This window comes from Parvibaculum sp., from assembly GCF_019635935.1.
Classification (GTDB): Bacteria; Pseudomonadota; Alphaproteobacteria; order Parvibaculales; family Parvibaculaceae; genus Parvibaculum.
Genome location: NZ_JAHBYN010000001.1, coordinates 2,335,219 through 2,560,319, shown reverse-complemented (window position 1 = coordinate 2,560,319; position 225,101 = coordinate 2,335,219). Strand labels below are relative to the sequence as shown.

At 64.8% G+C, this 225,101-nt stretch carries 214 protein-coding genes, 4 tRNA genes, 1 other RNA gene, 1 pseudogene and 1 riboswitch (2 of these 221 only partly in view); of the genes and pseudogenes, 89 read left to right on the top strand and 131 right to left on the bottom strand.

Features of this window, described 5'->3' with window-relative positions:
• The 9 genes from KF719_RS12625 to KF719_RS12585 all read right to left on the bottom strand — a co-directional run.
• Positions 1-618: the 5' portion of an alpha/beta hydrolase gene (locus KF719_RS12625; RefSeq protein WP_293509060.1), read on the bottom strand. The gene continues 345 nt to the left of window position 1, outside the view; 618 of the gene's 963 nt are visible here — the first part of the coding sequence; it begins with the start codon at positions 616-618; its stop codon lies beyond the left edge, outside the window.
• 69 nt (positions 619-687) lie between these two features.
• Positions 688-1,710 carry a hypothetical protein gene (locus tag KF719_RS12620; protein WP_293509059.1) on the bottom strand — a complete coding sequence of 341 codons (1,023 nt, stop codon included), beginning with the start codon at positions 1,708-1,710 and terminating at the stop codon, positions 688-690.
• A gap of 37 nt (positions 1,711-1,747) precedes the next feature.
• On the bottom strand, positions 1,748-2,377 hold the full coding sequence (locus KF719_RS12615; protein ID WP_293509058.1) for a DJ-1/PfpI family protein: 630 nt from the start codon (positions 2,375-2,377) through the stop codon (positions 1,748-1,750).
• Positions 2,374-3,405, bottom strand: coding sequence for a GlxA family transcriptional regulator (locus tag KF719_RS12610; protein ID WP_293509057.1), 1,032 nt, complete (start codon positions 3,403-3,405; stop codon positions 2,374-2,376). The genes KF719_RS12615 and KF719_RS12610 overlap by 4 nt, the downstream gene beginning before the upstream one ends.
• A gap of 186 nt (positions 3,406-3,591) precedes the next feature.
• On the bottom strand, positions 3,592-5,847 hold the full coding sequence (locus KF719_RS12605) for a 3-hydroxyacyl-CoA dehydrogenase NAD-binding domain-containing protein (RefSeq protein ID WP_293509056.1): 2,256 nt from the start codon (positions 5,845-5,847) through the stop codon (positions 3,592-3,594).
• A 7-nt stretch (positions 5,848-5,854) separates the two neighbouring features.
• On the bottom strand, positions 5,855-7,060 hold the full coding sequence (locus KF719_RS12600) for an acetyl-CoA C-acetyltransferase (RefSeq protein ID WP_293509055.1): 1,206 nt from the start codon (positions 7,058-7,060) through the stop codon (positions 5,855-5,857).
• A 46-nt stretch (positions 7,061-7,106) separates the two neighbouring features.
• The gene (locus tag KF719_RS12595) at positions 7,107-8,264 is read right to left on the bottom strand and encodes an acyl-CoA dehydrogenase family protein (protein ID WP_293509054.1); all 1,158 of its coding nucleotides are present in this window, start codon (positions 8,262-8,264) and stop codon (positions 7,107-7,109) included.
• Between the two features lie 25 nt (positions 8,265-8,289).
• Positions 8,290-10,083: an acyl-CoA dehydrogenase C-terminal domain-containing protein gene (locus KF719_RS12590; RefSeq protein WP_293509053.1), complete on the bottom strand. Its 1,794-nt coding sequence runs from the start codon at positions 10,081-10,083 to the stop codon at positions 8,290-8,292.
• A gap of 52 nt (positions 10,084-10,135) precedes the next feature.
• Positions 10,136-10,645, bottom strand: a complete 510-nt coding sequence (locus KF719_RS12585; protein ID WP_293509052.1) for a MerR family DNA-binding transcriptional regulator — start codon at positions 10,643-10,645, stop codon at positions 10,136-10,138.
• Between the two features lie 152 nt (positions 10,646-10,797).
• On the opposite strand from KF719_RS12585, the gene KF719_RS12580 reads away from it, so the two are divergent.
• The 6 genes from KF719_RS12580 (at position 10,798) to KF719_RS12555 (ending at position 18,284) form a co-directional block, all read left to right on the top strand.
• Positions 10,798-11,358: a CAP domain-containing protein gene (locus KF719_RS12580; protein WP_293509051.1), complete on the top strand. Its 561-nt coding sequence runs from the start codon at positions 10,798-10,800 to the stop codon at positions 11,356-11,358.
• 67 nt (positions 11,359-11,425) lie between these two features.
• Complete coding sequence (locus tag KF719_RS12575; protein WP_293509050.1) at positions 11,426-12,502, top strand: TRAP transporter substrate-binding protein; 1,077 nt, start codon at positions 11,426-11,428, stop codon at positions 12,500-12,502.
• Between the two features lie 197 nt (positions 12,503-12,699).
• On the top strand, positions 12,700-15,675 hold the full coding sequence (locus tag KF719_RS12570; RefSeq protein WP_293509049.1) for a peptidoglycan-binding protein: 2,976 nt from the start codon (positions 12,700-12,702) through the stop codon (positions 15,673-15,675).
• A 118-nt stretch (positions 15,676-15,793) separates the two neighbouring features.
• Positions 15,794-16,717 (top strand): sulfite exporter TauE/SafE family protein, encoded by a 924-nt coding sequence (locus KF719_RS12565; RefSeq protein WP_293509048.1) that lies wholly within the window; start codon positions 15,794-15,796, stop codon positions 16,715-16,717.
• Positions 16,714-17,514, top strand: a complete 801-nt coding sequence (locus KF719_RS12560; protein WP_293509047.1) for a TIGR02186 family protein — start codon at positions 16,714-16,716, stop codon at positions 17,512-17,514. Before KF719_RS12565 ends, KF719_RS12560 begins: the two co-directional genes overlap by 4 nt.
• Positions 17,514-18,284: a cytochrome c biogenesis protein CcdA gene (locus KF719_RS12555; protein WP_293509046.1), complete on the top strand. Its 771-nt coding sequence runs from the start codon at positions 17,514-17,516 to the stop codon at positions 18,282-18,284. Before KF719_RS12560 ends, KF719_RS12555 begins: the two co-directional genes overlap by 1 nt.
• A gap of 138 nt (positions 18,285-18,422) precedes the next feature.
• On the opposite strand, the gene pdeM is transcribed toward KF719_RS12555, so the two are convergent.
• Both pdeM and KF719_RS12545 read right to left on the bottom strand, forming a co-directional pair.
• Positions 18,423-19,136 (bottom strand): ligase-associated DNA damage response endonuclease PdeM, encoded by a 714-nt coding sequence (gene pdeM, locus KF719_RS12550; RefSeq protein ID WP_293509045.1) that lies wholly within the window; start codon positions 19,134-19,136, stop codon positions 18,423-18,425.
• A 79-nt stretch (positions 19,137-19,215) separates the two neighbouring features.
• Positions 19,216-21,783: a ligase-associated DNA damage response DEXH box helicase gene (locus KF719_RS12545; RefSeq protein WP_293509044.1), complete on the bottom strand. Its 2,568-nt coding sequence runs from the start codon at positions 21,781-21,783 to the stop codon at positions 19,216-19,218.
• A gap of 197 nt (positions 21,784-21,980) precedes the next feature.
• Here KF719_RS12545 and KF719_RS12540 point away from each other — a divergent pair, with 197 nt between their 5' ends.
• The 3 genes from KF719_RS12540 to KF719_RS12530 all read left to right on the top strand — a co-directional run bounded on the left by KF719_RS12540 (position 21,981) and on the right by KF719_RS12530 (position 24,100).
• Entirely contained in the window at positions 21,981-22,814 is an 834-nt protein-coding gene (locus KF719_RS12540; RefSeq protein WP_293509043.1) for a mechanosensitive ion channel domain-containing protein, read from the top strand.
• Positions 22,815-22,842: 28 nt separating this feature from the next.
• Positions 22,843-23,109, top strand: coding sequence for a DUF6460 domain-containing protein (locus KF719_RS12535; protein WP_293509042.1), 267 nt, complete (start codon positions 22,843-22,845; stop codon positions 23,107-23,109).
• A 109-nt stretch (positions 23,110-23,218) separates the two neighbouring features.
• Positions 23,219-24,100 (top strand): SDR family oxidoreductase, encoded by an 882-nt coding sequence (locus KF719_RS12530; RefSeq protein WP_293510655.1) that lies wholly within the window; start codon positions 23,219-23,221, stop codon positions 24,098-24,100.
• A gap of 108 nt (positions 24,101-24,208) precedes the next feature.
• On the opposite strand, the gene KF719_RS12525 is transcribed toward KF719_RS12530, so the two are convergent.
• The gene (locus KF719_RS12525) at positions 24,209-25,183 is read right to left on the bottom strand and encodes an NADPH:quinone oxidoreductase family protein (RefSeq protein ID WP_293509041.1); all 975 of its coding nucleotides are present in this window, start codon (positions 25,181-25,183) and stop codon (positions 24,209-24,211) included.
• Positions 25,184-25,312: 129 nt separating this feature from the next.
• Here KF719_RS12525 and KF719_RS12520 point away from each other — a divergent pair, with 129 nt between their 5' ends.
• Entirely contained in the window at positions 25,313-26,191 is an 879-nt protein-coding gene (locus KF719_RS12520; protein WP_293509040.1) for an alpha/beta hydrolase, read from the top strand.
• Here KF719_RS12520 and KF719_RS12515 read toward each other — a convergent pair.
• From KF719_RS12515 to KF719_RS12500, 4 genes are all read right to left on the bottom strand, one after another.
• On the bottom strand, positions 26,179-26,751 hold the full coding sequence (locus tag KF719_RS12515) for a TMEM165/GDT1 family protein (RefSeq protein WP_293509039.1): 573 nt from the start codon (positions 26,749-26,751) through the stop codon (positions 26,179-26,181). The two genes, KF719_RS12520 and KF719_RS12515, sit on opposite strands and share 13 nt — an antisense overlap.
• Position 26,752: 1 nt before the next feature.
• Complete coding sequence (locus KF719_RS12510; RefSeq protein WP_293509038.1) at positions 26,753-27,778, bottom strand: alpha/beta hydrolase; 1,026 nt, start codon at positions 27,776-27,778, stop codon at positions 26,753-26,755.
• A gap of 37 nt (positions 27,779-27,815) precedes the next feature.
• Entirely contained in the window at positions 27,816-28,472 is a 657-nt protein-coding gene (locus KF719_RS12505) for a TetR/AcrR family transcriptional regulator (RefSeq protein ID WP_293509037.1), read from the bottom strand.
• A 148-nt stretch (positions 28,473-28,620) separates the two neighbouring features.
• Positions 28,621-29,088, bottom strand: coding sequence for a PAS domain-containing protein (locus KF719_RS12500; protein ID WP_293509036.1), 468 nt, complete (start codon positions 29,086-29,088; stop codon positions 28,621-28,623).
• A 174-nt stretch (positions 29,089-29,262) separates the two neighbouring features.
• Here KF719_RS12500 and KF719_RS12495 point away from each other — a divergent pair, with 174 nt between their 5' ends.
• From KF719_RS12495 to KF719_RS12485, 3 genes are read left to right on the top strand one after another with little or no spacing between them, the layout of a single operon-like run.
• The gene (locus KF719_RS12495; protein ID WP_293509035.1) at positions 29,263-29,787 is read left to right on the top strand and encodes a PaaI family thioesterase; all 525 of its coding nucleotides are present in this window, start codon (positions 29,263-29,265) and stop codon (positions 29,785-29,787) included.
• Positions 29,784-30,221 carry a PaaI family thioesterase gene (locus KF719_RS12490; RefSeq protein WP_293509034.1) on the top strand — a complete coding sequence of 146 codons (438 nt, stop codon included), beginning with the start codon at positions 29,784-29,786 and terminating at the stop codon, positions 30,219-30,221. Before KF719_RS12495 ends, KF719_RS12490 begins: the two co-directional genes overlap by 4 nt.
• Positions 30,218-31,537 (top strand): MATE family efflux transporter, encoded by a 1,320-nt coding sequence (locus KF719_RS12485; protein WP_293509033.1) that lies wholly within the window; start codon positions 30,218-30,220, stop codon positions 31,535-31,537. The genes KF719_RS12490 and KF719_RS12485 overlap by 4 nt, the downstream gene beginning before the upstream one ends.
• A 98-nt stretch (positions 31,538-31,635) precedes the next feature.
• Here KF719_RS12485 and arsC read toward each other — a convergent pair whose 3' ends face one another.
• Genes arsC through KF719_RS12470 form a run of 3 tightly spaced genes read right to left on the bottom strand, consistent with a single transcriptional unit; the run spans position 31,636 to position 33,398 of the window.
• Positions 31,636-31,986 carry an arsenate reductase (glutaredoxin) gene (gene arsC / locus KF719_RS12480; RefSeq protein ID WP_293509032.1) on the bottom strand — a complete coding sequence of 117 codons (351 nt, stop codon included), beginning with the start codon at positions 31,984-31,986 and terminating at the stop codon, positions 31,636-31,638.
• Between the two features lie 12 nt (positions 31,987-31,998).
• Positions 31,999-33,054: a quinone-dependent dihydroorotate dehydrogenase gene (locus tag KF719_RS12475; RefSeq protein ID WP_293509031.1), complete on the bottom strand. Its 1,056-nt coding sequence runs from the start codon at positions 33,052-33,054 to the stop codon at positions 31,999-32,001.
• Positions 33,051-33,398 carry a DUF952 domain-containing protein gene (locus tag KF719_RS12470; RefSeq protein ID WP_293509030.1) on the bottom strand — a complete coding sequence of 116 codons (348 nt, stop codon included), beginning with the start codon at positions 33,396-33,398 and terminating at the stop codon, positions 33,051-33,053. The genes KF719_RS12475 and KF719_RS12470 overlap by 4 nt, the downstream gene beginning before the upstream one ends.
• Positions 33,399-33,553: 155 nt before the next feature.
• Here KF719_RS12470 and KF719_RS12465 point away from each other — a divergent pair, with 155 nt between their 5' ends.
• A complete protein-coding gene (locus tag KF719_RS12465) occupies positions 33,554-34,198 on the top strand; it encodes a helix-turn-helix transcriptional regulator (protein ID WP_293509029.1) in 645 nt (214 codons plus the stop codon).
• 3 nt (positions 34,199-34,201) lie between these two features.
• Here KF719_RS12465 and KF719_RS12460 read toward each other — a convergent pair whose 3' ends face one another.
• On the bottom strand, positions 34,202-35,824 hold the full coding sequence (locus KF719_RS12460; RefSeq protein WP_293509028.1) for a lysine--tRNA ligase: 1,623 nt from the start codon (positions 35,822-35,824) through the stop codon (positions 34,202-34,204).
• A gap of 124 nt (positions 35,825-35,948) precedes the next feature.
• Between KF719_RS12460 and KF719_RS12455 the strand changes: the two genes are divergently transcribed.
• From KF719_RS12455 to KF719_RS12445, 3 genes are read left to right on the top strand one after another with little or no spacing between them, the layout of a single operon-like run.
• Positions 35,949-37,835 carry an ATP-binding protein gene (locus tag KF719_RS12455; RefSeq protein ID WP_293509027.1) on the top strand — a complete coding sequence of 629 codons (1,887 nt, stop codon included), beginning with the start codon at positions 35,949-35,951 and terminating at the stop codon, positions 37,833-37,835.
• Between the two features lie 36 nt (positions 37,836-37,871).
• Positions 37,872-40,763 carry an ATP-dependent DNA helicase gene (locus KF719_RS12450; RefSeq protein WP_293509026.1) on the top strand — a complete coding sequence of 964 codons (2,892 nt, stop codon included), beginning with the start codon at positions 37,872-37,874 and terminating at the stop codon, positions 40,761-40,763.
• A gap of 32 nt (positions 40,764-40,795) precedes the next feature.
• Positions 40,796-41,206 carry a tellurite resistance TerB family protein gene (locus tag KF719_RS12445; protein WP_293509025.1) on the top strand — a complete coding sequence of 137 codons (411 nt, stop codon included), beginning with the start codon at positions 40,796-40,798 and terminating at the stop codon, positions 41,204-41,206.
• A gap of 19 nt (positions 41,207-41,225) precedes the next feature.
• Here KF719_RS12445 and KF719_RS12440 read toward each other — a convergent pair whose 3' ends face one another.
• A complete protein-coding gene (locus tag KF719_RS12440) occupies positions 41,226-41,927 on the bottom strand; it encodes a hypothetical protein (RefSeq protein ID WP_293509024.1) in 702 nt (233 codons plus the stop codon).
• Positions 41,928-42,196: 269 nt separating this feature from the next.
• Between KF719_RS12440 and KF719_RS12435 the strand changes: the two genes are divergently transcribed.
• Both KF719_RS12435 and KF719_RS12430 read left to right on the top strand, forming a co-directional pair.
• Positions 42,197-43,027, top strand: coding sequence for a sterol desaturase family protein (locus KF719_RS12435; protein ID WP_293509023.1), 831 nt, complete (start codon positions 42,197-42,199; stop codon positions 43,025-43,027).
• Positions 43,024-43,554 carry a histidine phosphatase family protein gene (locus KF719_RS12430; protein WP_293509022.1) on the top strand — a complete coding sequence of 177 codons (531 nt, stop codon included), beginning with the start codon at positions 43,024-43,026 and terminating at the stop codon, positions 43,552-43,554. The genes KF719_RS12435 and KF719_RS12430 overlap by 4 nt, the downstream gene beginning before the upstream one ends.
• Before the next feature lie 7 nt (positions 43,555-43,561).
• Here KF719_RS12430 and KF719_RS12425 read toward each other — a convergent pair whose 3' ends face one another.
• Positions 43,562-44,512: a transporter substrate-binding domain-containing protein gene (locus KF719_RS12425; RefSeq protein WP_293509021.1), complete on the bottom strand. Its 951-nt coding sequence runs from the start codon at positions 44,510-44,512 to the stop codon at positions 43,562-43,564.
• Between the two features lie 254 nt (positions 44,513-44,766).
• Here KF719_RS12425 and KF719_RS12420 point away from each other — a divergent pair, with 254 nt between their 5' ends.
• Together KF719_RS12420 and KF719_RS12415 are read left to right on the top strand one after the other, a co-directional pair.
• Positions 44,767-46,764, top strand: a complete 1,998-nt coding sequence (locus KF719_RS12420) for a glycosyltransferase family 2 protein (protein WP_293509020.1) — start codon at positions 44,767-44,769, stop codon at positions 46,762-46,764.
• Between the two features lie 74 nt (positions 46,765-46,838).
• Positions 46,839-47,369 carry a response regulator gene (locus KF719_RS12415; RefSeq protein WP_293509019.1) on the top strand — a complete coding sequence of 177 codons (531 nt, stop codon included), beginning with the start codon at positions 46,839-46,841 and terminating at the stop codon, positions 47,367-47,369.
• Positions 47,370-47,372: 3 nt separating this feature from the next.
• Here KF719_RS12415 and KF719_RS12410 read toward each other — a convergent pair whose 3' ends face one another.
• Both KF719_RS12410 and KF719_RS12405 read right to left on the bottom strand, forming a co-directional pair.
• The gene (locus KF719_RS12410; protein WP_293509018.1) at positions 47,373-48,899 is read right to left on the bottom strand and encodes a malonyl-CoA synthase; all 1,527 of its coding nucleotides are present in this window, start codon (positions 48,897-48,899) and stop codon (positions 47,373-47,375) included.
• Between the two features lie 59 nt (positions 48,900-48,958).
• Positions 48,959-50,950 (bottom strand): BCCT family transporter, encoded by a 1,992-nt coding sequence (locus KF719_RS12405; protein WP_293509017.1) that lies wholly within the window; start codon positions 50,948-50,950, stop codon positions 48,959-48,961.
• Between the two features lie 229 nt (positions 50,951-51,179).
• Between KF719_RS12405 and KF719_RS12400 the strand changes: the two genes are divergently transcribed.
• Positions 51,180-51,776, top strand: coding sequence for a DUF4412 domain-containing protein (locus KF719_RS12400; protein ID WP_293509016.1), 597 nt, complete (start codon positions 51,180-51,182; stop codon positions 51,774-51,776).
• 275 nt (positions 51,777-52,051) lie between these two features.
• Here KF719_RS12400 and KF719_RS12395 read toward each other — a convergent pair.
• Positions 52,052-52,125, bottom strand: a tRNA-Gly gene (locus KF719_RS12395).
• A 110-nt stretch (positions 52,126-52,235) separates the two neighbouring features.
• Here KF719_RS12395 and KF719_RS12390 point away from each other — a divergent pair.
• Positions 52,236-53,168: a radical SAM protein gene (locus tag KF719_RS12390; protein ID WP_293509015.1), complete on the top strand. Its 933-nt coding sequence runs from the start codon at positions 52,236-52,238 to the stop codon at positions 53,166-53,168.
• 9 nt (positions 53,169-53,177) lie between these two features.
• Here the strand turns inward: KF719_RS12390 and KF719_RS12385 are convergent, their stop codons facing one another.
• Together KF719_RS12385 and KF719_RS12380 are read right to left on the bottom strand one after the other, a co-directional pair.
• Positions 53,178-54,326, bottom strand: a complete 1,149-nt coding sequence (locus KF719_RS12385; protein WP_293509014.1) for an alpha-hydroxy acid oxidase — start codon at positions 54,324-54,326, stop codon at positions 53,178-53,180.
• Between the two features lie 18 nt (positions 54,327-54,344).
• Positions 54,345-55,505, bottom strand: coding sequence for a 2'-deoxycytidine 5'-triphosphate deaminase (locus tag KF719_RS12380; RefSeq protein ID WP_293509013.1), 1,161 nt, complete (start codon positions 55,503-55,505; stop codon positions 54,345-54,347).
• A gap of 103 nt (positions 55,506-55,608) precedes the next feature.
• Positions 55,609-55,688, top strand: a riboswitch (SAM riboswitch).
• A 42-nt stretch (positions 55,689-55,730) separates the two neighbouring features.
• Between KF719_RS12380 and metZ the strand changes: the two genes are divergently transcribed.
• The 3 genes from metZ to argE all read left to right on the top strand — a co-directional run bounded on the left by metZ (position 55,731) and on the right by argE (position 58,731).
• On the top strand, positions 55,731-56,921 hold the full coding sequence (gene metZ / locus KF719_RS12375) for an O-succinylhomoserine sulfhydrylase (protein WP_293509012.1): 1,191 nt from the start codon (positions 55,731-55,733) through the stop codon (positions 56,919-56,921).
• 169 nt (positions 56,922-57,090) lie between these two features.
• Positions 57,091-57,483, top strand: coding sequence for a Co2+/Mg2+ efflux protein ApaG (apaG, locus tag KF719_RS12370; protein WP_293509011.1), 393 nt, complete (start codon positions 57,091-57,093; stop codon positions 57,481-57,483).
• 69 nt (positions 57,484-57,552) lie between these two features.
• Positions 57,553-58,731: an acetylornithine deacetylase gene (gene argE, locus KF719_RS12365; protein WP_293509010.1), complete on the top strand. Its 1,179-nt coding sequence runs from the start codon at positions 57,553-57,555 to the stop codon at positions 58,729-58,731.
• Here the strand turns inward: argE and KF719_RS12360 are convergent.
• The 6 genes from KF719_RS12360 to KF719_RS12335 all read right to left on the bottom strand — a co-directional run bounded on the left by KF719_RS12360 (position 58,714) and on the right by KF719_RS12335 (position 64,092).
• Positions 58,714-59,184, bottom strand: coding sequence for a BLUF domain-containing protein (locus KF719_RS12360; protein WP_293509009.1), 471 nt, complete (start codon positions 59,182-59,184; stop codon positions 58,714-58,716). The genes argE and KF719_RS12360 overlap by 18 nt on opposite strands.
• Positions 59,185-59,266: 82 nt before the next feature.
• On the bottom strand, positions 59,267-59,860 hold the full coding sequence (locus KF719_RS12355; RefSeq protein ID WP_293509008.1) for a hypothetical protein: 594 nt from the start codon (positions 59,858-59,860) through the stop codon (positions 59,267-59,269).
• Positions 59,857-60,804, bottom strand: coding sequence for an Hsp33 family molecular chaperone (locus KF719_RS12350; protein ID WP_293509007.1), 948 nt, complete (start codon positions 60,802-60,804; stop codon positions 59,857-59,859). The genes KF719_RS12355 and KF719_RS12350 overlap by 4 nt, the downstream gene beginning before the upstream one ends.
• A complete protein-coding gene (gene argF, locus KF719_RS12345; protein ID WP_293509006.1) occupies positions 60,801-61,730 on the bottom strand; it encodes an ornithine carbamoyltransferase in 930 nt (309 codons plus the stop codon). The genes KF719_RS12350 and argF overlap by 4 nt, the downstream gene beginning before the upstream one ends.
• On the bottom strand, positions 61,727-62,938 hold the full coding sequence (locus tag KF719_RS12340; RefSeq protein WP_293509005.1) for an aspartate aminotransferase family protein: 1,212 nt from the start codon (positions 62,936-62,938) through the stop codon (positions 61,727-61,729). The genes argF and KF719_RS12340 overlap by 4 nt, the downstream gene beginning before the upstream one ends.
• Before the next feature lie 344 nt (positions 62,939-63,282).
• Complete coding sequence (locus KF719_RS12335; RefSeq protein ID WP_293509004.1) at positions 63,283-64,092, bottom strand: ABC transporter permease; 810 nt, start codon at positions 64,090-64,092, stop codon at positions 63,283-63,285.
• A gap of 234 nt (positions 64,093-64,326) precedes the next feature.
• Here KF719_RS12335 and KF719_RS12330 point away from each other — a divergent pair, with 234 nt between their 5' ends.
• The gene (locus KF719_RS12330; RefSeq protein WP_293510654.1) at positions 64,327-64,845 is read left to right on the top strand and encodes a GcrA family cell cycle regulator; all 519 of its coding nucleotides are present in this window, start codon (positions 64,327-64,329) and stop codon (positions 64,843-64,845) included.
• A 94-nt stretch (positions 64,846-64,939) separates the two neighbouring features.
• Here the strand turns inward: KF719_RS12330 and phoB are convergent, their stop codons facing one another.
• The 8 genes from phoB to KF719_RS12290 all read right to left on the bottom strand — a co-directional run bounded on the left by phoB (position 64,940) and on the right by KF719_RS12290 (position 73,881).
• Positions 64,940-65,635, bottom strand: a complete 696-nt coding sequence (gene phoB / locus KF719_RS12325; RefSeq protein WP_293510653.1) for a phosphate regulon transcriptional regulator PhoB — start codon at positions 65,633-65,635, stop codon at positions 64,940-64,942.
• Positions 65,636-65,730: 95 nt separating this feature from the next.
• Positions 65,731-66,447 (bottom strand): phosphate signaling complex protein PhoU, encoded by a 717-nt coding sequence (gene phoU, locus KF719_RS12320; protein ID WP_293509003.1) that lies wholly within the window; start codon positions 66,445-66,447, stop codon positions 65,731-65,733.
• A 44-nt stretch (positions 66,448-66,491) separates the two neighbouring features.
• Complete coding sequence (gene pstB, locus KF719_RS12315; protein ID WP_293509002.1) at positions 66,492-67,313, bottom strand: phosphate ABC transporter ATP-binding protein PstB; 822 nt, start codon at positions 67,311-67,313, stop codon at positions 66,492-66,494.
• A gap of 40 nt (positions 67,314-67,353) precedes the next feature.
• A complete protein-coding gene (gene pstA / locus KF719_RS12310) occupies positions 67,354-68,646 on the bottom strand; it encodes a phosphate ABC transporter permease PstA (protein WP_293509001.1) in 1,293 nt (430 codons plus the stop codon).
• Complete coding sequence (gene pstC, locus KF719_RS12305; protein ID WP_293509000.1) at positions 68,639-70,018, bottom strand: phosphate ABC transporter permease subunit PstC; 1,380 nt, start codon at positions 70,016-70,018, stop codon at positions 68,639-68,641. Before pstC ends, pstA begins: the two co-directional genes overlap by 8 nt.
• Before the next feature lie 102 nt (positions 70,019-70,120).
• On the bottom strand, positions 70,121-71,155 hold the full coding sequence (locus KF719_RS12300) for a substrate-binding domain-containing protein (protein ID WP_293508999.1): 1,035 nt from the start codon (positions 71,153-71,155) through the stop codon (positions 70,121-70,123).
• 190 nt (positions 71,156-71,345) lie between these two features.
• Positions 71,346-72,653, bottom strand: coding sequence for an ATP-binding protein (locus KF719_RS12295; protein ID WP_293508998.1), 1,308 nt, complete (start codon positions 72,651-72,653; stop codon positions 71,346-71,348).
• 10 nt (positions 72,654-72,663) lie between these two features.
• Positions 72,664-73,881, bottom strand: coding sequence for an acyl-CoA dehydrogenase family protein (locus KF719_RS12290; RefSeq protein WP_293508997.1), 1,218 nt, complete (start codon positions 73,879-73,881; stop codon positions 72,664-72,666).
• A 178-nt stretch (positions 73,882-74,059) separates the two neighbouring features.
• On the opposite strand from KF719_RS12290, the gene KF719_RS12285 reads away from it, so the two are divergent.
• The 4 genes from KF719_RS12285 to KF719_RS12270 all read left to right on the top strand — a co-directional run bounded on the left by KF719_RS12285 (position 74,060) and on the right by KF719_RS12270 (position 77,504).
• The gene (locus KF719_RS12285) at positions 74,060-74,911 is read left to right on the top strand and encodes an SDR family NAD(P)-dependent oxidoreductase (RefSeq protein WP_293508996.1); all 852 of its coding nucleotides are present in this window, start codon (positions 74,060-74,062) and stop codon (positions 74,909-74,911) included.
• A 43-nt stretch (positions 74,912-74,954) separates the two neighbouring features.
• Positions 74,955-75,857: a metal-dependent hydrolase gene (locus KF719_RS12280; protein ID WP_293508995.1), complete on the top strand. Its 903-nt coding sequence runs from the start codon at positions 74,955-74,957 to the stop codon at positions 75,855-75,857.
• Positions 75,854-76,378, top strand: a complete 525-nt coding sequence (locus tag KF719_RS12275; protein ID WP_293508994.1) for a hypothetical protein — start codon at positions 75,854-75,856, stop codon at positions 76,376-76,378. The genes KF719_RS12280 and KF719_RS12275 overlap by 4 nt, the downstream gene beginning before the upstream one ends.
• Before the next feature lie 229 nt (positions 76,379-76,607).
• Complete coding sequence (locus KF719_RS12270; protein WP_293508993.1) at positions 76,608-77,504, top strand: alpha/beta hydrolase; 897 nt, start codon at positions 76,608-76,610, stop codon at positions 77,502-77,504.
• Between the two features lie 12 nt (positions 77,505-77,516).
• Here KF719_RS12270 and KF719_RS12265 read toward each other — a convergent pair whose 3' ends face one another.
• Together KF719_RS12265 and KF719_RS12260 are read right to left on the bottom strand one after the other, a co-directional pair.
• Positions 77,517-78,203, bottom strand: a complete 687-nt coding sequence (locus KF719_RS12265) for a TetR/AcrR family transcriptional regulator (RefSeq protein ID WP_293508992.1) — start codon at positions 78,201-78,203, stop codon at positions 77,517-77,519.
• A gap of 67 nt (positions 78,204-78,270) precedes the next feature.
• A complete protein-coding gene (locus KF719_RS12260; RefSeq protein ID WP_293508991.1) occupies positions 78,271-78,480 on the bottom strand; it encodes a hypothetical protein in 210 nt (69 codons plus the stop codon).
• Positions 78,481-78,657: 177 nt separating this feature from the next.
• Here KF719_RS12260 and KF719_RS12255 point away from each other — a divergent pair, with 177 nt between their 5' ends.
• Together KF719_RS12255 and KF719_RS12250 are read left to right on the top strand one after the other, a co-directional pair.
• The gene (locus KF719_RS12255) at positions 78,658-80,622 is read left to right on the top strand and encodes an autotransporter assembly complex family protein (protein WP_293508990.1); all 1,965 of its coding nucleotides are present in this window, start codon (positions 78,658-78,660) and stop codon (positions 80,620-80,622) included.
• Positions 80,622-84,812, top strand: coding sequence for a translocation/assembly module TamB (locus KF719_RS12250; RefSeq protein WP_293508989.1), 4,191 nt, complete (start codon positions 80,622-80,624; stop codon positions 84,810-84,812). The genes KF719_RS12255 and KF719_RS12250 overlap by 1 nt, the downstream gene beginning before the upstream one ends.
• Positions 84,813-84,821: 9 nt before the next feature.
• Here the strand turns inward: KF719_RS12250 and KF719_RS12245 are convergent, their stop codons facing one another.
• The gene (locus tag KF719_RS12245) at positions 84,822-85,127 is read right to left on the bottom strand and encodes a hypothetical protein (RefSeq protein ID WP_293508988.1); all 306 of its coding nucleotides are present in this window, start codon (positions 85,125-85,127) and stop codon (positions 84,822-84,824) included.
• Positions 85,128-85,554: 427 nt separating this feature from the next.
• Between KF719_RS12245 and KF719_RS12240 the strand changes: the two genes are divergently transcribed.
• From KF719_RS12240 to KF719_RS12230, 3 genes are all read left to right on the top strand, one after another.
• Positions 85,555-85,875 (top strand): 2Fe-2S iron-sulfur cluster-binding protein, encoded by a 321-nt coding sequence (locus tag KF719_RS12240; RefSeq protein ID WP_293508987.1) that lies wholly within the window; start codon positions 85,555-85,557, stop codon positions 85,873-85,875.
• Positions 85,876-85,954: 79 nt separating this feature from the next.
• On the top strand, positions 85,955-87,049 hold the full coding sequence (locus KF719_RS12235; protein WP_293508986.1) for a ferritin-like domain-containing protein: 1,095 nt from the start codon (positions 85,955-85,957) through the stop codon (positions 87,047-87,049).
• A 90-nt stretch (positions 87,050-87,139) separates the two neighbouring features.
• Complete coding sequence (locus KF719_RS12230) at positions 87,140-87,943, top strand: PAS domain S-box protein (protein WP_293508985.1); 804 nt, start codon at positions 87,140-87,142, stop codon at positions 87,941-87,943.
• Positions 87,944-87,963: 20 nt separating this feature from the next.
• On the opposite strand, the gene KF719_RS12225 is transcribed toward KF719_RS12230, so the two are convergent.
• The 8 genes from KF719_RS12225 to KF719_RS12190 form a co-directional block, all read right to left on the bottom strand.
• A complete protein-coding gene (locus tag KF719_RS12225; protein ID WP_293508984.1) occupies positions 87,964-88,986 on the bottom strand; it encodes an NADP-dependent oxidoreductase in 1,023 nt (340 codons plus the stop codon).
• 21 nt (positions 88,987-89,007) lie between these two features.
• Positions 89,008-90,915 (bottom strand): alkyl sulfatase dimerization domain-containing protein, encoded by a 1,908-nt coding sequence (locus KF719_RS12220; protein WP_293508983.1) that lies wholly within the window; start codon positions 90,913-90,915, stop codon positions 89,008-89,010.
• 110 nt (positions 90,916-91,025) lie between these two features.
• The gene (locus KF719_RS12215; protein ID WP_293508982.1) at positions 91,026-91,550 is read right to left on the bottom strand and encodes a PAS domain-containing protein; all 525 of its coding nucleotides are present in this window, start codon (positions 91,548-91,550) and stop codon (positions 91,026-91,028) included.
• Between the two features lie 130 nt (positions 91,551-91,680).
• Positions 91,681-93,396 carry an AMP-binding protein gene (locus KF719_RS12210; RefSeq protein ID WP_293508981.1) on the bottom strand — a complete coding sequence of 572 codons (1,716 nt, stop codon included), beginning with the start codon at positions 93,394-93,396 and terminating at the stop codon, positions 91,681-91,683.
• A 26-nt stretch (positions 93,397-93,422) separates the two neighbouring features.
• Positions 93,423-95,375 carry an acetoacetate--CoA ligase gene (locus tag KF719_RS12205; protein WP_293508980.1) on the bottom strand — a complete coding sequence of 651 codons (1,953 nt, stop codon included), beginning with the start codon at positions 95,373-95,375 and terminating at the stop codon, positions 93,423-93,425.
• Positions 95,372-97,366, bottom strand: a complete 1,995-nt coding sequence (locus KF719_RS12200) for an acetyl/propionyl/methylcrotonyl-CoA carboxylase subunit alpha (RefSeq protein ID WP_293508979.1) — start codon at positions 97,364-97,366, stop codon at positions 95,372-95,374. Before KF719_RS12200 ends, KF719_RS12205 begins: the two co-directional genes overlap by 4 nt.
• 11 nt (positions 97,367-97,377) lie before the next feature.
• Positions 97,378-98,970 (bottom strand): carboxyl transferase domain-containing protein, encoded by a 1,593-nt coding sequence (locus KF719_RS12195; RefSeq protein ID WP_293508978.1) that lies wholly within the window; start codon positions 98,968-98,970, stop codon positions 97,378-97,380.
• 7 nt (positions 98,971-98,977) lie between these two features.
• Complete coding sequence (locus KF719_RS12190) at positions 98,978-100,150, bottom strand: isovaleryl-CoA dehydrogenase (RefSeq protein ID WP_293508977.1); 1,173 nt, start codon at positions 100,148-100,150, stop codon at positions 98,978-98,980.
• Between the two features lie 88 nt (positions 100,151-100,238).
• On the opposite strand from KF719_RS12190, the gene KF719_RS12185 reads away from it, so the two are divergent.
• A complete protein-coding gene (locus tag KF719_RS12185) occupies positions 100,239-100,832 on the top strand; it encodes a TetR/AcrR family transcriptional regulator (RefSeq protein WP_293508976.1) in 594 nt (197 codons plus the stop codon).
• A gap of 251 nt (positions 100,833-101,083) precedes the next feature.
• Positions 101,084-101,722 (top strand): GNAT family N-acetyltransferase, encoded by a 639-nt coding sequence (locus tag KF719_RS12180; RefSeq protein WP_293508975.1) that lies wholly within the window; start codon positions 101,084-101,086, stop codon positions 101,720-101,722.
• A 7-nt stretch (positions 101,723-101,729) separates the two neighbouring features.
• Here the strand turns inward: KF719_RS12180 and KF719_RS12175 are convergent, their stop codons facing one another.
• On the bottom strand, positions 101,730-102,353 hold the full coding sequence (locus KF719_RS12175) for a TetR family transcriptional regulator (RefSeq protein WP_293508974.1): 624 nt from the start codon (positions 102,351-102,353) through the stop codon (positions 101,730-101,732).
• 86 nt (positions 102,354-102,439) lie between these two features.
• Between KF719_RS12175 and KF719_RS12170 the strand changes: the two genes are divergently transcribed.
• A complete protein-coding gene (locus tag KF719_RS12170) occupies positions 102,440-103,516 on the top strand; it encodes a hypothetical protein (protein ID WP_293508973.1) in 1,077 nt (358 codons plus the stop codon).
• 131 nt (positions 103,517-103,647) lie between these two features.
• Here the strand turns inward: KF719_RS12170 and KF719_RS12165 are convergent, their stop codons facing one another.
• From KF719_RS12165 to KF719_RS12155, 3 genes are read right to left on the bottom strand one after another with little or no spacing between them, the layout of a single operon-like run.
• Positions 103,648-105,051: an aldehyde dehydrogenase family protein gene (locus tag KF719_RS12165; protein ID WP_293508972.1), complete on the bottom strand. Its 1,404-nt coding sequence runs from the start codon at positions 105,049-105,051 to the stop codon at positions 103,648-103,650.
• A gap of 28 nt (positions 105,052-105,079) precedes the next feature.
• Positions 105,080-105,508 carry a MerR family DNA-binding transcriptional regulator gene (locus KF719_RS12160; protein ID WP_293508971.1) on the bottom strand — a complete coding sequence of 143 codons (429 nt, stop codon included), beginning with the start codon at positions 105,506-105,508 and terminating at the stop codon, positions 105,080-105,082.
• Between the two features lie 29 nt (positions 105,509-105,537).
• A complete protein-coding gene (locus tag KF719_RS12155; RefSeq protein ID WP_293508970.1) occupies positions 105,538-106,782 on the bottom strand; it encodes an acetyl-CoA C-acetyltransferase in 1,245 nt (414 codons plus the stop codon).
• Positions 106,783-106,912: 130 nt separating this feature from the next.
• Between KF719_RS12155 and KF719_RS12150 the strand changes: the two genes are divergently transcribed.
• Complete coding sequence (locus tag KF719_RS12150; protein ID WP_293508969.1) at positions 106,913-107,557, top strand: TetR family transcriptional regulator; 645 nt, start codon at positions 106,913-106,915, stop codon at positions 107,555-107,557.
• A 687-nt stretch (positions 107,558-108,244) separates the two neighbouring features.
• On the opposite strand, the gene KF719_RS12145 is transcribed toward KF719_RS12150, so the two are convergent.
• Complete coding sequence (locus KF719_RS12145) at positions 108,245-108,727, bottom strand: hypothetical protein (protein WP_293508968.1); 483 nt, start codon at positions 108,725-108,727, stop codon at positions 108,245-108,247.
• 116 nt (positions 108,728-108,843) lie between these two features.
• On the opposite strand from KF719_RS12145, the gene KF719_RS12140 reads away from it, so the two are divergent.
• From KF719_RS12140 to KF719_RS12130, 3 genes are all read left to right on the top strand, one after another.
• A complete protein-coding gene (locus KF719_RS12140) occupies positions 108,844-109,359 on the top strand; it encodes a hypothetical protein (protein ID WP_293508967.1) in 516 nt (171 codons plus the stop codon).
• 28 nt (positions 109,360-109,387) lie between these two features.
• Complete coding sequence (locus tag KF719_RS12135; RefSeq protein WP_293508966.1) at positions 109,388-109,522, top strand: hypothetical protein; 135 nt, start codon at positions 109,388-109,390, stop codon at positions 109,520-109,522.
• Between the two features lie 171 nt (positions 109,523-109,693).
• Positions 109,694-110,389, top strand: coding sequence for a DUF1566 domain-containing protein (locus KF719_RS12130; protein WP_293508965.1), 696 nt, complete (start codon positions 109,694-109,696; stop codon positions 110,387-110,389).
• An 80-nt stretch (positions 110,390-110,469) separates the two neighbouring features.
• Here KF719_RS12130 and KF719_RS12125 read toward each other — a convergent pair.
• Both KF719_RS12125 and KF719_RS12120 read right to left on the bottom strand, forming a co-directional pair.
• A tRNA-Arg gene (locus KF719_RS12125) sits at positions 110,470-110,546 on the bottom strand.
• Between the two features lie 92 nt (positions 110,547-110,638).
• Entirely contained in the window at positions 110,639-111,670 is a 1,032-nt protein-coding gene (locus KF719_RS12120) for a P1 family peptidase (protein WP_293508964.1), read from the bottom strand.
• 83 nt (positions 111,671-111,753) lie between these two features.
• On the opposite strand from KF719_RS12120, the gene ggt reads away from it, so the two are divergent.
• Positions 111,754-113,484 (top strand): gamma-glutamyltransferase, encoded by a 1,731-nt coding sequence (gene ggt, locus KF719_RS12115; protein ID WP_293508963.1) that lies wholly within the window; start codon positions 111,754-111,756, stop codon positions 113,482-113,484.
• Here ggt and glk read toward each other — a convergent pair.
• Genes glk through KF719_RS12090 form a run of 5 tightly spaced genes read right to left on the bottom strand, consistent with a single transcriptional unit; the run spans position 113,481 to position 118,969 of the window.
• Positions 113,481-114,479 carry a glucokinase gene (gene glk, locus KF719_RS12110; protein WP_293508962.1) on the bottom strand — a complete coding sequence of 333 codons (999 nt, stop codon included), beginning with the start codon at positions 114,477-114,479 and terminating at the stop codon, positions 113,481-113,483. The two genes, ggt and glk, sit on opposite strands and share 4 nt — an antisense overlap.
• Positions 114,476-115,957 (bottom strand): HAMP domain-containing sensor histidine kinase, encoded by a 1,482-nt coding sequence (locus KF719_RS12105; RefSeq protein WP_293508961.1) that lies wholly within the window; start codon positions 115,955-115,957, stop codon positions 114,476-114,478. Before KF719_RS12105 ends, glk begins: the two co-directional genes overlap by 4 nt.
• A 34-nt stretch (positions 115,958-115,991) precedes the next feature.
• Positions 115,992-117,416, bottom strand: coding sequence for an FAD-dependent oxidoreductase (locus tag KF719_RS12100; RefSeq protein WP_293508960.1), 1,425 nt, complete (start codon positions 117,414-117,416; stop codon positions 115,992-115,994).
• 45 nt (positions 117,417-117,461) lie between these two features.
• A complete protein-coding gene (locus KF719_RS12095; RefSeq protein ID WP_293508959.1) occupies positions 117,462-118,214 on the bottom strand; it encodes a TVP38/TMEM64 family protein in 753 nt (250 codons plus the stop codon).
• Positions 118,211-118,969, bottom strand: a complete 759-nt coding sequence (locus tag KF719_RS12090; RefSeq protein ID WP_293508958.1) for a DUF547 domain-containing protein — start codon at positions 118,967-118,969, stop codon at positions 118,211-118,213. Before KF719_RS12090 ends, KF719_RS12095 begins: the two co-directional genes overlap by 4 nt.
• A gap of 336 nt (positions 118,970-119,305) precedes the next feature.
• Between KF719_RS12090 and rpmH the strand changes: the two genes are divergently transcribed.
• The 6 genes from rpmH (at position 119,306) to KF719_RS12060 (ending at position 124,451) form a co-directional block, all read left to right on the top strand.
• The gene (gene rpmH / locus KF719_RS12085; RefSeq protein ID WP_293508957.1) at positions 119,306-119,440 is read left to right on the top strand and encodes a 50S ribosomal protein L34; all 135 of its coding nucleotides are present in this window, start codon (positions 119,306-119,308) and stop codon (positions 119,438-119,440) included.
• Between the two features lie 79 nt (positions 119,441-119,519).
• Positions 119,520-119,927: a ribonuclease P protein component gene (gene rnpA, locus KF719_RS12080; RefSeq protein WP_293508956.1), complete on the top strand. Its 408-nt coding sequence runs from the start codon at positions 119,520-119,522 to the stop codon at positions 119,925-119,927.
• Positions 119,920-121,755: a membrane protein insertase YidC gene (yidC, locus tag KF719_RS12075; protein WP_293508955.1), complete on the top strand. Its 1,836-nt coding sequence runs from the start codon at positions 119,920-119,922 to the stop codon at positions 121,753-121,755. The genes rnpA and yidC overlap by 8 nt, the downstream gene beginning before the upstream one ends.
• A 3-nt stretch (positions 121,756-121,758) precedes the next feature.
• On the top strand, positions 121,759-122,454 hold the full coding sequence (gene yihA / locus KF719_RS12070) for a ribosome biogenesis GTP-binding protein YihA/YsxC (RefSeq protein ID WP_293508954.1): 696 nt from the start codon (positions 121,759-121,761) through the stop codon (positions 122,452-122,454).
• A 24-nt stretch (positions 122,455-122,478) separates the two neighbouring features.
• Positions 122,479-123,411 carry an acetylglutamate kinase gene (gene argB / locus KF719_RS12065; protein WP_293508953.1) on the top strand — a complete coding sequence of 311 codons (933 nt, stop codon included), beginning with the start codon at positions 122,479-122,481 and terminating at the stop codon, positions 123,409-123,411.
• Between the two features lie 38 nt (positions 123,412-123,449).
• Positions 123,450-124,451: a DUF1036 domain-containing protein gene (locus tag KF719_RS12060; RefSeq protein ID WP_293508952.1), complete on the top strand. Its 1,002-nt coding sequence runs from the start codon at positions 123,450-123,452 to the stop codon at positions 124,449-124,451.
• A gap of 13 nt (positions 124,452-124,464) precedes the next feature.
• On the opposite strand, the gene KF719_RS12055 is transcribed toward KF719_RS12060, so the two are convergent.
• Positions 124,465-125,736, bottom strand: coding sequence for a DUF2336 domain-containing protein (locus KF719_RS12055; RefSeq protein ID WP_293508951.1), 1,272 nt, complete (start codon positions 125,734-125,736; stop codon positions 124,465-124,467).
• Positions 125,737-125,882: 146 nt separating this feature from the next.
• Between KF719_RS12055 and KF719_RS12050 the strand changes: the two genes are divergently transcribed.
• Positions 125,883-126,635: a pyrimidine 5'-nucleotidase gene (locus tag KF719_RS12050; protein ID WP_293508950.1), complete on the top strand. Its 753-nt coding sequence runs from the start codon at positions 125,883-125,885 to the stop codon at positions 126,633-126,635.
• On the opposite strand, the gene mutL is transcribed toward KF719_RS12050, so the two are convergent.
• The 7 genes from mutL to ileS all read right to left on the bottom strand — a co-directional run bounded on the left by mutL (position 126,618) and on the right by ileS (position 136,766).
• On the bottom strand, positions 126,618-128,411 hold the full coding sequence (gene mutL, locus KF719_RS12045; RefSeq protein WP_293508949.1) for a DNA mismatch repair endonuclease MutL: 1,794 nt from the start codon (positions 128,409-128,411) through the stop codon (positions 126,618-126,620). The two genes, KF719_RS12050 and mutL, sit on opposite strands and share 18 nt — an antisense overlap.
• A gap of 7 nt (positions 128,412-128,418) precedes the next feature.
• On the bottom strand, positions 128,419-129,747 hold the full coding sequence (locus KF719_RS12040; protein ID WP_293508948.1) for a glucose-6-phosphate isomerase: 1,329 nt from the start codon (positions 129,745-129,747) through the stop codon (positions 128,419-128,421).
• Positions 129,748-129,856: 109 nt separating this feature from the next.
• On the bottom strand, positions 129,857-131,233 hold the full coding sequence (locus KF719_RS12035; RefSeq protein WP_293508947.1) for a pitrilysin family protein: 1,377 nt from the start codon (positions 131,231-131,233) through the stop codon (positions 129,857-129,859).
• Entirely contained in the window at positions 131,230-132,612 is a 1,383-nt protein-coding gene (locus KF719_RS12030) for a pitrilysin family protein (RefSeq protein ID WP_293508946.1), read from the bottom strand. The genes KF719_RS12035 and KF719_RS12030 overlap by 4 nt, the downstream gene beginning before the upstream one ends.
• Positions 132,613-132,672: 60 nt before the next feature.
• Entirely contained in the window at positions 132,673-133,257 is a 585-nt protein-coding gene (locus tag KF719_RS12025; RefSeq protein WP_293508945.1) for a DUF3035 domain-containing protein, read from the bottom strand.
• Positions 133,258-133,286: 29 nt separating this feature from the next.
• Complete coding sequence (lspA, locus tag KF719_RS12020) at positions 133,287-133,838, bottom strand: signal peptidase II (RefSeq protein ID WP_293508944.1); 552 nt, start codon at positions 133,836-133,838, stop codon at positions 133,287-133,289.
• A 6-nt stretch (positions 133,839-133,844) separates the two neighbouring features.
• Complete coding sequence (ileS, locus tag KF719_RS12015; protein WP_293508943.1) at positions 133,845-136,766, bottom strand: isoleucine--tRNA ligase; 2,922 nt, start codon at positions 136,764-136,766, stop codon at positions 133,845-133,847.
• Positions 136,767-137,016: 250 nt separating this feature from the next.
• Between ileS and KF719_RS12010 the strand changes: the two genes are divergently transcribed.
• A complete protein-coding gene (locus KF719_RS12010) occupies positions 137,017-137,799 on the top strand; it encodes a transporter substrate-binding domain-containing protein (RefSeq protein WP_293508942.1) in 783 nt (260 codons plus the stop codon).
• Positions 137,800-137,926: 127 nt separating this feature from the next.
• Here the strand turns inward: KF719_RS12010 and KF719_RS12005 are convergent, their stop codons facing one another.
• From KF719_RS12005 to KF719_RS11995, 3 genes are read right to left on the bottom strand one after another with little or no spacing between them, the layout of a single operon-like run.
• Positions 137,927-138,355 (bottom strand): PaaI family thioesterase, encoded by a 429-nt coding sequence (locus tag KF719_RS12005; protein ID WP_293508941.1) that lies wholly within the window; start codon positions 138,353-138,355, stop codon positions 137,927-137,929.
• Positions 138,355-139,233, bottom strand: a complete 879-nt coding sequence (locus KF719_RS12000; RefSeq protein WP_293508940.1) for an isocitrate lyase/phosphoenolpyruvate mutase family protein — start codon at positions 139,231-139,233, stop codon at positions 138,355-138,357. The genes KF719_RS12005 and KF719_RS12000 overlap by 1 nt, the downstream gene beginning before the upstream one ends.
• A 6-nt stretch (positions 139,234-139,239) precedes the next feature.
• Complete coding sequence (locus KF719_RS11995) at positions 139,240-139,854, bottom strand: cupin domain-containing protein (RefSeq protein WP_293508939.1); 615 nt, start codon at positions 139,852-139,854, stop codon at positions 139,240-139,242.
• 134 nt (positions 139,855-139,988) lie between these two features.
• Here KF719_RS11995 and KF719_RS11990 point away from each other — a divergent pair, with 134 nt between their 5' ends.
• The gene (locus KF719_RS11990) at positions 139,989-141,311 is read left to right on the top strand and encodes an aspartate aminotransferase family protein (RefSeq protein WP_293508938.1); all 1,323 of its coding nucleotides are present in this window, start codon (positions 139,989-139,991) and stop codon (positions 141,309-141,311) included.
• Between the two features lie 192 nt (positions 141,312-141,503).
• Here the strand turns inward: KF719_RS11990 and KF719_RS11985 are convergent, their stop codons facing one another.
• From KF719_RS11985 to KF719_RS11965, 5 genes are all read right to left on the bottom strand, one after another.
• A complete protein-coding gene (locus KF719_RS11985; protein WP_293508937.1) occupies positions 141,504-142,820 on the bottom strand; it encodes an alkyl sulfatase dimerization domain-containing protein in 1,317 nt (438 codons plus the stop codon).
• 138 nt (positions 142,821-142,958) lie between these two features.
• Positions 142,959-143,615, bottom strand: coding sequence for a hypothetical protein (locus tag KF719_RS11980; RefSeq protein WP_293508936.1), 657 nt, complete (start codon positions 143,613-143,615; stop codon positions 142,959-142,961).
• 263 nt (positions 143,616-143,878) lie between these two features.
• A complete protein-coding gene (locus KF719_RS11975) occupies positions 143,879-144,730 on the bottom strand; it encodes an SDR family NAD(P)-dependent oxidoreductase (RefSeq protein ID WP_293508935.1) in 852 nt (283 codons plus the stop codon).
• 45 nt (positions 144,731-144,775) lie between these two features.
• Entirely contained in the window at positions 144,776-145,231 is a 456-nt protein-coding gene (locus KF719_RS11970) for a GNAT family N-acetyltransferase (RefSeq protein WP_363318016.1), read from the bottom strand.
• Between the two features lie 173 nt (positions 145,232-145,404).
• Positions 145,405-146,169 (bottom strand): SDR family oxidoreductase, encoded by a 765-nt coding sequence (locus tag KF719_RS11965; protein WP_293508934.1) that lies wholly within the window; start codon positions 146,167-146,169, stop codon positions 145,405-145,407.
• 240 nt (positions 146,170-146,409) lie between these two features.
• On the opposite strand from KF719_RS11965, the gene KF719_RS11960 reads away from it, so the two are divergent.
• A complete protein-coding gene (locus KF719_RS11960) occupies positions 146,410-147,081 on the top strand; it encodes an OmpA family protein (protein WP_293510651.1) in 672 nt (223 codons plus the stop codon).
• Positions 147,082-147,146: 65 nt separating this feature from the next.
• On the opposite strand, the gene KF719_RS11955 is transcribed toward KF719_RS11960, so the two are convergent.
• Together KF719_RS11955 and KF719_RS11950 are read right to left on the bottom strand one after the other, a co-directional pair.
• Positions 147,147-147,650 carry a DinB family protein gene (locus KF719_RS11955; protein WP_293508933.1) on the bottom strand — a complete coding sequence of 168 codons (504 nt, stop codon included), beginning with the start codon at positions 147,648-147,650 and terminating at the stop codon, positions 147,147-147,149.
• Positions 147,647-148,123, bottom strand: coding sequence for a glutathione peroxidase (locus tag KF719_RS11950; protein ID WP_293508932.1), 477 nt, complete (start codon positions 148,121-148,123; stop codon positions 147,647-147,649). The genes KF719_RS11955 and KF719_RS11950 overlap by 4 nt, the downstream gene beginning before the upstream one ends.
• 89 nt (positions 148,124-148,212) lie before the next feature.
• Here KF719_RS11950 and KF719_RS11945 point away from each other — a divergent pair, with 89 nt between their 5' ends.
• On the top strand, positions 148,213-149,577 hold the full coding sequence (locus KF719_RS11945) for a hypothetical protein (protein WP_293508931.1): 1,365 nt from the start codon (positions 148,213-148,215) through the stop codon (positions 149,575-149,577).
• A gap of 96 nt (positions 149,578-149,673) precedes the next feature.
• Positions 149,674-150,954 (top strand): EAL domain-containing protein, encoded by a 1,281-nt coding sequence (locus tag KF719_RS11940; protein WP_293508930.1) that lies wholly within the window; start codon positions 149,674-149,676, stop codon positions 150,952-150,954.
• A gap of 4 nt (positions 150,955-150,958) precedes the next feature.
• On the opposite strand, the pseudogene KF719_RS11935 reads toward KF719_RS11940, so the two are convergent.
• Both KF719_RS11935 and KF719_RS11930 read right to left on the bottom strand, forming a co-directional pair.
• A pseudogene (locus tag KF719_RS11935) lies at positions 150,959-151,158 on the bottom strand (type II toxin-antitoxin system HicA family toxin).
• Positions 151,158-151,391 (bottom strand): DUF1902 domain-containing protein, encoded by a 234-nt coding sequence (locus KF719_RS11930; protein ID WP_293508929.1) that lies wholly within the window; start codon positions 151,389-151,391, stop codon positions 151,158-151,160. The pseudogene KF719_RS11935 and the gene KF719_RS11930 overlap by 1 nt, the downstream one beginning before the upstream one ends.
• Before the next feature lie 143 nt (positions 151,392-151,534).
• Here KF719_RS11930 and dapD point away from each other — a divergent pair, with 143 nt between their 5' ends.
• Genes dapD through murI form a run of 4 tightly spaced genes read left to right on the top strand, consistent with a single transcriptional unit; the run spans position 151,535 to position 155,039 of the window.
• Positions 151,535-152,380: a 2,3,4,5-tetrahydropyridine-2,6-dicarboxylate N-succinyltransferase gene (dapD, locus tag KF719_RS11925; RefSeq protein ID WP_293508928.1), complete on the top strand. Its 846-nt coding sequence runs from the start codon at positions 151,535-151,537 to the stop codon at positions 152,378-152,380.
• Positions 152,381-152,437: 57 nt separating this feature from the next.
• A complete protein-coding gene (dapE, locus tag KF719_RS11920; RefSeq protein WP_293508927.1) occupies positions 152,438-153,616 on the top strand; it encodes a succinyl-diaminopimelate desuccinylase in 1,179 nt (392 codons plus the stop codon).
• On the top strand, positions 153,613-154,218 hold the full coding sequence (locus KF719_RS11915; RefSeq protein WP_293508926.1) for a hypothetical protein: 606 nt from the start codon (positions 153,613-153,615) through the stop codon (positions 154,216-154,218). Before dapE ends, KF719_RS11915 begins: the two co-directional genes overlap by 4 nt.
• A complete protein-coding gene (murI, locus tag KF719_RS11910; RefSeq protein ID WP_363318027.1) occupies positions 154,212-155,039 on the top strand; it encodes a glutamate racemase in 828 nt (275 codons plus the stop codon). Before KF719_RS11915 ends, murI begins: the two co-directional genes overlap by 7 nt.
• 69 nt (positions 155,040-155,108) lie before the next feature.
• On the opposite strand, the gene truA is transcribed toward murI, so the two are convergent.
• The 4 genes from truA to KF719_RS11890 form a co-directional block, all read right to left on the bottom strand.
• Entirely contained in the window at positions 155,109-155,849 is a 741-nt protein-coding gene (gene truA, locus KF719_RS11905) for a tRNA pseudouridine(38-40) synthase TruA (protein ID WP_293508925.1), read from the bottom strand.
• Complete coding sequence (gene fmt, locus KF719_RS11900) at positions 155,849-156,790, bottom strand: methionyl-tRNA formyltransferase (protein WP_293508924.1); 942 nt, start codon at positions 156,788-156,790, stop codon at positions 155,849-155,851. The genes truA and fmt overlap by 1 nt, the downstream gene beginning before the upstream one ends.
• 52 nt (positions 156,791-156,842) lie before the next feature.
• Positions 156,843-157,367 (bottom strand): peptide deformylase, encoded by a 525-nt coding sequence (def, locus tag KF719_RS11895; RefSeq protein WP_293508923.1) that lies wholly within the window; start codon positions 157,365-157,367, stop codon positions 156,843-156,845.
• Positions 157,368-157,440: 73 nt separating this feature from the next.
• Entirely contained in the window at positions 157,441-157,863 is a 423-nt protein-coding gene (locus KF719_RS11890) for a hypothetical protein (protein ID WP_293508922.1), read from the bottom strand.
• 132 nt (positions 157,864-157,995) lie between these two features.
• Between KF719_RS11890 and rmuC the strand changes: the two genes are divergently transcribed.
• Entirely contained in the window at positions 157,996-159,090 is a 1,095-nt protein-coding gene (gene rmuC / locus KF719_RS11885) for a DNA recombination protein RmuC (protein WP_293508921.1), read from the top strand.
• 128 nt (positions 159,091-159,218) lie between these two features.
• Complete coding sequence (locus tag KF719_RS11880) at positions 159,219-160,562, top strand: sodium:alanine symporter family protein (RefSeq protein WP_293508920.1); 1,344 nt, start codon at positions 159,219-159,221, stop codon at positions 160,560-160,562.
• 13 nt (positions 160,563-160,575) lie between these two features.
• On the opposite strand, the gene recR is transcribed toward KF719_RS11880, so the two are convergent.
• The 4 genes from recR to ffs all read right to left on the bottom strand — a co-directional run bounded on the left by recR (position 160,576) and on the right by ffs (position 163,498).
• On the bottom strand, positions 160,576-161,181 hold the full coding sequence (gene recR / locus KF719_RS11875; RefSeq protein WP_293510649.1) for a recombination mediator RecR: 606 nt from the start codon (positions 161,179-161,181) through the stop codon (positions 160,576-160,578).
• A complete protein-coding gene (locus KF719_RS11870) occupies positions 161,181-161,498 on the bottom strand; it encodes a YbaB/EbfC family nucleoid-associated protein (protein ID WP_293508919.1) in 318 nt (105 codons plus the stop codon). Before KF719_RS11870 ends, recR begins: the two co-directional genes overlap by 1 nt.
• On the bottom strand, positions 161,495-163,360 hold the full coding sequence (locus KF719_RS11865) for a DNA polymerase III subunit gamma/tau (protein WP_293508918.1): 1,866 nt from the start codon (positions 163,358-163,360) through the stop codon (positions 161,495-161,497). Before KF719_RS11865 ends, KF719_RS11870 begins: the two co-directional genes overlap by 4 nt.
• A gap of 41 nt (positions 163,361-163,401) precedes the next feature.
• Positions 163,402-163,498: signal recognition particle sRNA small type (gene ffs / locus KF719_RS11860), an RNA gene on the bottom strand.
• Between the two features lie 62 nt (positions 163,499-163,560).
• On the opposite strand from ffs, the gene nudC reads away from it, so the two are divergent.
• Entirely contained in the window at positions 163,561-164,577 is a 1,017-nt protein-coding gene (gene nudC / locus KF719_RS11855; RefSeq protein ID WP_293508917.1) for an NAD(+) diphosphatase, read from the top strand.
• 3 nt (positions 164,578-164,580) lie between these two features.
• Here the strand turns inward: nudC and KF719_RS11850 are convergent, their stop codons facing one another.
• Complete coding sequence (locus tag KF719_RS11850) at positions 164,581-165,450, bottom strand: prephenate dehydratase (RefSeq protein ID WP_293508916.1); 870 nt, start codon at positions 165,448-165,450, stop codon at positions 164,581-164,583.
• 13 nt (positions 165,451-165,463) lie between these two features.
• On the bottom strand, positions 165,464-166,243 hold the full coding sequence (locus KF719_RS11845) for a 3-deoxy-manno-octulosonate cytidylyltransferase (protein ID WP_293508915.1): 780 nt from the start codon (positions 166,241-166,243) through the stop codon (positions 165,464-165,466).
• A gap of 342 nt (positions 166,244-166,585) precedes the next feature.
• On the opposite strand from KF719_RS11845, the gene KF719_RS11840 reads away from it, so the two are divergent.
• The 6 genes from KF719_RS11840 (at position 166,586) to KF719_RS11815 (ending at position 174,969) form a co-directional block, all read left to right on the top strand.
• Entirely contained in the window at positions 166,586-167,176 is a 591-nt protein-coding gene (locus KF719_RS11840; RefSeq protein WP_293508914.1) for a c-type cytochrome, read from the top strand.
• A gap of 180 nt (positions 167,177-167,356) precedes the next feature.
• Positions 167,357-169,306, top strand: a complete 1,950-nt coding sequence (locus tag KF719_RS11835) for an extracellular solute-binding protein (RefSeq protein WP_293508913.1) — start codon at positions 167,357-167,359, stop codon at positions 169,304-169,306.
• Complete coding sequence (locus KF719_RS11830) at positions 169,303-171,174, top strand: extracellular solute-binding protein (RefSeq protein WP_293508912.1); 1,872 nt, start codon at positions 169,303-169,305, stop codon at positions 171,172-171,174. The genes KF719_RS11835 and KF719_RS11830 overlap by 4 nt, the downstream gene beginning before the upstream one ends.
• A 10-nt stretch (positions 171,175-171,184) precedes the next feature.
• Complete coding sequence (locus tag KF719_RS11825; protein WP_293508911.1) at positions 171,185-172,291, top strand: microcin C ABC transporter permease YejB; 1,107 nt, start codon at positions 171,185-171,187, stop codon at positions 172,289-172,291.
• Positions 172,292-172,294: 3 nt separating this feature from the next.
• Positions 172,295-173,347 (top strand): ABC transporter permease, encoded by a 1,053-nt coding sequence (locus tag KF719_RS11820; protein WP_293508910.1) that lies wholly within the window; start codon positions 172,295-172,297, stop codon positions 173,345-173,347.
• The gene (locus tag KF719_RS11815; protein WP_293508909.1) at positions 173,344-174,969 is read left to right on the top strand and encodes an ABC transporter ATP-binding protein; all 1,626 of its coding nucleotides are present in this window, start codon (positions 173,344-173,346) and stop codon (positions 174,967-174,969) included. The genes KF719_RS11820 and KF719_RS11815 overlap by 4 nt, the downstream gene beginning before the upstream one ends.
• A 4-nt stretch (positions 174,970-174,973) precedes the next feature.
• Here KF719_RS11815 and KF719_RS11810 read toward each other — a convergent pair whose 3' ends face one another.
• From KF719_RS11810 to KF719_RS11800, 3 genes are all read right to left on the bottom strand, one after another.
• Positions 174,974-175,843, bottom strand: coding sequence for a C40 family peptidase (locus KF719_RS11810; protein ID WP_293508908.1), 870 nt, complete (start codon positions 175,841-175,843; stop codon positions 174,974-174,976).
• The gene (locus tag KF719_RS11805) at positions 175,840-176,211 is read right to left on the bottom strand and encodes a MarR family winged helix-turn-helix transcriptional regulator (protein WP_293508907.1); all 372 of its coding nucleotides are present in this window, start codon (positions 176,209-176,211) and stop codon (positions 175,840-175,842) included. Before KF719_RS11805 ends, KF719_RS11810 begins: the two co-directional genes overlap by 4 nt.
• Positions 176,212-176,317: 106 nt before the next feature.
• Positions 176,318-177,694: a leucyl aminopeptidase family protein gene (locus tag KF719_RS11800; RefSeq protein WP_293508906.1), complete on the bottom strand. Its 1,377-nt coding sequence runs from the start codon at positions 177,692-177,694 to the stop codon at positions 176,318-176,320.
• 121 nt (positions 177,695-177,815) lie between these two features.
• Between KF719_RS11800 and KF719_RS11795 the strand changes: the two genes are divergently transcribed.
• A complete protein-coding gene (locus KF719_RS11795; protein WP_293508905.1) occupies positions 177,816-178,490 on the top strand; it encodes a glutathione S-transferase family protein in 675 nt (224 codons plus the stop codon).
• Here the strand turns inward: KF719_RS11795 and KF719_RS11790 are convergent.
• Positions 178,487-179,632, bottom strand: coding sequence for a TAXI family TRAP transporter solute-binding subunit (locus KF719_RS11790; RefSeq protein WP_293508904.1), 1,146 nt, complete (start codon positions 179,630-179,632; stop codon positions 178,487-178,489). The genes KF719_RS11795 and KF719_RS11790 overlap by 4 nt on opposite strands.
• Positions 179,633-179,792: 160 nt before the next feature.
• Here KF719_RS11790 and KF719_RS11785 point away from each other — a divergent pair, with 160 nt between their 5' ends.
• Positions 179,793-180,749, top strand: coding sequence for a tetratricopeptide repeat protein (locus tag KF719_RS11785; protein ID WP_293508903.1), 957 nt, complete (start codon positions 179,793-179,795; stop codon positions 180,747-180,749).
• A 95-nt stretch (positions 180,750-180,844) separates the two neighbouring features.
• On the opposite strand, the gene KF719_RS11780 is transcribed toward KF719_RS11785, so the two are convergent.
• The 10 genes from KF719_RS11780 to KF719_RS11735 form a co-directional block, all read right to left on the bottom strand.
• Positions 180,845-181,819: a type II secretion system F family protein gene (locus tag KF719_RS11780; RefSeq protein WP_293508902.1), complete on the bottom strand. Its 975-nt coding sequence runs from the start codon at positions 181,817-181,819 to the stop codon at positions 180,845-180,847.
• 8 nt (positions 181,820-181,827) lie between these two features.
• Entirely contained in the window at positions 181,828-182,814 is a 987-nt protein-coding gene (locus KF719_RS11775) for a type II secretion system F family protein (RefSeq protein WP_293508901.1), read from the bottom strand.
• Between the two features lie 18 nt (positions 182,815-182,832).
• Positions 182,833-184,296, bottom strand: coding sequence for a CpaF family protein (locus KF719_RS11770; RefSeq protein WP_293508900.1), 1,464 nt, complete (start codon positions 184,294-184,296; stop codon positions 182,833-182,835).
• A gap of 28 nt (positions 184,297-184,324) precedes the next feature.
• The gene (locus KF719_RS11765; RefSeq protein ID WP_293508899.1) at positions 184,325-185,647 is read right to left on the bottom strand and encodes an AAA family ATPase; all 1,323 of its coding nucleotides are present in this window, start codon (positions 185,645-185,647) and stop codon (positions 184,325-184,327) included.
• Positions 185,644-186,330 (bottom strand): CpaD family pilus assembly protein, encoded by a 687-nt coding sequence (locus KF719_RS11760; RefSeq protein ID WP_293508898.1) that lies wholly within the window; start codon positions 186,328-186,330, stop codon positions 185,644-185,646. Before KF719_RS11760 ends, KF719_RS11765 begins: the two co-directional genes overlap by 4 nt.
• Positions 186,331-186,356: 26 nt before the next feature.
• On the bottom strand, positions 186,357-187,799 hold the full coding sequence (locus tag KF719_RS11755; protein ID WP_293508897.1) for a type II and III secretion system protein family protein: 1,443 nt from the start codon (positions 187,797-187,799) through the stop codon (positions 186,357-186,359).
• A 15-nt stretch (positions 187,800-187,814) separates the two neighbouring features.
• On the bottom strand, positions 187,815-188,567 hold the full coding sequence (gene cpaB, locus KF719_RS11750; RefSeq protein WP_293508896.1) for a Flp pilus assembly protein CpaB: 753 nt from the start codon (positions 188,565-188,567) through the stop codon (positions 187,815-187,817).
• A 45-nt stretch (positions 188,568-188,612) separates the two neighbouring features.
• Positions 188,613-189,113, bottom strand: coding sequence for a prepilin peptidase (locus KF719_RS11745; protein ID WP_293510647.1), 501 nt, complete (start codon positions 189,111-189,113; stop codon positions 188,613-188,615).
• Between the two features lie 285 nt (positions 189,114-189,398).
• Positions 189,399-189,563, bottom strand: coding sequence for a Flp family type IVb pilin (locus KF719_RS11740; RefSeq protein WP_293508895.1), 165 nt, complete (start codon positions 189,561-189,563; stop codon positions 189,399-189,401).
• Between the two features lie 318 nt (positions 189,564-189,881).
• Positions 189,882-190,634: a Crp/Fnr family transcriptional regulator gene (locus KF719_RS11735; RefSeq protein WP_293508894.1), complete on the bottom strand. Its 753-nt coding sequence runs from the start codon at positions 190,632-190,634 to the stop codon at positions 189,882-189,884.
• A gap of 179 nt (positions 190,635-190,813) precedes the next feature.
• On the opposite strand from KF719_RS11735, the gene KF719_RS11730 reads away from it, so the two are divergent.
• Complete coding sequence (locus tag KF719_RS11730) at positions 190,814-191,323, top strand: pilus assembly protein N-terminal domain-containing protein (protein ID WP_293508893.1); 510 nt, start codon at positions 190,814-190,816, stop codon at positions 191,321-191,323.
• A gap of 90 nt (positions 191,324-191,413) precedes the next feature.
• Here KF719_RS11730 and KF719_RS11725 read toward each other — a convergent pair whose 3' ends face one another.
• Positions 191,414-192,757 (bottom strand): VWA domain-containing protein, encoded by a 1,344-nt coding sequence (locus tag KF719_RS11725; protein ID WP_293508892.1) that lies wholly within the window; start codon positions 192,755-192,757, stop codon positions 191,414-191,416.
• 191 nt (positions 192,758-192,948) lie between these two features.
• On the opposite strand from KF719_RS11725, the gene KF719_RS11720 reads away from it, so the two are divergent.
• Both KF719_RS11720 and KF719_RS11715 read left to right on the top strand, forming a co-directional pair.
• Positions 192,949-193,506 (top strand): TadE family protein, encoded by a 558-nt coding sequence (locus tag KF719_RS11720; RefSeq protein ID WP_293508891.1) that lies wholly within the window; start codon positions 192,949-192,951, stop codon positions 193,504-193,506.
• A 13-nt stretch (positions 193,507-193,519) separates the two neighbouring features.
• Positions 193,520-194,098, top strand: a complete 579-nt coding sequence (locus KF719_RS11715; protein WP_293508890.1) for a TadE/TadG family type IV pilus assembly protein — start codon at positions 193,520-193,522, stop codon at positions 194,096-194,098.
• A gap of 214 nt (positions 194,099-194,312) precedes the next feature.
• Here the strand turns inward: KF719_RS11715 and KF719_RS11710 are convergent.
• Positions 194,313-194,402: transfer RNA gene (locus KF719_RS11710), tRNA-Ser, on the bottom strand.
• 193 nt (positions 194,403-194,595) lie between these two features.
• On the opposite strand from KF719_RS11710, the gene KF719_RS11705 reads away from it, so the two are divergent.
• The gene (locus KF719_RS11705) at positions 194,596-194,892 is read left to right on the top strand and encodes a hypothetical protein (protein WP_293508889.1); all 297 of its coding nucleotides are present in this window, start codon (positions 194,596-194,598) and stop codon (positions 194,890-194,892) included.
• Positions 194,893-194,992: 100 nt separating this feature from the next.
• Here the strand turns inward: KF719_RS11705 and lepA are convergent, their stop codons facing one another.
• From lepA to rpmI, 8 genes are all read right to left on the bottom strand, one after another.
• Positions 194,993-196,795, bottom strand: coding sequence for a translation elongation factor 4 (gene lepA, locus KF719_RS11700; protein ID WP_293508888.1), 1,803 nt, complete (start codon positions 196,793-196,795; stop codon positions 194,993-194,995).
• 79 nt (positions 196,796-196,874) lie between these two features.
• The gene (locus tag KF719_RS11695; RefSeq protein WP_293508887.1) at positions 196,875-197,699 is read right to left on the bottom strand and encodes an enoyl-CoA hydratase-related protein; all 825 of its coding nucleotides are present in this window, start codon (positions 197,697-197,699) and stop codon (positions 196,875-196,877) included.
• A 20-nt stretch (positions 197,700-197,719) separates the two neighbouring features.
• Positions 197,720-198,064, bottom strand: a complete 345-nt coding sequence (locus tag KF719_RS11690) for an MmcQ/YjbR family DNA-binding protein (RefSeq protein ID WP_363318015.1) — start codon at positions 198,062-198,064, stop codon at positions 197,720-197,722.
• 3 nt (positions 198,065-198,067) lie between these two features.
• Positions 198,068-198,862 carry an alpha/beta hydrolase gene (locus KF719_RS11685; RefSeq protein ID WP_293508886.1) on the bottom strand — a complete coding sequence of 265 codons (795 nt, stop codon included), beginning with the start codon at positions 198,860-198,862 and terminating at the stop codon, positions 198,068-198,070.
• A gap of 31 nt (positions 198,863-198,893) precedes the next feature.
• A complete protein-coding gene (gene pheT / locus KF719_RS11680; protein WP_293508885.1) occupies positions 198,894-201,329 on the bottom strand; it encodes a phenylalanine--tRNA ligase subunit beta in 2,436 nt (811 codons plus the stop codon).
• Positions 201,326-202,417 carry a phenylalanine--tRNA ligase subunit alpha gene (gene pheS / locus KF719_RS11675; protein WP_293508884.1) on the bottom strand — a complete coding sequence of 364 codons (1,092 nt, stop codon included), beginning with the start codon at positions 202,415-202,417 and terminating at the stop codon, positions 201,326-201,328. The genes pheT and pheS overlap by 4 nt, the downstream gene beginning before the upstream one ends.
• Positions 202,418-202,617: 200 nt before the next feature.
• Positions 202,618-202,974, bottom strand: coding sequence for a 50S ribosomal protein L20 (rplT, locus tag KF719_RS11670; RefSeq protein ID WP_293508883.1), 357 nt, complete (start codon positions 202,972-202,974; stop codon positions 202,618-202,620).
• 30 nt (positions 202,975-203,004) lie between these two features.
• Positions 203,005-203,205 (bottom strand): 50S ribosomal protein L35, encoded by a 201-nt coding sequence (rpmI, locus tag KF719_RS11665; RefSeq protein ID WP_293508882.1) that lies wholly within the window; start codon positions 203,203-203,205, stop codon positions 203,005-203,007.
• A gap of 218 nt (positions 203,206-203,423) precedes the next feature.
• Here rpmI and KF719_RS11660 point away from each other — a divergent pair, with 218 nt between their 5' ends.
• Positions 203,424-203,951 carry a VOC family protein gene (locus KF719_RS11660; RefSeq protein ID WP_293508881.1) on the top strand — a complete coding sequence of 176 codons (528 nt, stop codon included), beginning with the start codon at positions 203,424-203,426 and terminating at the stop codon, positions 203,949-203,951.
• Between the two features lie 4 nt (positions 203,952-203,955).
• On the opposite strand, the gene KF719_RS11655 is transcribed toward KF719_RS11660, so the two are convergent.
• The 3 genes from KF719_RS11655 to KF719_RS11645 form a co-directional block, all read right to left on the bottom strand.
• Positions 203,956-204,318: an I78 family peptidase inhibitor gene (locus tag KF719_RS11655; RefSeq protein ID WP_293508880.1), complete on the bottom strand. Its 363-nt coding sequence runs from the start codon at positions 204,316-204,318 to the stop codon at positions 203,956-203,958.
• Positions 204,319-204,340: 22 nt separating this feature from the next.
• Positions 204,341-205,591 (bottom strand): LLM class flavin-dependent oxidoreductase, encoded by a 1,251-nt coding sequence (locus tag KF719_RS11650; protein WP_293508879.1) that lies wholly within the window; start codon positions 205,589-205,591, stop codon positions 204,341-204,343.
• A 115-nt stretch (positions 205,592-205,706) separates the two neighbouring features.
• Positions 205,707-205,958: a hypothetical protein gene (locus KF719_RS11645; protein WP_293508878.1), complete on the bottom strand. Its 252-nt coding sequence runs from the start codon at positions 205,956-205,958 to the stop codon at positions 205,707-205,709.
• 301 nt (positions 205,959-206,259) lie between these two features.
• On the opposite strand from KF719_RS11645, the gene KF719_RS11640 reads away from it, so the two are divergent.
• Positions 206,260-207,213, top strand: a complete 954-nt coding sequence (locus KF719_RS11640; protein ID WP_293508877.1) for a glycerophosphodiester phosphodiesterase family protein — start codon at positions 206,260-206,262, stop codon at positions 207,211-207,213.
• 56 nt (positions 207,214-207,269) lie between these two features.
• On the opposite strand, the gene infC is transcribed toward KF719_RS11640, so the two are convergent.
• Both infC and KF719_RS11630 read right to left on the bottom strand, forming a co-directional pair.
• On the bottom strand, positions 207,270-207,791 hold the full coding sequence (infC, locus tag KF719_RS11635) for a translation initiation factor IF-3 (protein WP_293508876.1): 522 nt from the start codon (positions 207,789-207,791) through the stop codon (positions 207,270-207,272).
• A gap of 540 nt (positions 207,792-208,331) precedes the next feature.
• Positions 208,332-209,510: a glycosyltransferase family 4 protein gene (locus KF719_RS11630; RefSeq protein ID WP_293508875.1), complete on the bottom strand. Its 1,179-nt coding sequence runs from the start codon at positions 209,508-209,510 to the stop codon at positions 208,332-208,334.
• Positions 209,511-209,568: 58 nt separating this feature from the next.
• On the opposite strand from KF719_RS11630, the gene KF719_RS11625 reads away from it, so the two are divergent.
• Positions 209,569-210,363, top strand: coding sequence for an alpha/beta hydrolase (locus tag KF719_RS11625; protein WP_293508874.1), 795 nt, complete (start codon positions 209,569-209,571; stop codon positions 210,361-210,363).
• On the opposite strand, the gene KF719_RS11620 is transcribed toward KF719_RS11625, so the two are convergent.
• Together KF719_RS11620 and KF719_RS11615 are read right to left on the bottom strand one after the other, a co-directional pair.
• Complete coding sequence (locus tag KF719_RS11620) at positions 210,360-210,758, bottom strand: translational machinery protein (RefSeq protein WP_293508873.1); 399 nt, start codon at positions 210,756-210,758, stop codon at positions 210,360-210,362. The genes KF719_RS11625 and KF719_RS11620 overlap by 4 nt on opposite strands.
• 71 nt (positions 210,759-210,829) lie before the next feature.
• A complete protein-coding gene (locus KF719_RS11615; protein ID WP_293508872.1) occupies positions 210,830-211,705 on the bottom strand; it encodes an SDR family oxidoreductase in 876 nt (291 codons plus the stop codon).
• Positions 211,706-211,765: 60 nt separating this feature from the next.
• On the opposite strand from KF719_RS11615, the gene KF719_RS11610 reads away from it, so the two are divergent.
• A complete protein-coding gene (locus KF719_RS11610; RefSeq protein WP_293508871.1) occupies positions 211,766-212,509 on the top strand; it encodes a hypothetical protein in 744 nt (247 codons plus the stop codon).
• On the opposite strand, the gene queG is transcribed toward KF719_RS11610, so the two are convergent.
• From queG to KF719_RS11595, 3 genes are read right to left on the bottom strand one after another with little or no spacing between them, the layout of a single operon-like run.
• The gene (gene queG, locus KF719_RS11605; RefSeq protein ID WP_293508870.1) at positions 212,499-213,650 is read right to left on the bottom strand and encodes a tRNA epoxyqueuosine(34) reductase QueG; all 1,152 of its coding nucleotides are present in this window, start codon (positions 213,648-213,650) and stop codon (positions 212,499-212,501) included. The genes KF719_RS11610 and queG overlap by 11 nt on opposite strands.
• Positions 213,631-214,311, bottom strand: a complete 681-nt coding sequence (locus KF719_RS11600) for a glutathione S-transferase family protein (RefSeq protein ID WP_293508869.1) — start codon at positions 214,309-214,311, stop codon at positions 213,631-213,633. The genes queG and KF719_RS11600 overlap by 20 nt, the downstream gene beginning before the upstream one ends.
• A gap of 9 nt (positions 214,312-214,320) precedes the next feature.
• Positions 214,321-215,307: a complex I NDUFA9 subunit family protein gene (locus tag KF719_RS11595; protein ID WP_293510645.1), complete on the bottom strand. Its 987-nt coding sequence runs from the start codon at positions 215,305-215,307 to the stop codon at positions 214,321-214,323.
• A 226-nt stretch (positions 215,308-215,533) separates the two neighbouring features.
• Between KF719_RS11595 and KF719_RS11590 the strand changes: the two genes are divergently transcribed.
• From KF719_RS11590 to ptsN, 8 genes are all read left to right on the top strand, one after another.
• Positions 215,534-215,620: transfer RNA gene (locus tag KF719_RS11590), tRNA-Leu, on the top strand.
• Between the two features lie 70 nt (positions 215,621-215,690).
• The gene (locus KF719_RS11585; RefSeq protein WP_293508868.1) at positions 215,691-216,302 is read left to right on the top strand and encodes a ribonuclease H-like domain-containing protein; all 612 of its coding nucleotides are present in this window, start codon (positions 215,691-215,693) and stop codon (positions 216,300-216,302) included.
• A gap of 107 nt (positions 216,303-216,409) precedes the next feature.
• Entirely contained in the window at positions 216,410-217,117 is a 708-nt protein-coding gene (gene lptC, locus KF719_RS11580; protein ID WP_293508867.1) for an LPS export ABC transporter periplasmic protein LptC, read from the top strand.
• 1 nt (position 217,118) lies between these two features.
• The gene (lptA, locus tag KF719_RS11575) at positions 217,119-217,694 is read left to right on the top strand and encodes a lipopolysaccharide transport periplasmic protein LptA (protein WP_293508866.1); all 576 of its coding nucleotides are present in this window, start codon (positions 217,119-217,121) and stop codon (positions 217,692-217,694) included.
• 92 nt (positions 217,695-217,786) lie between these two features.
• The gene (gene lptB, locus KF719_RS11570) at positions 217,787-218,578 is read left to right on the top strand and encodes an LPS export ABC transporter ATP-binding protein (RefSeq protein ID WP_293508865.1); all 792 of its coding nucleotides are present in this window, start codon (positions 217,787-217,789) and stop codon (positions 218,576-218,578) included.
• 23 nt (positions 218,579-218,601) lie between these two features.
• Entirely contained in the window at positions 218,602-220,140 is a 1,539-nt protein-coding gene (gene rpoN, locus KF719_RS11565; protein ID WP_293508864.1) for an RNA polymerase factor sigma-54, read from the top strand.
• A 265-nt stretch (positions 220,141-220,405) separates the two neighbouring features.
• Positions 220,406-220,999: a ribosome-associated translation inhibitor RaiA gene (raiA, locus tag KF719_RS11560; RefSeq protein ID WP_293508863.1), complete on the top strand. Its 594-nt coding sequence runs from the start codon at positions 220,406-220,408 to the stop codon at positions 220,997-220,999.
• A gap of 118 nt (positions 221,000-221,117) precedes the next feature.
• A complete protein-coding gene (gene ptsN, locus KF719_RS11555) occupies positions 221,118-221,582 on the top strand; it encodes a PTS IIA-like nitrogen regulatory protein PtsN (RefSeq protein ID WP_293508862.1) in 465 nt (154 codons plus the stop codon).
• A gap of 83 nt (positions 221,583-221,665) precedes the next feature.
• On the opposite strand, the gene KF719_RS11550 is transcribed toward ptsN, so the two are convergent.
• Entirely contained in the window at positions 221,666-221,974 is a 309-nt protein-coding gene (locus KF719_RS11550; RefSeq protein ID WP_293508861.1) for a DUF1150 domain-containing protein, read from the bottom strand.
• Positions 221,975-222,020: 46 nt separating this feature from the next.
• Positions 222,021-222,485: an Hsp20 family protein gene (locus tag KF719_RS11545; RefSeq protein ID WP_293508860.1), complete on the bottom strand. Its 465-nt coding sequence runs from the start codon at positions 222,483-222,485 to the stop codon at positions 222,021-222,023.
• 247 nt (positions 222,486-222,732) lie between these two features.
• Here KF719_RS11545 and KF719_RS11540 point away from each other — a divergent pair, with 247 nt between their 5' ends.
• Entirely contained in the window at positions 222,733-223,356 is a 624-nt protein-coding gene (locus KF719_RS11540; RefSeq protein WP_293508859.1) for a superoxide dismutase, read from the top strand.
• A 98-nt stretch (positions 223,357-223,454) separates the two neighbouring features.
• Positions 223,455-224,915 carry a DASS family sodium-coupled anion symporter gene (locus KF719_RS11535; protein WP_293508858.1) on the top strand — a complete coding sequence of 487 codons (1,461 nt, stop codon included), beginning with the start codon at positions 223,455-223,457 and terminating at the stop codon, positions 224,913-224,915.
• Between the two features lie 3 nt (positions 224,916-224,918).
• Here the strand turns inward: KF719_RS11535 and KF719_RS11530 are convergent, their stop codons facing one another.
• On the bottom strand, positions 224,919-225,101 hold the 3' portion of the coding sequence (locus KF719_RS11530) for a Fe(3+) ABC transporter substrate-binding protein (protein ID WP_293508857.1). The gene runs 870 nt beyond the window's last position; 183 of the gene's 1,053 nt are visible here — the last part of the coding sequence; its start codon lies beyond the right edge, outside the window; the stop codon is at positions 224,919-224,921.

Genomic DNA, 225,101 nt, shown 5'->3' with positions numbered 1-225,101 from the left:
CGTCATCGACATGTCGAAGGCGCCGAAGACGAGATTGGCGCCCTTGAAGCCGGTGTAGCCATGACGGTCGCGCATGCGCAGGACCGTGACGGCCGACAGGTGCCCGCCGGCGCTTTCGCCGCCGATGGTCAGCTTGTCGGTGCCGAATTCCTTCTTCGCGTTTTTCACCAGCCAGACCGCCGCCGCTTCGCAATCGTCCGGGCCCGCCGGATAGGGATGTTCCGGTGCCAGGCGGTATTCGACGCTGACACAGGCAAGACCGACATTGTCCGCGATGCGCTCGAGCAGCGGGTCCTGCTGGTCGGCGGCGCCGAGCGTCCAGCCGCCGCCGTGAATATGCAGATAGACGCCTTTCGGATTGTCGGGCGCGATAACGCGCAGCGCGATCTTGCCGCCCTTGCCATCTATCTCAATTGTGCGGGCGCGGGGCGATTTCGGCGCCAGCGGGAAGGGACCGTCGCCGCGGGCGCGCGCGTCGCGCACTTCCTGTGCGCCGATGTCCCACCAGTCGGGCGCGCCGTCCATTGCCTTGATAATGGCGTCGTTGATGGCCTTCGTTTCGGCCGAAATGGCATCGGCGGTGTAGAGCTTCGGGTCGAACGGATTGCTGCCTGACATGATTTCTCGGGGCTCCCCTCAGTGTTCGCGTTTCTTTTGCGGGAGTAGAGCGGATTTCCGGCGGATCGTCTATCGGACGCGCCAAGCCCAGCGATCCGCGCCCTCGTCCATGCGGGCGGTCACTTCGAGTTTCATGTGCCGGTTGTGAACCGCGAGCGCGCCTTCCCAAAGCGCGTTCCAGGCATCGAAGCAGGCGGGCGTGACACCTTCCCTGCCCTCCATCATGCGCCATGTCGAAATCGACACTTCGGCGCCTTTCACATCCGGCTTGTCGCCGCCGGCATCGAGCATGGCGCCGAGATAGCGCGCGAAGGCGTCGGCGTCGTTTCGTTCGACGCCGATCAGGGCCGCGGTCGCGTCGTAGCATTGCATGCCGATCAGGCGGCCGGCTTCCCAGCCGAGCTTGCGCGCCTCGTCCTCACCGAAGAGCGAGACGGCGGCGGGCAGGATCGAGCGGATATATTGCACGGCGTAGTTGCGCTTCGCCTTGATCATGCGCTCTTCGGACCATTCGACATGGGGGAGTTTCGAAGAATCGACATCCGGGCCGTTTTCGTCGAAGCGGAAGCGGAGGCGCTCATCCGCCGCCAGCGGCTGCTCCTCCTCGATGAAATAACCTTCGAGGCAGGGGTCGATGCGGGTGGTGATGTTGGTGCAGACGAAGCCGAGATTGGGATTGCCGAGCGTCACGCCGACCTGCGAATGGAAGGCGCGCATGAAGGCGATGCTCACATCGTTGGGCACCGCACAGATCGCCGCGCCGTCCCAGATCCAGCGCGGCGGCAGGTAACGCACCCAGGCCTTGCGATCGCTTTCGGGAATGAACTCGCACTTCACGCCGCCGACATGGTTGGCGAGATAAATGTATTGTGCGCAGGCGACGGCGGGCGGCAGCTTGTCGAGGCCGAGATTTTTGTAGCCCCCCAGAAACTTCTCGCGGTGCTGCGCCTGGAAGGTACGAAAATTCAGTTCGGTCCCCGCCGCCTCGCCCTTGAAGACGACGGCGCGCAGGATCAGTCCCGTCAGGTAACGCTGATGCAGCTCGGCGCTTGCCAGCCAGCCGTTGAGTTCGGTTCTCGTCGCCGCCGCCATTTTTCTCTCCCCGGTGTTTCGGGGGAGGATAGCGCAATCAGACGGCGGCGCTATAGGGCGGCGCGGGGTCGTATTCCATCAGGCGCTGCGTCAGGCGCGCATGGGCTTCACCGTGCATCTGGCCGGTGAGCCAGAGCGCCATGTCGATGCCAGCCGAAACGCCGGCGGCGGTCACGACATTGCCGTCGCGAACATAGCGGATGTTTTCAAGCACTTCCGATGCTTCGCCGCGCTTGCGGAGCTGCTCGATGAAAGCCCAATGGGTGGTGACACGCTTGCCCTTCGCCGCACCGGCCGCGCAAAGGATCAACGCGCCGGTGCAGACGCTTGTTACCCATTCGGCAGTGTCCTGGCGCGCGATCCATGCCAGCAGCTTTTCGTTCTCGACTTCGCGGCGCGTGCCCTGCCCGCCCGGCACCAGCAGCAGATCGAGCTTCGGTGCATCGGCGATCGACACATGCGCTTCGACGCGCATGCCCTTGGCGCCGGTGACGGAACCGCCCGTTTCCGAGATCAGCAATACGGTGTCGGGACGCTCGCGGCCCTCGAACCCATGCGCCTCGTTCGACATGGTGAAGACTTCATAGGGGCCGACGAAATCAAGCTCCTCGACGTCGTCGAAAATCAGGATGCCGATGGTGCGGTTTCTTGCGGGTGCGGCGGTCATGCATGCGCGTCCTGTGCGGAGGGTGAATGATGTTGGACCCCGGATGTTTCCGGCGAGGGGAGAAGATCGCGCCGGGCGGTGCGGAATCTTTCGCGGTAGCGGCCGGGCGTGACGCCGAGGTGGCGGATGAAGGCGCGGCGCATGCGCTCGGCGGCGCCGAAACCGGCATCGGCCGAGACGGCATCGAGCGGCATGTCGCTGTCGGCGAGGCGGCGGCAGGCTTCGTCGAGGCGGGCGCGCTCGACGAATTGCGCCGGGGTGATGCCGGTTTCCTCGGCGAAGCGGCGGGCGAAACTGCGTTCGCTCATGGCGGCGCGCGACGCCAGCGCCGGCACGGAAAGATCGGCACACGGATTTTCAATGACGAAAGCGCAGACGCGGGCAAGGCGCGTGTCGGCGATGCGCTGGGCGGCGAGCTGCGCCGAAAATTGCGACTGGCCGCCGGGGCGCATCAGATACATCACATGATGACGCGCAAGCGTGAGCGCCATGTCGCGGCCGAGATCCTCCTCGACCAGCGCCAGCGCGAGGTCCATGCCGGCGGTGACGCCCGCGCTTGTCCAGAACTTGCCGTCGCGCACATAGATCGCATCTTCTTCCACCGTGACGGCGGGGAAGCGCTTGCGCATGATCGGCGCATAGGCCCAATGGGTCGTGGCGCGGCGGCCATCCAGCAGGCCGGCGGCGGCGAGGATGACGGCGCCGGTGCAAATCGAGACGACGCGGCCGGCGGGCGCGGCGGCCTTGCGGACGAAAGCCAGCAGGCGCTCGTCTTCCATCGCGTCGCGCGAGCCGAGGCCGCCCGTCACCATCAAGACATCGAGCGCCGCCAGATCGCGCGGCGGCACATCGGCCATGGCGCGGCTGGCGTGCAGTACAAGGCCGCTTGTCGTCATGACCGGGCCGGGATCGGCGGATACGAGTTCGATCGCATAGGCCGGGCGGCCATCGGGCAGCAGCGCTGTGCTCAAGATTTGCAAGGGGCCGGCGATGTCGAGAATCTGGGCGTCGGCATAGGCGAGCATCATCACCCGGCGGGGGGCCGGGGCGGATCTGCGGGGCTTTGGCTTGGCGGCAGCGGTCATGGGGCCAGACTAGGCCCGGGGGCGGCTGGCGGAAATGACAAACGACACGCAATTTCTGCCAAAGCGGCCAAAAGAAAGCCCCGTCCCTTTCGGGGCGGGGCTTCCGTTTTTGTTGGGCCGTGCGGCGGATCAGGCCGCCGCCTTCTCCTTGTTGGGGGCGAAGCGGCCATAGAAGGTTTCGCCCTTCGAGGCCATGTCGCGCAGCAGCTTCGACGGCGTGAAGCGGGGCCCGTATTTCTGGGCGAGCTTGTCGCAGGCTTCGACAAAGGCTGCCGTGCCCACCATGTCGATCAGCGACAGCGGGCCGCCGGCCCAGGGCGCGAAGCCCCAGCCGAGGATCGCACCGACATCGGCGTCGCGCACGTCCGTTACCACGCCTTCCTCGAAGCAGCGCGCCGCTTCCAGCGCCTGAATGTAGAGGAAGCGGTTTTTCAGCTCCTGCACATCGAGGTCGTCGGGGTTTTGGGCTTTGCCGACGAGATCGGCGAGGCCCGGCCAGAGCTTCTTCTTGCCGTCAGCGGGATAGTCGTAGAAACCCTTGCCGGCCTTCTTGCCGACGCGGCCGAGGTCCACCACCATCTTCTTGACGAGATCGTCGGCAGGCGAGCCGACATATTTGTCGCCGAGGTCCTTCTTCGTCTGCTCGCGCACCTTGTAGGCGAGGTCGAGCGAGACTTCGTCGTTCAAGGCGAGCGGCGCCATCGGCATGCTGGTCATGCGGCCGACATTCTCGATCATCGCGGGGGGCACGCCTTCGCCCAGCATCGCGAGACCTTCGCCGACATAGGTGCCGAAGCAACGCGAGGTGTAGAAGCCTCTGGAGTCGTTGACGACGATCGGCGTCTTGCGGATCTGCTTCACGTAATCCATCGCCTTGGCGAGCGTCTCGTCGCTCGTCTTCTTGCCCATGATGATTTCGACAAGCTGCATCTTGTCGACGGGCGAGAAGAAATGGATGCCGATGAAGTTGTCCGGCTTGGCGGCGGCTTCGGCAAGGCCGGTGATCGGCAGCGTCGAGGTGTTGGAGCCGTAGATGCCGCCGGCGGCGAGCATCGGTTCGGCCTTCTTCGTCACTTCGGCCTTGATGTCGCGGCTTTCGAAGACCGCTTCGATGACGAGATCGGCGCCTTTGAGGTCGTCGTAATTCGTCGTCGGCTTGATGAGGCCGAGCAGCTTGTCGGCCTTCTCCTGCGTGGTCTTGCCGCGTTCGAGCGCCTTCGCCAGCAGCTTCTCCGAATAGGCCTTGCCCTTTTCGGCATTCGCCTGATCGGTATCGAGAAGCACCACTTCCATTCCGGCCTGCGCCGAGACGTAAGCGATGCCGGCGCCCATCATGCCGGCGCCGAGTATGCCGAGCTTCTTCACCTGGAAGGGCGCGATGCCCGCCGGGCGGCGCGCGCCTTTCGCCAGTTCCTGCATCGAGAGGAAGAGCGAACGGATCATCGCCTTCGAACGCGGGTCCATCAGCAGCTTGGTGAAGTAGCGCGTCTCGATGCGCAAGCCCGCCTCGATCGGCACCTGCAGGCCTTCATAGACGCAGGACATGATGAATTTCTGCGCCGGGAAATTGCCATGCGTCTGCTTGTGCAACGTCGCGTTGCCGATGGTGAAGACCTGACCACCGCCCTTCGAATGCGGATCGCCGCCCGGCACCTTGTAGCCTTCGCGGTCCCAGGGCTGGATGGCGATGGCATAAACTTCCGGGCCTTTCTTGCCGAGTTTCACTTTCGGCTGGGCGAGGCCTTCCTTCAGCCACGCCTTGGCGGCCGCGATCAGTTCGGCGGCGGGCACGACCTTGTGGACGATGCCGGCCTTCAATGCCTTTTGCGGATCGAGCGAGGTGCCTTGCAGGATCAGCGGCAGTGCGGCCTGCGCGCCGATGAGACGCGGCAGGCGCTGCGTGCCGCCGCCGCCGGGCAGGAGACCGACCTTCGCTTCGGGGAGGCCGATCTGCGTTTTCGGATTGTCCGACGCGACGCGGTAGTGGCAGGCGAGCGTGACTTCGAGGCCGCCGCCCAGCGCCGTGCCGTTGATTGCGGCGACCACGGGCTTGCCGCAGGTTTCGAGCGAGCGCAGCAGCATGTTGAATTTGAGGTTGCCCTCATACATCGCCTTGACGCGCTCTTCCTGCGAACCGCCGCCGGAACCGCCGCCGGCCTGACCGCCCATCATCGAAAGATCGGCGCCGGCGCAGAAGGCGTCCTTGCCGGAGGTCAGCACGGCGCCCTTGATGGCGTCGTCGGACATGATCTTTTCGATGATCGCGGCCATGTCGGCCATCGAGCTTTGCGAAAGCACGTTCATCGAACGGCCGGGCATGTCCCAGGTGACGAGGGCGATGCCGTCGGCGTCGACGTCGAATTTGAAGTTTTCATACGTGGTCATTGTCGCCTCACACGCGTTCGATGATGGTGGCGGTGCCCATGCCCGCGCCGACGCAGAGCGTGATGAGGGCGGTGTTGAGATCGCGGCGTTCGAGCTCGTCGAGCACGGTGCCGAGGATCATGCCGCCGGTGGCGCCGAGCGGATGGCCCATCGCGATGGCGCCGCCATTGACGTTCATCTTTTCGTGCGGAATGTCGAGCGCCTGCATCATGCGCAACACGACGGAGGCGAAGGCTTCGTTCAGCTCATAGAGGTCGATGTCCTCGGGCTTCATGCCGGCCTTGGCCAGCACCTTGCGCGACACATCGGCCGGGCCCGTCAACATGATGCAGGGCTCCGAACCGATCGAGGCCATGGCGCGGATGCGGGCGCGCGGCTTCAGGCCCATGCCCTTGCCGGTGGCCGCATTGCCGACGAGAACGGCGGACGCGCCATCGACGATGCCGGACGAATTGCCGGCGTGATGGACATGGACGATCTCTTCGACTTCCGGGTAGCGGTCGAGCGCGATGCCATCGAAGGCAAACTCGCCAAGCGAGGCGAAGGAAGGCTGCAGCGCGGCCAGCGACTGCATGGTCGCCTCGGGGCGCATGTGCTCGTCGTGATCGAGAATGGTGAGGCCGTTGATGTCCTTCACCGGGATGACGGACTTCGCAAAATAGCCCTTGTCCCAGGCATTCTTCGCGCGTTTCTGGCTTTCGACCGCATAAGCGTCGACATCGGTGCGGGTGAAGCCGTATTTGGTGCAGACGAGATCGGCGCCGATCCCCTGCGGCGTGAAATAGGACTTGAAGGCGATGTTGGGATCGGACGACCAGGCGCCGCCCGACGCGCCCATGCCGACGCGCGACATCGACTCGACGCCGCCACCGATCGCCATATCGGCTTCGCCGGACATGACCTTGGCGGCCGCCATGTTGGTCGCTTCGAGGCCGGAGGCGCAGAAGCGGTTGATCTGCACGCCGGCGGTCGTCTGCGCGTAGTCGGCATTCAGCACGGCGATGCGGGCAATGTCGCCGCCCTGCTCGCCGACGGGGTCGACGCAGCCGAGCACGACGTCGTCGACCTTCGAGGTGTCGAGGCCGTTGCGGTCGCGGATCGCTTTCAAGGTCTGGGTCGAGAGTTCGAGCGCGGTCACTTCGTGCAGCGCGCCGTCCTTCTTGCCCTTGCCGCGCGGCGTGCGCACGGTGTCGTAGACAAAACATTCGGTCATTGGATGTCTCCCTGGGGGAAATTGTTTTCGTATTTCCGGCGCCGCGTCAGAGCGTGCGGGCGACCAGCATTTTCATGATTTCGTTGGTGCCGCCGTAGATCTTCTGGATGCGGGCATTCGTGTAGAGCTTGGCGATCGGATATTCCATCATGTAGCCATAGCCGCCGAAGAACTGCAGACAGGTGTCGATGATTTCGTTTTCCTTCTGCGTCGTCCACCACTTGGCCATGGCGGCTGTCGTGGCGTCGAGCTTGCCGTCGAGAAGCTTCACCGCGCAGTCGTCGACAAAGACGCGGGCGATGGTCGCTTCGGTCTTGCATTCGGCGAGCTTGAACTGCGTGTTCTGGAAATCGAGGATGCGCTGGCCGAAGGCGGTGCGCTCCTTCACATAGTCGGTCGTGTATTTCAGCGCCATTTCCATCGCGACGCAGGCCTGCACCGAAATAATGAGGCGTTCCTGCGGCAACTGCTGCATCAACTGGAAGAAGCCCTTGCCTTCCTCGGTGCCGAGCAGGTTCGAGGTCGGCACTTTCACTTCGTCGAAGAAAAGCTCGGACGTGTCCTGCGCCTTCTGGCCCATCTTCTTCAGGTTGCGGCCGCGGCGGAAGCCTTCGGCCTCGTCGGTTTCGACCATGATCAGCGAGGTGCCCTTAGCGCCGCCGGCCGGATCGGTCTTGGCGACGACGCAAATGAGGTTTGCCTGCTGGCCGTTGGTGATGAAGGTCTTCTGGCCGTTGACCACATACTGGTTGCCGGACTTCTTCGCCGTCGTCTTGACGCCCTGCAGATCGGAGCCGGTGCCGGGTTCGGTCATCGCGATGGCGCCGACGATTTCGCCCGACGCCATTTTCGGCAGCCACTTCTTCTTCTGATCCTCGGTGCCGTAGGACTGGATGTAGTGGGCGACGATGCCCGAATGCACGGAGTTGCCGAAGCCGGAAATGCCGGCGCGGCCCTGCTCTTCGGCGATCACCATTTCATGGGCGAAATTGCCGCCGCCGCCGCCGTATTCCTCCTTGATCGACGCGCAGAGAATACCGGCTTCGCCCGCCTTCAGCCAGGCGTCGCGATCGACGCAGCCCTGGTCCTCCCAGCGCTCGACATGCGGCTGGAATTCCCTTTCATAGAACTTGGCGACCGCGCCCTGGAGGATTTCAAGTTCCTCGTTCAGCCAAGGCGATTTGTAACCGGCATTCAGACTCATTCGTCGTGCTCCCTGTCTTCGACATTCAGAATTCGTTGGCGGCCATCGCCATCATGGGATCGGCGCCGTGGCGGATGCGCGCGAGATGCGTCGCCGTTTCGGGCACCACATGTTCCATGTAGAAGCGGCCGGTCTTGATTTTCGTTTCGTACCAGGCCCTGTCGCCCTCACTTTGGGCGGCGAGCTTTTCGAGCGAAACCTTCGCCATCATCGCCCACATGAAGGCAAGGCCGGTGATGCCGAAGAGATGCATGTAGGGCGTCGAGCCGGCGCCGGCGTGATCGGGATTTACAAGCGCGTTTTCCATGAACCACATGGTCGCCGTTTCGAGGTCCTTGCGCGCGGCGGCGAGCGGATCGAGGAAAGGCTTCAGATCGGCGTTCGCCTTGTTGGCGGCGATGAAATCGTCGATGGTCTTGAAGAAGGCGAAGACGCCGCGGCCGCCATTCTGCGCCAGCTTGCGGCCGACGAGATCGAGCGCCTGCACGCCGTTGGCGCCTTCATAGATCATGGCGATGCGGGCATCGCGCACGAACTGGCCCATGCCCCATTCGTCGATATAGCCGTGGCCGCCATAGACCTGCTGCGCATCGACCGCATGGGCGAAACCGCGATCGGTGAAGTAGCCTTTCAACACCGGCGTCAGCAGCGACATCATGTCGTCGCCGAATTCGCGGGTCTTTTCGTCGTTGGAACGGTGCGAAAGATCGCCATGCAGCGCCGTCCAGACCAGAAGCGCGCGGGCGCCTTCGTTGAAGGATTTGGCGTTGAGCAGCATGCGGCGGATGTCGGGATGGACGATCAGCGGATCGGCGGGCTTGTCTTCGGCTTTCGGGCCCGTGAGCGAACGACCCTGCAGGCGTTCCAGCGCATAGGTGACCGCATTCTGGTATGCGACTTCGGATTGCGAGAGGCCCTGCAGGCCGACGCCGAGGCGCGCTTCGTTCATCATCGTGAACATGGCGCGCAGGCCCTTGTGCTCCTCGCCGACCAGCCAGCCGATCGCCTCGTCGTAGTTCAGCACGCAGGTCGCGTTGCCGTGGATGCCCATTTTCTCTTCGAGCGAGCCGACCGAGACGCCGTTGCGGTTTCCGAGCGAGCCGTCGTCATTGACCAGGAATTTCGGCACCAGGAAGAGCGAGATGCCCTTGACGCCGGCGGGCGCGCCTTCGATGCGCGCCAACACCAGATGCAGAATGTTGTCGGCAAGGTCGTGGTCGCCGGCCGAGATGAAAATCTTCTGGCCGCTGATCTTGTAGGAACCGTCGCCGACCGGCACGGCCTTCGAACGCAACAGGCCGAGATCGGTGCCGCAATGCGGTTCGGTCAGGTTCATCGTGCCGGTCCATTCGCCGGTCACGAGCTTGGGCAGATATTTCTTTTTCTGTTCGTCGGTGCCGTGCTGCGAAAGCGCGGAGTATGCGCCGTGGCTGAGGCCCGGATACATGCCGAAGGCCATATTGGCCGACGAGACCATTTCGTTGAAGATGACGCCGAGCGCGTTCGGGAGCCCCTGCCCGCCATATTCCGTGTCGGCCACAAGCGCCGGCCAGCCGCCATCGACCAGCAGCTTGTAAGCTTCCTTGAAGCCCGTGGGCGTCGTCACCACGCCGTTTTCGAGCTTGCAGCCTTCGCGGTCGCCGATCTGGTTCAGCGGCTGCAGAACTTCCTCGGTGAGCTTGCCGGCTTCCTCGAGAATGGCGTCGACGAGATCGGCCGGCGCATCGGCAAAGCCCGGCAGGTCGCCATATTGCGAGAAGTTCAGCAACTCGTTCAGCAGAAAGCGGTATTCGCGCAGCGGCGCTTTGTAGGTCGGCATGGGTTTCCTCCGGCGGGTTTGCGGGGCCGGTTCTTGCCGGCCGCGCCAAGCCTCAGACGATAGCCTTTTCCGGCTTTTTCGTCTTCGCCGCTTCGGAGGCGACGAGCTTCTTTTCGGCCCGGTCGCGCTTTTCGCTGGCGGCGATCTGCGCCTCAAGGCGGGCACAGCTCTCTTCCAGCGTCTTGATCTGGAGGTCGATCTCGCGGCGCTGCTCCTTGAGGCTTTCGATGCGGCGGCGGAACTTGCCGATGGCGACGCGGTTTTGCGTCACGCAACCGTCTTCCTGGTCGTAGTGGCTCAGGATTTCCTTGATCTCGGCCAGCGCCAGCCCGACGTTCTTGCCGCGCACGATCAGCGTCAGGCGCGCGCGGTCGCGCGGGTGATAGACGCGGGTCTGGCCGCGGCGCTCGGGCGACAGCAGTCCCTTGTCTTCATAGAAGCGGATGGCGCGGGTCGTCAGGCCGAATTCCTCGGCGAGCTGGGTGATCGAGAAGGTCTCGCCGGCGGCATCGCGGCTGTTGCGGCGGGGCGCCTCGATGGCGCTGTGAAGCTGCTGGTCCATGAGATGATCGCTCCCTGAATGCGGAATTTTTGGCTGTTTTCAGCCGTTTTTCTGAATTGGACCGGACTCTAGTTTACGTTGACGTAAGCGTCAAGAAGAGTCGGCGGCGGGACGATCTGATATGGTCGCGGCGAACGGCACGGAGGCATGACATGCGACCGACAAGGCTCCCGATTGCAGCCCTCGCGGCGATTTCGATGCTGGCGGCCTGTGCGCCCGGTCCGATGCGGGAACAGCCGCCGGTCAATGTCAGCACCGCAAGCTTGCCGGCCGCCGCCAGCGCCGCGGCCGAGGCCGACACACCGCTCGGCCGCGCCGTGACGATGGCCGTCAACGACTGGCGCAAGACGCGCGGTGCGGGCCCGCTTGCGACCGATGCGACGCTGCAGCGCGCCGCCGCCGTCCATGCCGCCGACATGGCGCTGCGCGGCTATTTCGGCCATCACAACCCGGAAGGTCAGGGCCCGCGCGAACGGGTGCTGGCGGTCGACAAGAACTTCAACGCCCGCATCTCGGAAAACGTCCAGGTGGTGGATGGGCCCAGCTACGCCGCGATGAGCGATGCGGCGCTGGCGAAGCTCATGGTCGAGAAATGGGCGCAGAGCCCGCAGCACCGGCAGAACATGCAGGCGGCAGAGGCGACGCGCAGCGGCGTCGGCATCGGGCGGGCGGGAACGCGGATCATCGCCGTGCAGGTGTTCGCCGGGAACTGACGGCCCATTGCGGGGCGGGCCTTCGAGGTGAGATGCTCGCGCGAGCGAATTTCGGGGAAGCAGCATCATGAAACGCAGAGAATTTATCGGCGGCGCAGCCGCCGGCGCGCTGGCCATGCCGGCACTGGCACGGGCCGACGGCGCCATCGAATGGAAGATGGCGACGGCCTGGCCGAAGGGCGCGCCGGGCGTCGGCGTCAACGCGCAACGGCTCGCCGACCGGATCGGCGCGATGTCGGGCGGGCGGCTGACGGTGAAGCTTTTCGGCGCGGGCGAGCTTGTGCCGCCCTTCGAGGTCTTCGACGCCGTGTCGCAAGGCACCTGCGAAATGGGGCACGGCACGCCCTATTACTGGCAGGGCAAGAACCCGGTCTTCCACTATTTCACCGGCGTGCCATTCGGCATGATGGCGCCGGAAATGGCCGGCTGGCTGCAATTCGGCGGCGGACAGGCCCTTTGGGAAGAAGCCTATGCGCCCTTCGGCGTGGTGCCTTTTTACGCCGGGTCGAGCGGCGTGCAGGCAGGCGGGTGGTTCCGCAAGGAAGTCAATTCGCTCGACGATCTCAAGGGGTTGAAGTTCCGCATCGCCGGGCTCGGCGGCGAGGTGATGCGCAGGCTCGGCGCCAGCGTCGTGCTGACGCCGCCCGGCGAAATTTTCACCGCGATGAAGAACAACACGATAGACGCGGCCGAATGGGTCGGCCCGTGGAACGACATCGCCTTCGGGCTCAACAAGGCCGCGCGCTACTATTATCTGCCGGCCTTCCACGAAGCGGGGCCGGCGCTGGAGCTCGCGGTCAACAGGGCGAAGTTCGAGAGCCTCGCGCCGGACCTCAAGGACATCGTGCGCGGCGCGGCGATGGCGAGCGCCGCCGAAACGCTGGCCGACTTCACCTTCCACAACGCCGAAGCCTTTGCCGGACTGGTTGCGGCCGGCGGCACGGAGCTCAGGACCTGGCCGGAGCCGGTCGCGGAAGCGATGGCCGAGGCGGCGCGCGCCGTGCTCGCCGAACTTGCCGCGAGCAGCGACCTTGCGGGCCGGGTCGCGGCCTCTTACGGCCGGGCGCTTGACCATGCCCGCGCCTGGTCGAAATGGAGCGACGTGGCGATGCTCGGGCTTCGCAACGATCATTCCGTGGGCTGAGGCCGACGCCCCGGAAATGGCCCCCGTTAACCCCGTCTTTACCTAGGTTGGCGCTTTATGAGGGAAGTTGCCGGCCTGCATTCACACGCCGTCCGGCGATGGTGCAACCGCTACAAGGTTTTGGGGCAGCGCGCGTTCGTAATACCAGATAGCGCGGTTTATACTGCCTCAGAGGGTTAACGGGCATAGTGATTCGGATGAGACCGGGGGTTCCATGGAGCGTCAAGGGCATTGAGCCCGAGGCGCGCGAGGCGGCCAAGCAGGCCGCCCGGCGGGCGGGCGTGACGCTCGGCGCGTGGCTGAACCAGGTCATCATGGATACGGGCACGGACGAAGTGGGCGCCGATGGCGCCGCGTCCGCTGCCTACCGAAATGCCTATGCGCCGCCGCCCGAGGCCATGCCGCAACCGGCGCCGGCCGAACCGAAGCCTGCCGCCGGGGTCGATCTCGCTCCCGTGGCGGAGGCGGTGCGCGAGGTGGTGCAGCGGGTCGAGAATAGCGAACGCCGCACCGCGGAAATGACGCGCAGGCTCGAAGCGACGGTGGGACAACTCGCCCAGCGCATCGACCAGTCGGAGTACGACATGGACGACAGATATTCCGAGGCCCGGGTTTCCGATGCGCGATCGCTGGATCCGCTCGACCGGAAATTGCAGCAGCTTCACGAACGCATGGAACGCGCCGAACGCGCGCGCGGCGGCGGGTTGCGTCCCGAGGATGCGCGCACGATCCAGACACTCGAAAAAGCCGTCAATGCGGTCGTCGATCATCTCGACGCGACCGAGCGGCGCACCGACGAAACGCTGAGCGAAATCCGCCAGTCGCTGGCTTCGCTTTCCGACCGCGTCGAAACGGCGGAAGAAGAAACCGAGCGCGAGGAAGCCAAGAAGCGGGCGCGCGCGCTCGAAGACGCGTTGATGCAGCTTGCGACGCGCATGGAAAAGATGGAGCACGGCGTCACCGGCATCGGCCCGCAAGCCGTGGAAGCCGCGCTGAAGGCCATCGAGGAAAAATCCCACGCCGACAGCCAGCGCGCCACCATCGACCGGCTCCAGACGAGCCTTGAGCAAATGGCGCGGCGGCTGGAGCAGACCGAACATCGCACCGAGGAAACGGTCAAGACTTTCGAGACGAGCGTCAGCAGCATCGCGCGCAAGCTCGAAGAGCTCGACAATGTGCAGCGCCACGAAATTCCGCAGGCGCTGGCGCAACGTCTCGAGCAGATGGCGCAGCGCCTCGAACACAACGAACAACTGACGATGCAGGCGGCGCAGACCGTCGAGCAGGCGATTGCCGGCATCAACGAAAATCTGAGCGCGACCGACAGCCGCGACCGCGAGGCGCTGACGACGCTGCAGTCGATGATCGAGAAGATGACGAACCGTCTCGGATATCTCGAACGCGAAACCAAGGCCGTGAAGCAGGCGACGCTTTCGCCGCAGCTCAATGCGGGCGTTGCCGCCGGTTTCGCACCGTCAGGCCCCGGCTTCCCGCTACCGCAATTCGATGCGCCGCCGATGCTCAACCCGGCAATGGGCGGCAATCTCGGTCCGGCGCTCAACGCAACCGATTGGGGCCGCACGGCCGCGCCGGCCGTTTCGGCGCCGCCGCCCGCCGATGCGCCCTACGAGAATGACGCGCCGCCGCCCTATCCCGCCGACGACGAGAGCTTTGACGACGCACAGATGCGCGCGCCTGTCGATGACGGCATCATTCCGCCCGATCCCGCGCCGCCGCCGGTGGAGAACGCCGGACAGCGCGCCGCCAATGATTTTCTCGCCGCCGCACGCCGCGCCGCGCAGGCCGCCGCGCAAGGCGGGCAGTCGCCGCGGCAGGAGCCCTACTACGCCACGCCGCCGGCGCCCGGCTATCCGGAATCGCCGGCGCGTTTTTCGGCCGAGGACCACGGCGCGGGCCGGCGCAAACTGATCACCGGTCTTGCGGCGAGCTTTGTGTTGCTGGCGCTGATGGCCGGCGCCTATGTGATGCTGAAAGAAGGCCCGGCGCCGCGCATTGCGCAACCCGAACGCCCGATCGTCGAACAGAGCGCGCCGCAACCTTCGGTGCTTGCACCGGGCGGCGCCAGCCAGAACGAAAATCCGGAGGCCAGTCCGGAGGACGCCGGCGCGGCGGCAAGCGAAGCCACGACGCCGGCGTCCACCACGCCACCGGCAGCGAAAGCGCCGGACGAAGCGCTGGTGCCCGAACCGAAACCCGCAACGCCGAAACCCGCGACCGCGCAGCCGGCCGGCCAGGCGACGCTGACACCGGCGGCGCCCGCAACGGCGGCGCCGGCCAAGCCCGTCGAGACCGCGCCCGTCGAACCGGCACGGCTGACGCTGATGGATGCGGCGACGCGCGGCGACGCGGCGGCGCAATACGAACTCGGGCAGCGCTTTGCCAATGGCGAGGGCGTGTCGCAGGACATGGCGCGCGCCGCCGAATGGTTCGAGCGCGCGGCCAATCAGGATCTCGCCATCGCGCAATACCGCCTCGCCACGCAATACGAGAAAGGGCGCGGCGTTCCGCAGGACGACGCCAGGGCGCGGACGCTTTACGAGAAGGCGGCGGAGAGCGGCAATGTGAAGGCGATGCACAATCTCGCCGTCATTCACGCGGAAGGCCGCGGCACCGCGCAGGACTTCACGACCGCCGCCAAATGGTTCGATGCCGCCGCCAATTACGGCCTCGGCGACAGCCAGTACAATCTCGCGGTGCTCAACGAGCGCGGGCTCGGCATCGAGAAGAACCCCATCGAGGCCTATAAATGGCTCGCGATCGCCGCCAAGGGTGGCGACAAAGGCGCGGCCGCCAAGCGCGATGCGCTGGCCGCGACGATGGATGCCGCCGACCTCGCCAAGGCGAAGGTGGCTGCCGAAACATGGCGCGCCCGGACGCCGGAACCGCTTGCCAATGGCGACATCAGCACGCTGAAGAGCTGGGACGTCTCGGCGGTGGGCAATATCGGCGGCGATGCGGCGCCGACACGCGACGCCATCGCGCGCACGCAGGCGCTGCTCAACCGGCTCGGCTACGATGCCGGATCGCCCGACGGGCTGATGGGCCCGCGCACACGCGACGCCATTCTCAGCTACCAGATGACCGAGGGGCTGGAGGCGACGGGCACGGTGACGTCCGAGACGCTGGCGACGCTCGAGGCGCGCTTCGGCTGATCCCGTTTCCGGCGCGGGATGCCTAGGAATTCCCGCGCGGACGTGTTACCCAAATCCGCATCCGTTTTTCCGTCCCTTTTCGCTCCGGGACGGCTTTCGGCCGCCGGAGCCGCGCGTCATGCAGATTTATCTTCCGATCGCCGAGATGCCGGTCAGCGTGTTGACCATTCTGGCCATGGGCGTTGCGATCGGTTTCCTTTCGGGCATGTTCGGCGTCGGCGGCGGCTTCCTGATGACGCCGCTGCTGATCTTTCTCGGCATCCCGCCCGCCGTCGCCGTCGGCACGCAGACGACGCAGGTCGTCGCTTCGTCGGTGACGGGGGCGCTCGCGCATTTCACGCGAAAATCCATCGACTTCAAAATGGGGGCGGTGCTGCTGGCGGGCGGCGTCGCCGGTTCGATCAGCGGCATCTTCCTCTTCAAGGCGCTGAGCCGCATGGGCCAGATCGACCTCGTCATCTCGCTCGTCTATGTGGTTTTCCTGAGCGTCATCGGCGCGATGATGATGGTGGAGAGTGTGCGCGCGATACGTGCGGCGCGGGGCGGCGCCCTGCCGGCGCGGCGCGGCGGCCACCACAACTGGATCCACGGCCTGCCCTTCAAGATGCGGTTTCGCCGCTCGAAACTTTACATCAGCGTCATTCCGCCGATCCTTGTCGGCTATTTCGTCGGCACATTGTCGGCGATCATGGGCGTCGGCGGCGGCTTCATCATGATCCCGGCGATGATCTATCTCCTGCGGATGCCGACCAATGTCGTGATCGGCACGTCGTTTTTCCAGATCGTGTTCGTAACGGCGCTGACCGGCGTCATGCATGCCTACACAAATTTCGCCGTCGATATCGTGCTCGGATTCCTGCTGGTGATCGGCGGCGTCGTCGGCGCGCAATATGGCGTGCGGGCGGCGGAAAGACTTCCGGCCGAACAATTGCGTGCGCTGCTCGCCGCGATCCTGTTGCTGATCAGCCTCCGGCTCGGCTACGAACTGGTGACGACGCCGGCCGATCTCTATTCCGTTGTCGACGTGGTGCCGCACAGATGAACGCCGTTTCGACATATCGCCTCGCGCTTGCGCTCGCCGTCGCCGTTCTGGCGGCGACGCCCCTGCGCGCGGACCAGCTGGTGACCGATCTTTCCGAACACCAGATCGCCATTCGCTCGAACTTCACGGGTACCCAGATCCTGCTCTTCGGCGCGGTCGAGGCGCGCACGCCCGGCACACGCGCGCTCAACCGCGACATCGTCGTCGTGGTGCAGGGGCCGAACGCACCGGCGATGGTGAGACGCAAGGAGCGCGTGGCCGGCATCTGGGTCAACCACGATTCCGTCACCTATCCCGACGTGCCGGGCTACTACGCGGTTGCCAGCACGCGGCCGCTCGAAGTGACGACCACACCGGATATTCTGAAAGCACTGCGCATCGGCATCGAAAGCATCGATCCCGGCGTTGCGGAGGCGCGCGCCATCGACGGGACGGTGCAGATTCTGCTGCCGGAGCAGGAGACCGCTTTCTGGAAGGCACTGATCCGCAACAGGCAGCGCGACCGGCTCTATGTCAGCGTGCCGGGCGGCGTGACATTTCTCGGGCAGACGCTTTTTCGCGCGCGTGTCGACATTCCCGCCAATGTGCCGGTTGGCCTTTATACCGCCAAGGTCTATCTGTTTCAGGATGGCGATGTGATCGACACGATTTCGTCGCCGCTCTATATCGACAAGCGCGGCATCGAACGTTTCATCTATCGGATGGCGCATAGCGACCCGTTGCTATACGGATTGCTCGCCGTTCTCGGTGCGGCATTTGCGGGCTGGCTGGCTTCGGCCGTGATGAGGCGACCCTAATGGAGATCGGATATTTCGCCGCCGCCGCCGGCGGGCTGATCAGTTTTCTGTCGCCTTGCGTGTTGCCGCTGGTGCCGGCCTATCTCTGCTTCATCGCCGGCACGTCGCTCGAAGAGTTGACGCGCGAGGATGCGGAGGGAAAGCCGCTGGCATCCGAAGGGCTGACACAGCGCGTCGCGCTGGGCGCGGCCGGTTTCGTGCTCGGCTTCACGACGATCTTCGTCGCGCTTGGCGCCAGCGCCTCGGCGATCAATCCGTTCATCATGTCGAACAAGATCGTACTGTCGCAAATTGCAGGGGCGGTGATTGTGATTTTCGGCCTGCATTACATGGGTCTCTTTCGCATTGCGCTGCTCGATCGCGACATGCGTTTTCGCATCGCGGGCAATGGCGATGTCGCGCGCAGCCCGGCGATGCAGTTTTTCAGCCCTTATGTTCTCGGGCTTGCCTTCGCCTTCGGATGGACGCCCTGCATCGGTCCGATCCTCGCGACGATCCTGACGATCGCGGCGGCGCAGGAAAGTTTGCAGGCGGGTGCGGCGCTGCTCACCGTCTATTCGCTGGGGCTCGGCATTCCATTTATCGCGGCGGCATTTGCCGTACGCGGATTTTTGTCTTTTGCGTCGAGCTTCCGCCGTCACATGCGCAAGGTCGAAATGGCGGCGGGGCTGCTGCTGGCGGCGACCGGGACGCTGATGATCCTCGGTTCGTTCGAGCGGATCGCGATCTTCCTGCTGGAGACTTTTCCGGTGCTGGCGACGTTCGGCTAGAACGGGGATAACCCAGGGGATTACTTTTTTTATCCCCGCTGCGAAGGCCATTTGTGACAGTTTTTTGACAGATGGATGACAGAGAGAGGGTTTATCCTCGAAACAGGGGCAAATTCCGCTATTCGATCCCTATACGGATCAATCCGCTTCGAGGCGGCGGGCGGCGACGGGGACGACGGTGCGGCCGCCCATCATCCAGGCATGGAAATCGAGGCCGGGGAGCAGATCGTCGAAGGCGCGGTCGAGGACGTTGAGACCGCCGGCATAGGCGCCGAAGGCGGGGAGAACCATGCGCGTGCCGTCCGACGTGTAGCAGCGGCGGCGCAGGCGGCGGCCGCGCACGCGAACCGCCGCACACGGATGAAGATGGCCGGCTATCTCGCCGGTGGCGGGTGCCGCCTGCGGCTCGTGACGGAAGGTCAGCGGGCCGAGACGAAATTGTTCCATGATTTCGCCGCCGAATTGCGGCGGCGGCGCCGGATCGTGATTGCCGGAAATCCAGATCCAGTCGCAGCTCCGCGTGAGCCTGGCAAGATGCGCGGCGTCTTTCGGCGCCATGCGGCTGTCGGCGCGGGCGTCGTGGAAACTGTCGCCGAGCGCAACGACGACGCGCGGGCGGAAACGGGCGATCAGGTTTTCGAGGCGGACGAGCGTCGCGCGGGTGTCGTAGGGCGGGAGCGCGATGCCCCGCGCGGCATAGGACGAACCTTTTTCGAGATGGAGGTCGGCGGCGACGAGCAGACGCTCGGCGGCGAGGAAGGCCGCGCCTTCGGGCGTCAGGTCGAAAGCCTGTCCGCAAACGGTGAGCGCGGGGTGCATTTCGAGATGGAGGTCCTGTTTCAATTCGTACATTTGTCAGGTGTCAGTTCGAGATGCCCATGGAGCCCGGCTTGCGCCGGGGTGACACTTTTGTTTTTCGAAAGGTCGCCGCTCACACCAGCCGCGTCGCTTCCTCGATCAGCTTGTCGGCCGCTTCGGAGAGTAGCGCTTCGCTGGCCTCGCCGTCGACCTGGACCTTGCCGATGTCGAGGAGGACCGGGACGGCGAGCGGGGAGACGCGGTCGAGGCGTTTCAGGACGATGCGGCCACGGATGCGTTTCAGCATGGCAGCGACGCGGGCGATGTCGAGCAGGCCGGTGGCGGCGTCGTTGAAGGTGGCGCGCAGCAGGATGTGGTCGGGCTCGTGCTCGCGCAGCACATTATATATGAGGTCGGAGGAGAAGGTGACCTGACGGCCCGACTTCTCATGGCCCGGATAGCGGCGCTCGATCAGGCCGGCAATAATGGCGCAATCGCGGAAGGTGCGTTTCAAGAGGCTCGATTCGGCGAGCCATGCGTCGAGATCGTCGCCCAGCATGTCTTCGGCGAACAACTCGCCGAGCGGCAGCTCGTGACGCTCATGCATCAGGCCCGGATCGCGCAGGCACCAGATCGCCAGCGAATATTCAGAGGCGACGAAGCCCATCGGCCGCGCGCCGGCGCGGTCGAGGCGGCGGGTCAGCAGCATGCCGAGCGTCTGATGCGCGAGGCGACCCTCGAAGGGGTAGCAGACGAGATAGTACTTGTCGCCGCGCGGGAAGCACTCGACCAGCAGATTGTCTTCGCCGGGCAGCACCGAGCGCCAGCTCTGCATTTCGAGCCATTCGCGGACCTGCGGCGGCAGATGCCGCCATTCGGGTTTGTGCGCCAGCATGCGGCGGACACGGGCGGCCAGATAGGTCGAGAGCGGAAACTTGCCGCCGTAGTAGGACGGGATCATCGGTTCGCCGGATGGCGACTTCGTGACGAGCGCCTCGGTTTCGGCGAGACCTTCGAAACGCAGGATGTGGCCGGCGAAGAGGAAAGTGTCGCCGGGGGAGAGCTGGTCGATGAAATATTCCTCGATCTCGCCGAGGTAACGCCCGCCCATGCCTCCGACGGGGCGGCGCCCGCCGCGCCTTATCATCCGCACCTTCAGCATCGGCGCCTCGACGATGGTGCCGACATTCATGCGGTATTGCTGGACGACGGAAGGCGAGGACGCGCGCAGGCGCATGTCGCCTTCGAGCTTCGCGTTGGGGCGGAGCCGCGCGAAGCGGTCATAGGTCTTCAGGGCATAGCCGCCGGTGGCGACGAAATCGACCAGTTTGCCGAAATCGTCGCGCGTCAGCGCGCGGTAGGGCGCGGCGGAGCGAACCTCCGTATAGAGATCGTCGGGGTCGAATGGCTGCGAACAGGCACAACCGAGAATGTGCTGCGCCAGCACGTCGAGCGCGCCTTGCCGCGCGACCATGCCGTCCTGCGCACCTTCAAGGGCGGCGGCGCGGGCCGCCTCGCATTCGAGCACCTCGAAACGGTTGGCCGGCACCAGCAGCGCGCGCGAGGGTTCGTCGAGGCGGTGATTGGCGCGGCCGATGCGCTGCAGCAGGCGGCTCGCGCCTTTCGGGGCGCCCATGTTGACGACGAGATCGACCTCGCCCCAGTCGATGCCGAGATCGAGGGTCGAGGTGCAGACGACGGCGCGAAGCGTGCCCGCCGACATGGCGGCCTCGACCTTGCGGCGGGCTTCGGCGGCGAGCGAGCCGTGATGCAGCGCGATCGGGAGCGCGTCGTCGTTGAGGCGCCAGAGTTCCTGAAAGACGAATTCGGCCTGAGAGCGCGTGTTGACGAAGACCAGCACGATGCGGTTTTGCCGGATCGCCTCGTAGACGGCGGGGAGCGCGTGACGCGCCGAATGACCCGACCAGGGGATGCGCGCCTCGCCGCCCTCTTCGTCGGGCAGGCCCGTGGCGACAATGTTGATTTCGGGCGCGGCACCGGGCGGCGCGACGACGATTTCGGCGAGGCTTTCGCCGCCTGTTTCATCACTTGGCGACTGCGGCATCAGATAACGCCTGAGCGCATCGGGCTCGGCGACGGTAGCGGACAGGCCGACGCGGCGCGCGGCGGGCGCAAGACGCGAGAGACGTGCGAGGCCGAGCGACAAGAGATCGCCGCGTTTCGAATTGGCCAATGCGTGCAGCTCGTCGAGGACGATGCAGGAGAGCGCGGCGAAGAATTTGGGCGCATCGCTGTAGGAAAGCAGCAGCGCCAGTTGCTCCGGCGTCGTCATCAGGATTGAGGGCGGCGTGTGGCGCTGGCGCAGGCGGCGGTTCTGCGGCGTGTCGCCGGTGCGGGTTTCGATGGCGATGTCGAGACCCATTTCGGCAATCGGGATTTCGAGGTTGCGCTTTACGTCGACGGCGAGCGCCTTCAGCGGCGAGATGTAGAGCGTGTGCAGCGCGGGCTTCGATGGCGGATTTTCTGCGAGATCGACCAGCGAGGGGAGGAAGCCCGCCAGCGTCTTGCCGGCGCCGGTGGGGGCGATCAGCAGCGCGGAATTTCCGGTGCAGGCGAGATCGAGCAGCGCCAGTTGATGCGCGCGCGGGCGCCAGCCGCGGGCGGCGAACCAGCGGGCGAAGGCCGGCGGCAGCGCGGCGGGCGCTTGCGGTGTTCGGGGCGCGGGGAGCGGGGCTGTCATGGGCGGAAGGTTAGCAGGTTGCGGCCAATTGTCAGCGATGCGCTCGATCCCCGTTTTCAGCCTATCTCCCGAAATACGCTCGAATGAAGCCACCGACGAAACCGCCGGGCCGTGGCGGGGCTTCAATTCAGAGGATCATCATGGGAGACTGGCGATACCTTCCATGGCCCTTTCACGACACGGAGTGCCCCGCCCCCATGTTCGATCAGTTGCCGCCCGAACTCCGCGAACATCTCGATGCGCTGCTGCCGACCTTCATCGAGCACGGGCTGTCGATGCTGTCGGCCATCCTGATCCTGATTGCCGGCTTCTGGTTCGCCGGAAAAGCGAGGACGTGGACGATTGCCGGCATTGCGCGCATTCCCGGCATCGACGAGATGCTGCAGAATTTCTTCGGCACGATGGTGCGCTATCTGGTGCTGATCTTCACGCTGCTGGCCGTGCTGGCGAAATTCGGCGTGCAAACGGCAAGCCTGATCGCGCTGCTGGGCGCCGCCGGTCTTGCGGTCGGCCTTGCCTTGCAGGGCACGCTGTCGAATGTGGCCGCCGGTGTGATGCTGCTGATCTTCCGGCCGTTCCGCGCCGGGCACTATGTCGAAGTCGGCGGGATTGCCGGGACGGTGAAGCTGCTGTCGCTGTTCACCACCGAACTGACGACGCCGGACAATGTGCAGATTTTCGTGCCCAACAGCCAGATCTGGGGACAGGCGCTGCGCAACTTTTCGTTTCATCCTACGCGGCGTGTCGATTTTTCCTTCGGCATTTCCTATGGCGACGATATCGGCAAGGCGATGGACGCGATCCGGGACGTATTCGAGGCCGATCCGCGTTGCCTCAAGGAGCCGGAGCTTTTCATGGGCGTCGGCAATCTGGGCGACAGCTCGGTCGACATCACGGTCCGGGTCTGGAGCCTGACCACCGATTACTGGCCGCTGAAATTCGAGCTGACGCGGCGGGTGAAAGAGCGGTTCGACCGCGAGGGAATTACCATCCCCTTCCCGGCCCGGACGGTCTATGCTGGCAAGGACTGAGAGCGGCGTCACAGGAGCGGATTTCAAAATGGACCGGATATTCGGCGGGCCCGTGCTCGCCACAATTTTCAAGCTGGCGGTGGCGTCGGTCGCGGTCGGCATCGTGCTCGCCATTCTCGGCATCAAGCCCATCGACCTCTGGCGCGACTTCCTCGACACGGCAATCCGGGTCTGGGAGATGGGCTTCGAGGCCATCGACTGGTCGTTCCAATATCTGGTGCTCGGCGCCATCGTCGTGGTGCCGATTTTCATTGTCGTCCGGCTGTGGACGATGATGACGGAGCGCGGGAAGTGAGCGTGAGGGGACGACGGCTTCCCTTGCGTCATCATGCGACGCGAGACGGCGTCCGCGCCGCGCGCTAATCTCCTCCCCAACAAACATGCGGGAGGACAAGATGGTTTCGATGTTTCGCGACGGGCTCTTGAAGGGCAAGCGCATTCTGGTGACGGGCGGCGGCACCGGGCTCGGCAAGGAAATGGCCGAGGATTATCTTCGGCTCGGGGCCGAAGTTTACATCTGCGGGCGGCGCAAAAACGTTCTCGACGAGACGGCGAAAGAGCTGATGGGCCGCCACGGCGGCTCCGTCAAGACGCATAGCGTCGACATCCGCGTTGCGCAGGCGGTCGACGACATGGTCGGCGAAATCTGGGCCGATGGCGGACCGCTGACCGGGCTCGTCAACAATGCGGCCGGCAATTTCATCTCGCCGACGAAAGACCTTTCGCCGCGCGGTTTCGACGCGATCGCCAATATCGTCTTTCACGGCAGTTTCTACGTGACGCATGCGGTGGGCACGCGCTGGATCGCCGACAAGGTGAAGGGCAGCGTGATTTCTATTCTGACAACATGGATATGGAATGGCGGGCCTTTCACGGTGCCGAGCGCGATGTCGAAGGCAGGCGTCAACATCATGACCAAATCGCTCGCCGCCGAATGGGGCCCTTACGGCATCCGCCTCAACGCGATTGCGCCGGGGCCGTTTCCGACCGAAGGCGCCTGGGCGCGGCTTTCGCCCGGCCAGTCGACCGACGGCGAAGGCTCACGCGACGGCATTCCGATGGGGCGCGTCGGCGAGATGGACGAATTGAAAAACCTCGCGACGTTTCTGATGGGCGACGGCTGCGAATATCTGACCGGGCAGACCATCGCCATCGACGGCGCGGGCTATTCGGCCGGCGGCGGAAATTTCTCGCGGCTGTCGAAGCTCACCGACGACGACTGGGGGAAGATGCGCGAAATGATCCGCAGCGCCAACGACAAGGACAAGGCACAACGGAGCGTTTGAGGGAAGAAAGGTTTTGCACGCGGAGACGCGGAGGCGCGGAGCGCCAGTAATCTCTTCTCCGTGTCTCCGTGTCTCCGCGTGCAAACCTCTTTCTTGCGCGGCCGCGCTTCACATCTCGATGACGACCTTGCCTACAGCTTCGCGGTTTTGCAGCATGCGCATGGCGTCGACGGCGCGGTCGAGGGGGAAGCGGGCGCAGATGTGGGGTTTTATTTTTCCTTCCACCGCGAGGCGGTACACCGCTTCGATGTTGGCGCGGCCGGCTTCGGGGTCGCGGCGGCCATATTCGCCGGCGCGGACGCCGATGACCGAGAAGCCCTTGATCAGCGGCATGTTGACCGACACCGTCGGGATGCGGCCGCTGGTGAAGCCGATGATCAGCAGACGGCCGTTCCAGGCGATGCAACGGGTGCTTTCGTCAAATACATCGCCGCCGACCGGATCGTAGATCACGTCGGCGCCCCGGCCTTCCGTCAGTTCCTTCACCTGTTCGCGGAAGCCGCGCGTGACATTCAGCACATGATCGGCGCCGCGCGCTTTCACCACTTTCAGTTTTTCATCGGACGCCGAGGTGGCGATGACGGTGGCGCCGAGAAGCTTGCCCATTTCGACAGCGGCAAGGCCGACGCCGCCGGTCGAGCCGTGGACCAGAAGCGTTTCGCCCTTCTGCAGATGACCGCGGCAGACCAGCGCGACGTACGCGGTGAGATAGGCGGCCGGATAGGCGGCGGCCTCGGCGAAATCCATGGCGCCGGGAATGGCGCGGCAGGCGGCTTCGGCGACATTGGCTTCCTCGGCAAAGCCGCCGGTGCGGAGCCCCGCGACGACGCGGTCGCCCGGCTTGAACTTCGTCACGCCCGCGCCGATGCTTTCGACAATGCCCGCGCCTTCCATGCCGGGCGCGAAGGGCAGCTCGGGCTTGAACTGGTATTTGCCCTGCACCATCAGGATGTCGGGAAAATTGACCGAACAGGCCTTGAGCCGCAGGCGCAGCTCGCCTGCGCCCGGCGGCGGCAACTCGACCTCGTCCATACGCAGGACGTCAATGTCGTCGGACAATTCATGCACACGCATGGTTCGCATTTTGAGACTCCCCGGAATTTTCGCTTTTGGCAAATTGCTGTGTGCGCCAAGCATAGAGAGGCGGTCCCAACTTCGCCACGGTGCGGGTGGAGAATAGGCACGGGCGGGCCGCCGGAGGAAATACGCAAAATGATAAACGGTATGGAAGAAGCACGGTTCGGCGTGGCGCATCTCGACCGGATCTCGCTGCACTATGCCGAAATGGGTCCGGCGGACGGGCCACTCGTGATCCTGCTGCACGGCTTTCCCGACACCTGCCTCGGCTGGTCGCACCAGATGCCGGCGCTGGCGAAGGCGGGGTTTCGCGTCGTCGCGCCGGACCAGCGCGGTTACGGGCTGAGTGGCAAGCCGCGCGGCGTCCGGGCCTACGATCTCGACGAGCTGGCCGACGACATTGTGGCGTTCGGGGCGCATTTCGGCGAGACGCGGCTGCGCGTCGTCGGTCACGACTGGGGCGCGAGCGTTGCGTGGTGGCTCGCATCGACGCGGGGCGCGCACCTGGAAAAGGCGGCGGCGATCAACGCGCCGCATCCGGCGGTCTGGAAACGGTCGATGTATGGCGACAAAGCGCAGCGCAAGAAAAGCCGCTATGTGAAGGCGATGCGGCTGCGCTGGCTGCCGGAAATGGCGATCCGGCGAAAGAATTTCGAGCCATTCGTCGAGACGTTGAAAGCGGCGGCGCGCGCGGGCGTGTTCGACGGCGAGGTCGAGGCCTACAAGAAAGCGTGGCGCGAGCCGAAGGCGCTGACCTCGATGCTCCATTGGTACCGGGCGCTGCTGAAAAAGGAGATGCCCGAGGCGCCGGGCCGCATCGAAACGCCGCTGCTGCTGATCTGGGGCGAGAAGGACCAGTTCGCCGAGACGGCGCTGGCGCGCGAAAGTATCGCGCTTTGCGAGCGCGGGGGAACGCTCTTCTTCGCCGAGGGCTCGCATTGGGTGCATCGCGAGGAGGTGCAGCCGATCAACGAGATGCTGATTACATTCCTGCAATCGGATCAGGACGCATAGCCATAGGCGCCGGCGGCGGCGACAAGACCGAGGACGATGAAGATGGCGGCGGTTGCGGCGCGGACAATGTGCAGGGGCACGCGCTTCGCCGCGACGTCGCCCAGCAGCACCGCCGGCACATTGGCCGCCATCATGCCGAGCGTGGTGCCGAAAGCGACGAGGACGAGCGACTGGTAATGCGCGGCGAGCGCGGCGGTCGCGATCTGAGTCTTGTCGCCCATTTCGACCAGGAAGAAGGCGATGGCGGTGGCGGCGAAGGGGCCGAAGCGCGGCTTCACTTCGTCGTCGCCGGGCGGCGCATCGGGGATCAGCGCCCATACACCCATGGCCAGAAACGAAACCGCGAGTATCCATGCGAGAATTTCGCCGGTCAGCCAGTCGGCGAGCAGGACGCCGACAAAGGCGGCGCCTGCATGGTTGAGGACCGTCGCGACAAATATACCGGCGATGACCGGCACCGGCGCGCGAAAGCGGGCGGCCAGCAGCAGCGCCAGAAGCTGTGTCTTGTCGCCGATTTCGGCAATGGCGACGACGCCAAGCGAAACGAGGAAAGCTTCCAATTCAGTTCAGCGCCTTGTCGACATCCGTGGCAATTTTTTCGCAGGCGGCTTTTGCCGCGGGGACGACGCCGGTCATGGCGGTGAAGGCGTGGGCGAGACTGTCTTCGCAGCGATAGGTAACGGGGACGCCGGCGGCTTTCAGCTTTTCGGCATAGGCCGCGCCCTGATCGCGCAAGGGGTCGAAGCCCGCCGTCACGACGATGGCGGGTGCGAGGCCGGACAAGTCCGGCTCCTTCATCGGCGAGACGCGGACGTCTTTTGCCTCGGCCGCGTTGTTGAGGTAGAGACCGGCGAACCAGGACATGATGTCGGCGGTCAGCGGATAGACATTGGCGCAACTGTCCATCGAGCCGCCCTTCCATTCCCAGTCGGTGACCGGATAGATCAGCAATTGCAACGCGGGACCGGCGCGGCCGGCGCGCTTTTCCTCCTGCGCGACAACGGCCGAGAGATAGCCGCCGGCGCTGTCGCCGCCGACGCCGATGCGGCCGGCGATCATGCCGAGATCGGCGGCGTGCGCTTCGGCCCAGCGATATGCGGTCAGCGCGTCGTCGACGGCCGCCGGAAACTTGTGTTCAGGCGCCAGGCGATAGGCGACGTTGAGCACCGCGCATTGCGCGACGTCGGCGATCATCGCGCAAAAGGTGTGGCAGGTGTCGAGGTCGCCGATGACGCAACCGCCGAAGTGAAAGAAGACGAGGCCGGGCAGCGGGCCGGAAGCGTCCTTCGGCGTGTAGAGGCGCGCCGCGAGCGGACCGCCGGGACCCAGCACCGAGAGCTCGCGGACGGCGACGCTTTCGCGCGGCGCATCGTCGAGCAGGCTCAGGCCCGCCGCCGTGCCAGCGCGGGCGGCAGCGGGGTCGAGCGTCGTGATCGAGGGCTGCTTGGCGCCCTGCACGGCCAGAAACTGCGTGCGGGCGTCGAGAATGCGGCCGTCGATCGCCAGCGGCTTGCCGCCCGACATTTTTATCAGGATGCCGTCGGGGAGTTTCAGCAGGGTACGGACGATAAATTTCTGGACGCTCATCGGCGGGTTTCCTTGGCGGTGCCTGGATTTCGCGGGTTCAGGATTTTTTGGCCGGCAGGGCACGGAAGCCGCTGAGGACCAGCTGTGTGCCGAAAGCGGCGGCGGCCTCGGCATCCATTTCCGGGCGGCGCAACATGCGATCGCCAATTTCCATGGCGATGCCGACGAGAGCGGCCATCAGATATTCGGAATCGACGTCCGGCAGTGTGCCATTGCGGATGTCTTCTTCGAGATATTCGCGGATCTCCTCGAAGCCGGCGAGAATTTCGGGCGAGTCCATGCGCACACGCATCGTGTTGGGATTGCGGCGCATCACCTGGAAGGTATCGCTGTCGGTCGCCAGATATTCGAAATAGGCGCGGTAGGCGTTGCGGATGAAATCCTCGAAGGTGCGCGAGCGGATGCGCTCGGCGCGCAGGCGCGGGCGGATGCGCCGCATGCCTTCGTCCATCAACGCTTCGAAGACTTCTTCCTTGCTCTTGAAATAATTGTAGAAGGTGCCGGACGCGAGGCCGGTCTTGCGGATGATGTCGCGGACGGATGTGGCGCCGTAGCCGAGATCGGCGAAGACGATGCGCGCCGCGTCAAGGATCGCCTCGCGGTTGTTGTGTTTGGTCTGTTCACGCTTGCCGCGCGGCCTTGCGGCGGCCGAGGTGCTACCCTCCACCACCGGCCTTTCCTTGACGTCGGCCATCTTTCCTCCTGGGTCCGGGGCTGCCCCGCCCCGGAATCGTCTGCTCCGCCCCACTCTACTCAAATGACGACAACCGTCAATTTCGGGGGCCCGAAGCGGTCTCTGGAATCGTTTTATTTTCAGATAGTTAGGGGATCGGCGGCGGCACTCACGGAAAGGCGTAGGCCGCCACAAGGCGCGTCACCCTTTCGCCGTCGGCGGAGAGCGGCAGATGCACGCATTCGAACTTACGGTAGCTGCGGCCGAGCCAGTCGAGCCGGCCGCCCAGCGCGGCGGGACCGGGCGATGCCAGCATGCGCTGCAGGGCCGCCAGACGCTCCTCCAGACGCTCGCCGCTGTGACCTTCGCGAATGGAGGTGCCGGTGCGATCGACGCCGCCCATCTCGACGAGGCGGGTGCCCATCAGGCGGTAGCGCATGTCGAGCGGTTCGTAGGTGATGTCGGCAATGGCCATGTAGGGCAGCAGACGGGGGATCTCGGTGGGGTCGATGTCGGCGGGCGCGGGCATCGTCCGGCCTGCCCGCTTACTCTCCCAATAGGCGATCAGCATGGGCAATGGCGGCGTCAACGCATCGAGATCGGTGAGAGGCGTCAAGCCTCCTTCGACAAGCAGCATCAGCTTGCGCTCCATTTCCGGCGCAGATATTGCCTCCGACGTCCCCACGGACATTGTTGACCCGCATGGCGCGCGATGCAACCGGCGTATGATCCAAATGCCAATTGACTTGGCAAACGATCATGGCGCTACTAGAACGCAAAATCGCTACTTCATGCAATTTTCTGGAATGTCATGGCCTCGGGTTTCAAGATCACGCCGGAACATATCGCGCTGATGAAGGACGTGCTGATCGAGCATGTGCCGCATGCGAAGGCGCTCGGCATGAACGTGGTCAACGCGGCGCCGAACGAAGCCTGGCTTGCGGTGCCCTATGACGAAAAGCTGGTGGGCAACCCCGAAACCGGCGTCATTCACGGCGGCGTCATCACCTCGCTGCTCGACAATGCATGCGGGATCGCCGTGCAACTGGCGCTGCCCGAGCGCATGTCGATCGCGACGCTCGATTTGCGCATCGACTACATGAAGCCGGCGACGCCGAAGCTCGACCTCGTGGCGCATACGCATTGCTACAAGGTGACGACCAACATCGCCTTTGTACGCGGCACCGCCTATCACACCGACGAGAACGATCCGATCGCCACCTGTGTCGGCACCTTCATGCTGGCGGCCAACCGCACCATGCCGATGCCGATGACGCCCGAAGCAGCCGCCGAGGCGCTGGCGATGCTGGCGCAGAAGAAGGACGGCGGCCAATGAGCGAGGATACAAAGGCGCCCGACATCGACGCCTTGATGCAGGCGATCCCATATGCGCGATTTCTCGGCATCCGCATCGACCAGCGCGGCAACGAGATCACGACGGTGCTGCAATTCTCGCAGAAGCTGATCGGCAATCCCGTGCTGCCGGCGCTGCATGGCGGCGTGATCGGCGCGTTTCTGGAGACGACGGCCATCGCGCAGCTTGCCTTCGAGGCGGGCGCGGGCGCGTTGCCAAAGCCCATTGGCCTCACCATCGACTATCTGCGCTCCGGGCGGCCCGTCGACACTTATGGCCGCGCCGAGATCACCAAGCAGGGACGGCGCGTCGCCACGGTGCGCGCCGAGGCGTGGCAGGACGACCGGGCGCGGCCCATCGCCGCCGCGCACGGACACTTCCTGCTGAAGCCGGCGGACGAACCTGCCGACAAATGAGCGCCGTGACGCCGGCATCGCGGGTGACGCACCGCACGGTGCTGGCGATTGCCGCGCCGATCGTTTTGTCCAACCTCTCAACGCCGCTGCTCGGCATTGCCGATACCGCCGTGATGGGACGGCTCGGCGATCCGAAATATATCGGCGCGGTCGCCATCGGCGCGCTGATCTTCACGATGGTCTTCTGGACTTTCGGGTTCCTGCGCATGGGAACGACCGGGCTCACCGCGCAGGCACTGGGCGCGAAGGACGGCGAAGAAATCCGCGCCGCGCTCGGTCGCGCGATGCTGATTGCCGGCGCGGTGGGTCTCGCGCTGATTGCCCTGCAATGGCCGATCCGCGAAATTGCCTTCTTCCTTCTCGACGGCGGGCCGGACGTGGAGCCGCTGGCGCGCAACTATTTCGACATTCGCGTCTGGAGCGCGCCGGCGGCGCTTGCCAATTACGCATTGGTCGGCTGGTTCATCGGGCTCGGGCACGCGCAGGTGGCACTGGTGCTGCAGGTGTTTCTCAACCTGGTCAACATCTTCTTCAACATTCTGCTGGCGCTGGGGCTCGGCTGGGGCGTTGCCGGGATCGCGGCGGGTACGCTGATTGCCGAATTTTCCGCAGCGCTGCTCGGGCTCGGCATCGCGGCGCATTATCTGCGCTTCTATCCCGGCCAATGGACGCGGGCGCGGCTACTGGATGCGGCGCAGCTTGCGCGCACCATCGCGGTCAATCGCGACATCATGCTGCGCACCGTGGTGCTGATGCTTTCCTTTGCCTGGTTCACCGCAAAAAGCGCCGAGGCCGGAACGGTGACGCTGGCGGTCAATTCGATCCTGCTGCAATTCGTGACGGTGAGCGCCTTTTTCCTCGACGGCTTTGCGCTTGCCGCCGAGGCGCTGGTCGGGCGCGCGGTCGGCGCGCGCAGCCGCGACGATTTCGACCGTTCGGTGCGGCTTTCGACGCTGTGGGCGGCGGGGATCGCGTGTGTGCTGTCGCTCGGCATTTTCGCGGGCGGCGGCGCCGTTATCGATTTTCTCAGTGTCGATGCGGAAGTGCGCGCGGTGGCGCGGGTCTATCTCTTCTGGGCGGCGATGCTGCCGGTGCTGTCGGTCTGGTGCTACCAGCTCGACGGTATTTTCATCGGCGCGACGCGGGGACCAGAAATGCGCAATGCGGCGCTCACATCGAGCCTGATATTTCTGGCACTGTGGTGGCTGTTGCTGCCTTACGGCAATCACGGGCTCTGGGCGGCGTTGACAGGCTTCAACCTGATGCGGGCCGCCTCGCTCGGATTTTATTTTCCGCGATTGAGACGCGCGATCTAGAGTCGTTCATCGTTTCCATGAAACGATGAACGACTCTAGGTCTTTGTTTTGTCGCGTTTCCGGACGGTGAACCGGCCTCCACTTCACCTGGAAACGCTCTAGAAAAGATCAAGCACGCTTTCCGGCGGGCGGCCGATTTTCGCCTTTGCGCCGCCGACGACGATGGGGCGTTCGATCAGGATCGGGTTTTCGACCATCGCCTTGACCAGCTTGTCGTCGGAGAGTTTTTCGTTGTCGAGGCCGAGCGACTTGTAGACGTCCTCGCCCTTGCGCATGAGATCGCGCGGCTTCATTTTCAGTTTCTTCAGGATCGCCTGAAGCTCGGCGGCGGTGGGCGGCTCTTTCAGATACTCGATCACCTTCGGCGCGTGACCGTTTTCTTCCAGCAAGGCCAGCGTCTGGCGCGACTTCGAGCAGCGCGGATTGTGATAGATGACGGGCTTTGGCATGCGTCCGGTCTCCTAGAGTTTGACATCGGCGCCGACGGCGTCCTTCAGATGCGCGAAGCCGTCTTCGGCGAGATGGGCGGCCAGCTCGCGCTTGATGCGCGCGATGAGGCCGGGGCCTTCATAGGTGAGGGCCGAGTAAAGCTGCAACAGCGAGGCGCCGGCGCGGATTTTCAGATAGGCGTCGCGACCGTTCGAAATGCCGCCGACGCCGACAAGCGGCAGGCGGCCTTTCGTCAGCCGGTAGATGCCGGCAAGGACGGCGGTCGACATTTCAAATAGCGGTGTGCCGGAAAGGCCGCCCGTCTCCTGCGCGTGAACGCCGGAAACCAGATCGCCGCGGGCGATGGTGGTGTTCGACACGATCAAACCGTCGAGCCCTTGCGCCAGCGCGACTTCCGCGATGTCGGCAAGTTCGTCTTCCCCGAGATCGGGGGCGATTTTCAGCAGCACCGGCGTCCGGGTCTTGCGTGCGGCGAGCACGCGCGCGATCAGCGTTTCGAGTTCGGCGCGGTTTTGCAGACCGCGCAGGCCCGGCGTGTTGGGCGAGGAAATGTTGACCGTGAAATAGCTCGCCAGCCCTTCGAAGACGCGGATGCCGGCTTCGTAGTCGGCGATGCGGTCGGCCGCGTCCTTGTTGGCGCCGATATTGACGCCGACGATGCCGGGCTTCTTGCGGCGCGCCTCAAGCCGCTTCTTCAGCGCCGCATGACCTTCGTTGTTGAAACCGAGACGGTTGATGACCGCGCGATGAACCGGCAGGCGGAAAATGCGCGGCCGCGGGTTTCCCGCTTGCGGGCGCGGCGTCACCGTGCCGACTTCGGCAAAGCCCATGCCCATCGCCAGCATCGCGTCCGGCACTTCGCCGTTCTTGTCGAAGCCGGCGGCGATGCCGAGCGGATTTTCGAAATGAAAGCCGAGGACGTCGATCGCGAGCGAGACGGGATCGGCTTCGCGGGCGCGGGGGCCGAGGCCCATGCGGAGCGCGCGCAACGTCAATCGGTGCGCCGCTTCGGGGTCGAGCAGGCTCATCACGGGGCGCGCCAGCGGAAAGAGGTCGATGCGCGTCATACATCGAGCTCCGGAAAGAGATGCGCACCGTCTTCGCCGACGGGCAGCGGCACGACGCGGCGCACGGCCTTGAGGTCCAGCACGTCGTAGAGATGGGGAAAGAGCGCGCCGCCGCGCGAGGGCTCCCATTTCAGCGCCGCGCCGAGGGCGGCCGCCTCGACCGCAACCAGCACCAGCCCCTTGCGGCCGGCGAAATGGCGGGCCGCCGTTTCGGCGACCTGTCCGGCGGTCGAGAAATGGATGAAGCCGTCATCGAGATCGACCGCCGAACCGATGAAGCGGCCTTCGGCGGCGGCGGCGAGCCACTCATGCTCGCCGACGATTTTGTAGAGGATGGAAGGCAATGCGGTTTCTCCGGCTGCGCGGGCGCACTCTAACCAGCGGGTGGAGGCAGAACAAGGCGGGGCATAGGAATCAAAGCCGCAAATCCGGGATGCGGACGCCCGGGCGATGTGGCACTATTCCCAGCGATCCGCGAAACGAGGAATTCATTCGGGCCATGGCGCGCAAGCTCTCCCATAGCCGGCTGTGGGCCGCCATCGACGCGCTGGCGGCACGGCACGGGCTGACCGCTTCGGGGCTTGCCAAGGCGGCCGGGCTCGACCCGACGACATTCAACAAGTCGAAGCGGATTACCGCCAAGGGGCGGCCGCGCTGGCCCAATACCGAGAGCCTGGCGCGCATTCTGGACGCGACGGGGGCGGGGTTCGACGAATTCCTGATGCTGGTGGGCGGCGATACGCAGAAAGCCGCGCGCGCCCGGAACGTGCCGCTGATCGGGCTGGCGCAAGCCGGCGGCGGCGGCTTTTTCGACGATGCCGGGTTTCCGGTCGGCGGAAGCTGGGAGGAAGTCGCCTTCCCCGATTTCGACGACGAACACGCCTATGCGCTGGAAGTCAGCGGCGACAGCATGGCACCCGTTTATCGCGACGGCGACATCATCATCGTGTCGCCGGCGGCGGGTATCCGGCGCGGCGACCGCGTGGTGGTGAAGACGGTCGATGGCGAGGTGATGGCCAAGGTGCTGGCGCGGCGGACCGCGAAAAGCGTCGAGCTGCATTCGCTCAATCCGGCACATGACGACCGGGTGCTGAAAGCGGAAGAGATTTTATGGATGGCGCGGATCATCTGGGCGAGCCAGTGAGGCTCAGCCTTTCGACATGTCCTCGCCGGCCAGCGCGCGGCGGATCAGCGCCACGGTTTCCTTGACGCCATAAAGCTTGACGAAGGTGCCGAAGCGCGGACCCTGCTCCTCGCCCAGCAGCACTTCGTAAAGCGCCCGGAACCAGTCGCGCAGGTTCGCGAACTCATGGGTCTTGCCGATTTCGTAGACGATGTTCTGCAGTTCCTCGGCGCTCGCCTCGGCGGGCGCGGCGTCGAGGCGGGCGGCGAGATCGTCCAGCGCCGCGCGCTCGATGTCGCTCGGCGCGCGGTACTTCTTGGCGGGCTTCACGAAATCGTGGAAGTAGTTGATCGCGTAGCCGACGAGATGGTCGAGGCGCGGATGATTTTCGGGCGTCGCGTCGGGCGCATAGTTGCGGATGAAGCCCCAGAGCACGTTGCGGTCTTCGGAATGGCTGGCGCTCGCCAGATTGAGCAGCAGCGAAAACGAGATCGGCAGGTCTTCCGTGGGCGGATTTCCACCGTGAATGTGGAAGGCCGCGTTGTTGAGGCGCTCGCGCGCATCCTGCTTCGGATAGGCCGTCAGCGCGCCCAGATATTCGTCGACATTGCGCGGGATGACGTCGAAATAAAGGCGCTTGCCGGCGCGCGGGCTCTGGAACATGAAATATTGCAGGCTTTCCGGGCTCGCATAGCGCAGCCAGTCCTCGATCGAGAGGCCGTTGCCCTTCGACTTCGAAATCTTCTTGCCTTCCTCGTCGAGAAACAATTCGTAGTTGAAGCCTTCCGGCGGGCGCTTGTTGCTCAGCACACGGTAGATGCGCGAGGCGAGCTTGACGGAATCGATCAGGTCCTTGCCGGCCATCTCGTAGTCGACGCCGAGCGCGACCCAGCGCATCGCCCAGTCGGCCTTCCATTGCAGCTTGCAGTTGCCGCCGGTGACGGGGACTTCGACCACCTCGCCGGTGTCGGGTTCAGCATAGCTCACGGTGCCTCTCTTCGCGTCGCGCGCGACGAGCGGCACCAGCAGCACATGGCCGGTGCGCGGGCTGACGGGCAGGATCGGGCTGTAGCTCTGCTGGCGCTCCTCGCGCAGGCTCGGCAGCATGATCTCCATGATCTCGTCGAACTTTTCGAGCACCTTCAGGAGCGTCGCGTCGAAGCGGCCGGCCTTGTAGTACTCGGTCGAGCTCGCGAATTCGTACTCGAAGCCGTAAGAGTCGAGGAAGGCCCGCAGGCGGGCGTTGTTGTGCGCGCCGAAGCTCGAATGGGTGCCGAAGGGATCGGGCACTTTCGTCAGCGGCATGTTGATGTAGCCGGCCAGCATCTCCTGATTGGGCACATTGGTCGGCACCTTGCGCAGGCCGTCCATGTCGTCGGAGAAACAGATCAGGCGCGTCGGCACGCCGGGTGCCAAAATCTCGAAGGCGCGGCGGACCATGGTGGTGCGCGCCACTTCGCCGAATGTGCCTATATGCGGGAGGCCGGATGGGCCGTACCCTGTCTCGAACAGGACCGTGCGGCCGGTTTCGCCTTCCTTCTCCAGACGGTCGACGATCTTGCGCGCTTCCTCGAACGGCCAGGCCTTGCTGACGCGGGCGGCCTCAAGGAGCGCGGATGGTGCTATCGTTGTTGAGTCGGCTGGCATTTCTGGTCTCGAAAGGATCACTTAAGGCTTTGTCAAGCGCGCGGACCCTATGCTTAGCACACCCCTCCGTCAACGCGACAATCGGGGCCGGATTGCCGTCGGCCATCGCCCGGAGACCTGACCTTTGAGAGACGCCGAACCGGAGCAGGGATCGACAACAACCGGCGCCGACGGCGCGGGCGCCGCCGCGCCGGTTGGCCCCGTTCGCCGCAGCCACCCCATCGACGCACGGATCGACGCCGAGCAGGTGCGCCTGTTGCTGGAGCTCGGCGAAGCAAGCCGGCTGACCGTTTTCGGCGCCATCGTGGTGGTGGGGCTTGCGTTCTGGCCCTATGCGCCACTCTGGACCATCGGCATCGTCGCGGCGATCCAGCTTGTGGCGCAGTTTCTGTTCGACCGGGTGCGGGCAGGGTTTCGCGCCGATCCCGACGCCGTGGGCAATGCAGCGCTGTGGGCCAACCGCTATGCGCTGGTCACGCTTGTCAGCGGCTCGACATGGGGCGTCGGGTCGTTGCTGTGGCTGCCGGGCGCCTCGTTCACGCATGAGATATTCTACCTGCTGGTCCTCGCCTGTCTTGCCATGGCGACAGCCATCACACGCGCCAACCATCCTCCTGCCGTCATCTATTACATCGCCGCCTCATGCTTGCCGACCGTGGCGATGTTGCTGTGGCGCGCCGAGCCCCTGGCGATCGCCACCGTCATGCTGGCGGCCATGTTTTTCGCCACCGTCGCCGGCTGGACGCGGCGCGTGAATGCCAGCTATCGCGAGGCGTTCCGGCTGCGTTTCGAAAATGCCGATCTCGCCGAGCGGATGGCGCGCGCCCATGCAGTGGCCGAGCAAAAGCATCGCGACGCCGTGGACGCGGAAGCGCGCGCGACTGCCGCCATGCAGGCCAAGCAGGCGTTTCTCGACATCATGAACCATGAGGTGCGAGCGCCGCTGGAAGGCCTGAGCAACATGGCGATGCATCTCGCCGACGAACCGTTGAGCGACGCGCAGCGGAAAATCGCACAGTCGATGGAGGAGACAAGCCAGCTGCTGCGTCGCCTCTTCGACGACATGATCGACCTGTCGCAGATGGAAGCGCTGTCGCTGGAACTGAAGCACCGCCGCTTCGACCCGACGGAGCTTGCCGGGAGCGTCGTGCGGATGATGCGTCACCAGGCGAACGAACGCGGACTTTCGCTGGAACTCGATGTCGCGCAGGGTGCGGATGTCGACATGCTGGCCGATGCCGACCGCGTCCGCCAGGTGCTGACCAACCTGATCGGCAACAGCATAAAATTCACCGACAAGGGCGGCATTGTCGTTCGCATTGCGCCGATCCAGACACCGGACGGCGACACCGTCATCCGCTTTTCGGTTACCGATACAGGGCCCGGCCTTTCGGACGAATCCCGCGCGCAGCTATTTGAAACCTTCTGGCAGGGCGGCGATGCGCGCGACTTCCGCTTCGCCGGCAAGGCGGGCGGCATGGGCCTCGGCCTGCCGATCTGCGACCGGCTGGTGCGGCTGATGGACGGCCGGATCGGCGTCGATAGCGCGCCGGGACAGGGGAGCACCTTCTGGTTCCTGCTGCCGATGGAACCGGGCGGCGCGGCCAGTTACTTCGCATCGCTCGCGGCCGATGCAACGATGCCAAGGCGCAAGGAGCCGGAACAGCTGATCGATCTCGGGCATCTTTACGACATCGAGCGCGAAGTCGGACCGCAACGCATTACGGATCATTTGCTGTCGGGACTCGAGCGCGTATTGACGCTGCATCGCGCCGTCGAGCGGGCGCGCACCGAACGCAACGAGGCAGCGCTGGCCGAAGGGGCGCATGCCTTGCGGGCCGCCGCCGGCAATATCGGCCTTGCGGCGATTTCGCATGTGGCCGGCGACATCGAAACCGCACTTAACTACGGCGAGATCGATGCCGCGATGCGCGACGTGCAGCGGCTGCAGCAGAAAATCACCGCCACATGGCGCGAACTCGCCAAGGCCTATCCGAGCCTCGGCAACTGATTTCATTCAGGCCCCGCGCGGCTATACTCGCCGCCCATGTCCTCACACGCACCTTCCGATTCGACGCACGGCCCGACCGGTGGCGCATTCCTGCCCGAAGCGCCGGCCATCGTGCCGAGCCGTGCGGCGGGCGGTGCTGTCGTCGTCAGCGCCGAGGGTGAGGTCGAGGAACTCGGCGCCGAGGCGGCGCTGGCGCTGATCGAGCGCGAGCCGGTGATGCTGGTGCATGCGGGCTTCACGGCACGGCGCATTGCGCGCGGACGGCCGTTCGGCGCGCCGGGACCGCATGTGTTCGACCTGATGGAACTCTTCGCCTTCGTGCATCCGGCGGCGCCCTGCCTGCCGACACCGGACGGGCTGGCAGCCGCGCTCGGCCTCGATGCCGGCGACACGCCGGAGACACAAGCCCTCATGCTGCATGCGGCGGCCGCGCAAATGCTGGCGCGGCTGCAGGACCGTGCGCTGCCCGACCGGCCGTCGGCGGCGCGCACCGCCTTTCGCATGGCGGAGGGCGGATGGGCCTGGGGTCCGGGCGTGGTCGCGGCGCTGGCCGACGCGCTCGGACGGGACGGACGGCCGCCGGCAAGCCGCGGCTTCGACATCTGGAACGAATTGCCGGAATGGGAGGAGCAGGCGCCGCGCCCGCCCGCCGGGTCGCAGCCGGTCAGCGAGGCGGAAGCGCGGGAGCGGCTGGCCGAGCTCGCGGGCGCCGACGCCGAACGGCGCGAGGGGCAGGCCGATTTCGCCGCCGCCGCCGCCTTCGCCTTCGGTCCACGCGAGGCGGCGGGGGCGCCCAACGTCGTCATCGCCGAAGCGGGCACCGGCATCGGCAAGACCATCGGCTATATCGCGCCGGCGAGCCTGTGGGCGACGCGCAACAAGGGGACGGTGTGGATTTCGACCTACACCAAGAACCTGCAACGCCAGCTCGACCAGGAACTTTCGCGGCTCTATCCCGACCCGGCCGAGAAGGCCGAGAAAACCGTCATCCGCAAGGGACGCGAGAACTATCTCTGTTTGCTCAATTTCGCCGAACTTGCGGACCGGGCTGCACTTTCGGGAAGCGCAACCGCCATTGGCCTCGTGGCGCGCTGGGCGAAAGCCAGCCGCGACGGCGACATGGTGGGCGGCGACTTTCCCGCATGGCTCGGCGCCCGGCTCGGCGGCGCGACGGGGCGCACCGGGCTCACGGACCGGCGCGGCGAATGCGTCTACACCGCCTGCCCGCATTACCGGAAATGCTTCATCGAACGCGCAATCCGCAAGGCGCGACGCGCCGACATCGTGGTCGCCAATCATGCGCTGGTGATGCGGCAGGCCGCGCTCGACCGCGTGATGGGACAGACCGTGACCGCCAAACCCGCCGACACGGCGGGCGGCGCGGAGGACGAGGCGCCGAGCGGCCGCGAAGCAAGGTCGCGCTTCGTCTTCGACGAGGGGCATCACATTTTCGATGCCGCCGACAGCGCCTTCTCGGCTTCGATTTCGGGCATCGAAACGGCCGAGCTCCGGCGCTGGGTGCGCGGCGCGGAAGGCCAGCGCGGAAGGCGCGGGCGCGGGCTCGACGAGCGCATCGGCGATCTTGTCGGCGGCGACGAACTGGCCGAAGAAGCGCTTGCCGCGGCGCTTTCGGCCGCCGCCGCGCTGCCGGGGCCGGGCTGGACAGCGCGGCTCAACGACGGAAGCCCTCGCGGCGCGGCCGAAAAATTCCTGGCGCTGGTGCGCCAGCAGGTCCACGCGCGGGCCGAAGACAATGACAGTCCCTTCTCGCTCGAAGCCGACACCGATCCGCCGGTCGAAGGCCTTGCCTCAGCGGCAAGCGAACTCGACGCCGCTCTCGCCCGGCTGGTCGCGCCCTTGCGGCTGGTCGCCGAACGCCTGCGGGCGCGGCTCGACGACGAGGCCGAAGACCTCGACAGCGCGACGCGCATCCGCATGGACGCGGCCGCGCGCGGGCTCGACCGGCGGGCACGCATTCTCGTTCCGTCATGGCGCGCGATGCTGGCGAGCCTAAGCGCCGCGACGCCGGCGGAATTCGTCGACTGGTTTTCGATCGAACGGATTTTCGGCCGCGAGGGCGATGTCGGCATGCACCGGCACTGGCGCGATCCGACGATACCGTTCGCCAATGCCGTGATCGAGCCGGCGCATGGCGTGCTCATTACCTCGGCGACGCTGCGCGACCGGCTGATCGACGAAACGGAAGACAATGACGGCTGGGAGACGGCGGAGATCCGAACCGGCGCGGCGCATCTGGCGCTGCCCGCACGGCGGGCCTTCATGGCATCGCCCTTCGATTACGACAAGCAGGTGCGCATTTTTGTGGTGCGCGACGTGGCGCGCGACGACCTTGCACAGGTCGCGGCGGCCTACCGCGAACTCTTTCGCGCGTCGGGCGGCGGCGCGCTCGGACTATTCACCGCCATTCACCGCTTGCGGGCTGTGCATGAACGGATCGTCGTGCCGCTGGAGGAAGCCGGGCTGACGCTTTATGCGCAGCATGTGGACGCGCTCGACACGGGCACGCTGGTCGATGTTTTTCGCGCCGAGAAACATTCCTGCCTGCTTGGCACAGATGCGGTGCGCGACGGTGTCGACGTGCCCGGCGATGCGCTGCGGATGATCGTGTTCGACCGTGTGCCCTGGCCCCGGCCCGACATTCTGCACAAGGCGCGGCGCGAGGTTTTCGGCAAGGCGCGCTATGACGACATGCTGACGCGGCTGCGGCTGAAGCAGGCGTTCGGACGGCTGATCCGGCGCGCCAGCGACCGGGGCGTCTTTGTGGCGCTCGATTCAAGACTGCCGACACGGCTGACCTCGGCCTTTCCGCCCGGCGTCACAATTCACCGGGTGGGGCTTGCCGAGGCGATATCCGAGACGCGGGCCTTTCTCGGCGACGCGCTTGCCCCCAACCGGACCAAACTCTAAGCTCGCCCGCAAATTCGAGCCAAGGAAGCCTCATGTCGACGATTTCTCCCGAAAATGCCCTGATCTACATCATGGTGACGATGAGCGCCGTCGATCGCGCGATGAGCGACAACGAGTTGCGCGACATCGGCACCATCGTCCAGACGCTGCCGGCCTTCCGCAATTTCAATGCCGAGCGGCTGATCCCGGTGGCGAAGGAATGCGCCGCGATCCTGCAGGAAGATGGCGGACTCGACGCAGTGTTCGGGCTGGTGAAGGACGCGCTGCCGCCGCATCTGCGCGAGACGGGCTATGCGCTGGCGGTCGAAATCGCGACATCCGATCTCGCGGTGGGCGCGGAGGAAATCCGGCTGCTGCAATTGCTGCGCGACGCGCTCGACATCGACAAGCTGACCGCCGCCGCCATCGAACGCGGCGCGCGGGCGCGGCACATGCCGCTCTGAGGGTTGCCGGCGCAAATTCTCAGGAACAGGCGCCCGATCCGGTTTCGCGCATTTCATCGTCAATGCGGTCGAAAAACGTGCGGGTGCAGCGCGCGGGGCCGTCGAAACGGTCGACCTCGCGATGGATCATGACCGGCACGCCATCGTCCCAAGTATAAACGTCGACGCCGCCCTCCGCTGCGCTTGAGCGCCAGCGGCTGACGATCTCCCGCGTCTCCGGATCGAATTCGGGCGTGACGATTTCGTCGAGCATGGCGCTTTCGACAAAGCGGCCGCTGTCGGCGACCCAGAGCCAGTTGCGGTAGAGCATGTTCGGCCCGGCCGTTCCCCCGGCAATGAGACGCATGTCGAGATAGCCGTCGAAATCCATGTCAATGATCTCGAAGCCGCCATCGGCGATTTCCGGCGCGGTGCGCGCCTCAAGGCCGGCAATCACCTGAAACGGTTCGGCCCGGCCTTCGCGGCGGATCGAAATGCCGGTGACGACGCGTTCGCCGGTCTCAGGATCGAGATACCAGCGCAAGCTGAACAGGAAATCCGGCAGGACCGGATTGATCCGGCTCTGGCAAACGATCGGCCCGGACCCCGCGGCGCTTGCGGGCGCCCGGCAGTTGAAGCCGCCTTGAAAGGTCTCGTCTCCGGCGACGGAAGGTTCCGCCGGCGCCCGGCCCCATGGCGCTTCGAACGCCCGGCCGCCCGCGCCATCCCGTTCCGCGGTCATGCCCGGACCGCCGTCCGGCGCCGGTTCGGCCCCGGCGGGCGCCGCGGCGAGCATCAAAATCAAGCAAGCAGACCACACACCGCCACGCATCGCCGCCGTCCCTTCCGAACCCCGTATATCCCGGTCCCGTGCCGCCATTTTATCTCAATGCCGGGCAACGCGCCCTTTTTCTTGATGACAAAGCGCCACTATAGTTGCCATCCGCACGGGACCCATTGTGCGGGGCCTTTTCGCGGTCCGAAAGCCCGCGCAGGACCAAACCGAGGCGTATGACCGAATTTCTGTCGACCCACGAACCCCAAGTCCGGCTTGCCGCCTTTGCGGCGGTGCTGGCGGCGATGGCGCTTTGGGAGCTGGCCGCGCCGCGCCGGCCGCAAGCCTTGACGCGGTGGCGGCGCTGGCCGACCAACATCGCCCTGTCGGCGCTCGGCGCCGTGCTGGTGCGCATTGCGCTGCCGGTCGTTGCGGCGGCGACGGCCGTGGAAGCGGAACGGCGCGGCTTCGGGCTCTTCAACTGGACGCAGACGCCGGCCATCATCGCCGTCCCCCTTTCGATGCTCGCGCTCGACGCGCTCATCTATGGCCAGCATGTCGTTTTCCACCATGTCGGTTTCCTGTGGCGGCTGCACCGGGTGCACCATGCCGACCCCGAACTCGACGTGACGACCGGCATCCGCTTTCACCCGGTCGAAATCCTGATCAGCATGGGCGTGAAGATCGCGGCGGTCGCGCTGATCGGTGCGCCTGTCGTTGCGGTGATCCTGTTCGAGGTGCTGCTCAACGCGGCGGCGATGTTCAATCATTCGAATGTGCGGCTGCCTGTCGCAGCCGACCGGATTTTGAGGCGCGCCGTCGTGACACCCGATATGCACAGGGTGCATCATTCGATCCATCGGGACGAACAAGACATGAATTTCGGCTTCAGCCTTTCGCTCTGGGATCGGGTGTTCGGCACCTATCGCGCACAACCGCGCGACGGTCACGACGCCATGCGGATCGGGCTTGCGGATTTTCCGGCGCCCGCGCCGGCCGGTCTCGGCTGGAGCCTCGTCAATCCGTTTTCAGGCAGCGCGCGGCGCGGGGAGGAACAACGGACATGAAACAGTTGTGCCTGCTGCGCCACGCAAAGTCGGATTGGGGCGATCCGGCGAAGGACGATTTCGACCGGCCGCTTAATGCGCGCGGTGCAAAGGCCGCTGAATTCATGGCCGGCTATATTGCCTCCTGCCCCTACCGGCCGGACACCGTTCTGTGCTCGACGGCGGCACGGGCACGAGAAACCTGCGCGCCGCTCAGCCTACGGCTCGGCAAGGATGTGCCGGTCATCTATCGCGACGAGCTCTATCATGCGATGCCCGACGCGATGCTCGACGAAATCCGCCAGGCGCCCGATACGGCGCAGACACTGCTGGTCGTCGCTCACAATCCGGGTCTGGTGCTGCTGGCGATGGCGCTGGCCGAAGATCCCGACGAAGAGACGGCGCTGCGCATCGCGCATGGCGTGCCGACCGGCGGCTTCATCGTGCTGGAATTCGATGTCGAGCACTGGGCCAACATCGCCGAGGGCAAAGGCCGCAGCGTCTTCTTCGGACGGCCGCGCGACCTGATGGCCGAGGAAAAGAACTGAGCGGATTTCAGTAGATATTGTTGGCGAAATAGCGGGTGCTGATGCGGGCATAGGTGCCGTCGGCCACCAGTTCCTCGAGCGCGGCGTTGAGCCTGTCGCGCAGCGCCTCGTCGCCGGCGCGCAGGGCAATGCCCGCGCCCTCGCCGAACCATGCCGGATCCCCATAGCCCGAGCCGGCGAGACGGCAGCAGGCACCCTCGCCCGCCGCCGTCCAGCGCAGGAGGGCGTTCCGGTCCGCGAAAAGGAGATCGGCGTCGCCGCCAGCGAGTGCGGCCTGCGCCTCAGCGAGCGTCGGCAGCGCGAGCGGCCGGGCTTCCGGGAACCGATGCCGGACATAGGCGTGATGCACCGAGCCGGCCTGCACCGCGATGCGCTTGCCGGCAAGCGCGGCCGGCGTCGCCGCGACGGGCGCGCCGGTGCGTCGCGCCGCGAAATGGCCCGGTGTCGAATAGTAGCGTTCGGTAAAAACGACGCCGTCGACGGCGGCGGGCGCTTCGCGACCGGGCACGGGGATCAGCATCGAAGCGACCACGGCATCGCCCTCGCCGCGCTTCAGCGCCGGGACGAGCTCGATCCAGGGCCGAAGCTCGAAGCTGCACTCCGCCCGCAGGCGTGCGCATAGCGCATTCGCGATTTCGATGTCGAAACCGGTCAGATCGCCCTGGGCGCCGCGAAAGTTGAAAGGCGGATAATCGCCTTCGGTCAACAGGCGCAGCTTCTCGGGACCGGCATCGGGCGCGACGGCCGGCGTGCGCGCCGGGTGCGGCAAGGGCAATTGCAGGGCCGCATATTGTTCGGCCGTCAGTGGCGGCGACGGGGCGGGCGCAGACGGCGCAGGATCGGCCGCCAGCGCGACCGGCGGCGCGGCCCACGGCAAGGGTGCGTCCTCGTAAAGCCGCACCAGCGCGCCCGCCAGCAGGATGATCGCAATCGTGTTGAGATAGAGCAGAAACCGCATAAACGCCCCAACCGTTCCCCTGCCGTCAGTTCAGCGACTGCGACCGTCTCAGTATGACACATCGAGACGCCCGTTCCCGTGCCGCCACCGGAATTGCGCCGCGTCCGCCTGTCTTTAAGCAAAGAACGTACCCTGTTCTTTTGGTCTATTATGGTAAACGAAAATCTTTAATAGGCTGCATTAGAGGTCAGTTCCGAGGTGCAGGACCCTGTTGTCGTGCGTTCCGTCGCAAACCGATTTCGGGGAACCCCCGCTTGAAAGAAAAGAAAACCGCCGAGGGAGCTGCGGCCGCGCCCAAGCGTGCCGGCCGCCGGCGACGCCCGGTGCGACAGCGGACGCCAGGCGGCGCGAAGCCGCTGATCGGCGAATTGGCGGTGGCCTCCGGCCTGACGCTGCCCGAGGTCATTGCAACGGCGCTCGACCGGCAGCGCCACTGGGGAACATCGCTTGGCCGCGTGATGGTGAGCACCGGCGCGGCGCGGCTGGTCGACATGGCGCGCCTTTACGCGGCACAGCACGGCATCCCGTTCGTCAACCTGCTGGCCGATCCGCGGGACCGGGCGCTGCGGCGGGCGGAGGAAATCGACTTCTACCTGCGCACACAGTGCCTGCCCTGGCGGCGGCACGGCGCCGAGACGATTTATGTGGCGGCTGATCCGCCGACGGCGCGCGCGGCGATCGCGCAGCACGAAGGACGGCCGCAACCGGTCTTCGTTACTTCGCCACGCGACATCGACCGCACGATCATGAACGAGTTCGGCGACGCGCTGAACGAGCGGGCAATCTTCGATCTTGCACGGCAGATGCCGGAAAGCTCGGCTGCAACCCCCGTCACGCGCCGGCAGGCGATCGTTCTGGCCGGACTTGCAATCCTTGCTCTCGCCGCCTTTGTCGCCGCGCCCACGGCCGCGCTGGTGGCGCTCAACGTCGTGCTCGGTCTGTGTTTTTTCGCCGTCGCCGCATTGCGTTACACCTCGATTTTCGTCGGCATGATGGCGCAACCGACCGCGGAGGAACGCGCCTATCAAAGCCGCGGCGCGCCGCCGGACGACGCGCTGCCGGTCTATACGGTGATGGTGCCGCTATACGACGAGGCGCGCGTGCTGCCGATCATCGCGCGGGCATTGCAGGACCTCGATTATCCGGCGTCGAAGCTCGACATCAAGCTCGTGTTCGAGGCGAGCGACGTCACGACATGGGAGGCCGCCAAGGCGCTGAAACTTCCCGACCATTTCGATTTCATCCGTGTGCCAACGAGCCTGCCGCGGACCAAGCCGAAGGCCTGCAATTTCGCGCTCCCCTTTGCACGGGGCGAGCTGCTCGTCATTTACGATGCGGAAGACCTGCCCGAGCCGCTGCAGCTCAAAAAGGCGGTCGCCGCGTTTGCGCTGGGCGACGAAAGGCTGGCTTGTGTGCAGGCACAGCTCAACTACTACAACTGGAACGAAAACTGGCTGACGCGGCAATTCGCCATCGAATATGCCGCTTTCTTCGACTTGCTGCTGCCGACGCTGGTGCGGCTCGGGTTGCCGATTCCGCTTGGCGGCACTTCGACGCATTTCCGCATCGATGCATTGCGCGCGGTGGGGGCATGGGATCCGAACAATGTGACGGAAGATGCCGACCTTGGACAGCGCTTCGCACTGATGGGCTATCGCTGCGGGATCATTCGCTCGACGACGCAGGAAGAAGCCAATTGCCGCCTCAACAACTGGGTCCGCCAGCGCTCGCGCTGGGTAAAAGGCTGGATGCAGACCTATCTGGTGCGGATGCGCCACCCCGTGCGGCTCTACCGGGCCTTGGGCTTCCGGGGATTTGTCGGTTTCCAGATCGTGATGGGCGGGTTTTCGTTGTCGAACCTGCTCCACCCGATGTTCTACGCCAGCATGGCGCTGGCGCTCATCCTTGCCGGCGGACCGGGCGGATTTCAGCACGGTACGGCGCTGGCCTTTTTCAATGCCGCCGTCCTGGTGTCCGGCTATTCCTTTTCCATCGCCGCCGGGATGGCGGCCGTCGCCTCCCGCGGCCTGGCGCCGCTCTTCGTGCAGACGCTGATGATGCCGGCCTATTGGCTGCTGATTTCGGTCGCGGCCTACAAGGCGATCTGGCAGCTCGCCACCAGGCCCTTCCACTGGGAAAAGACCGACCACGGCCTCAGCCGCATGATGGCGGTACAGCTCGCGCGGCTGCAAACTTCCCCGAATCCGGTCGAAATCCCGCACGGAAACAGCTCTTCGGGCGGGCCGCACTAACGAATCGATAAAGAGTTTCGGCCATAGTCGGGACAGGCGCCGGGCAGCGGCGGGCGAGCGAACGAGAGACAAATATGGCACAGGACAACACGGCGCCGGATACCAAGACCATCAGCCCCGAGCGATACGCACAGCTGGGCGTGCTCATCGTCGAAGACACGCAGTACATGGCCAACCTGCTGCGCGGCATCCTGTCGGGCCTCGGCGTTCGCAACATAACAAGCGTTCGCTCCGGCGAAGAAGCGCTGGGCGCGCTGATGCGCGGCAAGGTCGATCTGGCGATCATGGACGATCTCGAACCGCCGCTTGACGGGCTCTCCGTCGTGCGCGCCATTCGGACCGCCGACGAAAGCGAACTCAGCACCATTCCGGTCATCTATGTGACCGAGCAGCGCGAGCGCGGCGCGATCATCGCGGCGCGGGACGCGGGCGTAACCGAAATTCTTTCCAAGCCCTTCTCGGCGCAGCAGCTGACAACCCGCATCGAGACGGTTCTGACCCGGCCCCGCGCAATCGTGCGCTCGGCGGAATTCACCGGGCCCGACCGCCGCCGCCGCGACGGCAAGGCGCCGGTCAAGCGCCGCGAAGCCGATCGCAAGAGCTGACGTTCAGGCGCAGGCCGTCTTGTAGTCCTCGCGCAGCAGGTTTTTCTGAACCTTGCCCATGGTGTTGCGCGGCAGGCTTTCGACGAAGAAGGCCCGCTTCGGCACCTTGTAATTGGCGATCTTTTCCCTCAACCGCGCAATGAGCGCCGCCTCATCGAGCGCCGCGCCTTCGCGCAGCACGACCACCGCGACACTTGCCTCGCCAAAATCGGAATGAGGTACGCCGACGATGGCCGATTCCAGAACTTCGGCCATGTCGTCGACCAGCTCCTCGATCTCCTTCGGGTAGACGTTGAAGCCGCCGGAGATGATGAGGTCCTTGGCGCGGCCGACCAGATGCACATAGCCGTCGGCGTCGATCATTGCGATGTCGCCGGTTCGAAACCAGCCGCCCTCCGCAAACTCGGCCGCCGATTTTTCGGGCATCCGCCAATAGCCGGAAAAGACATTGGGGCCGCGCACCTCAAGGCCGCCGATCTCGCCGGAGGCGCGCGGCAGGCCTTCCTCGTCCGTCACGCGCAGCTCGACATCCGGCAGCGGAAAGCCAACCGTGCCGGCGCGACGTTCGCCGTCATAGGGGTTCGATGTGTTCATGCCGGTCTCGGTCATGCCGTAGCGCTCAAGGATCGCATGACCGGTGCGCGCCCGGAACGCCTCGAAGGTCTCGGCGAGCAAGGGGGCGGAACCGGAGGTGAACAGACGCATATGGCCGACCAGCGAGGCATTGAAGTCGTCCCCGGCGAGCAGGCGCGTATAGAAGGTCGGCACGCCCATGAAAGTGGTGGCGCGCGGCAACAGGGCAATCACGTCGGCGCGGTCGAATTTCTGCCGCCAGATCATTTTCGCGCCCGACAGAAGCGCGCAATGGCAGGCGACGAATAACCCGTGCGCATGGAAAATCGGCAGGGCGTGCAGCAGCACGTCGGCGTCGGTGAAACGCCAGGCGTCGCGCAACGCCAATCCATTGGCCGCGAGATTGCCATGCGTCAGCATGGCGCCTTTCGGCTTTCCGGTGGTTCCCGACGTATAGAGAATGACCGCCAGATCCTCCGCGCCGCAGGTGGCAGGCCGCACAGCATCCGCAACCGTCGCGACCGCGTCAATGAAACTGCCATGCGCGTCGGCGTCGAGCGTCAGCAGATGCGGCACGCCGCGCCGCGCGGCGATGTCGGCGATGGCGGTTTCCACCGCGGGGTCGCAAACGATCAGAGCGGGCTCGGCATCGCCGACGAGATAGTCGACCTCCTCGACGCGATAGGCGGTGTTCATGGGCAGGAACACGAAGCCGCCACGCAAACAGGCCAGATAGATCACCAGCGCCTCGGGCGACTTTTCGACCTGCAGGGCAATGCGGTCGCCGGGCTTCAGGCCAAGCTGCGCAAAGAGCGCTGCATAGCGCGCGGCATAGGCGGACAGGCGATCGAAGGACCAGTCGCGCGGCCCATGGGTGCGGCCCGGCACCTCAAGGGCAAGGCGCGTGCGGTCGTCGGGGAAGGACGATTCGATCAGCGTATAGAGGGAGAGGCTCATTCGGACCTCGGGCGGAACAGCGGATGCCCGACTTATACAAGAAGCTGGGGCGAACCGCATTACCCCGCGCGCTGCATGTGGAGAATATGCAGGTGGCGCTCGTACTGGCCCAGAAGGTCGGCGATGATCTGATCCTTGGTGTAGCCCAGAATGTCGTAGCCTTGCCCGCCGTCGCGCAACGACACCTCGGCGCGCCATGTCCGTTCCGGCCCTTCGCGCTCGCCTTCGAGCATCGACATGGCAAATGCCGGCAAGACGACGCCGCGCAGCGAAACATCGTAGCGAAATTCGTCCTCGCCGCCATGACCGACGGTGAGCGAGACCTTGCTGTCGGCGACCGTGAGCTCGGTTTCCATGCCGCGCCCGCGTATTTCGGTTGCGACGTCTTCCAGTGCGGGGGCGACCGTCGCGCGCATGAAGGCGACGGCCCGCTCGCGCGTCGGCTGAAGGAGAAGCGCGCTCAGGCGCTGGCGCCAGGGAACCGGCGGATGACCGCCGCCAAGCGCGACAGGCATCGTGTCCTGCAGGGCTCTTTGCCGTGCCGTCTCCTGCCGGAGCGCCGTGAACAGTCCGTAGCAGATCAGCAGCATGATCGCCGCGAGCGGAAAGCCGCCGGCGATGGCACCCGTTTGCAGCGCGGCGAGACCGCCCGCCAGCAAAAGAATTGCCGCAACCAGTCCTTGCGTCAGCGCCCAGAAAACGCGCTGCCAGACGCGCGGCTCGACATTGCCGCCCGCCGTGATGATGTCGATGACGAGGCTGCCGCTATCCGAGGATGTGACAAAGAAGGTGACGATCAGGACCGTGGCCATGGTCATGGTGACGGTGGCGAGCGGCAAATGCTCGAGGAACTGAAAGAGCGCCACCGCGACATCGGCCTCGACCGCCGCAACCATCGACGCCGCGCCCGACAGTTCCATCGAGAGCGCCGTGTTGCCGAAGGCGGTGAACCACAGAAAGGTAAAGCCCGACGGAACCAGCAGAACGCCGACCACGAATTCGCGGATCGTGCGCCCGCGCGATATGCGGGCGATGAACATGCCGACAAAGGGCGACCAGGAAATCCACCAGCCCCAATAGAAAAGCGTCCAGCCGCCGATCCAGTCATTGGGCCGATAGGCATAAAGCGTGAAGGTGCGGCCGACAATGTCGCTGAGATAGGCGCCGGTATTCTGCATCGCGGCCTGCAACAGGAAAACGGTTGGGCCGGCGGCGAAGACGAAGACGACCAGCAGCACCGCCAGCGTCAGATTGAGTTCCGAAAGCCGCCGGATGCCCCGGTTGAGTCCGGAGGCGACCGAAATCGTGGCGAGCAATGCAATGCCGGCGACCAGCGCCACCTGGACGCCGATGCCGATCGGGATGCCGAGCAGATAGTTGAGGCCGGCATTCACCTGCATCACGCCGAGACCGAGCGAGGTGGCGACGCCGAACATCGTGCCGAGCACGGCGAAGATGTCGACCAGATGGCCAGGCCAGCCATGGATGCGCTCGCCGATCAACGGATAGAGCGCCGAGCGTGGCGACAAGGGCAATCCCTGTCGAAACGAAAAATAGGCAAGCGCCAGCCCCATCACCGCATAGATCGCCCAGGCGTGCAGTCCCCAGTGAAAGAACGAGAGCTGCATGGCGTTTCGCGCCGCCTCGACCGTGCCGCCCTCGCCGACGGGCGGCGACGCGAAATGCAGCACGGGTTCGGCCACGCCGTAGAACATGATGCCGATGCCCATGCCGGCACTGAAAAGCATCGCAAACCACGAGCGGGTCGAAAAATCGGGTTCGGAGTCGTCGGGCCCGAGCCTGATGTGGCCCATCGAACTCAATGCGACGCCGACAGCAAATATCAGGAATGTGGCGACGGCCGCGACATAGAACCAGCCGAATTCCCGGACGATGAAAGACTGAACGTCGGCAAAGACCGTGGCCGCATAGGATGGCGCGGAGGCGGCGAAGGCGATCGCGGCGAAGATCAGCGCGGCGGAACCGAGAAATACCGGGACATTCGCCTGAAAAATCGGAGGCTTTTCCCGACTTTGTTCCCTGCCTGCCATGGCCAGCGTCCTCCCGGGCAATCTTGAAATGCGCAAATGGTATGTGGAGCAGCGAAGGGGCGCGCTGCGGTGCATCGGCTGGTTATGTGATTTCGAGGCAAGCATTGCACAGCTCGCCCGCCGGGCCAACCCGCAAACTCCCCCGGAATCGCTGGCATTTCGCCAGGCACCAAAACGAGCTAGCCTCGACGGCGCTCATTTGCGAACCGGAAATCAGAGAGGACTTGCCGTGCGTTTGATCCTGTTCACCGCACTCTTCGTCGCCGTGGTTTCGATCCAGCCCGCATCCGCCGCAACGCTCACGCCGCCGGACACGGCATATAGCGCCGTGCGCACGGTCGAGGCGCAGGGCATGACGATGAACAGCAAGGTCTATTACGACCGCGGCACCGAACGCTGGGAAACGACGATGCAAGGTGTGCGGCAGGTAACGATCCTGCTTCCGGACGAAAAAAAGATGCTGATGTATATGCCGGACATGAACATGGCGATGGAAATGAACATGGATGATGTCGCCGACTACGGGATCGGCGAGATATACGATGAGGGCATCGAGGCCGAAAAGCTCGGCGAGGAAGCCGTGGAAGGCGAGCAGACAACCAAATACCGCATCGACCGCGCGGAAGATGCAGCGACCGTTTTCGTCTGGCTGACGCGCGACGGCATTCCTGTGAAGGCCGAGGGCGCAAGCCCCGCCGGGAAATTCGCGATGACGCTGAGCGAACTTCAGCGTGGGGCGCAGGACGCGGCGCTGTTCCGCCTGCCCGACGGTGTGACGGCAACGAAAATGCCGGCGGGCATGCCACCGTCCACGATCCCGCGCTAGACCAGAACCGATGCGGTCGTGATCGCCACAAAAAACACCAGTCCGAGCAGAAGGCCCAGCGCGCCGGCAGCGAGATGTCGAGCGATCGGCATGTTTTCCATCCTGGAAGTCCGCGTTCGAGACTTTCAGGGTGGCGCGGCGCCCGGGCCGGCGCATGACCCAAATGGGCCATTGGCGGGTGGCAAGCAATTGGACTGGTGCGGGCGAAGGGAATCGAACTCCCGCGCCGCCAGGCGGCGCAGAACAAGAAACCGAGGGTTCGGGTGCGATTGGACTGGAGCGGGTGAAGGGAATCGAACCCTCGTCGTAAGCTTGGGAAGCTTCTGCTCTACCATTGAGCTACACCCGCGCGAGGGCGGTTCTAGCATGGGCGCATGCTTGCGAAAAGGCCCGGAAAGTTCCCGAAAATCGCGGGATCGTGAGCGGAAGTGAGGCGCGCCCTCGTGCTAGGCTCCCGCCATGACCGACGCCACACCGATCAAATTCAGCCATCCCGACATCACCGCGAAGGGCGAGACCCGCGCGCAGGTGCAATTTCGCACGTTGAAGACGCTGTGGATCAACACCGGCACGCTCTGCAATATCGAATGCGCCAATTGCTACATAAGGTCGAGCCCGACCGACGACCGGCTGGTCTACATCACGGCGGCGGAGGCGGCGCATGTCTTCGATATGGCCGGGCACGAACCCATCGAGATCGGGTTCACGGGCGGCGAGCCCTTCATGAACCCCGACATGCTGGCGATGGCGGCGGACGCGCTCGAACGCGGCCACCGGGTGCTGATCCTCACCAACGCCATGCAGCCGATGATGCGGCCCGGGATCAGACGTGGATTGCTCGACCTCAAGGCGCATCACGGCGCGCGATTGACGCTGCGGGTCAGCCTCGACCATCACACGGCGGCGCTGCACGACGCCGAGCGCGGATCGGGAGCTTTCGCAAAGACGATGGATGGTCTTCGCTGGATCGCCAATGAAGGATTTTCAATCGCGGTCGCCGGGCGCGCGGTGCCGGACGAAGCGGAAGCGGATGCCCGCGCGGGCTATGCGGCGCTCTTCACGCGCGAGGGAATTCGCCTCGACACGGAAGACCGCTCGGCACTCGTCATCTTCCCCGAGATGGACGAGCGCGCCGACGTGCCCGAAATCACCACCGCCTGCTGGGACATATTGCATGTGAACCCGGCCGACATGATGTGCGCGACGAGCCGCATTGTGGTGAAGCGCAAGGGCGCGGCGCGGCCGGTCTTCGTCGCCTGCACGCTGCTGCCCGACGACCCGCAATTCGAGATGGGCGAAACGCTCGCCGAAAGTTTGCGGCCGGTGAAGCTCAACCACCCGCATTGCGCGAAGTTCTGCGTGCTGGGCGGCGCGAGCTGTTCGGCCGGCTAGGTCCGGGGGCTAGCGAAAACGCAGATTGCCGCGGTTGAGATCGCCGACGCTGCGGGCACCCATCAACTTCATGTCGCGCTCGATTTCATCGCGCATCAGGCCGAGCGCGCGCTCGACGCCGGGCTGGCCGGCCGCCGCCAGCGCATAGAGATAGAGCCGGCCGCCCGAGCACGCCTTGGCGCCGAGCGAGAGCGCTTTGAGCACATGGGAGCCGCGCTGAATGCCGCCCTCGCAGATCACATCGATCTTGTCGCCCACCGCATCGACAATCTCGGCCAGCTGGTCGAACGGGCTGCGCGAGCCGTCGAGCTGGCGCCCGCCATGGTTCGACACCATGATGCCGGTGCAGCCGATATCCACCGCGCGCCTGGCATCGGCAACGCTCATCACGCCTTTCAGCGCGAAATGCCCGCCCCATTTGGCGCGGATCGCTTCGGCGTCCTTCCAGCTCATCGACTGGTCCAGCATGGTGGAGAAATAACTGCCGATCGAAGTGGCGAGATTGGTGCCCTCCTGCACATGCTCCTGAAGGTGCGGCAGTTCCATTTTCGGATGGATCAGATAATTGACCGCCCAGCGCGGCCGCGCGGCGAAGCTGAACAGGCTCTTGAAGGTGAGCCTCGGCGGCGACGTGAAGCCCGTGTGAAGGTCCCGCTCGCGGTTGCCGCCGGTGATCGTGTCGACGGTGAGCGCCATCACGTCGAATTGCGCGGCCTTTGCGCGCTCGATCATGCTGTCGTTCAGACCGCGGTCTTTATGAAAATAGAACTGGAACATTTTCGGCGTGTCGATCATCGCGCCGATTTCTTCCACACTCACCGTGCCGAGCGAGGAGACGCCGAACATGGTGCCGTATTTCTGCGCCGCGCGCGCCACGGCGCGTTCGCCGTCCGGGTGGAACAGCCGCTGCAGCGCGGTCGGCGCGCAATAGAGCGGCATTGCGAGCTTCTTGCCGAAGATGGTGGTCGACATATCGACCGTCTCGACGCCGGCGAGCACACTAGGGACGAGATCGCAGGTCTCGTAGGCTTCGGTATTGCGCCGGTAGGTCACCTCGTCGTCGGCCGCGCCGTCGATGTAATGAAAGATGGGGGACGGCAAACGGCGGCGGGCAAGCGCGCGGAAGTCCTTGAAATTACGACAGCTGGCAAGACTCATCGAAACTCGCTTCGGCGCTCAGGGCGCCTTGAAATGTTTTGAAAGCTTCAGCCCCTGGCGCTGGTAGCTCGAGCCGAGGCCGGCGCCGTAGAGCCGCGCCGGGCGGTCGGTCAGGCGTTCGAGCACGAAGCGGCCGACGATCTGGCCGTGTTCGAGGATGAAGGGCACCTCGTGCGAGCGCACTTCGAGGACGATGCGGCTCCCGGCCCCGCCCGCCTCGCGAGCGCCGAAGCCCGGATCGAAGAAACCCGCATAATGCACGCGAAACTCGCCGACCAGCGGATCGTAGGGCACCATCTCGGCGGCATGCGTCGCGGGGATATGCAGCGCTTCGCGCGAAGCCAAAATGTAGAATTCGTCCGGGTCCAGAATAAGATTGTTGCGGCCGGGGCGCGCGGTCAACGGGTCCCAGAAATCGAGCACGTCATAGGCGCCGATGCTGTCGATGTCGACGACGCCCGAGTGACGCCGGGCCCGGTACCCGACAATGTCGCCCTCGCGCGCCGGCGCGAGATCGACGGTCAGCGCGATGCCGCCGTCGATATCCGCCTCGCCGTCGACCAGCTTCAGCTCGTCATGCAGGCGCTTCATCTCGGCATCGGTGCATGAATGCGTGCCGCGGCGGAACCGGATCTGCGCCAGCCGCGAGCCGGGGCGCACCAGAATCGGGAAGGTGCGCGGGCTGATCTCGAGATAGAGATGACCCTTGTAGCCCGCCGTCAGGCGGTCGAACTCGGTCGCGAAATCGGCGATCAACCGCGTGAAGACGTCGAGGCGGCCGGTCGAACTTTTCGGATTGGCGGATGCGGATGTGCGTTCCGACAAGGCCAGCGCCTCGACCAGCGGCACCAGATAGACGCAACCCGTTTCGAGCACCGCGCCTTCGCGCAGGTCGATCTTGTGGAGCATCAGCTCCTCGACGCGCTCCATCACGCCCCGGTCGGGACCCGGCAGAAAGCTCGCGCGCAGCCGATAGGCGACCTGCCCGAGCCGCAGGTCGAGGCTCGCAGGCTGGATCTGCGACGGTTCGATTTCAGCCGCGCCCCAGATTTCCTTTTCGCGGATCAGCGCCTCGATGCCGTGTGCGGGCAGGATGCCGGTCGCGTGCATCTGCCCGGCGCCGAGGCGGCGCGGCTCGTCGTCGCGATGCGGGAAAAGATCGTCGGCCGGTTTGGTCATGGTCCCTTGCATATTGGGGCGGTTCCGGGCGTCCGTTATAGGTCGCCCGTCCGCCGCCGGGAAGCCCCGGCTTGACGCGGGGGCCCCGCATCCCTTAAATGCCTGCCGATACCGTGGTGATTTGAGCCGACCGGCTTGCGGCCACGTTAAACAATCCGCTAAAGAGGTCGGGCGCCCCTTGCCCCCGATCTTTCAGGTCGGGGTTTTTTATTGGGGGCAACCCGGATGAGCAAGACGACACGCGACGGCCGCAAGCTGAAGGCCCGCACCGAAGCCGTGCATGGCGGCACCGTCCGCACGCCATTCGGCGAGACAAGCGAGGCGATGTTCCTGACCTCGGGCTATGTCTACGAGACGATGGAGGCGGCCGAGCGGCGCTTCAAGAACGAGGAACCGGGCTTCATCTACAGCCGCTTCTCCAATCCCACCGTGCGGATGTTCGAGGAGCGGATGATCGCGCTCGAAGGCGCGGGCGACGCGCGCGCCACGGCGACCGGCATGGCCGCCGTCACCGCCGCCATGCTCTGCTATCTCAAGGCCGGCGATCATGTGCTGTCGTCGCGGGCGCTGTTCGGCTCCTGCCGCTACATCGTCGAGGAATTGCTGCCGCGCTTCGGCGTCACCTCGACGCTGGTCGACGGGCGCGACATCGACGCCTGGAAAAAGGCCGTGCGTCCCAACACGCGGATGTTCTTTCTCGAAACGCCGTCGAACCCGACGCTCGAAATCATCGACATCAAGGCGGTGGCCGAAATCGCCCATCAGGCGGGCGCCAAGCTTGTCGTCGACAATGTGTTCGCGACGCCGACGCTGCAACGCCCAATGGAGCTCGGCGCCGATGTCGTCGTCTATTCGGCGACCAAGCATATCGACGGCCAGGGGCGCTGCCTCGGCGGCATCGTGCTCGCCGATCAGGCCTTCATCGCCGATCACCTCGCCAACTTCCTGCGCCAGACCGGACCGAGCCTCAGCCCGTTCAATGCCTGGGTGATGCTGAAAAGCCTCGAGACGCTCGATTTGCGCGTGCGCGAGCATGCGCGGGGCGCGGACGCCGTGGCGCGTTTCCTCGAAACCCACAAGGGGATCGGCCGCGTCTTCTATCCGGGGCTGGCGAGCCACCCGCAGCACAATCTGGCGATGAGCCAGATGGACGCCGGCGGCAACATCGTCGCTTTCGAGGTCGCGGGCGGCAAGGAAGGCGCGTTCCGCTTTGCCAATGCGTTGCAGGTGATCAAGATTTCCAACAATCTGGGCGACGCCAAGAGCCTGATCACCCACCCCGCCACGACCACGCATCAGCGCCTGACGCCCGAGGCGCGGGCCGAGCTCGGCATCGGCGAGGGGCTGTTGCGGCTGTCGGTGGGGCTTGAGGATGCGGGCGATCTGATCGAGGACATCGAGCGGGCGCTGGCGTGAGCCGGTGCGGCAACCGGACGCACCGGAAAATGCCGCCAAACCGTCATAAAAACGCCGCCGTTAAGAGGAATTTATAGGGTGACCGGTAGTCTGGTAAGCCTGTGGAAAGAATTGAGGCAGGATGCCTTGAGCCGCAGGCCGACAGACGCCCTCGTGCAAGGACCGCCCGATGTACAGCGCCATGACCCGCTCCATTAATATTCTGGTCGAGCCGACCTATCTCGAGGATCAGTCCGAGCCCGAGCAGGGATATTATGTCTGGGCCTATCATGTGACGATCGAGAACAAGGGCCGCGAAACGGTGCGCCTGCGCGCGCGCTACTGGAAGATCACCGACGCCAGCGGTCATGTGCATGAGGTGCGCGGTCCCGGCGTCGTCGGCGAGCAGCCGCTGCTGAAGCCCGGCGAGAAATTCGAATATACGAGCGGCACGCCGCTCGGCGCGCCGTCGGGCATCATGTTCGGCAATTACGAAATGGAAAACGAGGACGGCGAGAAATTCGAAGTCGACATTCCCGCCTTCTCGCTCGACAGCCCGCACAGCCCCCGCCTGCTTCACTAGGGACGCCTCGCTTCCCGCTTCCGCCCGCGCTAGGATACCGGCCCGCCCTTGAGCCCAGGCCCCGCATCCATGCCCGCACCCATGCGCCTCAGCCCCCGCGAGATGATCGAGACGCTCGTCTCGTTCGACACGACGAGCCATCTGTCCAATCTGGCGCTGGTCGAATTCGTCGAGAACTATCTTGCGAGCCACGGCGTCGCCGCGCAGCGCGTGACCAATGAGGACGGTACGAAAGCCAATCTTTTCGCGACGCTCGGACCGGCGGATGCGGCCGGCGGCGTCGTGCTCTCCGGTCACACCGATGTCGTGCCGGTCGAGGGACAGGACTGGTCGAGCGATCCGTTCACCGTCGTCCAGCGCGAGGGCAGGCTTTTCGGGCGCGGCACCAGCGACATGAAGAGCTTCATCGCGGTGGCGCTCGCCTTCGTGCCGGAATTCCTGAAAGACGGTCCGCAAATTCCGGTTCACCTCGCGCTTTCCTATGACGAAGAGGTCGGTTGTCTCGGCGTCCGTCCGATGATCGACGGCATTATCCGCACCATGCCGCGTCCGCAGGTCGTCATTGTCGGCGAGCCTTCCTCGATGAAGGTCGTCAACGCACACAAGTCGATCCAGTCCTGGTCGACAACGGTCACCGGCCTCGAAAGCCATTCGAGCGCCACCGACAAGGGCGTCAACGCGGTGATGTACGCGGCCGAGCTGATCGGATTTCTTTCGCAGATGGCCGAGGAAATGCGCCGGCGCGGCGATGCGTCGGGCCGCTTCCGGCCGCCCTACACGACCGTCAATGTCGGTCCGATCCGCGGCGGCACGGCGCTCAACATCATTCCGAAGACCTGTTCATTCCTCTGGGAGTATCGCGCCCTCCCCGACCTCGATCCCGACGAGATCATCAACCGCTTCAACGCGCATGTAGACGAAAACGTGCTGCCGCGGATGCGCGATGTACACCCGGGCGCCCGGATCGAAACGAAAGTTCGCGCCCAGGCGCCGGGCCTTGCGCCCGAAGAGGGGTCCGCGGGCGAAACGCTGGTGCTGAAACTCGCGCAATGCAATGCCGCGGAAGCCGTTTCCTACGGCACCGAGGCCGGACTGTTCCAGCTTGCCGATATTCCGACGGTCGTTTGCGGGCCGGGCGACATCGCGCAGGCGCACAAGCCGGACGAATTCGTGGAGCTTTCGCAGATCGCCGAATGCGAGCGTTTCATGCGCCGGCTGGCCGATTACGTCTCAGGCCGTCCGATCTAGCACCGGCGCGCCGCGCATGTCGCGGCCGCGATAGAGAGCGCGCATGAAGGAAATCAACTCCGGCGCCTTGCCGGCCAGCGCCGACACGGACGGATTGCGGGTAATGTCTGCGATGTCGAAGGGCGCGGCATCCGGCGTCGGAACGCCGGCTTCGCGATAGACGAATTTTTCAAACCCCATCGACCAGTCCGGGAAATGAGGTTCCGGCCGTTCGGCCGCCAGCACATGAATGATGCCGCTGTGACGCGGATCGCGCGCGATGCGGGCGAGCGTCGCCTCGACGGCCGCCTTGTCGCCCTCCAGCACCTGAAAGAAAACCTGGTCGATCAAAAGCAGCATGCCGGAAATTCCGGCCGGCGCGTTGTTGCGTTTCGACGCCAGCAGAATGTCCCGCACGTCCGTATCGGAGAGGTGGGAATGCGCCGCACTGAGATATGCCGCTTGAAAGACCATCGCTGCCTTCACTCCCTGTCGCGAGGCGCGTCAGGCGAACGCAGATCGTGGCCGCAAAAGATTGGCGAAACCTTAATGCGGGCTATCGCAGCACCGGCCCCATCGAACGCTTGATCTCGGCGGTCATTTCCTCGTCGAAACGGGTCGCGAGGTCCTGCATCAGCGCCGCATAGGCCGCGTCGCGGTCGTTGAGGCTGGCGCTTTCGAGGATGGTGCGGCTGGCATTGACCTCGACTTCGGCGCTCCAGCTTCCGTGCTCGCCCGACCGGCCGGGACGCTCCACCGTCAGGCGGGTCTTCAGCCGCGCCGTCAGTTTCGTGTCCTGCTGGTCGCCGAAAAGGCCGGTCAGCCCGCCCTTCTTTTCGAGTTCTTCCGATATGACGCGCCCGTCGAGGATCGAGAGCGTCGCGGTGCCGGCCGATCCGGCGGCGACAAGGCGCGCGCGCGACCAGGCGCTGGCGATGCCGGCCGGCGAGAAACGATGCAGATGCTCCACACTCGGGGCACGCGCCGGTGAACTGTATTGCTCATCGAGCACAATCGACGCGACGTCGAGCTGCAGCGGCGCGCGCGCGACCAGCGCAACGTCGCCGGGCGAAGATGCGGGCGGGGTCGAGCAAGCGGCGAGAAGCAGCACAAGAAGAACACCGAAGCGGCGGGCGGCAAAAACAGTCATTCCTTCAATTCCTCAGGCGTGAAGACATAGACCGCGCTGCAGAATTCACAGGTGGCCGTGACCACACCTTCCTGCACCATTTCGTCTATTTCATGGCTGCCGAAGGACCGCAGGACGGTTTCCATGCGGCCGCGCGAGCAATGGCAGGAAAATTCGACCTCGGAGGGCTCGAAGGCGCGCACGCCGTCCTCGTGGAAGAGCCGGAACAGCAGGCGCGTCGGCGCCAGCTCCGGGTCGAGAAGCTCGTGATCCTCCACCGTGTCGAGCAGGATCGCCGCGCGGTTCCAGTTTTCCTCTTCTTCGGTGTAGGGGCTTTGATCCTCGCCCTCGCGGAAGCCGGTCAGCCCGCCATCGCGTGCGATGTGCTGGATCATGATGGCGCCGGCGCGCCAGTTCTTTTCCGGGCCCGTCGCCTCACGGTGATAGAACGGGCCGGCGGCGAGCCTGATGCGCGTCGCCACCTGCTCCGAACTCGCAAAATATTCATGCGCCGAATGACTGAGGCCCCGCGCGTCGAGCGCGACGATGCCCTGATAGCGCTCCATGTCGGCGCCCTGGTCGATGGTCAGAGCCAGAAAACCCTCACCCAACAGGTCCGCCGGCGCGGCGCGGCCCGCCGCCAGCGCTTCGGCGAGGCGCACCTCGTCGACCTGTGCATAGCCGCGCAGCTTGCCCGGCGTCTCATAGTCGGCAACCACCATGCCGACCGGACCGTCGCCCTTGGTCTGCAGGATGAACCGGCCCTCGAACTTCAGCGCCGAGCCGATCATCGCGGCCAGCGCCAGCGCCTCGCCGAGGAGCCGCGACACGGGCTCGGCATAGGCATGTGCCGACAGCACGCGGTCGACCAGCGGGCCCAGCCGGACGACGCGGCCGCGAATGCCGAGATCCTCGATCTGGAACGGCTGGACGAGATCGTCGATGCCGGTGGCGGCATCGCTCATTGAAAACACCACGCCAGCACACCCTTTTGTGCATGCAGCCGGTTTTCGGCTTCGTCGAAGACGACCGAGGCGGGCCCGTCGATTACCTCGGCGGTCATCTCCTCGTCGCGATGCGCGGGCAGGCAATGCATGAAGATCGCGCCTTCGCCCGCCGCCGCCATCAGCCTTGCATCGACGCGGTAGGGCGCCAGAAGATTGTGCCGGCGCGCCGCCGTTTCGGCGTCGTCGCTCATCGACACCCATGTGTCGGTGTTGATGCAGTCGACGCCGGCGACCGCTTCGCGCGGATCGGCGGTGACATGCACCTTCGCGCCGCGCTTCTTCGCCCAGGCGAGCGCCTCGGGCGACGGTGCAAGTTCCGGCGGACAGGCGATGCGCAGTTCGAAATCGAGCTGGCCGGCCGCGTGAATCCAGGACGTCGCCATGTTGTTGCCGTCGCCCACCCAGGCGATGCGGCGCCCGGAAATCGGACCCTTGTGTTCCTCGAACGTCATCACATCGGCCATCAACTGGCAGGGATGCGAAAGGTTGGTCAGTCCGTTGACGACGGGCACGGTGGCGTGTTCGGCCAGCTCCATCAGGTTATCGTGATCGGCGGTGCGGATCATGATGGCGTCGACATAGCGCGAGAGAACGCGCGCCGTGTCGGCCACGGTTTCGCCGCGGCCGAGCTGCATGTCGCCGCCGTTCAGCAGCAGCGTCTCGCCGCCGAGCTGGCGCATCGCCACGTCGAAGGAGACGCGGGTGCGGGTCGAGGGCTTTTCGAAAATCATCGCCAGCAGCTTGCCTTTCAGCGGCTTGTCGGCGTCGGGCTCGGCATGGCCTTTCCCATTCCGCGCAAGCTTGCGGGCGCGCGAATCGTCGAGGATTGCACGCAAGGCATTGGGCGAAACTTCATGGAGATCGAGAAAATGCCGCGGGCTCATTGTGCCGCTCCCGTCTTTTTCGTCTCCGCATCGAGCGACGTCTCAAGCGCCGCGCAGGCGCGGGAGAGCTTTTCCATCGCTTCGTCGAGATGGCTTTCCTCGATTATCAGCGGCGGCAGCAGCCGCACCACATTGTCGCCGGCGCCGACGGTCAGCATGTGTTCGGCGCGCAGCGCCTGCACCAGATCGGTGTTGGTCACCCGGCATTTCAGTCCGAGCATCAGCCCTTCGCCGCGCACGCTTTCGATAATGCGCGGATGCTGGTCGGCCAGCATCGCCAGCTTCTGTTTGAACTTCAGACCGAGAGAAGCCACATGCGGCAGGAAGTTCCGGTCGAGCGCAAGATCGAGCACCGCATTGGCGACCGCCATCGCCAGCGGATTGCCGCCGAAGGTCGAGCCATGCGTGCCCGCCGTCATGCCGCGCGCCGCCGTTTCGGTCGCAAGGCAGGCGCCGACCGGAAAGCCGCCGCCGAGCGCCTTTGCGATCGCCATGATGTCGGGCGTCACGCCGGCAAGTTCATGCGCGAAGAGTTTGCCGGTGCGGCCCATGCCGGTCTGCACTTCGTCAAGCACCAGCAGAATGCCGGCCTCGTCGCAGATATCGCGGATGCGGCGCAGATCCTCCGTCGGGATGACACGGATGCCGCCCTCGCCCTGGATCGGCTCGATCAGCACACCGGCCGTCGCCGGACCGATTGCCGCCTTCAATGCCTTCAGGTCGCCGAAGGGCACTTGCGGGAAGCCCGGTGTCGCCGGGCCGAAGCCTTCGAGATATTTCTGCTGACCGCCGGCGGCAATCGTCGCCAGCGTCCGCCCGTGAAAGGCGCCTTCCATCGTGATCAGTTCGTAGCGCTCCGGCGCGCCCGCCACCGCATGATATTTGCGCGCCATCTTGATCGCGCATTCGAGCGCCTCGGCGCCGGAATTGGTGAAGAAGACCGTGTCGGCGAACGTTGCCTCGACGAGACGCTGCGCCAGGCGCTCCTGACCGGGAATGCGGTAGATGTTCGAGGTATGCCAGACTTTCGCGGCCTGCTCGGCAAGGGCGGCGACGAGATGGGGATGGGCATGGCCGAAAGCGTTGACGGCGATGCCGGCGCCGAAATCGAGATAGCGCGCGCCATCGACCGTTATCAGCCAGGGGCCTTCGCCCCGTTCGAATTCGAGGTCGGCCCGCGCATAAGTCGGCAGAACGGGAGTAATCACGGGAATCTTGTCCTTCTCACAGCTTTTCCGTCAAAACCGTCATCGCGGAAAGAGGGAGTGGACATCGCGGTCAATGCGCGACGAACGGGCTCCGGACCTTCCATGCGAGACGGCAGTTTCCTGCGGCCGCGGCCCTCATGGTCGCGGCGTCCTCGCTGTCAGCGTCGTCGTTTCCCGTTCAGGATCATCTCGATCACCTTGGTGCCCCTCCGGCCGGGCTTTCGCCCAATAGAAAAAGCCGCCTGAAAAGGGCGGCAGTCCGGGAAGCAGCGGAGTATTGCGGAGGGGCCGGGGGCTGTCAATCGGGGTTTTTTGGCGGATTCCGGCGCTTTGCAGGGCTCCGCTCAGGCCTTCAGGCGGTAGCCGGTGCGGAAGAGCATGTGGCAGGCGACCCAGAGCACGAGGTTGACACCGATGACCAGCGCGACGCCGATCTCGATGGCGCCGTCGGCATGGCCGGTGACGCCGTAGCGGAAGCCGTCGATCAGATAGAAGACCGGGTTCCACAAGGTGATCTTGTGCGCGAAGTCGGGAAGCTGCGTCACCGAATAGAAGGTGCCGGACAGAAAAGTCAGCGGCAGGATGACGAAGTTGGTCACCGCCTGCAGATGGTCGAATTTCTCCGACCAGATGCCGCCCAGAATACCGAACAGCGACAGCATCAGCGAGGCGCCGGCGGCAAAGAAAAGCAGCGCCCACAGATGCGCCAGTCCCAGATTTACGAAGGGCAACATCGCAAGCGCCGTGACCGTCCCGCAGACAAGGCCGCGGGTGACGCCGGCCAGCGCGATGCCGATATTCAGTTCCATCGGCGACAGCGGCGGCATCAGCACATCGACGATGTTGCCCTGGATTTTCGAGATCAGCAGCGAGGACGAGGTGTTGGCGAAGGCGTTCTGGATCATCGTCATCATGATGAGGCCGGGCGCCAGGAATTCGACGAAAGGCACGCCATGCACGTCGGGTCGGAACTTGCCGATGGCGAGCGCGAAGATCGCCAGATAGAGCAGCGTCGTGATGACCGGCGCGGCGACCGTCTGCGTCATCACCTTCCAGAAGCGGCGGACCTCCTTCAGATAGAGCGTCCACATGCCAAGCCAGTTGACGGCGCCGAAGCGGCGGGCGCCTTCCGCGGGCCAGGGTGTATGGGTCATGGGGGCGCTCCTGTGGCGGGCTTGTGCACCGGCGAGACTTAAGCGACGGGGCGCCCCCAGGCAATGGGCGCCGGCGGTTCTTTTCTGTGGATAAGGCCCCGCGCCGACACGCCACCGGTTGCGGGAATTGCCCTTCATATTGTATGTTTCGCCTTAACGCCTACGAAATCTAGTGGGGACGGAGACGGGTCACAGGCGTTCAACAGGGCCAGCGAGGGGGCCCAAGGGGAAAACATCATGTGGACCGACGAACGCGTGGAACTGCTGAAGAAGCTCTGGGCCGACGGCCTGAGCGCCAGCCAGGTCGCCAAGCAGCTTGGCGGCGTCACCCGCAATGCCGTGATCGGCAAGGTGCATCGCCTCGGCCTGTCCGGCCGCGCGACGCCGAGCCGCCCGGCGCGGACCCGGGCGCCCGGCCCGCGGACGCTGGTTCGCGGCCGGCCCGACCCGCTGACCGGCGAGGCGCGCCCGGAAGACCGTGCCGTGCGCGAGACGGCGGAGGCAAGCGAACCCGCCGCCCATGAGGAGCGGATGCTCGAGCCGAGCCAGCGCGCCACGGTGCTGACGCTGACCGAGCACACCTGCAAATGGCCGATCGGCGATCCGGGGCGGCCGGGATTTCATTTCTGCGGGCGCGGCGCCGACAATGGCTCGCCTTATTGCACCGAACATGCGCGGATGGCCTATCAGCCGGCGCAGGCGCGGCGCAATCGCGAACGGCCACGCACCAAGGATCACCGCCTGGTCAGCTAGGCGGCCGCCTTTCGGGGCGTCTTGAGGGGAAAGGGAAACCGGCACCGCGAGGATCGCGTGTGCCGGTTTTTCTTTGCCGCGATGCGCCAGGCCGTCAGGACAGGAACTGATCGTCCAGCGAATAGCCGGCCGAGCGCACGGTGCGGATCGGGTCCTTCTCGCCCTTGTCGTTGAGCGCCCGGCGCAGGCGGCCGACATGCACGTCCACCGTGCGCGCCTCGACATAGACATCCGAGCCCCAGACCGCATCCAGCAATTGCTCGCGGCTGAAGACGCGGCCGGGATGCTGGATCAGATGGTCGAGCAGGCGGTACTCGGTGGGGCCGAGCCGTACCTCCCGCTCGCCGCGGCGCACGCGGTGCGCGGCGCGGTCGACGACGATGTCGCCGAAAGTCACAAGGTCTTCCGAGAGCGCGGGGCGGATGCGGCGCATCACGGCGCGGACGCGCGCCAGCAGCTCCGTCATCGAGAAGGGCTTGGTCAGATAATCGTCGGCGCCGGTGTCGAGGCCGCGGATACGGTCGCCCTCCTCGCCGCGCGCCGTGATCATGATGATCGGCAGGTTGCGCGTCTCGTTGCGGGCGCGCAGTTGCCGGCAGACCTCGATGCCCGACATGCTCGGCAGCATCCAGTCCAGCAGCACCAGATCGGGCGGCGTCTCCTTGATCATCAGCACCGCCTCCTCGCCATCGGCGACGGTCACGACCTTGTAGCCTTCCTTGTCGAGATTGTACTGGAGGAGCGTCAGCAGCGCCTCCTCGTCCTCGACGATCATTACGGTCGGTTTCATGCGCCTCTCGAACTGGTTCCGTTCGTTTCCGACGGAATCCTGATCCTCTTCGCCGCTATGGGCAAGCACCATGGACATGATTCCTCCTGTTTTGCTCAGTTCCCGGCGCCGACGGCGGTCGTGCTCGTCGTGTCGCCCTTGGGTCGTTCGTCATGCACCCACTCGCCGGTGACGAGATAACCGACTGTTTCGGCAATGTTGGTGGCGTGGTCGCCGATGCGCTCGACATTCTTGGCGATGAACAGCAGATGGGTCGAAACGCCAATGGTGCGGGGGTCTTCCATCATGTAGGTCAGCAGTTCGCGGAAGACCGAGTTGTACATCGCGTCGATTTCCTCGTCCTCGCGCCAGACTTCCATGGCGGCGGCGGCCTCGCGGTTGGAATAGGCGTCGAGCACCTGCTTCAACTGCCGCTGGGCGAGACGGCCCATCCGGGCGATGCCCTGGATCAGCTTGTTGGCGCCTTCGAAATCGTTCTGCAGCACCAGCGCGCGCTTGGCGATGTTCTTGGCGAGATCGCCGATGCGTTCGAGATCGATCGAAATCTTGATCGCGGCAATCGCCTCGCGCAGGTCGGCGGCCATGGGCTGGCGCAGCGCAATCAGGCGAATCGCCTGCGACTCGATTTCGGCTTCCAGCGCGTCGATGCGCTGGTCCTCGCGAATCGTGCGTTCGGCGAGTTGTGCGTCGCGCCTGACGATCGCCTCGATCGATGCCGTAAGCTGCGCCTCCGTCAGCCCGCCCATCTGGGCGATCTGCGCCGAGAGACTGTCGAGCTCTTCCTGAAAGGACTTCACGATATGTTGGGTCACGCCCTGATCTCCTGTTGGCCTCGTAGTGCCCACCCGCCGTCCACTCAACCGAAGCGGCCGGTGATGTAGTCCTGCGTACGCTGGTCGCTCGGATTGGTGAACATACGCTCCGTCTCGTCCACTTCGATCAGAATGCCGAGGTGGAAGAAAGCTGCCTTCTGCGAGACGCGCGCGGCCTGCTGCATCGAATGCGTCACGATGACGATGGTGTAGCGTTCGCGTAGTTCGTCGATCAGTTCCTCGACCTTTGCAGTCGCAATCGGATCGAGCGCCGAGCAAGGCTCGTCCATCAGGATCACTTCCGGATTCACGGCGATTGCGCGCGCGATGCAGAGGCGCTGCTGCTGGCCGCCCGAAAGGCTGGTGCCCGGCTCGCGCAGGCGGTCCTTGACCTCGTTCCAGAGGCCTGCGCGCTTCAGGCTCGTCTCCACAATCTCGTCCATCTGCGAGCCCGCCTTGGCAACGCCGTGGATGCGTGGGCCATAGGCGATATTGTCGTAGATCGACTTCGGAAAGGGATTCGGCTTCTGGAACACCATGCCGACACGGGCGCGCAGGAGCACCGGATCGATCTTCGGGTCGTAAATGTCAACGCCGTCGATCTCGATCTTGCCGTTCACACGGCAGATGTCGATCGTATCGTTCATACGGTTGATACAGCGCAGGAATGTCGACTTGCCGCAACCCGACGGACCAATGAAAGCCATGACCTGACGGGCAGGAATGTCGATCGACACGTCGAAAAGCGCCTGCTTCTCGCCATAGAAGACCGAGACCTTCGTCGCCGAGATCTTGGTCTCGTGGGCGCCGGTCGAAACCGCCGTCGCACTCGCCGCCGCGACGGCCTCTTTCACCGTTTCATTCATGATTGTACCGGATGCTGCAGTGGTTCCGACAGACACCATATCACCACCTTTTTTCAAATCGCTTGCGCATGTAAATCGCTATTGCGTTCATGCAGATAAGGAAGCCGAGCAGGACGACGATGGCCGCCGAGGTTCGCGAGGTAAAGCCGCGCTCCGGGCTGTCTGCCCAGATGTAGATCTGGGTCGGAAGCGCCGTCGACGGATTGAACATCGAGTCGGGCGCGGCGGTAATAAAGGCGTTCATGCCAATGAGAAGGAGCGGCGCCGTTTCGCCGAGCGCCTGGGCGAGGCCGATAATCGTGCCGGTGAGAATGCCCGGCATCGCCAGCGGCAGGACGTGGTGGCCGACCGTCTGCATCTTGGAAGCGCCGACGCCGATGGCCGCTTCGCGGATCGAGGGCGGCACGGCCTTCAGCGCTGCACGCGTCGCGATGATGATGGTCGGCAGCGTCATCAGCGAGAGCACAAGGCCGCCGACGATGGGCGCCGACCGAGGCATGCCGAAGAAGTTGAGGAAGACCGCAAGACCCAGAAGACCAAAGACGATCGAGGGAACGGCCGCCAGATTGTTGATGTTGACCTCGATGATATCGGTCCAGCGATTCTTCGGCGCGAATTCCTCAAGATAGACGGCAGCGGCGATGCCAACCGGGAAGCTCACAAGAAAGCAGATGAGCAACGCGAAGAACGAGCCCACCAGCGCGCCCCAGAGACCTGCAAGTTCCGGGAACCGGCTGTCAGCGTTAAAGATCAGACCCGAATTGAGCGGCGTCGAAACGCGTCCCTGTTCGACCAGCCTGTCGAACCATTCAATCTGCTGATTGGTGACACGGCGCCGGTCCTCCGGCGTCTCACGGTCGATCAGGCCCTTGTGAAGCTGATCGGCGATATCGGCCATCGGAAAAGTGAATGCGAAGGACGTACCGATCAGAGATGGATCGGCAACGACCCGGTCGCGAAGCTGATATTGGCCGCCATTGCTGAAGATCTGGCGGAGTTCTCGCTGTTCACGGGGCGTATCGACTTCGGGAAAGATCCGGTAGATCGTTTCGTTCAGGATGAGCTGATAGCTGCCCCCGCGCGGATCGGACGTGTCGACGCTGCCCGCCGGGACCTCGATATCGAGCGTGATCATGGTCTGAGTCGCAGCGGGCAGCGCCGTGCCGATGATCGTCGTCAGCAACACGCCTAACATGCCAAGCGCGAAGAATATGGCGATCAACCCATAGGCACGCAGACGCCGGTCGGCAGCGTGACGTCGCCGCAGCCTCTTGTCGGTTTCATGCCAAGCACGCGGTTTCGCGGCATTGGTTTGGCCGGCGACATCACTCATAGCGTTCCCGATAGCGCTTGACGACCTGTAGCGCGACGACATTTAGCGCGAGGGTCGAGATGAAAAGAACAAGACCGAGGCCGAAGGCGGCGAGCGTCTTGGGGCTGTCGAATTCCGTGTCGCCGATGAGCAGCGTGACGATCTGCACGGTAACGGTCGTTACCCCTTCGAGCGGATTGGCGGTGAGGCGCGCTGTCAGGCCGGCCGCCATGACAACGATCATGGTTTCACCGATGGCCCGGCTGACGGCGAGGAGCACGCCACCGACGATGCCGGGCAGCGCCGCGGGAAGGAGAACCTGTCGGATCGTTTCCGCTTTCGTCGCACCGAGCGCATAGGCGCCGTCGCGCATCGACTGCGGCACGGCCGAAATCGCGTCGTCGGCGAAGGAGGATATGAAAGGGATGAGCATGATGCCCATAACGCTGCCCGCCGCCAGCGCGCTGTTCGAGGCGACCGACAGACCCATCGACATACCAAAATCTCGGATAAAGGGTGCAACCGTGAGGATCGCGAAGAAGCCGTAAACGATGGTGGGGATGCCGGCGAGGATTTCGAGCAGCGGCTTCACGATCGCGCGGATGCGCTTGTCTGAATACTCGACAAGATATACCGCGGAAAGAAGTCCGACAGGCACAGCTACGAAGAGGGCAATGGCACTGATGAAGATCGTGCCCCAGAAGACCGGCACCGCGCCGAACGCCCCCGAGGACCCGACCTGATCCGCTCGCATCGCAGTTTGCGGGCTCCAATCCGTACCGAACAGGAACTCGAACACCGGCACGCGGGCAAAGAAGGCGGCACTTTCGATCACGAGCGAGAGAACGATGCCGACGGTCGTCAGAATGGCGATGGTGGAGCAGACGATCAGCATCCAGCGCAGAATTCCGTCGACGTTGTTTCGCGCGCGGAAGTCTGCCGAGAGGCGTGCGCGCGCAAAGGCAATCCCGAGGATGGCGACGGACAGTGCAGAAACGGTCATGGCGAGCGAGGCCGTACCGCGAAGAGCGTTGTAGCGTTCGGCTGCCGCAATGATTGCGGGATCGGGCGTACCGAATATGCGGCCGACGGCGACGCTCTTGATTTCGCTGATAATGAGCGACATGCGCGAGGAGCTGACGCCGTCCGTGATGTAGGCGGGGAGGCCCGACACAACGAGCGACTCGACAACCGCGTTCTCGGCGGCAAGCCAGATCAAAACAAGGAGAATTGAGGGGATGCCGCAGCAGAGCGCGACAAAGTAGCCGTGGTAGGTGGGGATCGAGTGTAGCTGACCTCCGGCGGCTTTCACGCTAGCGGACTTCATTCGGCCCAGCAGATATCCCAGAAAGCAGAACGCCAGAACGATCGTAACAAGCGTGGAAGCAGACATAGAACGATCCTGTCAGGCGTCTTTTCGTGCCGGAGGCACACGATCTGAATTCGGTTGTGGAACCGGCGCTCCCGTTCAGGAAGCGCCGGAACCGGTATCGACTTACTTCGGGGCCGCCATGGCAACGCCATCAACGGCGTTCTTGCGGGTTTTTTCGCGGACATCGTCGGCGAGCGGAATCAGACCGCGCTCGGAGAGATAGCCGCCCGACGCGAGCGCGTCCTCGCTGACATATTCAGCGACGAACTCGTTGAGGCCGGAGATCACGCCGCGATGCGCGTTCTTCACATAGAAGAAGATCGGGCGCGACACCTTGTAGGAGCCGTCGGCGATCGTCTCGATGCTCGGTCCGACGCCAGCAACCGTCACCGCCTGAAGCTTGTCGGTGTTTTCATAGAGGAATGAGAAGCCGAAGATGCCATAGGCGTTCGGATCGGATTCGAGGCGCTGCACGATCAGGTTGTCGTTTTCGCCGGCTTCGATGAACGGGCCGTCGGTGCGCATGCGCTGGCAGGTTTCCTTCTTGGCATCCTTGTCGAGCGCCTTGATGGCCGGGAATTCTTCACAGCCCGATTCCATCACGAGTTCGACCCAGGCGTCGCGCGTGCCGGATGTCGGGGGCGGGCCCATGACGGCGATCTCAACGTTCGGGAGCGACTTGTCGATGTCCGACCACTTCTTGTAGGGGTTGTCGACGATCTTGCCGTCGACTTCGACCTTTGCAGCGAGTGCCTGGAAGAGCTGTGCCTTGGTCAGGTCAATCGCCTTGCCCTTGCGCGACACGGCCATCGCAATGCCGTCATAACCGATCAGAACTTCGGTGATGCTCGTCACGCCATTCGCCTGGCAATCGTCATATTCGGACTTCTTCATCGCGCGCGAGGCGCCCGTGATGTCGGCATGGGAAACACCAACGCCGCCGCAGAAGATCTTCATGCCGCCGCCGGTGCCGGTCGATTCGACGACCGGAGCGGGGCTGCCCGTCTCGTTCGCGAACTGCTCGGCGGCGGCTTGCGAGAAGGGGAACACGGTCGAGGAGCCGACAACTTGGATCTGGTTGCGGGCATGCGCCACGCCGGCAACCGAAAGAGCGGCGACGGCAACGGTCGCGGCCATCGTCAGGGATTTGAGTTTCACAGTAATTCTCCAGTCTTGTGTGTGCCGGGCGCCAAGCGGCCACTGAAGACCCCCTGGCGCGCCCAAGCCGTTCCGGTTTTTTGAAGTGGCTTAACCTTCAGGCCGGCGGACGCTAGCGGGGTGTCACGAAAGCTTTACGACAGTTACATGACAGTTTGATGACAGAGGGCCGCGCGACGCCCTGTCACAATCACCCGGCGACCGGGAAAAGCACTGTAAAAACAGAGCCTTGGCCGATCTCGCTCTCGATCTGCAAAGTGCCCTGATGGCGGTTGACGATGTGCTTCACAATGGCCAGTCCCAATCCCGTTCCACCCTTGGCGCGGGAGGCTGCGGCATCGACCCGATAGAAGCGTTCGGTGAGGCGCGGCAGGTGTTCCTTTGCGATTCCGGGGCCGAAATCGCGCACCGAGAGCCGCACCATCGGGCGGCCCGCTTTTTCGTCCGGGGCCAGAGCAATTTCGACGCGCTTGCCCGAGCGGCCGTAGCGCAGCGCGTTGTCGGCGAGGTTCTGCACGACCTGCGCCAGCTCCTCGCGGTCGCCGCGGATGCGCGGCAGGTTCGCCGGCGCGGTGACGGCGATTTCGACACCGTATTGTTGCGCCACCGGCGTCAGCCCGTCGGTCACGTCGCTGACGACGCCGAGCAGATCGATCGTGTCGGAGGGGCGGACATGCTCGCGCAATTCGATGCGCGACAGCGATAGCAGATCCTCGATCAGACGACGCATGCGGCCCGCCTGATCGGCCATGATTCCGAGGAATTTTTCCCGCGCCTCCGGGTCGTCCTTCGCATGGCCGCGCAGTGTGTCGACAAAGCCCGAAAGCGAGGCCAGCGGCGTTTTCAATTCATGGCTGGCGAAGGCGACGAAGTCGACCCGCATCGTCTCGACGCGCTTGGCATCCGTCAGGTCGTGCAGCAGCACGAGATAGAGCGACGGTTCGCCGACGCCCTCGGCCGCGATCGGCGCGACAAAGGCATTGAAGTAGCGCTCGACCGGCACGGGTACCGCGTACTCGACGGAACGCGCGGTGCCGTCCTGCATCACACTTTCGATCGCCGCGATGAGCGGCGCGACGCGCAGGACCGTCGCCACATGCCTGCCGACCGCCGACTTGCCGATCAGCGGCTCGGCGGCCTCATTGCCGAGCATGACACGCCCGGTCCCGTCGAGAACGAACAACGGGTCCGGCAACCGGTTCAGGATCGCGAGCGTCGGCGCCGTGCCGAAAGCAGAGCGCGTGCTCTCGTCGTGGCGCGACTGAATGCGGATCGGCGCCGTTTCGCCAACCGCGATGGCGCGCGCAACCGCGATGCCCGCCAGAAGCAGGAATGAGACGAAGGCGGCGGACGGATGAAGAGCGCCGGTGACGGACAGCATCAAGAAAATGAACGCGGCGGTGACGACAAAGGTGCGCGTGCCGGTCCAGCGCGACCAGAAGTCGCGCAGCCACACCCTGCCCTGCCGCAGTCTCGATCCGCCTTCCGCCGCCGCCATTCGTTTTCCGTCAGGCTCCGAAATCCCAGCTCATGCCCTCGTGGTAGCACTTGAGTACACTTTTCGCGATGACAATGCGATGAACCTCGTCGGGACCGTCGGCGAGGCGGAGCGTGCGCGCGCCCTGATACATGCCGGCAAGCGGCGTGTCGCCCGAGACGCCGAGCGCGCCGTGAACCTGGATCGCGCGATCGACGACGCGCTCGAAGGCGGCCGGCACGAAGACCTTGATCGCCGAAATGTCGACGCGGGCGGCCGCGCCTTCCTCCATGCGGTGCGCGCAGTGAATGGTCATCAGGCGCGCGGCCTGGATGTCCATATAGCTGTCGGCGATGAAACCCTGCACGAACTGTTTGGTCGCGAGTTTGCCGCCATGCACCTCGCGGGTGACGGCGCGTTTGCACATCAGATCGAAGGCGCGCCACATCTGGCCGATCGAATTCATGCAGTGGAAGACGCGGCCTTCGCCGAGCCGATCCTGCGCCGCCTGATGGCCGGTGCCGGTGCGGCCCAACTGGTTTTCAACCGGCACGCGCACATTCTCGTATTTGATTTCGCAATGATCGCCGCCGGTGTGCCCCCAGACCGGCACCGAACGGATGATGTTCACGCCGGGCGTTTTCATCGGCACGATGATCTGGGTCATCTTGTCTTTCACACCGCCCTTGCCGTCCTTCTCCTCGGTGCGGCACATGACGATGGCGATGTCGGCGCGGCGGCCGTTGGAGGTGAACCATTTATGGCCGTTGATGACCCAGTGATCGCCGTCCCTCACGGCGCGGGTCTGGATGGCGTAAGGGTCGGAGCCCGGCTGATCGGGCTCGGTCATCGAGAAGCAGCTTTCGATGTCGCCGGCGACGAGCGGCTCCAACCACTTCTTCTTCTGCTCGGGCGTTCCGTATTTCAGCAGGATTTTCTGGTTACCGGAATTGGGCGCGACGACGCCGAAGAGCCGCGCCGAGAAAGGCGACCAGGCCATGATCTCGTTCATGTAGGCGTGCTTCAGAAATCCGATGCCCATGCCGCCATAGTCTTCCGGAAGGTGCGGCGCCCACAGACCTTCGTCCTTGACCTTCGTTTTGATCTTCGTGCGGACGGCTTCCGCTTCGGCGCCGCCCTTGTAGAGGAGAGGTTCGGCCGGGATAATGTCGCCGGTGACGATCCTGGCCGTGCGAAGCCTGATCTCGTTGATGCCGTCGTCGAGACCTGAAATGGGCTGCACCTGCATCACGTTCCTCCTCATATTCTTGAAGGCGTTTTGCAAAGCATAGAGGGGATGGCCGGGCAAGGTCCAACGGGCCATCGAAAAGACGCTCGAAGCCCGTGACATTTCCATGAATTGTCATAGTTTAGAGCCCGTTTCGACATTCCGGACGTTTCAGTATTTCAACGAGGCAGCAGGACAGATGACCGAGATTGACGGCAAACTGGCAGTGGTGACGGGCGCGGCAAGCGGCATCGGAAGGGGCACGGCGATTGCGCTGGCCAAGCGCGGCGCGCGGCTTGCGATCACCGATCTCGACCGGGCGGGGCTTGCGGAAACCGCCGCGCGGATCGAGGCGCTGGGGGCCAAGGTCACGACCTATCTGGTGGATGTCGCCGACCGCGATGCCGTCTACGCTTTCGCGCAGGAGATCGAGACGTCGCATGGCGGCGCCGACATCGTGGTCAACAATGCCGGCGTCGCACAGATCGCGCGGGTCGACGAACTCACCTATGACGATTTCGAATGGGTGATGAATATCGACTTCTGGGGCATGGTTTATGGGTCCAAGGCGTTCCTGCCGCAGTTGCAGGCGAAGGGCGGTGGACACATCGTCAATGTGTCGAGCATTTTCGGATTGATCGCGGTGCCGACGCAGGCCGCGTATAATTCCGCGAAGTTCGCCATACGCGGTTTCACCGAAGCGCTGCGGCACGAAATGAAGGGTACGGACATTCAGATTTCCTGCGTGCATCCCGGAGGCATCAAGACCAACATCGTGCGCAATGCGCGTTTCCTGCAAAGCACGCAGGCGACCGTGCGCGAGGACGCGGCATCGGGCTTCGACAAGATCGCGCGGACGACACCGGAGCGTGCGGGCGAAACGATCGCCGACGGGATCGCACGGAACAAGCCGCGCATCCTGATCGGCTTCGACGCCAAACTGGTCGACTGGCTGCAACGGCTGATGCCGGTTTCCTATGGCAAGATCATGTTCCGGCGCGAGAGCAGCGTGCTGACGGGGCAGCCGGAGAGCAAACAGCAAGGCGCATGATCGCCGCGAACGCGCGGCGACCGGCGAAGCGGGGGAGGCATCGTTGAGCGAGACGGCAACCGGTGACGGCGCGGGGCGCATGACGGTGCGGCGCATGGGCTTTGCCTATCCGGCCGCGATGAGCGGACACTGGAACCGGCGGCGGCCCGAATTCTCGCAGATCGTCAATGCGGCTTCGCTGGCGATGCCTTATCTCGAACCCTACCTCATCAAGACGATGCGCGAAGCGCGACCAAGGATCCGCGATGCGGCGCTGCAGGCGACGCTTGACGAATATGTCGCGCAGGAGGCGATGCATTTCCGCCAGCACCGCAAGTTCAACGACGAATTGAAGGCGCGCGGCTACAAGTCGATCGGCGCTATCGAAGATCAGCTTGCGGAAGATTACCGGCGGCTCGGCGCAACGCGATCGCTTGAATTCAATCTGGCCTATGCGGAGGGTTTTGAATCGATGGCGCTGGCGATCGGGCAGATGCTGATTGCCGACCGGCGGTTCCTGTTCGGCGACAGCGAGAGCGGCGTCGCGTCGCTTGTCCTGTGGCACTTTGTCGAAGAGATCGAACACAAGAATGTGGCTTACGATGTGTTCGAGCATCTGGCCGGAAATTATTTCAGGCGCATCTACGGGTTGCTTTACGCGACGGCGCATATCATGTGGCGCACACGCGGGGGCTATCAGGCGCTGCTGAAGGAAGACGGGTTGTGGCGCGACTGGCGCTCTCGCGTCGCGCTGGGATTGCTCCTTCTACGGATTTTCGCGCAACTGACACCGAAGATGCTGCGTATCATGGTGCCGTTCTACAATCCACGCCAGGTGAAGGATCCCGCATGGGCGCTTTCCTGGGCGCGGCTTTTCAAAACCGACAATGCCGGCGCCGGACGGCTCGACACCGCCCGCCTCGATGCGCCGGAACCCGTGGCCCTTTCTGCCGGAGAAACAAAATGAGTCAAGAAACATCGGCATCCGCCGGCGCGAGCGGCATGGCGGCGCGGATGCGTGCGCTGCTTTTTTTCAACGGCGTTGGCCTGTTCGTGCTGGCAATCGTCATCGGCTGGATATGGTTTTTCGCGCTGCTCGGCCGCGTTGTGTTGTGGCCGCTGCCGATCGACATTCCGGTTTCGATTCCCGACGATGGACGCGCCTGGCGCATGGCGCATATGGAGGGGATCACGCAAGGGCTGATGCTGATGGCGCTGGGTCTCGGCGGACAGTTCATGCGGCTGACGCGCAAGCAGTTCACCTGGTTCTTCTGGTCGGCGCTGGTGACGGCGTGGCTTTTCACGATCCCGCCGATCTTCAATGCGTTGTTCGGCACACGCGGACTGGCCTTTGGCGGCGGGCCGTTCAAGGGCGGGTTGGCCAATGACACGATCTATCTCTTCGGCTGGCCGCCGGTGATCGCGGTGCATATCATGCTGGCGCTGGCGGTGCTCGGCGTGTGGCGACACCTGAAGGCCGAAAAATAATAATCCCTGTACGGAGGAATGACGAAGTTATCCCCGGGTTTTTCGGCCTTCTGTCATCGATCTGTCAAAAAACTGTCACGTACGGGCTTGTCCCCGGGTATAAGTCCGACTTATCCCCGGGGACAGAGACGACTTATCCCCGCTTTGGCAGCGGGCGATAGAATCGGGGATTTTTGTTTTCGCGCGCCGGACGGCGCGACCGGATTTGAGTACGGCAAGGAAGGACATCATGAGCGATCGTTCAGAAACCTCGCAGCTGATCGGGCCCGCTTCGCGGGTCTATTTTTCGCAGCGCCTCAGGCTTCACTATGTCGATTGGGGCAATGAAGACGCGCCGCCGCTCCTGATGATTCATGGCGGACGCGACCATTGCCGTAACTGGGACTGGACGGCGCAGGCGCTTCGCGACCGCTTTCACATCATTGCGCCCGATCTCAGGGGACATGGCGACAGCCAGTGGATGGTCGGCAGCGGCTACGAGATGAACGACTATGTCTACGACATCGCGCAGCTGATCCATCAGAAGGGGCTGGCGCCGCTCACCATCATCGCGCATTCGATGGGGGGCGCGATTGCGCTGCGCTATACCGGGCTTTACCCGGAGAACGTCAAGAAGCTCGTCGTCATCGAGGGGCTCGGACCCTCGCCGAAAATGCTCAGCGAGCGGAAGGCCATTTCCGGCGACCAGCGCATCCGCAACTGGATCGACGAAGTCCGCAAGCTTTCCTCGCGGCAGCCGCGCCGCTACGACAGCATCGAGGAAGCCTACAAGCGGATGCAGGGCGAGAACCCGCATCTGTCGCCCGAGCGGGCGCGGCACCTGACGGTGCATGGCGTCAACCAGAACGAGGACGGCACCTACAGCTGGAAGTTCGACAATTATGTGCGCGCCTTTTCGCCGGCGGGCTTCGACGAGGAAACCTCGCAAAAGCTCTGGGCGCGGATCGCCTGCCCGACGCTGCTGATCCGCGGCACCGAAAGCTGGGCGAGCGACCCGGTGGCCGACGGGCGCGCGAAACACTTCAAGAATGCCGAGATCGTCGCCGTCGAGGGCGCCGGGCACTGGGTGCAGCACGACAAGCTGGATGAGTTTCTGAAGCTGACGGAAGATTTTCTCGGCGTGTGACCGGGCGCCGCGTCAGCCTTTGGAGGCTTCCCTCAGCGCGGCCAGCGTTTCGGCCGAGACGGGCGCGGTCAGCGCGGCGGCCATCGCGTCGAAGAGGGAGGCGGTGAAGAAGGTGCGGGCGGCGGTGTTTGTCGTTGCGTCGCCGCGGCGCGTCCAGATGGCGAGCGAGGTCAGCGCCATTTCGACCATCAGGCGCTGGCGCTGCACCGCGATTTCGGGCGGGAGGTCGGCGAGCACGGAACCGATGAGTGCGTTGGCGCGCGAAATGCCCTCAAAGCCGCTGCGGAGCGCGACGGTCGGCAGGTCGAAATCGGGATCGTTGAGCACCTGTGCGGCGAAACGCACAAAGCGCACACCCTCTTCGGTGTCGAGAAGGCTTGTCAGGGGCTCGAAGGTGGCGCGCAGGATCGCCGGGAGGTCGCCTGCCCCGCCGGCCGCGACCAGCGCCTCGATGCGCTCGACCCGGCGCTTGTCGATGGCGCCGACACGGGCGTCGAGAATGGCCTCGACCAGACGCTTCTTGGAGCCGAAATGATAATGCAGCGCGGACTCGTTGCGCTGGCCGGCCGCCGCGTTGATCTCCTTCAAGGTGACGCCATGCAGGCCGCGCGCGCCGAACAGGCGCTCGGCGGCCGCCATCAGGCGCGCCCGCGTGTCGCCACGCCGGGAAGTCCTCTCCGGGGATTCAAGTTCGCTCATACCGGTAGCGTAATGAAGGACATTATGGAGGGCAAGGGGCGGCGCGCATTGCCCTGCCCCATATTGCTCAATCGCCGAAAGGCCACCAGCCGCGCCTTCTTTCGGGGAGGCCCAGCCATTCGCGCACCGTATCCTCGGCGGGCCGCGTTTGCTCCCAGACCGGCAGCGCCTCCTCGATCGCCTCGCGGGCATCGACCGAGAAGACCGAGGCGATGAAGGCGAGGCCCGCGACTGTCACCAGGATCGTCAGCAGCGGCCGAAGGACGCGCGTGATCATTTCGAACAGTCTCCCATGTGATCCCCCCTCGCGCCGCCGCACTTTGCCGGCGGGCGCGGGAACAGTGTCGCCTATCGCGGGCCTCTTCGCCAGTGCGACGCCGGCGCTGCTTCCACCGGCATCCATGCCCCCCTTGCCGCCATTTTCTGCCATTATGGCGCCTTGGGGCGCATGGGAATGATGGCGGGCGGCGGCGCGGGCTTGCAGGAAGTGGAGTTTTGCGATGAGAGCGGGCGGGCGCGGCGCCGCGGCGGAGCGAGAATGCGGGTGATGGGCGCGCCGGGACGATGGCGCGCGGCCGCGCTTGTGGTGCTGGCGGCGCTTCTTGTGCCGGCAGCGCCGGAGCATGCGCGCGCGGCCGAGGCGCCGGCGGAGAGCGCGACGACGCCTTCAACCCCGCGCTCCTGGGACCGGCCGCAGACGGCGCTCGACTTCACGACGCGGGTGACGGGGCGGCGCATCCCGGACGAGATGCGGGAGATGCTCGAAGACGCAAGGCAGCTCGGCGTCGACCTGCCCGATGCGCCGCCGCCGCCGACAACGATGGCGCAGCTCAGGCGGCGCGCGCAGGACGACAGCCGGCGGCTTGTCGAGGTGCTGCGTTCGGAAGCCTACTACAACGGCCGCGTCGAGGTTTCGGTGCGCGAGGCGGCGGGCGGCGGCTTCGAGGTCATCTATCATGTCGTCACCGGACAGCGCGCGATGATCCGCAGCTTTGCGATCGTCTATCCCGATCTGCCGGACGGCGCGGACGGGCTGCCGCAGGACGGGGCGGCGCTCGGCCTGCAACCGGAACGCGCGGCGCGCGCCCAGCGCATCATCGACCTGACGAATGCCGCCGTGCGACACCTCACCGATCACGGCTATCCGGAAGCAAAGCTCGCCAACCGGCGCGTCGTCGTGGACCTGTCGTCGCATCAGGCGGATGTGACACTCGACATCGAGGCCGGGCCGAAGATGATTTTCGGACCGGTGCTGGTGCGCAATGAAGGCGGGCGGACGAAGGCGGATTATGTGCGCGCGCTGTCGAAGATCGAGCCCGGCGCGGTCTACGATCGCAGCGCCGTCGATGCGACGATGGAAGCGCTGCGGGGCACGGGGCTTTTCGAGAGCGTGGCGGTGGCGGCGGGTGAGCGCGCGGCGGACGGCACGGCGCCGCAGGAGATCGAACTGACCGAACGCCCGGCGCGCACGGTGCGCCTCGGTGCGAGCTGGGCGTCGAGCGAGGGCGCCGGCGTTCGCGGCAGCTGGGAACACCGCAATCTCTTCGGCGCGGCCGAGAAGCTGACGCTCGGCCTTGCCATTGCGCAGATCGAGCAGAAGGCGACGGCGGAGTTTCGCAAGCCGCATTTCCTGCGCGACGACCAGAGCCTGCTCATCAGCGCCGAAATCGCCAATGCGACCACGGATGCCTATGACGAATACCGGCTGCGAACCGCCGCATCGCTGGAACGGCGGCTGGGCGAACGGCTGACGGGAAGTGCGGGCGTGTCGTTCGAGCTGACCGAGACGGAAGACACGACGGGGCGGACCGACTATCAGCTTTTCGGTCTGCCCGTGGTGTTGCGCTACGACAGCGCGGACGACCTGCTGGATCCGCGCAAGGGCGTGCGCGCGACGGCGGCCGCGACGCCCTTTTTCGGCGGCGCCGACCGGAGCGCCACCACATTCCTGCGCTTCGAGACCACCGGCGCCACCTATTTCGGACTTGCCGAGGCATTGACGCTGGCGGTGCGCGGACGCTACGGCTCCCTCGTCGCCGATGCGACAACCGATGTGCCGGGTTCGACGCGCTTCTATGCGGGCGGCGGCGGTTCGGTGCGCGGCTATAGTTACCAAATGGCGGGGCCTGTCGACGCGGCAGGCAACCCGCTCGGCGGGTTGTCGGTCATCGAGGCCGGCGTCGAGGCGCGCTTCCGCGCGACGGAGACGATCGGCGTCGTCGCCTTTGTCGATGGCGGCAAGGCTTATGACGACACCTTGCCGGGCTTCGACGGCAGCCTGTTGTGGGGCGCGGGGGCGGGCTTGCGCTACTACACGCCCATCGGGCCGGTGCGCCTCGACGTCGCGGTGCCGCTGGACCGGCGGCGCGGCATCGACGACGCTTTCCAGATCTATGTATCGCTGGGGCAGGCTTTCTGATGGCGCCGGAAAAAACACATATCGGCATCGTGCTGCTGCGCCGCGTCTTCGCCGCCTTGCTGCTGGCAGCGGGGCTTATGCTTGCCGGCGTTGCCGCCGTCGTCGGTCTCATCAACATCGCGCCGGTGCGCGAGGCGGTGCTGGAGGCGGCGCTCGCGGCGGCGCGGACCGGCGACACCGAGATCGAGATCGGCGGCATCGACGGCGTGTGGCCGGGAACGCTGCGGCTCAGCGATCTCTCCATCGGCGATGCGGCGGGCACATGGGCGACGCTCGCCTCGGCCGAAATTGACTGGCGGCCGCTGGCGCTGTGGCGCGGCACGCTGCATGTGACGCGGCTCGACATCGAGGGGTTGCGCCTGTTGCGGGTGCCGGAAGGCGACGCGGAAGACGACGCCGATATCGATATTTTCGTGCTGCCGGAGATGCCGGTCCTGCCGCTGGCGCTCGACCTCGAAGCTTTCACGCTGCGCGACATGCTGCTGGGCGAAGCGCTGACCGGCGAGGAGATCGCCTTCGATGCGGCGGGCCATGCGCTCTACACATTCGGCCGGACGGACATTGCCATCGAGGCGGTGCGGCGGGGCGAGGTGCAGGGGCGGATCGAGGCGGCGCTGCGCTACCACGCCGGGCCGGAGCGCGGCACGTTCAACCTCAGCCTTACGGATGGCGCAGCCGGACAACGGGGCATCGTGGCGCGGCTGGCGGGGCTCGACGGGGCCGACGCCGTGACGGCGGAGGTGGAGGGGCAGAGTCTTGCGGGGCTGATGACCGGGGCGCTGAAAATCGACGCGGGGCGCGCGCTGCGGCTCGACGGCGACATGCATGGCGCATTCGGCGAGCGGGTCAATCTCAACCTTCGGCTGGCGGCGCAAGGAACGACGATGGCGCGCGAGCTGTCGTTTCTCGGCGCGCCGGAGCAAGCGCGCGTCAGCGGAAGGCTGACGCAGAGCGGACGCGACGTCTATCGCATCGAGGATGCGGCGCTCGAAGCCGGCACGATCAAGGTCAGTGGTACGGCGACGGCGACACGGGGCGCCGCCGACTACGCGGTCGAGGCGGCGGGGACGGCGGCCGGGCTCGAACCGTTGCTCGAAATTTCCGGCACGGAAACCCTCGGCACCGCCGGCTGGCGTTTAAGCGGTCGGATCGGCAAGGCGGGCGACGCCGCCATCATCGACGAAGCGGCGCTGACCGCGCTTGGCGGCGAGGCGAAATTCACCGGCACGGCGCGGATCGACATGGGGAGCGGCGCGACGCATATCGCCGGCGATGTCGAGGCGGCGATTTCCGACCTTGCGCCGTTCGGCCGTGCGATCGGGCAGCCGATGCGCGGCACGGCCGAAGCGACGCTGACATCGCTCCAATTCGGCGACGGCGCGGGCAGCGGCGAGATCGCACTGCGGACGGGGCCCATCGAGACCGGCGATGCGGGCCTCGACCGGCTTCTCGCCGGGGGTGTGACGGCGACGGCGGGTGCTGGTTTCAACGAAGCGGGTGCGCTGTCGATCGCCGATCTCGATGCGGCGGCGGGCGGGCTCAAACTCGACGGCCGGTTTTCCATGACGGCGGGCGGCGAGATCGACGGGGCGGCGTCGTTGACGGTTGCCGAGATCGCCGACCTCGCGGGCGAGGATCTTCGCGGCGCGCTGGCCGCATCGGCGACACTGGGCGGGCGGCGCGACGCGGCAAGCCTGACATTGACGGCCGAACTCAACGACGGCGCGGCGGGCGGCATCGACATCGCGCGTGGGGTGCTCGACGCCACACTGGTGCAGGGCGGAACGGGGACGGCGGCGCTCCGGCTCGACGGTGCGGACGGACGCGCCACGATCGCAACACCGGTGACGCTGCCGGCCGAGGGCGGCGCGCGTTTCGAGAAAATCGAGGCCAGCATTTTCGGCGCGACGCTGACCGGCGCTGTGGCGCTGTCGCCGGACTGGATCGCCGACGGTCAAATCTCGGGGCGGCGCATCGCACTGGAACCGCTGGGCAGGCTCGCCGGGATTGCGCTTGCCGGGCGCGGCGACATCGCGCTGACGCTCGGCGATGTGCGGGGACGGCAGGACGCGCGGGCGACACTCTCGGCGCGGCGCGTCGCCATCGAACTCGACGAGGTGCTGACGCTGGACGGGGTTGCGGTCGAAGCGGCGCTCAGCGACATCGGCGGTGCGGCAACACTGGATGCGCGGCTCGTCGCGGAAGGCGGGGCGGCCGGCAACACGCAGTTCAACGAAATTTCCGCAAGCGCGCGCGGACCGCTCGACAATGTCGCGCTTGCCGTGTCGCTCACCGGCGAAAGGCTGTCGCTGCGCAGCGAGCCGGTGGCGCTTTCCTTTGACGGGGCGTGGCGCGGCGAGAGGCTGGCGCTCGACCGGCTGAGCGCATCGATCGGCGAGACCGGCCTGACGCTTGCCGAGCCGACGGCGATTGCGTTGCCGGAAGGCGGCATCGTCATCGAGCGGCTGGCGCTTGCCTTCACGAGCCCCGCGGGACCCGGCGCGCTGACGATGGCGCTGACGCAAGGCCCGCGCGCCGCGCGCGTTTCATTCGAGGCCGATGCCTTTCCGCTGGCGCTGCTGACGCCGCTGCTGCCGCTCGACGCGGCCGGGGGATCGATGTCCGGCACGGCGACGCTCGACACCGCGCGCGAACAAGGCGAGGTGGCGCTTCGCTTCACGGATGTGCGGCTGTCGGACGCCGATCTCGACATGCAGCCCGCTTTCGGCGCGACGCTGGACGGGCGCTGGGCGCAGAAGCGCCTGACGGTGAAGGCGCTGGCGCATGGCGTGTCGGAAGAACCGTTCGTGCTCAATGCGTCGCTGCCGCTGGTGCGCGATCCGGGCGGCGCCTGGCCGGTGCTGCCGGCGCGCGGCGCGGTGGAGGGCGATCTCAACTGGCGCGGGCCGATGGCGTCGCTGATGGCGCTGGCCGATCTGCCCGGGCAAAGGCTCGCGGGCGACGCCACGGTTGCACTTGCCGCGAGCGGTGATATTTCGGCGCCGGTGTTTTCGGGCACGGCGCGGCTGACGAACGGCGTATTCGAGAATTTCGCGACCGGGACCCTGTTTCGCGATCTCGACATGCGCATCGAGGGCGAGCGTAGCGAGGTGTTGCGGTTCACGCTCGATGCGCGGGATGGCGGCGGCGGGCGGCTGACATCGGAGGGTACGCTGACGCTGGCGGCAACGGCGGCGCAGGCCGTGGCGGTGCGCGCGCGGCTCAGCGACATGCAGATCGTGCGGCGGCAGGACCTGACGCTGTCGGCGACCGGCGATCTCGTGCTTGCCGGCGCGGCCCTGCCACCGAGGGAAGACGCGCCGCTGAAACTTTCGGGCGCGCTCACCGCAACCGATGCGTTGTTCGTCATTCCCGAGCGGCTGCCCGGCAGCGTCCCGCATATTGCGGTCATCGAGGTGAACGAACCGGACGGCGCGGCGGCCGCGCGGCCGGTCGAGGATGCCGCGCCATTTCCGGCCGAACTCGACCTCGCCTTCGCCATCGTCAATCCGCCCGCGCAAGTGACCGGGCGCGGCGTCGATGCGCTGTGGACGGGCGAGCTGAAGGTGACGGGTCCGGCCGAGAACCCGCGCGTGACGGGGACGCTGCGCAGCCTGCGCGGCACGCTGGAATTCGCCGGAAAAACGTTCACGCTGTCGCGCGGGCTGGTGACTTTCCGGGGCGAGACGCCGCCCGACCCGGACATCGACATCGCGCTCGACTATACGCGGGGCGACTTCAAGGCGACCGTCGCTGTGGGCGGGCGCGGCTCGTCGCCGGCGGTGACGTTGCGGTCGCAACCGCCGATGCCGCAAGACGAAATCATCTCGCGCATATTGTTCGAGAAGCGTGTCGGCGAGCTGAGCGCGCTCGAGGCGGCGCAGCTTGCCAACACGGCGGCCGAGCTTTCCGGCGCCGGCGGCATTGGCGGCTTCGGCCTGCTCGGTCAGATGCAACGCTCGCTCGGGCTCGATGTGTTGCGCGTTGACCAGGGCGCCTCGGGAGGCACGACGGTGGCGGCGGGGAAATATTTGCGGGAGGGATTTTACGTCGGCGTCGAGCAGGGCGCGCTGGCCAGCGATTCATCGGTGAAGATCGAGATCGACCTCACCGACAATATCAGCGTCGACACGAAAGTCGGTCAGGACGCAACGGGCGATGTGGGCATCAACTGGAAATGGGACTACTGAGGCGGCCGTTCAGTAACCGGGGCCGCCGGTGATGCCCTTGCTGGTCGTGGCGCCGCTGGTGAAGTTGTTGATCTTGTCGATCTGCTCGCGGTTGCGGATTTTCTCTTCGCGCTGCCGGCGCTCATATTCCTCGGCATACATTTCCGCGTCGTGCATTTCCTGCGTGTTGTATGCGTCGTCATAGTCGGAACGGAAATTGACCGGCGGCGAATCGATCGGGTCGGAGGTTTCATAAAGGATGGAACCGCCGGACGGCGGCGCTTCGTCGTCGGCCTGCACGGCAAGCGGCGCGAATACGATCAACAAGGCCGCCATCCACCCGGCCCCGGCACAGGCCCATTTGTTTCCGATCATCCGACACCACACTTTCTGCAACGCCACAAACCCGCAGCGAACCGTCCGCCCGAGACTATACAGGAAAGCCCGGCGCTCCGACACAGCCGGTTTCGAGCCTGAAATGGCTGAGGGTTAACGGGTTTTCCGGCCCGGCGCCCGCCGCGCCGCCGCCGTTCTCCTCCGTTCACGGATGTTCGGGCGGAGCGCATTTCTTCGCGCCCGCACAAGATTTTTCCGCGCAGATGCAGCAATGCAGGCCGGACGATCTGCCGCACCCGGCGGGGCCGGAACGGACACCTTGTCGCGGCGTCAGGCGGCTCAAAATAGGTACATTTTTTCTAGGGTTATTACCCCAATACGGACCCCGGCGGGGCCCGGCGGGAAACGGTCGGCAGCGGCGAAGGACATGACGAAGGTCACCTATATCGAGTTCAACGGCACGGAACACAGCGTCGATGTCGCCGACGGGTTGTCGGTGATGGAAGGCGCGGTGCGTTACACCATTCCCGGCATCGAGGGCGATTGCGGCGGCGCCGGCGCCTGCGCGACCTGTCATGTCTATGTCGAGGAGGGCTGGCTCGAAAAGCTCGATCCGATGGATGAGCTCGAGCGCGACATGCTGGATTTCGCCTTCGACGTGCAGCCGAACAGCCGGCTTTCCTGCCAGATCAAGGTCGAACCATCGCTCGACGGGCTCGTCGTCAAGACGCCCGCGCGCCAGTACTAGCGAAAACGGAGCACTAACGAGACCCGGAACCACCGGCCGCACAGAAGAGAAAACAAGCGGCCAACTCAGGAGGAAGACCATGAGTGCCAATGCCAAGGTCGTCTCGAAAGGCGACTGGAAAGTTTCGATGACGCCGGACGACATCTACCGCAACCCGATGGATATCGCCTGGACGTTCAACTACATCTTTTCGGAAGACAAGGTGGAGGATCTCTACAAGCGGGCGAAGCAGAACCAGTGGGATTCCGACGATCTGCTGCCCTGGGACACGGTCGTCGACCCCTCGCGCCCGCTGATCGCCAATGACAGCGACATCTATCACAAGATGCCGTTCTTCAAGAAGCTGTCGAAGTCGCAGCAGGAAACCTTCACCGCGCATTCGACGGCGCAGCTTCTGTCGCAATTCCTGCATGGCGAGCAGGGTGCGCTGATGACGGCGGCCTGCGTGACGCATTCGGTGCCGGACGAAGGCGCCAAGCTCTATGCCGCGACGCAGACGATGGACGAAGCGCGGCATGTGGAGGTCTATTCGAAATATTGCGACAAGATCGCGCTGATCTATCCGATGTCACCGTGGCTGAAGCAGCTGATCGACGTGACGCTGCAATCGGACCGCTACGAAAAGGTGATGATCGGGATGAACATGATCGTCGAGGGGCTCGCGCTCGGCGCCTTCAACAACATGTACCGGACCACCACCTGCCCGCTGCTGAAGCAACTGACCTTCAACGTGATGCGCGACGAAAGCCGCCATGTCTCGTTCGGGCATGTGTTTCTCGGGCCGGTGTTCAAGAAGATGCATGCCGACGATCTGGAGGAGCTTGCCGAGTTCGCGTTCCAGGCCGTCAACATTCTGGTCAAGGCGCAGACGGCCGGGACGATCGCCAACAAGGTCGACCCGGGTTTCATGGAGGTGCTGGCGAATAGCGGCATCGACGCCGAGGACTTCTTCAAGGGCCTCAAGGAAGCCGAGGAAGCGGGCATCACCCGCGACCTGCCGCCCGGCCAGGTGCATGCGCTGAAGGACCTGATGATGCCGGCGCTGGCGCGTGTCGGGCTGCTGACGCCGACGGCGCGCAAGAAGTACGACGAAGCGGGCATTCCGGTGTTCGACGACATCCGCGTGCTGCAGGCGATGGAAGGCGGGCATCCGACCGGCGAGGCGGCTGCCTGAAGAAATAGAGGGGACCGTCCCCATGTTCCGGCGCCGCCGGGACATGGGGAACGGCGGCGGCGCGCGCAACAGCAAGGAGAGAATGGCGAGATGAGCAAGACAGATGCGCGCGACGCGGAGCGGCCCGATTTTCACCGGGCGCTGGTCGAGGGGATTCCCGAGGCGATCATCGTTTCGACGCCGGAGGGCGAGATCACCTATTTCAACCCCGCGTCCGAAAGGCTGCTTGGCTACAAGGCCGCCGAGGTGATCGGCAAGAGCATCACCGTGCTGGTGCCTCAGCAGCCGGGACGGCGCGCCGACCCGGTCAAATGGCTGGCGCGCTGGGCGGCCGAACCCGAACACGAGCAGTCGCGCTTTCTCGACCTGATCGGGCGGCGCAAGGACGGACACGAAATGCCGGTCGATGTGCGCGTGGTCGAAGCGCGGATCGGCGGGGCGCCGCGATTTCTGATCACCTTCCGCGACAATAGCGTCCGGCGTCAGGAGCAGGTCGCCTACAAGGAGCGCCACCTGCTCTTTTCGCGCATCCTGATGGTGGCCGAAGACGGGATCATTTCGGTCGATGCGGATCAGAAGATCACCTTCTTCAACCTCAAGGCCGAGAAGATGTTCGGCTACCGCGCGGAAGAGGTGATGGGACAGAAGCTCGACATGCTGCTGCCCGAGCGCTTCCGGATGCCGCATGCCGGCCAGGTCAAGGCCTTCGGCACATCGAAGGATGCATCGCGCTGGATGAGCGACCGCGGCCCCGTGACCGGCCGGCGCAAGGACGGCAGCGAATTTCCGGTCGACGCCACCATCACCAAGGTCGAGACCGGCGGCCGGATCACCTATACGGCGCATCTGCGCAGCAGCGCCGGCAAGACGACGCGCATCGGCAAGGCGGATTAAGCCGCGTCACCGTATGCGTATCAGGGCGCGTCGGCGACCTGGACCACCAGCTTGCCGATATTGCCGCCGTCGAAAAGCTTGTTGACGGCGGTGGGTGCGTGTTCGAGGCCGTCGACGATGGTTTCGCGGTGCTTGATCTTTCCTTCGGCGACCCATTGGGCGAGCTGCATCGTGCCTTCGGCGAATTTGGCCATGAAGTCGATGACGATGAAACCGCGGACGGTGATGCGTCGCATCAGGATCGGCGAGAAATCGGCGCGCATGGCCGGGTCGCCGGTGTTGTAGCCGGAGATCATGCCGCAAAGCGGCATGCGGCTGAACAAGTTCATGCGCGCCATCACGGCTTCCATGATCTCCCCGCCGACATTTTCGAAATTGACGTCGATGCCGTCCGGCGTCGCGGCGGCGAGTTGTTCGCGCCAGTCCTTGCGCTTGTAGTCGACAGCGGCGTCGAAGCCGAGATCCTCGACGATGTGGCGGCATTTGTCCGGTCCGCCGGCGATGCCGACGGCGCGGCAACCCTTGATCTTCGCGATCTGGCCGACGACCGAACCGACGGCGCCGGCCGCCGCCGAGACGACCACCGTGTTGCCGGGTTGCGGCTGCCCCAGTTCAAGCAGGCCGAAATAGGCGGTGAGGCCGGTCATGCCGCAGGCGCCAAGCATGGTGGGCAGGCCGACCGGCAGGCCCTTGGGCAGCACGCCCATCGCGTTCGCACCTTCATCGGCGATGCAGTAGTCCTGCCAGCCGGTGAGGCCGCTGACATGATCGCCTTCCTTGTAGCGGGCCGAATTCGACTTCACGACGACGCCGATGCCGCCGCCGCGCATGACGGCGCCGATCTCGACCGGCGGCATGTATTGATCCATGTCGCTCATCCAGATGCGGTTGGTCGGATCGAGGCTGAGGTAAAGCACGCGCACCAGCGCCTCGCCCGGGCCGGGCTCCGGGATCGGCTCCTTCACGAAATCGAAATTCGTGGTTTCGATGCGGCCGGTCGGGCGCGACTTCAGGCGGAACTGGCGGTTGACGTCGTTCTTCATTTTTTTCTCCCCTCATGCGCCTTACGGCAACACGATTTCAAACCAGAAGTCGAAGCGGTCGAGCAGCGACAGGAAATCGGCGAATGCCGCGACATCGCCTGCGATCGAAACTTTCTTCTCGGCGATTGCCGCGTCGAGCGTCGTTTCGCCGACCACCAGCTCGACCAGCGCGGCGCGGGTCAGCGCGATGGCGACGGCGACGGCGATCTTCCTGTCCTTGTAGTGATGCAGAACCGCATTTTCGAGTGTCAGCGCGAAATGCTCGGCGGTGTCGGTGAAGGTCAGGCTGAAAGCAAGCTGGCGCGTGCCGGCCTTGACGCCGTTGAGGCGCACCGAGAGCGAGTCGAGAAGCTGCTCGGCGGGGAGCGTTTTCAACTGACCGGCCGCGCCCTGACGCGGCACATCCGACGGCGGACGCGGATTGCGGAGCTCCATCGCGGCCGTCAGGTAAAAGCCGCGCCACGGACCCGATTCCGCCTGATAGCCCATCTGTTCCAGCGCATCGGCCTGCAAATGCCGCGCATCGGCATTGGCGGGATCGGCGAAGACGAGATGATTGACGATTTCGGCGACCCAGCGATATTCGCCCTTGTCGAAGGCGGCGCGCGCTTTTTGCAGCAGCGCATCGGCGCCGCCGGCGAGATCGACATAGCGCTTGCCCGCCTCGACCGGCGGCAGCTTGTGCAGGTTTGCCGGATTGCCGTCGAACCAGCCGAGATAGCGCTGGTAGACGGCTTTCGCGTTGTGATTGAGCGTGCCGTAATAGTCGCGCGTGTACCATTCGCTGGCCAATGTCGGCGGCAGCGCCAGCACCTCGGCGATTTCGAGCGGCGTCAATCCGTGATTGGCGAGGCGCAAGGTCTGGTCGTGAATATATTTGTAGAGGTCGCGCTGCTTTTTCAGGAAAGCGACGGTTGCCTCGCGGCCCCAGCGCGGCCAGTGATGGCTGGCGAACATCAGTTCGGCGTCGGCGGCGAAAAGCTCGATCGCCTCGTCGATATACCAGCTCCAGGATTTGGCGTCGCGCACCTGCGCGCCGCGCGGCGTGTAGAGATTGTGGAGCTGGCAGGAACAATTCTCAGCCATGCAGAGCGCCTTGAATTGCGGAAAGTAGAAATTCATTTCGGCGGGCGCTTCGGTGTCGGGCGTCACCTGGAAGACGATTTCGACACCGTCGACAACGAGCTTCGTGCCGGTTTCGGAAATGCTGACGGTCGGCGGGACGAGGCTCACCTGCCCCATCGACACGGTTTTTCCGAGGCCGGCATCGACATGGCCCTTCGGCCCGCGCGGCAAGAGCGCGCCATACATGTAGGTCGCACGGCGGCCCATCGCGTTGCCGGCCAGCACGTTTTCGGCGACCGCCTCCTCGAGGAAGCCTTCGGGCGCAATGATCTGGAGGCCGCGCTCGATGTCGGCATCGCTCAGTACGCCATAGATGCCGCCATAGTGATCGACATGGCTGTGGGTGTAGATGACGGCGGTGACGGGCTTGTCGCCGCGGTGATTGCGCATCAGGGCGAGCGCGGCGGCGGCGGGCTCGGCCGAAATCAACGGGTCGATGACGATGTAGCCGGTGTCGCCTTCGATGAAGGTGATGTTGGAGAGGTCGAAGTTGCGGACCTGATAGATGCCGGGCACGACCTCGAAGAGGCCGTGGATCGCGTTGAGCTTCGACTGACGCCAGAGGCTCGGGTTGACCGTGTCCGGGCAGCCGGTGCAGCCGTCATGCGCGGTGTCGATGAAAGAGAAAGTGCCCATGTCCCAGACGGGGTGGCCGGCCGCGTTCAGCACTTTCGCATCCGGGATGGTGCCGATGAAGCCCTTGCGGGCGAGGGCGAAATCGTCGGGCGTGTCCGGCGGCAGCGCCGCGCGCAAAGCCTCGTGAGCACGGCGCGTCGCCGCTGTTGCGTCTTTCGGATTTTCCATCGCTGCGTCCCTGCCCTGCGCGCCGTTGACCGGCGGCCCATCATGTCGGGAAGAGACTACAGCTTTGAAGGGCGGCGGCAAAGCTCCCGCCCCGGCGCGGCGGAACGAATTCAGGCGCCGATTTCGCTGCGCATCCAGAAGTGAGAAACGAGAAACATCGTGTCGGCGGATTGGCCGTCGCGGCCGAGCGGCGCCAGCATCAGCTCGAAGCGGATATAGGTCTTGTCCTGGTGGAGGACATTGCCGAAGGCGCGGATGGGGCCGCCATGTTCCAGCATCGCGCCTGCGACGCCCCGCCAGCGCGCCAGAATTTCCGGCGCGAGCCGCGTCGAAAGCGGTCGGTTGTGGATCGGCCCGAATACCTCTTCGAAGCGCGCGCCGGCCAGCCGGGGAAACATTTCGACACCGCCGCCCGGCAGCGGCGTCAGGTCGAAAAGGACCGTGTAGGGCAAGAGCGTGACGATTTCCTCAGGGCGGATGTCGTTGCGACGCGGCATCGGCCGGCCGTCCAGCTTGCTGCGCCAATATTCAAGACCGGCGCGCGGCTCCAGCGCCTCGAAAGCGAGCGTTGTATCGACATCGATCGGCGGCAACTCGATCTGTTTGCGGTTTGCGCCCTCGCCTCCGGTCGCCATTCGTCTCCCCGAACTACGTCCCACGGCCGCCCGATTCGTTCCCAAGCCTAGTACAGCCCGGGCTCCAGGCAAAACCGGAATTTTTGGCAACATTCCGTTCAGGGAACAATCGCCGGCGGCGCGCATACCGTCAGGCGGTCTTCGCCACATCGAGTTTCAGCTCGGCGATCATCGCGTCGCGGATCTGGAACTTCTGTACCTTGCCGGTGACGGTCATCGGGAATTCGGGCACGAAGCGGACATAGCGCGGCACTTTGTAATGTGCGATCTGGCCCTTGCAGAAGGATTTGATCTCTTCTTCCGTCGCGCTTTCGCCGGGCTTGAGGCGGACCCAGGCGCAGATTTCCTCGCCGTATTTCGCATCGGGCACACCGACCACGGCGACATCTTCCACTTTCGGGTGACGATAGAGATATTCCTCGATTTCGCGCGGATAGACGTTTTCGCCGCCGCGGATGACCATGTCCTTCAGGCGGCCGACGATGTTGCCATAGCCTTCCTCGTCGATGACGGCGAGGTCGCCGGTATGCATCCAGCCTTCGGCGTCGACCGCTTCGGTGGTTTTCTCCTTGTCGTCCCAATAGCCGATCATCACCGAATAACCGCGCGTGCAAAGCTCGCCGGGCTCGCCGCATGGAACGGTCTTGCCGTCGAGATCGACGATCTTGCATTCGAGATGCGGCTGGACGCGGCCGATGGTCGAGACGCGGCGTTCGAGCGGATCGCTTTCGCCGGTCTGGAAGCTGACGGGGCTTGTTTCAGTCATGCCATAAGCGATGGTGACGTCGCGCATATGCATGGCGGCAATCACCTGCTTCATCACCTCGACCGGACAGGGCGAACCGGCCATGCAGCCGGTGCGCAAGGATGAGAGATCGAGTTTGGCGAAATCGGGATGGCCGAGTTCGGCGATGAACATGGTGGGCACGCCATAAAGTCCGGTGCAGCGTTCCTTCTCGACCGCCTGTAGCACGGCCAGCGGATCGAAGGCGTCGGCCGGATAGACCATCGTTGCGCCATGCGTCAAACAACCGAGATTGCCCATGACCATGCCGAAGCAGTGATAAAGCGGCACCGGGATGCAAAGGCGGTCGCCCTCTTTCAAGCCAATGCTACGGCCGACCATGAAGCCGTTGTTGAGGATGTTGTGATGCGACAGCGTCGCGCCTTTCGGCAGGCCCGTCGTGCCGCTGGTGAACTGGATGTTGATGGCGTCGCGGCAGTCGAGCTTGCCGGCCAGCGCGGCGACCGAGGCGCGATGTGCGTCGTTCGCGCGGTCCGCGATATCGTCAAAGGCGAGCCAGCCGGGGCGTGGTGTGCCGCCGATCTGGATGGCGTGTTTCAGATGCGGAAGCTTCGCCGACGAGACTTCGCCGGTGGACCGCGCGATCTCCGGCGCCAGCGTTTCGACCATCTCGACATATTCGGAGGTCTTGAAACGCTCGGGCGCGATCAACGCCTTCACGCCGACCTTGTTGAGCGTGTATTCGAGTTCGGAGAGGCGGTAGGCCGGGTTGATGTTGACGAGAATAATGCCGACCTTGGCGGTCGCAAATTGCGTCAACGTCCATTCGGCGCAATTGGGCGCCCAAATGCCGACGCGGTCGCCGCGCATGAGGCCGAGCGCGAGCAGGCCGGCGGCAAGTGCTTCCGCCTTGTCGTTCAGCGCGCGATACGTCCAGCGGATGTCCTGATGGACCGAGACGAGGGCCTCGCGGTCCGACCATTTCGCGGCGGCGGCGGCGAGCGCCTGGCCGATGGTTTCCTCGCGCAAGGGCGGTGCATCGGGCCCTCGCACATGCGACAGGCCGGGCGCGACCGGCCTTCCCGCTTCGGATTTTCCCATGACGATCCTCCCGATCCTTATTTCCTTCAGCTTTTCAGGTCTTCGATGTTCTTGTAAAGCTCCAGTGCTTCGGGATTGGCCAGCGCTTCGCGATTCTTCACGGCGCGGCCATGCACGATGTCGCGCACCGCAAGCTCGGTGATCTTGCCGGATTTGGTGCGCGGAATGTCGGCGACGGCGACGATTTTGGCCGGGACATGACGCGGCGAGGCGCCTTCACGGATTTTCGCACGGATGCGGCCACACATCGGCTCGTCGAGCGCATGGCCGGGCTTCATCACCACGAAGAGCACGACGCGGACATCGCCGGCGAAATCCTGACCGATGGCCAGCGCTTCCTGCACCTCCGGCAATTGCTCGACCTGGGCGTAGATTTCGGCGGTGCCGATGCGCACGCCGCCCGGATTGAGCGTCGCGTCGGAGCGGCCGTGAATGACGATGCCGCCATGTTCGGTGATTTCGGCGAAGTCGCCGTGGCACCAGACGCCGGGGAAACGCTCGAAATAAGCCGCGCGATATTTCGCGCTGTCGTCGTCGTTCCAGAAACCCACCGGCATCGAGGGGAACGGCGCGACGCAGACCAGTTCGCCCTTCTCGCCCGCGACCGGCTTTCCCTCCTCGTTCCAGACCTCGACCGCCATGCCGAGGCCCTTGGCCTGAATTTCGCCGCGATGGACGGGGAGCATCGGACTGCCGAGGACGAAGCAGGAAACGATGTCGGTGCCGCCGGAGATCGAACAAAGGGCGACGTCCTTTTTCACTTGCGTATAGGCGTAGTCGAAACTTTCGGCGACCAGCGGCGAGCCGGTGGAGAGGATCATGCGCATCGAGGAAAGGTCGTGCGTTTCGCGGGGCGCGAGACCTTCCTTCTTGATCGCGTCGATGAATTTCGCCGAGGTGCCGAAGACGTTTATTTTCGCTTCGTCGATGTAGTCGAAGAGAACCTGGGGCCCCGGCGCGAAGGGCGAGCCGTCATAGAGCGCCAGCGTCGCGCCGGCGGCCAGCCCCGAGACCAGCCAGTTCCACATCATCCAGCCGCAGGTGGTGAAGTAGAAGAGCCGCTCGCCGGCGCGGAGATCGCAATGCAGACGGTGTTCCTTCAGATGCTGCAGCAATGTGCCGCCGGCCGAATGGACGATGCATTTCGGAACGCCGGTGGTGCCGCTCGAATACATGATGTAGAGCGGATGCGAAAACGGCAGCCGCGCGAAGGCGAGCGGCGCGGCGGGCGCGGCGGGCGCGGCGGCCAGCACATCCGGCCAGTCCTGCGATTTCGCGAGCTGCTTTTTTCCTTCGCCAATGAAGGACACAACGACAACATGTTCGAGCGACGGCAGGCCGGCAATGATTTCGGCGAGCTTGTCATGCGCGGGAAGTACCTTCCCCGCATAGCGGTAGCCGTCGCAGGCGATCAGCACTTTCGGCGCGATCTGGCCGAAGCGGTCGAGGACGCCGCGTACGCCGAAATCGGGCGAGCAGGAAGAGAAGACCGCGCCGAGGCTGGCGGCGGCGAGCATGGCGACGATCGCTTCGGGGCAATTGGGCATGAAGGCGGCGACGCGGTCGCCGGGCGCGACGCCCCATGATTTCAGTGCCGCGGCAAGGCGCGCGACATCGGCGCGAAGTTGCGCGCGGGAGACCGGCGCGGCCATGCGCCCTTCATTGTTGAAAAGAAGCGCCGGGGCCTCGCCTTCGCCGCGCAGCAGGTTTTCGGCGAAGTTCAGCCGCGCCTCGGGAAAGAAACGCGCGCCGGGCATCTTGTCGCCATCGGACAGTACGATGCCGCCCTTGTCGCCGATGACGGCGCTGTCTTCCCAGATTTCGTTCCAGAAGAGATCCGGATGGGCGACCGACCAGCGATGCAGCGCGTCATAGTCGTCGAGCGCGGCGCCGTGATTTTCGTTCACCCGCTTCATGAAAGCCGACATGGCCGAAGCGGCGATGCGATCCGGCGCGGGCGACCAGAGCGGCGCGCTCATTTTTCCGGTTCCTCGAAGGCGACCAGCGCCGCGCCGGCCTCGACCTGATCGCCGACAGCCACATTGACGGACGCCACTTTTCCGTCGGCGGCGGCGAGCAATGTCTGCTCCATCTTCATCGCTTCCATGACGACCAGCGCCGCGCCGCGTTTGACGGTCGCGCCGGCCTCCACCAGCACCTGCACGATCTTGCCGGGCATCGGCGATTTCAATGCGCCGGTGTCGGCATCCGCGGCCAGATCGACATCGAGCGGATTGACGACCGCGAATTCGGTGGCGATGCCTTCGTGGATCAACGTGAAGCCACTGCCATTGGCGACACAGGCAGCGGCAAGGCGCGTACCGTCGATGGTTGCCGACAGGGTTCCGTCGGCGGTCATCGCCGCGTTCGAGACGGTGGCGGCGCCGTCATTGATGCGGACGAGGCTTGCGTCCCCGGCGTCGGGTTCGATTTTCAGCAGATGGGCCACACCGCCGACAACAAGGTCGACGGTCTCGGCGCGGCGGCCGCCCAGCACCCATTGATCGGTCGCGGACCAGGGATCGGCCCCGGCGGCACGCGCCCGCGTCTGCAGATATGCTGCGGCGGCGAGCGCCAGAATGCGCGGCGAAGGTTCGGCGGGCGGTACCAGCACATCCAGATGACGGTCGATGAAGCCGGTGTCGATGTCGCCCTCGATGAAAGCGTCGTGGCTTAAGGTTTCGATCAGGAAGCCGAGATTGGTTTTCGGACCGGCCACTTCCATGCGGGCGAGGAAGCCGCGCAGGGTGCGCAGCGCAATGCGGCGCGTTTCGCCATGGGCGACGATCTTGCCGATCATCGGATCGTAGAACATCGTCACCGCGTCGCCCTCGCGCACACCCATATCCATGCGGACATGGGGCATGTTTTCGGGCGCGCGGAGACGCGCAAGACGGCCGGTCGAGGGGAAAAACTTCTTGGCCGGGTCTTCGGCATAAAGCCGCACTTCGACCGCGTGACCGTTCAGCGGAATGTCCTTCTGCGCCAGCGGCAGATGCTCGCCGGCGGCGACGCGCAATTGCCATTCGACCAGATCGAGGCCGGTGATCGCCTCGGTGACGGGATGCTCGACCTGAAGCCGCGTGTTCATTTCCATGAACCAGAAGCCGTCGGCTTTCAGGCCGGCGCTTGCATCGGCGATGAATTCGACCGTGCCGGCGCCGCGATAGCCGATGGCTTTTGCCGCCGCGACCGCCGCCTTGCCCATTGCATCGCGCATTTCGAGCGGCATGCCGGGGGCCGGGGCTTCCTCAATCACTTTCTGGTGGCGGCGCTGCAGCGAACAGTCGCGCTCATGCAGCGACACCGCATTGCCATGAGCGTCGGCGAAGACCTGGATTTCGATATGGCGCGGGCGGGCGACATATTTTTCGACCAGCACGCGCTCGTCGCCGAAAGCGGCGCCCGCCTCGCGCATGGCGCTGGCGAGTTCTTTCGCAAATTGCGCCGGATCGTCGACGCGGCGCATGCCCTTGCCACCGCCGCCGGCAACCGCCTTGATCAGCACCGGATAGCCGATCTTCCCGGCTTGTTGGGCGAGAAAATCCGCGTCCTGATTGTCGCCGTGATAGCCCGGCACCACCGGCACCTTCGCCTTCTCCATCAGCGCCTTCGCCGCGTCCTTCAACCCCATGGCGCGGATCGCCGCAGGCGGCGGGCCGACGAAAACCACGCCCGCTTTTTCGCAGACTTCGGCGAAGGCGGCGTTTTCGGACAGGAAGCCGTAGCCCGGATGAATGGCGCCGGCGCCCGAGCGCGCGGCGGCATCGAGGATCGCCTCCATGCGCAGATAGCTTTCGGCGGCGGGCGCCGGGCCGATGCGGTAGGCCTCGTCGGCTTCGGCAACGTGATAGGCATTGGCGTCGGCGTCGGAATAGACCGCGATGGTCTTCAGCCCCATGCGGCGCGCGGTGCGGATGACGCGGACGGCGATTTCGCCGCGATTGGCGATCAGGAGGGATTTGAACATTTTCTCTTCCCTCACATGCGGAAGACGCCGAACTGCGTCTCCGGTATCGGTGCGTTGAGTGCGGCCGAAAATGCCAGCGCCAGCACGCGGCGGGTTTCGAGCGGTGCGATAATGCCGTCGTCCCAGAGGCGGGCGGTGGCGAAGTACGGATGGCCCTCCTCGTCGTATTTGGCGCGGATCGGCGCCTTGAAGGCGTCGGCTTCTTCCGGCGTCCATTTTTCGGCGTCGCGGTGGACGGTCGCGAGCACGCTTGCCGCTTGTTCGCCGCCCATCACCGAGATACGCGCATTGGGCCAGGTGAAAAGAAAACGGGGCGAATAGGCGCGGCCGCACATGCCGTAATTGCCGGCGCCATAGGAACCGCCGACAATCAGCGTCACTTTCGGTACGTTGGCCGACGCCACCGCCGTCACCATCTTGGCGCCGTCCTTGGCGATGCCGCCGGTTTCGTATTCGCGGCCGACCATGAAGCCGGCGATATTCTGGAGGAAGAGCAGCGGGATTTTGCGCTGGCAGCAGAGCTCGATGAAATGCGCGGCCTTGAGCGCGGACTCCGAAAACAGGATGCCGTTATTGGCGACGATGCCGACGGGAAGTCCGTGAATATGGGCAAAGCCCGTCACCAGCGTGGTGCCGTAGAGCTTCTTGAATTCGTCGAATTCCGAACCGTCGACGAGGCGGGCAATCACTTCGCGGATGTCGTATTGCACCGAGAGCGAGGCGGGCACGATGCCGTCGAGCTCGGATGCGTCGTAGAGCGGAGCCGCAGGCTCGCGCAGCGGGATCGCGACCGATTTCTTGCGGTTGAGCGTCGCGGCGATGCGGCGCGCGATGGCCAGCGCATGGGTGTCGTCCATCGCGTAGTGATCGGTGACGCCGGACTTGCGCGAATGGACATCGGCGCCGCCGAGATCTTCGGCCGTCACCACTTCGCCGGTCGCGGCCTTCACCAGCGGCGGGCCGCCAAGGAAGATCGTGCCCTGTTTTCTGACGATCACGGTTTCGTCAGACATCGCCGGAACGTAAGCGCCGCCCGCCGTGCAGGAACCCATGACGACCGCGACCTGCGGAATGCCTTTCGACGACATGCGGGCCTGATTGTAGAAGATGCGGCCGAAATGCTCGCGGTCGGGGAAGATGTCGGCCTGATTGGGCAGGTTGGCGCCGCCCGAATCGACCAGATAGAAACAGGGCAGATTGTTTTCGAGCGCCACTTCCTGGGCGCGCAGATGTTTCTTCACCGTGACCGGATAATAGGTGCCGCCCTTGATCGTCGCGTCGTTGCAGACGATCACGCATTCCTGACCCGCGACGCGGCCGATACCGGTGATGATGCCGGCGCCGTTGATCGATTCGCCATACATGCCATGGGCGGCCATCGGCGAGAGTTCGAGAAAGGGCGAGCCCGGATCGATCAGCCCGTGCACGCGGTCGCGCGGCAGCAGCTTGCCGCGCGCGGTGTGGCGTTCGCGGGAGCGCGCGTCGCCGCCCAGCGCCGCCTTCGCGCGCTCGTCATTGAGCGCCGCGGTCAGCGCCGCCATCGCCTCGGCGTTTGCCTTGAAGCGCGGGTCGCGCGGATTGACGTTCGACTTCAGAACGGACATGGGGCGCTCACGCGGTTTCGTTGAAGAGTTCGCGGCCGATCAGCATGCGGCGGATTTCCGACGTGCCGGCGCCGATCTCGTAGAGCTTGGCGTCGCGCAGCAGGCGGCCGGTCGCGTAGTCGTTGATATAGCCGTTGCCGCCGAGCGCCTGGATCGCCTCAAGCGCCATCCATGTCGCCTTTTCGGCGGCATAAAGGATCGCACCCGCCGCGTCTTTTCGCGCCGTCTGGCCACGGTCGCAGGCTTTCGCCACCGCATAAACGTAAGCGCGGCAGGCATTCATGGTCGAATACATGTCGGCGAGCTTGCCCTGCATCAATTGAAACGTGCCGATGGGTTCGCCGAATTGCTTGCGTTCATGCACGTAAGGGATCACCGCGTCCATGCAGGCCTGCATGATGCCCAAGGGGCCGGCGGCCAGCACCGCACGCTCGTAGTCGAGGCCGGACATCAGCACGCGAACGCCTTCATTGACCTTGCCGAGCACGTTTTCGGCCGGCACTTCGCAATCCTCGAAGACGAGTTCGGCGGTGTTCGAGCCGCGCATGCCGAGCTTGTCGAGTTTCTGCGCGGCGCTGAAGCCCTTGAAGGATTTTTCGATGATGAAGGGCGTGATGCCTTTCGGCCCGGCGGCCGGATCGGTTTTCGCGTAGACGACAAGCACCTCCGCGTCCGGACCATTGGTGATCCACATTTTCGTGCCGTTTAGCACGTAGCGGTCGCCCTTCTTTTCCGCTTTCAACCGCATCGATACGACATCGGAGCCGGCGCCGGGCTCCGACATCGCCAGCGCGCCGACATGTTCGCCGCTTATCAGTTTCGGCAGATATTTGTTTTTCTGTGCGTCCGTGCCGCAGCGGCGGAGCTGATTGACGCAGAGATTGGAATGCGCGCCATAGGAAAGGCCGACGCTGGCAGAGGCGCGGCTGATCTCCTCCATCGCCACGACATGTTCGAGATAGCCGAGGCCGGCGCCGCCGAACGCTTCTTCCACCGTGATGCCGAGCAGACCCAGAGTTCCCATTTCCGGCCAGAGATCGCGCGGGAAGGTGTTGGTCGCGTCGATTTCGGCGGCGCGCGGCGCGATGCGGTCGGCCGCGAAGGCGCGCACCGTGGCGCGGATCATGTCGGCGGTTTCGCCGAGGTCGAAATCGAGTGAGGGGTAGTCGTTGTGGCCCATGGACATTTTCCTTGTCGCGTTATACAAACGATCATACGTTTGTTTCCAGCGGCGAGCAAGAGCCAAAAATGGCCGGAAAGGGCCGAAAATGAGCAGGACCGCCGGCTCCTCCGGCCCGAAAACGCTGGCCGCGATCCGCGAGGCCGGGCTCGACCTGATCTATCGCCACGGCTACGAGGCGATGAGCCTGCGTGGGCTTGCGGCGGAAGTCGGGCTGCAGCCGGGCTCGCTCTATAACCATATAAAAACAAAGCAGGAATTGCTGTTCGTGCTGATCCACGATCACATGACGGCGCTGCACCGGGAAGTCGAGGCGGCGCTGGCCGGACATGCCGATCCGCGGGCGCAACTGAAAGCCTTCACGGCGTTTCACCTCACCTATCATATTGAAAGGAAACGCGAAGTCTTTATCGGCTCGTCGGAGATCCGCAGTCTTGAGCCCGAAAACCGCGCAACGATCGTGGCGCTCAGGCGGCAATACGAGGACCGGCTCTGCGCGATCCTCGATGCGGGTGCGGCGCAAAAGCTCTTCGATATCAAAGATGTACGCGTGACGGCCTATGCGATCCTCGCGATGCTGACCGGCATCTGCACCTGGTACGAACCGAAGGGCCGCATCGGACGCGAGGCGCTGATCGACATTCACACAAGGCTGGTGCTGGACGGCGTCGGGCGGGGATAAGGCCGGTTTATCCCCGGGGCGCGGGGCCATTTTTGCAGCGACTGTCATCGTTCTGTCAAAAATCTGTCACGCACGGGGATAAATTCGATCCGCCTACGGAGGATCGGGAAAGTTATCCCCGGTTTCGGCCGTGCTGCGCCGTCGTGGCGGACGCGCGGCGCCTCTTTTTGGTATATCGACCAATAATCTGCTTGCCCTTCCGTGCCGCGGTGGCATAATTTGGTCGAATGACCAATATGGGGAGGCGCGCGATGACAATCGAGATCGTGAAGGCGGAGGGTGCGCGCGTGGCGGCGGCCGCGCCCCACATCCCGGACCTCGTGCATGCGACGGGGCCGCAATCCTATGACTATATTTTCGGCGGGCGGCAGCTCTGCGATCCCTTCATCGCGGCGGCATGGGAAGCGCCCGACAATTTTTTTTCGCATCAACAATCCGTGCTCGCTTTCGAGGACGGCATCTTTCGCGGCGTGCTGATCTCGCATGACGGGCCCGACCACTACAAGCTGAAGGATGCAGTCTGGCCGGTGGCGCTGGCGCTTGTGGACGAGGGCCGCGCGACGGAAGCCGATATTCGCGGGCTCGCGGCGCGCGCCGAGATTGCGAGCTTCATGAACCCGCATGTGCCGGAAGATTGCAGCTACATCATTGTCGTCTCGGTGCCGGAAGCCGCGCGCGGACGCGGCGCGGGGCGCGCGCTGATGGAACACGAAATCGCGCGAGCCAGGGCACGGGGCTTTTCGCGGGTGCATCTCGATGTGATGTCGGACAATCCGGCGGTGGGTCTTTACCGGGCGATGGGCTTCGAACCGATGGCCGAGACGGTGACGCCGATCCCCTGCCGCCAACACGGGCTTGCGATGGAGTTGCGGATGATGCTGCGGCTCTGAGGGCGGACTATTCGCGCGAGAGCAGGCGCATGATGGCGCGGGTCGCCTCGCGCGCATTGAAATCCGCGTCGCCCGCCTCGCCCATATGCGGGCGCGTGATCGACATGCCCTCGATCAGGGCGATGCATTGACGGGCGCGGCGGGCGCGCTCGCGCGGCGCGAGTGCCGGGTTCAGCGTTTTCGCGATGTCGGAGAAGAGCGCGAAATAGATGTCGTAATAGCGCGTCAGCGCCGCCGCGATCACCTTGTCGCGCGCGGCGAAGCCCGCGACCTCGATCATGAAGATGCCGCAGTCGCGCCGGTAGGCCTCGTCGTTCAGCAGGAAATCAAGCGCGCGGTGGAGGCGCTGCTCACTAGACCCTTTCGCGGCGCCAAAACGCGCCATGATTTCCTCGCCATAGCGGCGCACGAAACGGTCGAGCAGCTCGGCGAGGATCGCCGCCGGGCTCGCGAAATAATACTGGACGTGGCTGAGCCGGAGGCCCGCCCGCGCCGCGACGCCGCGCGCCGAAAAGCCCGCATAGCCCTGCTCCAGCAGAAGCGCGGTGGCAGCGGCGAGAATTTCCTCGCGGCGCGTCGCGCCCTTTTCGGTGGGCGGGGCTTCGGCGGCGTTGGCTGTCTGACTTTTCATGGCGTGCAGATTACAGCGCGGCGGGCCATTGACAAAATTGGTCTTGTGACCAATATCCCGTCAGGACAAAACCGGAGGACGAAATCATGGCGAAGCGGGTGCTGCTGGCGGGCGGATATGGCGTGGTGGGGGCGCAGGTGGCGCGGCTTCTGCGGAAGCACCATCCGGACACCGAGATCCTGATCGGCGGGCGGCGCGAAGCGGAAGCGGCAAAACTCGCCGCCGAACTCGGAAATGCGCGCGCCGCCGCGATCGACGTGACGCAGCCTTCGCCGCTGAGGGAAATCGACGGGATCGACGCTGTTGGCGTCTTCATCCATGAAAACGACGATCATTTGCTGAACGAAGCGGCGCGGCGCGGCATTGCCTATATGGACATCACGCGCGGGCTCGATGCGCAGCTGCGCGGGCTTGCGGCGGCGGCGCTCCACGCGCCTGCCGCGCCGATGCTGTTCACCTCGCACTGGATGGCGGGCGGGCCGGCCGTCGTCGCAAAGCGGCTGGCGCAGGGTCTCGACAGCGTCGCCCGTGTGGACATGTCGATCCTTTATTACACCGGCGACAAGATGGGGCCCGATTCAGCGAGCGCGGGCGCCGGCATGTCGCAGGGCTTCACCGCGCGCGTCGACGGCGCGTGGCGGAAGGTCGGGCCGCTGTCGGACGACCGCGCGGTGCGCTTTCCCTCGGGCGCGACGCGGCCCGTCTACCGGATGAACATGGGCGATGTGGTGACGCTGGCGCTGGCGAACGGCGCAAGCGAAGCCGGGGTGCGGCTCGGGCTCGATAAGGGCAATTCGCTCGGCGCCATGCGCCGCCTGATCCGGCTCGGACTGTGGGACCTGCTGATGAAGCTGCCGGGCATGAATGCGGTCGCGGCGACGAAGCCCGGCCCCGGCGCGCCGCACGAAATCGTCATCGAGGTCGACGGCGAAGCGGGCGGACGCAAGGCGGCGCGGCGGGCGACGATATTCGATCCGCAAGGCCAGTCGCATCTGACCGCGGTGGGCGCGCTTTACGCGCTTGAGCGCGTCGCGGGGCTTGGGCCAACACCGCTCGGACCGGGCGCCGCATTGCCCGAGACGGGCTTCACGATGGAAGGCTTCAACCGCCTCGCCGCGCTCTACGACGCGGAAGGCATCCGGCTGGCGATCGAAGGCGTTTAGGGGCGCGGGGTGAATTGAGGCGGAGCATCATTCGCCGCCCTGCCCTTCGCTATCGCTCCGGGCGTTCGGCGCCCGGAAAGGTCCACCGGACCTTTCCGTTTGCGTTCCGCAAACCGCGCCTCACCCCCAAATCACTTCGCCATGTTGATGACCTGGAGCTGGGTGAACTCCAGCAGGCCTTCTTCGCCGAGTTCGGAGCCGAGCCCCGACATGCCGGCGCCGCCGAAGGGGATGTTGGGGGCGAGGTCGGCGTGTTTGTTGATCCAGACCGAGCCCGACGACATCTGCGTCGCGAGGTCGTAGGCGCGTTTCGGATCGGACGACCAGATCGAGCCGCCGAGGCCGTAGGGCGAGGCGTTGGCGCGGGCGACGGCGTCCTGCGGATCGGAATATTTGATGACCGGCAGGACCGGGCCGAACTGCTCCTCGTCGACGAGGCGCGAGCCGTCGGTGATGTCGCGGACGATGGTCGGGCGGATGAAATAGCCGGGCTTGTCGACCGCGCCGCCGCCGGCGATCACCTTGCCGGTTTTCTTCGCGTCCTCGATCAGTTCCTTGACCTTTTCGAACTGCATCTTGTTCTGCAGCGGGCCGAGCTGCGTGCCCTGCTCCAGCCCGTCGCCGATGACCGCGTTTTCGGCCAGCGCCGCAAGCTCCGAACACATTTCGTCGTAGATCGACTCGTGCACATAGAGCCGCTTCATCGCGATGCAGACCTGGCCCGAATTCTGGAAGGCGCTCTGGAAAAGCTTCGGCGCGGCTTCCTTCGGGTTGACGTCGTCGAGCACGATGCCGGCATCGTTGCCGCCAAGCTCCAGCGTGATGCGCTTCAGGAGGCCGGCGGCGCCCGCCATGACTTTCGCGCCGGTGGCGGTGGAGCCGGTGAAGGAAATTTTCCGCACATCGGGATGCGCGGTCAGCGCGGCGCCGAGATCGTTGGCGTCGGTCACGATGTTGAGGACGCCGGCGGGCAGGATGCCGGCGATCAGTTCGCCGAGTTTCAGCGAGGTCAGCGGCGTTGTCGGGGCGGGTTTCAGGACCACCGTGTTGCCGGCGAGGAGCGCCGGCGGCAGCTTGAAGGCCATCAGGATCAGCGGGAAGTTCCACGGCACGATGGCGCCGATGACGCCGAGGGGCTTCCGGTGCGCCTCGACCTTCTTGCCTTCGCTGTCCTCGATCACTTTGATCGGCAGATCGAGCATCGTGAAATAGCGGAAGAAGGCGGCGGTGCCGTAGACCTCGCCGGTGGCATCGCCGATCGGCTTGCCCTGTTCCTGGGTCAAGAGACGCGCGAGCTCCGCACCGTTCGCCTCGATGACGTCGGCGATTTTCAGCAGCGCCTGCTTGCGCTCGGCGATGGGTGTTTTCGCCCACGCCGGAAAGGCGGCTTTCGCGGCGGCGACGGCCTGGTTCAACTGCGCCTCGGAAGCGCGCGGGGCTTTCGCCAGCACTTCCTCGGTCGCCGGGTTGACGACATCCATCGTCATGTCGCCGGCAACCAGCTTGCCGCCGATCAAAAGCTTGTAGGCGCTCATCTCGTTCTCCTCCCCGGAGTTTTTGTTATTACGCCGCGCGGGTTTTGTGCTTCGACCCGACCGGCTTGACGCTGTCGTCCTTCGGCGCTTTCGGCGACAACCGGCCTTCGAAATCGCGGCAGGCGGTTTCGAGTTTCGCGAGCTGCGCCTCCGCTTCGTCGCGCAGCTTCTTCACCGCCTCCATGCGGCGGCGGAAAATGCCGAGCGCATGACGATATTGCCGGGCCGTGCCTTCCGCGTCGCCGTCATAGAGGTCGAGGATCGTGCGGATTTCGTAGAGCGTCAAGCCGACGTCGCGACCGTTGAGGATCAGCTTCAGGCGGGCGCGGTCGCGCTTCGAATAAAGCCGGGCCTGACCGCGGCGCTCGGGCGCGAGCATGCCCTTCTCCTCGTAGAAACGAAGCGCGCGCGGGGTGACGCCGAATTCGGTCGCGAGATCTGTGATCGTGTAGGTCATGCCGGAACCTCCCGGATGTTTTTCAAGAGTTACTGCATACGTTCGACGATGATGGCTGGCGCCATGCCGCCAGCGGCGCACATGGTGACGAGGCCGTAGCGCTTGTCCTGGCGCTCAAGTTCGTCGACGATGGTGCCGATCAGGATCGAACCCGTGGCGCCGATCGGGTGGCCGAGCGCGCAGGCACCGCCGTTCACATTGACCTTGTCGCGGTCGAGCCGCAGGTCGCGGATGAATTTTTCGGCGACGACGGCGAAGGCTTCGTTGATTTCGAAGAGGTCGATGTCCCCGATCTTGAGGCCGGCCTTTTCGAGCACCTTCTTCGCGGCCGGGACCGGCGCGTTCAGCATCAGCGTCGGGCAATCGCCCATATTGGCGGTGGCGACGATGCGGGCGCGCGGCTTCAAGCCGTTCTTCTTGGCGTAGGCCGGCGAGGCCAGCAGGATCGCTGCGGCGCCATCGACCACGCCCGACGAGTTGCCGGCATGGTGGATGTGGTTGAAGGTCTTGAGGTCCGGATATTTCTGACGGATCAGATCGCCATAGGTGGTGCCTTCGGCGTCGACCGGAATGCCGGCCCAGACTTCGAAGGAGGCCTTGAGGGCCGAGAGGCCTTCCATGGTCGTCTGCGGACGCGGGAATTCTTCCTTGTCGAGCGCGACCGAGCCGTCGTCATTGTAGACCGCGACCAGCGATTTGTTGAACCGGCCTTCCGCGATGGCTTTCGCGGCGCGCTGCTGCGAGACCAGCGCCAGTTCGTCGACCGCTTTGCGGTCGATGCCTTCCATGGTGGCGATCGCGTCGGCGCAGACGCCCTGCTGCGACTGCGGATGCTGCTTCCTCAGATGCAGATTGCCGGCATCCATCATCGGCGGCGTCTTCGGGTCGGCGGTGGCGGAGGTGTAGCTCATCATTTCGGTGCCGCCGGCGATGACGAGATCTTCCATGCCAGACATGATCTGCGCGGCGCCGAGATTGACCGTCGTGATGCCCGAGCCGCAGAAGCGGTCGAGCGTGACGCCGGAGGCGCGGATGTCGTAGCCGGCGTCGAGGGCGGCCATGCGGCCCATGTCGCCGCCCTGCGCGCCGCGCTGCGAGGAGGTGCCCCAGAGCACGTCATCGACTTCGGCGGTGTTGAGATCGTTGCGCTTTGCGAGCGCCGCCAGCACCGTGCGGGCCAGATGCTGCGGATGCAGATGGGCGAGCGCGCCCTTCCCCACCTTGCCGATGCCGCGGGGGGTGCGTACTGCGTCGATGATCCAGGCTTCGCTCACTTTGTTCGTTCCTTCCTGTGTGGCTGCCATTTTGAACGGCGGGGCTCGCTTGCGCGGCCTGCCTTAATGGCGTATTTAATTTCTTAAACGAGTATTTAAATCGAAAAACACGGAAGCGCAAGGAGGACCGGTGGAGCCGCAGGCAAAAAACAAGGCACGGGCGGCGCCGGAACGGCCTTCGGCGCGGGGGCAGTTGCTCGACGCGGCAGGCGCGCTGATGGGCGAGCGGCAGTCGATCGACGTGCCGCTGGCCGAGATCGCCGCGCGAGCCGAGGTCAACGTCGCGCTGGTCAGCTATTATTTCGGCGGCAAGGAAGGCCTGCTGCTGGCGCTCGCCAAGCGCGACGCGGCGACGGCGCTCGACGAGCTCGACCGGCTGATGAGCCTCGATATTCCGCCGGCCGAGAAACTGCGCCGCCACCTCGCCGGCGTCATCCGCACCTTTTTCCGCTATCCCTATCTCTACCGGCTGCTCGGCGCGCTGATGCGCGACGCGAGCAGCGGCGCGGCGCGCGAGATCGCCGAATTTTTCGTCGTGCCGCTGACGCTGACCGCGAAAGAGCTGATGGAGGAAGGGGCGAAGGACGGCACGATCCGCCCGCTCGATCCGACGCTCTTTTATCTGGCGGCACTCGGCGCCTGCGAACACATCTTCGCCAACCCGACCGTGCTCAAGCACGCGCATGGCATCGACAAGCTCGATGACGAGACGCGGCGGCGCTACACCGAGACGGTGCTCGACACGCTGATGAACGGGTATCTGGCGAAGGGGTGAAGTGGTGCGCCCGGAACGCATTGAGTCTAGTGTCGTTTGCCGAGGCTCGGAAGCCCCCCAGAAACTGTCCACACACTCTTGCGTGCAGGTTTACGGCGAGAACGCCGGGCTTTCTTTTCGGCCGGAGAAAGAAGTTTACATTTCGTACAAATTCGTGCGTTGGCTGAGAGGCTTTCTGTTTTTCCGCACACAATACAACGCGACGATCGAAGTCTCGGCATGAATTGACCCCATCTAAGCCGGTCACAACAATACCTACTTCCGATATCATCCACAATCGTGAGCATGGCAGTCACGAAGAGTGCGAATCGGCGAAGACACACGGCGGTACCATACCGAGACGATGCTTGATACGCGGATAAACGGGTATCAGGTGAGAGGGGGAGGGACGCGGCAGCGCTGCAGCTTGTGGTCAGCCTAAGCGCCGTCTTTCGCCTCTTTCCAGCCAACACCCAGAATACTATCCCAATATCCGTGAATGACAGCTCCGGTCGACTCCACGGTGTAGACCGTTCCGCAATAACTACAGCGTAGCGCGCGATCAAGCCAGTTGCCTACGACGCCGGCCCTTTCCAAAACATCTCTACTGAACTTGATCTGGCGTGACGCACCACGGTTGCAATCGTGGGCTGGACACCGACTAGAACGGCTGACCATTTCAAAATCTCCGATCCATTGCATGGCGCACTACGTCGCGAACAATGCTCCCAAGATTGCCAGAATGATGCCTGTTCCCAATCCCACAACCCAGCCGTTGTTCAGAAGGTCTTTCAACGTGAGAAAGCCGGTCCCATTACCTGGCCCTTCATTGATGTAGCGCGTAGTTACATCCTCGCCCGCCTCGACGATGTCTTCATCTTCGTTACCAGAGCCCAGTTGCAGAAAAATAGCTCCCGTTCGGTGAGAATCTGCATTCATTTCTTGGTAGCGCCGCTCACTGGCCATTTGAAGCTCACGAAGACACGTTTCCTTGTTCTTGTCTGTCCGAATGATTTCGACTGATGACACTTTATCTAGGTCAACAAGTTCGTTGCCCTTCACAATGACCTTGCCCATTTGATAAGGCCGAACGAAGCGGCGCTGCAACTCGCGTTCGGAAAGATCGCCGAAAAGAAAAACCGGTGACGGCTTAGCTTGCAACCGCACAATCACATGGAAATATTCGTCCACAGAATTCTCCTTTAGATTCGGCGCGTTTTTGCCACGAACCACTCAACAATGTCAGGATATGATACATGCCAATTGCGGTCGCCTGTCAGATTTGACTACGAAGGCTGGAAAAGCACATGGAGCGAATCATTCGTCTGCGGAGAGTTGCGCTGCTGTGCAGGCATTTTGTCCGCAATCTTGCCTATCATCGGGTTGGCATACCGCTGATCAAAAAATCCAGTTCTCAGTTCTGCGTCACGGCGGCAGGCAACTTTATTGACATTGCTATCATGGAATGGAGCAAGCTTTTTTCTGACAAGAGCGCGCGACATCACTGGAGAAACATTGTAGACGACGCGTCCAAATTTGAGGAAGCGTTGCTGACCCATCTCCATATGTCGCCAGATGAGATGGAGCTATACGAGAAGACTATAAAGCTCTATCGGGATAAGTTCATTGCGCACCTTGACGACGAACTCGTGGCTGAAATTCCTGATCTCGATATCGCCTATGAAGCCGTGAACTTTCTCTGCCGACACATGGCGGAGTCAGCGCCTTCGATATTCCCTGCCGAACTGAAACCGATCTATGATCGGCACGTTTCGGAGGGCGAGAAGGCTTATGAATGCCTGAAAACAACGGGGCTGCTCTAACAGAGAGGACATCCTGTACTCCGAAAAGATGGCAAAAGAGGACGAGTTTGCAGTCGCGCAGTACATCTACGCATTTGGTTCCGAGCAGCTCGATGACGAAACGCGGCGGCGCTACACCGAGACGGTGCTCGACACGCTGATGAACGGGTATCTGGCGAAGTAGGACGGCCGGCCTCAAGGGTTGTGCATCGCGCGCGCTTTCCCTATCAAGGAATACGGGTGCCGCGCGCCCGCCTGTCCACGCACCATCCATCTCCGCGCCACGTCCGAACTTTCATACGCCACCGCAAGATGCGATGCGCGTCATCCGAATTTTCCAGAAGGGAAACCGCTCATGCTGCCGAAGCCGACATTCCGTCACATCGCTCTCAGCCGGGTTGCCGGTGCATTGTTTCTCGCCGGAGCGGCGTTTGCGGCGACACCGGCGCTGGCCGATGGGCGCTACGTCGCCCGTTCCGACGGCACCGTGATCGACACGCAAATCCCCGATGTGACATGGATGCGTTGCAGCACCGGACAGAATTGCGACATGGATGCGCTGCAGCGCGGGGACGGGCGTTTCATCGCCAATGCCGACGGCACCGTGACCGACACGGAACTCAATGTGACATGGATGCGCTGCAGCGCCGGACAGACGTGGAACGGGGCAAGCTGCGATGCGCTGCCCGAACGCTACAAATTCGAGGAAGCGCTGGACGTCGCGCGCGCGGCGGATAACGGGCCGTGGCGGCTGCCGACGCTTGCCGAGTTGCAGTCGCTCGTTCATTGCAGCTCGGGCGAGCGGCGCGCATCGATGCCGATGAGCATGGAGTTTCACGGCGTGTCGGAACTGCCGGGCACCTGCGAAGGCGACTACGTCTATCCGACGATCGATCCCGGCGCCTTCCCCAATTCGGGGCAGGCGGGCTACTGGTCGTCGACCAGGCATGTGCGGATGAGCGCGGCGTGGGAGGTCGGATTCGGCAGCGGCGGCACCGGCATGCAGAACCTTACCGACAGCAGCCATGTCCGCCTCGTCAAGGACAATTGAGGCCTGCACGGCGCGCGGCGACCGAAATTCGTCGTGCTGCCGACGCCGACCGCAATAGAGGAAGAAATGAAAGGGTGAAGTGGTGCGCCCGGAACGATTCGAACGTCCGACCCTCAGATTCGTAGTCTGATGCTCTATCCAGCTGAGCTACGGGCGCGCCTGGCACTTCATGGGGGCGGGCCCGGATAAGGCGGCGCCCCGAAGGCGGCTCCCTCTTAAAGCTTCGGGCCCGCGAAGGCAAGGGTTGCCTCAAAGCCCGTGGATATCGCGGAAGGCGCGGGTTTCGCCCAGCGTTTCGGCCTCCCAGAGCGCGCGGGCGACAGCGCGGGCGACGCAATCGGCGGCCATGGCGCCGAGGCTGGCGACGGCCACGTGGCGCGGCGCGGGGCCGAGCGGAAGGCGGGCGGTCGCCAGCACGAAGATCGCGTCGCCATCGACGGGCGCGTGGACCGGCCTTATGGCGCGGGCGAGGCCGTCCTGCGCCATGATGGCGAGGCGGCGGCATTCGGCGGGCGTCAGGTCGGCATCGGTGGCGACGACGCCGATGGAGGTGTTGCCACCGGGCTCGGGGGCGGCCTTCGAGCCCGCCAGCGGATCGAACGCCGCGACGCCCTGCCCTTGCGGCCAGCCGAGGCCGCCGAATTCGCCGTCCATTTCAAAAGGTGCCGCCCAGAAGCGCGCGGCGCCGGGCACGACCGCCGAACCGAAGGGGTTGGCGGCCACCAGCGCGCCGACCGTGAAGCCGTTTGCGGCGACGGCGGAGGCCGAGCCGAGGCCGCCTTTATATTGCCCGGCCGTGGCGCCGAGGCCGGCGCCCACATTGCCGAGGCGGAATTCGGCACCGGCGGCTTCGCAGGCGGCGCGGCCGAGCGCGGCATAGGGCGGCTGTTCGCCCCAGGATTTGTCGCCGCCATTTGCCAGATCGAACAGGATCGCGGCCGGGACGATGGGCGAGACCAGCGGGCTCGAACCGACGCGGTAGCCGCGACCGCGCGCGCCGAGCCAGGCGGCGGCGCCGGATGCCGCCTCAAGTCCCCAGGACGAGCCGCCCGACAGCACCACCGCATCGGCGGCATCGACCAGGCAGGAGGGATCGAGCAGATCGGTTTCGCGCGTGCCCGGACCGCCGCCGCGGATGTCGCCGCCGATATTGGCGCGCGGCGCGGGCAGGACGACGGTGACGCCGGTGCGGGCTGCCGCATCCTCCGCATTGCCGACCGATATGCCCTCGACATCGGTGATGAGGTTGCGCGGGCCTTTGCGGATCGTGCCGAAGTGCATATGTGTGGCCTCTTGGGCTAGGATGGCGCGCGCATCCTAGAGCATCATCCGCCAACATCGAAACGATACGAGAGGACGACGGCATGAAACTCACCCGCATCGCACCGGCATTGTCGGCGGGCGCCGCGCTGTTGCTTCTCGTTGCCGTGCTCGCGATTGCGCTTGTCGGCCGGACGGGGCCGCAGGCCTTCATGGTGGCGAGCGCCAGCCCCTATGCGAGCGAGGCGGGCGCCGAGATCTTGCGCGCCGGCGGCAGCGCCGTCGATGCGGCGATTGCGGTGCAGGCGGTGCTGTCGCTGGTGGAACCGGAATCCTCCGGGCTCGCAGGCGGCGCCTTCATGCTGCATTACGCGCACCGCAGCCAGACGCTCGATGCGTGGGACGGGCGCGAGACGGCGCCGATGGGCGCGACGCCCGACCTTTTTCTCGGCGACGACGGCAAGCCGATGGATTTTCTGCCGGCGATGGTGAGCGGGCGTTCGGTGGGCACGCCCGGCGTCGTCAAGATGATGTGGGACGCACATCGCGCGCATGGGGTCCTCGACTGGGCGCGGTTGTTCGAACCGGCGATCCGGCTCGCGGAAGATGGCTTTGCCGTGCCGCCGAAGCTCGCACAGGCGATTGCGCGCGACCCGGTGCTCAAGCAGATGCCGGTGGCGCAGGATTATTTCTATCGTCTCGCCGAAGACGGGACGCGGCAGCCGCTCGGCGAGGGCGAGACCCTGAAAAATCCGGCCTATGCGGCGACGCTGAAAACAATTGCCGAGAAGGGCTGGCGCGGTTTCTACGAAGGCGAAGTGGCGGAGGCCATCGTCGATGCCGTGCAGAACGCGCCGTCCAGGCCGGGCACGCTGTCGCTGGAGGATTTTGCCGCCTATGAGGCCGTCAAGCGCGAACCGGTTTGCGCGCCCTATCGCGAATACCGCATCTGTTCGATGCCGCCGCCGACATCGGGCGGACTGACGCTCTTGCAGATCCTCGGCATTCTCGAAAATTACGATCTGGCGGGCATGGGGCCGATGACGGTGACGTCGGTGCATTTCATCGCCGAGGCCGAGAAGCTCGCCTATGCCGACCGCGACTTCTATATCGGCGATCCGGATTTCGTCGATGTGCCGATGGGCGCGATGCTCGACCGGACCTATCTCAAGGCCCGCGCCGACACGATCGATGCCAGCCGTACGATGGGCAAGGCCGCCCCCGGCCGGTTTTCGAGCGACGATGCGCGCTGGGGCGCGGCGGTCTCGCCGGAGCGCGCCTCGACGACGCATTTCAGCATCGTCGACGCCGACGGCAATGTGGTGTCGATGACGTCGTCGGTCGAGGGGCCTTTCGGGGCGCATCTGATGGCCGGTGGCATGATGCTCAACAATCAGCTCACGGATTTTTCCTTCGCGCCGGAGGAAGACGGGCGCTCGGTCGCCAATGCGGTGGCGCCCGGCAAACGACCGCGCTCGTCGATGACGCCCGTCATCGCGTTCGACGCGGACGGCAATTTCCGCATGGCGATCGGCTCGCCGGGCGGCCCGCGCATCATCGGCTATGTGGCGCAGGCGCTGATCGCGCTGATCGACTGGGAGATGGAGATGGAGGAGGCGGTGTCGCTGCCGCATTTCCTCGACCGCAACGGGGCGCTCGAAATCGAACAGGGAACGGTGCTGGAAGAAATGATCCCGGTGCTGGCCGAACTCGGCCATACCGTCGAACTGCGCGTGCTGACGAGCGGTTTGCACGGCATCGCCGCGACGCCGCAGGGGCTCGACGGCGCCGCCGATCCGCGCCGCGACGGGAATGTCGTCGGCGGCGAACGCTAGACGATGTCCGCGCGGACCGCGCGCGCGAGACCGAGCAATGCCGCATCGGCGCGGGTGACGACGAAAGACGGAATGTCTTTCATCCAGAATTCGAGGCGGCCTTTCGCCTCGAAGCGGGCACGGAACAGGTTTTCGTCGAAAAGGCCGGGCATGGCCGCGACCCAGCCCGGCACGATGCCACCCGCGATATAAACACCGCCGCGCGCGCCGAGCGTCAGCGCGGCGTCGCCCGCGACCGCGCCGAGCCAGCCGCAAAAGAGCGCCACCGCTTCGCGCGATTGCGGACACTGGCCGCCGTGCGCTCGGATGGCGACTTCTTCCGGTGTCAGCGGCGCGGGCGCGGCACCGTCGATCGCAACAAGCGCCGCATGAAGCGTCGCAAGGCCGGGGCCCGACAGCACACGCTCGGCCGAGACGTGACCGAACTGCGCCTGCAGATGCGACAGCACCGCCATTTCGCGCGGGCCCTGCGGCGCCAGATCGACATGGCCGCCCTCGCCCGCCACGACATGCGCCCGGGCGCCGTCGGGCAGCAGCGCCGAAACGCCGAGGCCTGTGCCGGCGCCGATGACGATGGCGGGTGCGCCGGGAACGGGTGTGCCGGGTGCGCCGAGCCGCCGAATGTCGGCCGGCGTCAGCGCCGGGATTGCGAGCGCCAGCGCCGCGAAATCGTTCATCAGACGCGGCGCCGCGACGCCGGTGACGCGGGCGATGGCGGCTTCCGTCACATCCCAGGGGCAGTTGGTGAGGGCGATCCGCACGCCGCCTTCATCCGCCGCCCGGACGGGACCGGCCGCGCAAATGGCGGCGGCGGCAAGCGGCGGACGGCCCTCCGCATCGAGGACAGCCTCGAGCGCGTCGTCGAGACGCCGATATGCGGCGGTGCGCAGCGATACCGTCGGCCCCAGCATCAATTCGCCCTGGCGAAGGCTTGCAAGCGCAAAGCGCACATTGGTGCCGCCGATATCGGCGACAAGAAATTTTTCAGTGCTCACGCGGGCGCGCCGTCTTGTTCGGCGCAGGCCGTCAATGCGCCGCCTGTGTCGGGAATGCAGATGCGGAAATGCGTGCCCGTGGGGCCGCTGCCGACAAGCTCGATATGGCCGCCATGGGCGCGAACGAGTTCGTCGACAATGGCGAGGCCGAGACCGGCGCCGCCCGCGCGCACACCGCCGGTGAACGGCTCGAACAGATGTGCGCGCGCTTTTTCCGGCAGGCCGGGGCCGGTGTCGGCGATATCGAGATACACATGGCCGCCGTCGCGACGGGCCGCAATGCGGATTTCGCCGCCTGCCGCGCTTTCGGCCAGCGCCTGCGCCGCATTGCGCGCAAGGTTCAACAGGATGCGGAAGAGCTGGTCGGGATCGGCCTCGATTTCGATGTCCGGCGCGACATCGTTGTGCCAGCCGATGCGCTCGCTTTCGGGCCATGCGGCTTCGACGACTTCGTCGACAAAGGCGGCGAGCGGAAAACGCTTGCGGCGCGGCGGCGCTTCCTCGGCGCGGCCGAATTTCAACGTGTCGGCGCAGAGGTCGATGGCGCGGCCGATGGCGGCGAAGAGGCGAGGCGCCAGATGCTGGACGGTCGGGTCGTCGATGGCGCCGATGCGGTCGGAAATCAACTGGGCGCTGGCGAGGATGTTGCGCAGGTCGTGGCTGATCTTGCTGACGGCGGCGCCGAGCGCGGCGAGATGCGCCTTCTGGCTCAAGGTGGCGCGGATTTCCTTCTGCATCAGCGAGAGCTCGCGCTCGGCGATACCGATTTCGTCGGCGCGGCCGGACGGCGCGATGACGCGGCGCGCGTCTTCCGGATCGTTGCGGAAGGCCACCATGTTTTCGGTGATGCGGCGCATCGGGCGCACAAGGACGAAATGAAGCGCCGTGAAGACGAGGCTGGCGGTGATGATGGAGATGACCAGCGAGAGCAGGAAGATGTTCTTGCCGTAGCGCAGCATCGCGTGGCGCAGCGGCGTTTCGTCGAAGACGATCTCGATCGATTCGCCCGCCGCAAAGCGCGGATTGCCGGTGACGAGAACCACGCGGCCGTCGCCGGCGAAGAGCGTTTCGAAGGCGTCCATGATCTGGAATATGGCCATGGCGTCGCGCAGGTCGAAGCTCGTGTCGACCATCGGCGGCATGTCCTCGCTGAGCACGAGGCGTCGCGCGTCGTCGCGGTGAAGCGCGACGGCGTAAACCTGCGCGTTCTTCAGCAGTTCCTCGCGCAGCGCCGGCGAGACCATGTTGTCGGGGCGGGCTTCGAGCGCCAGCGAGGCGATCTGCGCGGCGGCAAGACGCTGATCGAGCCAGTTGAGACGGAAATTGGCGATGGAGGGAACGAAGATCAGCACTTCGGCCAGCATCACGAAAAGCAGCGTCAGCACCAGCAAGCGGCGCGACAGGCTTTCGCGCAGCGGACGCATGAGACGCGCAAGCCTGCCTTCCGCGATGCCTGTCCGTTCCGCCGTCGCTCTCATCGGCTCCGTCCGTGCTGCCGGTTTCGGGGCGAGCTTAACCGAACAGACCGAGAAAACGCACCAGCATTCGCGTTTTGGGGCTGAAAAGCGTCGGCGTGTAGTAGGAGCCGGCGACGCGCTTACCGACTTCGGAGAAGGTCGGATAAGGCGCGACGACGCCCGCCATCGCGCTGAGTTTGAGGGCGTGGGTCTTTGCCAGCACCCAGGGCAGGATCAACTCGCCCGCATGCGCGCCGACGATGGTGGCGCCGAGAACGCGGGCATGGCTGTCGGTGATGACCTTGATGACGCCTTCCGTTTCGCGTTCGGCCTGGGCGCGATCGTTCTCGGCGAAGTGCCAGCGCAGCACGTTGATCTTCATGTGGCGTTCGCGCGCCTCGGCTTCGGTCTCGCCGACATGGGCAAGCTCGGGATCGGTGTAGGTGACCCAGGGGATCGAGGTGTGGTCGGCCTTTGCCGGCACGCGGAAGAGCGCGTTGCGGATGACGATGCCGGCATGATAGCCGGCGACATGGGTGAATTGCAGGCCGCCCGCGACATCGCCGATGCCGAAGACGCGCTTGTTGGTGGTGCGCAAGCGCTCGTCGACGATGAGGCCTTTCGGCGAATAGTCGATGCCGGCCTTTTCGAGGTCGAGGCCTTCGACGTTGGGACGGCGGCCGGTGGCGATGAGAAGGTGCGAACCTTCGATGTCGCGCGTCTTGCCGTTCACTTCGATCGTCGCAACGACGCTTCCGGCCTCTCCGGCGACGCTTGCGACCTTCGCGCCTTCGACAATCTCGACGCCGTCGCGGCGCAGACGATCGACGGCGATCGCGGAAAGTTCCGGATCGTCGCGGCCGAAAACGCGCGCGGCTTCGAGCACCGTCACCTTGGCGCCGAGGCGGCGATGGGCCTGCGCCATTTCCATGCCGATGGGGCCGCCGCCGACGACGATCAGATGCGCCGGGCATTCGGTGTTTTCGAAAATGTTTTCGTTGGTGAAGAAGGGCAGCTTGTCGAGACCGGGGATCGGCGGGACCGCGGCACGCGAGCCTGTGGCGACGACAAAGCGGCGGGCGGTGATTTCATTGTTGCCGGCGATCACCGTGCGGCCGTCCTTGAAGCGGGCATGTTCCTTGATGACGTTGACGCCGAGCGCCTCGAAGCGGGCGACGGAATCGTTGGGCGCGATGGCGGCGATGACGCCGTGGACATGGGCATGGACAGCAGCGAAGTCGATTTTCGGTTTGGCGGGCGCGATGCCGAAAGGCGCGCCGGCGGTCATGCGGTAGGCCTGTTTGGCGGCGGCGAGCAGCGCCTTCGACGGCACGCAGCCCGTGTTGAGGCAATCGCCGCCCATATCGCCGCGTTCGATCAGCACGGTCGTTGCGCCCATTTGCGCCGCGCCGGCCGCGACCGACAGGCCGCCCGATCCCGCACCGATGACGCAGATGTCTGCCTTGATCCGCTTGGCCATGTTTTCCTCGGAATGTTGGAGCGACGTTTGGAGATGAATGAACGATCAGGCCTGCGACGCGCCGGTGAAACGCTTGTAGACAACGGGCACCATGGCGAGAACCGCCAGCGCCAGCACGGGACCGATGATCTGCGGCTCGAAGAAGAGGCCGAGGTCGGGATCGCGCCCGGCATCGAAGACCGCGCCGAGACCGTTGCCGAGGCTGGCATAGACGAAGGTGCCGGGGATGATGCCGATGAAGGTCGCAGCGGCGTAGGTGCGCAAGGGAACGTCCAAAAAGGCCGGCGCCAGATTGACCAGGAAGAAAGGAAAGAGCGGCACCAGACGCAAGACCAGCATGTAGCTGAAGGCGTTCTTGCCGAAACCCTGCTCAAGCTTGCGGAGGCCAGGTCCGGCCTTGGCGCGCAGGACATCGCCAAGCGCGGTCTTGGCGGCAAGGAAGATCGCCGTCGCGCCGATCGTCGCGCCGACGACCGTCAACAGCCCGCCCAGCACCGTGCCGAAAAGGAAACCGCCGGTCAGCGTCGTCACCAAGGCGGCCGGAAGCGAGAAGGCGACGATGGCGATGTAGGCCGCGACATAAAGGAGCGCGGCCAGCAAAAGGTGGTCGGCAACCCAGAGCGTCAGCGCCTGGCGGTTGTCGCGCAACGTGTCGAGCGTCGCGTAGCGGTCGAGGCCGAGGGCGAAGAAGGCAATGAGACCGGCCGCCAGCACGGCAAGCGGCAGAAGGCGGCGGAGGGAAAAGCCCGGCGATGCGGGCTCCGGGGCGGGCTCCGGGGCGGGCGGGGTTTCGGTCATTCGATTTCCTCCAGACGGGCGGCGTCGTTGAGCGACCAGTCGTAATCATAAGACGACACGCGCGTGGCCTTGGCCAGCGCGGCGGCGAGCTCCGGTTCGGCATATTTGCGCAAATGGGCGAGAACGCCGGCCTCCGTGCCGCCGAAATCCTTCTTGTACCAACTGAAGATGCTCGAGACGGTGAGGCGGCCGCCGCGGAATTCGACGCCGCGCGGGCTGTTGACATAGCGTCTTGCCGCCGCATCGAGCTGCGCGTCGAGGGTGGCGCCTTCATAGGGCTCGACGGCGAGGTCCGGACAGCTCCAGGAGGCGCAATTGACCGCATAGTGGACGCGCGGATCGCCAAATTCGGGGCGCAGGATGGCGTGCTCGATGTCGTCCAGCGAGAGGTCGCGGCCGGCGACACGGACGAGTTTCCTGCCCCAGGGCCCGCGCGAAAAGAAGCCGGGCGAGATCGAAATGTCGCGGATCGAGGCAACCGGGTAATGATCGACCACAACCTGGACGGTCAGGGCGTTGTAGAGATTGACCCAGAAAGCGAATTGCTCGTCGCGCGGGAGCGCGGCGGGGTCCACGGCTTCGAGGCTTTCGATATAGGCGCCGAGCGCCTTCCGATCGGTCTTGCCGGCCTTCAAGCCCGCATAGTCGACGAAATGGGGCACCGCGCCCCGGTCCGCCGGGGGCGGGACGACGACATAGGTCCGAAGCAGCTCGCCCCATGGCCGATGATCGGGCGTCATGCGATCGGACGTCATGGCCGCCGCCCGACCGGCCGGAGCGGCCAGAATTGCAAAAAAGAACATAAGAAGAACAAAATAACGGGCTCTCCCGGACATGGCGACGCTCCCTGGTGGCGAAGCGGCCGGACCATACGCCGAATGCGGCAGGGCGAAACGGGGTATCACTCACTTGTGAGACAAAGTCAGGACATGTGAAACCGGACGCGGCTGCCGTTGACTTGCGCGGGCCATATCGCTTATACACCCGCCTGACAGCCGTGAGGCGGCAACGCCTGCGGCTCTTGTTTTTATTGGCATTCGAGAGACCGGCTCCCGCGAGCCGCCCGGTGCCGGACCTGCCGGAGAAGAGACGTGAAACGGACCTACCAACCGAGCGAACTCGTCCGCAAGCGCCGCCACGGCTTCCGCGCGCGCACAGCCACCAAAGGCGGGCGCAAGGTGCTCGCCGCCCGCCGCGCCAAAGGCCGCAAGCGGCTTTCGGCCTGATATCGTTCCGCGACGCCACGGCTTGCCCGCGGCGCCCCACCGGGTTCGCGGTTATCCGGGTCCGATTGCGAGCAGCCCGATGGACCGCCAGATCGACAAAATTCGCAAACGCCGAGACTTCCTCGCCGCCGCCCATGGGCGCAAGCGGGCCGAGCGCGGCCTTGTGCTGCAGGCGCTCGACCGCCATGACGACGGCGCGCCCCGCGCCGGCTTCACGGTCACCCGCAAGGTCGGCAATGCCGTCATTCGCAACCGCGCCAAGCGCCGGTTGCGCGCGGCAGCGGCCGAAATTCTTCCGCTTGCCGCAAAACCCGGTTACGACTACGTGCTGATCGGCCGCCACGCCACGCCGACGCGGCGATGGGCCGAGCTTCTCGCCGATCTCACCGCCGCACTCGACGATGTTCACGCGCGGCGGGGCCGGGCTTCCGTTTCACGTTCCGACGCTTCACGCACCGATACCGGGAAAGACGTGCCACATGGGTGACAACCGCAACTTCATCATCGCCATATTCCTGTCGGTGCTCGTCTTTGTCGGATGGCAATATCTGGTCATCAATCCACAGATGGAAGCCGAGCGCGCGCGGCAGGAAGCGATCGAGGCGGCGGCCGGCACGACGGCGGAAGATGCAGGCGGCGCAACGGCGGATAGCGGCGTGCGGTTGCCGACGGTCGAAGCGCCCGCCCAGCCGGGCGTCGGCGGCGTTGTGGCGGCCGAGCAATTGCCGCGCGATGCGGCGCTGGCGCAGGCGCCGCGCCTCGCCATTCGTTCGGCGGAGCTCGACGGTTCGATTTCGCTGAAGGGCGCGCGCTTCGACGATCTGAGGCTGCGCCAATATCGCGCGACAACCGACCCCGACAGTGCCGAAATCGCGCTGTTCTCGCCCGCCAAAACGCCGGCCCCCTATTTCTCGGAATTCGGCTTTATCGGCCTTCCGGGCGCGAATGTGAAACTCCCCGACGCGACCAGCGAATGGCGCGTGGCGGAAGGCGAGGTCCTGACGCCCGAGACGCCGGTGACGCTCGTTTGGGATAACGGGCAGGGACTGACTTTCGTGCGGCGCATCGCGCTCGACGAACATTTCCTTTTCACGATTTCAGACCGGGTTGAAAACCGCACCGGCCAGGCGGTGACGCTCTATCCCTACGGACTGATTTCGCGCACCGGCAAGCCGTCGCACAGCACCTTTTTCATCCTGCATGAAGGGTTGATCGGCATGTTCCCCGACGGGGGCCTGCGCGAGATCGACTATTCGGATGTCGAGGGTGAAGCGCCGCAGACGTTCAATTCGACACGCGGCTGGCTCGGCATTACCGACAAATACTGGGCGACGGTGCTGGCGCCGGAAGACGGCCGCGCTTTTACTGCGCGCTTCAGCGAAGATCCCGACCCGCGCCGCGAAATCTACCAGACCGACTTCCGCTACGATCCGATCGTGGTGGCGGAGGGCGCGGACGCGACGGTGGAGAGCCGGCTTTTTGCGGGCGCCAAGGTGACGTCGGTGGTCGACGGTTACGAAGCAGACGGTATCTACAAGTTCGAGCTGATGATCGACTGGGGCTGGTTTCACTTCCTGACCAAGCCGCTTTTCCACGGGTTGCACTATATCGCCGGCTATGTCGGCAATTTCGGCGTGGCCATTCTCATCATCACGGTGCTGATCAAGCTCGTCTTCTATCCGCTCGCCAACAAATCCTATGTGGCGATGAGCAAGATGAAGAAGCTGCAGCCGGAGATGGAGAAACTGCGCGAGCGCCACAAGGACGACAAGCTGAAGCAGCAGCAGGAGATCATGGAGCTCTACAAGAAGGAGCAGGTCAATCCTCTGGCCGGCTGTCTTCCGGTGCTGATCCAGATTCCGGTTTTCTTCGCGCTCTACAAGGTTCTGTTCGTCACCATCGAGATGCGGCACGCGCCCTTCTTCGGCTGGATCAACGATCTCTCCGCGCCCGACCCGACCTCGCTCTTCAACCTGTTCGGCCTCATTCCCTGGGATCCGCCGTCGCTGCTCATCGTCGGCATCTGGCCGCTGATCATGGGCTTCACGATGTTCGTGCAGATGCGGATGAACCCCCTGCCCGCCGACCCGATCCAGGCGCAGATCTTCACCTGGATGCCGGTGATCTTCACCTTCATGCTGGCAAGCTTTCCGGCCGGCCTTGTCATCTACTGGGCCTGGAACAACACGCTGTCGGTGCTGCAGCAGGGCGTCATCATGAAACGGCAGGGCGTCAAGATCGAGATTTTCAGCAATCTCGGACTCGACAAGGTCGCGTCGCTCTTTGCGGGAAGCGGCGACAAGCCGAAATCCTGAACGATGAGCGGGGCGCCAAGCGGCCAGGACGACGACGCGCCGGACCTCGAAGCGGGGCGCCTGCTCTTTGCGCAGACCTGTTCGTTCGTGCGCGGGGCGGTCGACATGGAAGGTCTGCCGCCGGGCGATCTGCCGGAGGTTGCCTTTGCCGGGCGTTCGAATGTCGGCAAGTCGAGCCTCGTCAACGCGCTGACCGGCCGCAAGACGCTGGCGCGCACGTCCAACACGCCTGGACGGACCAAGGAACTCAATTTTTTCCTGCTGGGCGCCGAAGGGCGGCCGGCCATCATGCTCGCCGACCTGCCGGGCTATGGCTATGCGCGCGAAACCCGCAGCCGCGTCGAGCAATGGACAGACCTCGTGATGGCCTATCTGCGCGGCCGCGCGACACTTCGCCGGGTGCTGCTGCTGATCGATGCGCGGCACGGGCTGAAAGAGAACGACCGCGCGGTCATGGCCCTGCTCGACGAGGCGGCCGTTTCCTACCAGATCGTGCTGACCAAGACCGACAAGCTGAAGGCCGGCGAACTGGAGAAGTGTCTCGCCGATGTCGGGACCGGTATCCGCGCCCATGTCGCCGCACATCCGCGGATCGTCGCCACGTCGAGCGAGACCGGCGCGGGGATCGCCGCGCTGCGCGCCGAGATCGCCTCGCTGGCCGCGGCCGACGCGCTGGGGTATAAAAACCGGAGCAGTTGAGAAAGACGGGGAGTGCGAAGGCCGATGCCGGACACAACGACCGACGGAAATGCGGCATCGCCCGACGAGGCGGCAAAGCTGGAACGGGCGCGTGTGCTTTCCGAGGCGCTGCCCTTCATGCAGCGTTACGACAAGCGCACCGTGGTGGTGAAATATGGCGGCCACGCGATGGGCGACGAGGCGCTGGGCGCCGAGTTTGCGCGCGATATCGTTCTCCTGAAGCAATCGGGCATCAATCCCATCGTCGTCCATGGCGGGGGGCCGCAGATCGGCGCGATGCTGACGCGGCTCGGCATCAAGAGCGAATTCTCGGGCGGGTTGCGCATCACCGACAAGGCCACCGTCGAGATCGTCGAGATGGTGCTGGCAGGATCGATCAACAAGCAGATCGTGGCGCAGCTCAATCAGGCCGGCGGGCGGGCGGTCGGCCTTTGCGGCAAGGACGGCAATCTGATCGTCGCGCGCAAGGTGCATCAGAAGATCCACGACCCGGAATCGAATATCGAGAAGATCCTCGATCTCGGGTTTGTCGGCGAACCGGAGAAGATCAATCCGGAAATTCTCGACGTCATCCTGAAGTCCGACATCATTCCGGTGATCGCGCCCATCGGGGTGTCGCGCGACGGCGAGACCTACAACATCAATGCCGACACGGTTGCCGGCGCGATTGCGGCGGCGATGGGCGCGGCGCGGATGCTGCTTCTTACCGATGTGCGCGGCGTGCTCGACAAACAGGGCAATCTCGTCGAAGCGCTGACGGTGGAAGAAGCACGGGCGCTGATGAAGGACGGGACGATATCGGGTGGCATGATCCCGAAGCTCGAAACCTGCATCGACGCGGCGGAAGGCGGCGTCGGCGGCGTCGTCATTCTCGACGGGCGTGTGCGCCATGCGGTGCTGCTGGAGCTCTTCACCGAACATGGCGCGGGAACGCTGATCCGCAAGGCCGCCGGCTGACGGCCGGAAGGTTTTCGACGGGGGAGCGAGCCGACGCCATGAATTTTCGTTTCAGCATTGTCGCCGCAATCGCGATGCTCGGCGCCGCGGGCGCAACACCCGCCTTTGCCGACTATCAACTCTGCAACCGGACCAGCTATGTGCTGGACGGTGCGATCTCCTTTCAGGAGGGCGAGGACTGGAAAAGCCGGGGCTGGGTGCGGCTCGCGCCCGGCGAGTGCGGCGTGGCGCTGGCCGGTCCGATTGCGGGCGAGGACTATTATGTCTTTGCGCGCTCCATCGAGGTTCATCAGGGACCGACGCAATATTTTTCCGGCAATGAACGCTTCTGCACCGCCGATGGCAGCTTCGAAATCGAGGGGCGCGACCAATGCGCGGCGCGCGGCTATGACGCCAATGAGTTCCTTCCCGTCCGGACGGAACCCGGCGACGACTGGGTGACGACTTTTTCGGAAGCGAGCGACCATACGGCCGAACAGGCGCAGATCGCCGGCGCACAGCGGCTGCTGCAGGACAACGGCTTCAAGCTTGCGCGGATCGACGGTATCGCGGCGCGCAATACGACACGTGCCGTCGAGGCCTATCAGCGATCGGTCGGCATCGCCGCGGACGGGCGGATCGACACGCAGCTGATCGAGCGGCTGATCGAAAGCGCCGGCGAAGAGCAGGCAAAATCGGGCCTCGATCTCTGCAACAAGACGGCATATCTCATCTGGAGCGCCATCGGCTACAACACGCTCGAGGGCGAAATGTCGAGCGGCTGGATTCGCATCGAACCCGGCAAATGCCGAAAGGCGATCAAGGGGAAGCTTACGGAGCGCGAATATTTCGTCTATGCGGAAATGGCCGACGACCCGCAGGCGCCGACGCGATCCGGGGAGGAGCAGTCGGTGTGGTCGGGCGACATGCGCTTCTGCACCAAGCCGACGCGCTTCGAGATCAGAGGCCGCGAGAGATGTACCGCACGCGGCTTCGACGAGCGCGGCTTCATGCGCATCGTTACGGGTGGCGCTTCGAAGTGGGAAATGGTGTTCGAGTAGAGCGCGGCGGTTTTCAGCTCGCGCCGTCTTCGATGCCGAAATACTGGAGATGCCAGCGCATTTCATCCGGCTCCATCGGGTAGTCGATGCCGGCGCGTGGCAACACGAGGTTATCCCGCGACACATGCGCAATGTGGGTCTGGACGGCGAGCGCCGTTCGCATCGAAAGGCCGGCCTTCCAGCACAGCGCCGTTAGCCCGCGTCCGCTCCGGGCGTCGACGATCTTGTCGATACGCGCGATGTCGACGCCGGTGAGCAGCGACAGCGCGAGCACAACCGAGGCGCGCTGCGAGGTGGTGGCCGCGTCCGTTACCACATCGTCGTCGAGGCGGCCGGCGGCATAGGCTTCCTTGATCGCGTTGCGCGCAGGCGGCTTGCGTCCGGGTTCGCTTTCCGCCTCGATCCGTTCCTGTGCGCGGGCTTTCAGCCAGTTCGAGGTTTCCTCGTCGAGCGTATGCACACGTCCAAGTTCGTCGATCAACGCGCGGGAAACGAAGGTTGCGATACGACGCACGGCACGCAGCGAAAGCTCGGTGCGCATGACCAGCGGCAAATGCCAGGCCTCGATGCCCGCCGCCTGGGCAATGACGCTTTCAAGCGAGTTCTCGCGGATGTTTGCACTGGGGTTCGCCAGAAGTTGCGCGACCGACGACACGTCGAGCGTCGCGATGACCGCTTCCGACACGCGGGCGCTCAGATTTTCGCGGCTCGCAATGGCGTCGACCGCGCCCTGGATGCGGCTTGTTGCGATCAATTCGATCAGGTCTTCGTCGGAGAGCAGCGGCGAATACTGCAAGATCGGCCCGCAGACCGAGATTTCGACGTCGCGCGCAAGACGCAGGGCAAGGCGCTTGGGGATCGTCGGGCAGCGTGCGACCTCGCGGGCGACGATGGCGCGAACGCGCGGGGCCTCGTCGGCCGCGATCTTTTCCAGCAATTCGACGGTGCGCTTTTGTATCGTCGTGCGCTCGCGCCGGGGCATGTCGGGCATGAGACGCGCGATCTTGCGGGCCAGTTCCTCGCGCACCTCGACTTCGCTGTCGGTGCGCAATAGCTCATTGGCGTGGATCGGGGTCGAGGGGTTGGCGGCGACGAGGCCGCGCACCTCACTGTCGTCGTCGCAGGCAAGGTAATAGAGCGTTTCGGGCGGCGCGTCCTCGCGGCCGGCCAGCTCGCGCTTGGCGGCATTGCGGTGGCCTTCGAGCACCTCGCGCGCGTCTTCGTAGCGGAGCCGCTCGGGCAGCACCCGCCCTCCCAACAATCTCGACAGCAGGCCGAACGCCATTGCCGCTCCCTGAAATGCGCCCAGACCGGGGCGGGCGCCCCGCCTGCCCAGTTTCGGTCCGCGGCGCTTAACACTCGCTTAATCTCCGGGTTTCATTTAGCGGGTTGGGGCTTGCCAGCACGCGCGCGGCGCGGCACATAAGGGCCATGATCGAGCCCCGGATTCCGCCCTCTTCTGCCCCGCGCGCGCCAGCACCGGCGGCGGACTTTTCCCATATCGAGACATGGGTGTTCGACCTCGACAACACGCTCTATCCGCCGGCCTGCGATCTCTTCGCGCAGGTCGACCAGCGAATGACAGCCTTTATCGGGGATTTTCTGGGGGTCGACGCGCAGGAGGCGCGGCGTATCCAGAAAGATTTCTATGTCGAGCACGGCACGACGCTTTCGGGCCTGATGAAGGTTCACGGGCTTGAGCCGGCGGCGTTCCTGCAATTCGTGCACGATATCGACGTGTCGGCGGTGGCGCCGGACGCGGCACTCGGCACCGCGATCGGCCGGTTGCCGGGCCGCAAGCTGATCTTCACCAATGGCTCCACGGCGCATGCCGAGAACGTGGTCCGGCAGCTCGGCATCGCGGATGTCTTCGACGGGATCTACGACATCGTGACCGCGCGCTACGAGCCGAAGCCGCGGCGCGGCGCCTATGAACGCCTGATCGAAGCGAGCGGTTTCGACCCGGCGTCGGCTGCGATGTTCGAGGACATTGCGCGCAATCTCGAGGCGCCGCATGCGCTTGGCATGACGACGGTTTGGGTGAGGCCGGGCGCACCCGGCCCGGAGCGCCACCAGCAGATTTCGCATGAGGGCGCGGACGGGGATCATGTCCATCACGTGACCGACGATCTCCGGGGATTTCTCGAAGCGCTGACGCCGGCGGTTTCAGCGGCGGCCAAATAGGCGTTCGATATCGGCGAGCTTCAGCTCGACATAGGTCGGGCGGCCGTGATTGCACTGGCCCGAATGCGGCGTCTCTTCCATTTCGCGCAGCAGCGCATTCATTTCCTCGGCGGTAAGGCGGCGGCCGGCGCGCACCGAACCGTGACAGGCGATGGTGCCGCAAACCTCTTCCAGCCGTTCCTTCAGCGACAGCGCTTCATCAAGCTCCGAAAGATCGTCGGCCAGATCGCGCACGAGACCTGCGACATCGAGCTTGCCGAAGATCGCCGGCACCTCGCGCACCACGACGGCGCCGGCGCCGAACGCTTCGAGCACAAAGCCGAGTTCGGCAAGTTCGCCGGCGCGCGCGGCAAGGCGCGCCGCCTCGGCCTCGTCGAGTTCGACCACTTCGGGGATCAGCAGCAGCTGACGCGCGACGCCGCGCGTTTCCATCGCCTTTTTCATGCGCTCATAGACCAGACGTTCATGGGCTGCATGCTGATCGACGATGACGATGCCGTCCGCCGTTTGCGCCACGACATAGGTTTCGTGAAGCTGGCCGCGCGCGACGCCGAGCGGACGGGCAACATCCGGCGCGGCATCGGCGGGTGCGATGTCGACGCGGGCCGTGTGGCCGCCGAGATCGGCGAAGGCGCCCTGCCAGGTGCTGCCGCTTTCGGCGAAGCCGCGCGACGCATGCGCACCGGGTGCGGCGTATGCCGGGGCGGCGGCAGGGCGAAGCGCATCCAGCGTCGCGCCCGCGACGGTGGTCGAGGCGCGATGGCCGGCGCCCGCCAATGCGTGTTTCAGCGCGCCGACGATCAGGCCGCGCACGAGACCGGCGTCGCGGAAACGCACTTCGGCCTTGGCCGGATGCACATTGACATCGACATCCGCCGGATCGATGTCGACAAAAAGCGCCACCGCCGGATGCCGGTCGCGGGCCAGGAAATCGGCATAGGCGCCGCGCACCGCGCCGACGATCAGCTTGTCGCGCACCGGACGGCCATTGACGAACAGAAACTGCATCTGCGCCGTGCCGTGATTATAGGTCGGCAGTCCGGCGAAACCCGACAACGCGACGCCTTCGCGCAGCGCGTCGATCGCCAGCGCGTTTTCAGCAAAGTCGCGGCCCATGATCGCGCCAAGCCGCGCAAGGCGGCCACTTGCGCCCGGTAGTTCAGGCTCAAGCCGCAACAAGACGCGCCCGCCGCTTGTCAGCGCGAAGCCCGTTTCGGCATTCGCCATGGCGAGCCGCTTCACGACGTCCGACACGGCAAGCGCCTCGGCGCGCTCGCTTTTCATGAATTTGAGGCGGGCGGGCGTCGCATAAAAGAGGTCGCGCACCTCGACGACGGTGCCGGGCTTGCCCGGCGCCGGCTCGACCGCGCCGACATGACCGCCCTCGACCGAAATGCGGTGCGCACTCGCGCCGTCGCGCGGGCGGCTGACGATCGCGAGGCGGGCGACCGCGCCGATCGACGGCAGCGCCTCGCCGCGAAAGCCGAGGGTTGCAATGTTGTGGAGGTCCTCGCGGCCCTCGCCGTCGATGCCGAGTTTCGATGTTGCGTGACGCTCGACCGCAAGCGCCAGCTCTTCCGCGCTCATGCCGAAGCCGTCATCGGCAATGCGGATCAGGTCGCGGCCGCCGCCGTCGATGGCGATGTCGATGTGGCGGGCGCCGGCGTCCAGCGCGTTTTCTACCAGTTCCTTCACCGCGCTGGCCGGCCGCTCCACCACCTCGCCGGCGGCGATGCGGTTGATCGTTCCTTCGCTCAGGCGGCGGATGCGGCTCATGCGTGGATCAGACGCTCCCTTGTGCGAGATATTGCCGCGCCAGAATCTTGCCTTCCTCGACCGCCGGCTGGTCGTAGGGATCGATGCCCAGCATATCGCCGGCGATCATGGTTTCGAGCATGAAATGCATGAATAGCGCGCCGAGCGTCCGCTCATCGAGCACCGGGAGATGGAAGGTGCGGACGGGCCTGCCGTTCTTCGCCAGCGTGTCGGCCGTCGCGCGCTGTTCGGCATCGACGAGATCGCCGACGGATTTTCCGCCGAGAAACGCAAAGCCCGTTCCTTCGGCAAGCGCTGCATCGGCAACGGGTCCCTTGCCCTTCGTGTCGGTCAGGAAGACGTTGAAGAGCTTGTCGCGCGGGCCGTCGAGCCAGAGCTGCAACTGGCTGTGCTGATCGACGGGCCCGAGCGCCTTGACGGGCGTTGTGCCCTTGCCGTTCTTGCCGAGGCTTTCGGCCCAGAGCTGGCAGTGCCAGGAGAGAAACCGCTCCAGCCGGTCGGCATAGGCAAGGAGCACCGAGATGTTGGCGCCTTTCGATTGTGCCAGTGCCAGCGAGACCGCCGCGCCGGCGGCGGGCGCGACCTCGCCGGCCGGTGCGCCGGAGAGGACCGGCGTCAGCACGGAAGCCGCACCTTCGCGTACCGCCTCGATGTCGAGACCCATCAGGCGCGCCGGCAGCAGGCCGACATTGGTGAGCACCGCATAGCGGCCGCCGATGCCCGGATCGTGTTCCAGCGTCGGGAAGCCTTGCGCCTCGGCCAGCGCACGCATCGGGTTCGGCTTGCCGTTCTTCGCCGGTTCGGTCAGCACCGCGAAATGATGCTTCATATATTTGCCGCCGCCGGCCTTTTCGATAGCGCTCATGGCGGCCAGCGTCTGCATCGCCGGTTCGACGGTGCCGCCCGATTTCGAAACCACCAGAAAGCGCGTCGTGCGCAGGTCTGCATTCGACAGGGCCGCTTCCATGGTGGCCGCGTCGAGATTGTCGGGCACATGAATGCGAACGCCCTTCTGGACATGCGCCTGCGTGCCCCAGCCCGTCAATTGCGCCAGCGCCTGCGCGCCGAGCGCCGAACCGCCGATGCCGAAGATGAAAATGTCGGTTGTGTTGTCGAGCAGCTTCGCCGCGATGTCGTCGATGGCCGGGAAATCGTCGCGACGCGCTGGCACGCGCAGCAGCGGCAACGTTCCGTCGTCATGTGCGGCACGCAGCTTGCCCAACGCCCTTTCCGCGTCTGCCAGCGCCACATCGAAATCGGCACGCGCGAGCCCGCCCTCGCCTATGGCGTCGCTGAAACAATTGTCGATCGACTGGATGTAGGGCGCGGCGGCCATGCGGAAATTTCCATTGAGGGGTCGTTATATGCCGGAATCGGGGCATTGGACCCGAGCCTAACAAGAAGCCGCGCCGCCAGCCAGAAGATCGCCCGACCGCAAGCCGCCCTCAGTGCTGGCGCGTGGGCTCCGCGGCGGGCTTCATGTCCCCGGTTTCGGGCAGGCCTTCGACGACGGGCGACAGATTGGGCCGGCCGACGATCGCGACGATCAGGTCGTCGGCGCGCAGCAGGCGGCGGGCGACCCTGGCGATGTCCTCTTGCGTCACTTCCTCGATCAGGCCGTTGCGACGCTCGACATAGTCGATGCCGAGATCTTCGGTCTGGATGCCGATGAGCTGGTTGGCGATGGAGCTGTTTGAGGTGAAGCGCAGCGGATAGGAGCCGGTGAGATAGGTTTTGGCGTCGTCGAGTTCCTCGGCCGATACGCCCTCCTCCGCCATGCGCCGCATTTCGCCGCGAATGATCGCCAGCGACTGGCCGACGCGCTCGTTGCGCGTCGCGACCTGGCCGAACATCATGGCCGCCTTTTTCAGCGGCGACAGCGACGTGCCGACCGAATAGGCCAGGCCGCGCTTTTCGCGCACCTCTTCCATCAGCCGCGACGAAAAGCTGCCGCTGCCCAGGATGTGGTTCATCATGAAAGCCGGGATGAAATCCGGATCGTCGCGCGCCATGCCCTGCGTACCGAAGATGACGACGCTTTGCGGGAAATCCCGCTCGACAACGACGGTCTGCGCGCCCGGCGCCACTTCGACAGCGGGAATTTCCGGCAACACGGCGTTGGCCGGCAAGCCGCCAAACGTCCTGTCGAGAAGCGGGCCCAGTTCTTCGGCCGACATCGGACCGACAATGGCGATCTTCAAGTTGTCCCGGGCCAGCACATTTCCCGTGTAGCGGGTCAGGTCGTCGCGCGAAATGCGCGGCACGGTTTCGGGTGTACCGTGCCGGTTGAGCGCGTAGGGATGGCCGCTCAGCGCCGCGCGATACCAGGCATCGGCCGCCAGCCAGTCCGGCGACTGGCGGTTGCGCGCCACCACGACGCCGAGTTGGGCGCGGATGCGCTCGATCGCGTCTTCGTCGAAGTGTGGCTCGGCGATGGCAAGCGCGAAGAGGGAGAAGGCTTCGTCGCGGGCTTCCGCCAGGGTTTTCAGCGACGCATTGAAGTAGTCGTTGTCGACCGAGAAGGAGAGCTGCGCCGCGATGTCGTCGAGGCGGGCGCTGAAGGCCTGCGAGGGCAGATCGCCTGCGCCTTCGCCGAGCAGCGAAGCCGCCATGTTGGCGGTGCCGGCCTTTTCGGCGGTGTCGGTCGCCGTGCCGCCTTCCCATGCGACCTCCATCACGATGACGGGGACCGTGTGCTCCTCGACGAGCCATGCCTCGATGCCGCCGGGGCTGACAACGCGTTGGATTTCGAAGGCGGATAGAGGTGTCGCCAGAAAGAGGACGGCAAAAAGGAAAGCGCCGAACGGCGCGCCGCGGATCATGCGCCACCTCCCGGCAGCAACTCGCCGGTGACGGAAACGCTGCCGTCGAGGACGGCGCGCGCCGCCTCTGCGACATCCGCCGCCGTCACGGCGCGAATGCGGTTGGGCCATTCGTGAATGTCGTCCACCGACAGGCCGGTCATCAGTCCCTCGCCATAGGCATAGGCCATGCTGCGCTGGTTGTCGCGCGCATAGACGGCGCCGGCCGCTATGACGGTTTTCGCGCGCTCAAGCTCCTCATCCGTCACGCCTTCGGCCAGCAACGCCGCGATTTCGTCGTCGATCGCCTGTTCGAGATCGGCGAGCGACCCGCCGACGCGCGGCAACGCATAGAGGCCGAACTTGCCGGCATCGAGACGGCTGCCTTCGTACCAGGCGCCGACCGAGGCGGCGACGCCTTGCGTCACCACCAGATTGCGGTAGAGGCGGCTCGTCTGGCCGCCGCCGAGAATTTCGGCGAGCACGTCGAAGGCCGCGCCCCGGCGCGCGCCGGCCGTGCTGTAGTCCGGTGCCGGATAAAAGCGCAGCCATGTCGGTTGGTTGACGCGTTCGTCGCGGCGGATCACGCGCTTGTCTTCCTCCGGCCAGACGATGGCCGGACGATCGCGCACGAATGTCGGCGCGCGCTGCGCGATGGCGCCGTAATGTTCTTCGGCCAGCGGCCGCAATTCGTCGAGCGAGATGTCGCCGGCGACGATCAGCGTCGCGTTGTTGGGCGTGTAGAAGCGGTTGTAGAAATCGAGTGCGTCTTCGGTCGTCAGTGCGGCGATTTCCTGCTTGTGGCCGATAATGTCGCGGCCATAGGGATGGTCACCATAGAGTGCAGCATTCATTTCCGCCTGCAACAGCGCCATCGGATTGTTCTCGACGCGGCTGCGTTGCTCCTCCAGCACCACATCGCGCTCCGGCAGCACCTCGGCATCCGTCAACTGGAGCCCCGTCATGCGCTCGGCTTCCATTTTCATGACGAGCGGCAGGCGGTCTTTTGCGATGACCTGGAAATAGCCGGTGTATTCGTAATGCGTGAAGGCGTTGTCCTGGCCGCCATTGCGCGCGACGATGCGCGAGAACTGGCCGGGCGCGATTTCTTTCGTGCCCTTGAACATCAGATGTTCGAGGAAATGGGCAAAGCCGGTTTTGCCCGGCGTTTCGTCGGCCGCGCCGACGCGGTACCAGACCATGTGGGTGACGACGGGCGCACGGCGATCGGGGATCGCCAGGACTTCCATGCCGTTGGAGAGCCGGAAGCTCTGTGGCGCATCCGACACGGTGACTTCGGTACCGCGCCAGAACCAGACGGCCGCGCCGAGCGCGACAATCAGAAGAATGGCGAGAGCAGAACCGAGAATGCGCGGCGCGGGAAATCGGGAACGGGACAACAATTCACTCCAACAGACCGGACCTCAGGGCACCGGTCCCCAAAGCGCTGCGGCACTCGCTCAGAAAATACCCGAGAACCAGCCGTCCTTTTTGGGCTTCAAGGTCGGCGTTTCGCCTTCCGTCACGTCCTTGCCCTCGGCTTCGTTCTGCTGGATGCGCTGGGCCTCGGCGCGCGAATCCACCAGACGTTCGTCGGGCGGCGTACCGGGCTTGCGCCAGAAGATCACATCGTCGACGAAGGTCTTGTCCTGCTCGATCAGCGAACGCGTTTCGGTGTTGACGACCTGGCGGATGCGCGGATCGGCCGCATCGGCGCCGGTGTTGGCGAGCAGCACGCGCTCACCGGCGGTGACGCCCTGCTCCGCCGTCTCCGACACCTCGACATCGCCGATCAGCGCGCGCTGCGCGCCGACGGAGGGCTGCATTTCCAGTTCCTGCGGGCGCGGCGCACCGGGCTGCGGCGGGCGCAGGGAGAAATCCGGCGGAATGACCAGCGGGGCCTTGGTGACGATCGTGAATTCATCGGGCGCGGATTTGCCATAACCAAGCGTGTCGCTGAGGCTGCCACCGCCGCAGCCGGTCAGCGCGACGGCAAGCACGGCCAGCAGGCCGGCGTGGCGGAGGTTTTTCAGTTCGGTGATCACGTCGCTTGCTCCTTCGGGGCGGCGGCCGGTCAGGCCGCCTTGTCGCCCGCGTTTCCGTCCTTTTTTCCCGTTTCGCCGGGGCCGAAAAGCTGCGGCCAGATGGAATCCAGCAGGATCAGCATCACGCCCAGAACAATCCAGATGTCGGCAACATTGAAGATATACCAGTAAAATCCGAAGGCGTGAAAACTAAAAAAGTCCGCCACGGCGCCATAGGCGATGCGGTCGTAAACGTTACCGACGGCGCCGCCCATGATCAGGCCGATGGCAAGCGCGACCGCCCGGTGTTCGGCGCGGGCCAGCCACAGACCGAGGCCGAAGGTCACCGCCAGCGCGAAGGAAACGAGAATCAAGACGCCGAGCGGCGTTTCGGCTTCGAAGAGGCCGTAGCTGACGCCCTTGTTCCACGCCATCACCAGATCGAAAAAGGGCGTCACTTCGACGCGGCCGCGCGCGGCGATGTGGTAGATGTCGAGCATCCACCATTTGTGCAGGCGGTCGATCGCAAAGCCGCCGACGGCAATCGCGAGGCCGAAAAGCGAGAGAGGCCCCCAGAAGGTTTCGCGGCTGAGACGTTCCATCCCCGATCAGGCTCCCTGCAGGCGCGCCGCCTGCGCGTCATATTCGCGAACGGCCGCCGCATCGCGCAGACTCAGATCCGGAAATTCGGGATCGGAACCTACTTCCGGCAATACGCGCCACGAACGCGCGCATTTGCGGCCTTCGGCACGTTTCGGCACCACGGCGACACCCGGCACATCGTCGAGACGGAAGGCCGCGGCCGGCCCCTCGCCTTCGATCAGCGATGCCTGGCTGGTGATCGCCAGTTCGGCGAGATCGACGCCGCGCATCGCCGCCAGAAGTTCCGCATTCGAGACATGCACATCGGGCGCGGCTTCGAGGCTGGCGCCGATGCGCTTTTCGCGGCGCTCGACTTCGAGGGCGCCGGTGACGACGCGGCGCAGCTCGCGCACCTTGCGCCATTTGTCGGCCAGCGCCTCGTCGCGCCACGCCGCCGGAATTTCCGGGAAGGTGCGCAGGTGAACCGAAGCGTCATCGGACGGGAAGCGCGACAGCCAGACTTCCTCGGCCGTGAAACACAACACCGGCGCGAGCCAGGCGGTGAGGCAGGAGAAGAGTTCATCCAGCACCGTGCGGCAGGCGCGGCGGCGCAGGCTCGACGGCGCGTCGCAATAAAGCGTGTCCTTGCGGATGTCGAAATAGAAGGCCGAGAGATCGACATTCATGAAGTTCGACAGGGTATGCGTCACACGCTTGAAGTCGTAATCGGCATAGGCCTTGCGCACCAGTTCGTCGAGCTCGGCAAGGCGATGCAGGATCGAACGTTCGAGTTCCGGCATGTCGGCGACGGCAACACGCTCATCGTCCGAGAAGCCCGCCAGATTGCCGAGCAGGTAGCGGAAGGTGTTGCGCAGCTTGCGATAGGCCTCGACATTCGATTTGACGATTTCGTTGCCGATGCTGTGGTCTTCCCAGTAATCCGTCGAGGCGACCCAGAGGCGCAATATGTCGGCGCCGTTCTGTTTGACGATGGCCTCGGGCTCGATCGCGTTGCCGAGCGACTTCGACATTTTGAGGCCCTTGTCGGTCAGCGTCATGCCATGCGTCAGCACCTGTTTGTAGGGCGCGCGGCCGCGGGTGGCGCAGCTTTCCAAGAGCGAGGACTGGAACCAGCCGCGATGCTGGTCGGAACCTTCGAGATAGAGATCGGCGGGCGACGGGAGCCCTCGTGCTTCGAGCACGAAGGCGTGGGTCGAGCCCGAATCGAACCAGACATCGAGAATGTCGGTGACGCGCTCATAGTCGTCGGCATTGTATTCATTGCCCAGAAAGTCGCTTGCCGGATGTTCGAACCATGCGTCCGCGCCTTCCTTCGCCACCGCTTCGACGATGCGGGCGTTGACTTTCGGATCGCGCAGCAGCGATCCGTCCGATTTGTTGACGAAGAGCGTCAGCGGCACGCCCCAGGCGCGCTGGCGCGACAGCACCCAGTCGGGCCGCGTTTCGACCATCGCATAGATGCGGTTGCGATTGCGCGCCGGCACCCAGCGCACTTTTTCGATTTCTTCCAAAGCCACCTGACGGAAGGGCTTGCCGCCCGCCGCCTCGATCTTTGCGTCCATCGCCACGAACCATTGCGGCGTGTTGCGGAAGATCAGCGGCGCCTTGGAGCGCCATGAATGCGGATAGGAATGCGTCACCTTGCCATGCGCGAGCAACGCGCCGGCCTTTTCGAGTTCCTCGATCACGGCGGCATTGGCGTTGCCTTCCTTGCCCTGCCGCGTCAGCACGAATTTGCCGGCAAAGAGCGGCACGTGATCGTAATAGGCGCCTTCCTCGTTGACGGTTTCGGGAATGTCTTTCGAGCCGAAATTCTCGACCCAGATCATGTAGTCGTCCTGGCCATGGCCGGGCGCGGTGTGGACGAAGCCGGTGCCCGCTTCTTCGGTCACATGATCGCCGGCGAGGAGAGGTACGCCGAAGTCGTAGCCCTGACCATTGAAAGGATGCTTGCAGACAACTCCTCGCAGCTCTCCAGCCTTTACGTCGCGCAACCGCGTCCATTCCTCAATCTTTGCGTCCTTCTTCACCTGTTCGGCGAGCGCGTCGGCCAGCACCAGCTTCTCGCCCGTCGCCTTCACTTCATAAAGCCCATAGGCGATGGCCGGTGAAAAAGAGATCGCGCGGTTGGCGGGGATGGTCCAGGGCGTCGTCGTCCAGATGACGATGCATGAACTGAGTAAATCCATGTCCATCTTTGCGCCATCTCTCGTGACGGTTTGGACAGGGAACCTCACCCAGATCGTGTGGCTGGTGTGGTCGTGATACTCGACTTCGGCTTCGGCGAGCGCGGTTTTCTCGACCACCGACCACATGACGGGTTTCGAGCCGCGATAGAGCGAACCGTTCATCAGGAATTTCTGGAACTCCTCGACGATCTTCGCTTCGGCATCGAAGGACATGGTGAGGTAGGGATTGTCCCACTCGCCGGAAACGCCGAGACGCTTGAACTCCTCGCGCTGGACATCGACCCAGTGTTGCGCGAATTCGCGGCATTCGCGGCGGAACTCGAGCGGCGGCACCTCGTCCTTGTTCTTGCCCTTCTTGCGATACTTCTCCTCGATCTTCCATTCGATCGGCAGGCCGTGGCAATCCCAGCCCGGAACATAGGCCGCGTCCTTGCCCATCATCTGCTGCGAGCGGACGACGACGTCCTTCAGGATCTTGTTCAGCGCATGGCCGATATGGATGTTGCCGTTGGCATAGGGCGGGCCGTCATGCAGCACGAAGGTCTCGCGGCCCTTCGCTTCTTCGCGCAGGCGCTTGTAGAGGCCGAGCTTCTCCCAGCGCGCCAGCCATTCGGGCTCGCGGACGGGGAGGCCCGCCTTCATCGGAAAATCGGTCGTGGGCAAAAACAATGTGTCGCGGTAGTCGCGGCCGGGCTCGTCGGCGGCGGCCTGATCGGGAGACTTGGTATCGGTGGACATGGGACGCCCTGGCTATTCGGGGTTGCGCGATCTTCGGGAACAGTGCACCCGGCTCGTGCCGCGCGGGACCGTGCGGTCCCTCAGCAGCAGGCCGGGCCTGTAATTCGCGCGTTTATGGCGGGGCGGAGCCCGCGAAGGCAGACGGTTTTCATGGCCCGAGTTTCTAGCAGCCGGTCCCTTAACAGTCCAGTAAAGGCCCGCCTTCGACGGCGGGCTTCCGGGGGCCGGCGCGGCTCTCTATAGTCCGGCCATGCGCTTCATCCGCCGCCTCCCCGCCCTGCTGCTTCTCCTGCTGCTGCCGCTTGCGCCAGCCAGCGCCCGCTGGGAGGGAAGCCCGACGCTTGAGCGGATTGCTGCGGCCGGCGAGGTTCGCGTCGGTCTCAGCGGCGACTACAAGCCTTTCTCCTGGGAAGAGCCTGAAGGCCATTTCGAAGGGCTCGATGTCGACCTGGCCGAAGCGCTGGCGGCCGATCTCGACGCGCGGCTCGTCATCGTCAGGACGAGCTGGCCGACGCTGATGGAAGACCTCGCGGCGGGAAAGTTCGACATCGCGATGGGCGGCATTTCGATCACCGAGGCGCGGGCGGCGAAAGCGTTCTTCACCGATCCGATCCTCACCGACGGCAAGGCTCCGATCGCGCGCTGCGAAGACGCAAAGCGCTTTCAGGCGCTGGCCGAGATCGACCGCGACGGCGTGACCGTGATCGTCAACCCGGGCGGCACCAACGAACAATTCGCCCGCGCGAACATTTCCCGCGCGACGCTGATCCTGCACACCGACAATGCGACGATCTTCGAGGAGATTGTCGAAGGCCGCGCGGATGTGATGATCACCGACGCCATCGAGACGCGGATCATGGCGCGCGAGCATCCCGAACTCTGCGCGATCAATCCCGACAAGCCGTTCACGCGCGCCGAGAAAGCCTATCTCCTGCCGCAGGACGAAGTGTTCAAGACGCGGGTCGACGACTGGCTCGGCCGGTTGGAGGCCATCGGCGCGTTGCAGCAGATCATTCGGAAGTGGGTGGAGTGAAATTCCGGCAAAGCCAAAACTGAATATGTCATTCCGGCGAAAGCCGGAATCCATCCGACTTGCGGCATAGGCCCATGGACCCCGGCTTCCGCCGGGGTGACATCTCTATTTTATTTGAAACGCTGCATCACGCCGGAATGATCCGCTCCACCGCGCGGGCCTTCAGCGCCAGTTTGCCGTCGCCATTGGTGAATGTGGCTTCAACGTAAGCCTGCGTCTTCGAGACGTTCAACACATGCCCCTCGCAGGCGAGGATTCCTTCCGTCACCGGACGAAAGAAATGCATCTGAAGATCGGACGTCGTGAAATTCTGTTCATCCTTCAACATGGTCATCAGCGCGAAGGAGCAGGTCTGGTCGGCGAGCGTCGCGAGATAGCCGCCGAAGACGGCGACGGGATTGAGAAACGCGGGATCGACCGGCCAGTCGTAGCGGATGCGGCCCGGTTCCAGCACGGTGAGTTTTCCGGCATAGAGTTTCAGCGCCGCGACATGCGGCGGCGCCTTTTCCATTTCGCCCGCCGCGATGCGTTTCAGAATGTTCGACCAGCTCGGCATCAGCTTTCCGTCTTCTTCGTTATGGCCGCCGCGTCGGCCAGCATTTCCGGCAGTCCGATCAGTTCGTTGTAACGCTGGAAGGTGACGCGCGGTTCGCCCTCGGCCAAGCCCTCGCCTTTCAGCAGCGTCGCGTACACGCCTTCGAGCCGCGCGGTGACGGCAAGCAAGGCCGATACGGGGAAGAGCGCGATCTTGTAGCCGAGTTCTTCCAGGGCCTTTGCGCCGAGATAAGGCGTCTTGCCGTCCTCAACGATGTTGGCGACAAGCGGAACGCCCTTGAATGTTGCCGCGACTTTTTGCAACTCGGCTTCATCGCGCGGCGCCTCGACGAAAAGAATGTCGGCGCCGGCTTTCAAAAATGCCTCGCCGCGCCTGAGCGCCTCGTCGAGATCATGCGTCGCGCGCGCATCCGTCCGCGCCATGATCTTGAAGCCGCGGCTCGCGCGCGCCTCCGCTGCGGCGCGGATTTTCGCCGCCGCTTCGGCCAGCGGCACGACTTCCTTGCCTTCCATATGACCGCAGCGTTTCGGCGAAACCTGATCCTCGATCTGGATACATTGCGCGTGCGCCGCCTCGTAGGCATGCGTCAGCCGCGCGGCGTTCAACGGGCCGCCATGGCCGTTGTCGCCATCGGCGATCAGCGGCACGGGAAAACACGCGCCCGCAATCGCGCGCACACGCTCGGTCATTTCGGCCGCGCTCACCAACCCGATGTCGGGCAAGCCGAAGCTTGCTCCCGATACGCCGAAGCCCGTCATGTAAACGACTTGTGCGCCCGCCTTCGCCGCGAGCTTTGCCGACAGTGCGTCATAGGCGCCGGGCGCGACGACGATGCCGGGGCGGGCAAGAAGCTGGTCGAGGCTTTGCGGCATGGACATCGGCACTCAGAAACTCGGCGGGGTGCAGGCCGAGACGACCACGCAGTCGACCGTGCCGGGATTGCGGAAGCGGTGCGGCAGGCGCGAGTCGAAATAATAAGCGTCGCCCGTCACCATCCGCCGGACCTCGCCGCCCACCGTCAGTTCGAGCACACCCGAAACGACGATGCCGCATTCCTCGCCGGTGTGGGAAAGCATTTCGTCGCCGGTGTCGGCGCCCGGCGCATAACGCTCGTGCATCATCTGGATGGCGCGGCCGCGCGTGTCGCGGCCAACAAGACGAAAGCTGACGGCGCCGTTCGCGATTTCGCGCAGCTCCTTTGCCTGATAGAAAACCTTCTTGCGCGGCTTCAGTTCCAGCGTCAGGAAATCCGCAATCGAGATCGGAAAACCGTCCAGCACCTTTTTCAGCGAGCCGACCGAGGGGCTGATGCGGTTTTTCTCGATCAGCGAAATCGTGCCGTTGGTGACGCCGGCGCGTTTGGCGAGTTCGCGCTGCGAAAGACCGTGCATCTTGCGCAATTCGCGCAGGCGGGCGCCGACATCGGGGCCTTTCTGTTCGCCCTCGACGGCTTCGACCGGCGGCGCGGAACTGTGGGCGCGGCGGAAATCTCCTGTCATTTGTTTAAGATAGTTTACAGCCTGCACCGAGTCACGCCGAAGAATGCTTGCTTTCGCGCGGCAGTGGATTTTCAATCGTGCAATATTGCAATCATGCAACGGCGGTCACGCGACGCATCCGGAGTCCTTGCGACATGAACACCCTGACACCGAACGATCTTGAGGCCTTCTGGCTGCCGTTTACGCCGAACCGGCAGTTCAAGCGCGAGCCGCGGCTGATCGCGCGGGCGAAGGACATGCATTATTACAAGCCGGACGGGACGGCGGTGCTGGACGCGACGGCAGGCTTGTGGTGTTCGAATGCCGGGCATTGCCGGGCGCCGATCGTCCGGGCGATCCAGGAGCAGGCCGGCGAGCTCGACTTCGCGCCGTCGTTCCAGTTCGCGCATCCGAAGGTCTTCGAACTGGCGGGCCGGATCGCGGCGCTGGCGCCGAAGGACCTCGATCATGTGTTCTTCTGCAATTCGGGATCGGAGGCCGCCGACACGGCGCTGAAAATCGCCATCGCCTATCACCGCGCCAATGGCGAAGGCGCGCGCACCAGACTGATCGGCCGCGAGCGCGGCTATCACGGCGTCGGCTTCGGCGGCATTTCGGTCGGCGGCATGGTCGCCAACCGCAAATTCTACGGACCGCTGCTCGCCGGCACCGATCACCTGCCGCATACCTATAACCGCGCCGAGCAGGCCTTCACCATCGGCGAACCGGAATGGGGCGCGCATCTCGCCGACGAATTGCAGCGCATGGTCGAGCTGCATGACGCCTCGACCATCGCCGCCGTCATCGTCGAGCCGATGGCGGGCTCGACCGGCGTGCTGCCGCCGCCGAAGGGCTACCTCAAGCGGTTGCGCGAAATATGCGACAAACACGGCATTCTTTTGATTTTCGACGAAGTCATCACCGGCTTCGGACGGCTCGGCCACGCGACGGCGGCGGAGCGCTTCGGCGTGACACCCGACATCATGACGTTTGCGAAAGGCATCACGTCGGGCACCGTGCCGATGGGCGGCGCGATCGTTCACAACCGTATCTACGAAGCGTTCCAGACCGGACCCGACCACGCGATCGATCTTTTTCACGGCTACACTTATTCGGGTCATCCGCTGGCGGCGGCGGCGGCGCTGGCGACGCTCGATCTTTACCGCGACGAAGGCTTGTTCGAGCGGGCGAAGAAACTCGAACCGCATTTCGCGCAAGCCGCGATGTCGCTGAAGGGTCATGCGATGGTGCTCGATGTGCGCACCATCGGGCTTGCGGCGGCGGTCGATCTCGCAGGCGTCGACGGACTGCCCGGCAAGCGCGGCTTCGATGCGATGCGCGTGGCGTTCCATGAAGAGAACATGATGGTGCGCGTGTCGGGCGACTCGATCGCCTTCTCGCCGCCGCTGATCGTCGAGCCGGACCAGATCGACGACATTTTCGCGCGCTTCAAGCGGGTGCTCGACAAGGTGAGTTGAAGGTCCGAAAGGGCATTTGTGACAGTGTTTGTGACAGCGAAAACCCCTCTCTGTCACCGAACTGTCACAAAACTGTCATGAATCGCATCCGGCGGCTTCGCGAGAACGCGGAGTGTTTAATATCCGGCGAATCCGGCGCGGGGATAAGTTCTCCAAAAATAAAACTTGTCCCCGGTTTGGGAGAGAGGGCGGTCAGGCGTCGTTCTTGCCCGATTTCTTCGCCGATTCGCGCTCGGCCCAGCCGTAGATGCCTTTCGACATCAGCGAGAGTTCGGATTTTCGGCGCGCGCCATAGACGGCGGCGCGGGCGGCATGGGCTTCGCGGTTTTCGGGTTCGGCCAGCGCGGCGGCTTCGACCAGATGACAGGCAAGGCGCATGTCGGCTTCCGTTCCCGCCGCCGCCAGTTCCTCCGCCCGCTGAACAAGACGCGCGACGCCGCCGGCGAGCGCCGCCATTTCGCGGGCCAGCGCCGCGTCGGGCGCCGGCTTGAGGTTCGCCGGGTTGCCGTCGTACCAGCCGCCATAGAGACGCCAGATATTGTGCAGGATGAATTCGGGTTCGTCATAGACGGGCTTGAGATACGGCTTGTCCATGTAATGCGCGGGCAGCTTGACGCCGTGGACGATGTCGTCGAGGCGGGCGCCTTCGTTCATCATGTCGAGGGCGCGGGAAACGAGAAACTCAAGCGCCGAAGCGATCGTGTCGAGGACGCCGGCGATGCGCGCCTTGCCGGCGATCGGCAGGCCATGCGCGGGGAGCAGCAGCTCCGGCTCGCGGGCGGCCATTTCGCGCAGGGCCTTCGCCCATTCGAGCGGATAGCGCTGAACTTTCTGCGGGTTGCCGGCATTGGGGAAGACCCAGGTGACGAAATCGCCGGAGCAGATCGCCTTGTGCTCGGGCACCCAGGCCCAGAGATGGTCGTCGGTCTCGCCGATCGCGTGATAAAGCTCGAAGCGGGTGTCGCCGGCGCGGAACTCCATCCGTTCACGGAAGGTCGTGTCGGGCTCGACCCATGGATCGGGACCGAAGCGGCGCGGGCCCGGCGTCCCCTGCCCGCCCATGCGGAGTTCGGTTGCCGGCGCGAATTGCCGGGCGTTGATGGTGAAGTTGTAGCCGTTGGTCAGTTCGTAGCGGCGAAAGCGCGGGCTGACATTTTCATGTGCGAGGATTTGCGGCCGCCGCGCGCCCTTGTCGCAGGCCTCGCAGAGAAAGGCGCCGGTGCCGCCGACATGATCGGCATGGCCATGGGTGTAGCAGATGTGGGAGACGGGCTCCTTCGTCCAGCCGCGCAGCGATTTCAGCACGCCCTGGCCGAAGGCTTCGAGGCTGGTGTCGAACAGCACCAGCCCGTCGCCGCTCTTGAAGGCGACAACATGCGAGAAGGCCTCGATCAGCGCGACGCCCGGCGCGATTTCCGACAGCTCGGTGGTCGGCCGGTTGACGAGACCGGCGCCTTCGTAAATGTCGTTGTCGATGTAGCGCGCGGATGTCGCCAGAAGATCGGCCATGGGGTGCTCCCTCGGGTTTTGCGGCAGCGTCGGCCAAGGCGGCGGGTTTGTCGACAGGTTTGAGGGCGGATTCCGCGTGGCGGAAAGGGGGGCAGGCGAAGACGCATCACACCAATGAAGAAGCGCTCCGTCTGCTTCCTACAAAAACTCCGGTGCGCCCGTTGCCCAGCCGAGGGTGAGGGTTCGGCCGTCGGGGAGCGGGCGGGAAAGCGCGCGGCCGCGCGCCGCTTCGAGGCCGAGAAAGGCGCAGAAGGCGGCGAAGGCATCGAACCAGCGATGGTCTTGCGAGAAGGAATGCACGATCATCGCGGCGTGTGCGGCGTTGAAGCGGCGCGCTTCGAGGACTGCTGCCGCCGTCCGGTGAAAGAGCTGATAGTGAAGTTCGGGCGGCGGCGGATAGACGACGCCGAGCATTTTGCAGATTGCGCCCAGACGTTCGACGCGACCCGCGCTTGGCTCGCGCATCCATTCGCCGACGGTGGGGCCGAAGGGTTCGTTGACTTTGGCTTCGACGGCGAGCGCGCAAGTCGCGCCACCGATATCGACAAGCGCGAAGACGTCGCATTGGCTTTCCCGCCGCCCGCCGGGCAGCGCCACCTTGTGTTCGGGGATCGCCAGCAGCAATTGCGCGCCGGGTCCGAGAATTTCGCCGAGCTCGGGCGGCAACCCGCGCGCCGCCTCCCATGAGAGCGCGGCGGCCATGGCGGAGTAGCCACGCTTCCATTGCTTTTCCGGGTCGGCGAGCAGGTGGCGCCAATCATCCGGGCCCGTTGTCGGGATCAGTATGCGGCTCATGAGAACACGCTAGGCGCGGCGGCAAGGCAGCGTCAATCGCGGTTATCAAAGACCCCAACTTTCTCGTGCCGCAAGACGTGGATGGCCCGAATAAATCGGGCCATGACGGTTTGGGGGATGGGGCGTTGCGTTTCTCGACTGGTGGAGCAAGAGGCGCTGCGAGTGGGCCCCGGGGACAAGCCCCGGGGTGACAGTTTTATTTTTCGCGGTCGCTGAAACTCAAGCGGTCGCTCGCAATGACGCGTTGGCGACGCCGCCCTGCCCTATTGCGGCTTCAGGCCGAGCATGCGGGCGATGACCTTGTCGAGGGTTCGTTTGGAGGCGACGGCCATCATGATTTTTTCGGCGAGGCGGCCCTTGACGGCGGCATAGCGGACGCGCGGCTTCGGCACTGTCAGCGCCTTGTGGATCAGGCGGCCGAGCGTTTCGGCGGGGAGGCCCTCGCGGCCCTGCTCGATGAAGACCTTCTGGAATTTTTCGAGGATCGGCAGATAGGGCGAGTTGCCGTAGCGGGCGATGTCGATGTCCTCGGCCTTGTCCCAGATCGCGGTCTTGACCGGGCCGGGGCCGATGACGATGACGTCGATGCCGAACAGCATCAGCTCGCGGCGCAAGGCTTCCGAAAAACCTTCCAGCGCGAATTTCGAGGCCGCATAGGGGCCGATGAAAGGCATGGCGCGGATGCCGCCGACCGAGGAGATGTTGACGATGCGGCCCGGTTTGCCTTTCAACGACTTGTCGGCGCCGAGCAGCGGCGCGAAGGCCTGCGTCACCAGCAGGGGGCCGGTGAGATTGACTTCCATCTGTGTACGGAAATCCGCCGGGTCGACCTCGAGAAGGGGCCCTGAGACCGCGATGCCGGCATTGTTGACGAGGCCGGCCAGCGTTTCGCCTTTCAGCGCGGCGCGGACTTGCGCGGCGGCGGCGCGGATCGCGGCTTCGTCGGTCACGTCGAAGACGAGGGGCGTGAACTTGTCGCCGAATTCCTTTTGCAGCCTGTCGGCGTCTTCCTGTTTGCGGACCGAACCGAAGACGTGGAAGCCTTTTGCGATCAGGACTTTCGTGGCGCCGTGACCGATGCCGGTCGAGACGCCCGTGACGACAACGCTTTTCATGTCTTCCTCCCCAATGACCGAAGAAGCAAAGTTGGTCATTCTCCGTCAAAGATCAAGGTCGTATCTGACCCAGTTTCGCGTCTTGCCGAGCTTGTCGTAGAGGGCGCGGGCGGTGGCGTTGCCTGTGTCGGTCTGCCAGTAGAGGCGGAGCCAGCCTTCGGCGCGGCCGCGGGCGGCGAGCGCCTCGATCAGCGCGCGACCGGCGCCGCGGCCCCGCGCCGCCTCATTCACATAAAGGTCTTCGAGATAACAGACGGGCTTCGGGCTCCAGGTGCCGGCATGCAGGATCGCATGGGCAAAGCCGAGGGGCGCGCCGTCACTTTCGGCGATCAGGCCGATGTGGCCGGGGGCGGGCGCGAGGAACCGCGCCCAGGTGTCGTCGCTCGTTTCGGGCGGGAGCGATGTTTCGTAGAAGGCGAGATAGGCCGCCCACATGACGTCCCATGCCGCGCGGTCGGCGGCGGCGAAGGGACGTGTGCGGATGATGTTTGCGGTTAGCAAGACCTCGGCCTCCTTCCTACCACCCTCCCCTTGGGGGAGGGTCGGAATTTGCGGCGCGTCAGCGCTGCAAATTACGGGGCGGGGTCGCGGCGACTGCCCAGCCCCCGCCCCGAAAAATTCTTCGAATTTTTCGACCCGCCCCCCAGGGGCGGGTGGAAGAAAAGCATGCTCGACTACGACGCGGTGGCGCCGCCGTCGATGACCATGGTCTGGCCGGTCATGAAGGCGCCGGCGGGGCTTGCCAGGAAGACCGCGGCGCCGGCGATTTCGTCGGGCATGCCGATGCGCTTCAGGGGCGCGCCGGCGGTGGAGCGTTCGAGGATTTCGGGATTGTCCCAGAGCGCTTTTGCGAAATAGGTCTTGATGAGGCCGGGCGCGATGCAATTGACGCGGATGTTCTGCGGCCCGTATTCGACCGCGAGGTTGCGGGCAAGCTGCATGTCGGCGGCCTTCGAAACGCAATAGGCGCCGAGGATCGGCGAGCCGCGCAAGCCGCCGATGGAGGAGACGATGGTGATGGAGCCCTCTTTGCGCTCGACCATTTGCGGCAGCACCATGTGGGCCAGCCAATGGTTCGACTTGATGTTGGCGCCCATGATCTTGTCGAAGGCGTCGTCGGGCAGGTCCTTCGAGGGACCGAAATAGGGATTGACCGCCGCGTTGCAGACGAGGCTGTCGACGCGGCCCCATTTCTTCATCGTCGTGTCGACGAGGCGCTGAAGATCCGATTTTTCGGAAATGTTGCAGGGGACGGCGATGGCGCTGCCTGCGTATTTCGCGTTGATCTCGCCGGCGACCTTGTCGCAGGCGTCGCCCTTGCGGCTGGAGACGACGACCTTTGCGCCATGCTCGGCCATGCGGTGGACGATGGCCTCGCCGATGCCCTTGGTGGAGCCGGTGACGATGGCGACCTTGCCGGTGAGATCGAAGAGCGACATGAGGATGTTTCCTTTCCGGTCCCGCTCCCGCCTCGTTTTCGGGCGTGGATTCGGGGTTTTATCGGTCATTGGGCCTAGTTAAATGACGTTCCCGCCGGTCGCGCGGTTTGCTAGGATGGCGGCGACCGACGGGGTATGGGGTCTTTTACACTATCGCATCCGGAATCCATAAGGCCGCGCTCCCGACGCGAGCTTTCACGGAGGACGGGCCACCTGAAACAGGATCGGAGCCACAACATGCTGCTGAAGAAATTTGCCGCGCTTGCGCTTGCCGCAACGTTCGGCCTTGCCGCCTGCACGACGCAGGACCCCTATACCGGCGAAGACAAGACCAGCAAGGCCACATACGGCGCGCTGGGCGGGGCCGTGCTCGGCGCGCTTGCCGGCGGGCTGATCGGCAAGGGCGACGCCAAGGACCGGCGCCAGCGGGCGCTGATCGGCGCGGGCGTCGGCGCGCTGGCGGGCGGCGGCATCGGCTACTACATGGACCAGCAGGAAAAGGAACTGACGCAGCGCCTGCGCGCCTCGGGCGTCAGCGTGACGCGCGTCGGCAACGACATCATCCTCAACATGCCGGGGAACGTCACCTTCGCCACCAATTCGTCCGACATCAATGCGCGCTTCTACGAGGTGCTGAACTCGGTCGCGATCGTGCTGAAGGAATACGACAAGACGCTGATCGACGTGACGGGCCATACGGACTCGACCGGCTCGGCACAGTACAACATGGAACTGTCGCAGCGGCGCGCGCAGAGCGTGGCCGGCTATCTGATCGGACAAGGGCTCAACGGCCAGCGCTTCTATGTGGTGGGTGCCGGCCTGACGCAGCCGATCGCCGACAACAACACGGCGGCGGGGCGCGAACAGAACCGGCGCGTCGAAATCCGGCTGATGCCGCTGACGACGAGCTGATTGCGGTTTCATCCGTACAAGGAAGGCCCGGCGGAGACGCCGGGCCTTTTTATTTTGGTGAGGGGCTACGGCGCGGGGAATTGCGTCAGGGGATTATACGGCATGTCGGTGTTTCCGTAGTCGATGCCCATGCGGGTCAGTTCCGACGTCACCTGCGAACGGTGATGGGTGGCGTGGTTGAAAAGCTGCGCCCACCAGAAGCTGCGCGGCAGGCGGCGGCCGGACGGCATGACGATGATTTCGTCGAACCATTGGGGCGGCGCGCCTTCGCAGCGCGTGCGGAACGCCGCATCCATCTTCTGGCGCGCAGCACGGAGAGGCGCGAATTCGGTTTCGATGCGGCGGTTGGCATCGAAAGCCGACGGCATTGCGCCCCCGTCGATGTAGGCGAGCAGATGCGTCTCGACCATCAGCATGTGATCGAGGGTCGCCAGAATGTCGCCGAAGAACATGCCGCGATCGCGCGCGATCTCTTGCGGCGCGAGACCGGCGACGATCCCGTAAAGCTTCTCGTTCTGCCACTGATTGTAGCGCGCAAGCTCGACCGCAATGGGGCCGTAGCCGCTCACGGCAGCAGCTTTTCGATTTCGGCGACGAGGCCGGCGTCGAGCGGGCTCACCTTGCTCGCATAGATGTCGACAAGTTCGCCCGAAGGGCCGATCAGATATTTGTGGAAGTTCCAGCGCGGGCGCGCATCCTCGCCGGCGGTTTGGGAAATCCAGAGATAGAAGGGATGGGCGGCGGCGCCCACAACCTGCTGCTTCGCCGTCAGCGGGAAGGAGACCGAATAATTGACCTCGCAGAAAGAAACGATCTCTTCCTCGGTGCCGGGCTCCTGCGCACCGAAATCGTTGGACGGCACGCCGATGACGGTGAGGCCGCGGGCGCGGTAGCGCTCCCAGAGGCCCTGCAACTCGCGATATTGCGGCGTGAAGCCGCAACGGCTTGCCGTGTTGACGATCAGAACCGGCTTGCCTTCGAAGCGCGACAGCGGCAGCGCCTCGCCGGCGGCGGTCAGGAATTCGAATTGATGCGCGGACATTTCGGGAGGCCTCCTCGCCTTTTCATTAGCGGGCATTATAGCATGGGCGCCAATCTTGTCCTTTTGGGACGGCGAGGGAGACGGGTTTCATGTGCGATACGCTGGTGGCGCGGCCGGGGACGACGGCGACGGGTGCGCTTTTGTTCGCCAAGAATTCCGACCGGGAAGCCAACGAGGCGCAGTATCCGCTGTTCGTGCCGGCGGCGGCGCATGAGCCGGGGGCGATGCTTGCTTGTACCTATATTTCGATCCCGCAGGCCCGCCACACCCATGCCGTCCTGCTGTCGCGGCCGTTCTGGATGTGGGGCGCCGAGATGGGCGCCAACGAACACGGCGTCGTGATCGGCAACGAGGCGGTGCATGCGAAGATCGCGCCGCAAGGGGAGCCGGCGCTGATCGGCATGGACCTGTTGCGCCTCGGGCTCGAGCGCGGCGCGAGCGCGGCGGAGGCGCTCGACGTCATCACATCGCTGCTCGGCGAATTCGGCCAGGGCGGGAACTGCGCGCATAAAGGCCGCTTCGAATATCACAACTCGTTCATTATCGCCGATGCGGCGGGCGATGCCTTTGTGCTCGAAACGGTCGGGCGCGAATGGGCGGTGGAGCGGGTGAAAGACCGCCGCAGCATTTCGAACGCTTACACGATCGGGCGCGATTTCGAACGGTTGAGCGACGGCGCCGAACGGCTCGCGCAGGCGCATGGGCTGACGCCCGAAGGTCAGGATTTCGACTTCGCCGAGGTCTTTGCCAATCGCAGGCGCTCGGCGCTGGCGAGCGGGCATCAGCGCTGGTGCCGGACGAGCGCGCTGCTGAACGCGAGGTCGGGCGGCATCCGGGCCGCCGACATGATGCGGTTTCTGAGGGATCACGGCGCGCAGGCCGCGCGCAATCCGCGCTGGCGGCCGGACGGGATTCTCGGCGGGGCGGTGTCGGCGCATGCGACCTATGGGCCGGTGCGGCGCTTCGGGCAGACGACGGCGTCGTGGGTGGCGGAACTCGGCGAGGGGCGGGCCGTGCACTGGCTGACCGCGACGGCGGCACCGGACACCGGGATTTTCAAGCCGGTGTTTTTCGGGCCGGGTTTCGAAGGCGCGGGGCTGCCCGATTTCGGCCCGGCCCCCGGCGACGCGTTCGACGCACGGACGCGCTGGTGGCGGCACGAGCTTCTGCACCGGGCGGTGCTCAGGAACTATCCCGAAAGGCTGGCGGCTTTCGCGGGCGAGCGCGACCGGCTGGAGGCATCGTTCGTGGCGCGGGTCGAGGCGCTGCTGGCGCGGGGCGGCAGCGCGGCGGAGGCCGGGGCGCTTGCCGCCGCGATCTGGCGGGAGGCGGACGCCGCCGAGGAACGGTGGCTCAGCAAGGTGCGGGCGGTGCCCGAAAACCCGGCCTTTCGGCCGTCCGCGCCGATGGCCGCGCATTGGGGGAGCCTGGCGCGGCAGGCGCGGATGCGATGAGGGGGCGCCGCAAGGTTAACCGTTTCTCAAGGGCTCGGGCATAGGGTGAAGATCGAGTGAATCTTCGGGTTTTCCCGGGGGAACGGGGGTCTTTCCATGTCGTCGATCAAACATTCCGCCGCCACGCTGCTTTATGTGCTGCCGTCGATCGGACTTGCTTTCGGGGCGATCGAGCTTTTCGATTTCGATCCGAAACTGGCGGCGCTGGGTGGGCTCATCGCCTGCCTGCTGGGCGCGGAAGCCCATGCCGCGATTTCGCGTTCGATCGAGCGCAAACAGGTGCGTCAGGAATTGCAGGAACTGACCAGCCTTGCCGCCGGGCTGTCGCGCGATCTCGACGACGCGGCCGACAAGATCGTCGAAATGGAAGAACGCTTCGAACGCGAAACGGCCGAGCGGATGGAACGCATCTTCTCGGAAATCCGCGTCATCGAAAGCCTCGTCAAGCGGCTCGCCGAAACGCGCGCCGCCAGCACCGTTGCCGTCGCCACGGAAGCGCCCGCCATCGAAGCGTCGGCGCCGGCGCCCGCCTACACGACGCCCGAAAGCGATGTGCCGCCGCCGGCGCCGGAACGCGGCATCGAGCAGATGGACGATGCCGAACTGCTGGATGCGATCCGCCGTTCGCTCGAAACCAACCGCGTCGATCTCTACCTGCAGCCGGTGGTCAGCCTGCCGCAGCGCAAGGTGCTTTACTACGAAGGACTTTCGCGGCTGCGCACCGACAAGGGCGAACTCATCATGCCGCGCGACTACATGCGCGTCGCCGAGCCCGCCGGGATGATGCCGGCGGTCGACAACATTCTGCTTTTCCGCTGCATCCAGGTGGTTCGCAAGCTCGCGCAGCGCAACAGCAAGGCCGGCGTCTTCTGCAACATCTCGGCTTTCTCGCTGCTCGACTCGGATTTCTTCCCGCAGTTCATCGAATATATGCAGCACAACAAGGATCTGGCACAGCACCTGATCTTCGAATTCAGCCAGATGACGGTGAACGGCGCGGGGCCTGTGGAACAAGCGAGCTTCGAGGCGCTGGCGGCGCTCGGCTTCCGCTTCTCGATGGACCAGGTGACGAGCCTGAAGCTCGACCCGAAAGTGCTGCACGACCGCAATTTCCGCTTCGTCAAGGTTTCGGCGGAGACGCTGCTCGACGGGCGGCAGATGGCGTCGGGCGACATCGAGGCCGGCGACCTGAAGGAACTGTTGCGCCGCAACGGCATTCAGCTCATCGCCGACAAGGTGGAAGCGGAACGCGAAGTTGTCGACATTCTCGACCTCAATGTCGAGCTTGGACAGGGCTTCCTGTTCGGCGAGCCCCGGCCGGTGCGCGAAAGCGCGCTGCGCGAGGACGCCCCGGCGCTTTCGATCGCGGCCGATTGAGGCGTCAGAAGGCTTTCGGCAGACCCGCCTGCTTCAGGATGGCGTTCGCGGTGTGACGGCTGCGGATGTCCGACGACACAACAAAAAATGCTGTTCCGAGACCGGGCTGAACCAGAGTTCGTGACTGCCTTTGGCGGCACGGACATGGCTGCATCCAGCGGCAAGAAGCTTCTCCTTCAACTCACGATCGAAGCTCGCGCCCATCAGTGAGTGGCTTCGAATTTCTCGACGCGATCCGCCATGATGTGGATCGGCGTGGAACTGTCCCATGCGATGCCATTCGCTTCGAGAAGCTCCGGGATGACGGCTTTGGCGCGCTCGATCAGTTGCTCGACGGTTGCGGCCTCGGTGACGAGGCCCGGCAGGTCCTCGCTGGTCGCGATCCAGACCTTCGCTTCCTCATCCCATTCCGCGCGGATTACCAATCGACCAGCCATCAAGGCCTCCTGTCAGGCGGGCGCTTGTGCCGCGGCCATGTGGGCCGACTATACGCCGCCACGGCCGGGACGCCAAAAGTTGACAGGGTGAAGGTCCGGGCTATCTTGCCCCGGCCCCGCCTTGCCATGCCGAGAGGAACCCCATGAGCCTTGCCGATCTGAAGCCCGTCATCGAGGCCGCTTTCGACAATCGCGACGCCGTCAATTTCGAGACCAAGGGCGAAGTGCGCGAGGCCGTGGACGCGGCGCTCAATGCGCTGGACAGCGGCAAGGCGCGCGTCGCCGAGAAGTTCAAGGATGAGTGGGTGGTGCATCAATGGCTCAAGAAAGCCGTGCTGCTCTCCTTCCGCCTCAACGACATGGCGCTGATCGCCGGCGGGCCCGGGACCGACACCAACTGGTGGGACAAGGTGCCGTCGAAATTCGCCGGCTGGGGCGAGAGCGAATTCCGCAAGGCGGGCTTTCGCGCCGTGCCGGGCGCCGTCGTCCGGCGTTCGGCCTATATCGCGCCCGGCGTGGTGGTGATGCCGTCCTTCGTCAATCTCGGGGCCTATGTCGATGAGGGAACGATGGTCGACACATGGGTCACCGTCGGCTCCTGCGCGCAGATCGGCAAGAATTGTCACCTGTCGGGCGGCGTCGGCATTGGCGGCGTGCTGGAGCCGTTGCAGGCGAACCCTGTCATCATCGAGGATAATTGCTTCATCGGCGCGCGCTCGGAAGTGGTTGAAGGGGTGATTGTCGGCGAGGGGGCGGTGCTCTCGATGGGCGTCTTCATCTCGGCCTCGACCAAGATCATCGACCGGGCGACCGGCGAGGTTCATATCGGCAAGGTGCCGCCCTATTCGGTGGTGGTGCCGGGCTCGCTGCCGGGCAAGCCCAATCCGGACGGCTCGCCCGCACCATCGCTTTATTGCTGCGTCATCGTCAAAACGGTCGATGCGCAGACGCGGGCCAAGACCGCGATCAACGAACTTCTGCGCGACTGAACCGCGACCGGGCGGCATTATTTGACGGCGCGGCGGGCGGCGGGCTACCAAGGTGCCATGACCGCACCCGCCACACCCTACAAGCCGCTCGACATTGCCGTCGAACTGATCCGCTGCCCGAGCGTGACGCCCGCCGATGCCGGGGCGCTCGGCGTGCTGGAACGCTATCTGGCGCCTCTGGGCTTCACCTGCGAGCGGATGCGCTTTTCCGACAAGGACACGCCCGATATCGACAATCTCTATGCGCGGTTCGGCAGCGGGCATCCCCATTTCTGCTTTGCCGGTCATACGGATGTCGTGCCGGTGGGCGAGGCTGGCGCCTGGACGGTCGATCCATTCGCGGCGCAGGTGAAGGACGGGCGGCTTTACGGGCGGGGCGCCGCCGACATGAAGAGCGCCATCGCCAGTTTCGTCGCCGCGGCGCAGCGCGTCGTGGCCGAGGGGTTCCAGGGTTCGATCAGTCTGCTGATTACCGGCGACGAGGAGGGACCGAGCATCAACGGCACGAAGAAGATGCTGGAGCGGTTGGCGGCGCGGGGCGAGACGATCGACCATTGCATTGTCGGCGAGCCGACCTGCGTCGACCGGCTCGGCGACACGATCAAGGTCGGGCGGCGCGGCAGCATCAACGGATGGCTGACGGTGACGGGCACGCAAGGCCATGTCGCCTATCCGCAGCTTGCCGACAACCCGGTGCCGCCGCTTCTCGAAATGCTGCGGCGGCTTGACGCCCATGTGCTGGACGAGGGGACGGATCATTTCCAGCCGTCCAATCTCGAGATCACCTCGGTCGATGTCGGCAACACGGCGACCAATGTCATTCCGGGAAGCGCGCGGGCCGTTTTCAACATTCGTTTCAACGATCTCCATACCGGCGCGTCGCTGGAAGCGTGGATGCGGAGCGTCTTCGACGCGGTCGCCGCCGAGACGGGCGCGCGCTACGAATTCAAGGCGGTGACGTCGGGCGAGGCTTTCTTTACCGAGCCTGGAAATTTCTCGGCGCTCATTGCCGAGGCGGCCGAAAAGGTGACGGGCGTCGCGCCCGAACTTTCGACCAGCGGCGGCACGTCGGATGCGCGGTTCATTCGCGCCTATGCGCCGGTCGTCGAATTCGGGCTGACCAACGCGACCATGCACAAGACCGACGAGAACGCCGGCGTCGACGACATTGCGCGGCTCGCCGACATCTATGAGGCGGTGCTGCGCGGCTATTTCGCGGGGCGGGCCGGCGCATGACCAGCGTCAGTGAAATCACCAACGGATTGACCGGCGCGTGGCGGATCGTCAAACGCGAGGAAAGTGCGCGCGAATGTTTCGATCTTTCGGCCGACGGGGCGCTGCGCTCGTTCACGGGCCTCGCGCTTTCGCTTCCGATCCTCTTTTTCACCGCGGCGGCGCTCTGGCAGATCGCGCAATCGGAACTTCAGATTTCGTTCGAGGTTTCGTTCGGCGCCTTCATCGCCGTCGAGATCGTGAGCACCTTGATCTACTGGGCGCTGTTCCTCGCCGCGATGCTGCGCGTCGCGCGGGCGCTCAATCTCGGGCCCAACTTCACGGCCTATCTCATCACCTATAATTGGGGCGTGCTGCTGACTTCGGCGGCTTTCGCGCTGCCGCTGATCCCCTATTCGCTGGGGTTGCTGCCGGCGGGCGGCGCGATGGTGCTGTCGCTGCCGGCGCTGGCGCTGCTCGGCTGGTATCGCTGGCAGATCGCGCGCACCGTGCTCGGCGCCGAACCGGGGCCGGCGGCGGCGATCCTGATTTTCGATCTCGTGCTCAGCCTGTCGATCGACCAGTTGCTGGGGGCGATCTTCCTGACCGGCGGAGGCCTATCCTGAGCGACAACCGGCCCATCGGGGTTTTCGACAGCGGCATCGGCGGCATCACCGTTTTGAAGGCGCTGCGCAAGCGGCTGCCGCACGAGGATCTCGTCTATCTGGGCGACACGGCGCGGCTGCCCTACGGCACCAAGAGCGCGGCAACCGTGACCGCCTATGCGACGCAGGCGACGCGGCATCTGATGAACCATGACGTGAAAATGGTGGTGATCGCCTGCAATACCGCGTCCGCCGTCGCGATCAGGCCGCTGACGGAGGCGCTGAAGCCGCTGCCGGTGATCGGCGTGATCGAGCCCGGCGCGAAAGCCGGCGTCGCAGCGACGAAGAGCGGGCGCATCGGCGTCATCGGCACCGAGGCGACGGTGAAGGGCGGCGCCTATGTGCGCGCGATCCATGCGCTGATGCCGGCGGCGAAAATCGCGCAGGCGCCCTGCGGGCTGTTCGTGACGCTGGCGGAAGAAGGCTGGGTGACGGGCGAGGTCGCCGAGGCGGCGGCGAAACGCTATCTGGCGCCGCTGTTCAAGGGCCGCGGCGCGCCCGATACGCTGGTGCTGGGCTGCACGCATTTTCCGGTGCTGGCGCGCGTCATCGGGAGGGCGGCGGGCAAGGGAGTGAAGCTGGTCGACAGCGCCGCGACGACCGCAAAGGCGGTGGAGGCGGCGCTTGCCGAACGCGGCCTCGCAGCGAAGCGGCGCGGCAAGGGCAAGACGCGCTTCATGGCGACCGACAGCCCGGAGCGCTTCGCGCGTGTCGGCGGGATTTTCTTCGGCGAGAAAATCGCCATGAAGGATGTGGAGCTGGTGGATATCAGGCCGAGCTGAAAGACTCTGGGTTGTTGTTTGGTCGCGCTTCTTTTCGGAAAACCGGATTCCACTTTTCCGAGAAGCGCTCTAGTCGTAATCGACCTGCAACAGATAGAGCCCGTCGGGCGGAGCGACGGGGCCGCAGGCGGCGCGGTCCTTCGCGGCCAACGCTTTCTCGACGTCGCGTTTCGTCCATTTGCCTTCGCCGACCATTTTCAGCGTGCCGACGAAAGAACGCACCTGATTGTGCAGGAAGCTGCGCGCGCGGGCGACGATCTCGATTTCCTCGCCATAGCGCGACACCGAAATTTCGTCGACGGTTTTCACCGGCGACTTCGCCTGACATTGCACCGAGCGGAAGGTCGTGAAGTCGTGATGGCCGACAAGGGCTTGCGCGGCGGCGTGCATCGCATCCGCATCGAGCGGCCGGTTGACCAGCCATGCCTGACCGCGATCGAGCGTCAAGGGCGCGCGGCGGTTGACGATGCGGTACATGTAGTGGCGTTTGACGGCCGAGAAGCGCGCCTCGAAACTGTCCGGCACTTCTTCGGCCGATACGATGGCAACCGGGTGCGGACGCATATGGGCGTTGACGGCGTCGCGCAATGTGTCGGGTGCGACGGAATTTTCGAAATCGACATGCGCGACCTGGCCCAGCGCATGAACACCGGCATCGGTGCGGCCGGCGGCGTGGACCTTCAGCGCCGTGCCGCAAAAGCCTTCGATGCCGGCTTCGACGACATGCTGCACGGAGAGGCCGTTCGCCTGCGCCTGCCAGCCGACGAAAGGCGAACCGTCATATTCGATGGTGAGCTTGTAGCGCGGCATCAGGAGAGGCTCTCGCCGGGCGTGAGCGGGAAGCCGCGCAGGAATTCGCGCGCGCCGACCGGCGACTTGCCGGCGCGCTGGAGTTCTGAAATTTCGAGCGCGCCTTGCCCGCAGGCAACGAGGATGCTGCCGGCGGCGGACAGCACCTCGCCGGGCTTGCCCGAATTGTCGATGGGGCGGGCGCGGAGAATTTTCACGCGGATGCTTTCCGCGCCGCGCGCGATTTCGAAAAACGCGCCGGGCGACGGCGTCAGCCCGCGAATATGGCGGTCGAGCTCGGCTGCGGGACGCGACCAGTCGATGCGCGCCTCGGCCTTGCCGATTTTCTTCGCATAGGTGACGCCTTCTTCCGGCTGCGGCGTTGCCGCAAGGGCGCCGCGCGACAGCGCCGCCAGCACGCGCACCATCGCGCTCGCGCCGATTTGCGAAAGCCGGTCGTGAAGCGTGCCGGCCGTGTCGTCGCCTGCAATGGCGACACGCTCGGCCAGCAGGACGGGCCCGGTGTCGAGGCCTTCTTCCATTTGCATCACCATGACGCCGGTTTCGGCGTCGCCCGCCATGATGGCGCGCTGGATGGGCGCGGCGCCGCGCCAGCGCGGCAACAGCGAGGCATGGAGATTGAGACAGCCCATGCGCGGCGCATCGAGAACCGGCTTCGGCAGGAGAAGCCCGTAGGCGACGACGACCGCGACATCGAGATCGAGCGCGGCGAAGGCCCGCTGCTCGGCCTCGCCTTTCAGCGAAGCGGGCGTGAAGACGGGAAGGCCGTGCGCTTCGGCGAAGCGGTGCACCGGCGACAATTGCTCGGCGAGCCCGCGACCCGCCTTGCGCGGCGGCTGCGAATAAACCGCGACGACCTCGTGGCCGGCGGCGAGAATTTCGGCGAGGACGGGGACCGAGAAATCGGGTGTGCCCATGAAGGCGAGGCGCAACTTGTTCATGTTCCGCCTCCGGCGGGCCGGGCATTCTCCGCCTCCGGCGGGCGGGCGGCGCTCAAGCCGGTTCCTTTTCCTGCAGCTTCTTCTGCTTGATCAGCTTTTTCAGCATCATCGAGCGCTTGACGCGCGAGAGGTGGTCGATGAAGAGGATGCCTTTCAGGTGATCCATCTCGTGCTGGAGGCAGGTGGCGAGAAGCTCGTCGCATTCCTCCTCGCGGATCTCGCCCTGATAGTCGAGATAGCGCACGCGGCAGCGGGCCGGACGCTCGACGTCCTCGTACATGTCGGGCACCGAGAGGCAGCCTTCCTCGTAGACGGCCGTGTCGTCGGAGGTCCAGAGAATTTCGGGATTGATGAAATAGCGCGGCGCGGGCTTTTCGCCGTCGCGCGCGAGGTCCATGACGATCACCTGTTTCGGGACACCGATCTGGATGGCCGCGAGGCCGATGCCCGGCGCGGCGTACATCGTTTCCAGCATGTCGTCCATCAGCGCGCGCAAGCCGTCGTCGACCTTGTCGACGGGCTTCGACACTTCCTTCAGGCGCGGATCGGGCGCCGTGATGATTTCGCGTATGGCCATGGGCCTTCAGATAAGCCGCCGGTGCTTTGGGGTCAAGACGGACGCCCAAAGCCCCGGAATCCGGCCTTTCCGGCTATTCGCAAGCCGCGACGCAGACCTGGTATTCGTTGATCTGGCCGCCGCATGAGCGGTAGCAACTGTGATATTGCGGCTCGCACTGGCTCGACACGTTGCAGGCCGAATAATTGGCCTGTCGCGCCGGCTCCTTCGGCATCGGATATTTCGTCGAATCGGCCGCATGGAGCTTCAGCGCGGTGATGTAGTCGTCCCTGGCTTTCTCGTAGGCACGGTCGGCGCGGCGATCCTCCTTGGCCCGGCACTGATCGGAACGCTGCTTCTCGTCGCGCTGACAGGTTGTTTGCTGCGCCTGACAATTATGGACGCATTGCATGCCGGCTTCGGTTGCCGGCGGCGTGAAATCGCGCCGCTGCTCCATCACCGGACCGCAAGCGAGCAGCACCAATGGAAGCAGCAACGCTGCCAAGCGGTTCATCATGTGAGCTCCACCCCGTTGTTTAATGTCATCAACCCTAGCCGCGCCGATCATAGCCATGGGACGGCCATGGTAAAAAGCCCCTTTTGCACGGAGCGGGAGCGGAATCGGCTATAGTCCGCGGCTGGAGGCACCATGAACGAAACGATTGTCATATTGCTGGTGGCCGTGGCGGCATTGGCGGCCGGGGCGGCGCTGGCGCTGCTGCTGCGCGGACGCGGCGGCGGAAACGAGGCGCTGGCGGCGCTGGCCCGGCAGCAGGCCGAACTTGTGGGGCGGCTCTCGGCCATGGCCGAAACGCAGGCGCAAACGCGGACCGAACTGACGGCGACGATCAACGAACGGCTCGACCAGGTCAGCCAGCGCATGGGACAGAGCCTCGAAGCGACGGCCCAGAAGACCGCCGAGACGCTCGGTACACTGACGACACGGCTTTCGGTGATCGACGAGGCGCAGAAGAACATCACCGAGCTTTCAAGCCAGGTGGTGGGATTGCAGGACATTCTGGCCAACCGGCAGGCGCGCGGCGCTTTCGGCGAGGTGCAGCTCAACGACATCGTCAGCAACGCGCTGCCGCCTTCGGCCTACAGTTTCCAGACGACACTCGGCAACGGCACACGCGCCGACTGCCTGATCCTGTTGCCCAATCCGCCGGGACCTATCGCCATCGACGCGAAATTTCCGCTCGACGCCTATCACGGACTTCGCAACGCAAAGGACGAGGCGGAACGCATAATCGCCGCGCGGCAGTTTCGCGGCGACCTCAACAAGCATGTGACGGCGATCGCCGAGAAATACATCGTGCCCGGCGAGACGGCGGAATCGGCGCTGATGTTCCTGCCGTCCGAAGCGGTCTATGCCGAGCTTCACGCCAATTTTCCGGACGTGCTGACAAAGAGCTATCAGGCGCGGGTGTGGATCGTTTCGCCGACGACGCTGATGGCGACGCTCAATACCGTGCGTGCGGTGCTGAAGGATGTCGAGATGCGCAAGCAGGCCGGCGTCATCCAGAAATATGTGGCGCTGCTGCTGGGCGATGTCGGGCGGCTCGGCGACCGCGTCGGCAATCTGGAACGGCATTTCAGCCAGGCGGAGAAAGATATCGGCGAGATTCGCAAATCGGCGGATGCCATCACCAGCCGCGGCGAGAAGATCGAGGCGGTGGAAATGGGCGAAGAAGACGCCGCCGACGCCCTGCCCGTCGCGTCGCGCGACCTGCTTGAGGGCTGAGCGGGCCTGCACCATTTTCCAACCGGCTTTGCACAAGTTTTTGCGACGACAGGCCGGATTTCTTTGCTAGGCTCGCAGCGAACAGGGACGCCCTTGGGGGGCGCCGACCGGGGCAAGGGGAACGGGCGATGCTGGCCGTCAACGATTTCGTCAATGCGCTGAACGATGTTTTGTGGGGCTGGCCGATGCTGGTCGCGCTGGCGGCGACCGGCGTGTTCCTGACCGTCGGGTTGCGCTTCATGCCGTGGCGCAAGCTGCCCGAGGGCCTCAAACTCTCGGTGCGCCCTTCGAAGGGCGCCGGCGACATTTCTCCCTTCCAGGCCCTGATGACGGCGCTCGCGGCCACTGTCGGCACCGGCAACATCGCCGGCGTCGCGACGGCGATCTATTTCGGCGGGCCGGGCGCGCTCTTTTATATGTGGGTGATCGCGCTTGTCGGCATGGCGACCAAATATACCGAGGCCGTGCTCGCGGTTGCCTATCGCGAGGTCGACGAGCTCGGCAATCATGTCGGCGGGCCGATGTACTACATCAAGAACGGCGTCGGCGCGAAGTTCCCGACACTGGCGCTGGTGCTGGCGCCGGCCTTCGCGATCTTCACCGCCTTTGCCGGCTTCGGCATCGGCAACGGCGTGCAGGCCAATTCGGTGGCGAGCGCGCTGGAATCCAATTTCGGCGTGCCTGTGCTCGTGTCGGGCCTTGTGATGATGGTGGCGGTGGGGCTGGTGCTGATCGGCGGCATTCGCCGGATCGCCGAAGTAGCGAGCATGCTGGTGCCCGCGATGGTCGTCGTTTATATCGGCGGCGCCGTCATGGTTCTCGCGATCAACTACGAAGCCATTCCGGCGGCGCTCGGCCTCGTCTTCTATCATGCCTTCACGCCGACAGCGGCCGAAGGCGGCTTTATCGGCGCCACCGTGATGCTTGCCATCCGCTGGGGTTTCGCGCGCGGCATCTTTTCCAACGAAGCGGGCCTCGGCAGCGCGGCCATCGCCCATGCGGCCGCCAAGACCGACGATCCGATCCAGCAGGGTCTTGTCGGCATGGTCGGCGTGTTCATCGACACGCTGGTCGTCTGCACGCTGACGGGCCTCGTCATCATCACGTCCGGGCTGTGGACCAGCGGCGTCAACGGCGCGGCGCTGACCAGCGCGGCGTTCGGCGCATCCCTGCCCTGGGGCGGGGCGCTGGTCGCCATATCGCTGGCGCTCTTTGCCTTCACGACGCTGCTCGGCTGGAGCTATTACGGCGAGCGGGCGGTGGAGTTCCTGTTCGGCGTCAAGGCGATCTGGCCCTACCGGATCGTCTGGGTGCTGGCGATCCCGGTGGGCGCGGTGACGAGCCTCGAGCTTGTGTGGAACATGGCGGATGCGCTGAACGCGATGATGGCGCTGCCGAACCTGATTGCGCTCTTTATCCTCGCGCCCGCGGTCTTTGCGATGACGCGCAATTACTGGGCGAAAGACAAGTAGGCCGAACCGGCGCTCAGAAAGGGCGGCGCGACTTCATGGCGGCGGCCAGCGTGCCGTCGTCGAGATAGTCGAGCTCGCCGCCGACCGGCACGCCATGCGCAAGCCGCGTGACCGAAATGCCGAGGCCCGACACGCGGTCGGTGATATAATGCGCCGTCGTCTGACCGTCGACAGTGGCGTTCATGGCGAGGATCACCTCGGTGACTTCGCCGCCGCCGAGACGCTCGACCAGTTTGCCGATATTGAGATCGTCGGGACCGACGCCGTCGAGCGCCGAGAGGACGCCGCCCAGCACATGGTAGCGGCCCTTGTGGGCGCCGGCGCGCTCCAGCGCCCAGAGGTCGCCCACCTCCTCGACAATGCAGAGCGCATGCGGATCGCGCGTGTTGTCGGCGCAGATCGCGCAAGGATCCTGCGTGTCGACATTGCCGCAGGTCGAACAGATGCGCGCCTTCGCGGCGGCATCCACCATCGCGTCGGCAAGCGGCGAAAACAGCGTTTCCTTTTTCTTGATGAGTTGCAGCACCGCGCGGCGCGCCGAACGGGGGCCGAGGCCCGGCAATTTCGACATCAGCGCAATCAGCCTCTCGATCTCGGGGCCGGTGACCGCCATCGAGATCAGAGCCCGAAGCCGGGCGGGATCGGCAATCCGCCGGCAACCGATTTCATCTTTTCGGCGGCCAGCACTTCTGCCTTGTGCTTGGCGTCGGCGGCGGCCGCCACGATCAGGTCTTCGAGGATCTCGCGTTCGTCTTCCTTCATCAGGGAGGGGTCGATCGAAACCTTCTTGACCGCGCCCTTTCCCGACATGACAACCGCGACGAGCCCGCCGCCGGCACGGCCCTCGATCTCGGCCGCGTCAAGTTCGGCCTGCATCGCCTCCATACGGCCCTGAAGCTGCTGCGCCTGTTTCATGATGTCGGCAAGGTTCTTCACTCGTCGGGCTCCATATCTTCCAGATTGTCTTCCGGGGGTATTTCGGGCGGCAACGCATCGGCGGCACCAAGGCCTGCCGGAAGCCCCGGCTCGCGCACTTCGACGATTTCGGCGCCCGGAAAGACCGCAAGCGCCGCCTTGACCAGCGCGTCGGCGCGGGCGCGGTCCTTCAAGCGTTCCTCAAGCGACTGCGCCTGTTCGCGCAAGGTCGGCGCGGCGGCATCGGCATTGCGGGCCAGCGAAACCAGCCAGCGCGCGCCGGTGGCGCGGGAAAGCTTTTCGGAGAGTTCGCCGAGGATCGTGTTGGACGTGCCTTCGAGAAGACCAAGTTCGATGCGGCCGGGCTCGAAATGGACGAGCCGCACACCGGCTTCGAGCGCATGTTTCAGGCGGATGTCGCGTTCGGCGGCGACCAGCGCCACCACGTCCTGAAAGGTGCGGATGTCGGCGGCGGGCGCGGATGCCGAAATCGCCGGTGCCGGTTCCTGCAATTCGGGACGCGCGGCGGCAACGGAGCGCAACTGCGCGCGCGAACCGCCGCCCGATGCATCGCCCGAGGGCGCGGGGCGGGGCGCCGGACGCGAGGCCGCACCGCCCGATTTCAATTGTTCGATCAGTTCTTCCGGCCCCGGCCCGTCGGCGACATAGGCGATGCGCACCAGCACCATTTCGGCCGCCGCGATGGGCCGCGCCGCGCCCTGCACTTCGCCGAGCCCCTTCAGCAGCATCTGCCAGACGCGCGACAGCACGCGGATCGGCAGCCGGCCCGCCATGTCGCGGCCGCGGGCGCGCTCGGTTTCCGACATCGCGACGTCGTCGCCGGCGCCTTCGACCAGTTTCAGGCGGGTCAGCCAGTGCGTCAGTTCGGCAAGATCGGCAAGCACAACGGCGGGATCGGCGCCGACATCGTATTGGGCGCGCAGTTCGCCGAGTGCGCCGCCGATGTCGCCCTTCATCACGAGATCGAAGAGATCGAAAATGCGGGCGCGGTCGGCGAGGCCCAGCATGTCGCGCACATCGGCCTCGCGCACATGACCCTCGCCATGCGCGATGGCGCGGTCGAGCAGCGAGAGCGCGTCGCGGGCGGAGCCGTCGGCGGCGCGGGCGACAAGCTTCAGCGCCGCTTCCTCGGCCGCCACATCTTCCTTCTGCGCGACGCCCGACAGGAGCCCCGTCAATTCGCCAACCGACAGACGGCGCAGGTCGAAACGCTGGCAGCGCGACAGCACGGTGACCGGCACCTTGCGGATTTCGGTGGTGGCGAAAATGAACTTCACATGCGCGGGCGGCTCTTCGAGCGTCTTCAACAGGCCGTTGAAAGCCTGGCGCGAGAGCATGTGCACTTCGTCGATGATGTAGACCTTGTAGCGCGCCGAAACCGGGAGGTAGCGCACGCTGTCGATGATCTCGCGGATGTCGTCGATGCCGGTGCGCGAGGCGGCGTCCATTTCCATCACATCGACATGGCGCGATTCCATGATCGCGTCGCAATGGATGCCGGGGCCGTCCATGTGGATGGTCGGCGCTTCAATACCGGATTTTTCGTAGTTGAGCGCGCGGGCGAGGATGCGCGCGGTCGTCGTCTTGCCGACGCCGCGCACGCCGGTCAGCATGAAGGCATGGGCGATGCGGCCGGCGTCGAAAGCGTTGGAGAGCGTGCGGACCATCGCCTCCTGGCCGACGAGATCCTCGAAGACCGAGGGGCGGTATTTGCGGGCCAGCACCTGATAGCCGGACGCCCGGGCGCGCGGCGCGGGCGCGTCGCCAAGGTCGAATCCGGGTTCCGTCGCCGGGTCCGGGCGGTGGGCGTCTTCCGCTTCCACGGCGGCGCTGGCGGCGCGATTTTCCACGCTGTCATTCATGGAATTCGCGCGCTCCCGTCGAAGGCTTGAGGTGAAACCGGGTGGGAGGCTGGACAAGCGACCCGAGCGAAACTCGTTACGGCTGCTTCCTTCCGGATCTGACCGGGTTGGCGAGGGGCCCGTCCGCCGCCAACCTCCCGAGGGGGACTATATCAGGGTATGGGGCGGCGGATGCAAGGCTTGGCATTCAAATCGCGCGATTGAGCGCATCCCCGCGCTGTGCCAGTCTGCGCCACCCGAATTTCAACGACATCAAGCCGGAAACGCCGATGGGCCTGCCTGAAAATCCGAATATCTTCGCCAATAATCCGCTCGACCGCGCGAGCTATCGCCGCACCGACAATGCGTGGATCGCCGAGCAGCTTGCGGCGCCGACAAGCCTCTTCGTGCCGATGTGGCGGTTGCAGCCTTTCGTGCTGCCGGAAACGAGCCCCGGCGAGGGCAAGGATATCGGCTGGATGCGCACGGGCCTGCTGAAGGAACTGGCCGGCGAGAGCGCGACCGTCTTTCTCGGCATCAACAAGCGCGGCAAGGCATTGTTCGCGGCCGATGTCAGCGGGTTGGAAGATCCGGACAACCACCCGTCCCTGAAGGGGCTCGGCGCATTCGAGGATCTGCGGGCGCTTGCCATGGCCGGCGAAATCACGCCCACCGAGCTTGCGATCATGGCGCAGGCCAAGTCGATGATCGACTGGCACAACCGGCACGGCTTCTGCTCGGTCTGCGGGTCGAAAAGCACCATGGCCGAGGCCGGCTACAAGCGCGTCTGCCTGTCATGCAAGGCCGAGCATTTTCCGCGCACCGACCCCGTCGTCATCATGCTCGCGGTGCATGACGGCAAATGCTTTCTCGGGCGGCAGAAGATCTGGCCGAAGGGAATGCATTCGGCGCTGGCGGGTTTTGTGGAGCCCGGCGAATCGATCGAGGAAGCGGTGGCGCGCGAGCTTGCCGAGGAGGCGGGGCTCAGGATTGCGTCCGCCACCTATCATTCGACGCAGCCCTGGCCCTATCCGTCGTCGCTGATGATCGGCTGCCATGCGGTGGCGGAATCGGAAGACTTCACCATCGACGGGATCGAGCTTTCGGAAGGACGCTGGTTCACGCGCGAGGAAGCGCAGGCCGTGCTTGCCGGCAAGGGCGACGGAACGGTGTGGTTTCCGCCGCCGTTTGCCATCGCGCATCAACTGATCAAGGCGTTCGCCGAAGGCAAGGCGTGAGGCTCAGTCGCCGGCGATGACCGTCGCGCGGTAGGGATGGGCCTTGTAGACGCCGAGGATGCGCAGCTCGCTGGTGAAGAATTCGAGCTCTTCGAGCGCGAGGCGGACATGGCGCGAGGCCGGGTGGCCCTCGATGTCGGCATAGAACTGGCTGGCGTTGAAGGTGCCTTCCAGTTGATAGCTTTCGAGCTTCGTCATGTTGACGCCGTTGGTGGCAAAGCCGCCCAGCGCCTTGTAGAGCGCCGCCGGCACGTTGCGCACGCGGAAGACGAAGCTCGTGACCACCGGTTCGTCTTCGGGCTCGGCGTCGTTCGGTTCCTTCGCCATGATCAGGAAGCGCGTCGTGTTGTGCGTCTCGTCCTCGATATCGGCGCGCAGGATTTGGAGGCCATAGATTTCGGCGGCGAGGCCCGTTGCGATGGCGGCACATGAAGGATCGCCGGCTTCGGCAACCTGGCGCGCCGAACCCGCCGTGTCGGCGCCGACGACCATCGACAATCCGAGTTCGCGGATGATCTTGCGGCACTGGCCAAGCGCCGGCGGCTGGCTCTGCACCGATTTCAGGCCTTCGATCTTTGCGCCCTTGAGCCCCAGCAGGTGAAAGCGGATGCGCAGGAAATGCTCGCCGACGATGTAGAGGCCCGATTCCGGCAGCAGGTGATGGATGTCGCCGATGCGGCCGGCCAGCGAATTCTCGATCGGCAGCAGCGCATATTTCGCGCGGCCCTCCGACACGGCGGCCGCCGTATCCTCGAAGGTTGCGCAGGGTAGCGCCGTCATTTCAGGGAATGCCTCGCGGGCGGCGATGTGCGAATTGGCGCCCGGCTCGCCCTGGAAGGCGATGGTGTTGTCCGGTGAGGTGGGGCTGGGCATGACGCGTAATCTCTTAAGACGGTGCGCGGGAAGCCAGCGCCGCACGGGCTTTTTCAAGGTCGGCGGGAGTATCGACACCGAGCGGAACGGTGTCAACGAGCGCCACCTCGATCGACATGCCAGCTTCCAGCGCGCGCAATTGCTCGAGTTTCTCGCGTTTTTCGAGCGGCGATGGCGGCAGCTGGACGAAACGCGCCAGCGCCTCGCGGCGATAGGCATAGAGGCCGATATGGTGATAGAGCGGCCCGTCGCCCCATGGCGCGGTGGCGCGCGTGAAATAGAGTGCGCGGGCAAGACGCCGGCCTTCGAAGGCGACGACGGCTTTCACGACATTGGGATTGGTGCGTTCTTCGTCGTCGACGATCCCGGCGGCAAGCGTCGAGATGTCGGCGCCGGGACGGACCAGCGCCTCGTAAGCGGTGCGGATCAGTGCCGGATCGAGCGTCGGCAGGTCGCCCTGCACGTTGAGGACGACGCCGTGGCGGCCTTCGGGATCGACGTCGCACACCGCCTGCCAGACGCGGTCGGAGCCTGAGGGCAGGTCCGGATCGGTGAGGACCGCCTCGCCGCCCGCGGCGCGCACCGCATCGGCAATTTCGGCCTCGGCGGCGGCGACGACGACGCGGCCGATGCCGGCTTCGACCGCCCGGCGCCAGACCTGGACGATCATCGGCGCGCCGGCGATGTCGGCCAGCGGCTTGCCGGGCAGGCGCGTCGAGGCCATGCGCGCGGGAATCACGACGAGGGGATGCCCTGCCCTGTCGTTTGCGCCGTCGGTCCCGCCAGCCGCCATCTCTCCTCCATCGCCCGATTCGGGGCCCGGACGGGCGGTGCGGCGGATCGCCGCAACCGTGCGCTCGTCCAGCCCGCACCGGGCCTAAAATGCGCGTGGCGCATGGTTTCGTCCGCCATGCGCGTTTCCAGCCGCCGACGAGAGCGGCATGGCGCATAATAGGCCGATTTGGCGCACTTATACGGCTTGCAGCGCGGCGGCGGAAGCGGCTAATCTCCGCGCGAAATCAGGGGGGCCCGACAGGGCATTGCGCCTTGCCGTGCGGCCCCGGTCCTTTTATGCCGGCGATCGCGTCGCGAGCGGCCCCAGACCACGAAACCGACCCGGGCGGAGCAGCAGCCGATGGATTCATTCGAACTCAACAAGATCGCAGGCGCGGTGCTCGCCTCCATCCTCGTCATTCTCGGCGTGGCGACACTCACCGACTTCCTCTACGCCCCGAAAGAGGCCAACCCGCAGGCCTATGCGGTGGCGGCGCTTGAGGACGGCGCGGCGGGCCCCGGTGCAGCGGTGGCGGAAGAAGAAGTGCCGCTGGCGACGCTGCTGGCAGCCGCCGATCCGGCGCGCGGCGAACGGCTGGCGCGCCAATGCGCCGCCTGCCACACGTTCGACGAGGGCGGCAAGGCCGGCATCGGACCCAATCTCTACAAGACCGTCGGCGGGCCGCACGCGCATGATCCGAATTTCAACTATTCGACCGCGATGAAGGAAACCGGCGGCAACTGGAATTTCGAGGCGCTCGACGCCTTCATCGCCAATCCGCGCGCCGCCGTGCCCGGCACGATCATGAGCTTTGCGGGCATGCGCCGGCCGGAACAGCGCGCCGACCTGATCGTCTATCTCAATACGCTCGGCTCCAATGTGCCGCTGCCGGACGCGCCCGCGCCCCGCGAGGAAGCGCCGGCCGCCGAGGAGGCCGAACCCGCCGAATAAGGCGCGCCGCCAACTTGTTTTCGAGACCATGACGCGCCCGGCTGACCGCCGGGCGCGTTTTTTCTTGTCCGCCGTTTCGGGCCGGATGACTTTGTTTTAACAGGCATTCGCGGCTAAAAACGGTCAGAATGAGCGCGGGCGGGGATATCGGACGACAGGGAGGACGTATTGCAGCGTTTCATGACCAAGCCGGTCCTGACCGGAGTGGCCATCGTTCTGGCGGCGGCTGTTGCGCTTTTTGTCTTCTGGCCCTGGCAAAATGCGATGGAAACGATGGAACCGGGCACGGCGGTTCCCGACGCGGCGGTGGCGGAACGGCCGACCGAAATTGTGCCGCCGGCCGCCGGCTTTACCGATTTCCGTCCCGACGTGCCACGGCATGGCTCGTCGCTTTTCGGCGAACTCAAATATCAACCGGACTTCCAGCATTTCGACTACGTCAATCCGGATGCGCCGAAGGGCGGGCTGCTGCGCTATGCGGTGATCGGCAGTTTCGACAGTCTCAACGGCTTCATCGTGCGGGCCGAACCGGCCGCGGGTATCGGCCTCATCTACGACACGCTGATGACGCAGAGCCACGATGAGCCGGCATCCGAGTATGGATTGCTCGCCGAAAGCATCCGGCATCCGGCCGACTATTCGTCAGTTACTTATGTGCTGCGGAACGGCGCGAAGTGGCACGACGGCGAGCCGGTGACGCCCGAGGATGTGATCTGGACGCTTGAGGCCCTGAAAGCACAGCATCCGTTCTATGCGGCCTATTATGCCAATGTAGTCGCGGCCGAGCAGACCGGTCCGCGCGAGGTGACATTTCGCTTCGACCAGGCGGGCAATCGCGAACTGCCGCAGATCGTCGGCCAGTTTCCGGTGCTGCCGAAGCATTACTGGACCGGCACCGACGCAAGGGGCCGGCCGCGCGACATTTCGGCGACGACGCTGGAACCGCCGCTCGGCAGCGGCCCCTACCGCGTCGGCAATGTTTCGCCCGGACAACACGTTACCTATCAGCGCGTCGACGATTATTGGGGCCGCGACCTGCCGGTGAATGTCGGCTCCAACAATTTCGATCGCCTCCGCTTCATCTATTTCAGGGATGTCACGGTCGCCTTCGAAGCGTTCAAGGGTGGGCAGGTCGATCTCCGGATCGAGAACAGTGCGCGCAACTGGGCGACCGAATACGACATTCCGGCGGTGCGGCGCGGCGAGATCAAGCGCGACAGCATTCCTTCGCTCAACCCGCAGGGCATGCAGAGTTTCGCCTTCAACCTGCGGCGCGACAAATTCAAGGACAAGCGCGTGCGGCGCGCCTTCAACTATGCCTTCGACTATGAGTGGGTCAACCGGACGCTCTTCCACGAACAGTACACGCGATCCGACAGCTATTTCGCCAATTCGGATATGGCGGCGACGGGTCTGCCGGAGGGCCGCGAACTCCAGATTCTCGAGGAGATGCGCGATCTCGTGCCCGCGACCGTTTTCACGGAGCCCTATGTCAATCCGAAGACCGATGGCAGCGGCAACAATCGCGCCAATCTCAGGCACGCGACCCGGCTCTTCGAGGAAGCAGGCTGGATCGTCAGGGACGGCAAGCTGGTGAACGAGACGAGCGGCGAACGGATGAGCGTCGAGTTCCTGATCGACGATCCGACGTTCGAGCGCGTCGTTGCGCCCTACAAGCAGTCGCTGGAGCGGCTCGGCATCGAAGTGCGCATCCGCCCGGTCGATTCGGCGCAGTATCAGCGCCGCACCGACGAGCGCAATTTCGACATTATCGTCCGCAGCTTCGGGCAGTCGACGTCGCCCGGCAACGAGCAACGCGAATATTGGGGCTGCGCGGCGGCCGAGCATGAAGGCAGCCGGAACGTCGCCGGCATCTGCGATCCGGCCATCGAAAAACTTGTCGACCGGGTGATCTTTGCCGACAGCCGCGACGAGCTCGTGGCCGCCGTCAGGGCGCTCGACCGGGTTTTGCTGCACGGACACTACGTTGTGCCGCAATGGTATCTCGCGACGACGCGCGTTGCCTATTGGTCGCGGCTGCGCCATCCGGATCGCATGCCGCCCTATTCGATCGGCTTTCCGGCCATCTGGTGGCATGAAGGCGCGGCGCCCGCGGACGAGACGCCATGAGCGAACCGTTGCGTCTTTCGCGGCGGCGGGTTGTGTCGCTCGCGGGGGCGGCGCTGGCGCTGCCGTGGCTGCCGCGCGGACTGCGCGCCGAACCGGCCGGCCGCCACGGGCTTTCGATTTTCGGCGCGCTCAAATACGGGCCGGACTTTCCCCATTTCGACTATGTGAACCCGGCGGCGCCGAAGGGCGGCACCTTCTCGCAGATCGGACCGACGACGGCGTTCAACGCCTCCTTCTATACGTTCGACACGCTGAACGGCTATATCCTGCGCGGCAACGCGGCGCAGGGCCTTGCGCTCATTTTCGATACGCTGATGGCGCGGGCCTTCGACGAGCCGGACGCGCTGTACGGACTTGTTGCCGAAAGCGTCGAAGTTTCCGAAGACGGCAACCGGTATATTTTCCATCTGCGCGAGGGCGCGCAATTTCACGACGGCACGCCGCTCACCGCCGAAGATGCCGCCTTCTCCTTTCTGCTGCTGAAGGAAAAAGGCCATCCGCTGATCTCGCAGAATATGAGCGAAGTAGCGAATGCCGAAGCGTTGGACGCACGGACACTCGAAATCGTCTTTACCGGCAAACAAACGCGCGATCTGCCACTTTTCATCGCCGGCGGATTGCCGATCTTTTCGAAGGCGTACTATACCGCGAACGACTTCACCGAAGCGTCGCTCACGCCGCCGCTTGGCAGCGGGCCTTACCGGATCGGCAATTTCCGCGCCGCGCGTTTCATCGACTATGAGCGCGTTGACGGGTATTGGGGCCGCGACCTGCCGGTGAATGTCGGGCAATGGAACTTCGACCGCATTCGCTTCGAGTATTTCCGCGACCGCACGGCGCAGTTCGAATCCTTCAAGGCCGGTAACTATCTCTTCCGCGAGGAGTTCACGTCGAAGACATGGGCGACCGAATATAATTTTCCGGCCGTCCGGGACGGGCGCGTGAAGCTGCTGACGCTGCCCGACGACACGCCTTCGGGCGCGCAGGGCTGGTTTCTCAACACGCGGCGGGAAAAGTTCAAGGACCCCCGCGTCCGCGAGGCGCTGGGCCTTGCTTTCGATTTCGAGTGGACGAACAAGAATCTCTTCTACGGCCTCTACAAGCGCACGGAGAGCTATTTCGAAAATTCGCCGATGAAGGCGGAGGGCGAACCGGACGCGGCGGAGCTTGCCTTGCTGGAGCCCTTCCGCGACGTATTGCCGGCGGCGGTTTTCGGACCGGCGATCGTGCCGCCCGCGAGCGACGGCTCGGGACAGGACCGGGGCCTGCTGCGCCGCGCGGCGACACTTCTCGACGAGGCGGGATGGCGCATCGCCGAGGGCATGCGGCGCAATGCCGACGGGCAGACGCTCTCGGTCGAATTCCTGGACGACGAACCGATGTTCGAGCGGATCGTCGCGCCGCTTGTCAAAAACCTTCGGCTGCTTGGCGTTGCGGCGACGATCCGCCAGGTCGATACGTCGCAATATCAGGAGCGGATGAACAATTACGATTTCGACGCCTCGATCCGCCGGTTCTCGCTCGGCCTGACGCCGGGGATCGAGCTCAGAAGCTACTGGAACTCGAAATTCGCCGACGTGCCCGGCGGACGCAACCTTTCGGGCATCGCAAACCCCGCGGTCGATGCGTTGATCGAGATCGTGATCGCGGCCGGGAGCCGGGAGGAGCAGACGGTGGCGGCGCGGGCGCTCGATCGCGTGCTGCGGGCCGGCCATTACTGGATTCCGCAATGGCACAAAAACTCCCATCATCTCGCTTTCTGGGATATTTTCGGCAGGCCCGAAACGAAGCCGAAATACGAGCGGGGCGTGATACGCACATGGTGGGTTGAGGCGGACGCCGCCGCGACCACGGGCACCGGGGACTGACGCGCGACACATGGCCGCCTATATCATCCGACGCCTGCTGCTGATGATCCCGACGATTTTCGGGATATTGCTGGTCAGTTTCGCCGTGGTGCAGTTTGCGCCGGGCGGACCCATCGAGCGCATCATCGCGCAGTTGCAGGGCACGGAAGTCGCCGCGACGGCACGCATCGGCGGCACAGGCGGCGGCGATTTCGCACAGCAGATGACGGGCGGCGGCGACGGGGCGCTCGACAGCAAATATCGCGGTGCGCAGGGGCTCGATCCGGCCTTCCTGCGGGCGCTCGAGGTGCAGTTCGGCTTCGACAAGCCGGCGCATGAGCGGTTTTTCCTGATGGTCTGGAATTATGCGCGCTTCGACTTCGGCACCAGCTATTTCCGCGACACCAGCGTGTTGTCGCTGATCGCCGAGAAGCTGCCGGTGTCGATTTCGCTCGGGCTGTGGACGACGCTCATCACCTATCTCATTTCGATCCCGCTCGGCATCCGCAAGGCGATCCGCGACGGCAGCCGCTTCGACACATGGACGAGCGGCGCGATCATCGTCGGCTATGCGGTGCCGGGCTTCCTGTTTGCGGTGTTCCTGATCGTTCTTTTCGCCGGCGGTTCGTATTTTTCGATCTTCCCGCTGCGCGGCCTCACTTCCGACAATTGGGAGAGCCTCAGCCTCGCCGGCAAGGTGCTCGACTATCTCTGGCACATCATCCTGCCGGTGACGGCGATGACGATCGGCGCCTTCGCGACGACGACGCTGCTGACCAAGAATTCCTTCCTCGACGAAATCCGCAAACAATATGTGATGACGGCGCGGGCAAAGGGATTGTCGGAGAACCGGGTGCTTTACGGGCACGTGTTCCGCAATGCGATGCTGATTGTGGTCGCGGGTTTTCCGGGCGCTTTCGTCGGCGCCTTTTTTGCCGGTTCGCTGCTGATCGAAACGATTTTCTCGCTCGACGGGCTCGGGCTTCTTTCCTACGAGTCGATCGTCAACCGCGACTATCCCGTGGTCTTCGCGACGCTCTACATCTTCGGGTTGATCGGGCTCGTGGTCGCGCTGATCAGCGACCTGACCTACACCTGGATCGATCCGCGCATCGACTTTGAAACGCGGGAGGTCTGAGGAATGGCGCTCCCTGCCCTGCCCGCCATCCGCATCAGCCCGATCAACCGGCGACGCTGGCGCAACTTCAAGGCCAACAAGCGCGGCTATTGGAGCCTGTGGGTTTTCTGTGCGCTCTTCTTCCTGTCGCTGTTCGCCGAGTTCATCGCCAACGACCGGCCGCTCATCGTCACCTTTCAGGGCGGCATCTACACGCCGGTCTTTACCGACTATCCCGAAACGGCATTCGGCGGCGACTTCGAAACGGCGACCGATTATCGCGATCCTTTCGTGCAGGCGCTGATCGCGGATGCCGGCGGCAGCATGATCTGGCCGCCGATCCGCTATTCCTACCGGACGATCAATCTCAACCTGCCGGTGCCGGCGCCCGCGCCGCCTTCGGCCGAGAACTGGCTCGGCACCGACGATCAGGGCCGCGACGTCACGGCCCGGCTGATTTACGGCTTTCGCATTTCGGTGCTGTTCGGCCTGACGCTGACCATCCTGTCGTCGGTGATCGGCGTCGCGGCGGGTGCCGTGCAGGGCTATTTCGGCGGCTGGACCGATCTGTTGTTCCAGCGCTTCATCGAGATATGGACCAGCATTCCGACGCTCTACCTGCTCATCATCATCGCCGCCATCATCGAACCGAATTTCTGGATATTGCTCGGCATATTGCTGCTCTTCTCCTGGGTGGCGCTGGTGGGGGTGGTGCGCGCCGAATTCCTGCGGGCGCGCAACTTCGAATATGTCAACGCGGCGCGCGCGCTCGGGCTTGCGAATGCCAAGATCATGTTCCGCCACCTCCTGCCCAACGCCATGGTGGCGACGCTGACCTTCATGCCGTTCATCCTCAATTCGTCGATCACCACGCTGACGGCACTGGACTTTCTGGGCTTCGGCCTGCCGCCCGGTTCGCCGTCGCTCGGCGAATTGCTTGCGCAAGGCAAAGCCAATCTGCAGGCGCCCTGGCTTGGGCTTGCCGGCTTTTTCGCCATCGCGACGATGCTGAGCCTCCTCATCTTCATCGGCGAGGCGGTGCGCGACGCCTTCGATCCGCGCAAGGTGCTGCAATGAGCGCGCTGGTAGAGGTGAAGGAACTTTCGGTCGGCTTCCGCATGGACGGCGAGGAAACGATCGCGGTCGACCGGATTTCCTTCGACATCAAGCCGGGCGAGACGGTGGCGCTGGTCGGCGAGTCCGGCTCGGGAAAATCGGTGTCGGCGCTGTCGATCATGCAGCTGCTCAACTATCCGCAGGCCTTCCACCCGTCGGGCGAGATCGTTTTCGACGGGCAAAACCTCATCGGCGCGAACGAGCCTGTCATGCGGCGCATTCGCGGCAACCGGATCACGATGATCTTCCAGGAGCCGATGACATCGCTCAATCCGCTGCACACGATCGAGCGGCAGGTGGGCGAAGTCCTGATCGAGCACAAGGGGCTGCGCGGCGAGGCCGTGAAGGCGCGCGTGCTCGATCTCCTGAAGAAAGTCGGCATTCCGAACGCCGAGGAGCGGCTGGACGCCTATCCGCATCAATTGTCGGGCGGCCAGCGGCAGCGCGTCATCATTGCGATGGCGCTGGCCAACGAACCCGACCTGCTGATTGCCGACGAGCCGACGACGGCGCTCGATGTGACGGTGCAGGCGCAGATTCTCGAATTGCTGAAGGACCTCAAGCGCGAAATGGGGATGGCGCTGCTGCTGATCACGCATGATCTCGGCGTCGTCCGCAAAATGGCCGACCGGGTCAATGTGATGACCAAGGGCAAGATCGTCGAAAGCGGCCCGACGGAGCGCGTGTTCACGGCGCCGCAGCACGCCTATACGCAACACCTCATCGCCTCGGAACCGAAAGGCCGCGCACTCGGCGCGCCGAAGGACGGGCCGGTGGCGATGGAAGTGGAAAACCTGCGCGTCTGGTTTCCGATCAAGCGGGGACTACTCCGGCGCACCGTCGGCCATGTGAAGGCCGTCGACGATGTTTCGCTGAACCTGCGGGAAGGGCGGACGCTCGGTGTCGTCGGCGAATCCGGTTCGGGTAAGACGACGCTCGGGCTCGCGATGATGCGGCTGCTTTCGAGCGACGGCGCCATCCGCTTTCGCGGGCAGGAAATTCAGGGCCTCAGGATCAAGGAAATGCGGCCGTTGCGCCGCCACATGCAGATCGTCTTCCAGGATCCCTATGGCTCGCTCAGCCCTCGCATGTCGGTCGGGCAGATCGTCGAGGAAGGACTTGTCATCCAGAAGCTCGGCCTCACGGCCGAAGAGCGCCGGCAGCGGGTGTCGGATGCGCTGGCGGAGGTCGGGCTCGATCCGGCCATGCAGGACCGCTATCCGCACGAATTTTCGGGCGGGCAGCGTCAGCGCATCGCGATTGCGCGCGCGATGGCGCTGAAGCCGCGCTTCGTGATGCTGGACGAACCGACCAGCGCGCTCGACATGTCGGTGCAGGCACAGATCGTGGAGCTGCTGCGCGAGCTGCAGCGGCGCAACAACCTTGCCTATCTCTTTATCAGCCACGACCTGAAAGTCGTGCGGGCGCTTGCCGACGACATCATCGTGATGCGGGGCGGCAAGGTGGTCGAGGCGGGCAGCGCCGACGAGGTGTTCGATACGCCCAGGACCGAATACACCCGGGCGCTGATGGCGGCGGCGTTCGAGCTTGCGGCAGCGCCGAAGGGCGTGGTTTCGGAATAGATTTTCAGCGGTTCGGGAAGCGCTTGATGCTGGTGACGTGACCGGCGTCCGAGCGGGCGATGCGCGACATTGCGACGTCGAGCCGCTCGATCGCGACCATCATGTGGAAGGCGTTGGCGTGGATCATGCGTTCGGCGTCGACCATGATCGCGACGTGACCCTTCCAGAACACCAGGTCGCCGCGTTTCAGCTTCGTGAAATCGATGGGTTCGGGCAGCGCCTCGCCCAATGTCGCTTCCTGCATGTCAGTGTCCCTGAGGGACGAGATACCGGCGCGTTCGAGCGCGGCCTGCACGAGACCCGAACAATCGAGACCGGTGCTGTCGCGGCCGCCCCAGAGATAGGGCACGCCCAGAAATTCCTCGGCAACAGCCACGAAATCGCGCACATGGGCGCCGATGGCGGCGAGATGCGCGGTGAAGACCCAGCCGCCGCGGTCGATCTCACTGAAATTGCCGCGCGCGCCGGTGACACGCAGCTTCGCGTTCATCGGCAGGGGCGCGGCCGGCCGCGTTTTCAGATCGGGTTTGGGATAGACGAAGGTTCGCAGCGCCGCGACCGTGTGCGTCGGCGCCGCGGGGCGGGCCGCAAGCTCTTTCGTCTCGACATAGCCGACATAATCGTCGAGCACGGCCTGCCCCCAGGCCCAGCCGTTCTTTTCCTCATAGACCCGAAAGACTTCGCCGAAGAGCAACTGCGTGTCCATCGGCGCGTTCGCTTCGGGCCGGCGCAGGAGCGGCAAGGACGGCGCGACGACCTGCCGGTCCGTGCCCTCGGCAAAGCGGCTGCTGCTGACCTCGCCGCGCAGATGCGCCGCCGCCAGATCGTCGCGGTACGGATTGAGCCGGTGATCGGGGCCTCGCGCGCGGCTCATGCCTCGACACCTCGCGACGAGGCAACGATGAGATCGGCGAAATCATGCACGAAAGTGGAGCCCTTCGCGGTGCGCTGCACCAGCACGTTGCGCCGGTCGGCATCGTCGCGCGCGCGCTTCAGGAGATCGAGCCCGCCTAGCGTGTCGAGCGCGCGGGTGATGGCCGGCTTCGAGACGCCGAGCGCGGCAGCAAGGCCGCGAACCGTGTGCGGCGGCGGATCGAGATAGACCGTGAACATGATCGCAAGCTGCCTCGATGAAAGGTCCGGCCCGGCCCGGCGCACCGAGCGGAGCACCACGTCGTGCCACAGCGACAGCGCCTCACCGGGCTTCAGCGCACCGCCATCGTCGAAAGAAAGTCCCGGCATCGTGTCCCCCCGCGCCGTTATCCCCCGTTCGGGAAGGGTGGCCGCGATGGGCATATCCGTTCCGGAACCGGATCAGTCTAGCGCGGCTTTGAGCGCGGGCAAGCGGTCAGGCGCCGTAGCGGCGCTTCAGCAGATCGTAAAGGGCGCGGACGCCTTGTGCCTCGCCGCCGACGGGGCGGCCGGGCTTTGCCTTCGGCGCCCAGCCATAGATGTCGAAATGCACGTAAGCGCCGGCCTTTTCGACGAAACGGCGGAGGAAGAGCGCCGCCGTGACGGAGCCCGCGAAAGGGCCGTCCGACACATGGTTCACATCGGCGATCTTGCTTTCGAGCCAGCTGTCATAGGGCCGCCAGAGCGGCATCCGCCACAAGGGATCGGAGGTCGCCGATGCCGACGCGGCGATCTCGGCCGCGAGCGTTTCGTCATCCGTGTAGAAAGGCGGCAGGTCGGGGCCAAGCGCGGTGCGCGCGGCGCCGGTCAGCGTCGCCATGTCGACGATCAGGTCCGGCGCTTCGCTGTCGGCTTCGGTCAGCGCATCGGCCAGCACCAGCCGCCCCTCGGCATCGGTGTTGCCGATCTCGACGGTGACGCCCTTCCGGCTTTGCAGCACATCGCCTGGACGGAAGGCGTTGCCGGATACGCTATTCTCGACCGCCGGCACAAGCACGCGGAGCCTGATGTCGAGCCCCGCCTCCATGACGAGCTGCGCAAGCGCCAGAACGCAGGCCGCGCCACCCATGTCCTTTTTCATCAGCAGCATGGCGCTTGAGGGTTTGAGGTCGAGGCCGCCGGTATCGAAACAGACACCCTTGCCCACCAGCGTCACCCGTGGCGCATCCGCCCGGCCCCAGCGCATGTCGATCAGCCGCGGCGCGACTGCCGCAGCGCGGCCTACCGCATGGATCATCGGGTAGTTCTCGTCGAGCAATGCATCGCCGAGGATGATTTCGCATGTTGCGCCATGAGCGCGGGCGACGCCTTCAGCCGCTGCGGCGAGGTCGTCCGGACCCATGTCGGCGGCCGGCGTGTTGATCAGGTCGCGCGCCAGAAAGGTTGCGGTCGCGATGCGGCCGACTTCCTCGCCGTCGACGCCTTCGGGAAGCACCAGACGCGGCCAGTCGCGCTTGCCGCCGCTGTAGCGCGTGAAGCGGTAGGTGCCCAGCGCGAAGCCAAGCGCCGCCTTGGCCGCCGATCCGTGGAGAACGCCGGCGAGCCTGTAATCGCCCTGCGGCAGCGCGGCCGGGAGCGCGCCGGTCAGAAACGGGTCCGAGCCGTCGCCAAGCCCGAGCAGGGCGCCCGCAAGGCCGCCCGAGCCGTCCGGCAGAAGCAGCACCTTGCCGGCTTCGCCCTTGAAGCCCGAGGTGCCGACCCAGGCCGCGCCGGGGCCGGCATGGCTCGCGCACCAGCCATCGACCTCGCCGGAGCGGACCTGCCAGACGGGCGTTGCCGCCTTGTGTTTGTCGGAGATGAATATGTCGAGCACCGGAGGCCTGTCCGCATCTGTCGCAGGAAGAGCGTGATTTCGCGCTGCCGAAACCTTATAGAGAGGCCAGACCGGCTGCAACGGCGGCGCCCGGCGGGGCGCCTCGCATCAGGGGGACGATATGGCGGCGCCCGAATTCACACTCATCATCGGCGACAAGAACTGGTCGAGCTGGAGCTTGCGCCCCTGGCTCCTGATGCGGCAGGCCGGCGTGCCGTTCGAGGAGGTCCATGTCCGGCTTCGCCGGCCCGAAAGCAAGGCCGACATTCTCGCCCTGTCGCCGACCGGGCTCGTGCCGGCGCTAAAATGGCGCGGCGAAACGATCGGCGACTCGCTCGCCATTTGCGAAACCATCGCCGACCTTTTCCCGGAACGGAAACTCTGGCCGCGCGATGCGCTGGCCCGCGCCGTCGCGCGCGCGGCATCGGCCGAGATGCATTCGGGCTTCGGTGCGCTTCGCCGCGACATGCCGATGGCGGTGATCGAGCATCTTCCGGGCGAGGGTCACACCGAGGAAGCACTTGCCGATGCGCGTCGCGTCGTGCGGCTGTGGCGCGATTTGCGGTTCAGGTTCGGCCGGCAGATGCCGGGCGATCAGGGATTTCTTTTCGGGCATTTCACCGTTGCGGATGCCATGTATGCGCCCGTCGTGACACGGCTGCGCACCTATGGCGTCGATCTTCCGGCGCTTGGCGATGACGGGACCGCGCGGGCCTATATGGAAGCCGTGACAACGCTGCCCGCGATGCGCGACTGGGCCGCCGACGCGGCGGCTGAGGAGAAGCTCAAGACCTAGCGCGCCGGCGCCTCATCGCCGGTTTCGACAAGATAGCCCTCCTCGCGATAGTAGCGCGCCGCGCCGTCGTGGAGCGGCACCGGCAGCGACCGGATCGCCAGCACTTCTTTCTCGTCCTCCTCGCCCGGCAGCAGGCCGGGCATCCGGGCGCCGGAAAGCAACACCCTGTTGCTGGGTCGGAAAAGTGCATCGGTGATGTCGTAGATGAGACCGGCATCGGCGTCCTCGTTGACGATCCAGATCATCGAGACGCCGAGCGTCACCGTCTCCGGCACAAACCGGTAGAGACCGTCCGGGATGGCAAGCCGCTGGAAATTGGCGTTGGTTCCGGTGAGCTTCGCGGTTTCCTCGCCGTCGATCGGCACGATGTCGATCGATCCGCGGTCGGCGATGCTGCGGATGACCGGCGACGGCAGCGCATCGACGACAAAGAAGGCATCGAGCTGTCCGCGAAGCATCAGGTCGATCGCGGTCGCGGTGTCGTGCTCCCAGACATTCATCATGCGCCGCGTAAGCCCGTGCGCGGCCAGGACCTGCAGTGCCGCTTCCTGCGTTCCGGAACCCGGCAGGCCGATCGAGACACGCATCTCCTTCAACCCGGCCACGTCGGTGATGTTGGCGCCGCGGCTGGCCGCCAGATACACCGCTTCGCGGTAGACGCCGGCGATGGCCCGCAGATCCTTGAACGGCTTCTCGCCCCGAAAGGGGCCTTCGGCCCGTGTCGCGAGGTCGAGGACCGGCGCGGCGACAATGGCGGAATCGAACAGACCCGCACTGACCGCACGGACATTGGCGACGGGACCTGCCGACGACCTGGCGACCGCGACGAGACCCGTGACGCCGCAGGGCAGACCGCGCTCGCAGCGCAAGCTTCCCGGCGGGCGGCTGATGGCGGCGGCCAGCCGTTCGCCGACTGCGAAATACTCGCCGCCGACGACGCCGGTGCCGATCTGGAAAAAAGTGACCTTGTCCGGTTCGTCCTCGAGACTGAGCGGCGGGTTCCAGTAAAGAACCGCGGCGAATGTGGCGATCAGCGAAAAGGCCAGCGCGATCAACAACGGCCGGGCGGGCACCCGGGCCAGCGCGGCGGCCAGCAGGGCCGCTATTTCGCGCATTCTTTCCGTCTGTTTCCCGAAATTCATGGTCGCTTCCCGTGCCGCCCCGGATCCGCCAAACCCGCCAAAACGTTCAATTCTTATAATTAATCTTTTCTTGAGGGCTCTGTCTCAAAATCGGGGCTGAGCAAGGCCCGCCAAGCGCCGGCCCACCATATCATCCTGACCGAACCGGGACCCGAACGCGATGAAAAGCCTGGTCGAAATTCCTCTTTCGCCGCAACGCCCGCGCCGCTGGCTGGCGGCGGCAACGCTTTGCTCCGTCATCGCACTGAGCGGATGCGCCAGTACCGGCAGCACCGACGGCAAAACCGCGATGGAACAGGCGCAGGCCCGGATCGACGACCCGGCGCTTCGCGGCGCGGCAGTCGAATCCACCAAGACGCAAGATTATGTGGCCGCCGCCGCCTATTGGGGGACGCTCTACGAACGCAACCCCGACCAAGCCGACGCGGCCGTCAACTATTCGCGCGCGTTGCGGCAAATCGGTTCGGTGGCGCAGGCCATCAGTGTGATGCAGCGCACGCACATCACCAACGGATCGAACGCCGACGTGCTGGCCGAATTTGGCAAGGTGCTGGCCGCCGGCGGCCGGGCCGACCAAGCGTCCGCCATGCTGAGCGAAGCCGCGCGTCTTTCGCCGAAAGACTGGTCCGTGCGGTCGGCTCTCGGTGTCGCGCTCGATCAGATGGGGCTCTACGACGCCGCCCGGCAGAGCTACGAGGAGGCGCTGGCGCTTTCGCCCGGCAATCCTTCCGTTCTGACCAATCTCGGGCTTTCCTATGCGCTGAGCGGCGATCTCGACAATGCCGAGCGGACGCTTCGGCAGGCGGTTGCGGATTCGCGCGCCGATGCCCATGCGCGGCAGAACCTCGCCATCGTTCTCGGTCTCAAGGGAAATTTCGACGAGGCCGCGCGCCTTGCCCGCGCCGACCTTCCGCCCAATGTCGCGGACGGCAACATCGCCTATCTGCGCGATATGCTTTCGCAGCCGGCGCTTTGGCAGCAGATGAAAGAAATTGACGCGATGGCGCCCGCGCTGCCCTCGCAAGACACCTCTCATCGCGACAAGCCGGCGCGGGACGTTGCACCGCCAGACCTCGTGTCGTCGATGCCGCCGGAAACGCGCACGTCGATCCGCTGAACGGCGCTTTCTTCCGCCATCCATGAATGTAAAAAGCGCTTGCTCCGATCGGGGCAAGCGCTTTTTCCTTGTTCTCAATAGGGCAATCGGCGCCGTTACCCGCTCATTACCTTGATGATCGCCGGCCCGAGGATGACGCCAAACAGCACCGGCAGGAAAAAGAGGATCATCGGCACCGTCAGTTTGGGCGGCAGACCCGCCGCCTTTTTCTCGGCGTCCGCCATGCGCATATCGCGATTTTCCTGCGCCATGACACGCAGCGACTGGCCAAGCGGTGTGCCGTAGCGCTCGGCCTGGATCAAGCTTGTCGCAACCGCCTTGACGCCCGGAAGACCCGTTCGGGATGCCAGATTTTCGTAGGCCTGGCGGCGCTCCTGCAAGTAAGAGAGTTCGGCCGTCGCGAGACCGAGCTCCTCGGCAAGTTCGACCGATTGCGTTCCGATTTCAGAAGCTACTTTCTGGAAGGCCGCCTCGATCGACATACCGGACTCGACGCAGATCAGAAGCAGGTCGAGTGCATCGGGAAACGCCTTGCGGATCGAGTCCTGCCGGCGCGCGATGACGTTCTCGACAAAAAGGCTCGGCAGATAAAAGCCCACAAAGGCCGCGCCGCAGGACGCCGCAAACCGCGACATCGCCGGCAGGCCGAAATCGTTCACGAAGGCGAGATAGAGCAGCGTCAGCACGAAGAGGATCGGCGGCATGACAAAACGGAAGAAGACGAATGTGTACATCGGGCCGGGACCGCGAAACCCCGCCTGCCGAAGCTTTTCCTTTATCGCCGTGTTCTCCAGCACGTTGCCGCGCGCGAACCTTTCGACAACATCCTTGATGAACCCCTTGGAGGTTTGCCGAAGACGCGTCTTTTCCTGGGCAAGGTTTTCGCGCGCCCTGGCCCGCATCGCTTCGCGCTCGGTCGAAACGTATTTCATGCGCGTTCCGAGCTTGTCGCCGGCGAGCATCGGCGCCGTCAATGTCAGGATCGTCGCGAACGCCGCCACCGCCGTGAGGAGCATCACGACGTTTTCGACATTGAACATCTCTTGCACAGCAAGAAAAAGCGAGGTCATGACACGTCCTAAAACTTGAAGTCGATCATCTTTCTCATCACGAGAATGCCGATGCCCATCCATGTGAGGCCGCCGACGATGATCATGTTTCCTGCCGTGGTCGAGAAGAGGACGCCCATGTAGTCCGGCGAGGTCATGTAGATCATCATCATCACGCCGGGCGGCAGCGCACCGATGATGGCGGCGGAGGCCTTGGCTTCCTGGGACATCGCCTGAATTTTTGCACGCATCTTCTTCCGGTCGCGGAGCACCTTGGACAGGTTTCCGAGCGCTTCCGACAAATTACCGCCCGACTTCTGCTGGATCGCCAGCACGATCTGGAAGAAATTGACTTCGGCAAGCGGCATCCGCTCGTAGATGCGGGACAGGCTTTGTTCGAGGGTTACGCCGACCTTCTGCCCTTCGACGATACCCTGAAATTCACTGCGCACCGGCTCGGCCGCCTCCGTCGCGATCAAACGCAGACAGTCGTTGACAGGCAGACCCGATTTGACGCCGCGAACGATCACGTCGATCGCGTTGGCGAATTCATCGACAAAAGCCTTCTGACGCCGCGTGATGAGCCAGGAAAGGACCCAGCGCGGCAGACCGAAGGCGACGGCGAACCCGCCAAGCGCCGAAATCACAAGCGAGAAGCCGCCAAGCATCAGAATGAACGTCGCAACCAGTCCGGCGATGGCGCTGGCGATGTAGAACGTTCGGGTCGTGATCTCGAGTCCGGCGCGTTCGATACGCGTGGTGAGCGATATGCGCTTCTTCTGCTCTTGCTGCTTTTCTTCGAGACCCTTCAGGGTCTCCTGCATCTGCTTGCGGCGTTTCTCGCTGTTGTCGACATCGCCCTCCATCGCCTGCAGGCGCGGGCCGGAACCGCGCGCGACGCGGGCGACGCGCTTTTGCGATTCGGTTTTTCCACCCACAAGGACAAACCCGACTGCTGCGATGCAGAGGGCGGCGAGAATGGCAATGCCGAAGATCATCAGCGTGGTGCGGTCCATGGGCGACCCCGGTCCGCTCTAGCCCTGGGCGCGGTCGAGCGCCGCCGCCAGAGCATGATGCTGATTGTAGTAGCGCGCGCGATCCCAGAACGAGGGGCGCGCAATGCCCGTCGACTTGTGCTTGCCGACAATGCGGCCGGTCTCGTCTTCGCCTTCGATCTCGTAGACGAAGAGATCCTGCGTGATGATGACGTCGCCTTCGGTACCGAGCACCTCGGTAATGTGCGTGATGCGGCGCGAGCCGTCGCGCAGACGCGCTGCCTGAACCACGACGTCGATCGAACCGCAGATCATTTCGCGGATCGTCTTCGAGGGGAGCGCATAGCCGCCCATCGTGATCATGCTTTCCAGACGCGACAGCGCCTCGCGGGGGCTGTTGGCGTGGAGCGTTCCCATCGAACCGTCGTGACCGGTGTTCATCGCCTGCAGCAGGTCGAAGGCCTCAGGTCCGCGCACCTCGCCGACGATAATACGTTCGGGACGCATACGCAGGCAGTTGCGGACGAGTTCGGTCATGGTCACCTGACCCTGACCCTCGAGATTGGGCGGGCGCGTTTCGAGGCGCACGACATGGGGTTGCTGGAGCTGAAGTTCGGCGGCGTCCTCGCAGGTGATGACGCGCTCGTCGGCTTCGATAAAGCCGGTGAGACAATTCAGCAGTGTCGTCTTGCCCGAGCCGGTACCGCCGGAAATCAACACATTGCAACGCACCTTGCCGATGATGCCGAGCACGTCGGCGCCATCCTGCGATATCGAATTGTAGGAGACGAGATCCTGCATCAGCAGCTTGTCGCGGCGGAACTTACGAATGGTCAGCGCGGGTCCGTCGATCGCCAGCGGCGGCACGATGACATTGACGCGGCTGCCGTCCGGGAGGCGCGCGTCGCAGATCGGGCTCGATTCGTCGACGCGGCGGCCGACCTGGCTGACGATGCGCTGACAGATGTTCATCAGCTGGCTGTTGTCGCGGAAACGGATATTGGTCAGCTCGACCTTGCCGTTCACTTCGATGAAGGTGCGCTCGCAGCCATTCACCATGATGTCGGCAATGTCGTCGCGCGCCAGCAGCGGTTCGAGCGGGCCATAACCCAGGACGTCGTTGCAGATGTCCTGCAGCAGGGCTTCCTGCTCGGAGATCGACATGACGACATTCTTGATCGATAGAATTTCGTTGACGATGTCGCGAATTTCCTCGCGCGCGCTTTCAGCGTCGAGCTGCGCGAGCTGCGTCAGGTCGATCGTGTCGATCAGCGCGTTGAAGATCGTCGTCTTGATCTGATAGTAGTTCTCGGAGCGATGATCGGATCCGCGCGCGGTCGGCTTTGCGGCCGCAGGCTTGGCGGCAACGGGTTTGGCAACCGCCGGCTTCTGAGCATCGGGCGTTGCCGCGGGCGGCGCCGACCCGGCCGGTGGCGCAGCAGGCGGCGGCGCCGCAACAGGCTTGCGCGCGACCGGTTGACCTTCATTCCGCCTTCCAAACACGAGTAGCTACCTCCGGCTCTTCTATTTGCTATTTGCGCGACAGAAAGCGAAAGATCGAGGACGATTTCGCGGCTTTCGGCGTGCGCTGTTCGCGGCCGCAGAGCTGACGGGCAAGGAAGCGCAAGCCTTCGGCCGTCTTTCCCTTTGCCTCAAGCTCTTCGATCATCTGGCCGTTGTTGGCCGCCGTCCCGAACAGACCGGGATTGAACGGCAGAACCAGTGTGGGTTCGGCGCCGACAGCCTCGGCAAAGTCTTTCACCGGGATCTCGGGCCGCTTGGGAATGCCGACCTGGTTGAGCACGATGTGCGCGGGATTGTCGTTGGGCCGCGCGTGACGCGTCAGGTCCAGCATGCTCTTCGCATTGCGCAGGCTTGCCAGATCGGGCGTCGCCGTGATGACGATTTCGTCGGCGGCCAGCAGCACCCTCTTCGTCCAGGGCGCCCAGACATGCGGCAGATCGATAATTACGCAAGGCACGCCGTCGCGCACGATGTCGAGCACGCTTTCGCAGCTGTCGCCATCCATCTCGAAGTCGCGGTCGAGAACGGCCGGCGCCGTGAAGAGGCTCAGGCGGTCGGTGCATTTGACGAGCAGACGATCGAGCAGAACGTCGTCGAGGCGTTCCGGCGCCATGAGCGCATCGGCGATGCCCTGGGCGGGATCCTGATTGAAATCGAGGCCGGCGGTGCCGAAAGGAAGATCGAGATCGGTGATCACGACATCCTCGTCCATACCGCTTGAAATGCACCAGCCGATGTTGTGCGCAATCGTGCTGGAGCCAGTGCCGCCCTTGGCGCCGATGAAGGCGACCGTGCGACCGATCGGCGGCGCGTCGGGATCGATGTAGAGGCGCGAGATCGCTTCGATGACACCCATCGGATGCAGCGGCGCAACCAGGTATTCGTTGACGCCCTGGCGGATCATCTCGCGATAGAGCGAGACGTCGTTCATGTGGCCGATGACGACGACCTTGGTTCCCGCGTCGCAGACTTCGGCAAGCGCGCCGAGCTGGGCGAACAATTCCGGGCCGGCGGCGCGCGCCTCGACCATGATGAGGTTCGGCGTCGGCGACTGCTGATAGTGTTCCACGGCGGCGGGAATGCCACCCATGTGGACCGTCAGATGCGCCTTGGCGAGGCGGCGGTCCTCGCCGGCGCGCTGAATGGCGCTGCCCGACGAAGGCTGTTCGCAGAAAGCATGGATCGTGATGCGCGGAACCGGCTTCATCACATGCGTGCCGTCATTGTCGGCGGCGACATGCGCGATCGACGGCTGAGGCGCGGGCCGCGGCTCCGCGTCGACCACCGGCGGCGCCTCGTCGACGATTTCCTTGTGTGCGACGTTGCTCATTGGCTTACCTTGCTTACAGCGCCCGAATCCTGATCGGTTCTTGCGGTCGCGGTCGGTTCGCCCTCGCGATATTTTTCGAGGACCGTATTGCGGCGGCCTGCATCCGCCGGCGTCATGCCGCGGGGTTTCAGAAGATCGGCGGGATCGGCGATCATTGCCGCGAGATTGTTCTGCGTGGCGCAGCCGAAGTTCGGCGGCGGGACGTTCTTGTAGTCGGTCGCGAGGCTTGCCGACCAGTCGCCACAGGTGCTGGCCTTCGCCACGTAGCGCTTGTAGGACAGGATCAGCGGCGCCGCGCCAGCGGCCGAGGCGCTGTAGGGCGTGTAGGCAAGCGCATCGCCGGAAACACCATGCTCGGCCAGAATGTCACGCACATCGCTCAGCACGCCCGTTGCCGTCGCCGCATTGGGCGATCCCGACGGTGTGGAGACTGTCAACGGGCCGTGGCCGCGCTCGCGGTAGCTCGCGGCAAAGCCGGCGATTGCGCTGCGGTTCGCCGCCGTAAGACCGGGCTGGCCCGGCGGCACATCGATATTGAGCGTCGCGACATCGGGTTGCACCGAAATCGGATGAACGCGGGCGGCATCGAACTGCGCCTCGTCGGCGCCGTTGAGGCCGCAGCCGGCGAGACCCAGCGCGAGCGCGAGCAGAATGCCGGAGGCAAGGGGTTTGTATGTGTTCATTGTCATTATCCTCTACGATCCCCTCATCAATCCACGACGAACCCGACAGGGCCCTGCAGCGTCTTGCCCGACGGCGCCGCGCCGCTGGCGCCATAGGTCGCGTTGAGGCGTCCCATCAGAATCGTGTCGAGGTCGCTTGCGGGTGCGAAGCCGTCGGTCGGCAGCACCAGATTGTTGCGCGACGTCGGATCGACCAGATAGGGCGTCACGATGACGACCAGCTCGGTTTCGTTCTTCTGGTAGTCGCGGCTGCGGAAGAGCTGGCCGAGAACCGGCATATCCTTGGCGCCGGGAACACCGTCGATGTTCTGCCGCGTCGAATCGGAGAGAAGTCCCGCCATCACCAGCGAACCGCCGCTCGGCAATTCGAGTGTCGTTTCGGCCCGGCGCACTTTCAACGCCGGTACCGCAACGCCGCCGGCGTTCTGGCCCTGCAACAGAAAGGCGCCGTCCGACGACAATTCGCTGACCTCGGTCGAGATGCGCAGGCTGATGCGACCTTCGCTCAGCACGACGGGCGTGAAATTGAGACCGACGCCGAAGGGCTTGAATTCCAGCGCCACGTTGCCGTTCTGGTCGACCGAGGACGGGACCGGGAATTCGCCACCGGCGAGGAACTTCGCCGACTCGCCCGAGATCGCGGTCAAATTGGGTTCGGCCAGCGTGCGCATAATGCCGGTACGTTCCAGCGCGCGGATGGCCGAGCCGATCGAACCGTCATTGCCGACAACCTCGGTTCCGGCCGTCGAAAGCCCGCCAAGCGAGCTGCCCTGCAGGCTGAAGGCATTTTGTGTCGCCAGACGAAGCGCGAAGTCGCCGAAATTGGCGGCGGTGGAGAGGTCGACGCCGAGCTGCTTGATGACGGTGCGCTGCATTTCGGCAACCGTCACCTTCAGCATCACCTGTTCCTTGCCCTCGATGCCCAGCATGTTGAGCACCTGGTCCATGTCGCCGCCGATATAGCGGGCGGCAAGATCATGGGCCTTGTTGGCTTCGGAGGCGCTGGCCACCATGCCGGCGAGAACGACGTGATCGTTCATCGCCTGCACATCGATGCGGGCCTTCGGAAAGTACTGGCGCAAGGTATCGCGCAGGCCGGAGAGGTCGCGCGCGACCTGGATTTCAAGGTTGAGTATCTGCTGGCCGGCTTCATTGAAGAAGAAGGCATTCGTCTGTCCGACGGCCATGCCGATCAGGTAGGTGCGTTTGTTGGTGCGGACGACGGCATCGACAATCGCCGGGTTCGACACAAGAACGTCGCGCGCGGCAACCGGCAGTTCAACGATCGCCGCCTTGTTGAGGCCAAGCACGATACTGCGGGAGCCCTTGCCCATACCGCCCTGATCGATCTTGACCAGACGGGCGTCGCTGGCGCCGGCAATGTCGACCGGCCCGGAGATCAGGGCAAGCGCGCAAAGCGCCGCCGCAAGGGGACGCGCGATGCGCTGCAAGTTGAAAATCTTCTTCATGCCCGACCCCATCGCCTACTTCACCCGCACGGTTTGCGCCGTGCCGTAACGTACAATTCTCACGACCGAACCGGCCGCCTTGACGACATCTTCGTTGCCAGCCAGGTCCTTCTCGCCCATGCTGCGCAGCGAGAGTGCCAGCTGGCCCTCGCTCTCGGCGACGGCGAGGAGTTCCACCTGGGCGGGCGTCAGTTCCAGCGTCGCCGTCCGGCCGACCGCGACCTGCTCGCCCGCTTTTTCGTTGAAGCGCTGATCGATCGCCAGCACACGGATATCGCGCAAGATCGTCTGGCCCTTGCGGATGTCGATGATGTCCACGCGGTCGTTCGGCAGGATGAAACCGCCAGCGCTCGTTTCCGGCGTAATCTTGATTGCGGTTGCGCGCATGCCGGGCTCTATCAGGGCCGACATGAAGCCGGCGCCGGAGAGGCTGACGAGCTTTTCGGCCGTGACCGGTTCGCCGCTCAGAACGGCCGAGCGCGCAACGCTGCCTGTATATTCTTCAATCGCGGCCGGCATCTGGGTTCGCGTGATGTAGGCCCCGTTCAGCGATTCATCCGGCCAGTTCTGCCAGCGCAGATCGCGGCCCGTAACGCGCTGACCGATCTGCAAATTGGAAACCGCGACAAGAACTTCCGTCGTCGGCGCTTCCACGACTTTCTCGATGACGGGTTCGCTGTCCGACTTCACGAGCCCGCGCGCCAGAAACGCCGCGAGGCCCGCGGCGACGAGCGCCAGAACCAGAACTCCAATGCGTGCGGCGTTCACTTTTCCATTCCTTTCGTCACGCGGACATTTTCGTCCGCATCATTCTCAGGCGGCCGAGGCCGCAAGTTCGATCCAGACCGTGCGCGGAAAGACAATCAGGCCCGCAACGGCGAGCGCGACGCCATAGGGAATACCGGCGGTGCGGTCGTGCAGCCGCGCGATCCAGGCGCGGCGAAGCAGCCACTCGGGCAGCGGCAGCCGTCGAAAAGAAAGCAGAAGCAGCGTGAATGCGCCGCCGATAAGCGAGGCGATCAACAGGTAGGGAAGCAATTCCGTCAAACCGATCCAGAGCGCGGCGCCGGCCACAAACTTGGCGTCGCCGCCACCGATCCATCCGAAGCCGAACAGCGCCATGCCGACGAGAAGCATCGCGACACCCGCCGCCACATGCATACCGATCTGCTGCAGCGACAATCCCGCCAGCGGCGCGAGCAGCACAAACGCCGCGACAAGCGCGATCGTCAGACGGTTCGGTATGGTCATCGTCGTCAGATCCCAGATCGCGCCGAAGATCATGGCGATCGGAAAGACGGCGAGCAGGAGCATGTTCAACACGAAATTTGCCCGTTTTCCCTTAAGCGGCTCATGGACCGCATGGTCCCCGCACGGACGGACAAGGCCCGGCCGTACCTTTGGATAGTGGTCGCGGGACCGTAAATTTGAGGTAAACGCCGGCTCATAATGAGCCGCAGGGCAATGAATTTCCGGGATGTCCCGGGCGCGACAACCGGCACAAGAAAGCCGCCAGGCCCGGCGCGGGACTGGCGGCTCACTTTCGGAACGGCGCCCTCGACCATATGCCGGGGGACAACGCGGACCTGTCTACGCTCCTTAGTTGAGCGCAGCCTGGATATCGTCGAACGTGGCCTCAAGGCCATCGCCGATCAGACCGACGGCCGTGATGATCACGACCGAAATGCCGGCGGCGATCAGACCGTATTCGATCGCGGTCGCGCCGGACTCGTCCTTCACAAAAGACTTCAGAAACTGGCTCACAATAAGCCTCCTTACACCGTTGACTGTCGACAGCACCAACCCTCATCCGCCGTGACCGGCGGCAGGGCGCCCTTTCGGACTGGAGGCCAGCTTAGGGGGGCAATCTTACCTAAACGCTAATGATCGCGTATGATTTCGCATAATTTACATGATAAATCAGCACGTCTCGATGTATAGATGCTGTGTATACTTTGAATTCAGAGTATAAAATCCCGCGATACGTCAACTCGCGGCGACAGCGCAATTGCACCGGGTTGGAGTATCGTTAATCGTCGGTTAACGGGGTGCGGCGATGCGCACAAAAAAGGAGACGTTGCGCTAGCGGGCGGCGGCCAGGCCGCGGAGCGCCGCTTCGTCCTTGATGATGAGGCCGGGATAGTCGCGCTCGGCAACGCCGCCGCGGACCAGCTCGGCGATCGCGCGCGCGACAGCTTCTTCGGTCGTCGATATCCGATCCGCCAGCACACGATGCCGGGGCAGCCGCGCGATCAGCAGCATCTCTCTGCCGTCCTCGCCGGCATGCGGTTCGGCCAGAGCCAGCAGCTCCATGTAGAGGCGCTGGGCGCCGGTCCCGTCCAGTGCCGCGGGGCCATCCGGCGTCGATGACGGTCCTGCGATCTCTTGCCCGCGCAGCAGTCGAGCATACTGGCAGAGGAGCGCGCGGGAGACCGATTCCTCGCGGGCCAGCAGTTCAGCGAACCGGTCAAGCCTCAGGGTCGCAATCCGGCTGTCGTCGCGCGCGATGACCGTGAGATCGGTTTCGGCGACGCCGAACACCGACATTTCCCCGAACTGACCGCCGGCACCGACATCCTTGTAGGCGATGCGCCCGGCCGGGCCGGCGGCGCGCGCCAGGCGCACGGCGCCGTCGACCACGAACATCACACCGTCCGGCGCGCCGCTCTGCGCGGTGCTGATCACGATTTCGTCCTTTGCGACGGTTCGCCAGTCGCATTCGGCAGCAAGCAATGCCAGCTCGCGCGGGGCCAGGCCGGCAAAAATCCGGACACCCGCCAGCGATCGCGCTGCGTTCGTCGCCGTGCCCCGGCCGTCTCGCATCGCGCCCGCCATACAGGTCTCCTTTGGCCCGTTTTCCGCCATTCACAAGCCAGCCTAAAGCGACCCTTTTAATTGCCCGTTAAAGGAACCTTGCCCTTCGTCACGGTCAACAAATCGTTCACTCCTTGCCGCTAGTGTTTCATCAGGAACGGCTGGAGCGGCCGCCTCACCACGATCAAACGGGCCCGAAAATGGTTTCACGAAACAAATTCCGGCGCGGCGCACGCGCAACGGCGCTCGGCGCGAGCCTCGCGGCGCTGATCGCCGGCGGCGCGCAGGCCGCCGATTTCCTTGTCGAGATGAACAAGTCGCGCGCCCTGCATTTCCCGCAGCCCGTTGCGACCATCATGGTCGGCAATCCGGCGATCGCCGATGTAACCGTCGAAGGCTCGCAGCTCGTCTATGTGATGGGCCGCAGCTATGGCCGCACCAACATCGTAGCGCTCGACAGCGACGGCAAGGCGATTGCCGACATGAATGTGAGTGTCGTGGCGCAGAATGCTTCGACCGTCACGCTGACGCGCGGCGCCGGGCAATACTCCTACAATTGCACGCCGCGCTGCGAACGCGTTCCGGCGATGGGGGACAGCCCCGAAAGCTTCGACACGCTGATGAGCCAGATGAGCACGGCGGCGGGCTCCAGCGGTGGGGCCGGCGGCGCCGGCGGTGGCGCATCGTCCGGCGACGGGCCGATGTACTAGATATTTTCTTGATGCCGATTGCAGAAAGGCCGCCCGTCACCGGGCGGCCTTTTCTCTTTCGTGCGTTTGGACTGTTGCCGGGGGCGTGTCTTACTTGCTCAGGCGCAGGTTCGACAGCGCCTGGGCGATCGATTTGAAAACGTCGGTCAAATCACTCGCGTTACTGACGTCGTAATACATGCTCGGATGCGATGCGCAGTTGCGCAGCAATGTCGCGTTGCCGTTGATCAGGCGCACGGTATAGACCATGATTCCAGTCTGCTTGATCGCATTGCAGACCGCCGCCGTGCGGACATCGACGCCCGGGCAATGCGAGCTGCCGTTGCACGAGCCGATTCCCTCCCGGTAATAGGTGTTCTCGCCGTCGGTCATGTAGACCATCACCTTGTCGAGTTCATTCGCGCTCGGCGCCGCGGCATTCGACAGCAAGGCGCCGTTTGTCAGCAATTGCCAGCCCCAGACGAAACCGATCGTCGTATTGGTCGCGCCGCCGGCAACCATCGCGTCGATTTCGCTGCGCAGCATGTTCCAGTCGGTCGAGAGCGGCACCATGGGACGCAGACTGCACTGCGCGTTGTAAATGTCGTTATGGTTCGCCGGGAACTTGGTTGCATCGTTGTTGGTCGGCGTCGAGATCGACACATCGTAGTTCTGATCGCGGTCGACGACGCATCCCTTCCATGTGTTCTTGGCGACCGTGCGCGTATCCTGCGTGCAGGTCGTCGTCGCATTCTTGCCCTTGCCGGTTGTCGTGCAGGATTCGGTCGGCAGATCCCAGGTCCATTTGAGCCAGGATTGATTGACGTTGGCCGTCCCCACATTGACGTCGGTCGTGAAAGGCACGATGCCGATGCGGACGTCGCCCGGCGAGACACCCGCCGTCGAAACCGTGGTGATGAGATCCTTGGCCGCGGCCTTGAGTACGGTCATCCGGCCGCCGGTATTCATCGATCCGGTGTTGTCGAGGACCAGCATGACTTCGAGCTTCTTGCCATGACGCATCACCTGCGATGTGGCGCCGATCTTGATGCTGTTGATGCCGACGACACCCATGATGGTGGTCGGCAGGTCCGCTTTCACCGACAGGTCGACCGTCGTTTGCGTGTCTGCAACCGTGATCGTGCCGGGCACGCCGAGCTTGCTTGCCGGATAGTTGGCGTCGAAATATGCCTGCGCCAGCGTCTGTATCTCCGCCGACGAGAGGCCGCTGGCCGTTCCGACGGCGAGAGCCGCCGCATCGAGCGCCGAGGCAAGGCGCGTCTCGACGATATAGGCGCGCGAAATATCGACGGCCGCGCCGGCGGCGGCGGCAATCGGGATCAGCGCAATGGCAAAGATCGTCGCGAAATTGCCGCGCCGGTCCGCAGTCCAGCGCCGAAGAAGGCGACGTGGCGCGTCGAACATGACAGCGAGACGATGAGAGGTCCGATCCATATGACCCACCTGAACGACACTCTGGAAAAGCGATGCGGAACCTCCGCTTTTCGCTATCTGCTTTTTTAGTCGCTGCGTCGTTAAGGAGGCATGAAGCAACATGGTTAACCGGGTGTCGCTTACGCTTTGGTAACCGCGCCGGTCTATCAAGAAAGCTGCGTATGGTGGTGTTGCCCGCGTGAGGATCGTCGATGAGCGAGAGAACCGAACCGAAAGGCCGCCGATGGCGCGGCTTTCGCCGCAACCGGAGCGGCAGCGTTGCGGTCGAGTTCAGCCTGCTCGCCGTTCCGTTTTTTGCGATTCTCTTCGCGATGATCGAGACCTGCATCGTCTATTTCGCCACGTCGAATCTCGACAGCGTCGTTGCCAATGCCGCGCGTCTGGTGCGTACCGGCCAGGTGCAGGTCGGCGGCTTCTCGGCCAGCGACTTCAAGAACATGATCTGCGAGCAGGTGACACTGATCAACGACTGCGACGGGGGGCTCTTCGTCGATGTGAGGAATTTCAGTTCGTTCGGCGGCGTCAGCTTTCTGCCGCTGATCGACGAGGACGGAAATCCTTCGGCGGACGTCCAGTTTCAGCCCGGCGGCGCCGGCGACATCGTGGTCGTGCGCGTCTATTATTCATGGGGCGTGCTCAGCCCGGGCGGCATCGGCCTTTCCAATCTCGAGGGCGGCGGCCGGTTGATCGCGGCAAGCGTTGCCTTCCGCAACGAACCTTTCGGCGACATGTTGCCGGCGGGTAGTTGAGGGTGCAAAGGCGATGACCGACCGAAGCGGATCGACGGCAGAAAAGAAACAAGGGCGCGGCTGCATTCAACTGCTCTGCCGCTATGCCAGCGACTATCGCGGCCTTGCCGCTGTCGAGTTTGCGCTGATCCTGCCCCTGATGCTGGCCTTCTATCTCGGCGGCGTCGAGATGACCAATATGCTGGTCGCCAATCGTCGCGTGACGGCCGTCGCCTATACGGCCGCCGACCTGACGGCGCAGTCCGCGTCGCTCAACGACAGCGACATCGCCGACATCTTCGCCGCCAGCACGACAATCCTGCAGCCGTTCAGCACCGAGACGCTGACGGTTCGCATCACAAGCGTCGTGACCAATGCTTCGAATGTCGCGCGGGTCGCATGGAGCGACGGCTTCCAGATCGCGCCGCGCGCCGTGAATTCGTCCGTCGCACTTCCCGCCGGTCTCACCACGCCGGGGTCGAGCGTCATTTTCGTCGAAACCACCTACGGCTACGCCTCGCCTGTCGGCCAGATGATCGCCGGCACGGTCAACTTCTCCGAAACCGCCTATCTGAAGCCGCGCCGCGCCGTCCAGATCACGCGGTCGAACTGAACGCATCGACCCGCCGCGCCTTCGGCAAACCATCGTTAACCATATTTCGAGACCGGCTGTAGCAAATCTGCCGCAACAGCGAATATGCGCTGCGGCGGATGGCGGCCGGACGGCGGCCTATTTTACTTGGCCTGGGGTGAGCGCGCGGTGCCGGCGGCACGATCGGTCCACCGTCTGAAAACCATAAGCTATTGATTTCAAAAGATAGTTCGGCTGGCGGAGGGAGAGGGATTCGAACCCTCGATACGGTTTCCCGCATACACGCTTTCCAAGCGTGCGCCTTCAGCCACTCGGCCACCCCTCCTGCATCGCCTGAAATTCCGGCGGCAGCGGGCGGCACTATACGCAACAAAGGCCCTGAATCAACCGGCATACGCCCATTAGGCCCTTGATCTGCCAAAGGTCTTTTCATCACTGTGCTTGTTTGGCACACTCGATCCGGTTAGCGTTCTCGACGCTGGTTTTAACCGCTGAGTTTGGGCTGGGGGGCTCGTACCATGGTTGTGTTTCGACTGATCGGACTTCTTTTCATCATCGCCGCCTTGATGGCGTTGGGCTCGGACGCCTTGCTGTCGCTTGAAGAAGGCGCGATCAAGATGCGCTCGTTCAGCGAATTCTGGATTCTGGTCAACCAGGGAAGCCATGACTGGTTTGCCGGCTGGGTCGATTCCGGCGCGCCCGAAGGCCTTGTCGATCCGCTCAAGACCGCGCTGAGCTATCCGTCATGGGCCGTTCTCGGCGTCATCGGCGTCGTGCTTGCCGGCCTCATTGCGCTGCTGCGCCGGGCTGACTGACCCCGCATCATCCGGCCCAGCGGAAACAGCCGTCCGGACATATCGTCCGGGCGGCTTTTCGCTGTTCGGTTGAAGCGCGGGACGGCCTCGAATCCGGGCGTCAGTTCGCGTCCATCTTCAAGGCGGAAATGAATGCGTCCTGAGGGATTTCGACGCGGCCGAACTGGCGCATCTTCTTCTTGCCCTCTTTCTGCTTGTCGAGAAGCTTGCGCTTGCGGCTGATGTCGCCGCCATAGCACTTCGCCGTCACGTCCTTGCGCATCGCCGCGATCGTCTCGCGCGCGATGATGCGGCCGCCGATCGCCGCCTGGATCGGGATCTTGAAGAGGTGCTTGGGGATCAGCTCCTTCAACTTTTCGCACATCATGCGGCCGCGCTGCTCGGCGCGCGAACGGTGCACGATGGTCGCCAGCGCATCCACCGGCTCGTCGTTGACGAGGATCGACATCTTGACCAGCTCGCCGGGCTCGTAACCTTCGATCTGATAGTCGAAGCTCGCATAGCCGCGGCTGACCGACTTCAACCGGTCGTAAAAATCGAGCACAACCTCGTTCAGCGGCAAACGGTAGACCAGCATGGCGCGCGAGCCGGCATAGGTGAGATCGATCTGGTGCCCGCGCCTGTCTTCGCAAAGCTTCAGCACGGCGCCCAGATATTCGTCGGGCACCAGGATCGTCGCGCGGATCCACGGTTCCTCGATGTGATCGATCTTCATCACATCCGGCATGTCGGCCGGATTGTGCATCTCGACGATTTTTCCGTCGGTCATGTGCAATTGATAGATGACCGAAGGCGCGGTCGTGATCAGATCGATATCGAATTCGCGCTCCAGCCGCTCGCGAATGATTTCGAGATGCAGCAGGCCCAGAAAGCCGCAGCGAAAGCCGAAGCCAAGCGCCGCCGACGTTTCCATTTCGAATTCGAAACTCGCATCGTTGAGACGCAGTTTTCCCATTGCCTCGCGCAGATCCTCGAACTCGGCCGCGTCGACCGGAAAGAGGCCGCAAAAGACAACCGGTTGCGCCGGCTTGAAACCCGGCAGCGCATTTGCGCAAGGGCGCTTTTCGTCCGTCACCGTGTCGCCGACGCGCGTGTCGGCCACTTCCTTGATGGACGCCGTGAAGAAGCCGATTTCGCCCGGCGTCAGGCTGGCGACATTTTCCTTTTTCGGGCGGAAGATGCCGACCTGATCGATCGCATAGGCGCCGCCCGTGCCCATCATGCGGATGCGCTGGCCTTTTTTCATTTCGCCGTCGATGATGCGCACCAGCACGACGACGCCGAGATAGGCGTCGTACCAGCTATCGACCAGCATGGCCTTCAACGGCGCAGTTGCGTCGCCTTTCGGTGCCGGCAGGCGATGGACGATCGCCTCCAGCACATCCGGAATGCCGATGCCGCTCTTTGCCGAAATCTCGACCGCCTGCGACGCGTCGAGGCCGATCACATCCTCGATCTGCTGGCGCGTCTTTTCGGGGTCGGCGGCCGGCAGGTCGATCTTGTTGAGGACCGGGACAATTTCGTGGTTCACATCGAGCGCGTGATAGACGTTTGCCAGCGTCTGCGCCTCGACGCCCTGGCTAGCGTCCACCACCAGCAGCGAACCCTCGCAGGCCGCCAGCGAGCGGTTGACCTCATAGGCGAAGTCGACATGGCCGGGCGTGTCGATGAGGTTCAGCTCATACATCTCGCCATTGGCGGCCTTGTAGTCGAGGCGGACGGTCTGCGCCTTGATGGTGATGCCGCGCTCGCGCTCGATATCCATCGAATCGAGCACCTGCTCCTTCATCTCGCGCGCCTGCAGCCCGCCGCAAAGCTGGATCAACCGGTCGGCAAGCGTCGACTTGCCGTGGTCGATATGGGCGATGATCGAGAAATTGCGGATATGGGAAAGGTCGGTCATTTGGCCTTGAAGGAAACTGAGGGTGCGCGGCGGCGCCCGCCATATAGCATTGGCGGGCCATTAAGCCAATTGTGGGCACCTAGCCCTGCCACTCGGCCCGGCGCTTCTCCATCCAGGCCTTCACCCCCTCCTTGTAGTCAGGGTGCCTGACCATCTCTTCCAGCAGACGCTCGGCGGCCACGACAGCACTGGCCGCATCCCGGTGGAGGTCCGTATAGATTTGGCGCTTGGTCTCCCGAAGCGAACCGGGCGAGACGCCATCGGCCATGGCGCGGGCATAGGCCATCACATGGGGCATCAGCTCGGCGGGCGGCACGAGCTTGTTCAAAAAGCCCATTTCCATCGCTTCTTCCGAGGTGAAGACGCGGCTCGACAACAATATGTCGTTGGCATGGGTCACGCCGACGAGGCGCGGCAAGACCCAGGAGAGGCCGAACTCGGCCGGAAAGTTGAAGCGGCCATGGGCGGCGGTGAATTTCGCGCCGGGCACGCAGAAGCGCAGATCGGCAAAGGCGGCCAGCACAAGGCCGACGCCGGCCGCCGCGCCGTTGATCGCGGCGATGACCGGTTTCGTCAGGCCGAAATGATAGGCGAAGGTGGCGTCGAATTCGGGCGCGACGCCAAAGCCCGGCTTTGCGATATCGTCGGAAATTCCTGCGTCGTAGCGGCCCTTTTCCGAATGGCCTTCGAGCGCGCCGAGGTCGGCGCCGGCGCAAAAGGCGTTCCCTTCGGGGTCGCCGGTGACGACGATCACCCGCACCGCCCTGTCCTTGTCGGCTTCCGCCAGCGCCCAACGATATTCGGTGTGCATGCGGCCCGTCCAGGCGTTGCGGCGTTTCGGGCGCGACAGCATGACGGTCGCGATGCCGTCCGAAACCTCGTAGCGAATGGTCTTGAGTTCCATGATGCCCTCCTCCATGGGCGTCAACCCGCGTCGAACGCCTTCACCAGCGTCTTCGGCGCGACGTTTCGCCAGCCGCGCGTCATCGCCTCCCGGACGATAGCAGCATTTGCCGATGCGAGATTCACATGCGTCCAGCCCTTGCGGCCCCAACCGCCCGGCACCGGCGCAAAGACCTTCGGTTCGCTTTCGACAAGCATGGCCTGCTCTTCCGGGCCGAGCTTCACCACCGCGCGCTTCTCCGCCGTGTGGAGCGTCGCGAATATCTTTTTCCGGACGCGGAAATCGGGCTGGTCGAAATGGCTCATCTCCGCCGCTTCGGGCAGCGAGAGGGCGATCTTCCGGGCCTGATCCGCTGTGATGGGCATGAGCTAGGCCTCCAGATAATCGCGGATGATACGGGCGATGCGGGCGGGCTGTTCCGGCAGCATGGCATGGCCGGCATTGGGAAGTTCCACCAATGTTGCCCGCGCGCCGAGACGCGCCTTCAGGTCATGCGCGTTCGCCGGCAGCGCGATTGCGTCTTCCAGCGCCTGCACGACAAGCATCGGTTGGCCGCCGGCTTCCCACCAATCCTCGACCGGCGTGCGGCGCACCGCCGACGATTGCATCAGCATCACATCGCGATGCCAACCATCGTGCCAGACTTCCGGATCGTTGCTTCGTGCGAAAAAACCATAGCGCACGCATTCGATATGTTCTTCGGGCGAGAGCTTTTCATCGAAGCAACCGATGAGCGCCTTGCGCGCCTTCTCCGGCATTTCGATGAGGCCGCCGCAAGCAAGAAGGCCGACACGGGAAACAAGTTCGGGCCTGTCCGCAGCAGTCGTCCGCGCGAGACGGTTGCCAAAAGCATGGCCGATCAGCATGACCGGCGCTTTCGCGACAGTCTCGATCACGTGAGCGACGTCTTCCGCAAGATCGTGCAGCGAGAGCTTTTCCATCGGCCCACTGCTGTCGCCGATGCCCCGCGGTTCCGGCAGCGTCACACGGTACCCCGCGCGGCCAAGCGCTTGCGCCACTTCATCGAAGTCGCTGCCCGGGCGGCCGAGCGATGCGAGCATGACGATGGGCGGGCCCGACGCGGGACCGGCGACGCGACCGCATAGGCGGATATTCGCGCCCTCCTTGTCGAGTCTGCCGATTTCGTAGGGCTCGAACTTCACTCGTTCCTCCCCGAACGGTTTCCCCGGCGGATCAGCTTCGCAGCGCGCCGCCTGTCGCTTTTTCGACTGCCGCCACGATGCGCTTCGACACCGCGTCGATTTCCTCGTCCGTCAGCGTCTTCTCGACCGGCTGAAGCGTGACTTCGATCGCAAGCGACTTCCTGCCTTCGCCCAGCGCGCCGCCCTCAAAGAGATCGAACAGCGACACATCGACAATCAGCTTCTTGTCGACGCCGCGCGCGGCGCGGATCAATTGTTCGGCCGCAACGCCGTCATCGACCACAAAGGCGAAGTCGCGGCGCAAGGGCTGCAAGTCGGAAAGTTCGAGCGGCGGCTTGGCGCGCGTCGGTTTGCGCTTCGGCTCGGGGATCGCATCGGGGAAAACCTCGAAGGCGACGACTGGCCCCGCGACATCCATCGCATCGAGAATACGCGGATGCAGCTCGCCGAAATAGCCAAGCACATTTTTTGGCCCGAGGCGGAAGACACCGGAGCGGCCGGGATGATACCAGCCGGGTGCGTCGGCGCTCACCTGCAGGTTCGCGACCGTTGCGCCAAGCAGCGACAGCAGCGCCGCCGCGTCGGCCTTGGCGTCCATCGCCTCGACCGGGCCGCTCTTGCCCTGCCAGTGGCGCCCGCTTCCGAGCGGCCGCGCCGTGCCGCGGCGCAAGCCGGTGGCCGCCAGCACCTGACCGGACGGCGCATCGCTTTCAAATTGTTGGCCGACTTCGAACAACGCCACGTCCGCGTTCCCGCGCGCCATGTTGCGGCCCGCCGCCGCGATCAATCCGGCAAGCAGGCTCGGGCGCATGTGGCTCATATCGGCCGATATCGGATTGGCGAGTTTCAGGCCCGGCACAGCATTGCCGCCGCCGAAGAGTTCGGCATGCGCTTCGGGAACGAAGGACCATGTGACCGCCTCGACAAGCCCACGCGCCGCCAGCGCACGCCGCGCCAGGCTCTCGCGCTTCTGCCGCACCGACAACACCGGATTTGCAACCGCGTGAAGGCGCGGCAGGGCAACCGACTTCACGTTGTTCAACCCATGTACGCGAACGACCTCTTCCACGAGGTCGGCTTCACCGTCGATGTCGGGGCGCCATGAAGGGACGGAAACGGACAACGCTTTCGCACCGTCCTTCACGTCGAAGCCGAGCGCCGTCAGGATGCGCGTCGTTTCCGCGATGGGCAGCGACAGGCCGGTCAGCTTTTCGATGCGCGCCGGGTCGAAGACAATCGCCTTCGACGTGTCGGGCACCTTGCCCGCCACCACCCGCTTCGACGGTTCGCCGCCGCAGATTTCGAGGATCATTTTCGTCGCGAGTTCGAGACCGGGCAGCACGAAGGCCGGATCGACGCCACGCTCGAAGCGATAGCGGGCATCCGACACAATGCCGGTGTCGCGGCCGGTGCGCGCGGTGCGGTAGGGATCGAAATAGGCACTCTCGACAAAGACATCTGTCGTCGCTGCGGTCGAGCCGCTCTCCTCGCCGCCCATGACGCCGCCGAAGCCGAGCACGTTTTCATCGTCGGCGATGATGCACATATCCGGCCCGACATCGTATTCCTTGCCGTCGAGCGCCAGAAACTTCTCGCCCTTGCGGCCGAGACGGGCGCGAATGTCGCCCTTCAGCTTCGACGCGTCATAGACATGCAGCGGCCGGCCGCGATCGAGCGAGATGAAGTTCGTGATATCGACCAGCGCATTGATGGGACGGAGACCCACCGCCTTCAGCCAGTTCTGCAGCCAGTCCGGCGACGGGCCGTTTTTCACGCCGCGGATCAGCCGTCCGGCGAAGACGGGGCAGGCGTTTTCGGCGCCGGCGGGAAATTCCAGCCTGATGCCGACGGGGCTGTCGAATTTTCCATCGACCGGCGGGAACGAACCTTCGCGCAAGCGTCCGAGGCCTGCGGCAGCGAGGTCGCGCGCGATGCCGTAGACGCCGAGACAGTCGGGGCGGTTCGGCGTGATGGCGATTTCGATGACCGGGTCGTTGCGGCCGAGCACGTCGGCCGCCGGTGTGCCGACCTTCCAGTCGCCTTCGAGGTCGATGATGCCGACATGATCGTCGGAAAGCTCGAGCTCGCGCTCCGAACACATCATACCGTTCGATTCGACGCCGCGGATTTTCGTCGGCTTCAACACCATGCCGTTCACGGGGATGGTGGCGCCGGGCGGCGCGAAGACGCCGGTGAGCCCTGCGCGCGCATTCGGCGCGCCGCAGACGACCTGCAACTGCTTTACTTCGCCCTCGACAAGCGCTTCGACCTTCAGCACCTGCAGCTTGTCGGCATCTGGATGCGGCTTCGCCTCCAGCACCTTCGCCACCGAGAAGACGCCGAGTTTCTTCGCCGGGTCCTCGACGCTTTCGACCTCAAGGCCGAGCATGGTCAGGCGTTCGACGATTTCGTCGAGCGAGGCTTCCGTTTCGAGCGGCTGTTTCAGCCAGGAGAGCGTGAATTTCACGACGAAAGCCCTCCCGCCAGCGTCGGCACGTCGAGCGCCGCGAAACCGTAATGCCGGAGCCAGCGCAGATCGGCCTCGAAGAAGGCGCGCAGATCCGGGATGCCGTATTTCAGCATCGCGATGCGGTCGAGCCCCATGCCGAAGGCGAAGCCCTGATATTTTTCCGGATCGATGCCGCAAGCTTTCAGCACGTTCGGGTGAACCATGCCGCAGCCGAGAATTTCGAGCCAGTCGTCGCCTTCGCCGATGCGGATTTCATTGCCAAGGCGCGCGCAGCGCACATCGACTTCCATCGACGGTTCGGTGAAAGGAAAGAAGGAAGGGCGCATGCGCAGCTCTACACCCTCGACTTCGAAGAAAGCGCGCAGGAATTCCTCCAGCGTCCATTTCAGATGACCCATATGCGTCGTCTCGTCGACGACAAGGCCCTCGATCTGATGGAACTGCGGCGTGTGCGTCTGGTCGCTGTCGCAGCGATAGGTGCGGCCGGGGCAGATGAAGCGGAAAGGCGGCTTGCCGGCTTCCATCGTGCGCACCTGGACCGGGCTCGTATGCGTCCGCAATAACTTGCGCGCGCCCGAGGCATCGGGCTCGAAATAGAACGTATCGTGCATTTCGCGCGCCGGATGCCCTTCGGGGAAGTTCAGCGCGCCGAAATTGTAGTGATCGGTTTCGATGTCGGGGCCCTGCTCCACCGCAAAGCCCATATCGGCGAAAATCGCGATCACTTCGTCCCAGACCTGGGAGAGCGGGTGGATGCGGCCGGCTTCAAGCGGGCTTTCGCGGACGGGCAGCGTCACATCGATGCGTTCATTGGCAAGCCGCGCGTCGAGACCGGCCTCGTGCAGCGCCTGCTTGCGGGCGGCCAGCGCCTCGGTCAGCCGGTCTTTCAATCCGTTGAGCTTCGGCCCCATCTCCTTGCGCTCGTCGGGCGACATTCCGCCGAGGCTCTTCATCAACTCCGACACGCGGCCCTTCTTGCCGAGGGCGGCGACGCGCACGGCTTCCAGCGTGTCGGCGTCCACCGCATCGGCGATGGCGGCGGCGAACTCCGCTTCGAGCTTTTCGAGATCGGTTTTGTCGGTCATGGCTTCATCCGCTCACATCATATCGCTCAATCGTCCCGGCGCCGCTTTATCTTGCGGGCGGCTCCGGGCGACATGAGGGAAACGGCGTGCGAGCGAAAGATCGACCGGCGGTCCGCCTCACCCCCCGGAAAGCGGCATGCGCGGAAGGCGCAAGCCCCGGACGGGTGACCGGCTCTTGTCTCGGGCGTCGTCCGCGCTCGTCAGTTGAGCGCGGCTTCGGCCTGTCCGACCAGAGCCTTGAAGGCCTCGGGCTCATGGATGGCGAGATCGGAGAGAACCTTGCGGTCCACCTCGATGCCAGCCTTGGCGAGGCCGTCGATAAATCGCGAATAGGTCAGGCCGTGCTCGCGGACGCCGGCATTGATGCGCTGGATCCAGAGGGCGCGGAAGTTGCGCTTCCTGGTGCGGCGGTCGCGATAGGCATATTGACCGGCCTTCTCGACCGCCTGGTTGGCGGTGCGGAAGGCATTCTTGCGGCGGCCGTAATAGCCCTTCGCCTTCTTGATGATCTTGCGGTGGCGGGCGTGTGCGGTAACGCCCCGTTTGACGCGCGACATGTGCTCAATTCCTCTTCAGGGTGTTCCGGTTCACGCGTAAGGCATGAAGTTTTTCAGCACGCGCGCGGCGTCAACATCCGCCATGATCGTCGTGCCGCGTTTGTTCCGGATCTGCTTGTTGGTCCGCTTGATCATCATATGGCGTTTGCCGGTCTGACCGCGCTTGACCTTGCCTGAAGCGGTAAGCTTGAAGCGCTTCTTGGTCCCGCTCTTGGTCTTCAGTTTGGGCATTTCGCTCTCCGTATCTTCAGGGGAACCCGCGCTTGAAGACCTTGAATTCGTTGAAGAATTCCGGATTTTGGCGGGTTCGGGTCATGGCATTTCGGACGGCCACGGCATGCCCTACAGGCCGGACCGCCCCGAAGGCGCGGATTTATAAGGGAAAAAGGCGGCAGGTCAAGCTCAGGCGAAAGGGTTATAAGACCGCCTGAAAACAGGAAAGGACCCCCATGAGCCGCATTTTCGGAAAAGTCTGCCAGAACGGCTATGTGGTGCGCGATATCGAGGCGGCGCTGAAGCACTGGACCGAAGTTCTGGGCGTCGGCCCCTTCTTCTATATCGACCGGGTGAAGTGCGACTGGTTCACCTATCGCGGCAAACCTTCGCCGGTCGAGATGAGCATTGCGCTGGCCAACACCGGCGATCTTCAGATCGAACTGATCCAGCAGCGCAACGACGCGCCGTCGATGTATCTCGATTTCCTGAATGCGGGACGCGAAGGGCTGCAGCACATGTCCTACTGGACGGTGAACTACCAGGCCGATTACGACCGGGCGCTCGCCGCCGGCTACAAGGTCGGCCATGAGGGGCAGATCGGCGGCGAACAGGGGCGCTTCGTCTATTTCGACACCGAGACGCATCCCGGCACGGTCATCGAGATGTCGGATATCAGCGGCGCGAAGGGCAAGTTCTTCGCCCATATCCGCCGCGCCGCCGAAAGCTGGGACGGGACGGATCCGATCCGCCCCGTCAAATAACCGCTCAGCCGCAATAGACGCGGGTCACAACGTCGTTTTCGTCGAGTTCGACGTTGAGGCGGTCGGTGCGGTAGTCCTTCGTCACCATGTCGCCCGGACGGATGACGCGGATTGTCGCCACATCGCCGCCGGTCACCGTCCCTTCCGCATCGGCCCAGGGCCGCGCGGTCCAGATCGCCAGCGCATCGGCGGCGGCGCGGCAGCCCGCCTCGGCTGCATCGAACGCGCCCTGCGCGTCGCCGGCGTCGCCACTTTCGGCTGCAACTTCTTCACCGATCGCCGCTGCTTCATCGCTGTTCTGATCGCAGGCCGCCAGCCCGAAAATTCCGGCAAGAGCAATTGCCGCCGCCAGATGTTTCATCGCCATTGCCTTGTTCCTTTCCGCGGCGTCATTCGGCCGCGCTTGAGCTGCTGTTCACCTGCGCCTTTTTCACCGACGCCTGCACCACGGGGATTTCGTGGTCGGCCAGCGGCTTCATCCAGTTCTTCCGTTTCAGCGCCGCTTCGATGTAAGGCGCGAGTTCGGCCTGCTTCTTCGCTTCGCGCGCGGCAAGTTCGGCCTTGAATTCCGGCATGACTTCCTTCGCGAAGAGTTCCAGCGAGGCGCAGATGTCGGCGTGCTTGTTGCGGCCGGCCTGCTGCATGAAGATCACCTGGTCGACGCCCGCCGCCTGGAAAGCGCGCAGATGTGCGCGCATGTCGTCGGGCGTGCCGATGCCGGTCGCAATCGCGTCGGCGCGCTTGCCGGCGTCGATGATTTCCTGCGTGCGGTTGCCGCGCGCCTTGATGTAGTCGCCCCACATGTCGGTGCGGCCGGGCACCGTGTCGTGCGCGACAAGCGCGTTGAGCGCATAGCCGAAAAATTCGAAACCCTCATGGCCGCGGCGGATCGCCTCGGCGCGGTCTTCATGCAGCGAGAAGTTCGAGACCATCGCGATATTGGCGTTGACCGTGTGGCCGATGGGCCTGCACTCATCGGACTTGATGATGCCGTAATAGATTTCCGACCAGTGATGCGCTTCTTCCGGATCGAGGAAAGAGAAAGCAAGTGCGCCGACGCCAAGCGACGCGGCCACCTTGATCGTGTCGCGATTGGTGCAGGCCATCCACATCGGCGGATGCGGTTTCTGCACCGGCTTCGGCAACACGTTGCGGCAGGGCATCGAGAAATACTTGCCCTCGAAACCCGGATAGGGATCGAGCACCATCATGTTGGCGACCTGCTCGCCGGCCTCGATCGCCATGGCGCGCTTTTCCTTGGCCGGGATATTGAAACCGCCAAGCTCGAGCCGCGTCGCGCCCTCGCCGATGCCGAATTCGACGCGGCCATGCGACATGATGTCGAGCGTCGCGAGACCCTCGGCGGTGCGCGCGGGATGATTGTAGTTGGGGATCACCTGCCGGATGCCGTGGCCGAGGCGAATGTTTTTCGTCAGCGAAGCGGCGGCGGCGAGAAAGACTTCCGGCGAGGAGGAATGGGAATATTCGTCGAGAAAGTGGTGTTCGACTTCCCACGCATGATCGAAGCCGAGCCTGTCGGCCAGCACGATCTGCTCCAGCGCCTCGTGAAAGAGCCGCGCTTCGTCGCCCTCGTTCCAGGGCTTCGGCAGTTGCAATTCGTAAAAGACGCCGAACTTCATGATCTCACTCCCCGCGTTCCCGTTTCTTGTTGGGGAGAGTATCGGCCATCGTGCCGCGACAATGCAAAGGGTGGCGCGGCGGGGCGGCCAAAAAAAGGCCGCCGCCCAAGGTCCGTCAGCGCGTGCCTGACGCAGGGGAACGGCCGGACGCCTCGTCGCGCCGGGCCCGTTCGCGCTCGAACACCCGGCGGCGGGCGGCGTCGGTTTCGGCGGCAAGGCGCTGCCGCAACCGCTCGTCGTCGAGCCCGCGCAGCTCTTCTTCCAGCGCCGCCATTTCGACGGCGCGGCGCATCACGTCCTGCGTCTCGTAGTAGGAGTGCCTGGCGCGCTTGTGCCGGAGCCGGCGCCATATCGACGCAATCGGCATGTCATCACCTGTGTTGCCTGTGGCCTGCCGCGCTGGCGCCTCATGGCGCTCATTTCGCGACCTCGAATTCGCCGCATGGTTGCCGCAAAAGTCCGGCCCCGCGCGATCGCTCTTCTTGGTGATACGCTTGATACTATAATCACACATCGATGTGACGTCAGCGCCAAACGCTCTCCATGACAGCTCTGCGACGCTGTTTCATTTTGACGCGGGCGGCCGGAACGGGTCACATGGGCGGCTTTGAATTCGGCGCCTGCCGGGCGTTTTCCGGCGTCGCGTCATGGGGGATGAAGGAACGGACATGCGGAAGCCGTTACAGATCGCGCATCGCGGCGGCGCGGGGCTCTGGCCTGAAAACACGATGGAAGCCTTCGAGCGCGCCATCGCCATGGACGCCGAGGGTATCGAACTCGACGTGCATCTGAGCCGCGACGGGAAACTCGTTGTCCATCACGACGAGAGCCTGAAACCCGCCATCGCGCGGGGCCCGGACGGCCAGTGGCTGACCCGCCCGACGCCGCTTCTCAAGGAATTGTCCGCCGCCGAACTCGCCGCCTACGATGTCGGCCGGCTCCGGCCCGGCGCCGGCTATTCGGCGCGCTATCCCGAACAAACGCCGTTCGACGGCGCGCGCGTACCGCTGCTTGCCGATGTCTATGCGCTGGTCAAGCGCGCGGCAAAGCCCGGCTTCCGTCTCTATGTCGAACTGAAGACAGCGCTGCTCGATCTTTCGCAATCGGCCGATCCTGTGGCGCTTGCCGATGCGGCAGTCGCGCTGACGCGCGCGCAGGGGATTTCGGAAACCGTCACCTTCGTCTCCTTCGACTGGCGGGCGCTCGGCCATGCAAAGGAGATCGCGCCCGATATTCTCAACGCCTTCACGACGCTTCCTTTTTTCCAGATCGATCCGGAGGACGCCTCCGCGGCCCGCGACGTGCCGGGTTCGGAAGACGATCTCATTCGCCGCGCCTCGGCCGGCGGCGCGCCCTGGACGGCCGGTTTCGACTGGCGCACGCAAGCGGGCGCGACTTTCGCCGAGCGCATGCTGCGGGCCATCGCATCCGGCCCGGCGGATGGCTGGTTTTCCTGGCATGGCGACGTGACCTCAACCACCGCAGCGCTTGCGGGCGAGCTTGGCCTCGCGGTCTCATGCTGGACGGTCGACGAGGAAGCGGAAATGCAGCGGCTTGCGGCGCTTGGCATCGAGGCGATCCTGACCGACCGGCCGGACCGCTTGAAAAAGCTGCTCGCCTGACAAAAAAGGCCCGGCGCACAATCGGCCGGGCCTTCCTGTCTTTGCGTCGGCTGCCGTTATTTCGGCGCCAGCACCATGATCATCTGGCGGCCTTCGAGCCGGGGGTAAAGCTCGACCTTGGCGATCGGCTCAACCTCTTCCTTGACCTTGTTCAGAAGCAGCATGCCCAGTTCCTGATGCGCCATTTCGCGGCCGCGGAAGCGCAGGGTCACTTTCACCTTGTCGCCTTCCTCGAAGAAGCGAAGCATTGCGCGCATCTTCACGTCATAGTCATGCGTGTCGATATTCGGGCGCATCTTGATTTCCTTGACCTCGACGGTCTTCTGCTTCTTGCGCGCCTCGTTGGCCTTTTTCTGGGCCTGATATTTGAACTTGCCGTAATCGAGAAGCTTGCATACGGGAGGTTTCGCGTTCGGCGACACCTCGACCAGATCCAGTCCGGCCTCTTCGGCCATCCTGATTGCTTCGTCGGTGGGGATGACGCCGCGCTTTTCGCCCTCGGCGTCGATCAGCAACACGGTCGGCTCATCGATCATGTCGTTTATGCGCGGGCCCTCTCGCGTGGGCGGCGCCTGCATCGGTCTGCGAGCTATGAACTCTTCTCCTTCAATCTGGCCCGGCCGCCGGGTTTGGCGCTTCGAGCGGTGGCCGGTGCCGGCGCGTCGATGCGCGGGCTTGCGGCAGCCGCCCGACGGAGCCCGGCTTCGGGCTCCCTGACGGGCAATCCAAGGTGACAGCTATAGATTTGAAGGCCGCCGCCCGCAAGTCAAGAAAGCGGCGGGATTTCCCCGCCTTGCGCGACAAGCCGCCATTGTGGCCTCGGCCACACACAAAAGCGCAGAAAGCGTGTCGCCGGGCTACCCTCCAGATCGTAGACAATCGCGGGACTTGCCCATGAAAGACGGCGGGCGCGGGCCAGAAATGCCGCCGCGCCCCGCGCCGCGCCGTCGCTCCATATTTCGTCCGCAAGGCCACCCGCTGCCCGCGCGCCATCCGGCGTCGTCAGCAGGATCAGTGGCGCACCGGCATGGCGGGCCCGCAGCGCGGCCAGCGCCGCGCGACGCTCCGGGCCGCCCGCTCCGAGCCAGATGACAATGACGGGCCCGGCGGGAACGCGACTAGCGGGCGAGGAGGCGGGCATAGATGCCGAGCGTCGTATCGCACATGACCGCGACCGAATAATGCGCCGCCGCATGGGCACGGCCACGGGCGCCCATTGCCGCGCGGCCTTCGGGCCCAAGCGCAATCAGTTGCGCCATCGCATCGGCAAGTGCGGCCGCATCGGCGGGCGGGACGCAGAGCCCGGTCGCCGCGCCCGCCCCCGTCAGCACGGTTTCGCGCTGGCCGCCCGCATCGCTGACGATGACGGGGCGCGCCGCTGCTTGCGCCTCGACCGCCGTTCGCCCGAACGGCTCGGCCTCGATCGAAGGTGAGAGAACGACGTCCGACAGCGCATAGGCCGCGGCCATGTCGTCGCAATGGCCGGTGAGATGCACATGGGCGTCGAGACCGGCCGACCGGATTTCCTGCCGCAGCCCGTCCGCATAATTGTCGCGGCCCTGCGCGTCGCCGGCCAGCAGCACCGCAAAGCCCGTGACGCCGCGCATCCGCAGAAGCCGCGCCGCCTCGATCGACACCGACTGGCCTTTCCATCGCGTCAGGCGGGCCGGATGAAGGAAGACGACACCGCTTGCGCCGTCGAGCCCCCAGCGGCCGCACAGCGCCTCGACGCGGCCGGGCGCAACCGCTTCCGGCGCCAACCCGTCGATATCGACACCGCGCGGCACCGTGAAGATGCGCGCCTCGTCCGGCGCATGGATGGCGCGAATACGGCTGGCGGTGAATTCCGAATTGGCAATCACCGCGTCGCCGCGGGTCATCACCGAATTGTAAAAAACCTTCAGGCGCGGCTTCTCGTGGACGCGTGAATGGTAGGTCGTCACGAAGGGAATTTTCGCGCGGCGCGCGGCGGCAAGCGCGCTCCAGGCGGGGGCACGGCTGCGGGCATGGACCAGACCGATCTTCTCGCGCGCGATCAACCGTGTCAGCCGCTCGACATTGAGCGCCATCACGACCGGGTTCTTCGAATGAACCGCCATTTCGAAGTGCGTGCCGCCCGCCGCTTCGAGTTCGGGCACCATCCGGCCGCCACGGCTTGCGACGATAGCGCGGCCGCCGGCCGCGACGACGGCGCGCGCGACATCGACCGTCGTGCGTTCGGCGCCGCCGGTTTCGAGGGCCGGCACGACCTGCAGGATCGCCGGACGCGGCGCGATATTTTCAAAAGGGTTGGACACGCGGACATCTCTGTTGGATGTATGACGTTGCCGGAAACGACGAACGACGTCCACGACAATGACCGACGCATCCCTCGCCTGCAAGCTCGACCGCCCCGGCCATGACGGCAGCGCCGGCGAAAATCTCGTCTGCCTGATCGACGCGCCGGCGCGGCCTGCGGGCGCAACCGGCCTCACCTGGCTCGGCGGTTTCAAATCCGACATGACCGGCACCAAGGCATCGGCGCTCGCCGCCTGGGCGCGGGCCGCCAGCCGGCACCTGCTCCGCTTCGACTATTACGCGCATGGCGCGTCCTCCGGCGAATTCCGCAAGGCGACCGTCGGCCGCTGGCTCGACGATGCGCTCGCCGCCATCGATACGCTGGCGCAAGGCCCGCAGGTGCTTGTCGGCTCCAGCATGGGCGGCTGGATCGCGCTGCTTGCCGCGCTGGCGCGGCCCGAGCGCGTCAAGGGTCTGGTGCTGATCGCGCCGGCGCCCGACTTCACGCAAGAGCTGATGTGGAAAGGGTTCTCGGACGAGATCAAGGAGACGCTCGCCCGCGAGGGCATCTATCGCGCGCCGTCCGACTACGATGCCGAACCCTATGAGATCACCATGCGGCTGATCGAGGAGGGGCGGAACCATCTGCTGCTCGACAGGCCGGTCCCGCTCGACATGCCGGTGCGCATCCTGCAAGGCATGAAGGACCCGGATGTGCCGTGGAGCCACGCGATGCGTCTCGTCGAGGCGCTGACCAGCGCCGACGTCACGATCCATCTGAGCAAGCATGGCGATCATCGCCTGTCGACGCCCGCCGACATCGCGCGGCTGACGCAGACGATCGAAACGCTGCTTGCGGAAATCGAGAGCTAGTCGATCTGCGGCAACATGCGGTCGGCCTTGCCGAAATAGGCGCGTGCAAATTTCAGCAATTCGCCGTCGCTCGGGTGGTCGACCGTTTCGACGCCGACGACCTTGTCGGCCAGCGGGGCATGCTTCGTCTGCAACCGCTTCAGGAAACCGAGCTTCGCATTGGCCGGGCCAACGATCAGGATTTCACCGATGCCGTCGAGCTTCGCCGCCACCTCGTCGAAGTATCCCGTATCCTCCGATGCGCGCCAGCTGGCGCGGCCGCCGAGCTTGCTGTGGCCGCGGCTTGCCGCATGTTTGAGCGTTACCGCCGTTGCATGGGCGTCGTCGGCATTGAAGTCGAGAATGCGCGCCTCGTGATGATCGATCCAGACGACGGCGTGGAAATGTTTCGGCATGGGGCCTCTCCGGGTTTGTAGGATCAGTATAGCAAGGCCGCGCGACGGCGCCCTGCGGCACAATCGCTCGTCTACAATCCGGCCAGCAGTGCCTTCAGCCCCTCGCGATAGGTCGGATATTGCAGGGTCACGCGCAGTTCCTCGCGGATGCGCCGGTTCGAGACGCGTTTGGAATCCGCGTAGAAACTGCGCGCCATCGGCGTCAGTTCGGCATCCTCGAAGGGGATTTCGGGCGGCGGGTCGCGGCCGAGCAGCTTCGCCGCATGGGCGACCACCTCCTGCGGCGGCGCCGGTTCGTTGTCGCAGACATTATAGGCGGCACCCGGATGCGGATGCGCGATCGAGGCTTCGAGCACGCTTGCAATATCCTCGACATGGATACGCGAGAAGACCTGACCGGGTTTGACGATGCGTTTCGCGGTGCCGTCGAGAATGCCGCGAAGCTGGTTGCGGCCCGGCCCGTAAATGCCGGCCAGACGAAAGATGTGAAGCGGCGCGGCGTTGCGTTCGGCGAAGGCGCGCCAGGCCTCTTCGGCCGCGAGGCGGCGGCGGCCGCGCCTCGTGCCCGGCGCAAGCGGCGCGTCCTCGTCGACCCAGCCGCCGCTCCGGTCGCCGTAAACGCCGGTCGTCGAGAGATAACCCATCCATTCGAGCTGCGGCGCGATGCGGGCGATGTCGGCTTCATGCGCGGCAAGCACCGGGTCGCCCGTTTCGTCCGGCGGCACCGAGAGCAGCAGATGCGTCGTGCCGGCCAGCGCCACGGCCGGATCGGCGAGGGGCGCCTCGCCGAAAACGAAAGCCTCCACACCGCCGGCGCGCAAGCCCGCCGCCTTTTCCGCCGTCCGGCAAGTCCCCGCCACCTCAAAACCGCGCGCCGCCAGCCGCCGGCCCAGCGCCGTCGCGCTGAAGCCGTAGCCGAAGCAGAAAAGACGCGGATGCAGGGTCATGCGCCTGTCTTGCCGTTGTTTCACTTGCCAGATTGTACAGCCTGAACGAGGCTCATGCGCATGAAAGCCACATCGATCGTCTTTTTCCTCGCCGCCTTTGCCGCCGCCGCGTCCGCCGTCCGGGCCCAACCCGGTTACGAGGCTTGCGTCGACCTTGCCGCCAGCGATCCCGAGGCGGCGCTCAACATGGCGCAAACGCTGAAGCTGATGCGCGGCGAAGAGGAGGCCGGCGGCATGCATTGCGAGGCGCTGGCGCTGATGGCAATGGGCCGCCCGGCCGATGCCGCGCCGGTCTTCTACCTCCTTGCCGAGCGTATGCTGGGCGCGACCGACGAAATGCGTGCGCCGGTTTATGCGCAAGCCGGCGATGCGTATGCGATTGCCGGCAATCCAGCGCAGGCCCGGCGCGCCTATGAGCAGGCGATCGCGCGCATGCCCGAGGAGGCGCAATACCGCGTCGGCCGGGCGCGGATGCGGGCGCTGGAGGAAAACTGGGAAGGCGTGCGCGAGGATGCCGCCGAGGCGCTCGCGCTCGATCCGCATCTCATCGAGGCCATGCTGCTGCGCGCCGCCGCCAATCGCGTCCTCGGCTATCCGAAAGCGGCCTTTGTCGATGCAGACCACGCGGTCGAGCTTCGTCCGCACGACCTTGAGGCGCTGGTCGAGCGGGGCCGTGTGCATCTGGCGCTGGGCGACCGCAAATCGGCATGGGCCGACTGGCAGCTCGCACTCGACTATGCGAATGCAACCGGCCGCGACGACGACCCGGCGGCGGCCGCCGCCCGGCAATATCTCAGCCGGTAAGACGCCGCCATTCGTCGCACACACCCTCGTCCGTTTCCGCGCGAAGCGCCGCTGCGGCGCGGGCGCGCAATTCGCCGCCCGCGCCGAGTTCGCCGAGCGCCCAGAGCGCCATCGCGCGCACCAGCGGCGAGGCGTCGTCGAGCAGCGGCCACACAATGCCGGCAAGCGCCGGAATTTCCGAATTTCCAATCGCGATCAGCACATTGCGCACGAAACGGTCGCGGCCAATGCGCTTGACCGGCGAGCCTGAAAATCGCGCCCGAAAACCCGCATCGTCGAGGCCCGCAAGTTCCGCCAGCAGCGGCGCGCGCAGATCGTCGCGCGACACGAAGGCCGCCTCGCGCGCGGATTGCGCGAATTTGTTCCACGGACAAACGGCCAGACAGTCGTCGCAGCCATAGATGCGATTGCCCATGGGATTGCGAAACTCAAGCGCAATATGGCCCTTGTGCTCGATGGTCAGGTAGGAAATGCAGCGCCGCGCATCGAGTTCGTAGGGTGCGGGAAACGCCTTCGTCGGGCAGATGTCGAGGCAGCGGCGGCATTCGCCGCAGCGGTCGTCGTGCCGCGCATCGGGCGCGAAGTCGAGCGTCGTGAAAATCGAGCCGAGAAAGAACCACGAGCCGAGATTGCGCGAGACGAGATTGGTGTGCTTGCCCTGCCAGCCGAGACCGGCGGCCTCGGCAAACGGCTTTTCCATCACCGGCGCGGTGTCGACAAAGACCTTCACTTCCGCGCCGCTCGTCTCGGCCAACCAGCGCGCCACGTCCTTCAAACGCTTCTTGACCAGATCGTGATAGTCGCGATTGCGCGCATAGACCGAGATCGCCGCGCGGTCGCGCCGTTCCAGAAGCGCGAGCGGGTCTTCGTCGGGACCGTAATTCATCGCCAGCATCACGATGCTTCTGGCGTCCGGCCAGAGCGTCGCGGGCGCGGCGCGGCGCGCCGCCGTCTCGGCCATCCAGCCCATGTCGCCATGGCGGCCCTGCGCCAGCCAGCCGTCGAGACGTGCGGGCAGATCGCCCCGCGCATCGGCGCGCGCGATGCCGGCATCGTCGAAGCCCGCCTCCTTCGCGCGCCGGAAAAGTTCGGCGCGCAATTTGTCGAGATCGATTTCTGCGTCAGAAGTCGAGATTGGCATAGAGTTTCGGCGGCGGCATGCCGGGGATGTGGTCGGCAAGGATCTGCCGGAAGCCGGGGCGCGACTTGATGCGCACATACCAGTCCTTGGCGCCCTGATACTGGCTCCACGGCACATCGCCGACATAATCGAGACAGGAAAGATGCGCGGCAGCGGTCAGATCGGCGAGCGTCATTTCCTCGCCGGCAAGCCAGCTCCGCGTCTCCATCAGGTATGAAATATAATCGAGGTGGTAGCGCAGATTGTGAAGTGCGGCCCTGACCACCGGCATTTCCGGCGCACCGCCGCCCTCGCCCGCGCTCAGGAAACGGCGCGTCACTTTTTCGAAGATCAGCCCGTCGCTGACTTCGGTGGCGAACTTGCGGTCGAACCAGTCGATGAGGCGGCGCGTCTCGGCGCGCTGATGCGGGTCCTTCGGCAGCAGCGGTATTTCGGGCGCGGTCTCTTCGAGATATTCGGCGATCGCGGTCGCGCCGCAGATCGGCTCGCTCTCGTCCTCCACCATCACCGGCACCTCGCCCGCCGGATTGAGCGCCAGAAATTCATGGCGGCGCTCCCAGTCGCGCTCCTCGACAAGTTCGAAGGGGAGGTTCTTTTCGGCCAGCACCAGACGCACCTTGCGGCAGGCGGGTGAAATCGGAAGATGATAAAGCTGGCGCATCGGCTCTTTTTAACTCGCGCTGGCGCGCTTGAACTGTCCGGTGCGGCGGAAGCGGTAGAGATAGGATTGCAGGATCGCCGCCATCGCGGTCGGCTGGATGCCGAGGCCTTCGAGCGTGCGACTTTCCGCCTTTGCCGCATCGCTGACCACATTGTCGACGGCGAGCATGCGCACCTGGTCGACGGTCAGGGGCGGCGTCGGCAGCAATTGCAGAAATGCGGCCTTCAGGCGGGCGGCGGCGAACGGCACCGGCACCAGAAGCCGCGCGCGGCCGATCTCGCGCAACAGGCGTTCCATCAGCTCACGGAAGGTTTCGACTTCCGGTCCGCCGATTTCGTAGATGCGGCCGGCGGCGTCATCGCGCTCCAGCACGGTCGCGATGGCCTCGGCGACATCCTTCACATAGACGGGCTGGAAGCGCGTCAGCCCGCCGCCGATCAGCGGCAGCACCGGCGACAGCCGCGCCAGCGCGGCAAAACGGTTGAAGAAGTCGTCTTCCGGTCCGAAGACGATCGAGGGACGCAGGATGACGGCGCCGGGCAGTGCGGCGCGCACGCCCGCTTCGCCTTCGGCTTTCGAGCGCGCATAGGCGGACGGGCTTTCCGGATCGGCGCCGATCGCCGAAACATGAACGAACGAGGCGATGCCGGCCGCCGCTGCGGCGCGGGCGACACGGCCTGCACCCTCGGCCTGCACGGATGTAAATTTCTGCTTGCCACTTTCGTGGAGAATGCCGACCAGATTGACGACCGCGTCGGCGCCTGCCAGCGCGGCGGCCACCGAGGCGTCGTCGCGGATATTGGCCTGCACCGGCTCGACCTGACCGACGGCGCCCATCGGGCGCAGGAACTGGGCCTCGTTCGGGCGGCGCACCGCGACGCGCAGACGGTAGCCGCGCCGGGCCAGCGCCTGAACCGTGTGACGGCCGAGAAAGCCCGAGCCGCCGAAGACCGTGACGGTGGCGCCTGCGCGCAAGACCGGTCCGCCGGGTTTCATGCCATTATCCGCGCCGTCTCCGCTCATTTTGCCTCTCGTCTTCCGCTTCTTCTTCCGCTTCCGGCCCGTTTTGCCGATAACCGGCCGTCAACCGCTCCCTAGATAACCTATCGGCGTCCGGCGGCAAAGGGTTTGCCGGGCGATGGGCGGCGGCCGCTCCCTGTCTTTCTCCAATGGCCTCCTCCATTGACAATGTGTGAGGCCCTATTTAAGCAACGCAGCAAGTGCCCAGGTGGCGGAATTGGTAGACGCACCAGCTTCAGGTGCTGGCGCTCGCAAGGGCGTGGAAGTTCGAGTCTTCTCCTGGGCACCATTCCTTTCTCGCGGCAGCCGCTTCCTTCGCGCCTGCCGCCTGCCCCTTCGGGGCCAAGCGGAGCCAGCATATGGCGGTCACGCTGCACAAGGGCGATCTGCCGGACGGGCTTTCCTTCGGCGCCAGCGTCGCCATCGACACCGAGACGATGGGCCTGAACCCCGAACGCGACCCTCTCTGTCTCGTGCAGCTTTCCGCCGGCGACGGCAACGCCCATATCGTCCAGCTCGACCGCGCGACCTACCGCGCGCCCAACCTCCGGGCGCTGATGGCCGACCAGAACGTGCTGAAGATTTTCCATTTTGCGCGTTTCGACGTCGCGACGATCCAGCGCCATCTCGGCGTCGTCACCTCGCCGGTCTACTGCACCAAGCTCGCCTCGAAGCTGGTGCGCACCTATACCGACCGCCACGGGCTCAAGGATCTCGCCCGCGAACTCGTCAACATCGACATGTCGAAGCAGCAGCAAAGCTCGGACTGGGGCGCGGAAAAGCTCAGCGAGGCGCAGCTTGCCTATGCCGCTTCCGACGTTCTCTACCTGCATGAGATCAAGTCGATCCTCGACGGGATGCTGGCGCGCGAGGGGCGCACCGAGCTTGCCAAGGCCTGCTTTGCCTTCCTCCCCGTCCGCGCCGCGCTCGACCTTGCCGGCTGGCCCGAGGAAGACATTTTCGCGCATTGAAACACTTGTTCGGCCGCGTTCCGCCTTTCGTTGACGCTTTGCGGGGCCCGCGCGCATACTCGCGGCCGTGAGGGGCTTCGGGCTCGGGCGATGTGGAGCGAAATTCAATGAGCCAGGGGTCCGGCGAGACCGAGACCGGAGGGCGGTCGGGACGGGTGCGTCCGGTCCGGCCCTATGCGGCGCCGCGCGCCGAACCGCCGCCACGCAGCCGCTACAGCTATTTCGTGGCGTCGATGAAAGTGGTGCTGCCGCTCGGCGCGGCGCTGCTGCTCGGGGTCGTCCTCTATTATTCCGGCGTTTTCAGCAGCGACGACCGGCTCGATGTGGCTTTCCGCGAAATCGAAAACAGGCCCGACGATCTCCGGATGGTCAGCCCGCGTATCGCCGGCGTGACGGGCGACGGGCGGCCCTATTCGGTCAGCGCCGACAATGCGACACAGGACGCGACCCGGCCGAACTTCGTCGTGCTCGAAAACATCAATGCCGAATTGAAGCTCGACGAAGCGCCGGGCGAAGAGGCCGAGTGGATTTCGCTCGCGGCGACGGACGGTCTGCTCGATTCCGAAAGCCAGACGCTCGAACTGATGCAATCCATCGACATCCAGACGGCGCAGGGCTACGTCTTTCACGGCAGCCGCGCCCTTGTCGATTTCGGCGCCGGCACGGTAACGAGCGACAGCGAGGTGACGGGCGAGGGGCCGCTCGGCACGTTGCGTGCCGACCGCATGACGGCCGATCATAGCGGGCGCGTCATGCGCTTCGAGGGCAAGGTGAAACTGCTGATCCATCCCGATCGGCCGAGCGAGGGGGACTGACATGGGGGCGAGAACGGAGCGGCTGACGGGTATGCGTGTCCGCGGTGCGATGCTTGCGGGGCTGGCGCTTTTTCTCGGTGCCGGTCTCAGTATCGGGACGGCGGCGGCGCAATCGTCGGGCATTGTCGGCGGCGGCTTTTCCAACGATCCGAAGCAGCCCATCGAAATCGAAGCTGACGCGCTCGAAGTCGAGGACGCAAAACAGAGCGCCACCTTCAGCGGCAACGTGCTTGTGACACAGGGCGCGCTCCGGATGCGCGCCGACCGCCTGATCGTTCACTACGCCTCGCGCCGCGCCGGCGGTTCGGGCATCGAGCGGATCAGGGCGACCGGCAATGTTCACATCTCGGCGCCCGACGACCAGTCGGCCAGCGGCCAATGGGCCGATTATCACGTCGACACGCGGCGGATCGAGATGGGCGACAGCGTCGTGCTCCGGCAGGGCGAAAACGTTATCCGCGGCTCGAAACTCCATGTCGATCTGAACAGCGGGCGGGCGCGCGTCTCGGGCGGCGGCGATGCGGCAAGCGGCGGAACGGGCCGGGTTCGCGGTCTTTTTCACCCCGACGGGAGCTGATCTCTCCCAAAAAGCCTTGGTTAATTGCTTCACTTCATACAATTTTAATGCCAAGTACGTTTGATGGCATGGATTGACGGAGTGGGGACCCTATGACGGGCGAAACGGGGCTGGGAAACGAGGCGGGCGGCGCGGATTCGCGTCCGCATCTTGTCGCCGACAATCCGGGGCTCTGGGTCGAAAAAATCGGCAAGAGCTTCAAGGGGCGGCCGGTCGTTCGCAGCGTCAGCTTCCATGTGCAGCGTGGCGAGGCCGTCGGCCTGCTGGGTCCCAACGGCGCCGGTAAAACCACTGTTTTCTACATGATCACCGGGCTGATCCAGCCCGATTACGGCTCGGTCATGCTCGACGGGCAGGACGTCACCAGCCTGCCGATGTATCGCCGCGCGCGCCGCGGCATCGGCTACCTGCCGCAGGAGGCCTCGATCTTCCGCGGCATGACGGTCGAACAGAATATCCGCGCCGTCCTCGAAGTGGTCGAGCCCGACCGCGACCGCCGCGAGGCCGAACTCGACGACCTCCTGGCCGAATTCTCGATCACCCATCTCCGGCGCACGCCCGCCGTCGCGCTTTCAGGCGGCGAGCGCCGGCGCGTCGAGATTGCGCGCGCGCTGGCCACGCAGCCCTCCTTCATGCTGCTCGACGAGCCCTTTGCCGGCATCGATCCGATCGCCATCGGCGACATCCGCGATCTCGTCGCGCATCTGAAGGATCGCGGCATCGGCGTGCTGATCACCGACCACAATGTTCGCGAGACGCTGGAACTCATCGACCATGCCGTCATCATCCATGACGGCGCGGTGCTCATGGAGGGCGAGCCCTCCGACATCGTGGGCAACGAAGATGTACGCCGGCTCTATCTCGGCGAGCGGTTCAGTCTCTAGGGCGCGGGGAGGGGGCATCCAGCATGGCGCTCGCACCGCGACTCGAAATGCGCCAGGGCCAGTCCCTGGTCATGACGCCGCAGCTCCAGCAGGCCATCAAGCTGCTGCAGCTCTCAAATCTCGAACTCGCCGAATATGTCGATCAGGAACTCGAGCGCAATCCGCTGCTTGAAAACGGCGTCGCCGAGGCCGACCGGGCGGGCGAACGCGAGGCGCCGGCGGAAAGCCATGAACAGGTGACGACGGCCGAGACCTCGCTGACGCTGGCCGATGACGGTCCGTTGCCGGATCGCGGCGGCGACCTCGATACCGATTACGACAATGTCTATGCCGACCAGTCGCGCGCCGACGCGCAGAACGACACGGCCGCGGCCGAAACGCCGGGCGCGCAAGGCTCCGACTGGCAGAACATGCGCACCAGCGGCGGTGGCGGCAGCGGCGACGGCGACTACGATTTCGCCGCGACGCTGACCCGCGAGGCGACGCTTGCCGAACATCTGACCGACCAGATGATGATGGCGCTGAAGACGCCGGGCGACCGCATGATCGGCGCCTTCCTGATCGACCAGGTCAACGAGGCCGGCTACATGACCGCCGATCTCGCCGAAGCCGCCGAACGTCTCGGCGTCGACATCGAGGATGTCGAGGCGGTGCTCGGCGTGTTGCAGACGTTCGAGCCGACCGGCATCTGCGCGCGCAACCTGAAAGAGTGCCTCGCGCTGCAGCTTGCCGAACGCAACCGGCTCGATCCGGCGATGCAGGCCTTTCTCGACAATCTCGAACTTTTCGCGCGGCGCGATTTCGACATGCTGATGAAGCTCACCGGCGCCGACCGCGAGGACATCGCCTCGATGATCGAGGACATCCGCACCTGCAATCCGAAGCCGGGCCTTGCCTTTGGCGGCGAGCCGGTGGTGCCGGTCATTCCGGACGTCTTTGTGCGCGCGCGTTCCGACGGCGGCTGGGGCATCGAACTCAACACCGAAACGCTGCCGCGCGTGCTGATCAACCAGCAATATTATTCGGAAGTGTCCAAGCTCTCGCACGATCCGACGGCGAAAGCCTATCTCTCCGAATGCCTCAACAACGCCAACTGGCTGGTCAAGAGCCTCGACCAGCGGGCGCGCACGATCCTGAAGGTCGCATCCGAAATCGTGCGCCAGCAGGACGGCTTCCTGGTGCACGGCGTCCAGCACCTGAAGCCGCTCAATCTCAAGACCATCGCCGAAGCGATCTCGATGCATGAATCGACGGTCAGCCGCGTCACCGCCAACAAGTACATCGCGACGCCGCGCGGCATTTTCGAGATGAAGTATTTCTTCACCTCCTCGATCGCCTCGTCGGAAGGCGGCGCCGCGCATTCGGCGGAAGCCGTGCGCCACCGCATCAAGGAGCTGATCGACCGCGAATTGTCGGACGCCGTGCTTTCCGACGACAATATTGTCGACATCCTGAAGGGCCAGGGCGTCGACATTGCGCGGCGCACGGTCGCCAAGTACCGGGAAGCACTCAACATTCCGTCTTCGGTGCAGCGCCGGCGCGAAAAAAAGGCCTATGCGTGAGTCGGGCCCGCCCTCTTCAAAGACCCCCCAAACGAGCTATATATTATTGAAAGACAAGGGGTTTCCGCCCCGTTCCGGCATCCGGCCGGCATCCGGTTGACACCCATGATGCAGCCCACTAGTTTCCCCTCGCTCAAAAGACCCCCGGGCCATTTCCGGGGCGAGGCGGTGGATCACGGAGCAAACGGTTTCCGGAACGCGCCGGGTCCGGGCAACCCCATCAAGCAACCGTCGTTTGTAGCGTAGCGACCCGGGAAGGTCATTCATGCAGGTTCAGGTCAGCGGTCATCATCTCGATGTTGGAGATGCGCTCCGCACTCATGCGACCGAGCGGCTCCAGGCCGCAGTGACGAAATATTTCGATCGCCCGGTGGACGGCCAGGTCACGTTCAGCAAACAGGGCCACGAGTTTCGCGCCGATGCGTCGGCGCATCTGAGTTCCGGCATGCGCGTCAACGCGCAAGGCGCCGCCAACGAAGTCTATGCCTCGTTCGAGGCCGCGCTGGAGCGCCTCGAAAAGCGTCTGCGCCGCTACAAGCGCAAGCTGAAGAATCACAATAACAACAACAAGGCGCCGCTGCCGGCCGAGAGCTTTCCCTCTTTCGTCATCGAGGCGGGAGACGAGCTTGAGGAAATGCCGGAAGACGCGCAGCCCGTCATCATCGCCGAGGGAACGACCGCCGTGCCGGTCCTGTCCGTCGGCGACGCCGTGATGCAGATGGACCTTTCCGACGTACCGGTCGTCGTCTTCCGCACACGCGGCGACGGCGGTCTCAATCTCGTCTATCGCCGCACCGACGGAAATATCGGCTGGATCGATACCGGTCGCGACGTCGCGCGCGACGCTCAGAAGGCTTGAAGAACTGAAAGCGAACCCGACCATAGCCGGGGCATCCCGGACGGTATCCGCGCCTCATGCACGCCGCATGGGCCCGCGCGCCGTTCAGACTGCCGCCCCGCAAAACAGGACCCGGACCATGGAGCTTGAAGATCTGGTGCAGCCGGAGGGGGTGATCGCCCACCTCAAGGTCACCAGCAAAAAGCAGGCGCTGCAGGAACTCGCCGAACGCGCCGCAAAAATCACGGGCCTCTCGGAGCGCGCCATTTTCGAAACGCTGCTGGAGCGCGAACGTCTCGGTTCGACCGGCGTCGGCCAGGGCATCGCCATTCCGCATGGCAAGCTCGGCGAGCTCGACCGGCTCCACGGACTTTTCGCGCGTCTCGACACGCCCGTGGATTTCGAATCCGTCGACGACCAGCCCGTCGATCTGATGTTCCTGCTGCTGGCGCCGGAGGGCGCGGGCGCCGATCACCTGAAGGCGCTGGCACGCATTTCGCGCCTCCTTCGCAATCCGGCCGTCGTCGAAAAGCTGCGCGCGTCGGAAGACGCCGCCGCCCTCTTCGCGATCCTCACCGAACCGGCCGCGACCAGCGCCGCGTAGGTTTCGTCCGTTCACAAATAAAAAGCCCCGCTCTCGCGAGCGGGGCTTTTTTTTGGGTTTGGCAAGACGGGCGCACATCCCCCTCAATGCACGCTGACAGGTTCCAGGTCGTATTGCCGCGCGCCGGCAAAGGCCGCGTCGCGATTATCGAGCACGGCCATGCGCTGGCCATTGGCGGCATGCACCGCATAGAGCCGGGTGTCGGCGGGGATGTTCAGCTCGTCGCCGATCTCGCTCTCGATTTCGCCGGCCAGCACTTCGCGGACATAGACGATGTTCGGAACGCCGATATTGGCGAACATTTCCGGCGTCAGTCCGCGGAAATCCTTTGTGCCCCAGCCCGAGGTCTCGACCTCGTTCTCGAACGCCTCGTTGTCGGTTTCGTTACGCATGATACTCACTCCTTTCCGCCCTTCCTTCACTAACGAAGCAAAGGGCTCACTCCGTCGCCTCGGCGCGGCGCTCGGCGCGCTGCGGGCGGCGAACGGTCTCGGGCGCCTCTTCGACAATCTCGATCCGCCGCACGGTCTTTTGCGGCTCCGGCCGCGCGAGATCGACTTTCAGCAAGCCGTTCTCGAGAACCGCGCCCGTCACCTCCATGCCGTCGGCCAGCACGAAGGCGCGCTGAAACTGCCGTGCCGCGATGCCGCGATGCAGATAGGTGCGGCCTTCCTCGTCGCGCTGCCGCCCGCGAATGACGAGTTCGTTGTTCTCGACCGTCACGGAAAGCTCGTCGCGCGAAAATCCGGCGACCGCCAGCGTGATCCGAAGCGCCTCGCCCGCCGTCGCGGCGAGCTGTTCGACATTGTAGGGCGGATAGCCGTCGGAGGCCTTCGTGGCCCGTTCGAGCAACCGTTCCATCTGCTCGAAGCCCAGTAGGAACGGGCTGTTGAACTGGATCATGCGCCTTGTCTCCAAAGTCCTGTTCGCCAAGCGACTTTGCATTCCGGCCCGTTTCCGGCGCCGTTGGTAACTATGTGGGGATTCGCCGATTATGTTGCAAGTCGCGGAACTGCCTGCGAAATCCCTCATTTCCCGAGGGTTATGCGAACGGAGGCGCCGCCCTGCCTTGAAATCACCGCATCGCCGGTCAACCTGACAAAGGGAGGCGCAAACGGGGCACGCACTGGAAGGATAAGGAACCCGGACCATGCTCGAACTCCCTCCGCTTCCCTATGAGGAAGATGCGCTCGCGCCGCATATTTCCGCGAAGACGCTTTCCTTTCACTACGGCAAACATCACAAGGGATATGTCGACAAGACCAACAAGGCGATCGAGGGTACCGAACTCGACGATCTTGCGCTGGTGCCGCTGATCCGCAAAGTGGCGAACGACGCCGCACAGCAGAGCCTCTTCAACAACGCTGCGCAGGTCTGGAACCACGACTTCTACTGGCGCTCGATGACACCGAAGGGCGGCGGCCGGCCGAAGGGCCTTATTGGCGAGCGAATCGACCGCGATCTCGGCGGCTACAAAAAATTCCGCGACAGCTTCAAGGAGATGGCGACCGGTCAGTTCGGCTCGGGCTATTGCTGGCTGGTGCTCGGCGCCGAGGGCAAGCTGAAAATCCAGGCCACCGCCAATGCGCAAACGCCGATCGCCGGCACGCGCGACGTGCCGCTGCTCACAACCGATGTCTGGGAGCACAGCTATTACCTCGACTACCAGCACAAGCGCGCCGCCTATATCGACGCCTTTCTCGACAATCTCATCAACTGGGAGTTTGCCGAAACGAACCTTGCGGCGGTCCCCGAGCGTGAGGCCGTCGAATAGGCTGTCGCCAAATCGGCGCTTGCCAAATCGCCGCTTGGATGCCGCGTCCGCTTTTGCAAGACTGTCGGGACAATTGACGGTTTGAGCGGGGGCGGGGCGTGACGACGGAGACGACAGAGGCCGAGCGCGTCTCCTACAATCCGAAAGCCATTGTCGCCGGCCTTGCCGTTTCCGGGCTGATGCTGGCGCTGCCGGCGCCGGACGGGCTTTCGCCAGAGGGCTGGCGGCTCGCGGCGCTGGTCGCGCTGATGGCGATCTGGTGGGTGACGGAAGCGATCCCGGTCTATGCGACCGGCCTGCTGCCGCTTGTCGGCTTTCCGCTGCTCGGCATCGCCACCATCGGCGCCGCGGCCGCGCCTTACGCCAACCCGATCATCTTTCTTTTTCTCGGCGGCTTCCTGATCGCCGCCGCGATGCAGGCGACCGGCCTTCACGAACGCATCGCGCTCCATGTGTTGGCGCGCACCGGTACCGGCGCGCGCCAGCTTGTCGGCGGCTTCATGCTGACCGCCGCCTTCCTCTCGATGTGGGTCTCGAACACCGCGACCGCCGTGATGATGGTGCCGATCGCGATGTCGGTCATCGCAATCACCGTTGCGGATGACGGCGTTCACGCGCCGCGCGGCGGGCTCGACGTGGCGCTCTTGCTCGCGGTCGCCTATGGCGCCAGCATCGGCGGCATCGCCACCCTGATCGGCACGCCGCCCAACGCCTTTCTCGCCGGCTACATGGCGCAGGAACACGGCCTCGAAATCGGCTTTGCGCAGTGGATGATGTTCGCCCTGCCCCTGTCGCTCGTCATGCTTGCCTGCTGCTGGCTCACATTGACGCGCCTCGCCTTCCGTCTCGACGGGCGGCCCATTGCCGGCGTCGCCGCGACGCTCGGCCGGGCGCTTGACGATCTCGGCCCGATCCGGCGGCCCGAAAAAACCGTCGCCGTGGTTTTCGCGCTCGCCGCCCTTGCCTGGATCGCGCAACCGCTGATCGCGACCGTCATCCCGAACCTGTCCGACACCGTCATCGCGATCCTTGCGGCGCTGGCGCTGTTCATCATACCGGCGGGCGGAGGCAAGCCGGCGCTCAACTGGGAACATGCGGCCCGCGTGCCTTACGGATTGCTGCTGCTATTCGGCGGGGGCTTGAGCCTCGCCGCCGCATTCGGTTCGACGGGGCTTGCGCTCTGGCTTGCCGGCGGCCTCGGCGCGGCGGCGGGCCTGCCCGCGATCCTCGTCATCCTGCTGATCGTCGCCACCATCGTCTTCCTGACCGAACTCACCAGCAACATCGCGACGACGGCCGCCATGGTGCCGCTCTTGGCCGGTGTCGCGGTCGGTGCGGGCATCCACCCGCTCCTCCTCTGCGCGCCCGCCGCGCTCGCCGCGAGCTGCGCCTTCATGCTGCCGGTCGCGACGCCGCCCAACGCCGTCGTCTTCGGCGCCGGCCATGTTACGATCCCGCAAATGGCCAAGGCCGGTTTCTGGCTCAACCTCTTTGCCATCGTCGTCGTCACGGCCATGGCCTATGCGCTGCTGGGCTGGGCCTTTCCGCTGGTGGGGTGAGGCCTACTTCCACCCCGCGCGGTCGAAGATGCGCACGGCTTCCGGCTGGTTGCGGCCCAGCGCGCTGGCGTTCAACGCGTCTTCCCTGAAGGTGAAGGCGTTGAGCGGCGTGTCGATCTCGACGCCGGGTACGACCGCATATTCGTGGTTCTGTTCGCTGAAGGCGCGCTGCGCCCAATCGCTTGT

What these genes read in the sequence shown, in the direction of transcription:
- KF719_RS12620 (WP_293509059.1), bottom strand. Translation starts at nt 1,710, where the DNA reads ATGGCGGCGGCGACGAGAACCGAACTCAACGGCTGGCTGGCAAGCGCC.
- KF719_RS12615 (WP_293509058.1), bottom strand. Translation starts at nt 2,377, where the DNA reads ATGACCGCCGCACCCGCAAGAAACCGCACCATCGGCATCCTGATTTTC.
- KF719_RS12610 (WP_293509057.1), bottom strand. Translation starts at nt 3,405, where the DNA reads ATGATGCTCGCCTATGCCGACGCCCAGATTCTCGACATCGCCGGCCCC.
- KF719_RS12605 (WP_293509056.1), bottom strand. Translation starts at nt 5,847, where the DNA reads ATGACCACGTATGAAAACTTCAAATTCGACGTCGACGCCGACGGCATC.
- KF719_RS12600 (WP_293509055.1), bottom strand. Translation starts at nt 7,060, where the DNA reads ATGACCGAATGTTTTGTCTACGACACCGTGCGCACGCCGCGCGGCAAG.
- KF719_RS12595 (WP_293509054.1), bottom strand. Translation starts at nt 8,264, where the DNA reads ATGAGTCTGAATGCCGGTTACAAATCGCCTTGGCTGAACGAGGAACTT.
- KF719_RS12590 (WP_293509053.1), bottom strand. Translation starts at nt 10,083, where the DNA reads ATGCCGACCTACAAAGCGCCGCTGCGCGAATACCGCTTTCTGCTGAAC.
- KF719_RS12585 (WP_293509052.1), bottom strand. Translation starts at nt 10,645, where the DNA reads ATGGACCAGCAGCTTCACAGCGCCATCGAGGCGCCCCGCCGCAACAGC.
- KF719_RS12580 (WP_293509051.1), top strand. Translation starts at nt 10,798, where the DNA reads ATGCGACCGACAAGGCTCCCGATTGCAGCCCTCGCGGCGATTTCGATG.
- KF719_RS12575 (WP_293509050.1), top strand. Translation starts at nt 11,426, where the DNA reads ATGAAACGCAGAGAATTTATCGGCGGCGCAGCCGCCGGCGCGCTGGCC.
- KF719_RS12570 (WP_293509049.1), top strand. Translation starts at nt 12,700, where the DNA reads ATGAGACCGGGGGTTCCATGGAGCGTCAAGGGCATTGAGCCCGAGGCG.
- KF719_RS12565 (WP_293509048.1), top strand. Translation starts at nt 15,794, where the DNA reads ATGCAGATTTATCTTCCGATCGCCGAGATGCCGGTCAGCGTGTTGACC.
- KF719_RS12560 (WP_293509047.1), top strand. Translation starts at nt 16,714, where the DNA reads ATGAACGCCGTTTCGACATATCGCCTCGCGCTTGCGCTCGCCGTCGCC.
- KF719_RS12555 (WP_293509046.1), top strand. Translation starts at nt 17,514, where the DNA reads ATGGAGATCGGATATTTCGCCGCCGCCGCCGGCGGGCTGATCAGTTTT.
- pdeM (WP_293509045.1), bottom strand. Translation starts at nt 19,136, where the DNA reads ATGTACGAATTGAAACAGGACCTCCATCTCGAAATGCACCCCGCGCTC.
- KF719_RS12545 (WP_293509044.1), bottom strand. Translation starts at nt 21,783, where the DNA reads ATGACAGCCCCGCTCCCCGCGCCCCGAACACCGCAAGCGCCCGCCGCG.
- KF719_RS12540 (WP_293509043.1), top strand. Translation starts at nt 21,981, where the DNA reads ATGTTCGATCAGTTGCCGCCCGAACTCCGCGAACATCTCGATGCGCTG.
- KF719_RS12535 (WP_293509042.1), top strand. Translation starts at nt 22,843, where the DNA reads ATGGACCGGATATTCGGCGGGCCCGTGCTCGCCACAATTTTCAAGCTG.
- KF719_RS12530 (WP_293510655.1), top strand. Translation starts at nt 23,219, where the DNA reads ATGTTTCGCGACGGGCTCTTGAAGGGCAAGCGCATTCTGGTGACGGGC.
- KF719_RS12525 (WP_293509041.1), bottom strand. Translation starts at nt 25,183, where the DNA reads ATGCGAACCATGCGTGTGCATGAATTGTCCGACGACATTGACGTCCTG.
- KF719_RS12520 (WP_293509040.1), top strand. Translation starts at nt 25,313, where the DNA reads ATGATAAACGGTATGGAAGAAGCACGGTTCGGCGTGGCGCATCTCGAC.
- KF719_RS12510 (WP_293509038.1), bottom strand. Translation starts at nt 27,778, where the DNA reads ATGAGCGTCCAGAAATTTATCGTCCGTACCCTGCTGAAACTCCCCGAC.
- KF719_RS12505 (WP_293509037.1), bottom strand. Translation starts at nt 28,472, where the DNA reads ATGGCCGACGTCAAGGAAAGGCCGGTGGTGGAGGGTAGCACCTCGGCC.
- KF719_RS12500 (WP_293509036.1), bottom strand. Translation starts at nt 29,088, where the DNA reads ATGCTGCTTGTCGAAGGAGGCTTGACGCCTCTCACCGATCTCGATGCG.
- KF719_RS12495 (WP_293509035.1), top strand. Translation starts at nt 29,263, where the DNA reads ATGGCCTCGGGTTTCAAGATCACGCCGGAACATATCGCGCTGATGAAG.
- KF719_RS12490 (WP_293509034.1), top strand. Translation starts at nt 29,784, where the DNA reads ATGAGCGAGGATACAAAGGCGCCCGACATCGACGCCTTGATGCAGGCG.
- KF719_RS12485 (WP_293509033.1), top strand. Translation starts at nt 30,218, where the DNA reads ATGAGCGCCGTGACGCCGGCATCGCGGGTGACGCACCGCACGGTGCTG.
- arsC (WP_293509032.1), bottom strand. Translation starts at nt 31,986, where the DNA reads ATGCCAAAGCCCGTCATCTATCACAATCCGCGCTGCTCGAAGTCGCGC.
- KF719_RS12475 (WP_293509031.1), bottom strand. Translation starts at nt 33,054, where the DNA reads ATGACGCGCATCGACCTCTTTCCGCTGGCGCGCCCCGTGATGAGCCTG.
- KF719_RS12465 (WP_293509029.1), top strand. Translation starts at nt 33,554, where the DNA reads ATGGCGCGCAAGCTCTCCCATAGCCGGCTGTGGGCCGCCATCGACGCG.
- KF719_RS12460 (WP_293509028.1), bottom strand. Translation starts at nt 35,824, where the DNA reads ATGCCAGCCGACTCAACAACGATAGCACCATCCGCGCTCCTTGAGGCC.
- KF719_RS12450 (WP_293509026.1), top strand. Translation starts at nt 37,872, where the DNA reads ATGTCCTCACACGCACCTTCCGATTCGACGCACGGCCCGACCGGTGGC.
- KF719_RS12445 (WP_293509025.1), top strand. Translation starts at nt 40,796, where the DNA reads ATGTCGACGATTTCTCCCGAAAATGCCCTGATCTACATCATGGTGACG.
- KF719_RS12440 (WP_293509024.1), bottom strand. Translation starts at nt 41,927, where the DNA reads ATGACCGCGGAACGGGATGGCGCGGGCGGCCGGGCGTTCGAAGCGCCA.
- KF719_RS12435 (WP_293509023.1), top strand. Translation starts at nt 42,197, where the DNA reads ATGACCGAATTTCTGTCGACCCACGAACCCCAAGTCCGGCTTGCCGCC.
- KF719_RS12430 (WP_293509022.1), top strand. Translation starts at nt 43,024, where the DNA reads ATGAAACAGTTGTGCCTGCTGCGCCACGCAAAGTCGGATTGGGGCGAT.
- KF719_RS12425 (WP_293509021.1), bottom strand. Translation starts at nt 44,512, where the DNA reads ATGCGGTTTCTGCTCTATCTCAACACGATTGCGATCATCCTGCTGGCG.
- KF719_RS12415 (WP_293509019.1), top strand. Translation starts at nt 46,839, where the DNA reads ATGGCACAGGACAACACGGCGCCGGATACCAAGACCATCAGCCCCGAG.
- KF719_RS12410 (WP_293509018.1), bottom strand. Translation starts at nt 48,899, where the DNA reads ATGAGCCTCTCCCTCTATACGCTGATCGAATCGTCCTTCCCCGACGAC.
- KF719_RS12405 (WP_293509017.1), bottom strand. Translation starts at nt 50,950, where the DNA reads ATGGCAGGCAGGGAACAAAGTCGGGAAAAGCCTCCGATTTTTCAGGCG.
- KF719_RS12390 (WP_293509015.1), top strand. Translation starts at nt 52,236, where the DNA reads ATGACCGACGCCACACCGATCAAATTCAGCCATCCCGACATCACCGCG.
- KF719_RS12385 (WP_293509014.1), bottom strand. Translation starts at nt 54,326, where the DNA reads ATGAGTCTTGCCAGCTGTCGTAATTTCAAGGACTTCCGCGCGCTTGCC.
- KF719_RS12380 (WP_293509013.1), bottom strand. Translation starts at nt 55,505, where the DNA reads ATGACCAAACCGGCCGACGATCTTTTCCCGCATCGCGACGACGAGCCG.
- metZ (WP_293509012.1), top strand. Translation starts at nt 55,731, where the DNA reads ATGAGCAAGACGACACGCGACGGCCGCAAGCTGAAGGCCCGCACCGAA.
- apaG (WP_293509011.1), top strand. Translation starts at nt 57,091, where the DNA reads ATGTACAGCGCCATGACCCGCTCCATTAATATTCTGGTCGAGCCGACC.
- argE (WP_293509010.1), top strand. Translation starts at nt 57,553, where the DNA reads ATGCCCGCACCCATGCGCCTCAGCCCCCGCGAGATGATCGAGACGCTC.
- KF719_RS12360 (WP_293509009.1), bottom strand. Translation starts at nt 59,184, where the DNA reads ATGGTCTTTCAAGCGGCATATCTCAGTGCGGCGCATTCCCACCTCTCC.
- KF719_RS12355 (WP_293509008.1), bottom strand. Translation starts at nt 59,860, where the DNA reads ATGACTGTTTTTGCCGCCCGCCGCTTCGGTGTTCTTCTTGTGCTGCTT.
- KF719_RS12350 (WP_293509007.1), bottom strand. Translation starts at nt 60,804, where the DNA reads ATGAGCGATGCCGCCACCGGCATCGACGATCTCGTCCAGCCGTTCCAG.
- argF (WP_293509006.1), bottom strand. Translation starts at nt 61,730, where the DNA reads ATGAGCCCGCGGCATTTTCTCGATCTCCATGAAGTTTCGCCCAATGCC.
- KF719_RS12335 (WP_293509004.1), bottom strand. Translation starts at nt 64,092, where the DNA reads ATGACCCATACACCCTGGCCCGCGGAAGGCGCCCGCCGCTTCGGCGCC.
- phoB (WP_293510653.1), bottom strand. Translation starts at nt 65,635, where the DNA reads ATGAAACCGACCGTAATGATCGTCGAGGACGAGGAGGCGCTGCTGACG.
- pstB (WP_293509002.1), bottom strand. Translation starts at nt 67,313, where the DNA reads ATGAATGAAACGGTGAAAGAGGCCGTCGCGGCGGCGAGTGCGACGGCG.
- pstA (WP_293509001.1), bottom strand. Translation starts at nt 68,646, where the DNA reads ATGAGTGATGTCGCCGGCCAAACCAATGCCGCGAAACCGCGTGCTTGG.
- pstC (WP_293509000.1), bottom strand. Translation starts at nt 70,018, where the DNA reads ATGTCTGCTTCCACGCTTGTTACGATCGTTCTGGCGTTCTGCTTTCTG.
- KF719_RS12295 (WP_293508998.1), bottom strand. Translation starts at nt 72,653, where the DNA reads ATGGCGGCGGCGGAAGGCGGATCGAGACTGCGGCAGGGCAGGGTGTGG.
- KF719_RS12290 (WP_293508997.1), bottom strand. Translation starts at nt 73,881, where the DNA reads ATGCAGGTGCAGCCCATTTCAGGTCTCGACGACGGCATCAACGAGATC.
- KF719_RS12285 (WP_293508996.1), top strand. Translation starts at nt 74,060, where the DNA reads ATGACCGAGATTGACGGCAAACTGGCAGTGGTGACGGGCGCGGCAAGC.
- KF719_RS12275 (WP_293508994.1), top strand. Translation starts at nt 75,854, where the DNA reads ATGAGTCAAGAAACATCGGCATCCGCCGGCGCGAGCGGCATGGCGGCG.
- KF719_RS12270 (WP_293508993.1), top strand. Translation starts at nt 76,608, where the DNA reads ATGAGCGATCGTTCAGAAACCTCGCAGCTGATCGGGCCCGCTTCGCGG.
- KF719_RS12265 (WP_293508992.1), bottom strand. Translation starts at nt 78,203, where the DNA reads ATGAGCGAACTTGAATCCCCGGAGAGGACTTCCCGGCGTGGCGACACG.
- KF719_RS12260 (WP_293508991.1), bottom strand. Translation starts at nt 78,480, where the DNA reads ATGATCACGCGCGTCCTTCGGCCGCTGCTGACGATCCTGGTGACAGTC.
- KF719_RS12255 (WP_293508990.1), top strand. Translation starts at nt 78,658, where the DNA reads ATGATGGCGGGCGGCGGCGCGGGCTTGCAGGAAGTGGAGTTTTGCGAT.
- KF719_RS12250 (WP_293508989.1), top strand. Translation starts at nt 80,622, where the DNA reads ATGGCGCCGGAAAAAACACATATCGGCATCGTGCTGCTGCGCCGCGTC.
- KF719_RS12245 (WP_293508988.1), bottom strand. Translation starts at nt 85,127, where the DNA reads ATGGCGGCCTTGTTGATCGTATTCGCGCCGCTTGCCGTGCAGGCCGAC.
- KF719_RS12240 (WP_293508987.1), top strand. Translation starts at nt 85,555, where the DNA reads ATGACGAAGGTCACCTATATCGAGTTCAACGGCACGGAACACAGCGTC.
- KF719_RS12235 (WP_293508986.1), top strand. Translation starts at nt 85,955, where the DNA reads ATGAGTGCCAATGCCAAGGTCGTCTCGAAAGGCGACTGGAAAGTTTCG.
- KF719_RS12230 (WP_293508985.1), top strand. Translation starts at nt 87,140, where the DNA reads ATGAGCAAGACAGATGCGCGCGACGCGGAGCGGCCCGATTTTCACCGG.
- KF719_RS12225 (WP_293508984.1), bottom strand. Translation starts at nt 88,986, where the DNA reads ATGAAGAACGACGTCAACCGCCAGTTCCGCCTGAAGTCGCGCCCGACC.
- KF719_RS12220 (WP_293508983.1), bottom strand. Translation starts at nt 90,915, where the DNA reads ATGGAAAATCCGAAAGACGCAACAGCGGCGACGCGCCGTGCTCACGAG.
- KF719_RS12215 (WP_293508982.1), bottom strand. Translation starts at nt 91,550, where the DNA reads ATGGCGACCGGAGGCGAGGGCGCAAACCGCAAACAGATCGAGTTGCCG.
- KF719_RS12210 (WP_293508981.1), bottom strand. Translation starts at nt 93,396, where the DNA reads ATGGGAAAATCCGAAGCGGGAAGGCCGGTCGCGCCCGGCCTGTCGCAT.
- KF719_RS12205 (WP_293508980.1), bottom strand. Translation starts at nt 95,375, where the DNA reads ATGAGCGCGCCGCTCTGGTCGCCCGCGCCGGATCGCATCGCCGCTTCG.
- KF719_RS12200 (WP_293508979.1), bottom strand. Translation starts at nt 97,366, where the DNA reads ATGTTCAAATCCCTCCTGATCGCCAATCGCGGCGAAATCGCCGTCCGC.
- KF719_RS12195 (WP_293508978.1), bottom strand. Translation starts at nt 98,970, where the DNA reads ATGTCCGTTCTGAAGTCGAACGTCAATCCGCGCGACCCGCGCTTCAAG.
- KF719_RS12190 (WP_293508977.1), bottom strand. Translation starts at nt 100,150, where the DNA reads ATGGGCCACAACGACTACCCCTCACTCGATTTCGACCTCGGCGAAACC.
- KF719_RS12185 (WP_293508976.1), top strand. Translation starts at nt 100,239, where the DNA reads ATGAGCAGGACCGCCGGCTCCTCCGGCCCGAAAACGCTGGCCGCGATC.
- KF719_RS12180 (WP_293508975.1), top strand. Translation starts at nt 101,084, where the DNA reads ATGACAATCGAGATCGTGAAGGCGGAGGGTGCGCGCGTGGCGGCGGCC.
- KF719_RS12175 (WP_293508974.1), bottom strand. Translation starts at nt 102,353, where the DNA reads ATGAAAAGTCAGACAGCCAACGCCGCCGAAGCCCCGCCCACCGAAAAG.
- KF719_RS12170 (WP_293508973.1), top strand. Translation starts at nt 102,440, where the DNA reads ATGGCGAAGCGGGTGCTGCTGGCGGGCGGATATGGCGTGGTGGGGGCG.
- KF719_RS12165 (WP_293508972.1), bottom strand. Translation starts at nt 105,051, where the DNA reads ATGAGCGCCTACAAGCTTTTGATCGGCGGCAAGCTGGTTGCCGGCGAC.
- KF719_RS12160 (WP_293508971.1), bottom strand. Translation starts at nt 105,508, where the DNA reads ATGACCTACACGATCACAGATCTCGCGACCGAATTCGGCGTCACCCCG.
- KF719_RS12140 (WP_293508967.1), top strand. Translation starts at nt 108,844, where the DNA reads ATGGAGCGAATCATTCGTCTGCGGAGAGTTGCGCTGCTGTGCAGGCAT.
- KF719_RS12135 (WP_293508966.1), top strand. Translation starts at nt 109,388, where the DNA reads ATGGCAAAAGAGGACGAGTTTGCAGTCGCGCAGTACATCTACGCATTT.
- KF719_RS12130 (WP_293508965.1), top strand. Translation starts at nt 109,694, where the DNA reads ATGCTGCCGAAGCCGACATTCCGTCACATCGCTCTCAGCCGGGTTGCC.
- KF719_RS12120 (WP_293508964.1), bottom strand. Translation starts at nt 111,670, where the DNA reads ATGCACTTCGGCACGATCCGCAAAGGCCCGCGCAACCTCATCACCGAT.
- ggt (WP_293508963.1), top strand. Translation starts at nt 111,754, where the DNA reads ATGAAACTCACCCGCATCGCACCGGCATTGTCGGCGGGCGCCGCGCTG.
- KF719_RS12105 (WP_293508961.1), bottom strand. Translation starts at nt 115,957, where the DNA reads ATGAGAGCGACGGCGGAACGGACAGGCATCGCGGAAGGCAGGCTTGCG.
- KF719_RS12100 (WP_293508960.1), bottom strand. Translation starts at nt 117,416, where the DNA reads ATGGCCAAGCGGATCAAGGCAGACATCTGCGTCATCGGTGCGGGATCG.
- KF719_RS12095 (WP_293508959.1), bottom strand. Translation starts at nt 118,214, where the DNA reads ATGACCGAAACCCCGCCCGCCCCGGAGCCCGCCCCGGAGCCCGCATCG.
- KF719_RS12090 (WP_293508958.1), bottom strand. Translation starts at nt 118,969, where the DNA reads ATGACGTCCGATCGCATGACGCCCGATCATCGGCCATGGGGCGAGCTG.
- rnpA (WP_293508956.1), top strand. Translation starts at nt 119,520, where the DNA reads ATGGACCGCCAGATCGACAAAATTCGCAAACGCCGAGACTTCCTCGCC.
- yidC (WP_293508955.1), top strand. Translation starts at nt 119,920, where the DNA reads ATGGGTGACAACCGCAACTTCATCATCGCCATATTCCTGTCGGTGCTC.
- yihA (WP_293508954.1), top strand. Translation starts at nt 121,759, where the DNA reads ATGAGCGGGGCGCCAAGCGGCCAGGACGACGACGCGCCGGACCTCGAA.
- argB (WP_293508953.1), top strand. Translation starts at nt 122,479, where the DNA reads ATGCCGGACACAACGACCGACGGAAATGCGGCATCGCCCGACGAGGCG.
- KF719_RS12060 (WP_293508952.1), top strand. Translation starts at nt 123,450, where the DNA reads ATGAATTTTCGTTTCAGCATTGTCGCCGCAATCGCGATGCTCGGCGCC.
- KF719_RS12055 (WP_293508951.1), bottom strand. Translation starts at nt 125,736, where the DNA reads ATGGCGTTCGGCCTGCTGTCGAGATTGTTGGGAGGGCGGGTGCTGCCC.
- KF719_RS12050 (WP_293508950.1), top strand. Translation starts at nt 125,883, where the DNA reads ATGATCGAGCCCCGGATTCCGCCCTCTTCTGCCCCGCGCGCGCCAGCA.
- mutL (WP_293508949.1), bottom strand. Translation starts at nt 128,411, where the DNA reads ATGAGCCGCATCCGCCGCCTGAGCGAAGGAACGATCAACCGCATCGCC.
- KF719_RS12040 (WP_293508948.1), bottom strand. Translation starts at nt 129,747, where the DNA reads ATGGCCGCCGCGCCCTACATCCAGTCGATCGACAATTGTTTCAGCGAC.
- KF719_RS12035 (WP_293508947.1), bottom strand. Translation starts at nt 131,233, where the DNA reads ATGATCCGCGGCGCGCCGTTCGGCGCTTTCCTTTTTGCCGTCCTCTTT.
- lspA (WP_293508944.1), bottom strand. Translation starts at nt 133,838, where the DNA reads ATGGAACGTCTCAGCCGCGAAACCTTCTGGGGGCCTCTCTCGCTTTTC.
- ileS (WP_293508943.1), bottom strand. Translation starts at nt 136,766, where the DNA reads ATGTCCACCGATACCAAGTCTCCCGATCAGGCCGCCGCCGACGAGCCC.
- KF719_RS12010 (WP_293508942.1), top strand. Translation starts at nt 137,017, where the DNA reads ATGCGCTTCATCCGCCGCCTCCCCGCCCTGCTGCTTCTCCTGCTGCTG.
- KF719_RS12005 (WP_293508941.1), bottom strand. Translation starts at nt 138,355, where the DNA reads ATGCCGAGCTGGTCGAACATTCTGAAACGCATCGCGGCGGGCGAAATG.
- KF719_RS12000 (WP_293508940.1), bottom strand. Translation starts at nt 139,233, where the DNA reads ATGTCCATGCCGCAAAGCCTCGACCAGCTTCTTGCCCGCCCCGGCATC.
- KF719_RS11995 (WP_293508939.1), bottom strand. Translation starts at nt 139,854, where the DNA reads ATGACAGGAGATTTCCGCCGCGCCCACAGTTCCGCGCCGCCGGTCGAA.
- KF719_RS11990 (WP_293508938.1), top strand. Translation starts at nt 139,989, where the DNA reads ATGAACACCCTGACACCGAACGATCTTGAGGCCTTCTGGCTGCCGTTT.
- KF719_RS11985 (WP_293508937.1), bottom strand. Translation starts at nt 142,820, where the DNA reads ATGGCCGATCTTCTGGCGACATCCGCGCGCTACATCGACAACGACATT.
- KF719_RS11980 (WP_293508936.1), bottom strand. Translation starts at nt 143,615, where the DNA reads ATGAGCCGCATACTGATCCCGACAACGGGCCCGGATGATTGGCGCCAC.
- KF719_RS11975 (WP_293508935.1), bottom strand. Translation starts at nt 144,730, where the DNA reads ATGAAAAGCGTTGTCGTCACGGGCGTCTCGACCGGCATCGGTCACGGC.
- KF719_RS11965 (WP_293508934.1), bottom strand. Translation starts at nt 146,169, where the DNA reads ATGTCGCTCTTCGATCTCACCGGCAAGGTCGCCATCGTCACCGGCTCC.
- KF719_RS11950 (WP_293508932.1), bottom strand. Translation starts at nt 148,123, where the DNA reads ATGTCCGCGCATCAATTCGAATTCCTGACCGCCGCCGGCGAGGCGCTG.
- KF719_RS11945 (WP_293508931.1), top strand. Translation starts at nt 148,213, where the DNA reads ATGTGCGATACGCTGGTGGCGCGGCCGGGGACGACGGCGACGGGTGCG.
- KF719_RS11940 (WP_293508930.1), top strand. Translation starts at nt 149,674, where the DNA reads ATGTCGTCGATCAAACATTCCGCCGCCACGCTGCTTTATGTGCTGCCG.
- KF719_RS11930 (WP_293508929.1), bottom strand. Translation starts at nt 151,391, where the DNA reads ATGGCTGGTCGATTGGTAATCCGCGCGGAATGGGATGAGGAAGCGAAG.
- dapD (WP_293508928.1), top strand. Translation starts at nt 151,535, where the DNA reads ATGAGCCTTGCCGATCTGAAGCCCGTCATCGAGGCCGCTTTCGACAAT.
- dapE (WP_293508927.1), top strand. Translation starts at nt 152,438, where the DNA reads ATGACCGCACCCGCCACACCCTACAAGCCGCTCGACATTGCCGTCGAA.
- KF719_RS11915 (WP_293508926.1), top strand. Translation starts at nt 153,613, where the DNA reads ATGACCAGCGTCAGTGAAATCACCAACGGATTGACCGGCGCGTGGCGG.
- truA (WP_293508925.1), bottom strand. Translation starts at nt 155,849, where the DNA reads ATGCCGCGCTACAAGCTCACCATCGAATATGACGGTTCGCCTTTCGTC.
- fmt (WP_293508924.1), bottom strand. Translation starts at nt 156,790, where the DNA reads ATGAACAAGTTGCGCCTCGCCTTCATGGGCACACCCGATTTCTCGGTC.
- def (WP_293508923.1), bottom strand. Translation starts at nt 157,367, where the DNA reads ATGGCCATACGCGAAATCATCACGGCGCCCGATCCGCGCCTGAAGGAA.
- KF719_RS11890 (WP_293508922.1), bottom strand. Translation starts at nt 157,863, where the DNA reads ATGATGAACCGCTTGGCAGCGTTGCTGCTTCCATTGGTGCTGCTCGCT.
- rmuC (WP_293508921.1), top strand. Translation starts at nt 157,996, where the DNA reads ATGAACGAAACGATTGTCATATTGCTGGTGGCCGTGGCGGCATTGGCG.
- KF719_RS11880 (WP_293508920.1), top strand. Translation starts at nt 159,219, where the DNA reads ATGCTGGCCGTCAACGATTTCGTCAATGCGCTGAACGATGTTTTGTGG.
- KF719_RS11865 (WP_293508918.1), bottom strand. Translation starts at nt 163,360, where the DNA reads ATGAATGACAGCGTGGAAAATCGCGCCGCCAGCGCCGCCGTGGAAGCG.
- KF719_RS11850 (WP_293508916.1), bottom strand. Translation starts at nt 165,450, where the DNA reads ATGCCCAGCCCCACCTCACCGGACAACACCATCGCCTTCCAGGGCGAG.
- KF719_RS11845 (WP_293508915.1), bottom strand. Translation starts at nt 166,243, where the DNA reads ATGGCGGCTGGCGGGACCGACGGCGCAAACGACAGGGCAGGGCATCCC.
- KF719_RS11840 (WP_293508914.1), top strand. Translation starts at nt 166,586, where the DNA reads ATGGATTCATTCGAACTCAACAAGATCGCAGGCGCGGTGCTCGCCTCC.
- KF719_RS11835 (WP_293508913.1), top strand. Translation starts at nt 167,357, where the DNA reads ATGACCAAGCCGGTCCTGACCGGAGTGGCCATCGTTCTGGCGGCGGCT.
- KF719_RS11830 (WP_293508912.1), top strand. Translation starts at nt 169,303, where the DNA reads ATGAGCGAACCGTTGCGTCTTTCGCGGCGGCGGGTTGTGTCGCTCGCG.
- KF719_RS11825 (WP_293508911.1), top strand. Translation starts at nt 171,185, where the DNA reads ATGGCCGCCTATATCATCCGACGCCTGCTGCTGATGATCCCGACGATT.
- KF719_RS11820 (WP_293508910.1), top strand. Translation starts at nt 172,295, where the DNA reads ATGGCGCTCCCTGCCCTGCCCGCCATCCGCATCAGCCCGATCAACCGG.
- KF719_RS11815 (WP_293508909.1), top strand. Translation starts at nt 173,344, where the DNA reads ATGAGCGCGCTGGTAGAGGTGAAGGAACTTTCGGTCGGCTTCCGCATG.
- KF719_RS11810 (WP_293508908.1), bottom strand. Translation starts at nt 175,843, where the DNA reads ATGAGCCGCGCGCGAGGCCCCGATCACCGGCTCAATCCGTACCGCGAC.
- KF719_RS11805 (WP_293508907.1), bottom strand. Translation starts at nt 176,211, where the DNA reads ATGCCGGGACTTTCTTTCGACGATGGCGGTGCGCTGAAGCCCGGTGAG.
- KF719_RS11795 (WP_293508905.1), top strand. Translation starts at nt 177,816, where the DNA reads ATGGCGGCGCCCGAATTCACACTCATCATCGGCGACAAGAACTGGTCG.
- KF719_RS11790 (WP_293508904.1), bottom strand. Translation starts at nt 179,632, where the DNA reads ATGAATTTCGGGAAACAGACGGAAAGAATGCGCGAAATAGCGGCCCTG.
- KF719_RS11785 (WP_293508903.1), top strand. Translation starts at nt 179,793, where the DNA reads ATGAAAAGCCTGGTCGAAATTCCTCTTTCGCCGCAACGCCCGCGCCGC.
- KF719_RS11780 (WP_293508902.1), bottom strand. Translation starts at nt 181,819, where the DNA reads ATGACCTCGCTTTTTCTTGCTGTGCAAGAGATGTTCAATGTCGAAAAC.
- KF719_RS11775 (WP_293508901.1), bottom strand. Translation starts at nt 182,814, where the DNA reads ATGGACCGCACCACGCTGATGATCTTCGGCATTGCCATTCTCGCCGCC.
- KF719_RS11765 (WP_293508899.1), bottom strand. Translation starts at nt 185,647, where the DNA reads ATGAGCAACGTCGCACACAAGGAAATCGTCGACGAGGCGCCGCCGGTG.
- KF719_RS11760 (WP_293508898.1), bottom strand. Translation starts at nt 186,330, where the DNA reads ATGAACACATACAAACCCCTTGCCTCCGGCATTCTGCTCGCGCTCGCG.
- KF719_RS11755 (WP_293508897.1), bottom strand. Translation starts at nt 187,799, where the DNA reads ATGAAGAAGATTTTCAACTTGCAGCGCATCGCGCGTCCCCTTGCGGCG.
- KF719_RS11745 (WP_293510647.1), bottom strand. Translation starts at nt 189,113, where the DNA reads ATGCTCCTGCTCGCCGTCTTTCCGATCGCCATGATCTTCGGCGCGATC.
- KF719_RS11735 (WP_293508894.1), bottom strand. Translation starts at nt 190,634, where the DNA reads ATGGCGGGCGCGATGCGAGACGGCCGGGGCACGGCGACGAACGCAGCG.
- KF719_RS11730 (WP_293508893.1), top strand. Translation starts at nt 190,814, where the DNA reads ATGGTTTCACGAAACAAATTCCGGCGCGGCGCACGCGCAACGGCGCTC.
- KF719_RS11725 (WP_293508892.1), bottom strand. Translation starts at nt 192,757, where the DNA reads ATGGATCGGACCTCTCATCGTCTCGCTGTCATGTTCGACGCGCCACGT.
- KF719_RS11720 (WP_293508891.1), top strand. Translation starts at nt 192,949, where the DNA reads ATGAGCGAGAGAACCGAACCGAAAGGCCGCCGATGGCGCGGCTTTCGC.
- KF719_RS11715 (WP_293508890.1), top strand. Translation starts at nt 193,520, where the DNA reads ATGACCGACCGAAGCGGATCGACGGCAGAAAAGAAACAAGGGCGCGGC.
- KF719_RS11705 (WP_293508889.1), top strand. Translation starts at nt 194,596, where the DNA reads ATGGTTGTGTTTCGACTGATCGGACTTCTTTTCATCATCGCCGCCTTG.
- lepA (WP_293508888.1), bottom strand. Translation starts at nt 196,795, where the DNA reads ATGACCGACCTTTCCCATATCCGCAATTTCTCGATCATCGCCCATATC.
- KF719_RS11695 (WP_293508887.1), bottom strand. Translation starts at nt 197,699, where the DNA reads ATGGAACTCAAGACCATTCGCTACGAGGTTTCGGACGGCATCGCGACC.
- KF719_RS11690 (WP_363318015.1), bottom strand. Translation starts at nt 198,064, where the DNA reads ATGCCCATCACAGCGGATCAGGCCCGGAAGATCGCCCTCTCGCTGCCC.
- pheS (WP_293508884.1), bottom strand. Translation starts at nt 202,417, where the DNA reads ATGACCGACAAAACCGATCTCGAAAAGCTCGAAGCGGAGTTCGCCGCC.
- rplT (WP_293508883.1), bottom strand. Translation starts at nt 202,974, where the DNA reads ATGTCGCGCGTCAAACGGGGCGTTACCGCACACGCCCGCCACCGCAAG.
- rpmI (WP_293508882.1), bottom strand. Translation starts at nt 203,205, where the DNA reads ATGCCCAAACTGAAGACCAAGAGCGGGACCAAGAAGCGCTTCAAGCTT.
- KF719_RS11660 (WP_293508881.1), top strand. Translation starts at nt 203,424, where the DNA reads ATGAGCCGCATTTTCGGAAAAGTCTGCCAGAACGGCTATGTGGTGCGC.
- KF719_RS11655 (WP_293508880.1), bottom strand. Translation starts at nt 204,318, where the DNA reads ATGGCGATGAAACATCTGGCGGCGGCAATTGCTCTTGCCGGAATTTTC.
- KF719_RS11650 (WP_293508879.1), bottom strand. Translation starts at nt 205,591, where the DNA reads ATGAAGTTCGGCGTCTTTTACGAATTGCAACTGCCGAAGCCCTGGAAC.
- KF719_RS11645 (WP_293508878.1), bottom strand. Translation starts at nt 205,958, where the DNA reads ATGCCGATTGCGTCGATATGGCGCCGGCTCCGGCACAAGCGCGCCAGG.
- KF719_RS11640 (WP_293508877.1), top strand. Translation starts at nt 206,260, where the DNA reads ATGCGGAAGCCGTTACAGATCGCGCATCGCGGCGGCGCGGGGCTCTGG.
- infC (WP_293508876.1), bottom strand. Translation starts at nt 207,791, where the DNA reads ATGCAGGCGCCGCCCACGCGAGAGGGCCCGCGCATAAACGACATGATC.
- KF719_RS11625 (WP_293508874.1), top strand. Translation starts at nt 209,569, where the DNA reads ATGACCGACGCATCCCTCGCCTGCAAGCTCGACCGCCCCGGCCATGAC.
- KF719_RS11620 (WP_293508873.1), bottom strand. Translation starts at nt 210,758, where the DNA reads ATGCCGAAACATTTCCACGCCGTCGTCTGGATCGATCATCACGAGGCG.
- KF719_RS11615 (WP_293508872.1), bottom strand. Translation starts at nt 211,705, where the DNA reads ATGACCCTGCATCCGCGTCTTTTCTGCTTCGGCTACGGCTTCAGCGCG.
- KF719_RS11610 (WP_293508871.1), top strand. Translation starts at nt 211,766, where the DNA reads ATGAAAGCCACATCGATCGTCTTTTTCCTCGCCGCCTTTGCCGCCGCC.
- queG (WP_293508870.1), bottom strand. Translation starts at nt 213,650, where the DNA reads ATGCCAATCTCGACTTCTGACGCAGAAATCGATCTCGACAAATTGCGC.
- KF719_RS11600 (WP_293508869.1), bottom strand. Translation starts at nt 214,311, where the DNA reads ATGCGCCAGCTTTATCATCTTCCGATTTCACCCGCCTGCCGCAAGGTG.
- KF719_RS11595 (WP_293510645.1), bottom strand. Translation starts at nt 215,307, where the DNA reads ATGAAACCCGGCGGACCGGTCTTGCGCGCAGGCGCCACCGTCACGGTC.
- KF719_RS11585 (WP_293508868.1), top strand. Translation starts at nt 215,691, where the DNA reads ATGGCGGTCACGCTGCACAAGGGCGATCTGCCGGACGGGCTTTCCTTC.
- lptC (WP_293508867.1), top strand. Translation starts at nt 216,410, where the DNA reads ATGAGCCAGGGGTCCGGCGAGACCGAGACCGGAGGGCGGTCGGGACGG.
- lptA (WP_293508866.1), top strand. Translation starts at nt 217,119, where the DNA reads ATGGGGGCGAGAACGGAGCGGCTGACGGGTATGCGTGTCCGCGGTGCG.
- lptB (WP_293508865.1), top strand. Translation starts at nt 217,787, where the DNA reads ATGACGGGCGAAACGGGGCTGGGAAACGAGGCGGGCGGCGCGGATTCG.
- rpoN (WP_293508864.1), top strand. Translation starts at nt 218,602, where the DNA reads ATGGCGCTCGCACCGCGACTCGAAATGCGCCAGGGCCAGTCCCTGGTC.
- raiA (WP_293508863.1), top strand. Translation starts at nt 220,406, where the DNA reads ATGCAGGTTCAGGTCAGCGGTCATCATCTCGATGTTGGAGATGCGCTC.
- ptsN (WP_293508862.1), top strand. Translation starts at nt 221,118, where the DNA reads ATGGAGCTTGAAGATCTGGTGCAGCCGGAGGGGGTGATCGCCCACCTC.
- KF719_RS11550 (WP_293508861.1), bottom strand. Translation starts at nt 221,974, where the DNA reads ATGCGTAACGAAACCGACAACGAGGCGTTCGAGAACGAGGTCGAGACC.
- KF719_RS11545 (WP_293508860.1), bottom strand. Translation starts at nt 222,485, where the DNA reads ATGATCCAGTTCAACAGCCCGTTCCTACTGGGCTTCGAGCAGATGGAA.
- KF719_RS11540 (WP_293508859.1), top strand. Translation starts at nt 222,733, where the DNA reads ATGCTCGAACTCCCTCCGCTTCCCTATGAGGAAGATGCGCTCGCGCCG.